Origin of the sequence: Proteus columbae (genome assembly GCF_002777965.1) — a bacterium.
GTDB lineage: Bacteria > Pseudomonadota > Gammaproteobacteria > Enterobacterales > Enterobacteriaceae > Proteus > Proteus columbae.
This window is the reverse complement of the sequence record NZ_NGVR01000032.1, coordinates 1-230,686: the sequence shown is the minus strand read 5'-3', so window position 1 is coordinate 230,686 and position 230,686 is coordinate 1. Positions and strand designations below refer to the sequence as shown.

204 protein-coding genes and 12 tRNA genes (1 of these 216 cut by a window edge) are annotated in these 230,686 nt (G+C 36.7%); 121 read left to right on the top strand and 95 right to left on the bottom strand.

All coding sequences use genetic code 11. The features are described from left to right. A protein-coding gene (locus CBE70_RS17740; RefSeq protein WP_100160368.1) for an MdtB/MuxB family multidrug efflux RND transporter permease subunit crosses the window boundary here: on the bottom strand, positions 1 to 1,806 show its 5' portion. The gene continues 1,326 nt to the left of window position 1, outside the view; the window shows 1,806 of its 3,132 coding nt (coding positions 1–1,806); the start codon lies at positions 1,804 to 1,806; the stop codon falls past the left edge of the window. Further along, entirely contained in the window at positions 1,806 to 3,041 is a 1,236-nt protein-coding gene (locus CBE70_RS17735; RefSeq protein ID WP_100160367.1) for an MdtA/MuxA family multidrug efflux RND transporter periplasmic adaptor subunit, read from the bottom strand. Before CBE70_RS17735 ends, CBE70_RS17740 begins: the two co-directional genes overlap by 1 nt. A gap of 561 nt (positions 3,042 to 3,602) precedes the next feature. On the opposite strand from CBE70_RS17735, the gene dtpA reads away from it, so the two are divergent. Beyond that, positions 3,603 to 5,069 carry a dipeptide/tripeptide permease DtpA gene (gene dtpA, locus CBE70_RS17730; protein ID WP_100160366.1) on the top strand — a complete coding sequence of 489 codons (1,467 nt, stop codon included), beginning with the start codon at positions 3,603 to 3,605 and terminating at the stop codon, positions 5,067 to 5,069. A 151-nt stretch (positions 5,070 to 5,220) separates the two neighbouring features. On the opposite strand, the gene CBE70_RS17725 is transcribed toward dtpA, so the two are convergent. Next, positions 5,221 to 6,594, bottom strand: a complete 1,374-nt coding sequence (locus tag CBE70_RS17725) for an MFS transporter (RefSeq protein ID WP_100160365.1) — start codon at positions 6,592 to 6,594, stop codon at positions 5,221 to 5,223. Between the two features lie 772 nt (positions 6,595 to 7,366). On the opposite strand from CBE70_RS17725, the gene CBE70_RS17720 reads away from it, so the two are divergent. After that, positions 7,367 to 7,588: a hypothetical protein gene (locus CBE70_RS17720; RefSeq protein ID WP_100160364.1), complete on the top strand. Its 222-nt coding sequence runs from the start codon at positions 7,367 to 7,369 to the stop codon at positions 7,586 to 7,588. A 72-nt stretch (positions 7,589 to 7,660) separates the two neighbouring features. Here CBE70_RS17720 and mgtE read toward each other — a convergent pair whose 3' ends face one another. The 6 genes from mgtE to purM all read right to left on the bottom strand — a co-directional run bounded on the left by mgtE (position 7,661) and on the right by purM (position 15,403). Next, positions 7,661 to 9,124 (bottom strand): magnesium transporter, encoded by a 1,464-nt coding sequence (mgtE, locus tag CBE70_RS17715; RefSeq protein WP_100160363.1) that lies wholly within the window; start codon positions 9,122 to 9,124, stop codon positions 7,661 to 7,663. A 232-nt stretch (positions 9,125 to 9,356) separates the two neighbouring features. Further along, complete coding sequence (gene ppx, locus CBE70_RS17710; protein ID WP_100160362.1) at positions 9,357 to 10,889, bottom strand: exopolyphosphatase; 1,533 nt, start codon at positions 10,887 to 10,889, stop codon at positions 9,357 to 9,359. Between the two features lie 4 nt (positions 10,890 to 10,893). Next, positions 10,894 to 12,975 carry a polyphosphate kinase 1 gene (gene ppk1 / locus CBE70_RS17705; RefSeq protein ID WP_100160361.1) on the bottom strand — a complete coding sequence of 694 codons (2,082 nt, stop codon included), beginning with the start codon at positions 12,973 to 12,975 and terminating at the stop codon, positions 10,894 to 10,896. A 46-nt stretch (positions 12,976 to 13,021) separates the two neighbouring features. Next, positions 13,022 to 13,612, bottom strand: a complete 591-nt coding sequence (gene speG / locus CBE70_RS17700; protein ID WP_088495291.1) for a spermidine N1-acetyltransferase — start codon at positions 13,610 to 13,612, stop codon at positions 13,022 to 13,024. Positions 13,613 to 13,719: 107 nt separating this feature from the next. After that, positions 13,720 to 14,349: a phosphoribosylglycinamide formyltransferase gene (gene purN / locus CBE70_RS17695; protein ID WP_100160360.1), complete on the bottom strand. Its 630-nt coding sequence runs from the start codon at positions 14,347 to 14,349 to the stop codon at positions 13,720 to 13,722. A gap of 13 nt (positions 14,350 to 14,362) precedes the next feature. Then, positions 14,363 to 15,403 carry a phosphoribosylformylglycinamidine cyclo-ligase gene (gene purM, locus CBE70_RS17690; protein WP_100160359.1) on the bottom strand — a complete coding sequence of 347 codons (1,041 nt, stop codon included), beginning with the start codon at positions 15,401 to 15,403 and terminating at the stop codon, positions 14,363 to 14,365. Positions 15,404 to 15,634: 231 nt separating this feature from the next. Between purM and upp the strand changes: the two genes are divergently transcribed. The 4 genes from upp to hda all read left to right on the top strand — a co-directional run bounded on the left by upp (position 15,635) and on the right by hda (position 20,092). Beyond that, a complete protein-coding gene (gene upp, locus CBE70_RS17685; RefSeq protein ID WP_023581896.1) occupies positions 15,635 to 16,261 on the top strand; it encodes a uracil phosphoribosyltransferase in 627 nt (208 codons plus the stop codon). A gap of 108 nt (positions 16,262 to 16,369) precedes the next feature. After that, positions 16,370 to 17,671 (top strand): uracil permease, encoded by a 1,302-nt coding sequence (gene uraA / locus CBE70_RS17680; RefSeq protein WP_100160358.1) that lies wholly within the window; start codon positions 16,370 to 16,372, stop codon positions 17,669 to 17,671. Positions 17,672 to 17,956: 285 nt separating this feature from the next. After that, complete coding sequence (locus tag CBE70_RS17675; RefSeq protein WP_100160357.1) at positions 17,957 to 19,162, top strand: mechanosensitive ion channel family protein; 1,206 nt, start codon at positions 17,957 to 17,959, stop codon at positions 19,160 to 19,162. Between the two features lie 222 nt (positions 19,163 to 19,384). Next, the gene (gene hda / locus CBE70_RS17670; protein ID WP_006533048.1) at positions 19,385 to 20,092 is read left to right on the top strand and encodes a DnaA inactivator Hda; all 708 of its coding nucleotides are present in this window, start codon (positions 19,385 to 19,387) and stop codon (positions 20,090 to 20,092) included. A gap of 218 nt (positions 20,093 to 20,310) precedes the next feature. On the opposite strand, the gene CBE70_RS17665 is transcribed toward hda, so the two are convergent. The 3 genes from CBE70_RS17665 to bepA form a co-directional block, all read right to left on the bottom strand. Continuing rightward, positions 20,311 to 21,561: an MFS transporter gene (locus CBE70_RS17665; protein WP_100160356.1), complete on the bottom strand. Its 1,251-nt coding sequence runs from the start codon at positions 21,559 to 21,561 to the stop codon at positions 20,311 to 20,313. A gap of 693 nt (positions 21,562 to 22,254) precedes the next feature. Beyond that, complete coding sequence (gene arsC, locus CBE70_RS17660) at positions 22,255 to 22,611, bottom strand: arsenate reductase (glutaredoxin) (protein ID WP_100160355.1); 357 nt, start codon at positions 22,609 to 22,611, stop codon at positions 22,255 to 22,257. 9 nt (positions 22,612 to 22,620) lie between these two features. Next, positions 22,621 to 24,093 (bottom strand): beta-barrel assembly-enhancing protease, encoded by a 1,473-nt coding sequence (bepA, locus tag CBE70_RS17655; RefSeq protein WP_100160354.1) that lies wholly within the window; start codon positions 24,091 to 24,093, stop codon positions 22,621 to 22,623. A 154-nt stretch (positions 24,094 to 24,247) separates the two neighbouring features. Here bepA and CBE70_RS17650 point away from each other — a divergent pair, with 154 nt between their 5' ends. Then, complete coding sequence (locus CBE70_RS17650) at positions 24,248 to 25,324, top strand: AI-2E family transporter (protein ID WP_100160353.1); 1,077 nt, start codon at positions 24,248 to 24,250, stop codon at positions 25,322 to 25,324. Between the two features lie 86 nt (positions 25,325 to 25,410). Here the strand turns inward: CBE70_RS17650 and bcp are convergent, their stop codons facing one another. Both bcp and CBE70_RS17640 read right to left on the bottom strand, forming a co-directional pair. Further along, positions 25,411 to 25,881 (bottom strand): thioredoxin-dependent thiol peroxidase, encoded by a 471-nt coding sequence (bcp, locus tag CBE70_RS17645; protein ID WP_088495299.1) that lies wholly within the window; start codon positions 25,879 to 25,881, stop codon positions 25,411 to 25,413. A gap of 18 nt (positions 25,882 to 25,899) precedes the next feature. Continuing rightward, positions 25,900 to 26,457: a glycine cleavage system transcriptional repressor gene (locus tag CBE70_RS17640; protein WP_088495300.1), complete on the bottom strand. Its 558-nt coding sequence runs from the start codon at positions 26,455 to 26,457 to the stop codon at positions 25,900 to 25,902. 215 nt (positions 26,458 to 26,672) lie between these two features. Between CBE70_RS17640 and dapA the strand changes: the two genes are divergently transcribed. The 4 genes from dapA to purC all read left to right on the top strand — a co-directional run bounded on the left by dapA (position 26,673) and on the right by purC (position 30,750). After that, positions 26,673 to 27,572 (top strand): 4-hydroxy-tetrahydrodipicolinate synthase, encoded by a 900-nt coding sequence (dapA, locus tag CBE70_RS17635; protein ID WP_100160352.1) that lies wholly within the window; start codon positions 26,673 to 26,675, stop codon positions 27,570 to 27,572. A gap of 16 nt (positions 27,573 to 27,588) precedes the next feature. Beyond that, the gene (gene bamC, locus CBE70_RS17630) at positions 27,589 to 28,635 is read left to right on the top strand and encodes an outer membrane protein assembly factor BamC (RefSeq protein ID WP_100160351.1); all 1,047 of its coding nucleotides are present in this window, start codon (positions 27,589 to 27,591) and stop codon (positions 28,633 to 28,635) included. Positions 28,636 to 28,922: 287 nt separating this feature from the next. Continuing rightward, a complete protein-coding gene (locus tag CBE70_RS17625) occupies positions 28,923 to 29,513 on the top strand; it encodes a phosphatase PAP2 family protein (RefSeq protein ID WP_023581905.1) in 591 nt (196 codons plus the stop codon). 523 nt (positions 29,514 to 30,036) lie between these two features. Beyond that, entirely contained in the window at positions 30,037 to 30,750 is a 714-nt protein-coding gene (purC, locus tag CBE70_RS17620; protein ID WP_088495303.1) for a phosphoribosylaminoimidazolesuccinocarboxamide synthase, read from the top strand. 164 nt (positions 30,751 to 30,914) lie between these two features. On the opposite strand, the gene CBE70_RS17615 is transcribed toward purC, so the two are convergent. Further along, positions 30,915 to 31,526, bottom strand: coding sequence for a glutathione S-transferase family protein (locus tag CBE70_RS17615; RefSeq protein WP_100160350.1), 612 nt, complete (start codon positions 31,524 to 31,526; stop codon positions 30,915 to 30,917). Between the two features lie 106 nt (positions 31,527 to 31,632). Beyond that, positions 31,633 to 32,331 (bottom strand): helix-turn-helix transcriptional regulator, encoded by a 699-nt coding sequence (locus tag CBE70_RS17610; RefSeq protein WP_100160349.1) that lies wholly within the window; start codon positions 32,329 to 32,331, stop codon positions 31,633 to 31,635. A gap of 268 nt (positions 32,332 to 32,599) precedes the next feature. Here CBE70_RS17610 and ypfJ point away from each other — a divergent pair, with 268 nt between their 5' ends. The 3 genes from ypfJ to CBE70_RS17595 all read left to right on the top strand — a co-directional run bounded on the left by ypfJ (position 32,600) and on the right by CBE70_RS17595 (position 36,049). Beyond that, a complete protein-coding gene (ypfJ, locus tag CBE70_RS17605; RefSeq protein WP_100160348.1) occupies positions 32,600 to 33,484 on the top strand; it encodes a KPN_02809 family neutral zinc metallopeptidase in 885 nt (294 codons plus the stop codon). A gap of 61 nt (positions 33,485 to 33,545) precedes the next feature. Further along, positions 33,546 to 33,998 carry a DUF441 domain-containing protein gene (locus tag CBE70_RS17600; RefSeq protein WP_006533030.1) on the top strand — a complete coding sequence of 151 codons (453 nt, stop codon included), beginning with the start codon at positions 33,546 to 33,548 and terminating at the stop codon, positions 33,996 to 33,998. 2 nt (positions 33,999 to 34,000) lie between these two features. Next, a complete protein-coding gene (locus tag CBE70_RS17595; RefSeq protein ID WP_100160347.1) occupies positions 34,001 to 36,049 on the top strand; it encodes a tRNA(Met) cytidine acetyltransferase TmcA in 2,049 nt (682 codons plus the stop codon). Here the strand turns inward: CBE70_RS17595 and CBE70_RS17590 are convergent. Continuing rightward, positions 36,012 to 36,221 carry a YpfN family protein gene (locus tag CBE70_RS17590; protein WP_036936107.1) on the bottom strand — a complete coding sequence of 70 codons (210 nt, stop codon included), beginning with the start codon at positions 36,219 to 36,221 and terminating at the stop codon, positions 36,012 to 36,014. The genes CBE70_RS17595 and CBE70_RS17590 overlap by 38 nt on opposite strands. A gap of 98 nt (positions 36,222 to 36,319) precedes the next feature. Here CBE70_RS17590 and CBE70_RS17585 point away from each other — a divergent pair, with 98 nt between their 5' ends. Then, a complete protein-coding gene (locus tag CBE70_RS17585; RefSeq protein ID WP_100160346.1) occupies positions 36,320 to 36,703 on the top strand; it encodes a DUF454 family protein in 384 nt (127 codons plus the stop codon). A gap of 17 nt (positions 36,704 to 36,720) precedes the next feature. On the opposite strand, the gene CBE70_RS17580 is transcribed toward CBE70_RS17585, so the two are convergent. From CBE70_RS17580 to CBE70_RS17565, 3 genes are read right to left on the bottom strand one after another with little or no spacing between them, the layout of a single operon-like run. Continuing rightward, the gene (locus CBE70_RS17580) at positions 36,721 to 37,497 is read right to left on the bottom strand and encodes a M15 family metallopeptidase (protein WP_232797431.1); all 777 of its coding nucleotides are present in this window, start codon (positions 37,495 to 37,497) and stop codon (positions 36,721 to 36,723) included. Next, positions 37,494 to 38,624 carry a succinyl-diaminopimelate desuccinylase gene (gene dapE / locus CBE70_RS17570; RefSeq protein WP_100160345.1) on the bottom strand — a complete coding sequence of 377 codons (1,131 nt, stop codon included), beginning with the start codon at positions 38,622 to 38,624 and terminating at the stop codon, positions 37,494 to 37,496. Before dapE ends, CBE70_RS17580 begins: the two co-directional genes overlap by 4 nt. A 5-nt stretch (positions 38,625 to 38,629) precedes the next feature. Further along, positions 38,630 to 39,001: an ArsC family reductase gene (locus tag CBE70_RS17565; RefSeq protein WP_100160344.1), complete on the bottom strand. Its 372-nt coding sequence runs from the start codon at positions 38,999 to 39,001 to the stop codon at positions 38,630 to 38,632. 206 nt (positions 39,002 to 39,207) lie between these two features. Between CBE70_RS17565 and CBE70_RS17560 the strand changes: the two genes are divergently transcribed. Next, positions 39,208 to 39,768, top strand: coding sequence for a hypothetical protein (locus CBE70_RS17560; RefSeq protein ID WP_100160343.1), 561 nt, complete (start codon positions 39,208 to 39,210; stop codon positions 39,766 to 39,768). 77 nt (positions 39,769 to 39,845) lie between these two features. On the opposite strand, the gene CBE70_RS17555 is transcribed toward CBE70_RS17560, so the two are convergent. Continuing rightward, positions 39,846 to 40,469 carry a response regulator gene (locus CBE70_RS17555; protein ID WP_100160342.1) on the bottom strand — a complete coding sequence of 208 codons (624 nt, stop codon included), beginning with the start codon at positions 40,467 to 40,469 and terminating at the stop codon, positions 39,846 to 39,848. A 556-nt stretch (positions 40,470 to 41,025) separates the two neighbouring features. On the opposite strand from CBE70_RS17555, the gene maeB reads away from it, so the two are divergent. The 5 genes from maeB (at position 41,026) to CBE70_RS17530 (ending at position 49,798) form a co-directional block, all read left to right on the top strand. Beyond that, complete coding sequence (maeB, locus tag CBE70_RS17550) at positions 41,026 to 43,308, top strand: NADP-dependent oxaloacetate-decarboxylating malate dehydrogenase (RefSeq protein WP_100160341.1); 2,283 nt, start codon at positions 41,026 to 41,028, stop codon at positions 43,306 to 43,308. Between the two features lie 187 nt (positions 43,309 to 43,495). Next, positions 43,496 to 44,365 carry a ChaN family lipoprotein gene (locus CBE70_RS17545; protein ID WP_100160340.1) on the top strand — a complete coding sequence of 290 codons (870 nt, stop codon included), beginning with the start codon at positions 43,496 to 43,498 and terminating at the stop codon, positions 44,363 to 44,365. A gap of 45 nt (positions 44,366 to 44,410) precedes the next feature. Further along, positions 44,411 to 45,193: an energy transducer TonB family protein gene (locus CBE70_RS17540; protein WP_232797430.1), complete on the top strand. Its 783-nt coding sequence runs from the start codon at positions 44,411 to 44,413 to the stop codon at positions 45,191 to 45,193. 27 nt (positions 45,194 to 45,220) lie between these two features. Then, a complete protein-coding gene (locus CBE70_RS17535; protein WP_100160338.1) occupies positions 45,221 to 47,389 on the top strand; it encodes a S9 family peptidase in 2,169 nt (722 codons plus the stop codon). Positions 47,390 to 47,554: 165 nt separating this feature from the next. Further along, positions 47,555 to 49,798: a TonB-dependent receptor gene (locus CBE70_RS17530; RefSeq protein WP_100160337.1), complete on the top strand. Its 2,244-nt coding sequence runs from the start codon at positions 47,555 to 47,557 to the stop codon at positions 49,796 to 49,798. Between the two features lie 107 nt (positions 49,799 to 49,905). Here the strand turns inward: CBE70_RS17530 and xseA are convergent, their stop codons facing one another. Beyond that, positions 49,906 to 51,288: an exodeoxyribonuclease VII large subunit gene (xseA, locus tag CBE70_RS17525; protein WP_100160336.1), complete on the bottom strand. Its 1,383-nt coding sequence runs from the start codon at positions 51,286 to 51,288 to the stop codon at positions 49,906 to 49,908. 169 nt (positions 51,289 to 51,457) lie between these two features. On the opposite strand from xseA, the gene guaB reads away from it, so the two are divergent. Both guaB and guaA read left to right on the top strand, forming a co-directional pair. Continuing rightward, positions 51,458 to 52,924: an IMP dehydrogenase gene (gene guaB, locus CBE70_RS17520; protein WP_098942516.1), complete on the top strand. Its 1,467-nt coding sequence runs from the start codon at positions 51,458 to 51,460 to the stop codon at positions 52,922 to 52,924. A gap of 101 nt (positions 52,925 to 53,025) precedes the next feature. Beyond that, the gene (gene guaA / locus CBE70_RS17515; RefSeq protein WP_100160335.1) at positions 53,026 to 54,603 is read left to right on the top strand and encodes a glutamine-hydrolyzing GMP synthase; all 1,578 of its coding nucleotides are present in this window, start codon (positions 53,026 to 53,028) and stop codon (positions 54,601 to 54,603) included. Between the two features lie 82 nt (positions 54,604 to 54,685). Here the strand turns inward: guaA and CBE70_RS17510 are convergent, their stop codons facing one another. Continuing rightward, positions 54,686 to 55,309 (bottom strand): XRE family transcriptional regulator, encoded by a 624-nt coding sequence (locus CBE70_RS17510; protein ID WP_232797429.1) that lies wholly within the window; start codon positions 55,307 to 55,309, stop codon positions 54,686 to 54,688. Positions 55,310 to 55,416: 107 nt separating this feature from the next. Continuing rightward, positions 55,417 to 56,013 carry a hypothetical protein gene (locus tag CBE70_RS17505; RefSeq protein WP_100160334.1) on the bottom strand — a complete coding sequence of 199 codons (597 nt, stop codon included), beginning with the start codon at positions 56,011 to 56,013 and terminating at the stop codon, positions 55,417 to 55,419. Between the two features lie 144 nt (positions 56,014 to 56,157). On the opposite strand from CBE70_RS17505, the gene CBE70_RS17500 reads away from it, so the two are divergent. Then, a complete protein-coding gene (locus tag CBE70_RS17500; RefSeq protein WP_100160333.1) occupies positions 56,158 to 56,937 on the top strand; it encodes a nucleotidyltransferase domain-containing protein in 780 nt (259 codons plus the stop codon). Next, on the top strand, positions 56,921 to 57,973 hold the full coding sequence (locus CBE70_RS17495; RefSeq protein WP_100160332.1) for a DNA polymerase beta superfamily protein: 1,053 nt from the start codon (positions 56,921 to 56,923) through the stop codon (positions 57,971 to 57,973). Before CBE70_RS17500 ends, CBE70_RS17495 begins: the two co-directional genes overlap by 17 nt. Before the next feature lie 128 nt (positions 57,974 to 58,101). Here the strand turns inward: CBE70_RS17495 and sra are convergent, their stop codons facing one another. Both sra and cutA read right to left on the bottom strand, forming a co-directional pair. After that, a complete protein-coding gene (gene sra, locus CBE70_RS17490) occupies positions 58,102 to 58,335 on the bottom strand; it encodes a stationary-phase-induced ribosome-associated protein (RefSeq protein WP_100160331.1) in 234 nt (77 codons plus the stop codon). A 353-nt stretch (positions 58,336 to 58,688) separates the two neighbouring features. After that, on the bottom strand, positions 58,689 to 58,997 hold the full coding sequence (gene cutA / locus CBE70_RS17485; protein WP_100160330.1) for a divalent-cation tolerance protein CutA: 309 nt from the start codon (positions 58,995 to 58,997) through the stop codon (positions 58,689 to 58,691). Positions 58,998 to 59,368: 371 nt separating this feature from the next. Between cutA and CBE70_RS17480 the strand changes: the two genes are divergently transcribed. From CBE70_RS17480 to CBE70_RS17465, 4 genes are all read left to right on the top strand, one after another. Beyond that, positions 59,369 to 60,352, top strand: a complete 984-nt coding sequence (locus CBE70_RS17480; RefSeq protein WP_100160329.1) for a sugar-binding transcriptional regulator — start codon at positions 59,369 to 59,371, stop codon at positions 60,350 to 60,352. A 252-nt stretch (positions 60,353 to 60,604) separates the two neighbouring features. Further along, positions 60,605 to 61,360 (top strand): molybdate ABC transporter substrate-binding protein, encoded by a 756-nt coding sequence (gene modA / locus CBE70_RS17475; RefSeq protein ID WP_100160328.1) that lies wholly within the window; start codon positions 60,605 to 60,607, stop codon positions 61,358 to 61,360. A 100-nt stretch (positions 61,361 to 61,460) separates the two neighbouring features. Beyond that, positions 61,461 to 62,237, top strand: coding sequence for an ABC transporter permease (locus CBE70_RS17470; RefSeq protein ID WP_100160327.1), 777 nt, complete (start codon positions 61,461 to 61,463; stop codon positions 62,235 to 62,237). Next, positions 62,231 to 62,857 carry an ABC transporter ATP-binding protein gene (locus CBE70_RS17465; protein WP_100160326.1) on the top strand — a complete coding sequence of 209 codons (627 nt, stop codon included), beginning with the start codon at positions 62,231 to 62,233 and terminating at the stop codon, positions 62,855 to 62,857. The genes CBE70_RS17470 and CBE70_RS17465 overlap by 7 nt, the downstream gene beginning before the upstream one ends. Positions 62,858 to 62,878: 21 nt before the next feature. Here CBE70_RS17465 and CBE70_RS17460 read toward each other — a convergent pair whose 3' ends face one another. Together CBE70_RS17460 and CBE70_RS17455 are read right to left on the bottom strand one after the other, a co-directional pair. Beyond that, positions 62,879 to 63,571, bottom strand: a complete 693-nt coding sequence (locus CBE70_RS17460) for an XRE family transcriptional regulator (protein ID WP_100160325.1) — start codon at positions 63,569 to 63,571, stop codon at positions 62,879 to 62,881. A 110-nt stretch (positions 63,572 to 63,681) separates the two neighbouring features. Next, positions 63,682 to 63,939: a hypothetical protein gene (locus CBE70_RS17455; protein WP_100160324.1), complete on the bottom strand. Its 258-nt coding sequence runs from the start codon at positions 63,937 to 63,939 to the stop codon at positions 63,682 to 63,684. A gap of 378 nt (positions 63,940 to 64,317) precedes the next feature. Between CBE70_RS17455 and CBE70_RS17445 the strand changes: the two genes are divergently transcribed. The 3 genes from CBE70_RS17445 (at position 64,318) to CBE70_RS17435 (ending at position 66,978) form a co-directional block, all read left to right on the top strand. Then, complete coding sequence (locus CBE70_RS17445; protein ID WP_232797428.1) at positions 64,318 to 64,893, top strand: YiiX/YebB-like N1pC/P60 family cysteine hydrolase; 576 nt, start codon at positions 64,318 to 64,320, stop codon at positions 64,891 to 64,893. Positions 64,894 to 65,140: 247 nt separating this feature from the next. Next, on the top strand, positions 65,141 to 65,845 hold the full coding sequence (locus tag CBE70_RS17440) for an RNA ligase family protein (RefSeq protein ID WP_100160321.1): 705 nt from the start codon (positions 65,141 to 65,143) through the stop codon (positions 65,843 to 65,845). After that, positions 65,842 to 66,978, top strand: coding sequence for an AAA family ATPase (locus CBE70_RS17435; RefSeq protein ID WP_100160320.1), 1,137 nt, complete (start codon positions 65,842 to 65,844; stop codon positions 66,976 to 66,978). The genes CBE70_RS17440 and CBE70_RS17435 overlap by 4 nt, the downstream gene beginning before the upstream one ends. Before the next feature lie 127 nt (positions 66,979 to 67,105). On the opposite strand, the gene CBE70_RS17430 is transcribed toward CBE70_RS17435, so the two are convergent. After that, the gene (locus tag CBE70_RS17430; protein WP_100160319.1) at positions 67,106 to 67,597 is read right to left on the bottom strand and encodes a DUF4822 domain-containing protein; all 492 of its coding nucleotides are present in this window, start codon (positions 67,595 to 67,597) and stop codon (positions 67,106 to 67,108) included. A gap of 1,034 nt (positions 67,598 to 68,631) precedes the next feature. Between CBE70_RS17430 and CBE70_RS17425 the strand changes: the two genes are divergently transcribed. The 4 genes from CBE70_RS17425 (at position 68,632) to CBE70_RS17410 (ending at position 72,746) form a co-directional block, all read left to right on the top strand. Beyond that, positions 68,632 to 69,852, top strand: coding sequence for a PfkB family carbohydrate kinase (locus CBE70_RS17425; protein ID WP_023581937.1), 1,221 nt, complete (start codon positions 68,632 to 68,634; stop codon positions 69,850 to 69,852). A 27-nt stretch (positions 69,853 to 69,879) separates the two neighbouring features. After that, positions 69,880 to 70,617 carry a glutamine amidotransferase gene (locus CBE70_RS17420; RefSeq protein ID WP_006532984.1) on the top strand — a complete coding sequence of 246 codons (738 nt, stop codon included), beginning with the start codon at positions 69,880 to 69,882 and terminating at the stop codon, positions 70,615 to 70,617. Between the two features lie 130 nt (positions 70,618 to 70,747). Next, positions 70,748 to 71,704 (top strand): DMT family transporter, encoded by a 957-nt coding sequence (locus CBE70_RS17415; RefSeq protein ID WP_100160318.1) that lies wholly within the window; start codon positions 70,748 to 70,750, stop codon positions 71,702 to 71,704. Between the two features lie 10 nt (positions 71,705 to 71,714). Continuing rightward, positions 71,715 to 72,746 carry a methylphosphonate esterase gene (locus CBE70_RS17410; protein WP_100160317.1) on the top strand — a complete coding sequence of 344 codons (1,032 nt, stop codon included), beginning with the start codon at positions 71,715 to 71,717 and terminating at the stop codon, positions 72,744 to 72,746. Between the two features lie 108 nt (positions 72,747 to 72,854). Here the strand turns inward: CBE70_RS17410 and glpX are convergent, their stop codons facing one another. Next, positions 72,855 to 73,835: a class II fructose-bisphosphatase gene (gene glpX / locus CBE70_RS17405; RefSeq protein ID WP_100160316.1), complete on the bottom strand. Its 981-nt coding sequence runs from the start codon at positions 73,833 to 73,835 to the stop codon at positions 72,855 to 72,857. Between the two features lie 206 nt (positions 73,836 to 74,041). Between glpX and CBE70_RS17400 the strand changes: the two genes are divergently transcribed. The 15 genes from CBE70_RS17400 (at position 74,042) to CBE70_RS17330 (ending at position 82,993) form a co-directional block, all read left to right on the top strand. Then, positions 74,042 to 77,092, top strand: coding sequence for a DUF2339 domain-containing protein (locus CBE70_RS17400; protein ID WP_100160315.1), 3,051 nt, complete (start codon positions 74,042 to 74,044; stop codon positions 77,090 to 77,092). Between the two features lie 96 nt (positions 77,093 to 77,188). Next, positions 77,189 to 77,593: a GFA family protein gene (locus CBE70_RS17395; RefSeq protein ID WP_100160314.1), complete on the top strand. Its 405-nt coding sequence runs from the start codon at positions 77,189 to 77,191 to the stop codon at positions 77,591 to 77,593. Between the two features lie 302 nt (positions 77,594 to 77,895). Continuing rightward, the gene (locus CBE70_RS17390; RefSeq protein WP_232797427.1) at positions 77,896 to 78,459 is read left to right on the top strand and encodes a LuxR C-terminal-related transcriptional regulator; all 564 of its coding nucleotides are present in this window, start codon (positions 77,896 to 77,898) and stop codon (positions 78,457 to 78,459) included. Continuing rightward, the gene (gene uvrC / locus CBE70_RS17385; protein WP_100160312.1) at positions 78,443 to 80,275 is read left to right on the top strand and encodes an excinuclease ABC subunit UvrC; all 1,833 of its coding nucleotides are present in this window, start codon (positions 78,443 to 78,445) and stop codon (positions 80,273 to 80,275) included. The genes CBE70_RS17390 and uvrC overlap by 17 nt, the downstream gene beginning before the upstream one ends. Positions 80,276 to 80,330: 55 nt before the next feature. Then, positions 80,331 to 80,879, top strand: a complete 549-nt coding sequence (pgsA, locus tag CBE70_RS17380) for a CDP-diacylglycerol--glycerol-3-phosphate 3-phosphatidyltransferase (protein WP_075674025.1) — start codon at positions 80,331 to 80,333, stop codon at positions 80,877 to 80,879. A 141-nt stretch (positions 80,880 to 81,020) separates the two neighbouring features. Beyond that, positions 81,021 to 81,096, top strand: a tRNA-Gly gene (locus tag CBE70_RS17375). Positions 81,097 to 81,121: 25 nt separating this feature from the next. Further along, a tRNA-Cys gene (locus tag CBE70_RS17370) sits at positions 81,122 to 81,195 on the top strand. A gap of 5 nt (positions 81,196 to 81,200) precedes the next feature. Next, positions 81,201 to 81,287: transfer RNA gene (locus CBE70_RS17365), tRNA-Leu, on the top strand. Between the two features lie 146 nt (positions 81,288 to 81,433). After that, a tRNA-Leu gene (locus tag CBE70_RS17360) sits at positions 81,434 to 81,520 on the top strand. A gap of 146 nt (positions 81,521 to 81,666) precedes the next feature. Then, positions 81,667 to 81,753 (top strand) — tRNA-Leu (locus CBE70_RS17355). Between the two features lie 146 nt (positions 81,754 to 81,899). Beyond that, positions 81,900 to 81,986, top strand: a tRNA-Leu gene (locus tag CBE70_RS17350). 146 nt (positions 81,987 to 82,132) lie between these two features. Further along, positions 82,133 to 82,219: transfer RNA gene (locus CBE70_RS17345), tRNA-Leu, on the top strand. A 171-nt stretch (positions 82,220 to 82,390) separates the two neighbouring features. Continuing rightward, positions 82,391 to 82,477: transfer RNA gene (locus CBE70_RS17340), tRNA-Leu, on the top strand. Positions 82,478 to 82,648: 171 nt separating this feature from the next. Continuing rightward, positions 82,649 to 82,735: transfer RNA gene (locus CBE70_RS17335), tRNA-Leu, on the top strand. Between the two features lie 171 nt (positions 82,736 to 82,906). After that, positions 82,907 to 82,993, top strand: a tRNA-Leu gene (locus CBE70_RS17330). Positions 82,994 to 83,187: 194 nt separating this feature from the next. Here the strand turns inward: CBE70_RS17330 and CBE70_RS17325 are convergent. The 4 genes from CBE70_RS17325 to copM form a co-directional block, all read right to left on the bottom strand. Continuing rightward, positions 83,188 to 84,219 (bottom strand): glycosyltransferase family 9 protein, encoded by a 1,032-nt coding sequence (locus tag CBE70_RS17325; RefSeq protein WP_198585743.1) that lies wholly within the window; start codon positions 84,217 to 84,219, stop codon positions 83,188 to 83,190. Between the two features lie 287 nt (positions 84,220 to 84,506). Further along, positions 84,507 to 85,676, bottom strand: a complete 1,170-nt coding sequence (locus tag CBE70_RS17320) for an iron-containing alcohol dehydrogenase (RefSeq protein WP_100160311.1) — start codon at positions 85,674 to 85,676, stop codon at positions 84,507 to 84,509. A gap of 228 nt (positions 85,677 to 85,904) precedes the next feature. After that, the gene (locus CBE70_RS17315) at positions 85,905 to 86,816 is read right to left on the bottom strand and encodes an AraC family transcriptional regulator (RefSeq protein WP_100160310.1); all 912 of its coding nucleotides are present in this window, start codon (positions 86,814 to 86,816) and stop codon (positions 85,905 to 85,907) included. 170 nt (positions 86,817 to 86,986) lie between these two features. After that, positions 86,987 to 87,358, bottom strand: coding sequence for a CopM family metallochaperone (copM, locus tag CBE70_RS17310; protein ID WP_100160309.1), 372 nt, complete (start codon positions 87,356 to 87,358; stop codon positions 86,987 to 86,989). Between the two features lie 287 nt (positions 87,359 to 87,645). On the opposite strand from copM, the gene CBE70_RS17305 reads away from it, so the two are divergent. The 5 genes from CBE70_RS17305 to CBE70_RS17285 all read left to right on the top strand — a co-directional run bounded on the left by CBE70_RS17305 (position 87,646) and on the right by CBE70_RS17285 (position 91,576). Continuing rightward, entirely contained in the window at positions 87,646 to 88,431 is a 786-nt protein-coding gene (locus CBE70_RS17305; protein ID WP_232797426.1) for a class I SAM-dependent methyltransferase, read from the top strand. Between the two features lie 226 nt (positions 88,432 to 88,657). Then, positions 88,658 to 89,077, top strand: coding sequence for a hypothetical protein (locus CBE70_RS17300; protein ID WP_100160308.1), 420 nt, complete (start codon positions 88,658 to 88,660; stop codon positions 89,075 to 89,077). 460 nt (positions 89,078 to 89,537) lie between these two features. Next, on the top strand, positions 89,538 to 90,767 hold the full coding sequence (locus CBE70_RS17295) for a sugar transporter (protein ID WP_100160307.1): 1,230 nt from the start codon (positions 89,538 to 89,540) through the stop codon (positions 90,765 to 90,767). A 134-nt stretch (positions 90,768 to 90,901) separates the two neighbouring features. Continuing rightward, complete coding sequence (locus CBE70_RS17290; protein ID WP_023581949.1) at positions 90,902 to 91,234, top strand: SMR family transporter; 333 nt, start codon at positions 90,902 to 90,904, stop codon at positions 91,232 to 91,234. A gap of 33 nt (positions 91,235 to 91,267) precedes the next feature. Further along, entirely contained in the window at positions 91,268 to 91,576 is a 309-nt protein-coding gene (locus CBE70_RS17285) for a putative hemolysin (RefSeq protein WP_100160306.1), read from the top strand. Between the two features lie 84 nt (positions 91,577 to 91,660). Here the strand turns inward: CBE70_RS17285 and dsbB are convergent, their stop codons facing one another. Then, positions 91,661 to 92,185 (bottom strand): disulfide bond formation protein DsbB, encoded by a 525-nt coding sequence (gene dsbB, locus CBE70_RS17280; protein WP_100160305.1) that lies wholly within the window; start codon positions 92,183 to 92,185, stop codon positions 91,661 to 91,663. 178 nt (positions 92,186 to 92,363) lie between these two features. Then, a complete protein-coding gene (gene nhaB / locus CBE70_RS17275; RefSeq protein ID WP_100160304.1) occupies positions 92,364 to 93,908 on the bottom strand; it encodes a sodium/proton antiporter NhaB in 1,545 nt (514 codons plus the stop codon). A 233-nt stretch (positions 93,909 to 94,141) separates the two neighbouring features. On the opposite strand from nhaB, the gene fadR reads away from it, so the two are divergent. From fadR to CBE70_RS17250, 5 genes are all read left to right on the top strand, one after another. Next, positions 94,142 to 94,861 (top strand): fatty acid metabolism transcriptional regulator FadR, encoded by a 720-nt coding sequence (gene fadR, locus CBE70_RS17270; RefSeq protein ID WP_100160303.1) that lies wholly within the window; start codon positions 94,142 to 94,144, stop codon positions 94,859 to 94,861. A gap of 471 nt (positions 94,862 to 95,332) precedes the next feature. Next, positions 95,333 to 96,637, top strand: coding sequence for a D-amino acid dehydrogenase (locus CBE70_RS17265; protein ID WP_100160302.1), 1,305 nt, complete (start codon positions 95,333 to 95,335; stop codon positions 96,635 to 96,637). A 13-nt stretch (positions 96,638 to 96,650) separates the two neighbouring features. Further along, positions 96,651 to 97,763, top strand: coding sequence for an alanine racemase (gene alr / locus CBE70_RS17260; protein ID WP_100160301.1), 1,113 nt, complete (start codon positions 96,651 to 96,653; stop codon positions 97,761 to 97,763). A 49-nt stretch (positions 97,764 to 97,812) separates the two neighbouring features. Then, the gene (gene hypF, locus CBE70_RS17255) at positions 97,813 to 100,116 is read left to right on the top strand and encodes a carbamoyltransferase HypF (protein ID WP_100160300.1); all 2,304 of its coding nucleotides are present in this window, start codon (positions 97,813 to 97,815) and stop codon (positions 100,114 to 100,116) included. A gap of 101 nt (positions 100,117 to 100,217) precedes the next feature. After that, complete coding sequence (locus tag CBE70_RS17250; protein WP_100160299.1) at positions 100,218 to 100,970, top strand: MipA/OmpV family protein; 753 nt, start codon at positions 100,218 to 100,220, stop codon at positions 100,968 to 100,970. A 99-nt stretch (positions 100,971 to 101,069) separates the two neighbouring features. Here CBE70_RS17250 and CBE70_RS17245 read toward each other — a convergent pair whose 3' ends face one another. After that, positions 101,070 to 101,954, bottom strand: coding sequence for a D-hexose-6-phosphate mutarotase (locus CBE70_RS17245; protein ID WP_100160298.1), 885 nt, complete (start codon positions 101,952 to 101,954; stop codon positions 101,070 to 101,072). A gap of 114 nt (positions 101,955 to 102,068) precedes the next feature. Next, entirely contained in the window at positions 102,069 to 103,064 is a 996-nt protein-coding gene (gene gapA / locus CBE70_RS17240; protein ID WP_023581959.1) for a glyceraldehyde-3-phosphate dehydrogenase, read from the bottom strand. A gap of 343 nt (positions 103,065 to 103,407) precedes the next feature. Here gapA and msrB point away from each other — a divergent pair, with 343 nt between their 5' ends. Then, positions 103,408 to 103,845 carry a peptide-methionine (R)-S-oxide reductase MsrB gene (gene msrB, locus CBE70_RS17230; RefSeq protein WP_100160297.1) on the top strand — a complete coding sequence of 146 codons (438 nt, stop codon included), beginning with the start codon at positions 103,408 to 103,410 and terminating at the stop codon, positions 103,843 to 103,845. A gap of 81 nt (positions 103,846 to 103,926) precedes the next feature. Next, positions 103,927 to 104,208 (top strand): YeaC family protein, encoded by a 282-nt coding sequence (locus CBE70_RS17225; RefSeq protein ID WP_100160296.1) that lies wholly within the window; start codon positions 103,927 to 103,929, stop codon positions 104,206 to 104,208. A gap of 106 nt (positions 104,209 to 104,314) precedes the next feature. On the opposite strand, the gene pncA is transcribed toward CBE70_RS17225, so the two are convergent. The 3 genes from pncA to sppA form a co-directional block, all read right to left on the bottom strand. Next, positions 104,315 to 104,959, bottom strand: coding sequence for a bifunctional nicotinamidase/pyrazinamidase (gene pncA / locus CBE70_RS17220; RefSeq protein ID WP_100160295.1), 645 nt, complete (start codon positions 104,957 to 104,959; stop codon positions 104,315 to 104,317). A 22-nt stretch (positions 104,960 to 104,981) separates the two neighbouring features. After that, positions 104,982 to 106,004, bottom strand: a complete 1,023-nt coding sequence (ansA, locus tag CBE70_RS17215) for an asparaginase (protein ID WP_100160294.1) — start codon at positions 106,002 to 106,004, stop codon at positions 104,982 to 104,984. 245 nt (positions 106,005 to 106,249) lie between these two features. Further along, positions 106,250 to 108,106, bottom strand: a complete 1,857-nt coding sequence (gene sppA, locus CBE70_RS17210; RefSeq protein ID WP_100160293.1) for a signal peptide peptidase SppA — start codon at positions 108,104 to 108,106, stop codon at positions 106,250 to 106,252. Positions 108,107 to 108,651: 545 nt separating this feature from the next. Here sppA and CBE70_RS17205 point away from each other — a divergent pair. Genes CBE70_RS17205 through CBE70_RS17195 form a run of 3 tightly spaced genes read left to right on the top strand, consistent with a single transcriptional unit; the run spans position 108,652 to position 112,228 of the window. After that, positions 108,652 to 109,203, top strand: a complete 552-nt coding sequence (locus CBE70_RS17205; protein ID WP_100160292.1) for an NAD(P)H nitroreductase — start codon at positions 108,652 to 108,654, stop codon at positions 109,201 to 109,203. A 15-nt stretch (positions 109,204 to 109,218) separates the two neighbouring features. Beyond that, a complete protein-coding gene (selD, locus tag CBE70_RS17200) occupies positions 109,219 to 110,262 on the top strand; it encodes a selenide, water dikinase SelD (protein ID WP_088495360.1) in 1,044 nt (347 codons plus the stop codon). A 4-nt stretch (positions 110,263 to 110,266) separates the two neighbouring features. Then, positions 110,267 to 112,228, top strand: a complete 1,962-nt coding sequence (locus tag CBE70_RS17195; RefSeq protein WP_100160291.1) for a DNA topoisomerase III — start codon at positions 110,267 to 110,269, stop codon at positions 112,226 to 112,228. Positions 112,229 to 112,291: 63 nt separating this feature from the next. On the opposite strand, the gene xthA is transcribed toward CBE70_RS17195, so the two are convergent. Then, the gene (gene xthA / locus CBE70_RS17190) at positions 112,292 to 113,098 is read right to left on the bottom strand and encodes an exodeoxyribonuclease III (protein WP_100160290.1); all 807 of its coding nucleotides are present in this window, start codon (positions 113,096 to 113,098) and stop codon (positions 112,292 to 112,294) included. 447 nt (positions 113,099 to 113,545) lie between these two features. On the opposite strand from xthA, the gene CBE70_RS17185 reads away from it, so the two are divergent. Further along, complete coding sequence (locus CBE70_RS17185) at positions 113,546 to 114,409, top strand: LysR family transcriptional regulator (protein ID WP_100160289.1); 864 nt, start codon at positions 113,546 to 113,548, stop codon at positions 114,407 to 114,409. A 32-nt stretch (positions 114,410 to 114,441) separates the two neighbouring features. Here CBE70_RS17185 and CBE70_RS17180 read toward each other — a convergent pair. The 3 genes from CBE70_RS17180 to CBE70_RS17170 form a co-directional block, all read right to left on the bottom strand. Further along, positions 114,442 to 114,526 (bottom strand) — tRNA-Tyr (locus CBE70_RS17180). Between the two features lie 254 nt (positions 114,527 to 114,780). Continuing rightward, complete coding sequence (purU, locus tag CBE70_RS17175) at positions 114,781 to 115,629, bottom strand: formyltetrahydrofolate deformylase (RefSeq protein WP_069368973.1); 849 nt, start codon at positions 115,627 to 115,629, stop codon at positions 114,781 to 114,783. 38 nt (positions 115,630 to 115,667) lie between these two features. Further along, the gene (locus CBE70_RS17170) at positions 115,668 to 116,141 is read right to left on the bottom strand and encodes a YchJ family protein (protein WP_100160288.1); all 474 of its coding nucleotides are present in this window, start codon (positions 116,139 to 116,141) and stop codon (positions 115,668 to 115,670) included. 149 nt (positions 116,142 to 116,290) lie between these two features. Between CBE70_RS17170 and rssB the strand changes: the two genes are divergently transcribed. The 3 genes from rssB (at position 116,291) to CBE70_RS17155 (ending at position 119,679) form a co-directional block, all read left to right on the top strand. Continuing rightward, on the top strand, positions 116,291 to 117,310 hold the full coding sequence (rssB, locus tag CBE70_RS17165) for a two-component system response regulator RssB (protein ID WP_100160287.1): 1,020 nt from the start codon (positions 116,291 to 116,293) through the stop codon (positions 117,308 to 117,310). A gap of 179 nt (positions 117,311 to 117,489) precedes the next feature. Next, the gene (galU, locus tag CBE70_RS17160) at positions 117,490 to 118,398 is read left to right on the top strand and encodes a UTP--glucose-1-phosphate uridylyltransferase GalU (RefSeq protein WP_098942564.1); all 909 of its coding nucleotides are present in this window, start codon (positions 117,490 to 117,492) and stop codon (positions 118,396 to 118,398) included. Between the two features lie 273 nt (positions 118,399 to 118,671). After that, on the top strand, positions 118,672 to 119,679 hold the full coding sequence (locus CBE70_RS17155; RefSeq protein WP_100160286.1) for an NAD-dependent epimerase: 1,008 nt from the start codon (positions 118,672 to 118,674) through the stop codon (positions 119,677 to 119,679). A gap of 231 nt (positions 119,680 to 119,910) precedes the next feature. On the opposite strand, the gene hns is transcribed toward CBE70_RS17155, so the two are convergent. After that, on the bottom strand, positions 119,911 to 120,315 hold the full coding sequence (gene hns / locus CBE70_RS17150; protein ID WP_088495367.1) for a histone-like nucleoid-structuring protein H-NS: 405 nt from the start codon (positions 120,313 to 120,315) through the stop codon (positions 119,911 to 119,913). A gap of 509 nt (positions 120,316 to 120,824) precedes the next feature. Here hns and CBE70_RS17145 point away from each other — a divergent pair. Next, the gene (locus CBE70_RS17145) at positions 120,825 to 121,421 is read left to right on the top strand and encodes a thymidine kinase (protein WP_100160285.1); all 597 of its coding nucleotides are present in this window, start codon (positions 120,825 to 120,827) and stop codon (positions 121,419 to 121,421) included. A 1,212-nt stretch (positions 121,422 to 122,633) separates the two neighbouring features. On the opposite strand, the gene adhE is transcribed toward CBE70_RS17145, so the two are convergent. Beyond that, positions 122,634 to 125,300: a bifunctional acetaldehyde-CoA/alcohol dehydrogenase gene (gene adhE / locus CBE70_RS17140; RefSeq protein WP_100160284.1), complete on the bottom strand. Its 2,667-nt coding sequence runs from the start codon at positions 125,298 to 125,300 to the stop codon at positions 122,634 to 122,636. Between the two features lie 514 nt (positions 125,301 to 125,814). Here adhE and CBE70_RS17135 point away from each other — a divergent pair. Beyond that, on the top strand, positions 125,815 to 126,459 hold the full coding sequence (locus tag CBE70_RS17135) for a YchE family NAAT transporter (RefSeq protein ID WP_088495370.1): 645 nt from the start codon (positions 125,815 to 125,817) through the stop codon (positions 126,457 to 126,459). 111 nt (positions 126,460 to 126,570) lie between these two features. Here CBE70_RS17135 and CBE70_RS17130 read toward each other — a convergent pair whose 3' ends face one another. From CBE70_RS17130 to CBE70_RS17110, 5 genes are all read right to left on the bottom strand, one after another. Continuing rightward, complete coding sequence (locus CBE70_RS17130) at positions 126,571 to 127,287, bottom strand: ABC transporter ATP-binding protein (protein WP_198585747.1); 717 nt, start codon at positions 127,285 to 127,287, stop codon at positions 126,571 to 126,573. Then, on the bottom strand, positions 127,274 to 128,110 hold the full coding sequence (locus CBE70_RS17125; RefSeq protein WP_100160282.1) for an ABC transporter ATP-binding protein: 837 nt from the start codon (positions 128,108 to 128,110) through the stop codon (positions 127,274 to 127,276). Before CBE70_RS17125 ends, CBE70_RS17130 begins: the two co-directional genes overlap by 14 nt. Beyond that, entirely contained in the window at positions 128,103 to 128,933 is an 831-nt protein-coding gene (locus CBE70_RS17120; protein ID WP_100160281.1) for an ABC transporter permease, read from the bottom strand. The genes CBE70_RS17125 and CBE70_RS17120 overlap by 8 nt, the downstream gene beginning before the upstream one ends. Then, positions 128,933 to 129,976, bottom strand: a complete 1,044-nt coding sequence (locus tag CBE70_RS17115) for an ABC transporter permease (RefSeq protein WP_100160280.1) — start codon at positions 129,974 to 129,976, stop codon at positions 128,933 to 128,935. The genes CBE70_RS17120 and CBE70_RS17115 overlap by 1 nt, the downstream gene beginning before the upstream one ends. 75 nt (positions 129,977 to 130,051) lie before the next feature. After that, complete coding sequence (locus CBE70_RS17110) at positions 130,052 to 131,617, bottom strand: ABC transporter substrate-binding protein (protein ID WP_100160279.1); 1,566 nt, start codon at positions 131,615 to 131,617, stop codon at positions 130,052 to 130,054. Positions 131,618 to 132,122: 505 nt separating this feature from the next. Between CBE70_RS17110 and nirB the strand changes: the two genes are divergently transcribed. From nirB to oppF, 9 genes are all read left to right on the top strand, one after another. After that, positions 132,123 to 134,669 (top strand): nitrite reductase large subunit NirB, encoded by a 2,547-nt coding sequence (nirB, locus tag CBE70_RS17105; protein ID WP_100160278.1) that lies wholly within the window; start codon positions 132,123 to 132,125, stop codon positions 134,667 to 134,669. Continuing rightward, positions 134,666 to 135,010: a nitrite reductase small subunit NirD gene (gene nirD, locus CBE70_RS17100; protein WP_100160277.1), complete on the top strand. Its 345-nt coding sequence runs from the start codon at positions 134,666 to 134,668 to the stop codon at positions 135,008 to 135,010. The genes nirB and nirD overlap by 4 nt, the downstream gene beginning before the upstream one ends. Positions 135,011 to 135,024: 14 nt before the next feature. Next, a complete protein-coding gene (cysG, locus tag CBE70_RS17095; protein WP_100160276.1) occupies positions 135,025 to 136,407 on the top strand; it encodes a siroheme synthase CysG in 1,383 nt (460 codons plus the stop codon). A gap of 650 nt (positions 136,408 to 137,057) precedes the next feature. Continuing rightward, a complete protein-coding gene (locus tag CBE70_RS17090; RefSeq protein WP_100160275.1) occupies positions 137,058 to 138,695 on the top strand; it encodes an ABC transporter substrate-binding protein in 1,638 nt (545 codons plus the stop codon). 284 nt (positions 138,696 to 138,979) lie between these two features. Beyond that, positions 138,980 to 140,617 (top strand): oligopeptide ABC transporter substrate-binding protein OppA, encoded by a 1,638-nt coding sequence (gene oppA, locus CBE70_RS17085; protein ID WP_100160274.1) that lies wholly within the window; start codon positions 138,980 to 138,982, stop codon positions 140,615 to 140,617. A gap of 79 nt (positions 140,618 to 140,696) precedes the next feature. Next, the gene (gene oppB, locus CBE70_RS17080; protein WP_100160273.1) at positions 140,697 to 141,617 is read left to right on the top strand and encodes an oligopeptide ABC transporter permease OppB; all 921 of its coding nucleotides are present in this window, start codon (positions 140,697 to 140,699) and stop codon (positions 141,615 to 141,617) included. 18 nt (positions 141,618 to 141,635) lie between these two features. Beyond that, on the top strand, positions 141,636 to 142,544 hold the full coding sequence (gene oppC / locus CBE70_RS17075; protein WP_100160272.1) for an oligopeptide ABC transporter permease OppC: 909 nt from the start codon (positions 141,636 to 141,638) through the stop codon (positions 142,542 to 142,544). A gap of 10 nt (positions 142,545 to 142,554) precedes the next feature. Beyond that, positions 142,555 to 143,541 carry an ABC transporter ATP-binding protein gene (oppD, locus tag CBE70_RS17070; RefSeq protein WP_100160271.1) on the top strand — a complete coding sequence of 329 codons (987 nt, stop codon included), beginning with the start codon at positions 142,555 to 142,557 and terminating at the stop codon, positions 143,539 to 143,541. Then, on the top strand, positions 143,538 to 144,545 hold the full coding sequence (oppF, locus tag CBE70_RS17065; protein ID WP_100160270.1) for a murein tripeptide/oligopeptide ABC transporter ATP binding protein OppF: 1,008 nt from the start codon (positions 143,538 to 143,540) through the stop codon (positions 144,543 to 144,545). Before oppD ends, oppF begins: the two co-directional genes overlap by 4 nt. Before the next feature lie 140 nt (positions 144,546 to 144,685). Here the strand turns inward: oppF and CBE70_RS17060 are convergent, their stop codons facing one another. Both CBE70_RS17060 and CBE70_RS17055 read right to left on the bottom strand, forming a co-directional pair. Then, the gene (locus CBE70_RS17060; RefSeq protein WP_100160269.1) at positions 144,686 to 146,164 is read right to left on the bottom strand and encodes a hypothetical protein; all 1,479 of its coding nucleotides are present in this window, start codon (positions 146,162 to 146,164) and stop codon (positions 144,686 to 144,688) included. A 114-nt stretch (positions 146,165 to 146,278) separates the two neighbouring features. Next, a complete protein-coding gene (locus CBE70_RS17055) occupies positions 146,279 to 147,436 on the bottom strand; it encodes a pyridoxal phosphate-dependent aminotransferase (protein WP_100160268.1) in 1,158 nt (385 codons plus the stop codon). 282 nt (positions 147,437 to 147,718) lie between these two features. Between CBE70_RS17055 and CBE70_RS17050 the strand changes: the two genes are divergently transcribed. The 5 genes from CBE70_RS17050 (at position 147,719) to CBE70_RS17030 (ending at position 152,799) form a co-directional block, all read left to right on the top strand. After that, a complete protein-coding gene (locus tag CBE70_RS17050; RefSeq protein WP_100160267.1) occupies positions 147,719 to 149,179 on the top strand; it encodes a TrkH family potassium uptake protein in 1,461 nt (486 codons plus the stop codon). A gap of 291 nt (positions 149,180 to 149,470) precedes the next feature. Beyond that, a complete protein-coding gene (gene codB / locus CBE70_RS17045; protein ID WP_100160266.1) occupies positions 149,471 to 150,721 on the top strand; it encodes a cytosine permease in 1,251 nt (416 codons plus the stop codon). Further along, positions 150,711 to 151,988 carry a cytosine deaminase gene (locus CBE70_RS17040; protein WP_100160265.1) on the top strand — a complete coding sequence of 426 codons (1,278 nt, stop codon included), beginning with the start codon at positions 150,711 to 150,713 and terminating at the stop codon, positions 151,986 to 151,988. Before codB ends, CBE70_RS17040 begins: the two co-directional genes overlap by 11 nt. A 245-nt stretch (positions 151,989 to 152,233) precedes the next feature. Next, the gene (locus CBE70_RS17035) at positions 152,234 to 152,452 is read left to right on the top strand and encodes a hypothetical protein (RefSeq protein WP_100160264.1); all 219 of its coding nucleotides are present in this window, start codon (positions 152,234 to 152,236) and stop codon (positions 152,450 to 152,452) included. 2 nt (positions 152,453 to 152,454) lie between these two features. Further along, positions 152,455 to 152,799: a low molecular weight protein tyrosine phosphatase family protein gene (locus tag CBE70_RS17030; protein WP_100160263.1), complete on the top strand. Its 345-nt coding sequence runs from the start codon at positions 152,455 to 152,457 to the stop codon at positions 152,797 to 152,799. Positions 152,800 to 152,913: 114 nt separating this feature from the next. Here the strand turns inward: CBE70_RS17030 and CBE70_RS17025 are convergent, their stop codons facing one another. The 4 genes from CBE70_RS17025 to CBE70_RS17010 all read right to left on the bottom strand — a co-directional run bounded on the left by CBE70_RS17025 (position 152,914) and on the right by CBE70_RS17010 (position 156,264). Next, positions 152,914 to 153,378 (bottom strand): HIT family protein, encoded by a 465-nt coding sequence (locus CBE70_RS17025; protein WP_100160262.1) that lies wholly within the window; start codon positions 153,376 to 153,378, stop codon positions 152,914 to 152,916. 207 nt (positions 153,379 to 153,585) lie between these two features. Next, on the bottom strand, positions 153,586 to 154,563 hold the full coding sequence (gene hemB, locus CBE70_RS17020; RefSeq protein ID WP_072064069.1) for a porphobilinogen synthase: 978 nt from the start codon (positions 154,561 to 154,563) through the stop codon (positions 153,586 to 153,588). 373 nt (positions 154,564 to 154,936) lie between these two features. Beyond that, on the bottom strand, positions 154,937 to 155,299 hold the full coding sequence (locus CBE70_RS17015; protein WP_100160261.1) for a hypothetical protein: 363 nt from the start codon (positions 155,297 to 155,299) through the stop codon (positions 154,937 to 154,939). A gap of 743 nt (positions 155,300 to 156,042) precedes the next feature. Next, positions 156,043 to 156,264, bottom strand: coding sequence for a DUF2594 family protein (locus CBE70_RS17010; RefSeq protein ID WP_006536484.1), 222 nt, complete (start codon positions 156,262 to 156,264; stop codon positions 156,043 to 156,045). 275 nt (positions 156,265 to 156,539) lie between these two features. Here CBE70_RS17010 and CBE70_RS17005 point away from each other — a divergent pair, with 275 nt between their 5' ends. From CBE70_RS17005 to CBE70_RS16970, 8 genes are all read left to right on the top strand, one after another. Next, positions 156,540 to 157,424, top strand: a complete 885-nt coding sequence (locus CBE70_RS17005; RefSeq protein WP_100160260.1) for an NAD(P)H-hydrate dehydratase — start codon at positions 156,540 to 156,542, stop codon at positions 157,422 to 157,424. Between the two features lie 142 nt (positions 157,425 to 157,566). Continuing rightward, positions 157,567 to 157,995, top strand: coding sequence for a universal stress protein (locus CBE70_RS17000; protein WP_036912874.1), 429 nt, complete (start codon positions 157,567 to 157,569; stop codon positions 157,993 to 157,995). 117 nt (positions 157,996 to 158,112) lie between these two features. Next, positions 158,113 to 158,451, top strand: a complete 339-nt coding sequence (locus CBE70_RS16995) for a hypothetical protein (protein WP_072064066.1) — start codon at positions 158,113 to 158,115, stop codon at positions 158,449 to 158,451. A 66-nt stretch (positions 158,452 to 158,517) separates the two neighbouring features. Continuing rightward, the gene (locus CBE70_RS16990; RefSeq protein WP_023582008.1) at positions 158,518 to 158,955 is read left to right on the top strand and encodes a universal stress protein; all 438 of its coding nucleotides are present in this window, start codon (positions 158,518 to 158,520) and stop codon (positions 158,953 to 158,955) included. 307 nt (positions 158,956 to 159,262) lie between these two features. Continuing rightward, positions 159,263 to 160,360: an ATP-binding protein gene (locus CBE70_RS16985; RefSeq protein WP_100160259.1), complete on the top strand. Its 1,098-nt coding sequence runs from the start codon at positions 159,263 to 159,265 to the stop codon at positions 160,358 to 160,360. Continuing rightward, positions 160,347 to 161,168 (top strand): DUF4435 domain-containing protein, encoded by an 822-nt coding sequence (locus tag CBE70_RS16980; RefSeq protein WP_100160258.1) that lies wholly within the window; start codon positions 160,347 to 160,349, stop codon positions 161,166 to 161,168. Before CBE70_RS16985 ends, CBE70_RS16980 begins: the two co-directional genes overlap by 14 nt. A gap of 197 nt (positions 161,169 to 161,365) precedes the next feature. Further along, positions 161,366 to 162,169: a threonine/serine exporter family protein gene (locus CBE70_RS16975; RefSeq protein ID WP_099075539.1), complete on the top strand. Its 804-nt coding sequence runs from the start codon at positions 161,366 to 161,368 to the stop codon at positions 162,167 to 162,169. After that, positions 162,160 to 162,633 (top strand): threonine/serine exporter, encoded by a 474-nt coding sequence (locus CBE70_RS16970; RefSeq protein ID WP_196569123.1) that lies wholly within the window; start codon positions 162,160 to 162,162, stop codon positions 162,631 to 162,633. Before CBE70_RS16975 ends, CBE70_RS16970 begins: the two co-directional genes overlap by 10 nt. A gap of 4 nt (positions 162,634 to 162,637) precedes the next feature. Here the strand turns inward: CBE70_RS16970 and CBE70_RS16965 are convergent, their stop codons facing one another. Then, positions 162,638 to 162,820, bottom strand: coding sequence for a hypothetical protein (locus CBE70_RS16965; protein WP_036912881.1), 183 nt, complete (start codon positions 162,818 to 162,820; stop codon positions 162,638 to 162,640). A gap of 253 nt (positions 162,821 to 163,073) precedes the next feature. Between CBE70_RS16965 and CBE70_RS16960 the strand changes: the two genes are divergently transcribed. Further along, positions 163,074 to 164,057, top strand: a complete 984-nt coding sequence (locus tag CBE70_RS16960) for an endonuclease (protein ID WP_100160256.1) — start codon at positions 163,074 to 163,076, stop codon at positions 164,055 to 164,057. Between the two features lie 15 nt (positions 164,058 to 164,072). Here the strand turns inward: CBE70_RS16960 and CBE70_RS16955 are convergent, their stop codons facing one another. Continuing rightward, the gene (locus CBE70_RS16955) at positions 164,073 to 164,516 is read right to left on the bottom strand and encodes a methyltransferase family protein (RefSeq protein WP_100160255.1); all 444 of its coding nucleotides are present in this window, start codon (positions 164,514 to 164,516) and stop codon (positions 164,073 to 164,075) included. Between the two features lie 351 nt (positions 164,517 to 164,867). Between CBE70_RS16955 and phoH the strand changes: the two genes are divergently transcribed. The 6 genes from phoH (at position 164,868) to CBE70_RS16925 (ending at position 171,807) form a co-directional block, all read left to right on the top strand. Beyond that, a complete protein-coding gene (gene phoH / locus CBE70_RS16950) occupies positions 164,868 to 165,656 on the top strand; it encodes a phosphate starvation-inducible protein PhoH (RefSeq protein ID WP_100160254.1) in 789 nt (262 codons plus the stop codon). 484 nt (positions 165,657 to 166,140) lie between these two features. Next, positions 166,141 to 166,731: a fimbrial protein gene (locus CBE70_RS16945; protein WP_100160253.1), complete on the top strand. Its 591-nt coding sequence runs from the start codon at positions 166,141 to 166,143 to the stop codon at positions 166,729 to 166,731. 50 nt (positions 166,732 to 166,781) lie between these two features. Then, the gene (locus tag CBE70_RS16940) at positions 166,782 to 167,474 is read left to right on the top strand and encodes a fimbrial biogenesis chaperone (RefSeq protein ID WP_100160252.1); all 693 of its coding nucleotides are present in this window, start codon (positions 166,782 to 166,784) and stop codon (positions 167,472 to 167,474) included. 13 nt (positions 167,475 to 167,487) lie between these two features. Continuing rightward, positions 167,488 to 170,001: a fimbria/pilus outer membrane usher protein gene (locus CBE70_RS16935; RefSeq protein ID WP_232797425.1), complete on the top strand. Its 2,514-nt coding sequence runs from the start codon at positions 167,488 to 167,490 to the stop codon at positions 169,999 to 170,001. An 11-nt stretch (positions 170,002 to 170,012) separates the two neighbouring features. After that, complete coding sequence (locus CBE70_RS16930; RefSeq protein WP_100160250.1) at positions 170,013 to 171,089, top strand: fimbrial protein; 1,077 nt, start codon at positions 170,013 to 170,015, stop codon at positions 171,087 to 171,089. A gap of 25 nt (positions 171,090 to 171,114) precedes the next feature. Beyond that, on the top strand, positions 171,115 to 171,807 hold the full coding sequence (locus CBE70_RS16925; protein ID WP_232797424.1) for a fimbrial biogenesis chaperone: 693 nt from the start codon (positions 171,115 to 171,117) through the stop codon (positions 171,805 to 171,807). An 88-nt stretch (positions 171,808 to 171,895) separates the two neighbouring features. Here the strand turns inward: CBE70_RS16925 and CBE70_RS16920 are convergent, their stop codons facing one another. The 5 genes from CBE70_RS16920 to CBE70_RS16900 all read right to left on the bottom strand — a co-directional run bounded on the left by CBE70_RS16920 (position 171,896) and on the right by CBE70_RS16900 (position 176,642). After that, on the bottom strand, positions 171,896 to 172,741 hold the full coding sequence (locus tag CBE70_RS16920; protein WP_198585742.1) for a siderophore-interacting protein: 846 nt from the start codon (positions 172,739 to 172,741) through the stop codon (positions 171,896 to 171,898). Positions 172,742 to 173,103: 362 nt separating this feature from the next. Continuing rightward, positions 173,104 to 173,487, bottom strand: coding sequence for a DUF805 domain-containing protein (locus tag CBE70_RS16915; protein WP_100160248.1), 384 nt, complete (start codon positions 173,485 to 173,487; stop codon positions 173,104 to 173,106). Between the two features lie 681 nt (positions 173,488 to 174,168). After that, a complete protein-coding gene (locus tag CBE70_RS16910; protein WP_100160247.1) occupies positions 174,169 to 174,330 on the bottom strand; it encodes a DUF2474 domain-containing protein in 162 nt (53 codons plus the stop codon). Continuing rightward, positions 174,311 to 175,318 carry a cytochrome d ubiquinol oxidase subunit II gene (gene cydB / locus CBE70_RS16905; RefSeq protein WP_100160246.1) on the bottom strand — a complete coding sequence of 336 codons (1,008 nt, stop codon included), beginning with the start codon at positions 175,316 to 175,318 and terminating at the stop codon, positions 174,311 to 174,313. The genes CBE70_RS16910 and cydB overlap by 20 nt, the downstream gene beginning before the upstream one ends. Then, positions 175,308 to 176,642 carry a cytochrome ubiquinol oxidase subunit I gene (locus tag CBE70_RS16900; RefSeq protein ID WP_100160245.1) on the bottom strand — a complete coding sequence of 445 codons (1,335 nt, stop codon included), beginning with the start codon at positions 176,640 to 176,642 and terminating at the stop codon, positions 175,308 to 175,310. The genes cydB and CBE70_RS16900 overlap by 11 nt, the downstream gene beginning before the upstream one ends. Positions 176,643 to 176,779: 137 nt before the next feature. Between CBE70_RS16900 and CBE70_RS16895 the strand changes: the two genes are divergently transcribed. Beyond that, positions 176,780 to 178,195: an aminotransferase-like domain-containing protein gene (locus tag CBE70_RS16895; protein ID WP_100160244.1), complete on the top strand. Its 1,416-nt coding sequence runs from the start codon at positions 176,780 to 176,782 to the stop codon at positions 178,193 to 178,195. Between the two features lie 114 nt (positions 178,196 to 178,309). Beyond that, on the top strand, positions 178,310 to 178,879 hold the full coding sequence (locus tag CBE70_RS16890; protein ID WP_100160243.1) for a HutD/Ves family protein: 570 nt from the start codon (positions 178,310 to 178,312) through the stop codon (positions 178,877 to 178,879). Between the two features lie 56 nt (positions 178,880 to 178,935). On the opposite strand, the gene CBE70_RS16885 is transcribed toward CBE70_RS16890, so the two are convergent. After that, a complete protein-coding gene (locus tag CBE70_RS16885) occupies positions 178,936 to 179,547 on the bottom strand; it encodes a LysE family translocator (protein WP_100160242.1) in 612 nt (203 codons plus the stop codon). Positions 179,548 to 179,708: 161 nt separating this feature from the next. Here CBE70_RS16885 and CBE70_RS16880 point away from each other — a divergent pair, with 161 nt between their 5' ends. Continuing rightward, positions 179,709 to 180,173, top strand: a complete 465-nt coding sequence (locus CBE70_RS16880) for an Lrp/AsnC family transcriptional regulator (RefSeq protein WP_023582027.1) — start codon at positions 179,709 to 179,711, stop codon at positions 180,171 to 180,173. Between the two features lie 104 nt (positions 180,174 to 180,277). On the opposite strand, the gene CBE70_RS16875 is transcribed toward CBE70_RS16880, so the two are convergent. Both CBE70_RS16875 and bla read right to left on the bottom strand, forming a co-directional pair. Continuing rightward, positions 180,278 to 180,502: a hypothetical protein gene (locus CBE70_RS16875; RefSeq protein WP_100160241.1), complete on the bottom strand. Its 225-nt coding sequence runs from the start codon at positions 180,500 to 180,502 to the stop codon at positions 180,278 to 180,280. Positions 180,503 to 180,684: 182 nt separating this feature from the next. Next, positions 180,685 to 181,581, bottom strand: a complete 897-nt coding sequence (bla, locus tag CBE70_RS16870) for a class A beta-lactamase (protein ID WP_100160240.1) — start codon at positions 181,579 to 181,581, stop codon at positions 180,685 to 180,687. Positions 181,582 to 181,751: 170 nt separating this feature from the next. Here bla and CBE70_RS16865 point away from each other — a divergent pair, with 170 nt between their 5' ends. Next, complete coding sequence (locus tag CBE70_RS16865; RefSeq protein ID WP_100160439.1) at positions 181,752 to 182,630, top strand: LysR substrate-binding domain-containing protein; 879 nt, start codon at positions 181,752 to 181,754, stop codon at positions 182,628 to 182,630. A gap of 68 nt (positions 182,631 to 182,698) precedes the next feature. Here the strand turns inward: CBE70_RS16865 and lhgO are convergent, their stop codons facing one another. The 17 genes from lhgO to CBE70_RS16780 all read right to left on the bottom strand — a co-directional run bounded on the left by lhgO (position 182,699) and on the right by CBE70_RS16780 (position 201,234). Then, positions 182,699 to 183,901 (bottom strand): L-2-hydroxyglutarate oxidase, encoded by a 1,203-nt coding sequence (gene lhgO, locus CBE70_RS16860; RefSeq protein WP_100160239.1) that lies wholly within the window; start codon positions 183,899 to 183,901, stop codon positions 182,699 to 182,701. Between the two features lie 15 nt (positions 183,902 to 183,916). Beyond that, the gene (locus CBE70_RS16855) at positions 183,917 to 184,630 is read right to left on the bottom strand and encodes a FadR/GntR family transcriptional regulator (protein ID WP_100160238.1); all 714 of its coding nucleotides are present in this window, start codon (positions 184,628 to 184,630) and stop codon (positions 183,917 to 183,919) included. Then, entirely contained in the window at positions 184,631 to 186,598 is a 1,968-nt protein-coding gene (locus CBE70_RS16850) for a TRAP transporter permease (RefSeq protein WP_100160237.1), read from the bottom strand. A 12-nt stretch (positions 186,599 to 186,610) separates the two neighbouring features. Beyond that, positions 186,611 to 187,645 (bottom strand): TAXI family TRAP transporter solute-binding subunit, encoded by a 1,035-nt coding sequence (locus tag CBE70_RS16845; protein WP_075670985.1) that lies wholly within the window; start codon positions 187,643 to 187,645, stop codon positions 186,611 to 186,613. A 401-nt stretch (positions 187,646 to 188,046) separates the two neighbouring features. Next, complete coding sequence (locus tag CBE70_RS16840) at positions 188,047 to 188,559, bottom strand: DedA family protein (protein ID WP_100160236.1); 513 nt, start codon at positions 188,557 to 188,559, stop codon at positions 188,047 to 188,049. A gap of 64 nt (positions 188,560 to 188,623) precedes the next feature. After that, positions 188,624 to 189,445: an energy-coupling factor ABC transporter ATP-binding protein gene (locus tag CBE70_RS16835; RefSeq protein ID WP_100160235.1), complete on the bottom strand. Its 822-nt coding sequence runs from the start codon at positions 189,443 to 189,445 to the stop codon at positions 188,624 to 188,626. After that, positions 189,432 to 190,274 (bottom strand): energy-coupling factor ABC transporter ATP-binding protein, encoded by an 843-nt coding sequence (locus CBE70_RS16830; RefSeq protein ID WP_100160234.1) that lies wholly within the window; start codon positions 190,272 to 190,274, stop codon positions 189,432 to 189,434. The genes CBE70_RS16835 and CBE70_RS16830 overlap by 14 nt, the downstream gene beginning before the upstream one ends. After that, on the bottom strand, positions 190,268 to 190,969 hold the full coding sequence (locus CBE70_RS16825) for an energy-coupling factor transporter transmembrane component T (RefSeq protein ID WP_198585741.1): 702 nt from the start codon (positions 190,967 to 190,969) through the stop codon (positions 190,268 to 190,270). Before CBE70_RS16825 ends, CBE70_RS16830 begins: the two co-directional genes overlap by 7 nt. A 2-nt stretch (positions 190,970 to 190,971) precedes the next feature. Continuing rightward, positions 190,972 to 191,553: an ECF transporter S component gene (locus CBE70_RS16820; protein ID WP_100160233.1), complete on the bottom strand. Its 582-nt coding sequence runs from the start codon at positions 191,551 to 191,553 to the stop codon at positions 190,972 to 190,974. 77 nt (positions 191,554 to 191,630) lie between these two features. Next, positions 191,631 to 192,059 carry a PPC domain-containing DNA-binding protein gene (locus CBE70_RS16815; RefSeq protein ID WP_100160232.1) on the bottom strand — a complete coding sequence of 143 codons (429 nt, stop codon included), beginning with the start codon at positions 192,057 to 192,059 and terminating at the stop codon, positions 191,631 to 191,633. A 519-nt stretch (positions 192,060 to 192,578) separates the two neighbouring features. Next, entirely contained in the window at positions 192,579 to 193,961 is a 1,383-nt protein-coding gene (locus CBE70_RS16810) for an amidohydrolase family protein (protein ID WP_100160231.1), read from the bottom strand. A 63-nt stretch (positions 193,962 to 194,024) separates the two neighbouring features. Further along, positions 194,025 to 194,975 carry a carbamate kinase family protein gene (locus tag CBE70_RS16805; RefSeq protein WP_100160230.1) on the bottom strand — a complete coding sequence of 317 codons (951 nt, stop codon included), beginning with the start codon at positions 194,973 to 194,975 and terminating at the stop codon, positions 194,025 to 194,027. Positions 194,976 to 195,053: 78 nt separating this feature from the next. Then, entirely contained in the window at positions 195,054 to 196,619 is a 1,566-nt protein-coding gene (locus CBE70_RS16800) for a permease family protein (RefSeq protein WP_100160229.1), read from the bottom strand. A 108-nt stretch (positions 196,620 to 196,727) separates the two neighbouring features. Further along, positions 196,728 to 198,143, bottom strand: coding sequence for a YlbE family protein (locus CBE70_RS16795; protein WP_100160228.1), 1,416 nt, complete (start codon positions 198,141 to 198,143; stop codon positions 196,728 to 196,730). Further along, positions 198,143 to 199,693 (bottom strand): acyl-CoA synthetase FdrA, encoded by a 1,551-nt coding sequence (fdrA, locus tag CBE70_RS16790; RefSeq protein ID WP_100160227.1) that lies wholly within the window; start codon positions 199,691 to 199,693, stop codon positions 198,143 to 198,145. The genes CBE70_RS16795 and fdrA overlap by 1 nt, the downstream gene beginning before the upstream one ends. Then, positions 199,683 to 200,606: a DUF2877 domain-containing protein gene (locus CBE70_RS16785; protein ID WP_100160226.1), complete on the bottom strand. Its 924-nt coding sequence runs from the start codon at positions 200,604 to 200,606 to the stop codon at positions 199,683 to 199,685. The genes fdrA and CBE70_RS16785 overlap by 11 nt, the downstream gene beginning before the upstream one ends. 22 nt (positions 200,607 to 200,628) lie before the next feature. Continuing rightward, entirely contained in the window at positions 200,629 to 201,234 is a 606-nt protein-coding gene (locus CBE70_RS16780; protein ID WP_100160225.1) for an ankyrin repeat domain-containing protein, read from the bottom strand. A 589-nt stretch (positions 201,235 to 201,823) separates the two neighbouring features. On the opposite strand from CBE70_RS16780, the gene CBE70_RS16775 reads away from it, so the two are divergent. Continuing rightward, entirely contained in the window at positions 201,824 to 202,765 is a 942-nt protein-coding gene (locus CBE70_RS16775) for a LysR substrate-binding domain-containing protein (protein WP_100160224.1), read from the top strand. Positions 202,766 to 203,276: 511 nt separating this feature from the next. On the opposite strand, the gene ychF is transcribed toward CBE70_RS16775, so the two are convergent. Both ychF and pth read right to left on the bottom strand, forming a co-directional pair. After that, entirely contained in the window at positions 203,277 to 204,368 is a 1,092-nt protein-coding gene (gene ychF / locus CBE70_RS16770) for a redox-regulated ATPase YchF (RefSeq protein ID WP_023582042.1), read from the bottom strand. A gap of 182 nt (positions 204,369 to 204,550) precedes the next feature. Beyond that, positions 204,551 to 205,135, bottom strand: coding sequence for an aminoacyl-tRNA hydrolase (gene pth / locus CBE70_RS16765; protein ID WP_100160223.1), 585 nt, complete (start codon positions 205,133 to 205,135; stop codon positions 204,551 to 204,553). A gap of 347 nt (positions 205,136 to 205,482) precedes the next feature. Here pth and ychH point away from each other — a divergent pair, with 347 nt between their 5' ends. Beyond that, on the top strand, positions 205,483 to 205,761 hold the full coding sequence (ychH, locus tag CBE70_RS16760; protein ID WP_100160222.1) for a stress-induced protein YchH: 279 nt from the start codon (positions 205,483 to 205,485) through the stop codon (positions 205,759 to 205,761). A 237-nt stretch (positions 205,762 to 205,998) separates the two neighbouring features. On the opposite strand, the gene prs is transcribed toward ychH, so the two are convergent. The 3 genes from prs to lolB all read right to left on the bottom strand — a co-directional run bounded on the left by prs (position 205,999) and on the right by lolB (position 208,544). After that, complete coding sequence (gene prs, locus CBE70_RS16755; RefSeq protein WP_036912921.1) at positions 205,999 to 206,946, bottom strand: ribose-phosphate diphosphokinase; 948 nt, start codon at positions 206,944 to 206,946, stop codon at positions 205,999 to 206,001. Between the two features lie 87 nt (positions 206,947 to 207,033). Then, complete coding sequence (gene ispE / locus CBE70_RS16750) at positions 207,034 to 207,909, bottom strand: 4-(cytidine 5'-diphospho)-2-C-methyl-D-erythritol kinase (protein ID WP_100160221.1); 876 nt, start codon at positions 207,907 to 207,909, stop codon at positions 207,034 to 207,036. Further along, complete coding sequence (gene lolB, locus CBE70_RS16745) at positions 207,906 to 208,544, bottom strand: lipoprotein insertase outer membrane protein LolB (RefSeq protein ID WP_100160220.1); 639 nt, start codon at positions 208,542 to 208,544, stop codon at positions 207,906 to 207,908. Before lolB ends, ispE begins: the two co-directional genes overlap by 4 nt. Positions 208,545 to 208,784: 240 nt before the next feature. On the opposite strand from lolB, the gene hemA reads away from it, so the two are divergent. The 6 genes from hemA to CBE70_RS16715 are packed head-to-tail and all read left to right on the top strand — an operon-like array spanning position 208,785 to position 214,643. Further along, positions 208,785 to 210,047: a glutamyl-tRNA reductase gene (hemA, locus tag CBE70_RS16740; RefSeq protein ID WP_100160219.1), complete on the top strand. Its 1,263-nt coding sequence runs from the start codon at positions 208,785 to 208,787 to the stop codon at positions 210,045 to 210,047. A gap of 28 nt (positions 210,048 to 210,075) precedes the next feature. Beyond that, positions 210,076 to 211,158: a peptide chain release factor 1 gene (gene prfA / locus CBE70_RS16735; RefSeq protein ID WP_088495429.1), complete on the top strand. Its 1,083-nt coding sequence runs from the start codon at positions 210,076 to 210,078 to the stop codon at positions 211,156 to 211,158. Then, a complete protein-coding gene (gene prmC / locus CBE70_RS16730; protein ID WP_100160218.1) occupies positions 211,158 to 212,006 on the top strand; it encodes a peptide chain release factor N(5)-glutamine methyltransferase in 849 nt (282 codons plus the stop codon). The genes prfA and prmC overlap by 1 nt, the downstream gene beginning before the upstream one ends. After that, the gene (gene sirB1 / locus CBE70_RS16725; protein WP_198585745.1) at positions 211,990 to 212,799 is read left to right on the top strand and encodes an invasion regulator SirB1; all 810 of its coding nucleotides are present in this window, start codon (positions 211,990 to 211,992) and stop codon (positions 212,797 to 212,799) included. Before prmC ends, sirB1 begins: the two co-directional genes overlap by 17 nt. A gap of 57 nt (positions 212,800 to 212,856) precedes the next feature. Then, positions 212,857 to 213,711 (top strand): 3-deoxy-8-phosphooctulonate synthase, encoded by an 855-nt coding sequence (gene kdsA / locus CBE70_RS16720; RefSeq protein WP_088495432.1) that lies wholly within the window; start codon positions 212,857 to 212,859, stop codon positions 213,709 to 213,711. Positions 213,712 to 213,719: 8 nt separating this feature from the next. Next, positions 213,720 to 214,643: a TIGR01212 family radical SAM protein gene (locus tag CBE70_RS16715; RefSeq protein WP_100160216.1), complete on the top strand. Its 924-nt coding sequence runs from the start codon at positions 213,720 to 213,722 to the stop codon at positions 214,641 to 214,643. Between the two features lie 114 nt (positions 214,644 to 214,757). Here the strand turns inward: CBE70_RS16715 and dauA are convergent, their stop codons facing one another. Next, positions 214,758 to 216,458: a C4-dicarboxylic acid transporter DauA gene (dauA, locus tag CBE70_RS16710; protein WP_100160215.1), complete on the bottom strand. Its 1,701-nt coding sequence runs from the start codon at positions 216,456 to 216,458 to the stop codon at positions 214,758 to 214,760. A gap of 575 nt (positions 216,459 to 217,033) precedes the next feature. Continuing rightward, positions 217,034 to 217,121 (bottom strand) — tRNA-Ser (locus CBE70_RS16705). A gap of 316 nt (positions 217,122 to 217,437) precedes the next feature. Here CBE70_RS16705 and ghrA point away from each other — a divergent pair. From ghrA to CBE70_RS16685, 4 genes are all read left to right on the top strand, one after another. Then, the gene (gene ghrA, locus CBE70_RS16700) at positions 217,438 to 218,379 is read left to right on the top strand and encodes a glyoxylate/hydroxypyruvate reductase GhrA (protein WP_100160214.1); all 942 of its coding nucleotides are present in this window, start codon (positions 217,438 to 217,440) and stop codon (positions 218,377 to 218,379) included. Between the two features lie 195 nt (positions 218,380 to 218,574). Beyond that, a complete protein-coding gene (locus CBE70_RS16695) occupies positions 218,575 to 221,697 on the top strand; it encodes a hypothetical protein (RefSeq protein ID WP_100160213.1) in 3,123 nt (1,040 codons plus the stop codon). 249 nt (positions 221,698 to 221,946) lie between these two features. Next, positions 221,947 to 222,555 carry a 2OG-Fe(II) oxygenase gene (locus tag CBE70_RS16690; protein WP_100160212.1) on the top strand — a complete coding sequence of 203 codons (609 nt, stop codon included), beginning with the start codon at positions 221,947 to 221,949 and terminating at the stop codon, positions 222,553 to 222,555. Between the two features lie 257 nt (positions 222,556 to 222,812). Continuing rightward, the gene (locus CBE70_RS16685) at positions 222,813 to 223,394 is read left to right on the top strand and encodes a TorD/DmsD family molecular chaperone (protein WP_100160211.1); all 582 of its coding nucleotides are present in this window, start codon (positions 222,813 to 222,815) and stop codon (positions 223,392 to 223,394) included. Positions 223,395 to 223,503: 109 nt separating this feature from the next. Here CBE70_RS16685 and CBE70_RS16680 read toward each other — a convergent pair whose 3' ends face one another. Both CBE70_RS16680 and mdtH read right to left on the bottom strand, forming a co-directional pair. Continuing rightward, a complete protein-coding gene (locus tag CBE70_RS16680; RefSeq protein WP_100160210.1) occupies positions 223,504 to 224,058 on the bottom strand; it encodes a lipoprotein in 555 nt (184 codons plus the stop codon). A 42-nt stretch (positions 224,059 to 224,100) separates the two neighbouring features. Further along, positions 224,101 to 225,303 carry a multidrug efflux MFS transporter MdtH gene (gene mdtH / locus CBE70_RS16675; RefSeq protein ID WP_100160209.1) on the bottom strand — a complete coding sequence of 401 codons (1,203 nt, stop codon included), beginning with the start codon at positions 225,301 to 225,303 and terminating at the stop codon, positions 224,101 to 224,103. Between the two features lie 197 nt (positions 225,304 to 225,500). Here mdtH and rimJ point away from each other — a divergent pair, with 197 nt between their 5' ends. Further along, positions 225,501 to 226,082 carry a ribosomal protein S5-alanine N-acetyltransferase gene (gene rimJ, locus CBE70_RS16670; protein ID WP_100160208.1) on the top strand — a complete coding sequence of 194 codons (582 nt, stop codon included), beginning with the start codon at positions 225,501 to 225,503 and terminating at the stop codon, positions 226,080 to 226,082. A 96-nt stretch (positions 226,083 to 226,178) separates the two neighbouring features. On the opposite strand, the gene CBE70_RS16665 is transcribed toward rimJ, so the two are convergent. Further along, positions 226,179 to 226,826: a GNAT family N-acetyltransferase gene (locus CBE70_RS16665; protein WP_100160207.1), complete on the bottom strand. Its 648-nt coding sequence runs from the start codon at positions 226,824 to 226,826 to the stop codon at positions 226,179 to 226,181. Between the two features lie 105 nt (positions 226,827 to 226,931). On the opposite strand from CBE70_RS16665, the gene CBE70_RS16660 reads away from it, so the two are divergent. The 3 genes from CBE70_RS16660 (at position 226,932) to CBE70_RS16650 (ending at position 230,505) form a co-directional block, all read left to right on the top strand. Further along, a complete protein-coding gene (locus CBE70_RS16660; RefSeq protein WP_100160206.1) occupies positions 226,932 to 227,528 on the top strand; it encodes a TetR/AcrR family transcriptional regulator in 597 nt (198 codons plus the stop codon). Between the two features lie 144 nt (positions 227,529 to 227,672). Beyond that, complete coding sequence (gene murJ, locus CBE70_RS16655) at positions 227,673 to 229,208, top strand: murein biosynthesis integral membrane protein MurJ (protein ID WP_100160205.1); 1,536 nt, start codon at positions 227,673 to 227,675, stop codon at positions 229,206 to 229,208. 1,024 nt (positions 229,209 to 230,232) lie between these two features. Then, complete coding sequence (locus CBE70_RS16650) at positions 230,233 to 230,505, top strand: hypothetical protein (RefSeq protein ID WP_100160204.1); 273 nt, start codon at positions 230,233 to 230,235, stop codon at positions 230,503 to 230,505. Positions 230,506 to 230,686: the final 181 nt, after the last annotated feature.

Below are 230,686 nucleotides of genomic sequence, written 5' to 3'. Positions count from 1 at the left end.
AATAGCTGGATCATCTATTAATTTATCAACGACTTGCTGCTGTTTTTCTACCATTGCTTGATAAGAAATGGATTGTGAGGTTTCAATGGTACCTTGCAATAGTCCGTTATCTTGTAATGGAAAGAAGCCTTTAGGAATAAACATATATAGCAATACAGTTAGCACCAATGTGCTAAGTGCTACGCCAAGTGTTATCCATTGATGGTTTAAAACGCGTTTGAGCCAAACTGCATACACTGCAATCATTTTTTCAAAGAAACGCTCGCATGCCATTTCAAAACGGTTGTGTTTGATTTCATTTTCAGGCTTTAGCAATCGAGCACACATCATTGGTGTTAATGTGAGTGAAACCACCGCAGAGATTAGAATGGCAATAGCAAGGGTGATTGCAAACTCTCTAAATAGGCGACCAACAATATCTCCCATAAATAACAGGGGGATCAGTACGGCAATCAGTGAGAAAGTCAGTGAAATAATGGTAAAGCCAATCTCGCCAGCTCCTTTTAAAGCAGCTGTTAACGGTTTATCACCACGTTCAAGGTAACGGGAGATATTTTCAATCACCACAATGGCATCATCGACAACAAAGCCTGTGGCAATGGTTAATGCCATTAAAGTGAGGTTGTTGACAGAGAACCCACAAAAATACATCACTGCAAACGTACCCACTAATGAAAGCGGTACGGCAATACTTGGGATTAAGGTTGCGACACCATTACGTAAAAAGAGATAAATGACCATTACCACAAGGGCGATAGCTAAACCAAGTTCAAACTGCACATCTTTAACTGAAGCACGGATAGTTGTGGTTCTGTCTGTTAAGATCTCAACATTAACGGATTTTGGTAAATTAGAGACTAAATCAGGCAATAAATTACGAATATTATCAGTGGTATCAATAACATTAACGCCGGGTTGTCGTTGAACATTGATAATAATTGCTTGCTCATTATTCGCCCATGCACCCAGTTGGTTATTTTCAGGTGCTTGCTCAATAGTGGCAATATCAGATAAACGAATAGGCGCGTCATTTTTATAAGTGACGATTAATTGACGGTAATCTTCTAATGATTTCATCTGATCATTAGCAGATAACGTTACAGAGCGAGTTGGTCCATCAAGGCTCCCTTTCGCTGAGTTAACGTTCGCATTATTGATTGCTACACGAATTTTTTCGCTATCTAAACCGTAAGATGCAGCGGCTTGTGCATTAAGTTTGACTCTAACAGCAGGGCGCTGACCACCAGCTAAAGCCACCAAACCAACGCCATTAACTTGTGAAATTTTTTGCGAGATACGGGTTTCAACCATATCTTGCAACTGTGTCATCGGTAATGTTGAGCTAGTAACCGCCAAGGTTAAAATAGGTGGATCAGCAGGATTGACTTTGCTGTAAATCGGCGGATAAGGTAAATCGGATGGTAGCAGATTCGTGGCTGCATTTATCGCAGCTTGCACCTCTTGTTCTGCAACATCTAAGGGTAATGTTAATTGGAACATCAGTGTGATCACCGATGCACCGCCAGAGCTTTGTGACGACATCTGTTTTAATCCAGACATCTGCCCAAATTGACGCTCTAATGGCGCAGTAACTGCCGATGTCATTACATCAGGGCTTGCTCCGGGGTAAAGTGTAACGACCTGAATAGTTGGATAATCAACCTCAGGTAACGCAGAGACGGGTAGCATACGATAGCCAACAATTCCGGCTAAGAGTATGGCGACCATAAAAAGGGTTGTCGCAACAGGGCGCAGAATAAATAAGCGAGATGGCCCCCCACCTGTACCGTGTGTTTTTTCGGTCATTACGCTTTCTCCGCAACAACACGATTATTTTCTTTAGACTTTGGTGCCGTAGATGTCACGATATCGACTTTTACACCCTGTGTTAATCTATCCACACCATCAGTTACAACGCGCTGATCTGCCAATAAACCGGATGCTATTACGACTTTTTCTGCATTTTGTAATGCCACTTCAACCCGTAATTTACTGACTTTATCTTCACTATCAACAACCCAGACAAAGTGACCTTCATTACCCATTTGTAACGCTGCATTAGGAATAACAACGGCTTTTTCTAGTGTAGTAACATAAAGACGGACATTGACGAATTGATTAGGAAATAACGTCGTTTCTTGTTGTGGAAAACGTGCTTTTAACTTAATAGTACCGGTTGCGGCATCTATTTGATTATCAACACTGAATAACGTTCCTTGCGCTAATTCAAATTGGTTATTTCTATCTAACGCGGTAACAGGCAAATCTGCATTGTTTTTACGTGCTTGAATAACATTTGCTAGATCTTGTTCTGGTAATGTAAAAAGTACATCAACAGGATCCATTTGATTGATAACAACGATAGGTGTAGATGAGCCACCAGAAATATAATTACCAACATCAACCTGTTTTAAACCCACTCGACCTGAAATAGGTGCGGTGATTTTGCTATAAGTGAGTTGCAGTTGTGCATTACTGATAGTGGCTTCATCAATACGAATACTGGCTTCAGACTGTTTGACTAAAGCTTGCTGATTATCTAATTCTTGTTGTGAGACTAAATGGGTTTTTGCTAATTTCTGATAACGTGCTAAATCAAGACGAGCATTCGCTAATGTCGCTTGATCTTTTGCTAGTTGTCCTTTGGCTTGGGCTAATTGAACTTCAAATGGACGAGCGTCAATTTCAGCTAATAAATCACCTTTTTGAACGTATTGTCCTTCCGTGAAATGTAATGCCATTAATTGACCTTCAACACGGCTAGTAACAGTTACGCTGTTAGTGGCTTTTACTGTACCTAAAGCAGATAAAAATTGAGGCACATTTTCTTGTGTTGATGTTGCAACTTGAACAGGTGGTAAAGGAGGGCGTCGAGATCCAGATGTACCTCGACTTTGTGAATTAGCGGCTTGAGCCCCTTTGTTTTCAGGCGATGCTGTTTTTGCTGCATTAAATTGCCAATAGGCGTAACTCCCTGCGATTACGACGATTAAAGCGATAATGAGAGAAACTCTTTTTTTAGCATTTTTGTTTTTATTCATTACTTTTGTGATCCCACTGGCAACTAGCTAATCAGAAATACTGGAATGAAAATTTGGAATGGTGACATTCTACCTGTTTCTTCACAGTTAAAAATGGAGGAAATATGGAAATTAAGTCAAGGAATGTGTTTTGTTGGTGTTATTTTAATCAGTTAAAACAAATTACTACTGACATTACTTTATCCTTGTTATTCAATAAGCGCTAATTTAGCAAATTAAGGATAAGCAGTAGCGTGGCTTAATTGTTTATATAGGGATAATTAAGTGGAAAATAAATTATTGATTATCAGTGAGTTATTTTGTTTGATGTTTTTTTAATCGCATAACTATTTTGTACAAATGCCTGTAACTATGATAAAACGCAATAGTTAGTTATAATTCTTAGATAATTATGCTTTCCAGTGATAGAATGCCACCCTTGTTTTTCTCTGCGTTGAACTCTTTTCAAAGAATAACAATCCAGTATGAAATTCACCGAGCTTTAACTCTGTCTTGAATAACGAAATTTTTGTAAAAATCAGCCTAACTATAAAGGCGTAATAGAATAATTAGAGGTTTTTAGTGTCAACTGCAAACACACCTGACGATGGACAAAAACCGAGCCTGAATGCATTTAAACAGCCTCGTGCGTTTTATCTCATCTTCTCAATCGAATTATGGGAACGTTTCGGCTATTACGGTCTGCAAGGGATCATGGCCGTTTACTTGGTTAAAATGCTGGGTATGGGTGAAGCAGAAGCTATCACTGTTTTTGCTGCATTTACCGCATTAGTTTATGGTTTTGTTGCTATCGGTGGATGGCTTGGGGATAAAGTCCTTGGTACTAAAAGGGTTATTATTCTTGGTGCAATCGTACTGGCAATTGGTTATGCGATGGTGGCATTCTCTGATCACGATAAAGACGTGATTTATTGGGGACTTGCAACAATTGCAGTAGGTAATGGTTTATTTAAAGCTAACCCATCTTCATTATTAGCAACTTGCTACGAGAAAGATGACCCACAATTAGACGGTGCATTTACTATGTACTATATGTCTATCAACGTAGGTTCGTTCTTATCTATGCTAGCAACACCATGGTTAGCGGCTAATTATGGTTGGGATGTTGCGTTTGCCTTAAGCGTTGTGGGTATGTTGATTACCTTAGCAAACTTTATGGTTTGTCGTGGTTGGATCAAAGATAAAGGTTCTAGACCTGATTTTGAACCGCTTAATTATTCAAAATTGCTATTAACGCTGGTGGGTATTGTTGCTTTAACGGCAGTATCGACTTGGCTGTTACATAATAATGAAGTGGCAAGTTGGTCTTTAGCTGTCATCTCATTAGGTATCATCCTGATTTTTGCGCGTGAAACCTTTATGATGAAAGGTGCGGCTCGTCGTAAGATGATTGTTGCATTCTTACTGATGGTTGAAGCTGTGGTCTTCTTTGTTCTTTATGATCAAATGCCAACATCTTTAAACTTCTTCGCAATCCATAACGTAGAACATTCTCTGTTAGGTTTCAGCGTTGAACCAGAGCAATTCCAATCACTTAATCCATTCTGGATCATGTTAGCAAGCCCTCTATTAGCGGCTGTATATAACTTTATGGGTGATAAACTGCCAATGCCATATAAGTTCACCGTAGGAATGTTCTTAAGTGCGACAGCATTTTTAGTGCTACCACTAGGTGCAAGCATGGCAAATGAAGCGGGTATTGTGTCTTCATGGTGGTTAGTCGCAAGTTATGGTTTCCAAAGTATTGGTGAGTTAATGATTTCAGGGCTGGGTCTTGCAATGGTTGCTCAACTTGTACCACAGCGTTTAATGGGCTTTATTATGGGTGCTTGGTTCTTAACTTCGGCAGCCGCTGCAATTATTGCAGGTAAAGTTGCGAGTTTAATGGCAGTACCAGATGATGTACAAAGCGCTCACGCTTCATTAGAAATTTATAGCAGTGTCTTCTTACAAATTGGTATTGTAACCGGTGTTATCGCAGTTCTTATGCTGATCACAGCACCGATGCTAAGTAAAATGACACAGTAATTTGTGTCATTAAAAAATAAAATTTCAAGAAAAATAAAGGATGCCATGAGGCATCCTTTTTAGTCTTTATCGGCACAAAAAAATACCGCCCTATTAAGGGCGGTATTGTCTAAGGAGACTGGTAGAATGGTTTTGTGATATTGATAAAGACCTAACCGATCACTTTATCAATCTGCAATGCAACATCTTTTTCTCTTGTGGTGGGCTTTACTGCCACCCAGCCTTTATAAGCTAAAGGTAAGAAAGCGACTGCAATAGCTAATAATGATACGCCAGCAACATAATATGCACCCGCCATGGCGGTTTTTTCTAACCATATTCCTGTTAACATTGGTGTTAATCCGCCGAACAATGCATAAGCCATATTGTAAGCAAAAGACAAACCAGAAAAGCGAATTGATGGTGGAAATGCTCTTGTGCTAACGATAGGTGTAGTTGCAATCGCCCCGACAAAAAAGCCCATCAAACCATAGTTAAACGCTAACTGAAAACCTGACATTGCTGCATCTAAACTGCCATAGAAATGGAATGCGGTAACAATCAAACCACCCCATGATAATGTCATTGACGCGCGTGTTCCTAACTTGTCACTAATCCAACCCCAGAATATGCAACCTAAGGTTAAGGTTAATGTTGCAACACAGTTCGCCTCTAATGATGTCGTTCTATCAATTTTGTAGATCCCTTCAACAATGACACCGGGTGTCATCAAAATGGTGACAACAATAGCTGTTGATAAAGACCATGTTAATGCAGCAGTAATTAAGCAGGCTTGCTTGTGATTTTTAATAACAGAAACCACTGGCATTTCTTGTGCTAACGCTTTTTTTGCCGCCATCTCTTTAAAGATAGGGGTTTCTTGTAAAAAGCGACGTAAGTAAACAGAGATTAAGCCAAATACGCCCCCTAAGATAAAGGGAATGCGCCATGCAAAATCATTTACTTCTTGGCTGGTATAGCTACGTTGAACAATAATTGCCACGATTGAACCTAATAAAATACCGCCTGTAATGCCTGACGTTAATGTTCCTACACCTAAGCCATAACGTTGTTTTGGCGTGTGCTCTGCGATAAATACCCAAGCACCCGGCATTTCGCCACCAATAGCTGCACCTTGCATAATGCGCATTAATAACAACAATAATGGTGCTGCAACCCCAATGCTGGCATAAGTTGGTAATAAACCAATAACTAATGTTGGTACAGCCATTAAGAAGATACTTAAGGTAAACATGCGTTTACGTCCAATAATATCTCCATAGTGTGCCATAATAATGCCACCCAAAGGACGAGCAAGATAACCGGCTGCAAAAATACCTAATGTCTGCATTTGTGCAATAAAGGCGTTATCACCGGGAAAGAACAAGTGGCTCAATGTTTTCGTAAAGAACACGAAGATCACGAAATCATAGAACTCCAAAGTTCCTCCTAGTGAGGATAAACCCAACGTTTTATAGTCGCTGCGATTCAATGGCCTTGCCGTAGGTTGACTCAACGGCTGAGTGGAGTGTGATTGTGATGTCATAATAACAACCTATAATAATCATCGTGATAAAAATAATAAGTAATAAGATCACAATTAGATTCTTTTTAAATGAGCAAATAAAATAGGGTGAAAATAAATAACAGCAAAAGGTTATTTAAAGGCTATTTATGCGAGAAAGAATAATGTTGTGATGATGGTTTAAGTTATAACAGGAAGCTCTTAATAATGTAAATAGATGAAATTAAAACAACATTAACAACTAATTTCACATGAATTATTAGTTTTATTTTGCATTTGAGTTGCGATTTGTTGAAATTAAATATCATAGAATTAAATTCTATCAATATATAATAAAATTATTATGTTAATTAAAAAATAAGTAAGAACATAGTGTTTTTAAATAAAAAAGGTTTAATGTTGAATATATTTATTCAAACCTAAATAAGTATGGGAATAATAAATCAAGGAATAAGTGAATTTATTATTTCCCATAAATAAAGTTATTATTAGATAATTAAGAAAGCTAATCGTATTAAAAATGAAAGATATAACCTGATAGAAAATGAATTATTAGAATATTCTACTGTATGTTAAATACCCATGCATTAGAATTGAATTTCATTTATTTGTTATTTGTTGAAATTTAAAACCAATAAAAATTATAATGCTAATTTTATTTTTGTGTTTTTATGCATAGTGTGGTTTTTCTGTGTTTTTCCGTTAAATTGAAAATAAAAACAAAAAGAGGCATCAAAAAAACTATTCTTGGTTATAATTACATCAGGAAGTCAATTGATATATCGGAGGATTTATGGTCTCTATCTCAATGAGTGCTGTTCTCTTAGCCGCAATTGTTCTGTTCGCATCACTTTCTATTGTCGCATTAGGTGGTGGTTTAGTATTAAAAACCATGCTCAATGGCTCCAATCAAAATGACAACTATTTATTAAGTGCCTCTGTTAAAAAGACTTTTATTACTTCACTAGTTATTGCATTGTTGCTTGTCTATTATTACCTCTCAACAACGGCTTAATATCTGTTTGATTGACATAAAAAACGCCACTGTATTTTATTATCAGTGGCGTTAGTGTAATAGGGCTTGTCTTTAGACTAAGAAGATAGTCGCTAAACCTAAGAAGATAAAGAAACCACCTGTATCTGTAATAGCGGTTATCATAACGCTTGAACCAATGGCTGGATCTTTACCAAATTTTATCATAGTCATCGGTATTAAGACGCCCATAATGGCTGCCATTAACAGGTTAAGTATCATTGCCATGGTCATCACAGCACCCATTGCAAGGTCGCCATAAAGTAAGAAAGTGACTATTCCCATTATGCCTCCCCACACAATACCATTGATAAAGGCGACACCAAGTTCTCTTAAAATGAGGAAAGAGAAACTTCCTGTTTGAATTTGGTGTAGCGCTAAAGCACGTACAATCATTGTGATGGTCTGATTACCTGTATTTCCCCCAATACCAGCAACAATTGGCATCAGTGTTGCTAAAGCGACTAATTGGGAGATGGTGTGTTCAAACACGCCAATAACACGAGAGGCAACGAAAGCTGTACATAAGTTGATAGCCAGCCAAGTCCAACGTGTTTTAACTGCTTGTCCTACGGGTGCAAAGACGTCTTCTTCTGGGCTCAAACCACCCATACGACGAATATTGGTATCGCTCTCTTCATGCATGTTATCAACGATATCTTCAACAGTTAATCGCCCCATTAGAAGACCATTACTATCAACAACAGCCGCAGAAATTAAGTCGTAACGTTCGAACGCACCCGCCGCGTCTTCACCTTTTTCTTCAGGCATAAAGCTCACGGTGTCTGTTTTCATTACATCAGAGACAAGTTTATCAGGGGATTGCGTTAAAACAGTGGTTAATGGAAGCTCGCCCAACAGATGATTTTTATTATCAATAACGAAGATTTTATCCGTTGCTTCAGGAATAGAGCCCCGTTGGCGTAGATAGCGCTGTACCGTTTTTAACGTAACATTACCTCGCACAGTGACGAACTCAAAATCCATCATCTGACCAACACTGTCTTTGGGATATTGAAGAACTTCTCTTATTCTATTACGCAGGCTTGGTTCTAAATAGGTAAGAAGGCGACGCATCGTATCGCGAGGTAAGTGCTCTGCGATGTACGCTTGCTCATCCACATGTAATGTGGCGACCGATCGTAATAATTCACGGTCAGTCATATCTTTAATTAAGCTGTCCCAAACGGCGACAGAAGCTTCGACTAAAACAGCACCACGTTCATTATTATCAACCAAATGCCACAGGGCTAGACGTTCGTCATAGGGAAGGGCTTCAAGAATATCTGCAATATCTGCCGCGTGTAGATCTTGTAGTAATTCTCTAACAGTGGTGATTTTTTCATGAAGTTCATGGTGGCTCAGCCTATCATTTTCACTTGCTTCACCTAAAACGGTTTCAACAAAATGATCATCTTCGAGAAAGATACTCAAAATTTGCTGACGCAGGTGTGCCACTTTTTGTGAATACGGATTGATGGCAGCCGCAGTATCATTGTTGATAGCTGGTTGAGACATGTTATTCCTTTTTAATTCTTACGAGGGAGATAACCATTGACACTAATTATTCCATTTTAGGATGATTATCGGTCTTCTCCGTATAAAAAATATGAATCTTGAACAATATTGCGTTGGTGATGTTCATATTATCGTCACAAATCAAACCTATGTTGTTATGTGATAGTTGTTGTATGATAGATGCAACAAAAGACGCATTGACTAGCATCTTTTTCTGTATAATATCATATTGTTAAGTAGATTCCTCTTTTATATCCAGTTTCCACCCCGGAACTGACTGCCAATGTTCTTGTTCTTTTTCTAAATCCAATTCCATCAATGTGTTATCGGAAAGATATTTTTTAGGAAAATAAAGTGTCCAATGATTTTCATCTGTAACTAAACGCAAAGATGCAGGTTTTGTTGTCGATTGTCGCTGATTATTAAGTAAAGTTGCTAACCTTAGTATTTGTACGAGTGGAAAATACTGTTTCTTTTTATAAAGATTAAATTTAGGCAACTCATCTAACTTGATCCCTTTTCGGTGATAGCGAACGAGGGTTGTTAATAACAGTTGTTGTTCTTGATTAAAGCCGGGTAAATCAGTATTTGAAAGAATATAGGCAGAATGGCGATGCAACCCACTTAAATTAATACTTAATCCCACTTCATGTAACATGACCGCCCAAACTAAAATAGCCTCTAAATCAGGGCGAACTAGTTTAGGATTTTGCTGTGCCCACTGAGCGTAAAGAGATTGCATGGTTTCAAGAACACGTTTTGCTTGTTCTCTATCGATATTATAGTGCTCTGCAAGGCTTTTAGCTGTGCGCTGGCGAATATCTTGATGGCGGAATCTGCCTTCCATTTCATAAAGTACACCTTCACGTAATGCACCGTCAGATAGGTGTAGGGCTTTTAATCCTAGAGAGTCAAAAATACCGCATAAAATCGCCAAACCCGGTACAAAAACATGTTTACGTTCATCGGATAAACCTGGCAGGGCGATATCTTTAAATTTCTTAAATCGTAAAACTTGTTTAGTGAGCATAAGTAGGCGTTCTGGGGTGATAACACCGTCTTTTTCACCAAATTCAACTAAGATTTCATGAGCCGCTTTAATTGTTCCTGATGCCCCTAAAGCCACATCCCAGCCAGTCATTTTGTATTGCCATGCAATTTTTTCCATTTTACGTGCTGCTTTTTCTCGTGCTTTACGAAAAGCAGATTCGCTAATTTTCTGTTCTGGGAAAAATTGACGGCTAAAACTGACACAACCCATACGTTGGCTTTCGATTAAAATTGGCTCAAAATTTTCACCAATAACTAATTCTGTTGAGCCACCACCGATATCGATAACAAGCTTTCGACCTTTTTCTGATTGAGTGTGTTCAACACCCATAAAAATAAGTCTAGCTTCTTCATGGCCCGAAATAATTTCGATAGGATAAGGAATAACTTCTTTGGCGCGTTGAAGAAAGACTTTCGCATTAGTGGCGACACGCAAAGTATGCGTTCCTACAACGGTGACATTTTCTGCAGAAAAGCCCTGTAACCTTTCAGCAAAAAGAGAAAGGGCAGAAAGCCCACGTAACATAGCCTCTTCGCTTAATTCGTTATCATCATCAAGTCCATCAGCAAGATAAACTCGCTGTTTTAAACGACTTAATACTTGTAATGCGCCATTAACAACACGCGCAATTATCATATGAAAACTATTAGAACCGAGGTCAATAGCCGCAATTTCTAAAGGACGTGGTGAAGAGTCATCTTGTGATAAAGGCATAAAATTACGCTCGTGAACCAGGTTGTTCTAACAATTTAATGTACTCATAGACAGCAAGCTGGGAACGGATCTTACGTTTATTTCCACGAGGAACATAGCTATTTGTTAAATCTTTATCGATATAACGTGCTTTTACGGTGTCATTAAATTGAATATCCAGTATATCAAGAACGCGCTGTTTAAGTTGAGGATCAAGCAAAGCCACTGCAACTTCAATACGATAGTCAAGGTTTCTCGTCATCCAGTCCGCAGAAGAGAGAAAGATTTTTTCATCACCTTTATTAGTGAACACATAAACACGGTCGTGTTCTAAAAAGCGGTCAACAATACTGGTTACCTGAATATTTTCACTAAATCCCGGTTGATTAGGTACTAAAGAACACATTCCACGAACTAATAATCGTACCTTTACGCCGGCTTCTGATGCGTCATAAAGGCGATTAACTAATTCTTCATCAACTAAATTATTCACTTTTAATGTGATCCCAGCGGGATGTCCTGCTTGAGCACTATGAATTTCATTTGTGATTAATTGATTTAAAAGGGTACGTGAATTTTGTGGTGAAACCATCAAATGTTCAAAAGTCACAGGGCGATAAGGGTTTTCAATAAAGCTAAAGACACGGCGTACTTCATTGGTAATTTCAGTGTTAGCCGTTAATAGTGAATAGTCAGTATAAAGACGCGCTGTTTTTTCATTGAAATTTCCCGTACCAATATGAGCATAACGAATAATTTCGCCATTTTCTAAACGTGAAATGATAAATAACTTCGCGTGAATTTTTAGACCCGGAGCGGAGAAAATAACGTGTACACCCGCTTCTGTCAGGCGTTTTGCCCAGTGGATATTCGCCGCTTCATCAAAACGTGCTTGTAACTCAACAACTACCGTGACACGTTTACCGTTATGCGCAGCGTGGATCATTGAATCAATGATCCGAGAGTCTTTAGCAACACGGTAAATATTGATTTTTATTGAGATAACACTTGGGTCAAAAGAGGCTTGGCGCAATAATTCCAGCACATGTTCAAAAGTATGATAAGGATAATAGAGCAAAACATCACGCTCACGTATCGCATCAAAACCATTGCGGAAATTATCAAACCAAACATGGCGTAAACGTGGGATCGGTTTATTTAACAGAAATTTACTACCTTCATTTGGGAAGTTAATAAAATCTTTAAAATTATGATAACGACCACCAGCAATGACGGAGTCATTATTCGATAAACCTAATTTACTGCGCAACAACGCCACCATTTCATCAGGCATATCGCGTTGATAAACAAAGCGAACAGGCTCTGCGGTAAGGCGTTGTTTTAATGTCGATGACATCATTTCAAGTAAACTTGATTCCATTTCTGTCGCAAGATCGTACTCTGCATCTCGCGTCATTTTCATGGAATAAGCACTTAATGAATCGTAATCAAAAAAGCCTTTAAATACCTCATCAAGGCAGTAGCGTAAAATATTATCCAATAAAATCATGGATTTTTTCTTACTACGCCCTTGGTCTGTTGGCAGAATAACAAAACGGGGTACTTTATCTGATGGAATTTCTAGCAGGGCATAATGAATAATTTGCCCTTGCACAATTTCAACCGCTAAATAGGTATAGTCATCTTTAAGAAACTCAACCAAGTCTGTTTCAGGGTTAATTAAAATAGGTGTGATGTGTTTTCTTAAATTCTGACGGAAATATTGGCGTAACCAGATTTGTTGATTAGGTGAGATTTGGCGTTCATTAATTAAAAAGATTTGGTTTCGCGCCATTTCAAGTAACAAATCATTATATAAAGCATCAAACTCTTGGTCGGCTTTAGCCACTTTTGATTGAATTTTCTTTATAAGATGGCGAGCATGGCTTGATGCAGAGCGTGAGCCACGCTCTTCATTAATTAAAATACGGCGTTTTACATCGGCAAAGCGCACCTTGTAAAACTCATCAAGATTATTTGAATAGATCCCCAGAAACCTGACTCTTTCAATTAACGGGTTTCGTTTATCAGCTGCTTCTTGTAATACACGTTCGTTAAACGCAAGCCAACTGATCTCTTTATCAATATAGAGTCGTTCCTGGGACATCTGAACTCCAACAAGGGTTAAAGTTAAAACTTAATATCTGAATAAATCAGACGTGTTGCTTAATAGTCGCACCCGGTTTAACAAAATTTTCGGGTTTCGCCTCTTTGGCTTTTTGTTCAAAATAAGGCGCTTGAAAAGTACACATTCTAATCGCAGAACGGTAGGCACCGTTAACAAAAAACTCATCTATTAAATCACCTTCTTTTTTAAAGCCAAGCTTTTCATAAATATGAATCGCTTTAGCATTCTCTTTATCGACGATTAAATAGAGCTTGTATAAATTAAGTACAGAAAAGGCATAATCCATCGCAAGTTTCGCCGCGCGAGCAGCATATCCATGGCCTTGATGCGCAGGAGCGATGATAATTTGGAATTCAGCACGACGATGAACATAATCAATTTCAACTAACTCGACAAGTCCAACCTTAGTACCATCACTTTCGGCAATAAAACGGCGTTCACTTTGGTCGTGAATATGTTTTTCATAAAGGTCGCTTAACTCGATAAAAGCCTCATAAGGCTCTTCAAACCAATAGCGCATAACGCTGGCATTATTATCAAGTTGATGGACAAAAGAGAGATCTTCTCGTTCGAGAGGACGTAATTTTATAGGTGGAACTTTCTTACCACCGGACATAAGCACCTCGGTGAATGCATTGAATAAAAAGAGAAAAGGGTGACACAAAAAAAAGTCACGCAGGCTACAGTGTAGCACAATGTGACTTTTTATCTTAAACGAAATAGTTAGCCAAGGTTGTCGAAAAGCGCAATATCATCGAGAAAGGCTTGATTATTCTGCATTTTTAATCGCTCGTCAGCTAACCATCCGATCGCTAATGGATAAATACGATACTCTTCCACTTGTATTCTTGTTTGTAATGATTGTTCAGTATCATCGGGTAAAACAGGAATGCGAGCTTGAATAATCATGGGACCACCATCAAGTTCTTCTGTAACAAAATGGACGGTAACACCATGAAAAGAGTCTTTATTCGCTAAAACTTGGCGATGAGTGTGTAATCCGGGATATTTAGGAAGCAAAGAAGGATGAATATTTAATAATTTATGCTGATAATGAGCCACAAAATCAGACGATAAAATACGCATAAAACCGGCTAAAACCACAATGTCGGGCTGATAAGCATCGATTCGCTCAATTAATGCTTTATCGTAACCAGCTCTGTCATTATATAGAGCCGGATCAACAAAATACGCGGGAATATCGGCAAGTTTTGCCCGTTCAAGACCATACGCATCAGCTTTATTACTTAAGACAGCAACCACATTACCCGTGATTTGATTTACCCTACAGGCGTCAATAATCGCCTGTAGGTTGCTGCCGTTTCCTGAGATGAGGACGACAATATTTTTCATTCACATGTTTTCATTAGTTAATAATAACTTGTGCTTCACCCGCAGCTTGTGGCGCAATTTCACCAATTAACCATGCGTTTTCACCACACTCAGCAAGGTGCGCTAATGTTTTTTCAACGTCATTTGGGTTAACTGCAATTAACAATCCAACACCACAGTTAAATGTGCGATACATTTCATGTGTGCTGACTTGTCCTGCATCTTGTAACCATTTGAAAACCAGTGGCCATTCCCAACTTTTACTGTCAATACGCGCTTGGGTGTTTTCAGGTAATACACGAGGAATATTTTCCCAGAATCCGCCACCTGTAATATGTGCCACAGCATGGATATCTACATTTTCAATTAATGAAAGCAGTGATTTCACATAAATACGAGTAGGGGCTAATAGGTGATCAGCTAATGATTTATTACCTAAGGATGTGCTTTCAGCTTGTGTATTACTGACTTCAAGAATTTTTCTGACTAATGAATAACCATTAGAATGAGGGCCACTTGATGCTAAAGCGATTAGTGCATCGCCAGCTTTAACTTTGCTACCATCAATAATTTCTGATTTTTCAACCACACCGACACAAAAGCCTGCGATATCATAATCATTACCGTGATACATTCCTGGCATTTCAGCAGTTTCACCACCGACTAACGCACAACCAGATTGCTTACAACCTTCTGCAATACCTGTTACTACGCGTGCTGCGGTATCGACATCTAATTTTCCTGTGGCATAGTAGTCAAGGAAGAAAAGGGGTTCTGCACCTTGGACAATTAAATCGTTGACACACATTGCGACTAAATCAATCCCGATGTCATCATGGCGATTTAAATCCATCGCAAGGCGAAGTTTAGTTCCTACGCCATCTGTGCCTGAAACTAAAATAGGTTCGCGGTATTTAGATGGAATTGCACAAAGTGCGCCAAAGCCACCTAAACCCCCCATAACTTCAGGACGGCGGGTTTCTTTTACTACACCTTTGATACGATCGACTAAAGCATTACCTGCATCAATATCGACACCGGCATCTTTATAGCTGAGAGAGGATTTGTTAGTCACGTAGAGCCCTCACGGCAAGTTGCTGTTAAGAAAAAATGTGTGCGGACGCTATTCTAACAGGCAAAGCAAACGTTTGCGAGGATCTTCTTTATAGGTCACAATTATTCATGTTGGTGTGGTTAAAAGCTGTGCGTTTGATCAATATCAATAGAAAAACGATGGAATGTTGGCAAAAAAGCGGTATAATCTCGCGATTTTTTTGTCAGGCTGCGTCGTACATTAGGAGAAATTATGAAGATCGTTGAGGTAAAACACCCACTCATTCAACATAAATTGGGGCTGATGCGAGATCATGATATAAGCACTAAACGCTTTCGTGAACTGGCTTCAGAAGTTTCCAGTCTACTGACGTATGAAGCTACCGCCGATTTAGAAACAGAGACGGTAACAATAGAAGGTTGGTGTGGTTCGGTAGAGATAGAACAGATTAAAGGAAAAAAAATCACAGTAGTTCCTATCCTCCGTGCAGGTATCGGGATGATGGATGGAGTATTAGAAAATATTCCTAGTGCCCGAATCAGTGTAGTTGGCGTTTACCGCGATGAAGAAACATTAAAACCTGTCCCTTACTTCCAGAAATTAGCATCCAATATTGAAGAGCGTATGGCTCTTGTTGTTGACCCTATGTTAGCAACAGGCGGCTCTATGATTGCCACAATTGATTTATTAAAAAATGCGGGTTGTACTTCAATTAAAGTATTAGTACTGGTTGCTGCTCCAGAAGGTATTAAGGCATTAGAAGAAGCTCATCCAGATGTGGAATTATATACTGCATCTATTGATAGTCATCTTAATGAGCACGGGTACATCGTTCCAGGTCTTGGCGATGCTGGTGATAAGATATTTGGTACAAAATAATAATTAAGCCGACTTTGATAGTCGGCTTTTTTTTGAACCAATTATCTTGTTCTATAGTTAGAAATATACAAACCAATTTCACATTCATATTAAAGAGAGGTCGTAAGCATGACTCGTCGTGCAATCGGGGTAGAAGAGCGCCCACCATTATTACAAACAATCCCGTTGAGCCTTCAACATCTGTTTGCAATGTTTGGCGCCACCGTACTTGTGCCAATTTTATTTAAAGTTAATCCGGCAACAATATTATTATTTAACGGGATCGGAACCCTGCTTTATCTCTTTATTTGTAAAGGACGCATTCCTGCTTATTTAGGTTCAAGTTTTGCGTTTATCTCACCTGTACTTTTATTGTTACCTTTAGGGTATGAATTAGCACTTGGCGGATTCATTGTCTGTGGTGTGTTATTTTGTATCGTTGCAGGTATTGTAAAAATAGCAGGGCGAGGCTGGATTAATGTGATGTTTCCACCTGCGGCAATGGGCGCAATCGTTGCCGTCATCGGACTTGAATTAGCAGGAACCGCTGCTGGAATGGCAGGATTATTACCAAGTGCAGATGCACCGGTTGATAGTCAGACACTGCTTATTTCTATGGTGACTTTAGGTGTGACTATCTTAGGCTCTGTGATGTTTAGAGGATTCCTTGCTATTATTCCTATTCTTATTGGGGTATTAGCAGGCTATGCACTCTCTTTCTTCTTGGGCGTTGTTGATATTACCCCTATTAAAGAAGCTAACTGGTTTGCACTACCGACATTCTATTCTCCGCGTTTTGAATGGAGTGCTATCTTTATTATCCTACCTGCCGCGTTAGTTGTTATTGCTGAGCACGTTGGACACCTTGTTGTTACAGCAAATATTGTGCAGCGCGATTTAATGAAAAACCCAGGTTTACATCGTTCTATGTTCGCAAACGGTTTCTCTACCATTATTTCGGGTTTCTTTGGTTCAACACCTAATACCACTTATGGTGAAAACATAGGTGTTATGGCTATCACTAAGGTTTACAGCTCATGGGTTATTGGTGGTGCGGCAATTCTCGCTATCTTATTATCTTGTGTTGGTAAACTGGCTGCGGCTATTGCTGCTGTACCTGTTCCAGTTATGGGTGGGGTTTCATTACTGCTTTACGGTGTTATTGGTGCATCAGGTATTCGTGTCTTGTTAGATTCAAAAGTGGATTATAACAAACCACAAAACTTGATACTAACTGCCATTATTCTGATTGTCGGTGTGAGTGGTGCTTCTATTCAAATTGGTGCTGCTGAATTAAAAGGCATGGCATTGGCAACCGTTGTAGGTATTGTTTTAAGCTTAATCTTTAAATTAGTGAGTGTTGTTCGCCCTGAAACAGAATTAGTGGATAACACCATTGAATCGGTTAGCGGTACAGCAAACAAAAAGTAATCGATTAAGAAAATCTAAAGCAATATGCTGAAATTAGTAAAAAAGGTGGATGATCTCCACCTTTTTTATTGTTTTTTATTTTTATTTCATATTAAAAACTAAGATTTTCGATATTTTAAGTGTTTAAAACTTAGAAAAGTATAATTAATTAAATCATGATGTTTATTTAAATAAAATAAATGAGACAATAGGTGTCTGTTCTTATGCGAAATAGGCATTTTATCTGTTATTTAGGTGATATTCGTTTTAAGGTTGGGATGTTTCAAAAAAGGTATAACGTAATTTATGGAAAGGCTGATTGAAATTTATGATTTCATTACATCAAAGCAGATTTTTACCACAATATTTTTAGTTATTGTGTTGCTGGTGGTGTGGTTTCTCGCCAAAATGATTTTCCGCCGAATAGCAAAGCGTTTACTTTTTTTATTTACTGAGCTTTCAGATGAAGAAACCATAGAAGATATAGCTAAAAAGAGTGCATCTATTGTTGCAGTTACACTTGTTCTCTATATTAATCAGCTACTACCGTCTTTTTCAGCTGAAATGAATATTATCTTTGAGACGGTTGCTCGTGCCTTTATCATCATCAATATCGCCTCATTGCTTAATAACGTTCTTGATATTTTCAATATTAGGCACGCTAAAAAAGCGTGGCATCGGAATAATTCCATCAAAGGCTATATTGAGATTGCCAAAATTGTGGTCTGGATTATCTCTTTTATCCTGATCATTGCGTTATTTACTGAACAGTCACCACTTATTATTATCTCAAGCTTTGGTGCTATTGCTGCGGTGTTAATGTTTGTTTTTCAGCATACACTTATCTCTTTTGTTGCCAATATTCTTATCTCTAACGGAAAAGTATTAAAGCTTTATGATTGGATTGAATTACCCAGTAGTAATATTAGCGGTGAGGTTATTGATATCGCATTACATACGATCACTGTACGTAATTGGGATAATACAATTTCCCGTATTCCAACCAAGGATTTTTTGACCGAAAAATATACTAACTGGCAGCCGATGTTTTCATCGGGAGGGCGTCGAATTAAACGTAGTTTTTATATTGACCAATCTTCGATTTCATTTGCAACGCAAGAGTTAATATTAGAATTAAAAAATACAGCGCCGCTTCGTAAAAGCATAGAAACGATGCTTGAAGGAAAAGAAGAAGAGATTGGCGATATTAATGAGTGGTTAGAAACAAAAGGAGTGACTAACTTACAGTTATTCCGTAAGTACATGTTAAACTGGATAAAAATGCGTGGCGATGTTCGACCTGATATGTATTTGGTGATCAGAACAATGCCACCTACACCGATGGGACTGCCTGTAGAGTTATATTGTTTTACTCGTGCAACCACTTGGGTTGAATATGAAGAAACTCAATCTGAAATTTTTGAGTATATAAATGCATCAGCCAAATATTTTAAGCTCGATATTTATCAGCAACCTTCCGGTAATGATGTTGCGAAATTAAATTTCAGATAATAAAGTGAAACAAATTAGCACGGAATGTTTTTTGATTTTGCTTTAAATAATTCGAGGAACAGCCAAGCAACAATTCAATAAGGCGCTTGAAGTTCATAAAATAGACTTATTTGGGTGATCTTGCTGTTATCTTAACCTGTGTCATGTGCTTTTTTAATATTGGTTCTGACCTTGTGAGAATTTGTGTTAGAATCACCACGTTTATTAAACTATTCAGGTGAGGTGCTTCTGAATACGCCGTCACAGCTATCATTACCACTATCTCTGCCCGATGATGAGACATTCGATAGCTTTTATGCAGGGGAAAACGCGTCGTTAGTCGCGGCAATTCGAACCGCCATTCATCAATCTCATGGCAGTTATATCTATTTCTGGTCCCGTGACGGAGGTGGAAAGAGCCATTTATTACATGCCGCTTGTGCTGAGCTTTCATTAAAAGGTGATGCTGTTGGGTATGTTCCCCTTGATAAACGTGCCTATTTTGTTCCCGATGTTCTTGAAGGCATGGAACATTTATCCTTAGTTTGTATTGATAATGTTCAGTGTATTGCTGGTGATGAGGAGTGGGAACTCGCCTTATTTAACCTTTATAACCGTGTTTTAGAGCATGGACGAACCTGTTTATTAATTACAGGTGATAGACCGCCTCGCCAAATAGAGCTACAACTTCCTGATTTAGCTTCTCGCCTTGATTGGGGACAAATCTATCGTTTGCAACCTTTAAGTGACGAAGAAAAAATTCAAGCACTGCAATTAAGAGCAAAACTTCGAGGGTTTGAATTACCTGAAGATGTTGGTCGTTTTGTATTAAAACGGTTAGATAGAAAAATGCGCACCTTATTTGAAATGCTCGATGAACTTGATCACGCTTCTATTGTTGCTCAACGTAAACTGACCATCCCATTTGTGAAAGATATACTCAAACTTTAAATAGCCTCACTCATCTCGTTAGGTGAGGCGAATAATCTAAATCCTACCTCTCTTTTCCAAATTTAATTCCCATTGAAGGCAACAATTTTTTGCTATTTATTAACGGTGAATTTTCTATTTTTATCTTTTCTAATAAAAACACGAGATAAAAAAACCGCTTGTCTTTATACAAGGCAAGCGGTGAGAGACACAAACAATAAAGGAGGAGGGGTAAATAATTAGTTTGCTTCTACTACTTTGGCTTTCTTCTGAGGAACTAGTAAGAAAATCAGATAAAGTGCAGTGATTGCCACTGTGTAGCCAGTGAAGATTAACCAGAATGATTTCCAATCAACCGCACCATTAGTGGTATATAAATCAATGACCCAACCACTTAACATTGCACCTAAATAAGTACCAAAACCGTTCACTAAGGTCATAAACATACCTTGTGCTGTTGAACGATATTGTAATGGGATCTCTTTTTCTAAGAACAGTGAACCAGAGATATTAAAGAAGTCGAACGCACAACCATACACAATCATTGATAACAATAAGACGATTTGACCTAATGATGTGTAGTCACCGTAGGCAAAGAAGCCGAAACGTAAGATCCAAGCAACCATACTGAATAAAACGATAGTTTCAATTCTTACGCGTTTTAATAACAGTGGTAGAAACAGAATAAATACGACTTCTGAAATCTGTGAAATAGATAAGAACACAGAAGGATAACGTGCAAAGAATGAATCATCTGCATTTGGAGATTGTGCAATATCTTGCAGGAATGGCACACCAAAGGTATTCGTAATTTGAAGTACAGATCCTAACAGTGTTGCGAAGAATAAGAAAACAACGACATTTTTCTTTTTAAATACTTGCAAGATATTAGTGATACTAAATGCCACTTCTTCGGTTTTAGTTTCGTTTTTGTCAGCGGCTTTAGTTGCAGGTAAGAACATTGCAAATACAGCTAAAACAATAGAAGCGATTGCCGCAACGAAGAGCTGGTGATAGCTATTACCTAAACCTAAGAAACTAATAACCCACATGGCTGCAATAAAACCAACAGTGCCGTAAACACGAATTTTAGGGAAGTAGTTATTAGGTTCTAAATGTTTTTGTTCTAACAGTTCGAAAATGATGCTGTTTGCCATTGAGATACTTGGCATAAAGAACAGTAAATGTAATAAAGTTGCAAAAAATAGCGTAGTTACTGTCGTCATTTGCGACATTAACACTAATGCTAATGCAGAAAAAATATGCAGAGTAATAAACACTAATTTGCGGTTGTTTATTTTATCTGCAATAAATCCCATGATGACGGGTGCGATAAGTGAGGCAAGTCCAAGAGCACTGAAAATAAGCCCAACATCACTACCTTTAAAATGCAGTTCTCCAAAGAGATACGAGGCGAATGTTACAAGCCAAGATCCCCATATAAAGAACTGGAGGAATGAGACAAGTTTTAATCTAAGTACGATATTCATCTGTTTTCCTATTAGCCTAGCAATCACCCGACACCAATAATGGTGATTGGTTAGTTTTAATTGCCCATAATGTTGGCTATAACGTTGTTTATTTCATATACATCTACAACTTCGTTTTACACTGATTAATTGTTATCAAGTTAAAAAACAACAATAAAAGAAGAGGTAGAGTAAATAACAAATTGAAAGCTTATTGCTGTGTTGCAGTATTATTTTAAATATGTATTTTTTGTTAATTTCTTTCTTGGATGATAATGAAAAAATATTTTGGCGAGAATTTATTGTTTATCAATTCTGCTATCATATTTTCTGATGCCCATGATATGTAGGAATGCATTTGTGTAAAGAGACTTGAGTCACAATATAAATGAAACACATGATTATTTTTTTCTTATCATTGTGAGTTTATACGGTGTAGTGTGATCTTGATAAAAGTTTTCAAAAATGGCGATTTCTTACTCATAAAAAATATGAAATTGAGATGAAAAATTTTGAAAGCATAAAGCGATTATTTTTTTTCTATTGTGGAAATAAGAAACACTTTGCTAATTGTAATTTTTACAATTTAATAACATTCAATGATTTGTTTCTTAATTGAGAAAAGAGAGTAAACAGTTGCGGGATTAATAATGAAGTAAATAGAGAGGAGCCCATATATGTAAGAACATAAATATGGGCTTTAAATTTTGAAGATTAATTAAACAGTTCTTTCACTTGCTCTGGTGGACGGCCTAAACGGGCTTTATTACCTACAACCACAATAGGGCGTTCAATAAGTTTAGGGTTATCATGCATTGCTTGAATTAATGCATCTTGTGATGTTTCATCAGCCAGTTTTAGCGTTTTATAAATTTCTTCTTTTGTACGCATTAACTCTCTTGCATCATTAAAACCTAATGCTTTGAGCAGTGTTTTAAGCTCTGTTACTGAAGGGGCTGTATCTAGATAGTGAATAACATTAGGCGTTATTTGCATTTCTTCTAGTAAATGTAAGGTTTCACGGCTTTTTGAACAGCGTGGATTATGATAAATCGTCACTTTCTTGGTCATGGTTATCCCTTATTTAAATTGGCTGTCTCTTTGCTGAATTTTTCTTAATTGGTCTATACGAGCATCAAAGCGAGCTTGATCATTGCTACCCAGTTTAACTTGTCTGCTTGCATCACCTAAGTAACGGATCGCTGTTTCAAAGTCACCTCTGAGTGCTAAATCTTCCGCATAAGCGGCTAATTCATGGGCTCTATCACCTTGTTTGGCTGAATTTTCTGCCATTAATTGCCAGCCAATAGGATCGTTTGGGTTATCAAAGGTATAACGATACAGTAGGCGGTTAGCTTCGTTATATTGCTTATTATGCATGTATGAGTTAGCTAAGTTGGCAATAAGGACATTGTTATTGGGTCTTTGTTTCAATGCCAGTTGTAATCTTGCGACCGCATCACCAGCACGGTTTTGTTCTAAATCGATATCTGTCATGGCATCAATAAGCCAAATATTGTTCGGTTCTTTTTCTAACATCGGAGTGATCAATTTTCTTGCGTCATCAAATTTGCGATCACGAGAATAGATCAGTATTAGCGCATAATTTGCGGCTGACCTTTCAAGTGCAGTACCTTGCTTAAACTGATCAAGTATCGTTTGTAATGCATTCTCTGATGTTGGATTTTTCGTCAGCATGGTTAATACACGCATTTTAGCAAACAGAAAGTCGGCTGATTGCGGAACTTGGCGAGCAGGAAATTGACTTGCTCGGCTTCTTGCATCGGATAAACGGCTATCAGGTAAAGGGTGCGTTAATAACATTTCAGGCGGTTTAGAGCTGTATCGTACCTGATCAGCAAGAATTTGCATAAAGTCGGGCATCCCTTTGGGATCAAATCCTGCACGATAAAGTGTTTGTATTCCGATACGGTCTGCTTCTTGCTCGTTCATTTGCGTGAATGTGATCATATTTTGCTGCATACCCGCCATACTTCCCGTAAAGGTTGCAAGACCTGCATTTGGGTTTGCCATAAAGATCAAAATAGAACCTAATACACCGGCAAGAGCAAGAGGCGTTGTTTTAGCCTGATCTTCAAGCATTCTCGCTAGGTGTCGTTGAGTAACGTGTGTAATTTCGTGAGCCATAACAGAGGCTAATTCGCTCTCTGTTTGGCTATATCGAAAGAGGGCAGAATGCAAAACAATGTTTCCCCCAAAATAAGCAAAGGCGTTAATATTGGGGTTGTTAACTAAATAGAAGTGAAACGGGGTTTTAACTGAGCTGGCGTTAGAAACGAGTTTTTGTCCTAAATTATTAATATAGTTAGAAAGTAATGGATCAAAAACTAAAGGTGCACTATTTCGCAGTTGGCGAGTATAGTAATCACCCATAGCGATTTCTTGATTGATGCTTAATGTTGAACCTGCGGTAGTTCCCATATCAGGTAAAGAGTCTTCAATATCAATCGCAGCGTGCGCTGGCACTACTGATGTTGATAGCAACGCAGAAACAAGAAGCGCGACTAAGGGTTTTTTAAGTCTGAGTTTCATACAACTGTATCCTGATGGCTATCTTAACGAATAATTAATAATTAATGATGTATGATAGCAAAACCTAACGTAAAATCTGTCAAAAGATTATTGCTTATGTAAATGAATACATATAGCTCTATTGTTCTGATTATTATAAAGGATCTTTATTTTCATGCTGGACTTGCTTGTTCAATGGTACAAACGCCGATTTGCTGATCCACAAGTTATCGCCCTTGTGGTCATTTTGATTGCCGGCTTTTCAATTCTGTATTTTTTCAGTGGCATACTTGCTCCTTTATTGGTGGCAATTGTGCTTGCTTATCTTTTAGAGTGGCCAACTCATTTACTTGAAAAATTAGGATGTGCCCGTATATGGGCTGTATCGATAATTCTGACACTCTTTATCGGTATTAGTGCCATTGTTATTTTGATTTTAGCGCCAACTGTGTGGCAGCAGGGGATGACACTGATTTCAGATATCCCAAATATGATCAATAAGTTCAATGAATTTGCACATGAATTACCCGATCGTTTCCCTGCATTAATGGATGCAGGCATCGTTGATATGATGGCAGAGAACTTACGCAGCAAGTTCTCAACGGTGGCTGAATCTGTATTAAAAGTGTCTTTAGCTTCGTTAATCGGAATTATTACACTGTCGATTTATCTTATTCTTGTTCCTTTAATGACGTTCTTCTTACTTAAAGATAAGCAACAGATGCTTAATGCAGTTCGTCGTGTTTTACCGAAAAACAGAATATTGGCAGCACAAGTTTGGATTGAAGTTAACCAGCAAATTACCAATTACATTCGCGGTAAAGTAACTGAAATGATAATTGTGGGTGTTTTCACTTATTTTGTATTTGCTTTCTTTGACTTACGCTACTCTGTATTACTTGCTGTTATCGTCGGTGTTTCTGTTTTAGTTCCTTATGTTGGTGCTGTTTTAGCAACTATTCCAGTTATCGTGATTGCATTATCACAGTGGGGATTAGGCTCTGATTTTTGGGCATTATTTATCGCTTATCTTGTTGTTCAGGGATTAGATAGTAATTTATTAGTGCCAATTTTGTATTCTGAAGCTGTAAATATGCACCCTTTAGTCATTATATTATCAGTGATTATATTCGGTGGAATGTGGGGGTTTTGGGGCGTTTTCTTTGCTATTCCATTAGCAACGCTGATCAAAGCAGTATTGCATGCATTACCCGATGAAATTGCGAATGAGCAACATATAAAGAAAAGCTAAGCACAGCATTGAATGCATTAATAAAAAGATAGATAAAAAAACAGACAGTTTAAGCTGTCTGTTATCTTATCAATTCAAAGTATTTATTATGGATGCTGAGCGAGATATTCGAGAACGACTTGATGGTGATTACTGGTTTTAAAGTTATCAAATACGTGTTCGATAACACCATTCTTATCAATTAAAAATGTTGTACGATGAATACCATCGTAAGTTTTTCCCATAAATTGCTTTTCTCCCCAGATACCAAACTCTTCTGCGATCTTATGATCTTCATCTGAAAGCAACGTGAAATTTAACATCTCTTTTTCAGCGAAACGGGAAAGTTTTTCTGATTTATCTGTGCTGATACCTAATACTTCAACTTTGGCTTTTTTTAGTGCATCCATTTCATCACGTAAGCCACAAGCTTGCGTTGTACAACCAGGTGTCATTGCTTTAGGGTAAAAATAAACGAGCACACGTTGGCCTGCGAAATCAGATAAATTAATTGTTTCTCCATCTTGGTCGGGCAGACTGAATTGAGGCGCCTTTTCACCGGCTTTTAATGGGTTCATTAGGTCATTCTCCATTTTTTACTGTTTCATCATCAGACTATTTACGATACTTATTGTGCCTTGAGCATTCAGCTCTGTACATAATTGATTAAATTTCTCATTAATAACAATACCATGATCATCTAATGGATTATGCGCCGTAATTTGTATTTCTAAACGGGCAGGTGAGCCATCTTCTGATGGATGTGTTTTAGATATTAATTCAGCAAGATTAAAATTATGTTGGCTAAATAGATTAGTAAAGCGTTCTACAATACCGGGTGCATCTTCAATATCAACTTTCGCTGCGATTGTTGAAGGATAGGTAATTGGTGCACCATTGGTGGTTCTTTTCATTACGGTCAATAAATCCAGTTCCGCACTTTTAATGGGCAACAACGCTTCTAATTGTGCAATAGCGTTCCAGCCACCTGAAAGTAGCATGATAAACGTAAACTCTTGACCAAACATCGCAAGTCGGCTGTCCTCGATATTACATCCACATTGGCTGACTAATTGTGTAATGGTATCAACAATACCAGGACGGTCAGCACCTAATGCAGTAATGACGAGAAAATGTTTATCAGGTATGGGCAAAATAAGGTTCCTTTTGACTTTCAGTTTATTCTTAACAGGTAAACACAAATTTCGATTTCTGCCAAGATCCCTTGCTCACTATCTTCAATTATTATATCTCTTTAATTCATATCAAAGAATATTAGCAAATTTCATTAGAAACCTAGAGTTAAGTAGTTTTCAATAGAGCAATGAATGAGTACCATTGAGTATACGTCTATCTCGGAGCAATGATTATGGTGAATAACGAATTTAATTTTACAGGCAGTATGGTGGCATTGGTTACACCAATGGACGCAAAAGGCAATGTTGACCGGGTTAGTTTACGTAAATTAGTTGACTATCATGTTAATGCAGGCAGTGCCGCAATTGTTTCTGTCGGCACAACAGGAGAATCTGCAACATTAAGTCATGACGAGCATGTTGATGTTGTTTTAATGACATTAGATATGGCGGATGGGCGTATTCCTGTCATTGCTGGTACGGGTGCTAATGCAACATCTGAAGCCGTCTGGTTTACACAACAGTTTGAAAATAAAGGTATTGCAGGTTGTTTGAGTGTAACGCCATATTATAATAAACCTTCACAAGAAGGATTATATCAGCACTTTAAAGCGATTTCTGAAAGCACCGAATTACCACAAATCCTGTATAATGTACCGGGTCGTACTGGGTGTGATTTATTGCCTGTAACAGTTGCACGTTTAGCCAAGTTGGATAATATTGTGGCAATTAAAGAGGCGACAGGGAACTTAAGTCGTGTTAGTCAAATCCAAGAATTGGTTAATGATGATAGTTTTATCTTATTAAGTGGCGATGACGCATCTTCATTAGACTTTATGCAACTTGGCGGTCATGGTGTTATTTCGGTTACTGCTAACGTTGCTGCGTCAGAGATGGTAGAATTATGTCAATTAGCAAATGCGGGTGAGTTTGCGAAAGCGCGTGAACTTAATCGACGTCTGATGGACTTACATCATCAGTTATTTGTTGAACCTAATCCAATCCCAGCTAAATGGGCGTGTCAACGTATTGGATTGATTGAAGACGCCACATTGCGCTTACCTATGACTCCGTTGACATCATCAGGTCAGCAAATTGTTGAGAAAGCGCTGTTAACAGCGGGAATACTGTAAAACTTAGGGAATTTTAATGGCAACACTATTGCATAAATCAAAGATTATGAAAGTCGCGGGTCTGTCGCTGGTGGTTTTACTGGCAGCCTGTTCAAGTGATCAGCGCTATAAACGTCAGGTCAGTGGTGATGAGTCTTATTTAGAGACAGCAGGGCTAAAGAATTTAGCGATTCCGGCGGGTATGGTGTTGCCTTTGCAAAATGGGGAATATGACATTCCAACCCCTAAAAAAACTGAACCTGTTGGTTTAGCGCTTGATATTCGTCCACCAACTCAAGCACTGAATTTGTTAAGTGGTTCACGCAGTGAAAATAATGCAGATAACAGCCGTTTGCTATTACCAAACTCACCTGAAAATACAACACTGTATGAGCAAGTTAGCTCTATCTTAAAAGAGAAAGGTGTTGCGATTGTTAAAAGTGATGCTGGACAAAAAGAGATCCATACCGATTGGATCACATGGTTACGTGCTGATGAAAACGTACCTTTCCAAACACGTCAGCGTTTAGTCATTGCTCAGTCAGGTAATGTTATTTCGCTAACAGTAACTAACGAAGGTTTACGCCAAGGCGAAACTGAAGTAACTGATCCGGCTGAAGTGAAGCGTTATAATATTTTAATGCTTAACGAATTGGTTGATGGCTTAAATCGTATGCGTAATTTAAGCGAAAATACGGCAAGTAGTAGCTTACAAGGTATTATCGATGTCCAAAGTGGCAGTGATAATGCAGGTCTTCCAGTGATTATCGTTCGTGCACCATTTGATGTGGTTTGGGATAGATTACCTATCGCATTAGAAAGTGTTGGTATGAAGATGGGCGATCGCACACGTTCTAAAGGTTCAATCGAAGTAACCTATAAAGGCATGAGCAGTGCAAACTGGAGTGCATTAGGTGTTGATAGACCAACTGTTGAAGAAGCTGATTATAAATTACAAGTCGGCGATTTAAATAACCGCAGTAGTTTACAATTTATCAGTGATAAAGGTAAACCATTAACACAATCACAAAATGATCAAATGGTTGCCGCACTGAAAGCAGCTTTTAGTAAGCCTGTTAAATAAGCCTTATTCTTTAAAACTATGGAAAGCCGCACAATAAATGTTGTGCGGCTTTTTTTATGATCTTAACTAAATAGTATTAATCTAAATTGAAATTTATTTATAAAAATACATTGGAGCTATCAGATTAAACGTCCTTAATTGAATGTTCTTTTAATGATAGGGTTTAATTTAATTTTATTAATAATATTAATCTTAATGCAATACACTTAAATTTATGCAATATTGCGTCAATTCTTTTTCTTAAATAAAAATAACAAAGCATTCTCTGACTATATGAAGGAGTATTTATGAGTGCAGGTGATATGATTATTCACTTGATATTAAGTGGGATACTCATTGTAGGTGTTTATCAGTTTTATTTTTTTACTCAACGATATACATTGAGAGAAGTGAAAATTATTAATTCACCGATTGATGAAAAAATTCCTTTCTGGCCATGGTGGTCATGGATCTATAGCTTTTTATATTATCCTGCAATTTTATATCTCAATTGGATCATTCAAGACTCCAGACAATTCATTATGATTGTTTTTAGTTATATTGTTTTGTTAGTCATGCAAATGTTTTTCTTTGTTGTGTTCCCTGTTGCAACCCCAGCACATTGGCGCACCTTAAACCCAGGAAAAACAGCATCAGAGAAATTTCTAAAGTTTGTTCAGTATTTTGATGACTCCTCAAACTGCTTCCCAAGTATGCACGTTTCCGTTGCAACACTCACTGCCTGTCTTGCTTATGCAACTTTAGGACCATGGGTTTTCTTATTCCCACTATTTATTGCATTATCTTGCATGTTTACGAAACAACATTACTTAATTGATTTACCTGCTGGCGCTTTATTAGGCTGGTTTGCTTATGAGATCTACTGTTTTATTATTTAATTAAGCATTATGTTATTAATAGATAACATGAGGTTTTTTAATATAAAAATAGATAAGAGATAAATCATTAGAACTTGTTGATGCTAATATTGATAACCAGATTTATTTTCAATAAAAAGAAATTAATCTGGTTTTTTATTATTGATTACTCAAAATAAATGTAATCTTAAACAGATCTAATGTTTATTAATAATATCATCTGAAAATAGAAATAATGAAGTGATATAATCTATAATTATTCTTATTCTGACTTTTTATGTTTTATATATCCTAAAATTTTTAACCCACTCTTTTCTCTAGTAATTATAATGTTGGCTATTAGTGTAATTACTTAATGGGATTAATTAAAATATGATTTCTAATCATGGTGTGGTTTTCAACAAAAAAACGTTGTGGTCAGTGCGTTGTCGATGAGATTTTTTAGTGATAGTACTCACGTTTTAAAAGCTTTTTTATCTAATCTAGAGTAGAGTATGGGAAGCAAATTTCTTGTTAAACCTATCACATCTTTGGAGTGTGTCAGATGCAGAAAAAAGCTGAGTTGTATCGTGGAAAAGCCAAAACGGTCTATGCCACTGAATCTTCTGATTTTCTTATCCTTGAATTCAGAAATGATACATCAGCGTTAGATGGCCAACGTATTGAACAGTTTGATCGTAAGGGAATGGTAAATAACAAATTTAACCATTTCATTATGAATAAACTGGAAGAAGCGGGTATCCCAACGCAGATGGAACGTTTGCTTTCTGATAATGAAGTGCTAGTAAAAAAACTCGATATGGTACCTGTTGAATGTGTTATTCGTAATCGTGCAGCGGGATCATTAGTCAAACGTTTAGGTATCGAAGAAGGTACACTTTTAAATCCACCAATCTTTGATTTATTCTTAAAAGATGATGCTCGTCATGATCCTATGGTCAATGAATCTTACTGTGAAACCTTTGGTTGGGTGTCTAAAGAAAACCTCGCAGAAATGAAACGTTTGAGCTATAAAGCAAACGATGTCCTTAGCGAACTCTTTGATAAAGCAGGACTTATTTTAGTCGATTTTAAACTTGAGTTTGGTCTATTTCATGGCAAAGTTGTATTAGGTGATGAATTCTCGCCTGATGGAAGCCGCCTATGGGATAAAAATACCTTAGATAAAATGGATAAAGACCGATTCCGTCAAAGCTTAGGCGGATTAATTGAAGCATACGAAGAAGTTGCACGTCGAATCGGTGTTTCTTTAGACTAAATACGCAAACGATTACGTCAAGTTAAATAAGATGTAATTAGAAAAGGTCAGCTTAAAAGCTGACCTTTTGTTTTAAATATCGTGTTTTAAATAGAATGTATTAAAGACATAATTAAGCAGCTATGCAGATAGCTTGATTGAATTACGTTTAATAATAAGAAAATTTATCGTAATCCTAAGCTCTGTAATAATTGTTTAATCTCATTATTAAGCGCAAGGTTATCAATATATTGATTAATCAGTGGTGTAGGCTGGATAAGCGCATACTTGCACAAAAATATAAGGAAATAACCCACATAAACATCAACGGCAGTCAGGTTTTTACCACAAAGATAAGGTTTGGCGCTGGCTAAGCCTGTTTCTAAGCAATGAAAAGTACGTTCAAAAGAACCAAAGCCAGATGATTTTTGTTGTTCTTCATTAAGTTCAATACCTAGCTCTTTCACCGTAAATGCAGATTCAATAGGACCAGCAGTAAAAAAGAACCAACGATAATAAGCCGCACGCTCTGGTGAATTAAGGGCAGGAGCAAATCCTTTTTCAATAAACTTATCGGCTAAATAAGCACAAATTGCCGCTGTCTCTGTAACGACGATTTCGCCATCAACTAATGCAGGAACTTTTGCCATCGGGTTAATAGCAAGATATTCAGGAGTACGCATTGGTTCGCCATATTCTAATTCAACACGCTGATAAGACACATCTAATATTTTTAAGAAAAGCTCTACAGTGTTACCGCGAGACATTGTATTAGTATAAAGAATAAGTTCACTCATAATGTTTCCTTACTGTGTTGATTAATATGATGTTGTTTAAGCTGAAACAGCTAAACTGATATAACTAAATAAAGAACAGCAAGGAAGATATTACGCAAACTGTGTGTCAATTTTTGTCAGGAGTCTCTTTCAAGATCTCTTTTTTCCAGCGTGATAATAAATAGCTCTTAGGGTAAGGCAAATTATCACTTAATACTTTATAAGAGATAATTCTATCGAGTCTAAAATGGCGATAGCTTTGGCGTAATTCACACCATGCCGCAATAACTTGGGAATCTTGAAAGTAACCCACAGCAATAGGCCAAATAATCCGAGTGCTTAATTGTTTTTGAGCATCTTTATAATCTATTTGGGCTTTTTTTTCTTCGCGTAAACTAAAGCGCATATCTTTAGCAATGGTATGATCAACTTCAATAATTCGGTTAATGGGAACAAATAATGTATTTTGTTCAAGCAATGTCTGATGCTGTGTTGCTACCACCGCATTGATTTTATTAATTGCTCGTAATGCAGAGTGACTTAACTCTTTATCTGTATTACTTTCTACCCAACGTAAACCCAAAATAAGTGCTTCAAGTTCATTAATATCAAAGGTTAATGGTGGCAGGAGTAAACCTGATTTTAGCTGATAACCTATGCCTGCCTCACCCGTGATTTCAGCACCTTGATTACGTAGAGATTCAATATCACGATAAATAGATCTGACACTAATTTGTAATTTATCTGCCAATACATCTGCCGTTATCGGATAGCGATTCTCTTTTAAAATCTGCAATAAAGTGAGTAAACGTTGAGTTCGAGTCATTAAATTATCTGTTTATGAGTGAAGAAAAAATACAAAGTCAATAAATAAGAATTCTATTATGAAATCGTTAAAAAAGCAGTTTTAATTCCTTTTGATGTTTATTTGTTCGTTGTGATAACGGGTGCTATTTTACTCTGATAGTCTCTATTATCTTGCTCTTAAAAAATAAGGAATAGAGATTGCAATTATTTGTTATTATCTCAAATCAAGTGATAAATTTGTTCATAATAAAGCTAAAGTCGTCTATTTAAACTGTGGGGGATAAGTTATGCGTTGGAATGATCGCCGAAGAAGTGACAATGTTGAAGATAGAAGAGGGCAATCTTCCCCCGCATCAGGTGGTGGCAATCTCCCATTAGGATTAATTGCACTTTTGTTACGCACTAAATATGGATTTGTGATTATTATTGTTTTAGTGATAGCCAGTTTTATGGGATTTGACTTTAACTCATTAACGGGTGAAACCGACCAATCGCCACAACGCAACGAACAACAAAGTGCCCTTTATAATGAAGCCGCAGACTTTAGTAGCGTCGTTTTAGCCAGTACAGAAGATTTTTGGCAAACGATTTTTGCACAAGCAGGCAAACAATACAGCTATCCTAAACTCGTTTTATATACCAATAGCACCACCACGCAATGCGGTACAGGTACGAAAATAATGGGGCCTTTTTATTGCCCTGCGGATAGAAAGATTTATCTAGATCTCTCTTTTTATAATGAAATGAAACATAGCCTAGGTGGTGGTGGTGAATTTGCTCAAGGTTATGTGATTTCACATGAAGTAGGGCACCATGTTCAGCATTTATTAGGTATCACTAATCAAATGCGTGAAAAACAACAAATGGCGCGTTCAAAAGCAGAGGCAAATCGTTTATCCGTAAAATTAGAGTTGCAAGCAGACTGCTTTGCTGGAATGTGGGGGCATTTTATTGCAGGTGAAGGTCGTATTGATGAAAGCGATTTATTAACTGCGATCAAAACGGCGCAAGCGATAGGTGATGACAAGTTACAAAAACAACAGCAAGGTTATGTGGTGCCTGATAGTTTTACACACGGCACAGCAGAACAGCGTAAGACTTGGTTTATGAGAGGCTATAACAGTGGCAGTATTAAGTCTTGTGATACATTTGCTTCTTCGTCTTTGAACTAATACCATTCGTCGGTAAATAAAAGATAATTAACGCTATAAAGAGAAAGGCTTAGGAACATACATGAGTAATGTTGATCCCTCACTATTAATTTTGCTGGTTCTCGCAGGACTTGGCATTATTAGTCATAATATGACTGTAACGTTAGCAATGCTTGCTTTGCTAGTGATTAAAATCACGCCTCTAAATCAATATTTTCCTGTTGTTGAAAAATATGGCATGACCATAGGGATCTTAATTTTGACTATTGGGGTAATGACACCCATTGCAACAGGGCGTATTTCAGGGCAAGAAGTTCTTAATTCATTTTTAAACTGGAAATCATTGCTCGCAATTGCAATAGGTATCGCGGTTTCTTGGTTAGGCGCACGTGGCGTTTCTCTAATGAATAACCAACCTTCAACGGTTGCTGGCTTATTAGTGGGAACTGTCATTGGTGTCGCACTTTTCCGAGGTGTACCTGTTGGGCCATTAATTGCAGCTGGTATTCTTTCATTGTTAATCGGTAAATCCTAGCTGTGCCATTTTCCTATTTACATCAATATCAGCAAAAATTAGCTCAATTAGGGCAACGCCAGTTACTGCTATTAGCGGGCGAACCTGCATGGCAAACGGCGCAAATCCAGCAAATTACTCAATTATGCCAAGGTGATTGGGTCACGATTTCTTCCAATCAACCCCATGCTATCTTGCCTGAACACGCTATTCGTCTATTAGGGCGAGAGTTTCTGCATGCGATTTTTGATGCTAATGAGGAATTTAACACTGATGCTTTAGCCATGCTAACGGGTACATTAAAAGCAGGTAGTGTATTGATTTTGTGCTTGCCTGATATTGAATATTGGGACAGTTATACCGATAAAGATAGCCAGCGGTGGAATGATGCTCAAGGTGTGCTTTCAACACCAAATTTTATGGCATGGCTAAAAAATATCACTTTAGGTGATGAGCAAGTAATTGTCTGGCAACAATCAACGCCATTTCAACTCCCTTCATTGGTTGAAAAAGCTAAACCTTGGGCGCTTCCACAAGGTAAACCAACCGCAGAGCAGCAAGTGATTTTAGATAATCTGCTCTTATCGACATCCGGTATTTGGAGTGTTATTGCACCAAGAGGCAGAGGAAAGTCAGCGCTGGCGGGAATGTTTATCGAGCAATATCAAGGAAATGTACTGGTATGTGCGCCGGCTAAAAATAGTACAGATGTTTTATCTTCACACACCAATAAAGCTATTTCATTTTACTCTCCTGATAATTTATTAGCGCTGTGTATAAATAACGAAATTCAAAGTGATTGGCTGATTATTGATGAGGCAGCTTCTCTGCCGATTGCACAACTAGAAGTGCTGTGTGGTTATTTTCCTAATGTCTTAATGACAACCACAGTACAAGGCTATGAAGGAACAGGGCGAGGTTTTATGCTGAAATTAGGAGACAACATTCCTAATTTGCATACCTATCAATTACAAACACCAATTCGTTGGGCTAAAGATTGTCCATTAGAAAACTGGCTTAATCAGTTGTTATTGCTTGATGAGCTTGAGTATGATTTTGAACATCAGCAACAAGGTGAAATCGATATTCAGCAGCTTCAAGGAAATTGGCATAATAGCATTTCACAACTACATGATTTTTATCAGTTGCTTACTAGTGCGCATTATCGAACAACGCCACTAGATCTACGACGTTTACTTGATGGTCAAAAACAGCGTTATTGGTCAGCGTCAATCAATAAAAAAATCGTGGGTGCAGTGTGGTGTATCGAAGAAGGGGGATTACCTTTCGAACTTGCTCACGATGTCTGGTTAGGTACTCGTAGGCCTAGAGGTAATCTGGTTGCTCAATCATTAGTAACTTATGGTTTAACACCAGATGCAATGTGTTTGAACTCATTGCGTATTAGCCGTATTGCTGTTTTACCTCAATATCGACGCCAAAAAATTGCCGCAACTTTAATTGCTAATATTGTAAAAGAGAGCCAAAAACAGGCTATTGATTATCTTTCGGTGAGCTTTGGTTATACTGAAGTGTTAGCACAGTTTTGGATGCAATGTGGTTTTCAAATAGTACGACTCGGGGTACATAAAGAGGCGAGCAGTGGATGTTACGCTGCAATGGCAATTTATCCACTAACAGAAAAAGGCGAACAGTTATTACGCTCGTCTTTACGCGCTTTTGCTATGCAATATCAGCAAATAGAACAGCAAACAAAGCTCTACTTAGCGGATAAATTAATACCAAGTTATATTGCTACACCACAAGACAACTGGTTAATGATGGCGGGTTTTGCATTTGCTCATCGCCCAGCACTTACTGTTTATGAGAGTGTTGCTAATTTTTTGGTAGGTTATGAGCAACACTATCCGTTACTAGTGGCTTTTTTTGTAGACAATAAGTCAGTCGAGCAGTGTGTGGCTGAGTTTTCTTTATCAGGAAAAAAAGTCTTAACTAAGCAATTAAGAGCACAATGTGCGCAATTAATGGCTGAAAAAGATGCTCAATTAACATCGCGTTATCAACAGTGGTTAGCTACTTATTCTCATCCTTCTTGTTTTGATTTTGTTTAGGCCAATCGTCTTCATCATCCCATTTATCATTAAAATCACGATGTGGAGGCAACTTTCTCTTATTTTTAAGAAATTGCTTGGGATCGATTTTGTTCATATCTTTAATAGCGTTAATAATAATTCCTACTAAAAGAATTAAAATTACCCACCAATAGTCAGCAAACCAGTGCATAAATAAGCCTTATATTTTAAAATTGTTGTTGAGAATGAGGATCTTTTTTATTTACTCTATAAAATAACGCAATAAAGCATAGGTTGGAAAAGCACAGCATGAAACGGATATTATTGATTATAGCAGGTTGGTTATGTGTTGGATTAGCTACATTAGGTGTTATTTTGCCTGTGTTGCCCACTACACCTTTCTTATTACTTGCTGCATGGTGTTTTTCTCGCTCGTCAAAGCGCTTCCATTATTGGTTACTTTATCGCTCTTGGTTCGGCCCTTATTTACGATATTGGCAAACTTATCGCGCTATGCCTAAAGGGGCAAAACCTAAAGCTATCTTAGTGATCTTAATTACCTTTGCGATTTCACTGTGGTTAGTGTCTATGCTTTGGGTCAGAATATTATTGCTGATAATCTTAGCGTGTTTGTTGATATTTATGTGGAGACTTCCTGTTAATGACCAACAAGAAGCTCCATGTGAAAAATAACGTTACTCAGGCAAAACTTACTCAGGCAAAACAATGTAACGTGCAAATATCTCGTCAAGATTAGCTAATAACCACTCTCTACCATAAATATTCTCTTCTTCTAACACTGATTTTAGAATATCAGGTGTATAAGCAAGAAAAGCTTCATGAGAAAGAGGCCAATAACTGATATGCCATGGCTCGTAAGCAATATCGCTCTCTTTATGAGTAAAAGGACGATAAAAATCATACACAGACATATTTTCTGTTAGCCATTCATTAAGCTCTGCAAAATAGCCACCATTCTCATATTCCCAAGGTTCTAATTGTAATGATTGACCTTCAGGTAGACGAAAAGGATCGTAAATATCAATCTCAGTGCCCCAATGATGGCGACTTGCACCAGGCAATGCTGACCATTTTAAAATAGCGATACAGCGCTCACCTTCTGATAATGCATGAATATCTATTGGCTGGCTTTGTGCATCTAAAACAGGGCGAGTACCTTCAAACTTTCCATTCCATATAGCTAATTGGCGATTAAAATCACGAAAAGAGCTGGCTGGCATTAATTTAAAGCCTGCTTTTGTGGCTTGTTGTTGTAATGCTAAAAAGGCCTTAGTGGCATTAAATTGTAAGCGATGCTGACCGGATAAAGTGACTAAATGNGCTGGCATTAATTTAAAGCCTGCTTTTGTGGCTTGTTGTTGTAATGCTAAAAAGGCCTTAGTGGCATTAAATTGTAAGCGATGCTGACCGGATAAAGTGACTAAATGATCGGTAGAACGGCCAGTTAGCATTAAAGGCGTTATCATAAAATAAGTTGCTCCATAACCCGCTGATAAATTCGGCTAAGTTGTTGTAAATCTGCTGCATTAACGCACTCATTAACTTTATGAATTGTTGCGTTAACAGGGCCTAATTCGACAACTTGCGCTCCCATTTGGGCAATAAATCGACCATCAGAAGTGCCTCCACTGGTGGAAAGCTCTGGTTCTAAATTGGTGTAATGCTTGACGGAGTAACGTACAGCTTCAAGTAATTTGCCTTGCCTAGTAATAAAAGGCTGACCAGATAAAGACCATTCCAGTTGATAGCGAAGTTGATGCTTTTGTAATAACGCTTCTGTACGTTGGCGAATTTCTTCATCTGTAATGGCGGTACTAAAGCGGAAATTAAATTGAATAAACAGTTCTCCAGGGATCACATTATTGCTGCCTGTACCTGCATGGATATTGGCAATTTGCATTGTGGTTGCTGGAAAAAATTCGTTACCTTCATCCCAAACCGTATTAACAAGCTCTTGGATAAAAGGGGATGCAAGATGAATAGGATTTTCTGCAAGGTGAGGATAAGCGACATGACCTTGCACACCTTGAATAATTAAATTTGCTGTTATTGAGCCTCGACGACCATTTTTTACCATATCGCCTAAATGATGTTGGCTTGAAGGTTCACCCACAAGGCAATAGTCGAGACGTTCGCCTCGTGACATTAAAGATTGTACGACTTTAACTGTACCATCTGCGGCTTTAGCTTCTTCATCTGATGTAATTAAAAAAGCGAGTCGTCCACGGTGATCAGGATAAGAGCGAACAAAACGTTCTGCCGCTACAATCATGGCGGCAAGCGAGCCTTTCATATCTGCCGCACCACGTCCATATAACATACCATCACGAATAGACGGTTCAAAAGGCGGGTTATCCCACAAATTAGGATCGCCTGTTGGCACAACGTCAGTATGACCAGCAAAAGCCAGTGTTTCACCTTCACCACCACGGCAAGCCCAGAGATTTTCAGTTTCACCAAAAGGCATTCTTTCAATCGTAAAGCCAAGAGGGGCAAGCCTATCGATAATCAGTTGCTGACAACCTTGATCATCAGGGCTGATTGAGGGGCGCGAAATCAGTTGTTGTGCAAGCTCAATAACAGGACAGGACATAAAAATTAGGCTCCTGTAAAGGTCGAATAATCATTGATATCAAAACCAACAATAAAGCGGTTGTCTGATGACACAAGAATAGGGCGTTTAATGATGGCGGGTTTATCTAACATAAGTAAAATTGCAGAGGTAACATCAGTGATTGCGTTTTTTTCTTCATCAGATAATTGACGCCAAGTTGTTCCTCTTTTATTCACAAGTGTCTGCCAATCTAAATTTTCTGTAAAGGTGCGTAATAATGCTTCCGTCAAACCCTCTTTGCGGTAATCATGAAACGTGTAGGGAACATGATTATCATCTAGCCATTTACGTGCTTTTTTGATTGTATCGCAATTTTTTATGCCGTACATGGTATATGTCAGGTTTGTCGTGGACATGATATTTTCCTTATATGACAATACGTAATATTAGTATTGATGAGAATGAGTGTTATACAATTCCAAAATAACAGCTTTTGTTGTAGTGAAAAATCCTATTTACATTATAAAATATATCGGATATTAAACTGTCACGTTAGTGTAACGAATTGTGTAGCGTAGCGTAATACAAATACGAATAAAGATTTCCGTTGGTAAAAGAGAATATGAAAAGTATTTCACTGAGTCTTATATTGCTTTTACTTTCTTCTTTTAGCTGGGCAGATGAAGAAAATGACAGTCAAAAAGTTGATGAGTATAAAATAGCCTTAGAGGCTTTTTTTAACAGTGATTATTTATTGTGTTTGGGCGAAGGGAAATGGCCTGTGTATAGCAATGAAGATGATGCACCTTGGGTGCTAGAAAGAATGCATGCATTAGTTGAAGCAGGATTGATTGAACAAACCGCAAATGGAGAAGAATGGGTGTTCAATCTCAGTGAAAAAGGGCGCAGAGCATGGCAACCTTATCAAGACTTCTGTTATGGTCACCTGTTCATTAGCCAAATTAAAGAGATCCAACCGATAGGATCAGGCAAAAGTAAGATTTATTTTTATTATGGTGTCAAGGGTATTCCTTCATGGGCAACCAATGAGGAAATACAATCCGCCTTTAGCGAACTTGATATTGTGATTAATGGAATCAATCGAGAGCTGTATCAGTTAAATATCGAAAAATTACCAGATAACCATTTTAAAGTATTAAGTTATCCTGTTCCCATTGAGTAGAAATGACTTAATATAGCACTAAGCAAAATATTCAATAATAGCTCTGATTACCCCGACCCAGTGTCGGGGTAAAGCGTTTAGTACTGATGCTTAATAAGAATAAGACTGGCAGCTAAACGAGAAGTAACTTGCAGTTTCTTTAAAATATTACGAATATGAACTTTCACGGTTTCTTCAGAAATAAATAAATTCTCAGCAATTTGCTTATTTTTCATACCAGCAGACACTTCATGAAGAACATCCAACTCTCTTTTAGTTAACGCTGAAAGTGGATCAGAATAGTTTTGCCTAAGCTGAATATATTGCCACACTCGCTCACTATAAACTGGATGCCCAACAGCCGCTTTGCGTAGGCTAAGTAATAGCATGTCTAACTCACACTCTTTTAAAAGATAACCGTTTGCGCCTGCATCCAACGCAGCGTAAACATCATTACGCGAATCAGAAACGGATAAAACAAGAACATAAGATGTTAAACCAGAGCGACGAAGTGTTCGAATAATATCAATACTTGAACGCCCTTGTAGATTCAAATCCATCATAATTAAGTCTGGATTTAACTGTTTTGCAGCGGTTACAGCCTCTTGAGCATTGCCACTTTCGCTTACTACGACAAAATCCTTGTCTTTTTCTAACAATAGCCGTAATCCATATCTCATGATAGGGTGATCATCCACTATCATAATTGAGTAGCTAGGCATAACCCCTCTCCCTAAAAAAAAATAATAATGTGCGTAATCTTTCCAATAGCAGAAAATAAAAAAGTAAATTCCAAATGAGGAATAAAAATTAGAATCAGACATCTTATTAAAACAATAAGAAAATAAAATTGACGGTTGGCAATATTACACCAATTATTGTTACGGGTAAAAAAGAAAATAACCAAAACGACTAACAAAAAATCCAATTTTATAAAATCTTTATAGTTACAATGAGTTGTGTGGAGATAAGGCTATTTTAAAAATAATCAACAGGTGAAAATAGTTATTGTTTTTTTAAACAATATAAAAAAATTAATTATTTTAAATGTTAATTTAATATCTGGTAAATAATAAACAAATATTGTCTTTTTTCTGTTCGAGTTTATTACACCAATGAAATTAAATAGCGTTAATAATATACCTATAACTAGGTATTAATTGTTTATAATAAATCTTGTTTACTAATTTGAAAAAAGTGTCGGAGCCGTCATGATTTAACGCTCCATTACCATTATACTAACGAAGCCCTTACCCTATTGATACAAAGGATATGAAGATGGAAGACAAATTAAAACAAAGCGCTCTAGATTTTCATGAATTTCCCGTACCTGGCAAAATCACAGTAACACCGACAAAACCACTTACAACCCAACGTGATTTAGCATTAGCTTATTCACCGGGTGTCGCCGCTCCTTGTTTAGAAATTGCAGCAGATCCTCTTGCCGCTTATCGCTACACAGCCAAGGGTAACCTTGTCGCGGTAATTTCAAATGGTACAGCGGTACTTGGACTTGGAAATATCGGTGCCTTAGCAGGTAAGCCTGTGATGGAAGGTAAAGGCGTTTTGTTTAAGAAGTTTTCTGGCGTTGATGTTTTTGACATTGAAGTTAATGAGACAGATCCTGATAAACTCGTCGATATTATCGCATCATTAGAGCCAACATTTGGTGGTATCAACCTCGAAGATATTAAAGCACCAGAGTGTTTCTATATTGAGAAAAAACTACGTGAGAAAATGAACATTCCTGTATTCCATGATGATCAGCATGGTACAGCGATTATCTCTACAGCCGCTATTCTCAATGGCTTGCGTATTATTAAAAAAGAAATTAGTAAAGTAAAATTAGTGGTATCAGGAGCAGGTGCCGCGTCTATTGCTTGTATGAACTTATTAGTTGCTTTAGGGCTAACACGCGAAAATATCACTGTATGTGACTCTAAAGGGGTTATCTACCGTGGGCGTGAAGCTAATATGGCAGAAACTAAAGCCGCTTATGCAATTGAAGATAACGGTACTCGTACATTAGATGATGTTATTAATAATGCTGATATTTTCTTAGGTTGTTCAGGGCCTGGCGTATTAACGCAAGAAATGGTCAAAAAAATGGCACGGGATCCACTTATTCTCGCGCTAGCAAACCCAGAACCTGAAATTTTACCACCGCTAGCAAAAGCGGTACGTTCTGATGCGATTATCTGTACAGGACGTTCTGACTACCCAAATCAGGTTAATAACGTATTGTGTTTCCCATTCATCTTCCGTGGCGCATTAGACGTTGGTGCGACAACAATTAATGAAGAGATGAAACTCGCTTGTGTGCATGCTATTGCTGAATTAGCACTCGCTGAACAAAACGAAGAAGTTGCTTCTGCTTATGGTGATCAGGAACTCTCTTTTGGCCCTGAATACATTATTCCGAAACCGTTTGATCCACGTTTGATTGTGAAAATTGCGCCAGCAGTTGCAAAAGCGGCGATGGATTCTGGTGTTGCAACACGTCCAATTGAAGATTTCTCTGCTTATATTGAACACCTTAATGAGTTTGTTTATAAAACGAACTTATTTATGAAACCTATTTTCTCGCAAGCGAAAAAAGAGAAAAAACGTATTGTGTTAGCAGAAGGGGAAGAAAACCGAGTACTGCATGCAACACAAGAATTAGTAACATTAGGATTAGCCACTCCAATTTTAATTGGTCGCCCTAGTGTGATTGAAATGCGTATTCAGAAATTGGGTTTACATATTAAAGCCGGTAAAGACTTTGAAGTGGTGAATAATGAAAACGATCCACGTTTCAAAGAATATTGGCAAGAATATCACCAAATCATGAAACGCCGCGGTGTATCACAAGAGCAAGCTCGCCGTGCAATGATTGGCAATCCAACACTTATTGGTGCCATTATGGTTCGTCGAGGTGAAGCGGATGGCCTGATTTGTGGTACTGTGGGCAGCTATTCTGAACATTTTGAAATCTACAAAAATGTGTTTGGTTTACGTGAAGGAATGGAAACAGCAGGGGCAATGAATGCGCTGCTATTACCAAGTGGTAACACCTTTATTACAGACACTTACGTCAATGAAGATCCAACCGCAGAACAACTAGCAGATATTACGATTATGGCTGCTGATACTATTCGTCGCTTTGGTATTGAGCCAAAAGCAGCGCTGGTTTCTCGTTCAAGTTTCGGCTCATTTGATAGTCCATCTTCAATCAAACTCAGAAAAGCATTAGAGATAATCAAACAACGTGCACCTGAATTAGAAATTGATGGTGAAATGCATGCAGATGCAGCATTAGTAGAATCTATTCGCCGTGATGTGATGCCAGATAGCCCATTAAAAGGCTCTGCAAACCTGTTAGTTATGCCAACAATGGAAGCTGCACGCATTAGCTATAACTTACTACGTGTAACTAGCTCTGATGGTGTGACAGTAGGGCCAGTGTTAATGGGGGTTGCTAAACCAGCCCATATCTTGACACCAATTGCATCAGTACGTCGTATCGTAAATATGGTGGCATTAGCTGTTGTTGAAGCTCAGGCACAATCTCAGAATTAATTGTCACTAATTTAGTTATTCCATCTATAAAGTAAAGCGCCTTTTTCAGGCGCTTTTTTTATACTCTTTAAATAGGTATAAAAAATATTAAATGCAAATTAATATAATAATGATATTGATAATTATTAACAATAATATTAACCTATGCGTCTAACTAAAGTAGGTATATATAACTAATAGGATGATTATGTTTTTCTCAATATCAAAAAGGATCTTACTACTAGTTTCATTAATAAGTCTTTCAGCATGTCATTCAATAGAAAAACAACCTGTATCAACCGTAGATCTGGCAATTATTCAGTCGGCAAATATCATTGATACTCAGACTGGGCAATCCATCACAGCAGACACACTGTTAACACGATTAGCAAGTCAATCACATGTGATTATTGGTGAAAAACATGACAATGCTTATCATCATGATATTGAATATTGGTTAATGACAGAACTGCCTAAAAAACGCCCTCAAGGAGCGGTTTTACTTGAGATGCTAACACCAAGCCAGCAATCATTAGTTGATAACACAAAGAAACGTTATTCAGGCTCTGAATACCTACGAGATGAGCGATTAATGGCTGCATTAAAATGGAATTCAGGTTGGCCTTGGAAATGGTATGGCAATATTGTTAAAGCAGGGCTAAGCGCTGATTATCCTTTATTAGCTGCAAATATTGATCGCAGTGAAATATCTAGTGCGTATAAAAATCCTCCTATTATTGATGGTGTGCATTCAACTGATACATCTGTTCGCCAACTTATTCAAAAAACAATTGAGCTTTCTCATGGCGGTGAACTTGATAAAACACAAGCAGAAAAAATGACAGTTATTCAGCAATTGCGAGATCGTGCAATGGCTAAAAGTTTATTAGATGCTCCGACACCGGCACTTTTAATTGCTGGCTCTTTTCATGCCACAAAAGTAATGGGTGTTCCTTTACACGTTGCTGATCTAGCGCCGAATGAAAACGTGACAGTCGTGATAATGACGGAAGAGGGAAGTGATGTTACTTCAGTTCATGCCGATTATCTTTGGATAACACCTGTCGCATTACCTTAATTTATTGATAACACGAATATGCTTATTTCCTCTTGTATGGATCAAATGCCAAAATTTCAGCTTTGCAGTTCTAAAGCATTTATTTTGGCTATCGGTGTACATGCTATTTTTGTCATAGCTTATTTTTATTTCAATAAAGAGAATACAGTACTTATACAAGAGCCAGAATTAGCTGTAATGATGAGCTTAAGTGAAAACGTACAAGCAATCAGCAATGAAAAACAGATTGTAGGAGTCGATCAACAACTAGCGGTGGCAAGCCAAAAAAAGGTAGAGCAAGATATTGCTGAAAAACAACCTGATCTAATCGTGAATGAAAACGCAGATATCTTGCTTGAAAAACCTAACAAAAGAGTCAATGTAGAGCAAACAGCTAAAGTGACACCTGTTACCTCTCCGGTAAAGCCCGCGCCTACTATTAGCGAGAATGTGTCTAGTCAATCGGCGCCTTCAAGTAGTCGCTCTGCGGCAAAACAGCAATCTAACGATGTTAGTGCAAATTATGATAGCGATTCAGATAGCTCAGAAAACGCGTTAGCATTATGGCAGGCTAAAACAAAAGGACACCTTAATCGCTATAAAGCCTACCCTGAAGAAGCAAAAAGCAAAGGCAGAACAGGTGTTTCTAAAGTGCGCTTTATTGTTGATGAACAAGGTTATGTCATATCGAGTGAATTAATTCTTAGTAGTGGCGTGCGTTCTTTAGACAGAGAAGCACAAAGAGTACTCAAACGTGCTGAACCCTTACCTATACCGCCGATAGAGTTATTGTCGAAAGGTAAAATAATGGTTGAAATGCCAATTGAGTTTTCTACACTAACGTTCTAACGACAGGTCAAAAGGAAATAAAACGTTATGCTAGTCGCAACAAAAAAACGGATGACGTTGAAATTAACGAGTGCGATCATGGCATTGTTAATTTCAGCAACACCTGCATTGGCTCAAAATCAGAAGGACTCCCTAGTGATGCCACCAAAAGCGAATAAAGTGCCTCATGTGATGACAGATCACGGAGATACGCGCACCGACAATTATTATTGGCTACGAGATGATTCACGTAAAGATCCTAACGTGCTTGATTATCTGAACGCTGAAAATGCCTATACCGAATCAGTGATGAAAGAAGGTAAGGCGCTTGAAGAAACGCTCTTTAATGAAATGGTGAGCCGTATGGCTCAAAACGATGAATCAGTACCTTATATTTATAACGGATATACGTATCGTACTATTTATCAAGAAGGTAAAGATTTCCCTATTTATCAGCGTAAACCAGTAAATAGTGAAGGTGAATGGGAAGTTCTCGTTGATGGAAACGAACGTGCTAAAGGGCACGAATTTTATCAATTAGGTGATCTGACAATCAGCCCTGATAACAAACGTATTGCTATTGCAGAAGATAAAGAAGGGCGCAGAAACTATAATGTTGCTTATAAAGATTTATCGGATAATACATGGAAAGAGAATGTGTTAACCAATATCTCTGCAAATCTTGTGTGGGCAAATGATAGCAAAACACTATTTTATGTTGATAAAGATCCGCAAACGCTACTGCCTTATCAAATCTATCGCCATCAATATGGCACTGATCGTAAGCAAGATGTCAAAATTTTCGAAGAAAACGACGATCGCTTTTATACATGGATGGGTAAAAGCAAATCTGAAGATTACATTCTTGTCTCGATTGAAAGCTCAACAACCTCAGAGTCTCGTTTAATTGACGCGAATGCACCAGAAAAGCCGATGGTTGTCTTCTCTGCACGTCAAGAAGGACGTGAGTACGATATCGACCATTTTAATGGCGAATTTTATATTCGTTCAAATCATGAGAGTGAATTGTTTGGCCTTTATAAAACCGCATCAATCGATAAGCCTTGGGAAACCGTCATTGCACCACAAAAAGAGGTCGATTTAGAAGGTTTTGATCTCTTTAATCGCTGGTTGGTTGTGGAAGAAAGAAAACAAGGTCTAGTGTCATTACGTCAAATTGATTGGAAAACAGGTCAATCAACTTATGTTACGTTTGACGATCCTGTTTATATGGCATGGCTAGGATTTAACCCACAAGCGGATAGTGAAGAACTTCGTTTTGGTTATACTTCCATGACAACGCCTTCTTCAACTTATCAATGGAATATGCAAACGCATCAAAAGCAACTGCTTAAACAGCAAGAAGTAAAAGGCTTTGAACGTGATTTGTATGAAAGTGAGCGTATTTGGGTAAAAGCACAAGATGGTGTTGAAGTTCCCGTATCATTGGTTTATCGCAAAGACTTATTTAAGAAAGGTGAAAATCCTATCTTAATTTATGGCTATGGCTCTTACGGTAGTAGCATTGATCCTTCGTTTAGTTCACCTCGTTTAAGTTTATTAGACAGAGGCTTTGTTTATGCAATTGTACATGTGCGTGGTGGTGGCGAATTAGGCAAGCGCTGGTATAACCAAGGTAAAATGGAACATAAAGTTAATACTTTTACAGACTTTATTGATGCCACTAAATATCTAATTGCCAATGGTTACGGAGCACCTAAACACGTTTACGCTATGGGTGGCAGTGCGGGGGGTTTATTAATGGGTGCTGTTGTGAATATGGCACCAGAATTATACCGTGGTGTTGTATCTCAAGTTCCTTTTGTAGATGTTGTGACAACAATGCTTGATGCTTCAATTCCTTTAACAACAGGGGAATATGAAGAGTGGGGAAATCCTGCGGATAAAGACGTTTATTTCCGCCTAAAATCGTATAGTCCATACGATAATGTGGTTGCCAAGGCTTATCCTCATTTATTAGTCACAACAGGATTACATGATTCACAAGTGCAATATTGGGAGCCTGCAAAATGGGTTGCTAAATTGCGTGAATTAAAAACAGATAATAACCTACTATTACTTGATACGAATATGAGTGCAGGGCATGGTGGTAAATCAGGACGTTTTAATCGCTTACGCGACACAGCAAAAGAATATGCCTTTATTCTGATGTTAGAACAGCCTGAAGTCTATTTTAAAGCTCAAAATATAAAATAGAATAATCTGTAATAATAAATAAGTTTAATAAATTAGCCTGTCTTTCTTTAAGAGAGGCAGCGCTATTATTTAATACGAATATAACAATAATAATATTTTCTAGTTTAATTACTTTATATAAAGCAACGTGAGCCTATTTAAATAAAAATAAAGAATAGGTTTATTATGAAATTTACAAGGAAAATACTTAGCACTCTTATTTTATTTTCGGGTGTTAATCATCTTGCCATCGCATCTGAAACAGATAAAGCGGTTCAATTTAGTAGCTTAAAAGTTTCATCAGCACAAAAAGAAACACCTGAACAAAAAACATTGGGAAAACCGGGTGCTTATAGCTCTATTGGTGAAATTAATAATCTTGAATCTGTTGAACAAGCATTACGTTCAACACCGGGAACGTATACTCAAATGGATGTGAGTCAACCGGGTGTTAGTGTCAATATTCGTGGGCTTAGCGGTTTTGGTCGCGTTAATATGATGGTGGATGGTGTCACACAAACTATGTATAGCACATCACCTAGCCAATATGCTCATGGTGCGCAACCTTACAACCAATTTAATACCATGATCGATCCGAATTTCATTATTCAAATCGACATTTCTCGTGGTCAACAAGATGGTGAAAATAGTATTAATGCCCTAGCAGGAAGTGCTAATTTTAAAACCATTGGTGTAGAAGATGTTTTATTTGAAAACCACTCTTGGGGGGTAAGAAGTAAAGCCGCTGGTGGCACAAATGGCTTAGGTTATAACGGTATGGTTGCTTTTGCAGGGCAGCGTTCATTATTTAATGATAATGGTACAGTTGGTGCAATGCTTGCGTTAAGTGGACACAAAATAGAATCGTCTTATAAAAATGGCGCGGGTTTTAATAGTGAGGAATTTTCGACAAGTAAAGAATTTAATCAAAGACCACACTCAGAACTCACTAAAATAAATATAAAACCAAACGATTCTCATGAATTAGAATTAAGTGGTCGTTTTTATAACAATAATTTTAATCGTCGTAAAATTGACGCCAAAGATTATTATGCAAAATATCGCTATACACCGTTAAATGATTTATTTGATAGCGAAATTTTGCTTAGCCACAGCCAAGCATCACAAAAATTTGAGGGTGATTCTCTTGTGAGCTTACGTGAAGCAAATGCCAAAAATATATCTGACTCATTAGTGGCCAAAAATACCAGCCGCTTTAATTACGGTGAATTGGATATGGCATTAACGCTTGGCTCAAAATTAATGTCAACAGAATACAAACGTAATGTTGTTGCGCCTTCTACTGATCCGTGGCAATCACAAAACATGGTTGAATATAATACGTTTGCACCGCAAGGAAAAAACGATTTAACCAGTTTCTTCTCACAAATGAAATTTGAATATGATATTTATACGTTAGATCTCAATTTAAATTATGTCGATTATCATATTAAAGGGCGTAAACCTGCTTGCGATCCAACAGCTGCTTGTTTCCCTGAAGGAGAAATGAATGTCAATCGCCATGATAGAAATTGGGATCCTGGAATGTTGCTTTCTGCTGAAATTATTCCAGAATTTCAGCCATTTATAAGTTATGCACAAACGATGAGAGCACCTACATCTCAAGAGATCTTCTTTGCCAATGAAGGTGGTGCATCAATGAATCCATTTTTAAAAAGCGAAAAGGCAGATACTGTTCAATTAGGTTTTAATAGCTATCGCCCTGATTTAATTATTGAAGGTGACAGCCTACGATTTAAAGGATTGTGGTATCACACAAAAATCAAAGACTACATTTCTAGTGATTCTTATTTTGTATGTCAAGGTGGGGTGCGTTGTAAAAATGACGGTTCTTTAACGAATGAGGATTATGCAGGAATAGAATATGATGGCAATATTTTCCTGTATACCAATAGTCTTGAGCCGGTAACTTTACGCGGTTATGAACTTCAAGCAAATTATGATGCAGGAGTTTTTTACACAAACCTTTCTTATAGCGATCAGCGAACATCTCAACCGACGTCGATTGCCAGTACTGACTTTGGGCAAACACCCGCTTCTGAATTACCTAAATATTATGCCACTATTGATACCGGTGTTCGCTTCTTTGATGACCAGTCATTAGAATTAGGTACTGTGATCCAAATAACAGGAAAATCACGCAAATCCGCACCAGAGGGGCTAGATTTCGATACTGGTAAGGTTCCTATGGTAGAACAAGAAAAAATCCCAACGGTCATTGACGTTTATAGCAATTACCAAATTAATAAAAATATCTCACTGAAATTTGCTGTGCATAATTTAATGAATAAAAACTATTCTAATGCGCTTGATAGAAGCAATTCAGCGCCAATTATGCAAGAGCCAGGAAGTAATACTCAAACTGCTCGAGGTCGAAGCTACTTATTTGCAGGAGAAGTCCGTTTTTAATATAACGTAATGATTATCTTAAAGCATAAATAATAAAAAACGGCATCAATATAATTCTGATGCCGTTTTCTTTTTGTATTTATATTGATCTAAGCCATTTGATGGGGCTAATTATCATTTTTAGAAGCAGTTTTACGTTTAGCTCTTATCTTTTGTGTTTTAACCACTTCACTAATGATCCAACCATCTTCAACACGGGTTTTTAGTGGATCGCCCACTTTCACTTGTTTGGTATTTTTCAGCACTTCTCCAGACTCTGTTTCGCTAATACTGTAACCGCGAGAAAGTGTTGCGAGAGGACTCACACTTTCTAAACGAGAACAGCTAATAGCGAATTGTTCACGTTGACGAGATAACTGTAGTGAAATACTTTCTCTCATACGGTAAATCAACTGCTGTTGTTGGCGAAGTAATGCTTGAATTTGTGAACTAGGTTCTTGGTAATTAAGGCGTTTTTGTAGTTGTGTTTGTTGATGTTGCTTGGTTTGCAATAGCCGCTGAAAACTAGAAACTAAACGTTGTTGTGTGGAAGCTAATACATTTTGCTGACGAGCAAGACGTAAATGAGGATGTTGTTGCTGTAAACGATGATGAAGCTGTGTTTTTGCGCGTAATTTTTTCGCTAAATAGTAATCCATCGCCATTTCAAGGCGTTGTTGCTGTGACTGCAATTGGCGCAATAGCTCAAGTTTGTTACGACTAATAAGTTCTGCCGCCGCAGAAGGGGTTGGTGCTCTAAGATCGGCAATAAAATCAGCAATGGTCACATCGGTTTCATGACCAACTGCACTCACAATTGGAATTTCACTGGCAAAAATAGCACGAGCAACGCGTTCATCATTAAATGCCCAGAGATCTTCTAATGAACCGCCACCACGACCAACAATTAAAACATCACACTCTTTACGGCGGTTAGCAAGTTCGATGGCATGAACAATCTGCATAGGCGCTTCAGCACCTTGAACAGCGGTTGGGTAGATAAGCACAGGCAAAGAAGGATCACGGCGACGAAGAATATTTAATATGTCGTGTAGTGCGGCTCCCGTTGATGAAGTGATAACACCAATCTGTTTAGCGGGAGATGGTAGGGGTTTTTTATGAATAGCATCAAATAACCCTTCAGCACTGAGTTTTTGTTTTAATAGCTCAAATTGTTGTTGTAAGAGCCCGTCACCAGCAGGTTGCATACTCTCAACAATCAATTGGTAATCGCCTCGTGGTTCATACAATGTAATTGTTGCGCGAACTAAAACCTGCTGACCATGCTGAGGGCGAAAAGTAACTTTAGTATTTTGCCCACGAAACATCGCCGCTCTAATTTGGGCATTAGTATCCTTTAACGTAAAATACCAGTGTCCAGAAGAGGGTTGAGTAAAATTGGAAATTTCAGCGCTGATCCAAATGCGACCCATTTCCATTTCTAATAACTGGCGAACGGTCTTATTTAGACGGCTAACAGTAAAAATATTATTGTTTATCGGTAGTGTCATGTGAGCCAGATCAAATTTTAAAACAAAGACTTAATTGATTGATACTACCTAAGTTAGTGACAGGATCAATAAAAATTTTGAAAAAAAGCTAGAAGCAACCGATTTCGGTGTGTATAATTCCGCGGCAATATTTTCTATTTCCTAAAAGCCGCCTTGGTGAGATATTGCTATGTTACGAATTAAAAAAGAAGCACTTACATTTGATGATGTTTTGTTAGTTCCTGCACACTCCACTGTTCTTCCTAATACTGCCGACTTGTCTACTCAACTGACTGAAACAATCCGCCTAAATGTTCCTATGCTTTCTGCTGCAATGGATACTGTGACTGAAGCACCTTTAGCTATCGCATTAGCTCAAGAAGGTGGAATTGGTTTTATCCACAAAAACATGTCTATCGAACGCCAAGCTGAAGAAGTTCGTCGTGTGAAAAAACATGAAAGTGGTGTTGTCACTGATCCTATCACCGTAACACCAGAAACTTCTTTACGTGAAGTTCAAGCAATGACTGAACGCAATGGCTTTGCAGGTTACCCAGTTGTGACTAATGACAATGAATTAGTGGGTATTATTACTGGTCGTGATGTTCGTTTTGTTACTGATTTAGACCAACCAGTTACTGCGGTAATGACACCAAAAGAACGCTTAGTGACTGTACAAGAAGGTGAAGCACGAGATGTTGTCATGCAAAGAATGCATGAAAAACGTGTAGAGAAAGCCTTAGTGGTTGATAACAACTTCCACCTAAAAGGCATGATCACTGTAAAAGACTTCAAAAAAGCAGAGCGTAAACCAAACGCATGTAAAGATGAACACGGTCGTTTACGTGTAGGTGCTGCTGTTGGTGCAGGTGCAGGTAACGAAGAACGTGTAGCAGCCTTAGTTGCCGCTGGCGTTGACGTTTTACTTATCGACTCTTCTCACGGTCACTCTGAAGGCGTATTACAGCGCATTCGTGATACTCGAGCATTATATCCAAATCTACCTATTATTGGTGGTAACGTTGCAACTGCAGAAGGTGCTTTAGCGCTGGCAGATGCAGGTGTTAGTGCGGTTAAAGTAGGTATTGGCCCAGGTTCAATTTGTACAACACGTATCGTAACGGGTGTTGGTGTACCACAAATTACCGCTATTGCAGATGCAGTTGAAGCACTGAAAGATCGCAACATTCCTGTTATTGCCGATGGTGGTATTCGTTTCTCTGGCGATATTGCAAAAGCATTAGCAGCGGGTGCAGCTTGCGTTATGGTTGGTTCAATGTTTGCAGGTACTGAAGAATCTCCGGGCGAAATCGAACTATTCCAAGGTCGTTCTTATAAATCCTATCGTGGCATGGGTTCATTAGGTGCAATGTCTAAAGGTTCATCAGATCGTTACTTCCAAACTGACAATGCAGCAGACAAATTAGTACCAGAAGGTATCGAAGGCCGTGTTGCTTATAAAGGTCTATTGAAAACTATCGTTCACCAACAAATGGGTGGTTTACGCTCATGCATGGGCTTAACAGGCTGCGCAACAATTAAAGATTTGAATACCAAAGCTGAATTTGTTCGTATCAGTGGTGCAGGTATTCAAGAAAGCCATGTCCATGATGTGACCATCACGAAAGAATCGCCTAACTATCGCTTAGGTATGTAATTTATTCCGAGAAAGGCTTGTTTTAGTTATTACCTTGTTTTGATTATAAATTAGCAAGCCTTTCAACTTTATGACTTTATCTGTTTTGGAATTCACCACAAATGACAGCAAATATCCATAATCATCGCATTCTTATCCTTGATTTCGGTTCACAGTATACGCAGCTTATTGCTCGTCGTATCCGTGAAATCGGCGTTTATTGTGAACTCTGGGCATGGGATGTTACAGAAGAACAAATTCGTGAATTTAATCCTAATGGTATTATTCTGTCTGGTGGCCCTGAAAGTACTACTGAAGACAACAGCCCTCGTGCGCCAGAATACGTATTTAATGCAGGCGTTCCTGTATTAGGAATTTGTTATGGTATGCAAACGATGTCGATGCAATTAGGTGGCGACGTCGAAGTTTCTGGTGAGCGTGAATTTGGTTATTCACAAGTTGAAATTCGTGAAACTTGTGCACTGTTCAATGATATTCAAGATTCAGTTAGCGAAGATGGCAAACCATTATTAGATGTATGGATGAGCCACGGTGACAAAGTTACTGCTATTCCATCAGACTTTGTAACAGTAGCCAGCACTGAAACTTGTCCATTTGCTATTATGGCGAATGAAGAGAAACGTTTTTATGGTGTTCAATTCCACCCGGAAGTTACACACACTCATCAAGGTTTAGCGATTTTAAAACGTTTTGTTTTAGATATCTGTGGTTGTGATGCACTGTGGACTTCTGCCGCAATTATTGAAGACACTGTTGCTCGTTTAAAAGAGCAAATTGGTGATGATCACGTTATTTTAGCGTTATCAGGCGGTGTTGACTCTTCAGTGACTGCTTTACTGTTAAATCGTGCGATTGGTAAGCGTTTAACATGTGTATTTGTTGATAACGGCTTATTGCGTCTGAATGAAGCCGAACAAGTCATGGAAATGTTTAAAGGTAAATTTGACCTAAATATTATCCATGTTGAAGCGGAAGAACGTTTCTTAACTGCGCTGAAAGGCGAAAATGATCCTGAGAAAAAACGCAAAATCATTGGTCATACATTCATTGAAATCTTTGATGAAGAAGCTGTTAAACAGCCACAAGTTAAATGGTTGGCGCAAGGCACTATTTACCCAGATGTGATTGAATCTGCAGCATCTGCAACAGGTAAAGCTCACGTAATTAAATCACACCATAATGTGGGTGGTTTACCTGATGATATGAAACTGGGTTTAGTTGAGCCGTTAAAAGAGCTGTTTAAAGATGAAGTCCGTAAAATTGGTCTAGAGTTAGGCTTACCTTACGACATGCTTTATCGTCATCCATTCCCAGGCCCTGGTTTAGGGGTTCGTGTATTAGGTGAAATCAAAAAAGAGTATTGTGATTTACTGCGTCGTGCTGATGCTATCTTTATTGAAGAATTGCATAAAGCTGACTTATATAACAAAGTAAGCCAAGCATTTACCGTGTTCTTACCTGTGCGTTCAGTCGGCGTTATGGGCGACGGTCGTAAATATGACTGGGTTGTTTCATTACGTGCAGTTGAAACTGTGGACTTTATGACAGCGCATTGGGCACATTTACCATATGACTTCTTAGGTCGTGTTTCCAACCGCATTATCAATGAGGTTAGTGGTATCTCCCGCGTTGTTTATGATATCAGCGGTAAGCCACCAGCAACAATCGAGTGGGAATAAAATAACCTTTATCAGCAATAGTTGATAAAGGTTAAAAAACCAAGAGCCATCAGTAAGTTACTGGTGGCTTTTTTGTATAGAATTATTTTTTAGTAATAGGATTATTTTTATAAATAATAAATTCAATAAAATTTTGAATTGATATTTGCTCACTTAAAGGTAATTTAGAATAAGCTTTTCTATCGTAATTAATAGCATTCTTATCATTCTTAGGGATTAACAATTCATAAGTTTGACGACCCATTGCTTTAGCTATAGCATCAATACTTTCAGCCGCAGCACTTGCTTCACAATTAATAATGTGGTTAACCGTTGACTGTGCAAGACCTGAGTCAACGGAGAGTTTAACTCTTGATTTTATTCCATCGTTTAACATGAATGTTGTGATGTTATCTGAGAGTATTTTGCTAATTTCTGTCGGAATGTATTCTTCTTTTTCTGATCCAATATGACCTTCTTTCAGATGGTCTACATCCATCCAATATTTACTAATTTTAGTCACATATTCAATTTTTCGTGACATGGGGTCTGTAAGTTCACGATGGCTTTTTAAATCTTTTGGTGATAGATAACGAGAAATCATGCTTGGTGCCACACCTAATGCATCAGCAAGTCTTTTTTGTTTACCTTTATAATGATGTTCAATAATATAAATTAAATTATTTTTTCTGGTTTCTGCAATACTTCTTATATCATCAGTATTCATAGAAAACTCCAATAGATAAAAAATCATAAATAGATATTTTATGAACTTACATTACCATTTTGGTTATTTTTATCTATTGTGTTTTGAATAAACAGTAATTAGATTTATTAACGTGAACTCTCATACCCAATAACCTTCCTTAATTCTTTTTTAATATCTTCTTCAAACCATATACTATTATCGACGATAATAGCATGCTCGGTTTTATCCACGAGAATAATTTCAGTTTCAATATTCTGCTTATCTAATAATACTTGTATATGTTTTAAATAACGGCGTTTACCAGTAAACCAATTTTTATTAATGGTAAGTAAATTTATAGCATCAATATATCCGCATCCTATCCAATGTTTTAAATGAAGTAATGGGATTTTGTTTTCTTTGGAAAAAGCAGGGTGAAGAAGATAATACTGATTGCTAGCAGTTTGAACATCATAGATATCTTGCAGAAAATCCTCGACACTCTCTCCACTACCAACGATATCAATTTTACCCGTAGTAGTATCAACTAAATAGGCATTTACACCAACATAACAATGATCTAATTGATTATAAATAACATAACGCTCAGAGTTACAACGGATTATCCAAAAATCTTTCTTAGGCGATAACTCACAAAAATAAATAGTAAATTGTTCACTACAAGGTGGTGATGAATGACAGTGATTAAGAACAATATCTTGTGCTTGTTGTGAGGTTATCATTTTAATTTATAAAGCACCTAATTCTACATGGGTAAAATAAGAATTGACCAAGTTTGTATTGGCTTATGTCTGTGTTATAACCATAGAATATTAGTATTAAAATGTAAACTAATGAAAAAGTAACAATAAGGAGATAAGGACATCATGCATAATGAGATTTTAAAAAAACTCCCGCAAATAGAGCAAGAGCATCAAGTTAAATTACTTTATGTTGCAGAAAGTGGTAGCCGAGCTTGGGGATTTGCCTCAATAGATAGTGATTATGATGTGCGAGGTATTTTTATTCGACCTCGTAATGCTTATCTTTCTATTGATAAACCTAAAGAAACCTTCGAATGGATAGAAAATAGTTGGTTTGATGTAGGCGCTTGGGACATTACCAAGGCACTACACTTATTACGTAAATCGAATTGTATATTATTAGAATGGCTCCAATCACCAATAATTTATCAACAATATCCTAATGTTCAAAAAGAGTTATTTGAGCTTGCAAAACTCTATTATCAACCAAAAGTGATTGTTCATCATTACAGAGGAATTGTTAAAGTTGTGAGTGGATATTCTCCTGAAAATAACGCGAAAAATGAGATTAGTGTAGAGCCAATAAAATTAAAAAAATGGTTCTATATACTACGTTCTCTTTTATCCGCTTATTGGACAGTGAAGACAGGAGACATTCCTCCTATGGAATTGGATAAGTTGATAAAAATCTTAACTATTGAAGAACAAAAAGCTATCAAAGAATTAGTAGAATTTAAGTCAGATAAAAATGAACATTTTACTTGGGTTCCAACAGATGCGATGCAGCATCTAGTGATTTTTTTATGGCAAGAAACAAATGTTCAATTAACCAAAAGAACCGTGCCTGATAATGATATTTTAAATAATTGGTTTAGGAAAAAATTAGATGAAACTGACTATTGAAGATATAAAACCTTACCTTTTATTTGAAAGTATCGCCGGAAGTCGTTCACATAATCTTGCAACTGAAACATCAGATACGGATATTAAAGGTGTCTTTTATCTCCCTAAAAATCTTTTTTATGGGTTGGAATACACACCACAAGTAAGTAATGAAACCAATGATATAGTTTATTATGAGCTTGGAAGATTTATAGAACTATTGTGTGCATCTAATCCTAATATTTTAGAGCTACTTAATTCACCTGAACATATGGTTATTTATCGACACCCTCTAATGTCATTGATAAAACCAGAATGGTTTTTGTCTAAAACTTGTGTTCAAACATTTGTGCACTATGCTCAAGGGCAGATTAAGAAAGCTCAGGGACTAAACAAAAAAATAGTAAATCCGGTCGAAAAAAAATTAAAAACCATTCTTGATTTTTGTTATGTCATTGAAGATGGAAAAACAATACTAATCAATACTTGGTTAGAAAATCGACATTGGAAACAAGAGCATATTGGGTTAACAAAACTTACTCATGCTCAAGATATTTATGCAATTTATTATGATGATAAAGTGCCTTATCAAGGAATAATAAAAAAAGAAAATGCTAATGATGTATTGCTAAGTAGTATTTCTAAAACAGCAAAACTAGAAGGTTATCTTAGCTTTAATAAAGAAGGTTATAGTGCATATCGTAAGCAATATCATGAATATTGGCAGTGGGTTGAGCAACGTAATGATGTTCGTTACCAACAAAACATTGATCATGGCAGAAGTTACGATAGTAAGAATATGATGCATACCTTTAGATTACTCTATATTGCATTAGGGATCGCACAAGAAGGGAAAGTGAAGGTTTGGTGTGATAATAGAGATGAATTATTAGCAATTAAGGCAGGTCAGTTTAGTTATGATGAATTATTAGAGCGCAGTGAAATTCTTATTAAGACCATTAATAGTGCATTTCAATTAAGTCTGTTGCCGGATAAAATTGAGCCTTCAATTGCAGAAATTGCTCTTATAAATATAAGAAAAGAGCTTTATAAATAGTAGAAAAATAAATTAGTATAAAAAACTAATATCCCTTACATGATGTAAGGGATATGCTATTTTTAATATCTTAAGTATACAAACTAAATGCGAAAATATTTATTAAATAGCGTTGGCGTATAAAAATATTAATTAGTTGCAAGATACTCTGGATAAGCATCTGTTAACTTCATATATATACGTTTATGCTCTGCGTTCTTTCTGAAATCCTGTTTTAAACAGATTTTAGCTGTGTTTTTTAACTCAGCAGGTACATTTTCAGCGTTTGTAGAGGCAATAATGGAAAAACGCACTTTCTTTTTAGACCGACTTAAATTATAAGGTAAACCTAAAATACGTCTTGCGACTCTGTTTGTTTTCACAACTCACTCCTTTTTGTATGTAATTTAGAGAAAGCTTATTTATTATAACAGAAAATAAAAAGAATAAGATGCTAGTAACCTTATTAATTTAGCATTAAAGGCTATTCTACCTATGTTTATTCTGTTTTTTCACACACACTCAAAATAATAAAATAAATACTCTTTCATTCGAAATATAATTAACCATCTAAATTATCGTTATTTGAAATTAAAATAAGAAATTTAGTTTAATATTAACAATAAGTTATTTGTCTCATAATTGAGATAATATAAGATACTTTAATTTACAATTAATTATCATTTTTTTGAAAAAGAGATTAGAAAAGAGATCTCGCTGAAAATTTAACGTTATTTTAATTCAACGAGGCATGGATCCAATTAAGATAACCTTTAAAACCATTTTCAATCGGCATTATAATCACTTCAGGAGTATCATAAGGATGTATTTCGACAAGAGTATCAATTAAGTTTTGCTGTTTACTTTTTTCGGATTTTATTATCATAAGTATTTCATTATCTTCAATAATTTTATTGTCCCAATGATAAATAGATTTAACTTGAGGGATTAAATTTACACAAGCAGCAAGTTTTGCATTGATGAGGTGGTGAGCAATTTCATTCGCGATAGTTTCATTTGGTGCTGTTGAGTATGCAATTATCATTGTTTTTCCTTTTAAAATTGATTTGATTTTTAATAGCAATAATAGGGCTTGGGTGATTTTAATTTTATCAAAATAAAACTTTTTAAAACTTAAAGCTAATATTCTTATTTTTAGCGAAATAAAACAGTTTTTTCAAAAAAAACTTTCTCGATATGAACTGTTTACGGCATTATTAAGGGCTTTTTACGTATTATAAGATCCTTGCAGTAAAGAAAAATATCAGGGTGCCGATATTATTAGTAGATTAATGAAATGTATCTATTTGTGTTATAAGGCTTAATCTGGCTAAAGGCATTTTATCTTCAATAATATCTCTAATATAAAATAAACTAATTAGTCATAAGATTTATAAAAAATTTGTGGGGTTTAAAATGGATAATAATTCGCTAAAAAACGCGAGTTTATTTGATAATGATCCCGTTCTCTATGCAGCGTGGCTTTACTATCAGGACGGACTCAGCCAAAGTGAAGTTGCAAATATTATGGGTGTTTCTCGTGTTACCGTCGTGAAATATTTGCATCTAGCTAGAGAAAAAGGATTCGTAAATATTAACTTGGATTCATCAGTATTTTCTACGATTGATTATGCCATCAGAATAAAAGCAAAATTCGATCTTAATAATGTGCTTATTTTACCTGATGAAGAAAAGAATAAATCGCAACACACTTTAAGTATGAACAGAGAAAGATTAGCGAAAGCAGGAGCGATGTATCTTTCTCAGATAATTAATGACGATGATATTTTAGGTGTTGCTTGGGGACGAACAATTTATAAATTGGGTAATTATCTTCCACCCAAGTCATTAAAAAATATCACAGTGCTACAAATGATAGGTGCAGTAGCGCCACAGCCTGATTTTAAAACAACAGAAGCAGCCGCGTTAATCGCAAATAAGTTGTCAGGGTGCTGTATTAATTTGCATGTGCCAGCAGTGGTTTCTAGTGCACGTCTAGCAATGGAACTTCAAGCTGAACCTATTATTAGGCGTAATTTTTCAGCGCTAAATCAGTGCAATAAAGCTCTTTTTGTTGTGGGTAATACATTCGATGATAATCCTTTGGTAACAACAGGGGTTTTAACGAGCAGTGAGATGGCTCAATATCGTGATTTAGGCGCTGTTGGTGTGATTTGTGGACGTTTTTATGATGCGCAAGGTAATCCTTTAGTTTCTGATATTGACCTTAGGATAATGGGAATAAGCCTTGCTCAGTTAAGACAAATAACACAGAGACTTTTTATTGCCGGTGGTGTGGAAAATATTCAGGCAACAATAGGGGCGATAAAAGGAGGTTACGCCACCGATATTGTAATTGATGAAGTGACAGCGCTGGCATTATTAGAGCTAGATAATTAGTAATAGAATCCTCGTGAGAGCGAGGATTTACTGGCAAACCTCTATTTAAGAGCTACTTATTTCTGATAAAAATAAAGTATTTGAAGCATTTATTTTTATCAGTCTGTTTTGTAAAGCTTACGTATAAAGAAAAAGATAAAAATGATAAGTCGTTAACATTTTTATCTTTTTTTATATGAGCCTCTTGCCTTAAATACTTATATCATTCATTATATAAAAAATTATATAACGATAGTTAGGATCACCACTTTTATGAAACGTCAATTTCTTGCTGGTTTAGGACTAGCATTAGGATTAATTTGCCATAATACATTTGCAGCCGAGCTTCATCTTTATGCAGGTGCTGGATTAAAACAACCAGTAGAGCAAGTTGTGAGTGTATTTGAAAAAGAGACGGGAAATAAAGTTACTATTGAATATGGCGGTTCAGGTCAAATATTAACACGCTTTAATTTAACTAAGCAGGGGGATTTATTCTTCCCTGGTTCACAAGATTATGTGGAAAAGTTAGATAAAGAAGGACAAGTAGTTAATCAATATTCTATTGTTCGCCATATTCCTGTTATTGCTGTGCGTAAAGATAAAGTGGGTGATATTAAAACACTAGAAGATCTTGCGAATAGTTCATTAAAACTAGGTATGGGTGATGCTAAAGCTATCGCATTAGGAAAAAGTGGCGAGCAACTTATTGATGCATCAGGTCAAGGCGATAAATTACGTGATAAAGTTGTTGTACGCACTGCAACCATTAAACAATTGCTTATGTATTTACTAAATGGGGAAGTGGATGCTGCCATTATTGGATATGCAGATGCAATGAAAAATCAAGATAAACTTATTTTACTTCCAGTTCCTGAAGGTAGCCCAGAAGAAGTGGCAACACTTGCTGTTTTAAAAACATCAGCAAATCCGAAAGAAGCACAATTACTTGCTGATTATTTTACTCGTGCTGAAGGGATAAAGGCTTTTACTGATTATGGTTTTCTTCCTGTAATTTCGAAACCATAGATTTTTTTCTCACATAAATTGTGTTTTTCGCCACCAACTCACTGGTGGCTTTTTTCATTATTACAGCAAAATAAATATCCATCTTAAAAAAGGAAATAACGTGTTTCGATGGGCATTAATTCCACTTTTTTTATTGTTATTTCTGATCTTAGGATCGCTAATTGCACTGATATGCCAACTTTCTTATGTTGAATTGAGGCAAGTGATTACCGACCCTGAATTCCATTTTGCTATTGGTATGTCACTCAGTACAGCGTTAACTTCTTTATGCCTAGCAATTATCTTAGGTGTACCTGCTGCATGGGCAATGGCACGAATTCCTTTTAAAGGACATCGTTTTATTGATGCGTTATTAGATTTGCCTTTAGTTACTCCTCCATTAGTTATTGGTATCGGATTACTATTATTGTTAGGAAATCAGGGCCCTTTAACAGGTGTTTTTCCTGAATTATCTCGCTCTCTTTTTTCACCATTGGGTATTATTATTGCTCAAACTTATGTCGCAAGCGCGATTATTATGAGAAATAGTCTCTCTGCTTTTAAGTCTGTTGATCCCGCTTATATTCAAACGGCACAAAATTTAGGATTAACACCAACAAAAACATTTTTATTGATTGAAATACCATTATGTTGGTCTGCTTTAATGAGTGGAAGCATTATTGCATTTTCTAGAGCCTTAGGTGAATTTGGCGCTACGTTAATGTTAGCTGGTGCAACAAGGTTAAAAACAGAAACGTTGCCTATGGCAATTTATTTAAATATTGCCAGTGGAGATTTCACTCTGGCAATTGGTTGTGCGCTTGTTCTTATCGCTATCGCGATTACTTTATTATTTGCGTTACATCGTTTACAGCGAGAAAGGAAAAGATCATGCTAGAAATTCGTTCATTAACAACGGGTATATTAAAAGATATTTCGTTGAACGTAGAAAAAGGAACATGTTTAGGAATAAGTGGTACATCTGGAAGTGGTAAAACAACACTGCTGAATGCGATTGCTGGATATACTTCATACTCTGGTGATATTTACCTTGCAGACAAAAATATAAATGAACAGCCTGTATGGCTACGTTCTTGCCGATATTTAAATCAACGGCTTTATTTATTTCCGTTTATGACTGTGACACAAAATTTATGGTTAGCGCAATATGGTGCAAAACAGAAACGAAACAAGGAGAGGGAAAAGGCGATATTAGAGCAAATGGGAATTGCGCATCTCGCTACACGTTATCCTCATCAAATTTCAGGAGGGGAGCAACAACGCGTCGCATTGGCAAGAGCTCTTATTAGCCAACCCAAACTTTTACTACTGGATGAACCTTTTTCGAGTTTGGATTGGGAAACACGTTATCAGCTTTGGGATTTAATTGATTCCTTAAAATCTAAGGAAATAACGATGATCATGGTTACTCATGAGCCTCGTGAAATCAGAGCGCTAGCAGATAAAACGGTTTTATTGTCTAAAGGACAAGTTGTTACTGAAAATTTTATACTATGAAATTATTGCTTTGCTTATTGATTACCAAGCCATAACTGACCAATGGATAATACGCCCCATAATTTTTACAGAGTCAGTTTCCGCTGATTCATCAGGAAATTCGTCTTTATTATAGCTACGTATAATCAATTTACCGCCCGGTTGACGATAGAGTAGTTTTATTCTAAACAAGGCATCTTGTTCGATAGCATAAATGCCACCATCAACAATGCGTGTGTTGCCTGTATCGACAGTGACTGTTGAGCCATTTGGAATAACAGGTGACATACTATCGCCATAAACAGAAAAGCAAATAACGTTTTGGGAAGATGCGCCATAACGGCGTAATGTGCTTTTTGAAAATCTCAATTTATATCCATTATGATCTTCGTTAGTACAACAACCGTCACCCGCTGCGAGTTCGATACTTTTAAAATAGGGAATTTCCACTTCATCAGCACCTAGAGGAGTATTGCTGTCCCATTCACTTACAGGTTGCCATTCATTTTCTGGTGGAATTTCAGAGGTTGCATTGGTTTGTTCTTCACCTTCGAGTAGCCAAGCTAAATCACAATTTAATGCTTTTGCTAATTCAGGTAAAAAACGGGGGCGTTTAGTTTTACCACTTTCTAGCTGTTCTATGGATTGCTGTGTTGTACTCGCTAAAGTAGCAAGTTCTGATTGTGTTAAACCTAACGCAATGCGTTTATTTTTGGTACGTTTCGCAATAGACATTAGTGACTCCTAATACGTGTCCTTACATATTCAAGTACAAAGAGTATATCGTAAAAAGAAAACAAATTAAATTGTATTTTATCTTAATTATAAAATTAAGAACAGATTAATTACTTAATTTTGAAAACGTCGTCTACACTATCTGGTGGGGTGAGATAAGGGTTTTCATCAGTAACTTCAGGATCTCTCAAGACTTCTCCACAGAAAATAATAAGGTCAGGTCTTTTTTGTTTTAAGTAGTTAAGTCGTGTTGTGCATTCATCTTTAGTATAAATTGTTTCTGTAACAGGAACTGCATCACAAGAATCATTTCCACAAGGACTTACCAACAACACATAACCGACCAGCATGAGCTGTGAAGTAAACATAAAATATCCTTTTAACTATTCATGTTTGGTCATCAAAATCAGACCGCTAGATTACCTATTTGTTGATAAAAAAGCAGTTTCTATTTGTCTTAAATAGCATTAATGATGCAAAAAAGTGTATGCGATCACAATTTTTCTAGTGTTTATTTGTGTTTTTTTGCAATGTGTTATAAGCAAATGACCTAAATATTAGGCAATAATACGCTGTGATATATTGTGAAAACAAATAGAATTGTTTTTTAGTCTATTTAATTGTTGTAATATTGTTAGTGTTGAATATAGCGAAGATAAAAAGAGCGCAATAGTGACATTAAAAACGGTCTTAAAAGATGGTGTAGAAAAAACAAAAGCACAAGAAATGATTAATGTTGATGGTAAATGGAAAGTTGCTTTCAAGTGATTGTTCGCATATTTAATATTGTAGCTTTATTCTTAGCGGGTGCATTTTATGCACTCGCTTTGCCTCATGACTTAAAAAGTGGTGATTTAGTTTTTCGGGATGGGGATGAAGTTATTAGTGAGATAATTAAACAAGTTGATAAAAGCGGGTTTAGCCATGTCGGTATGCTGTGGATCTCTGATAATGGTGTTCAAGTGATCCATTCTACACCCAGTGAACATAATAATATTAAAGATGGTGTTACTGTGGATAGTCTTGAATTTTTCATTAGTAGAGCAAAGCCGAATTCAGTTCGTTTTTATCAAGTGAAAGGAAGTAAAGAAGCAAGAGATATTGCGGTGCAAACTGCATTAGAACGAGTCGGTGAAAATTTTAGTATTTACCCTGGACAAGGCGTTTATTGTACTGAGCTAGTCGCTACTGCATGGTTAAAAGCTGGCGTTTCTATTTCTACGGATAGTCGAAAATTAGATATGCCATTTATTTCAGATAATCCACTTATTTTTCCTGAAAACCTGATTGGTTCTGAAAATATTGTCCAATATCCTCAATAACGTATATTTTAGTCATTTTGCAATAAGTATTGATCAAGAAAAATAAATAACATTAATTTTCTAGCTCTTTGGAAGACTTACAGGTAGTATCTGCCTAAATTTATTTTCCTCTCTCTTTTGATTATTTAGGTCGTTGTTATGTAATACGCATTAAGGCACTGAAGGAATAGTGCAATACAGAAAAATTAGCTTACCGAATTTCTCTTTAAATTTGGTAGAACTTCTGTTACTTAATGAGTGTTAAATAATGAATAATCAATCACAAAAATATGATAGAACCTATCACTATCCTTTTTCACCAGGCACAACAAACGATGATCGTATAAATGTGCAATGGTGGCAGGATATTTGCCAAATAAAACAACTTATCCATACAGAAAAACTGGATGGAGAAAATAATTGCCTAAATAAAATGGGTGTTTTTGCACGCTCGCATGCAACCCCAACACAATCAGCGTGGACATCTCAATTGCGTCAACGTTGGCAAATGATGAAAAATGATTTAGGTGAGTTAGATATTTTCGGTGAAAATCTCTATGCCATTCATTCTATTGAATATGCACACTTAGAAGAATATTTTTATGTGTTTGCGGTTCGTTATAAAGATAAATGGCTAAGTTGGGAAGAAGTGCAATTTTATGCTTCACTGTTTGATCTTCCAACTGTACCAGAAATTAAACTGCCTAAATGTCAGGATAAAACTGATTTTGAAAATATGATTGTTTCACAAGCCAAGCAGGCAAGTTTCTTTCAATCACATGATGTTTTAACGCAAAAAACAAGCCCAATGGAAGGCATTGTTACACGAGATGCACAGTCATTTTCTTTAGATGATTTTTCACATCGTGTTTTTAAATATGTTAGAAAAGATCATGTTAAAACAGATGTTCATTGGAAAAAAAATTGGCGACGAGCCCCTTTAATTTGGGAAAAAGCACAGGAGTCTCAATGATGCTTCATAAGAAATTACACACTGAAATGTCATGGGAACACCTCTGTGAATTGTATGATGAAATTAGTGATATGGCTGGTGTTATGCAAGATCCTATTCATCATGCAGAAGGTGATGTGGCGATACATACACAAAGAGTAATTAATTCAGTTAAATCATTGCCAGAATATAAGACTTTAACTGAAAGAGATCAGCAAATTTTATGGATCTCAGCACTACTTCATGATGTAGAAAAACGTTCTACAACACGAGAAGAAGAGGGGCGTATTGTTTCACCGGGTCATGCCCGTAAAGGGGAATTAACAACGCGTCTTTTTCTGTATGAAAAAATACCTTTAAGCTTTACTGATAGAGAGCAGATCGCAGCTTTAGTTCGCTATCATGGATTACCGTTATGGGTGATGGATAAACCTGATCCTAAAAAAGCACTGCTTGCTGCATCATTAAGAGTAGATTGCTATTTGTTGGCATTATTGGCTAAAGCCGATGTTTTAGGGCGAGATTGTGAAGATAAACAAGCTCTCTTTGATAAAATTGCGTTATTTACACTTTATTGTGAAGAGCTAAATTGTTGGCGTAGGGTTGCTCCATTTCCTTCAGATAATGCTCGTTTTCACTATTTTTATACAGAAAATAGTACGGATTGCAATTATGAGCCTTATCCTGAAAAAGGAAGTGAAGTTACGGTGTTATGTGGATTACCGGGTATGGGAAAAGATACTTTTATTCGCCAACATTGTGCCGATCTTCCGATTGTAAGTTTAGATGATCTCCGTCGTCAGCATAATATTAAGCCTGATAATAGAGATGCTAATGGTTGGATAGCACAGCAAGCAAAAGAACAAGCCCGTATTTATTTACGAGAGCATAAATCTTTTGTTTGGAACGCCACAAACATTACAAGAAAAATGCGAGATCAACTTATCTCTTTGTTTTATCGTTATAATGCAAAAGTTAGGTTGGTTTATATTGAAGTCCCTTATGCGCAATGGCAAAGGCAAAATAATGCAAGAAACGAAGCCGTGCCAGCTAAAGTAATGGAACGCATGTTGAGTAAATTGGAAGTACCAACACCAGAAGAAGCTCATCAAGTGACTTATTGGATTGAAGGGCAATCTCAGACCATACTTTAATTGTCCGATTAATTTCAGCGAAATAATAAGTAGGTTGTAAAATAAAATGAGGGTTACTTATAAAAATAAGTAACCCTTTTTTATTTATTGAATAGGATTAATTTGCAGGTAAAACAACGTACTAAATTTACTTTTTAACGTGATGGATAATATCGAAATAGGTATTACGATCATCAGCATTTGGATAAATACGATAGGTATACTCATCATTTTTAACCGTGATATTTTCTACATCGCGGGTGAATAGTGTTTTACCTTCAGTATCTTTGGCAACTAAGGTACGTATTTTGCCATCATCTGACATTGACCAATCACCTTGCATTTTCTGTTTACCTTCCGGTGTAAACATAATAAAAGTGCCATTAGGGTAATACTCAGCAAGTCCAAAATAGTTGCTGACTTGTGGATTATCAGCCGCAGTTTTATTTCCTTTTTCATCGATAGCGTCAGTTGTTATCCAAACTTTTTCTATCATGACTTTCTCATAGTCATTAAGCTCTTTTTGAGCCTGAATAACACCTTGAGTTTGAATATTGGCAGTTGATGTGGAATTCTCTGCGGCAAAAAGAGAAAAGCTAGCGCTTAATAACGAGATTGCGATAAGTGATTTTATTTTCATTAATATATCCTTATTTTACGTTGTACTTCTTGTCTATGAACACTGATGTTTTTCCTGTTAGTAATAAAGTTAGGCATGAAACGAGGTAAGTACCAGAAAAGAAGTATGTCAGAATGTTTCTAATGAAAAGGTTGTTTTACAAAAAACTTTAGAATTAAATCACTATAACCACATTATTTTTTGGTATTAAATCTCAATAATTTTTGTTTTGTAGACTTACAATCCTAATCAAAGATGTTCAGCAATATAAATAGTTATTATAAATAATAGATAAAACGTATAGAAAACCTTTCTTATTTACAAAACCAGATCAAAACTTGACCAATAGATGTGCAATATAGACAAAGATAAATAACCAACTTTCTGTAGAAATGGTCTATAAAATGAAAAATTGAAATAAATAATCAATATTTTATTTATGTAAAAGGTGTTGTAAGCGTATTGAATGATACCTCGATCACAAAAATGAAAAGAGAAAAATAGGGGATGTTTTAAGCATTTCTTTTGCATTACTTAAGTAATTTACGTTCTTTGGTGAAAGGGTATCGTTTTCTTTGGTATTTAATGATTAGAATTTCTTTATGGTAAATGCGTTTTAAAAATCAGAGATGATAAAAATAATTAATGCATTGCTCGATTCAATTAGATTGTGTTTTATTTAAGCATTATTACGAGTACTTTACATAAGTGTAAAATTATTTTTTTGTAATGCCTTATTTATAAAAGTAAATTTTATTTCTATATTTAACTTTCTAATATTATCTTCTGTATGAAAATAAAAAATAATATTAAATTTATTTATGCTAAATAAACTAAAATGACGTTATAAGTTGATTTATTTCTTTCTAAAAAAGAAATAACCCTCAATTTTATTTATTAAATAATCTTACGGTTATCATTGTTTATTTCTGTTTCTTTTTGTTTTTTATTTTTGTATTTCTGCTTTTTTTTGCTTTTAATAAATAACATATGATTGTAATCACAATCCCATAACAACTAATAAACTAAAGTTGTTGCCATAGAGGTAACATTAAATGAAAGCAGAACGTCATAAAAAAATAATTAATCTGATCAAAGGTAATGGTGCAGTAAAAGTTTCTGTTTTGGCTAAAGAACTTGATGTTACCAAGGAAACAATACGGTCAGATTTAAATACACTAGCAGAAAAGGGAATTATAAAAAGATGCCATGGTGGCGCTTTTATAGAATTTGAGACATTAGATAAAGTAGCTAAGAAAGAGATTATACAATTTCTAGAATGTAATGATCAAATTGATAAAAACGATTTAGCAAACAAGACAGCAATAAATAAGGTGTGTGTACTAGGCTCATTTAATGTTGATATGATTAGTTATCTTCCTAGATTGCCAGAAGCCGGGGAATCCTTATTATCAAATAAATTTATCTTCTCACCAGGAGGTAAAGGCTGTAACCAAGCATTGGCGGCGAGTTATGCTGATGCACAGGTCCATTTTATTACAAAGATAGGTACTGATCAATTTAGTGATTATGCAGTTAATTTTATATCATCATCAAGAATAAAAACATCAACGATATATCAAACTGAAAATTACCAAACAGGAACGGCATCTATTTTTGTATCGGAGGAGAGTGGGGAAAATATTATTTCCATTTACTCTGGCTCTAATATGGATATTTCTGCTGATGAAGTAAAAATACAGAAAGATAAAATCATTGATGCAGATATAATTTTACTTCAATTGGAAACGAATATTGAAGCATTAAAAGAAATTATTGCTATTGGAAACGAAAATAATATTCCTATTATTCTTAATCCAGCACCTTATAACAAAATAGTTAATGAATTACTTCCAATGATAGATGTTTTAACACCTAATGAAACGGAAGCAAGTTTATTATCTGGAATCGAAGTACTCGATTTAGAATCTGCAAAAAATGCTGCGGTTTCTATTTATCAGCAAGGCGTAAATAAGGTGGTTATTACGCTGGGTAGTAAAGGTTCGTTAGCTTATGACGGATATAAGTATATTTACTCGCCGGCATATCCGGCAGTTGTAAAAAATACAGCAGGGGCAGGTGATGCTTTTAATGGTGCGCTCGCTGCCTCATTGGCAAAAGGAAAGCAGTTTTCTTATGCGTTACGCTATGCATCAGCTTTTTCATCATTAGCTGTTGAGACGAGTAATGCTTCAGAAATGCCTGAAGATATTAATGTCATGCATCGCATCAATCAAACAACATATTCACAGATTGTCACCCAATCCCCTGAATAAATAATCTTTTTTGAAAGAGGAATAAAAATGAAAATCTTATTTATTGGTGAGTCATGGCACATTCATATGATCCACTCTAAAGGCTACGACAGTTTCACTTCCAGCAAATATGAAGAAGGTTCAACGTTCTTATTAAGTTGCTTAAGAGAAAAGGGTGTTGAAGTTGATTATATGCCTGCTCATACCGTTCAGGTTGCATTCCCACAAACGGCTGAAGCGTTGGCTAAATACGATGTCATTGTTATTAGTGATATTGGTGCAAATACGTTCCTTCTGCAAAACGATACTTTCTATAACATGAAAGTTATTCCTAACGCATTAGGGTTAATTAAAGAGTTTGTGGTTAATGGCGGTGGCTTATTAATGATTGGTGGTTACTTGTCATTTATGGGTATTGAAGCTAAAGCAAACTACAAAAATACATTACTTGCAGAAGTTCTGCCTGTTGAAATGCTGGATGGTGACGATCGTGTAGAAGCGCCTGAAGGTGTATTTGCAAGTGCGGTAAATGCTGAGCATGCATCAGTAAAAGGCTTTGGTGAATGGCCTATGTTCCTTGGTTATAACAAAGTTTCAGCTAAAGAGAATACAGAAACTGTATTAAATATTGGCGAAGATCCATTGCTGGTATTTGGTCAGTTTGAAAAAGGAAAAACAGGCTGCTTTATGAGTGACTGTTCTCCTCACTGGGGTAGTAAAGAGTTTTTAGCATGGCCTCATTATGCTGATATGTGGGTCAACATTCTTAAACAAATCGCCCGTTAATTTGAATTAAGAATAACTGTCATAAAAAGTAAAAAAGCGCAGAGTTGCCGCTCTGCGCTAATAAAAAACCGATTACTTGAAAAATAAAAAAAGAAATCACTCATAGCCAATAATCCAAAAGGAACATCTTATGAGTACAAAAAATTTATCAACACCATTGCTGATGTTAGCAACTGTGTTAGCAGGTATGCTATCACCAATGCAATCTGCGGTGAATGGGCAGTTAGGGCATGTTTTAAAAGATGGTAACGCCAGTGCAGTTATCTCTTTTGCCAGTGGTTTAGTGGTGATGTTTTTTATCATTATGTCGAAAAAAACATATCGCCAGCAATTTGCTTCAATTCCAAGTTTAATTAAAACGCGCAAAATTCCATTATGGAACTGGTTTGCGGGTCTTTGTGGTGCAATGGTTGTTTTCTCTGAAGGGGCTTCTGCTAGCGCACTAGGGATTGCAACATTCCAAACAGCATTAATTTCAGCACTCTTATTATCTGGTTTATTATGTGACCGCTTTGGTGTTGGTGTTGATGAGAAAAAATATTTCACTTCATATCGTGTATTAGGTGCAGTGTTAGCTGTTGTTGCAACTTTATTTGTAGTTTCTCCACAATGGCACTCAACCTCATTTATTTATTTAGCAATTTTACCTTTCCTTGCTGGTTTATTAGCTGGTTGGCAGCCCGCAGGTAACTCTAAAGTTGCAGAAGCGACAGGTTCTATGATGGTGTCTATCACTTGGAACTTTATTGTTGGCTTCACTGTTTTAACGATTGCTCTTATTGTTCGTATGGCATTAGGTCATATCACTCTTGAATTACCAGGTACTTGGTGGATGTATTTAGGTGGTCCTTTAGGACTTATGTCTATCGCATTAATGGCTATTTTAGTACGTGGTTTAGGCTTACTGATGTTAGGTGTTGCTTCAACAGCGGGTCAATTGTTAGGTTCGGTATTAATTGACTTGTTATTACCTTCATTAGGCAATACCGTTTATTTAGTGACAATCATCGGTACATTATTTGCGTTAGTGGGTGCGATTGTAACAACAATTCCTGAATTCAGAGCCACTAAGTCAGCAAAAGCGTAGGAGTATCGTAATGAAAGGTTATATTCAAAGCGTAACTGGCCCCGTGAAAAAAGAAGATATGGGGCTAACATTGCCTCATGAACACCTCTTTAATGATCTCTCAGGTGTTGTTGATGAGCCTTTTTATGAATTCTCGCATGTGTTAGTTGATAAAAAAGTTAGTGCAGATATTCAGTGGGGACTTAAATACGATCCATATTGTTGTTGCGATAATATGGATAAGAAACCAATCGAAGATGTTATTTTTGAATTAAATAACTTCAAAGAGTTAGGTGGAAGAACAATTGTTGATGCAACAGGCTCTTCATCAATTGGGCGTGATATTAGAAAACTAAGACAAGTTGCAGAAATAACCGGTATTAACGTTGTCGCTTCTTCAGGACTTTATATTGAAAAGTTTGAAGGAAAACGACTGGCTGATGATATTGATGCAATGGCAAAAATCATTGATGATGAATTGAATATAGGTATTGATGGTACTGATATTCGTGCTGGTATGATTGGTGAAATTGGTGTTTCTCCATTCTTTACAGATGGTGAGAAAAATAGCTTACGTGCTGCAGCCATTGCACAAAATAGTAACCCTCATGCTTCAATGAATATTCATATGCCAGGTTGGCAACGTCGTGGTGATGAAGTTTTAGATATTCTATTAACAGAAATGAGTTGTAACCCCGCTAAGATTTCATTGGCACACTCTGATCCATCAGGTAAAGATATTGATTATCAATGTAAAATGTTAGATCGCGGTGTTTGGCTTGAGTTTGATATGATTGGTTTGGATATCTCTTTCCCTAAAGAAGGAGCGGCACCAAGCGTTATGGATACCGTAGAAGCCGTCGCCACCTTAATTGAAAGAGGTTATGGTAGCCAAATCGTATTAAGCCATGATGTATTTTTAAAACAGATGTGGGCGAAAAATGGGGGTAATGGTTGGGGATTCGTTCCTAATGTATTCCTTTCATTATTGGCTCAACGTGGCATTGATAAATCTATTATCAAAAAATTATGTGTTGAGAATCCAGCCAATTTGTTGGCTTAAATCTGAAGTGAATAAATAACAATAAATATACCCCTTGAGTAAATTTAGCGGCACCTTAATAACGTGCCGCTTTTTTATACCTCAAGGAAATGAAGATAAATTGAAGTATTAACGTAAATGGTAATTTTCAATATAACGTAATGAATGGGTTGAGCCATTAATTACTAAAGAGTGTGTTTGTAGATATTGAGCTTGTTGATTAACACCAGATAAGAAATCACCTTTAGTAATCGCTGTTGCTGCAAACATAACATCTTGGTTACGTACTAATGTGTCTAATGACAATTTAATATTTACATCAGTACCCATTTTATGACAACGAGCAATTTCAGAAACGGCATATTCTCTATTTTCTGCATTATTTCCTTTTGCAATATCACGAGTAATTAAACGTGCTTGCATATCACCGCCTAATGCCTTCGCAATAGCAGCACTAATTACGCCTTCAGGTGCCCCACCAATACCATACATAACATCAATACTGTTATTAGGCATTGTGGCATATAAAGAGGCTAAAACATCGCCATCAGGTAGTGTAATAACATTAATACCTTTAGCGCGAAGATCGTTAATAATATCGTGGTGACGCGGTTTATCTAAAATAGCGAGAGTTAACTGCTCAATAGATTTATTTAATGTTTGTGCGATAGCATCAAGGTTATACTCAAGGCAATGGTTAAGATCAATCACACCAGCAGCTTGCTTACCAACAATTAATTTTTCCATATACATGTCGGGAGCTTGTAAAAAACTGCCTTCAAAGCCTGCGGCTAAAATTGCTAAGGAATTATTTTCACCCGTAGCTACCATACGAGTACCGTCAATTGGGTCAACCGCAATTTCTATTTTATCGCCTTTCCCATTACCTACTTTTTCGCCAATATAGAGCATAGGCGCTTCATCTATTTCACCTTCACCAATGACAATTTCACCATTGATATTCAGGTTATTTAAACGTTCACGCATGGCACTGACCGCAGCGTCATCTGCTGCATTTTTATTTTGTTTTCCAATCCAAGGCATTGCTGCAATAGCTGCGGCTTCTGTTACAGAAGCGATAGCATTAGTTAATTCGTCATTTAATTTCATATTATGAGTGTGTTTTGCGATATAAATGGAAGATTAAGATAGGTTATCGATCATACCTTTTTTTCGAAATTGTGTGCTAGGTTTAAATCAAGAGTTCTCGAAATAGTTTTTTTAGGAATAAACTAAGATAAATCTGTGAAAATTAAAGTATAACTAAGGTTTAGAGATTAAAACCATATGATGATTAATGCAAAAGGATTAGGTTTATGGATGATTTTTTGACGCTTATCGTTACTATATTTGTCGTGGTATCTTTGTATTGGCAATATCACGCTTATACAAATAGCAACTCATTGTTGCATCGAATTAAACAGCTTGAAGAAAAACTTACTGAGCAACAAGCGAAATTATTTAAGTTATTAAATAAAGATAACGCTGTGGATACTCAGATAGCGCCTGATGCTCAGAAAAGCGAAGTTAAGGATTTATCTCGTGATATAAAAAGAGAGCCTCAGTCAACAGTTTCAACTTATCAACCTCAAACAGTTGAACCTATTAACACAAAAGAACAAGTGCAAAATAAGGCGGAGAATAAAGACGCGCCTGTATATCAACATGCACAAGCATCACAAGAAACGACATTTAATAAAGTTTCTCCTAAAGAAGAAAATCCAGTTGTTCAATCTTCTATGGTTAATAATATTAACCTTGAAAACAAACAACCTAATCAGCCCGAAATATCAACGATCCCTACACCTAAAGGATCTGAGCCTTATCAACCTAAGGTAGCAACAAGCCGTTTTGCTCATCGTTATCAACAAGAAGCAAAACAGACATCTGTTAAATCAACATCAGATCTGCTTGTAGAAAATAGAGCTAATGTTGCAAATGCAAGCCTTGCGGGATCTGAAACAGGTGATTTAGGAAATGCTACACCTCAAGTAAATAGACCTGCATCGCAATATAGACCTAATTTAAACCCTCGCCCAAAACGTCAACAAAAATCAATTTTCGGGCTTATTTGGAATTGGGTAGTAACAGGAAATCCGTTGGCTAAAATAGGGATGTTATTACTCTTTTTTGGTCTGTCTTATTTACTTAAATACAGTATTGAGAATGAACTTGTTTCAGCATCAACACGATTAATGATGGCGGGAACAGGATGCTTGGCCTTATTAGGTATTGGCTGGTGGCTTCGAAAGAAAAACCTGATATATGCATTAATTTTACAAGGTGGTGGCATTGGTGGGTTTTACATTACTATTTTTGCTGCGACCAAAATTTATGATTTTATTCCTATTAGTATTGCTCTCGCTATTATGGTGTTTATCTGCTTGGTTAGTGTAAGTTTGGCAGTTATTCATCGGGCTATTAGTTTAGCTGTATTAGCTTCACTTGGTGGTTATTTAGCACCTGTTTTACTGTCTACGGGTGATAACAATTACGTTGGATTGTTTAGCTATTATCTTATTCTTTCAATTGGCATTCTTATTATCAGCCATTGGCAAGTTTGGCGTTTATTAAATCTTATTGGTTTTGCCTTTACTTTTGGTATTGGTTTTATATGGGCAATACCAAATTACACTCATGCCGATTATTTACCTTGCCAACTATTTTTAATTGCAAATTGGTTGATTTTTGGTGTTGCAACGGAACTTTCAACATTAAAAAATAAACTGAAACTTAATATTCCTTTTGATGCCACATTGCTATTCGGCACGCCATTAATTGGTTTTATCTTCCAACATCGATTAGCCTCTGAATGGCCATATGGGGTTGCTATTGCTTCATCACTTTATGGATTAGCTTATTTCGCACTAAGTTGGTTTGCACTTAAGCGTTATCGTGAAGAGGGAAAATTACTGGCAATTGCCTTCTTTATGCTATCTGTTACCTTTGCCACTTTAGCCGTACCATTTGCATTCTCTGCTGAATGGACATCGATTGTATGGGCAATTGAAGGGGTGATGATCCTTGCGTTTTCTGTTTTACAGCAGCAAAAGAAACCCGCTATTGCAGGGACTATTTTAGTTGCGGTTTCCTTTGTTTTATTATTCAACATGCCTGTTATCTCGTTGGGCGATTGGCTAATGCTTGTAACACAAGTAATCGTTGTATTTGCCGTCGCAGTACTGTGGTATCGAGCACAATTTACTAATCTTGATAATCGAACTATTGGATATGTAACACTATTTATCTCTGCTGTAAGTTGGGGATATAGTGTTTTACTTTTACAAGAATATGGCGAACATTGGCTTTCTCCAGAAGTAAAATCCATTACCTTTGCTTTTATTCTTATTAGCTGCTGGGGTATGTTCTTTGCTGGGAAGAAAACCCAATTTTCTGAGTTGGCTAGTTGTTCTATTTTATTATGGCCGATGTCCGCGCTTATTATGTTGGTGTACATCTATCTTGCTGGCTCGTTAATTGACAATTGGTTAAGTGTGATTATCTGGATCGCGATTTTTGTGAGTGGTTTTTACTTGCTTAAGGTAAATACGTTATTGCCGAAACAAAGGATAAATAAAGCATTGATCCACAGTATGCATCTTATCTTTATTGGCCTATTCTTATTTACTGAAATTATTTGGTTAATGGATGTTACGTATCTTTATGTGAGCTTACATTTTGCAAGTGTAATTTTTGTTATCAGTTTATTTATTGCAATAAGCTATATACTCGCAATGAAAGTTAATTGGACAAAAAAGTACCAAGATGCTTATTGGGTAGTCACTTTACCTATTTTAGGTTTACTAGCACTCTCTTTAATCTTTGCAAACTTTAATGATGGCACTGAAAGTGGAATTAAATTTATTCCATTATTTAATTTGATGGATCTAATGGGTATTATTGGAATATGGGTTGGCTATAAATTTATTTCAGTAATAAAACAGTCACCTAAATATCAAGCATTATTGAAAAATAGCTTACCTATATTTAATTACATTATTCCGGCTATGATTTTCTGGTGGGCAAATGGTGTTCTATTAAGAGGATTAGTCTTTGCAACAGATGTTGATTGGTCGAGTTATGCAATAATTAACTCCAAAGTTATCCAAACAGTATTAGCAATTATTTGGGCAATTACCGCGTTAGTGACTATGGTGATGGCGACACGTAAAAAATTACGCTCACAATGGTTTATTGGTGGTGTACTGTTGGCTGCAGTTATCGCTAAACTTTTCCTAATTGATACATCGTTAAGTAGTGGGTTGCTCAGAGCATTGGCCTTTATTGGTGTTGCAATACTGATTTTATTAATTGGATATTTCTCACCACTACCGCCGAAAAAACAGAGTAACAATACAAGTGTGTAAGTAATATTTATGCTTACATTGTGTTTATTATAAAAATTAAATCATGCATATAATCTTAAATGACTAATGCATGATTTAATGGAAAGGAGAACCATAATGCATCAAGGTCAATGTTTATGCGGTAAAGTTAAATTATCGACAACACAAGATATCTCTGCACTTAGCGTTTGTCATTGCAGTATGTGTTTGCGCTGGAATGGTGGGCCTGGTTTTTCAATTGATTGTAAATCAGATTTGAAGATTGAAGGTGAAGAAAATATAACACGTTATGATTCATCTTTATGGGGAGAACGAGCGTTTTGTAAGCATTGTGGCTCTCATCTTTTTTATCATCTAAAAGAAGCCCATACTTACTATGTATCAGCAGGATTATTTCCTGATACGAAAGAAAGCAAACTGACTATGCAAATTTATATAGATAGCAAACCTCATTATTATAATTTTGTAGAAAAAACACCAATGCTAACAGAACAAGATATTATGAATATGTTCAATAAATAACATTTCATTTATTAGTTTTTTATCTTTTTAAAGACTCTCTTCTATGTGAGTCTTTTTTATGATTTTATTTTATCAAATAAATATTAATGTATTGTTAAGGAAGAGTGGGATACTCTTTTTTTATTATAGTATGATGTTTGTATTAACGTTTATGAAGAATTGATTTAATATTCTTTGTTATAGTGTGATTTAAAAGGAAAGAGTTATTGATAAATACATTGATAATAAGTCGAGTTGAAATATTTAGCTTGGGAATAAAGACACTTCTTAGTCAGATTAAAAAAATTAACATCCGAAAGGTGGTGAATGATGAAAGTGATGCATTTCGTTATTGCCGACAATTTTCGGTTAATCTTATTATTATTTACTCAGTACCTTCAGTTTCATTAATTGATTCTATAAAAAGAATAAAGCGATCATCTTTATCAATTAAAATCATTGTTATTTCACCAAAAACAGATTCAATATTATCAATAACGCTTCTTCAATTGGGTATTGAAGGTTTTATTGTTGCTGATACTTCTTGTGAAAATATTCTACAAGCTATCCGACAGGTTTGTATCGGTCAACGGTATATAAGCCAAGAGTTAGCGATGAAAATCGCGCTAACAAAATTACAGCAAGAATTAAATCCTTTACATCATTTGTCTGAGCGTGAATTGCAGATTATGTCGATGATCATTAGAGGGAAAAAAATCACACAAATCGCAAGTGAGTTGAATATTAATACAAAAACAGTAAATAGCTATCGTTACCGAATGTTTAGTAAACTTAAAATCTCAGGTGATGTAGAATTAACACATATAGCAATACGTTATGGGTTAATCGAGATAGAGAGTCATTTACAAAGTGGAAGACAAATTTGACGCCAAAGCATTCTTAAGCCGAGTCACAGATAAACCGGGTGTGTATCGGATGTATGATGCGACAGACACAGTAATTTATGTCGGCAAAGCTAAAGATCTGAAAAAAAGGCTTTCAAGCTATTTTCGTACACAGGTAAATAGCCGTAAGACCGAAGCTTTAGTGAAGTGCATCGCAAATATTGATGTCACGATCACCCATACAGAAACAGAAGCTTTATTGCTTGAACACAGCTACATTCAGCGTTATCAACCTCGCTATAATGTGTTGTTACGAGATGATAAATCTTATCCTTATATCTATTTAAGCGGTGATAAACACCCTAGACTTGCTAGTTACCGTGGCGCAAAACATGCCAAAGGAGAATATTTTGGACCTTTTCCTAACTCCTTTGCAGTAAGAGAAACATTGGCATTAATGCAAAAGTTGTTTCCTATTCGTCAATGCGAAGACAGTGTTTATCGCAATCGTTCAAGACCTTGTTTGCAATATCAAATTGGCCGTTGTCTTGCACCTTGCGTAAAAGGTTATGTTTCTGATGAAGAATATGCCCAACAAGTTAATTATGTGCGGCTTTTTCTTTCAGGTGATGATACGCAAGTTATTGACGGATTGGTTAAACGTATGGAAGAAGCTAGCCAAGAATTACGTTTTGAAGAGGCAGCCCGCATTCGTGATCAAATCCAAGCTGTAAGGCAAGTGACTGAAAAACAATTTGTCGCCAATATTGGTGATGATCTTGATGTGATCAGTGTTGCTTTTAATGGTGCGATTGCTTGTGTTTATGTTCTCTTTTTCCGTCAAGGTAAAGTGTTGGGAAGTCGGAGTTATTTTCCTAAAGTCCCTGCAAATACCTCAATCGATGAAGTTGTTCAGACTTTTATTGGTCAATTTTATTTACAAGGCAGTGCAATTCGTACTTTACCAAGTGAAATTTTGCTCGATTTTAATTTAGAAGATAAAGCCATTCTTTCTGAATCTATATCTTCAATTGCAGGTCGAAAAATTCAAATTCAAACCAAACCCCGAGGTGATAGGGCGCGCTATTTGAAATTAGCGAGGACAAACGCAGCAACGGCATTAGCTTCAAAACAAGTCGAGCAATCGACAATTTCACAACGTTATACCTCTTTGATGTCTCTTCTTGATATGAAAGAGATAAAACGAATGGAATGTTTTGATATTAGTCACACTATGGGAGAGCAAACTGTGGCTTCATGTGTAGTATTTGACATGAATGGCCCATTAAAATCTGAATATAGGCGCTATAATATCAGTGGTATTACCCCGGGTGATGATTATGCGGCGATGAATCAAGTGCTCACTCGACGTTATGGTAAATCATTAGAAGACAGTAAGGTTCCTGATATTATCTTTATCGATGGTGGTAAAGGGCAATTAGCACAGGCAATAGAAGTATTTGATGCTCTTAATGTTGATTGGGACAAATCACACCCTAAATTAATAGGTGTTGCAAAAGGGAGTGATCGTAAAGCAGGGCTTGAAACTTTGTTTTTTGTGCCTGAAGGTGAAGGAATGGCATTACCTTCCGATTCTCCGGCGTTACATTTGATCCAACATATTCGTGATGAATCTCATCGTTATGCAATAACAGGGCACCGCCAACGTAGAGCAAAAGTAAAAAATACCAGTTCGCTAGAGTCTATTGAAGGTGTAGGGCCTAAACGTCGTCAAATGTTGTTGAAATATATGGGAGGGCTACAAGCTTTACGAGATGCAAGTGTTGAAGAAATTGCGAAAGTTCCCACAATTTCGACTTCATTAGCAGAAAAAATTTTTAATGCGTTGAAACACTAAGTGTATTGATGCACCATATTAATAACTCTCACTTTTCTAGGTCGTGTAGAACGCTATGCAACTAAATATCCCAACTTGGCTAACTCTATTTCGTGTCGCTCTGATCCCATTCTTTGTTTTGGTATTTTATTTACCATTTAAAGATGCTCCATTAGTCTGCGCTATTATTTTTATGGTAGCCGCTGCAACAGACTGGTTTGATGGTTTTTTAGCACGTAGATGGAAACAAACAACCCGCTTCGGCGCTTTTCTTGACCCAGTAGCGGATAAAGTAATGGTTGCAACAGCGCTTGTTTTAATTACAGAGTACTATCATGAGTGGTGGATAACCTTACCAGCAGCAACAATGATTGCTCGTGAAATTATTATCTCTTCACTAAGAGAATGGATGGCTGAATTAGGGAAACGTAACAGTGTTGCAGTTTCTTGGATAGGAAAAGTGAAGACGACCGCACAAATGGGATCGCTTGTTGTGTTATTATGGCGTCCTACTGTTGAAGCAGAGTGGTTTGGGTTCGCTTTATTATATATCGCAACAGTGCTGACTTTCTGGTCAATGTTTCAATATTTGAGTGCCGCGTGGTCAGATTTGCGCGAAGGTTGATCGAAATGACTGAAAATTCACCGAACAGTCAAAAAGATGCAAATATAGTGTTGACTAGATTCAGGAAATCAGTAGAATGCAACGCATCGAAAGGCACAACGGTTTACGGAAATAAATAAGTAAATCAGCAAGTTCGGTAAAGCGGGAATAGCTCAGTTGGTAGAGCACAACCTTGCCAAGGTTGGGGTCGCGAGTTCGAGTCTCGTTTCCCGCTCCAATCTCTTATGAGATTGAGAAGTTGAGGCGCGTTGGCAGAGTGGTCATGCAGCGGATTGCAAATCCGTGTACCTCGGTTCGATTCCGGGACGCGCCTCCATTAATGCCCAGGTGGTGAAATCGGTAGACACAAGGGATTTAAAATCCCTCGGCTGTAAGGCTGTGCGGGTTCAAGTCCCGCCCTGGGCACCATCTCTTTAAACAAAGAGTTTGGTGCAAAAAGAAAGTCCATTGTAAATGGCATTGGAAAGTAAATAAGTAATAAGTAATAAGCAATAAGTCGTCCATACCAGTATCTCTCTTAGTAGTAAGAATTTACGGGCGCACCACAGAATTTAGCCCAGGTGGTGAAATCGGTAGACACAAGGGATTTAAAATCCCTCGGCTGTAAGGCTGTGCGGGTTCAAGTCCCGCCCTGGGCACCATCTCTTTAAACAAAGAGTTTGGTGCAAAAAGAAAGTCCATTGTAAATGGCATTGGAAAGTAAATAAGTAATAAGTAATAAGCAATAAGTCGTCCATACCAGTATCTCTCTTAGTAGTAAGAATTTACGGGCGCACCACAGAATTTAGCCCAGGTGGTGAAATCGGTAGACACAAGGGATTTAAAATCCCTCGGCTGTAAGGCTGTGCGGGTTCAAGTCCCGCCCTGGGCACCATCTCTTTAAACAAAGAGTTTGGTGCAAAAAGAAAGTCCATTGTAAATGGCATTGGAAAGTAAATAAGTAATAAGTAATAAGCAATAAGTCGTCCATACCAGTATCTCTCTTAGTAGTAAGAATTTACGGGCGCACCACAGAATTTAGCCCAGGTGGTGAAATCGGTAGACACAAGGGATTTAAAATCCCTCGGCTGTAAGGCTGTGCGGGTTCAAGTCCCGCCCTGGGCACCATCTCTTTAAACAAAGAGTTTGGTGCAAAAAGAAAGTCCATTGTAAATGGCATTGGAAAGTAAATAAGTAATAAGTAATAAGCAATAAGTCGTCCATACCAGTATCTCTCTTAGTAGTAAGAATTTACGGGCGCACCACAGAATTTAGCCCAGGTGGTGAAATCGGTAGACACAAGGGATTTAAAATCCCTCGGCTGTAAGGCTGTGCGGGTTCAAGTCCCGCCCTGGGCACCATATAAAGAGCGGACCTTAACTTAGGTCCGTTTTTTCTTCCCCTAGCAACAAGTTAGTGAAAGAAAAGCAAAAAACTAAAGTTAGCTGTTTTAGAAGTAAATGTTTTAAATTTATTTGTTATCTATCTTGTTTGATAAACAAGTAGTAAATGTAACAAGTAAATACAATTTAGCCCAGGTGGTGAAATCGGTAGACACAAGGGATTTAAAATCCCTCGGCTGTAAGGCTGTGCGGGTTCAAGTCCCGCCCTGGGCACCATATAAAGAGCGGACCTTAACTTAGGTCCGTTTTTTCTTCCCCTAGCAACAAGTTAGTGAAAGAAAAGCAAAAAACTAAAGTTAGCTGTTTTAGAAGTAAATGTTTTAAATTTATTTGTTATCTATCTTGTTTGATAAACAAGTAGTAAATGTAACAAGTAAATACAATTTAGCCCAGGTGGTGAAATCGGTAGACACAAGGGATTTAAAATCCCTCGGCTGTAAGGCTGTGCGGGTTCAAGTCCCGCCCTGGGCACCATATAAAGAGCGGACCTTAACTTAGGTCCGTTTTTTCTTCCCCTAGCAACAAGTTAGTGAAAGAAAAGCAAAAAACTAAAGTTAGCTGTTTTAGAAGTAAATGTTTTAAATTTATTTGTTATCTATCTTGTTTGATAAACAAGTAGTAAATGTAACAAGTAAATACAATTTAGCCCAGGTGGTGAAATCGGTAGACACAAGGGATTTAAAATCCCTCGGCTGTAAGGCTGTGCGGGTTCAAGTCCCGCCCTGGGCACCATATAAAAAAGCGGACCTTTAATAAGGCCCGTTTTTTTTGATCGTAAAAAATTAAAAATCAAATTGAATGTATTATCTTATTGTTAATTAATATAATTTTATTAACTCGATGGGGTGTAGAATAAAAAATCACCTTATCAGTTGTAGCAATAGGGTGATTTATATTTAATATTGTTTTGTATTAGTAATCGGTGATTAACTCTTTGCATCTAAAGCAAGAACTCGATCTCTTAGTGTAATAAAACGAGTCAATACATCGTCTACCGTAAGAAGCCCTACATTATCTTCAGGCGCTTTCAGTACTTCACTGGCAATATGCCATGGTCCCCAAAAATCAGCATCACTATTACCAAACATCGCTACTGTTGGCACACCAACACCTACTGAAATATGTAATGCACCACCATCGCTGGTTAGCATCTGATCACATAAAGACATACCAGCCATTAATTCTCTAAGATTTTGTGTAGGTACTGGCGTAATAGGGATATCTTTGCACTGTTCAAGGATAAACTGTGCTTTTTCATCATCACCGGGGTGTTGCTTATTATCGTTACTTCCTGGCGACCAAAAGAGAAGAATGTGGCATTTTTCGCGTTGTGCTAATTGGTGTGCTAACGCGATAAATTTTTCTGCTTGCCAACGTTGTTGTGGTTTACGTGAACTGATTTGTAAGCCGTAAACGGGAATATTTTCAGTTATGTTAATGCGTTGACGAATTGCAGAGATCTCTTCATCTTTGACATACAATTTTAAAGGGCCAGCTTTTTTCTCTATTCCAAGAGGATGGGCTAGTTGACAGAACAATTCAGCGATATGACCTTTGTTTGACGGTGTTGGAATTGGATCTGTCACTGCTGAAGGTACATCATCGCCAATAGCGATAATACGCTTAGCACCTGATAATTTTGCCCATTGTAATGCTCTTTTAGCCCAATGATCACGAGCCACAATTGCAACATCATAATGCTGACGACGCATATCAAAAATGATTTTCAAGCGACTCAGAATAAGTTTTAAGGATGATTGTCCTGATTTTTTATGATGTAGCTTACTGTAAATATGTACATTTCCGACAGAAGGGTTACCTTCTAGAATGGCTTGATTGTAAGAGTTTACGAGCAGATCTATTTTTGTATTATATTCATGGGCAAGAGAGTCAATTAATGGTGTTGTAAGTATTAAATCACCAATGTTATCTCTTTGTATTATTAATATTTTAGGCATAATTAGATTTATGTATATTCGAATGAGAGAAATTCATTGCTGATAAGTATGACTTCAGCAGTAATCATATTGTATATTGATGATTATAAACGATTCGATATGTAGAGGCATCTTATCAGAGAATTAATCTGCTTTTTAGATAGGAAATGAGAAGAGGATAAGCTCAAATGCTGTACTATTGATAATACGATGACTATTTTTTAGATAATCATCGTATTTATTATATATTTAATATGAAATTTATCTTTATTGACTAAAACTATGTCAATAATGCTATTGGCGGGTAATTAAAAACACGCTTCCAAAATATCGAGCACATCTTTAGTGGTTAGCTTTTTATAGCCTCTACCAATAATTGTGGTTGATTGGGCAATCTCAGGAAGCATCTCTTTTGTTGCACCTAAAGCTTCTAATGATGTAATAATGCCACACTCTTTTGTGAAGCGTTCTAGTGCATCAATACCTTCAAGGGCAATTTGATCTGGTGTTTTTCCTTCTGCGGAAATTCCCCATACCTGAGTTGCAAATCGTACAAATTTCTCAATACCAAACTTATAGATAAAACGATAATAAGGTAGAGAAATCGCTGCAAGTCCCATTCCATGTGCACAGTCTGTATAAGCCCCTAATTGGTGTTCAATCATATGAACTTGCCAATCTTGTGTCTTTGATAATCCTGTGAGGGTATTTAATGCCAGTGTTGCATTCCACATAAGATTACTTCTTGCTTCGTAATCTGATGGGTTTTTTAGTGCGATACGTAAATTATCAATCGAAGATTTTAATAAACTTTCAATTAAATAATCAGTTGTATTTGCACCTTGATCAGAAAAATATTGCTCCATCAAATGTGACATAGTGTCAAAAACACCACTTACCATCTGATATTGAGAAACAGAAAAAGTATATTCTGGGTTTAAAATCGAAAACTTAGGGAATACATTTGCAGGAAATGCACGTCCAATTTTATATTTAGTCTCTTCATGGGTAATAACTGAACCCCCATTCATTTCAGAGCCAGTACCTACCATGGTAAGGATTGATGCGACAGGAACGATTTTATTTGTCACATCTTGGTATTCAACCCAGTATTTTTGAAAAGGATCTTCATTTTCACAATAAGCTGAAATGGAAATACCTTTCGCACAATCAATAACAGAGCCACCACCGACTGCTAATATTAAACTGACATTGTGTTCGCGAACTAATTGAACACCTTCCATCATTTTTTTATAAGTTGGGTTTGGCATAACGCCTGATAATTCAACAATGTTTTTACCGGCATGACGAAGTATTGCTATAACTTTATCATAGAGTCCATTTGATTTAATCGCGTTACGACCATACATCAGCATAACTGTTTCGCCATAATGTGCTAATTCATCATTTAATTTAGCAAGAGAGTTCTTACCAAAATGAATGGTGGTTGGATTATAGTAAGAGAAATCGAGTTGCATTTTGATATCCTATTGCCAGATTAAAGACTATCTAATTGAAGTTTATTGTGTTTTTTAACTTCAAATAAGATAGAAACAGATTAATTGTTGAGGAGAATGCTATCGCTTTCGTATTTAGAAATGAATGTCTGATCTTCTTAGTCTCTTGCCTATTTTTCCAAAAAACTAAAACGATGATTGTGAATAATATAAATTAGCTTTGAGAGAGAATAAGAGCGTTTATAACGGTTAAATATGATCCGTTTCTTTAAGCATCTTAATATCTGTTGCCGGTGGAGCTCCGAATAATCGGCTATATTCACGACTAAATTGAGAAGGGCTTTCATAACCAACTCTGAAAGTGGTTGTCATTGCACCTAAATTTTCAGTTAACATTAATCGACGGGCTTCACTGAGTCGTAATTTTTTTTGGAATTGAAGCGGAGTCATTGATGTCATTGTTTTAAAATGAGTATAAAAAGCAGATTTGCTCATTCCTGAACATGAGGCCAATTCATTGATGTTCAATGGTTTTATATAATTACTTTTTAACCAATCAATCGCTTTAGCTATTTGATGACTATGACTACCTGCGGTGACGATTTGATTCAATCGCTCACCTTGCTCTGTAATAAGGAGACGATAAAAAATTTCACGCTTTATACCTGGGGCAAGAATTTTAATACTATCCGGCTCATCAAGAAGAGTGAGTAAACGAATAAAAGCATTGACTAATGGCTCCGATAATTTACCAACAGCAATTCCTTTTTGAGCATTTGAATCTGAGTTAAATGTTAATTCACTATCAACGATGAGTTGTGATATTTCTTGCAGATCTAACTCCATAACTAGCCCTAAAAACGGTTTTTCGTTGCTGGCTTTCATAATATTTGCCATAACGGGGAGTTCTATTGAAGAAATTAAAAAATGGTTGGCATCGTAAATAAAACTTTCTTCTCCTAATATCACTCTCTTTTCACCTTGGGCAATTAAACATATTCCTGATTTGTGAGTATGGCTGGTAATTGGTGTAGGAGAAGTCCAGTGTGTCAACGTTAACCCCGGAATTTGAGTTTCAAATTGATTAGTATCATGTGTCCATTTTTCAATCTGCATGGCTAGTTTTTGAGTTAATAACGCCATGTTTTCTAATGTATTCATATGGACTCCATACGGGATAAAGCGATTAATAATATTATAGCAGTCGCAAAATTATAATGTATGAGATGAATATTAGAAAATTATTTGACTTATATTTAATAAGAAGTTTGAAAAGTAAACATCAAAAATGAGATAGGCTGTGCCTAATAAATCACAGCCTTATAAATTTATTATTTATTGGTTTTATTTTTTTCTAACCATTTTTGCATTTGTTCTATTTCAGGGCCTTGTGCATCAATAATAGCTTGAGCTAGTTTACGCATTTCAGGATCAGTACCGTATTTTAACTCAATCTTAGCCATATCAATAGCGCCTAAATGGTGGGCAATCATACCATCAGCAAAAGCGACATCTGCATTATCGGTGTTCATCCCTTTTGCCATATCGGCATGCATCTTATTCATGGAATCATTGAGTTCTTTTTGCATTGGCGAATTGTTATGAGGTGTATCCATATTCATGTTCATATGTGCATTGTTTGCCATTGCACCAAAAGAGATAGCACTCATTAAAATAACAGCAGTAGGTAAAATCTTTTTCATAACAGTTTCCTTTGATTTATCGTGAAATTGTTATCACTCTAAAGATTCCCCCTGGGGGAAGGTCAATGTTGTTATTCAAAGTTTAATGTTCTTTACCTTTAATGACGTAATTACAAAATAGCCTTTTTAACTCATTTTATTTCAATTGGTTATATGCCTAAATTCAATTTTATATCTCTTTATACACTCGGAATTCCTTTATAAAAAGTAGAAAAATAATGATAATTATTCCCATTAAATGTATTTTATTATAAAGTTGTATTATTAATGCAACTTTGTGGGGCTATATGAATAATCAAACTACAACGCAGTCTATGTCTCAAGAACACTCAAAAGCAGGGCATACCTTTTTAGCAAGTTTAGGGAAAACACGTTTAAGGCCTGGCGGTGTAGAGGCATCTGATTGGTTAATTAATAACGCGCATTTTACATCATCAAGCCATGTTCTTGAGATTGCTTGTAATATGGCGACAACTTCAATTGAAATTGCTAAGAAATATGGTTGCCATATTATTGCTGTCGATATGGATGATAATGCTTTGGCTCACGCACAAAATAATGTTAATAACGCACAATTATCACATTTGATTCAATTAACAAAAGCCAATGCGTTATCTTTGCCTTTCCCTGATAATACGTTTGATATTGTTATAAATGAAGCAATGTTGACAATGTATGCGGATAAAGCCAAAACAAAGTTAGTAAAAGAGTATTACCGTGTTTTAAAACCCGGTGGTTTATTATTAACGCATGATATTATGAAGAAAAATGATGATGTTAATAGAGATAAATTAATCGGTGTAGTGAAATCAAATGTAGCACCAATGTTTAAGCAAGAGTGGCATGACTTATTTATTAATATTGGTTTTTCAGAAGTGAAAATAAAATCTGGCGACATGAGTTTAATGTCACCTATTGGTTTAATTCGTGATGAAGGTTTATTTAGAACCGCTAAGATAATTAAAAATGGATTAGTAAATAAGCAAAATAGACCACGCTTTTTATCAATGTTTCGTTTTTTTAGAGAAAATAGACATGTTTTAAATTATATAGCATGTTGCTCTAAAAAATGATTTTATCAAGAAAATCTTATATATCATTTAATGGCACCTAAGTAAAACTAGGTGCTTACTTTTTTATTAATTAGAGTAAATAGAACTGTATACCTCCGTAATAAAATGTAAAAAATAAAAAGAATCGTAATCCATATTGAACCAGATTTATTTTAACTATATATATTAAAAATAAGCATTAAAAAATAAATATTAAAACAGATATGATGTATATATGGAGTTTAATATGAAACAGATACTTATTATTGCAGGAGGGATATTATCGCTGACTATTATGCTAGCTATACTTGTCGCTATTCTAATTGTGTCTGTCATTAAAGAAAATACAGCTGAGTTTTGGAGTGAAAGCCGCGAAGTGATTGAAAATTCTTCATCAACAGTACGTGAAACCCTTTCTACTGTAGAAGCAAAACGCGATACGCTTATGGCTATTTATCAATCTAAAGATAATAATGGAAGTTGTCAGCAGCTAGCTGAGAAGCTAAATGATGTTGAAAAAGCACTTTCTAATGGAAATTTAACGCTACCGCGACCAGCAAAAGAACAAATTTCGACTATCAAAAATGCTTTTGATTGCTCGACATCACCCACGAAAAACATTGCTTGTGAGCAAGCTCTTCAAGTTATTAATGACTTGAGTCAGTGATCTTAATATCCTTTCTATTTTTATTTATCTTTTGCCCAACAGTAAGATTATTTTCGGTTATTAAATTAATATCTCTTAACTTAATTCAATGAATATGCGATATATTTTTCTTGAAAAGAGTATATTTCTATTCTTCAACATAAAGTAACAATAGGGCATTTATATCTACAAACTTACTATTAAAAGATTATGTTAACGTTAAAAAGAAGTTGCCAAAGGGATTTAAAGTCGCGATATGAATATGCTAAAATTGCTAGCTGATTCGCTTTAGCAACAAGATTTAGTGATAATTTGGTTTATTTTTTGTTTCTAATGAAATGTGTTTTTATCTTTATACTATTTTTTTATTTTCAATCTAATAAATCAATTTTAGCGCAAGTAAGAAAAGCAAATCAGACAAAAGCTTCTATAAAAAGCATGGCATAAATATCAATATAATTTAAGAAAATATCAATTAATTATGAATATCGCAGCATCAAACGTAAATGAAGTTAGCCGGCAAACAGCGTGGATCAGGGTAATAATATTATCATTCGCAGCTTTCGTTTTTAATACAACAGAATTTGTTCCTGTTGCACTGTTAAGTGATATTTCTGAAAGCTTTGGAATGATCCCAGCTCAAACAGGTTTAATGATCACGATATATGCTTGGGTTGTTGCTTTAATGTCTCTGCCTTTAATGATAATGACAAGTAAAGTAGAGCGACGTAAGTTGCTTATTATTTTATTTATGCTCTTTATTTTAAGTCATATTTTATCTGGCGTAGCATGGGATTTTAAATCACTGATAGCAGGGCGTATCGGTGTCGCGTTTTCTCATGCCGTATTTTGGTCTATTACCGCATCACTGGCAATTAGAGTGGCACCTGCTGGTAAACGAGCTCAGGCATTAGGTTTATTAGCGACAGGAACTGCATTGGCAACTGTACTTGGTCTGCCTTTAGGTCGTGTTGTTGGGCAGTGGTTAGGATGGCGTGCAACATTTATGGGAATTGGCGTTTTAGCTTTAATTACCATGTTTGCGTTAATGCGTTATTTACCTTTATTACCGAGTGAGCATTCAGGATCACTAAAAAGTGTGCCCATGTTATTAAAACGTGGCCCATTAATGGGTATTTTTCTGCTAACGGTAATAGCGGTTACTGCACACTTTACAGCGTATAGTTATATAGAGCCTTTTGTCGTTGATATTGCAAATTTAGATCAAAACTTTGCCACCTTGGTTTTACTTATTTTTGGTGGTGCAGGCATTGTGGGAAGTGTTTTATTTAGTCGTTATAGTACCAAAATGCCAACATCGTTCTTATTCTTTGCCTTAATTTTGCTGACATTCTGTTTAAGCTTATTAATGATGAGTAGCCAAAGTTTAATGTCATTTATTGCACTGATTATATTTTGGGGCATTGGCTTTATGTGTATTTGCCTTGGAATGCAAGTCAAAGTGATTGATTTAGCGCCTGATGCAACAGATATCGCTATGTCTATTTATTCCGGTATTTTTAATATCGGTATTGGTGCAGGAGCATTAATTGGTAATCAAGTTATTTTACATGCCGGTATGACAAATCTTGGCTATGCAGGAACAATATTGAGTGTTATTGCTGTGGGTTGGTGTGGTTTTATCTTTAATCGCTATCGTGTTTCTATGGGCGGGAAACCTCGTCAAAAGAATCAACTCCATCAACACTAAACAAGTATTTCCACGATATAAAGGCACTTATTCAATAGGAAGAGTGCCTTTTTTATTTTTTGTAGATGAATATCCTTGTTCTTGCTTGTGATAGAATTCACAAAATTGACTTTGTATAGGATTAAGGCGAAAAAATGAATGGATTAACTTACCTAATGTTGGCAATTATATCTGAAGTCATTGCGACTACAATGCTGAAAGCTTCTGATGGTTTTAGCCGACTATATCCATCTATTGTGGTCGTCATTGGTTACTGTCTTTCTTTTTGGGCACTTTCTCAAGTGGTAAGGGTTATGCCATTAGGTATTGCTTATGCAATATGGAGTGGATTAGGGATAGTTTTAGTTTCTGTTGCAGCGGTATTTCTTTATCAACAAAAACTCGATTTACCTGCCATTGTTGGTATGACTTTAATTATTGCTGGTGTTTTAGTTATAAATCTACTTTCAAAAAGTGCTTCACACTGATAGGAATAACTGGAAGAAATTAGGGTGTCTTTGATGCAAAAGAAATTTAAAACAACTTGTTATCTTATTATGTTAACTAGCTTTGCTTTTATTGCAGGATGCAGTAATTCAGCGCAGACACAATATTCATCTACACAAACGGTTAGTAAAAGTCGAACAATACCGACAACCAGCCTTGATATTCCCTTAGAAGAATCAGCCAAGGCAACTTGTGTCTTTTCAGGTGGCGTGCCTTCTTTAAACTATGAATTACATGGCGGTCAGACACCTGTGTGTCAGTTTGCTAATGGTAAGCGTTGTAGTGAACAAGCTTTAATTGAAGGGGCTTGTATTCCAGGTTAAAGCTTATTTTGGGTTGAATGTTTATCACCATTTCTCTATTATAAAAATAGCCTTTAGTTTATCGCTAAAGGCTATTTTCTTTTTTTATTCTTTTGTCTTAAAAGAACTTGTTATTTGGCTCATTAATACTAATAAACCTACAACAAAATAAGCAGAGAAAATAATAAGCATCCATTGTGGCATTTCTAAAGTTAAGAATTGCCATTGGCTGACAGAGCAATCACCGGTTGCTTGGAATACAGAAGGGAACCAATCTTGCAGGGCAAACCAAGAAGGTAAAGTGACAAAAAAGTCACAGGTCGCAAAAGGTGATGGATTGAGAATAAGTTGTGTATGTTCCCAAGAGAGTTCAATGCCTCGGTATGCAGAATAAATCCATAAAAAACTACCCGCCATACGCATAAGTGCCATTTTAGGTGCAGTTGCCCCAATCAATGCAGCAACTAAGATCCCTAAGACCGCGATACGTTGATAGACGCACATTACACAAGGCATTAATTCCATTCCGTACTGAAAATACAATGCAGCACCTTCAAGACCGATTGCTGTTAATGCAAGCAACAGCCATGAAAAACGGCTTTGTGACCAGTGACGAAGAGAAGTCAGCATAATAATATCCATTTAAATATTAAATAAAATAAGTGTCTATTCTGCCCAAAAATCAAGCGCAAAAAAAGTTAAAACCTGTTATTTCACAAATATTTACATTCAAGCTTATTTTAATGAAGAAAATAGGACTTTTATCAAATAAAAGTCCTATTTATGTGGTGTATCTGTGGATCTATTGTTATGGAATAGCAATTAAACCAATTTCATAAAACCAGTGTGTTGTAGGAACAAGCCAAAATTCAACAGCCAGTAAACCAAGCAATGTCATTACAATTGTATATGGTAGTGCCATTATCACCATACGACCATATGATAAACGGATGAGTGGTGATAATGCTGATGTTAATAAGAACAGGAATGCGGCTTGACCATTTGGAGTCGCAACAGAAGGTAAGTTTGTACCTGTATTAATAGCAACACCAATATGCTCATATTGTGATTGGCTAATTAATCCATCTTGCAATGCTGTTAAAGCTTCACTGATATAAACCGTACCCACAAACACGTTGTCTGAAATAGCAGATAGTAGACCATTAAAGAGGTAAAAAAGAGACAGCTGTGAGGATTCTGAAGCTTGAAGAACAAACTGAATAATAGGGCCAAATAATTGTTGATCAATAATAACAGCAACAATAGAGAAGAAAACGGTCAATAACGCAGTGAAAGGCAAGGCTTCTTCAAATGCTTTACCAAGAGCATGTTCTTCGGTGATCCCACAAAATGCAGTGGCAAGAATAATAACAGATAAACCGATAATACCGACTTCTGCTAAATGGAGCGCTAAAGCAACAATCAACCAAATACCAATTAATGCTTGGATCATCAGTTGTGCTTTTTCTTGAGAAGTGCGTTTTTCACTGTTTTTCTTGTCGTATTCAGTTAGAACTTTACGAACTAAATCAGGTAATTCAGCACCATAACCAAAGAGCTTAAAGCGTTCTACAAAGTAGCACACTGCAAGACCTGCAAAGAGAACAGGAATAGTGACAGGTGACATTCTGATAAAGAAGGTCACAAAATCCCACTCTAAATGTTTTGCAATAATAAGGTTTTGTGGTTCACCAACCATGGTCATTACGCCACCTAATGCAGTACCAACACCAGCATGCATCATTAAGCTACGTAAAAAAGCACGGAATTGTTCTAAAGTTTGTTTTTTTTCTGCGGTATCAATAAATCCATCATTACTTAATTCTGCACCTGATTGATTAGAAGCAAAATTATGATAAATAGAGTAGAAACCGAGAGAGACACTGATTACAACCGCGATAACGGTCAAAGCATCTAAAAAGGCAGATAAAAATGCACTTGCGAAGCAAAAGGCAATAGATAACATTCGTTTAGAGCGAATGGATAACAGCAGTTTGGTAAAAGCAAACAGTAATAATTGCTTCATAAAATAGATACCCGCAACCATAAAGACAAGAAGCAAAATCACTTCAAGGTTGTTGGCAATTTCATGACCAATCTGTTTTGGGCTAGTCATACCAATGATGACGGCCTCGATAGCAAGTAATCCTCCGGGTTGTAACGGGTAACACTTTAGCGCCATAGCTAGTGTAAAAATAAATTCTACAACTAATAGCCAACCGGCGACAAAAGGGTCAATAAAGAAAAAAATCAGTGGGTTGATAATTAAAAAAGTAAGAATAGCAAGCTTATACCAATCTGGGGAATTTCCCATAAAGTTCTTTAGTAGTGCTTGTCTTATACTCATATCCATTAGGTTTCTCATCCTCCAAATAGAGATTTTAAGCGCAATGATGCGCAATTTAACCATAGTACGCGCTAATCGCTGTGAAATTAAGCGCGTTAGTAATAATAAATTGATAAAACCACATCACGTTTTATGATGCCATTCACTATTTAATGATGGTTGAGCTATATCAAAATTACGCATTCTGATATTATCTTTTCCATTATTAGCAGAAAAATCGCTTCGGAAGAAATAAAAATATGGTTATTAAGGCTCAAAGCCCCGCAGGTTTTGCGGAAGAGTATATTGTTGAAAGTATCTGGAATAATCGTTTTCCCCCTGGATCTATTCTTCCAGCGGAACGTGAGCTCTCTGAATTAATCGGTGTTACAAGAACCACATTAAGAGAAGTGCTACAACGTCTTGCTCGCGATGGTTGGTTAACTATTCAACACGGAAAGCCAACGAAGGTAAACAATTTCTGGGAAACATCAGGCCTTAATATCCTTGAAACAGTAGCTCGTCTCGATCATGATCGAGTACCACAGTTAATAGATAACTTATTGGCTGTTAGAACCAATATCTCAGCTATTTTTATACGTACAGCATTTAGAAATAGTCCTGAAAAATGTATTGAAACTTTAAACCATGAGCTCACCACTGAAAATAGCGCTGATGAGTTTAGTGAACTGGATTACAACATTTTCCGTGGATTGGCGTTTGCATCAGGTAATCCAATTTATGGCCTTATCTTAAACGGCTTAAAAGGGCTTTATACGCGCGTAGGCCGTTATTATTTCTCAAATATTCAAGCCAAAGAACTCGCGTTAGCATTTTATAAAAGATTGGCTGCATTATGTGAGCAAAAAGATGTTGAGCATGTCATGGAATGTGTCCGCCAATATGGTAAAGACAGTGGTGTTATCTGGCAAAGTTTGCAGTCACCATTACCAAGTGACCTAGAAGAAGTAAAACGCTAATTAGGTTTGCTGCTTTATTACAATAGAAAAACCAGTATTCATATAATTTTGATACTGGTTTTTTTATGCCTTTAAAAGCTCAACGTGCCATTTTTTAGGCAATGCTTTAAATAGGTTATTTTTAGTAAAAAGAGCAACTAAAATGAGTTAATCTAAGAATTATCATCTAAAAATATATTAATTTTTGGATTTTAATAAATCTCCAATTTCCTTTCTCTACACCTTAAAGTTTCTTTAATTTAAAATAATTTACTAATCAATATTTTTATAATTTATAGGTAAAATTGTATCACATTGATTTTATAGATTAATTTAATATTTTTTTTGAGAATTACTTGTCAAATAACAATCAAATGTGACTTAACTCTAAAATCTGTCTTTTTATTAGCCTAGATGATTATTCTATATTGGCTTTTTGTGTATGGAATATTATTCTTATGTTATATCAATGTAAATTATTGGAGTCTTGCCATGAAAGTAATCATCTTAGGTGGCGGCGTTATTGGTGTAACGAGTGCGTGGTATCTTGTACAACAAGGTCATGAAGTCATTGTTGTTGATAGACAAAATAGTGCAGCAGAAGAGACGAGTGCAGGTAATGCAGGTCAAATATCTCCAGGATATGCGACGCCTTGGGGAGCGCCGGGAATTCCATTAAAAGCAGTTAAATGGATGTTCCAAAAGCACGCACCATTAGCGATTAAACCCGATGGCTCACTTTTCCAATTACGTTGGATGTGGCAAATGTTACGTAATTGTGATGCGTCACATTACACCATGAATAAAAGTCGTATGGTACGTATTGCCGAATATAGCCGTGATTGCATTCGTCAGTTACGCCAAGATACAGGTATTGAATACGAAGGGCGTCAAGGCGGTACTCTGCAACTTTTCCGTGATCAAAAGCAATTTGATAATGCAGCCAATGATATTGCTGTATTAAAGCAAGAGGGCGTTGCTTATGAATTGTTAACTGCGGATCAGCTTAAATTAGCAGAACCAGCACTTGCGCATGTTAGTCACAAATTGACAGGTGGTTTACGTTTACCAAATGATGAAACGGGTGATTGCCAAACTTTCACGAAAAGACTCGCTAAAATGGCAGAAGATGCAGGTGTTACGTTCTTGTTTAACAAAGAAATCAAACATTTGTTATTTGATGGTGATAAAGTAGCGGGCGTTCAATGTCATGATGGATTATTAACAGCAGATCACTATGTTGTTGCCATGGGTTCTTATTCAACAGCATTTTTGAAAAACAAAGTCGCCATACCAGTTTATCCTCTTAAAGGTTATTCACTTACGATGCCGATTATTGATGTTTCAAGAGCACCAACATCCACTATTTTAGATGAAACTTATAAAATTGCGGTAACTCGTTTTGATGAGCGAATTCGTGTCGGTGGAATGGCAGAAGTCGTTGGTTTTAATCTGGATATTTTAAAATCACGCTGTGAAACATTAAAAATGGTTGTACAAGATCTCTATCAAGGGGGTGGTGATATTGAAAAAGCCACTTTTTGGACGGGTTTAAGACCTATGACACCTGATGGTACACCTATTGTAGGGCCTACAGCTTATCGTAATTTATCATTGAATACAGGGCACGGCACATTAGGTTGGACAATGGCATGTGGCTCTGGACAATTATTGGCTGATTTAATTTCAGGGAATAAACCGGCTATTGCCGCTGATGATTTATCTGTGTTTCGGTATATCGATGGCTTTAATACTAAATTGCTCTTACCGGGGCAAAAACTTGATGCAGCTTATTAATTGAGGAAAAAACATGTCCAGACCCACAAAAGTAACCATTAACCTCGATGCATTAAGCCATAATCTGTCTGTTATTAAAGAGAGAGTCAGAGGCAGCAAAGTGTGGTCTGTTGTAAAAGCAGATGCTTATGGACATGGATTATCCTGTGTTTGGCCGGCATTAAGTCATACTGATGGTTTTGCATTAATTGAGTTAGACAAAGCTATCATGTTAAGAGAGCAAGGATGGGTTGGTCCCATCCTTTTACTTGAAGGTTTTTTTAAAACAGAAGATGTCTATTTACTTGAACGCTATTCACTAACTACTGCGGTGCATTCAGATTGGCAATTTGACGCCATAGAAAAAGCACAGTTAGAAAGACCTATCAATATCTATCTTAAGCTTAATAGTGGAATGAACCGTTTAGGTTATCGTCCTGACGCTTATCAGCACGCGATTGATCGTGCGAAAAGTATCAATAACATTGGGTCTATTATCCAAATGTCGCATTTTGCCAATGCAGATACTGGATTAAACATGAGTGCACAAAAGGCTGCCATTAATCAGGCAATGGTAAATGAATTACCTCGATGTTTGGCAAATTCAGCCGCAACGCTATTTGATCCTGAAACTTATCAAGACTGGGTACGCCCAGGCATTATTTTATACGGTGTTTCGCCTTCAGGTGTTTGGCAAGATATTGCTGATTTCGATTTAGAACCCGTAATGACATTTAATAGTGAAATATTAGCCATTCAACAAGTAAAAAAAGGTGAACAGATAGGTTATGGTAGCCGATATACCGCTGAACGTGATATGCGGATCGGTGTTGTTGCCTGTGGTTATGCTGATGGTTATCCAAGACATGCACCAGACGGTACACCTGTTATTGTTAATGGGCATAAAACACAATTGGTAGGGCGTATTTCTATGGATATGCTAACCATTGATGTTACGGATTTTCCTGATGTCAATTATGGTAGTCCAGTTGAATTATGGGGAAAAGAACTTCCTGTTGATGATGTTGCAATGGCATGCGGCACTATTGGTTACGAATTACTGTGTGCAATAGCACCAAGAGTTACTGTCGAAGTGATGATAAATTTACCTAATTCCACTTTTTCTGATCTAAATGAAAGTTGTTGATAATCACTAAACTAGAATAAGATTAAATTTATTTTGATTTGGTGATCCTATGAGTAACGGCATTACATTGCGTGTGAAAGGAAAGGTTCAAGGCGTTGGGTTTCGCCCATTTGTTTGGCAATTAGCCCATCGTTTTGGTTTATTAGGGCAAGTGAGCAATGATAGTTTGGGGGTATTGGTACATTTAACGCCTTCACCTAAAAATACACTCTTTATAGAAGCATTAAAAGCAGAATGCCCACCATTAGCACGTATTGAACGTATAGAAGAATCACCCTATCAATGGGAACAGCAACCTACTGATTTTATTATTGTAAAAAGTGGTGGTGGCGAAATGGATACACAAGTTGTTCCTGATGCAACGACTTGCCAAGCTTGTATTGATGAACTGTTTGATCCACAAAATCGTCGTTATCATTATCCTTTTATTAACTGCACACATTGTGGCCCTCGTTTTACTATCATAAAAAAAATGCCTTATGACAGGCCTTTTACTTCAATGTCTGAATTTCCATTCTGCCCTGAATGTAAACATGAATATGAAGATCCCGCAGATAGACGGTTTCACGCTCAGCCTAATGCATGTCCTGTATGTGGGCCTCATATTTGGCTTACAGATAATCAGGGTAAAGAGTTAGCAACAAAAGAGCTTGCATTAGCCCAAGTTTGTGAAGCGTTACTTGCTGGAAAAATTGTTGCAGTCAAAGGTATTGGTGGTTTTCATTTAGTGTGTGATGCACGTAATAATGAGAGTGTTGCATTATTACGCGAACGCAAGTACCGACCCGCGAAGCCATTAGCTGTGATGATCACAGGAATTGATCAAATTAAAGCAGAAAAGCAAGATCCTGATTTTCTTCCAACCGCTATCCAAACATTGCAAAGCACTGCTGCCCCAATTGTATTAGTTCCTAAAACCGCTACACCTAAACTTGCGGAGCTTATTGCGCCGGGACTAACTGAAATCGGTGTGATGTTACCTGCCAATCCACTGCAACATCTATTAGCGCGTGGCGCGAATATTCCTCTTGTTATGACATCAGGAAATGCATCAGGTCATACACCAGCATTAAGTAACGAAGATGCCTTAATGCAATTGAAAGATATTGCAGATTTATTCTTAATGCATAATAGAGAAATCATACAAAGGGCGGATGACTCGCTAGTTCGTATTGAGGGTAAACAGAGCGTTATGATCAGACGTTCTCGTGGTTATGTTCCAGATGCGATTTCACTACCTGAAGATTTTGAGGAGCAACCCTCAGTACTTGCTATGGGGGGCGATCTCAAAAATGTATTTTGCTTATTACGTCAACATCAAGCCATTATGGGGCCTCATTTAGGGGATCTTGATGATTTAAGCGTGCGACAACAGTTGGTAAAATCGTTGGCTCTCTTCCAACAGATTTATCGCTTTACACCTAAAGCAATTGCAATAGATGCGCATCCTAACTACATCAGTCATCAGTTGGGTAAGCAGTTTGCTCTAGAGCAAAATATTCCTGTTATTGAAGTCTCTCATCACCATGCACATATTGTTTCCTGTCTTGCTGAACATGGTCATACACATCAACAAGGTGCTGTTATTGGTATTGCTCTTGATGGATTAGGTTTTGGGCAAGATGGCACATTATGGGGTGGGGAATGTTTGCTCGTAGACTATCAAAATTCAGAGCGGATTGGTGGACTTCCTGCTGTTGCGATGCCTGGAGGCAATCTTGCTTCTATTCAACCTTGGCGAAATTGGTTCGCACATTTAGCTAATTTTTATGAAGATTGGCAAGGTAGTGTTATCGCCCAAATGATACCAAGCAATGATTTGCAGATATTAAGTAAGGCAGTAGAACGTGGTTTAAATTCACCTAAAGCCTCTTCTTGTGGACGCTTTTTTGATGCGGTTTCAGCATCATTAGGATTAGCCCCTAAAGAGATAAGTTGGGAAGGTGAAGCCGCTTGTTATCTACAAACAGCAGCATTAGCGTGTCATAAAGAAAAACAGACAGAAATAACTAAGCAATATGGGCATTTAATGCCTGTAAAAAATAATGTGCTTGATTTGTCTGTTTTTTGGTCGCAGTGGGAACGTGTCGCGTTGAATGTTAATGAAAAAGCATGGCTATTTCATTATCTATTAGCTGAAGGTTTAGGCAATATTGCATTGCAATGTGCGGATGAACATCAGATTGATACCATTGTACTTACGGGTGGTGTGTTAAATAACACGCTACTCAAACACCTGTTTAAGAAAAAACTAAACAATAAAAAAGTATTAACACCTATGATGTTACCTGCAGGTGATGGCGGTATTGCATTAGGGCAAGCACTGATTGCTACACATTTAATGCAAAAATAAAATAATTATAGGTAAAATAATGCCAGTTTTAGTTAATTGTGACTGAAATAGGTTTTTGGTTGCTACTTTATTAATGATTAATGACAATATGGAAAATCATCGTGAGTAATAAGAAGATTATCATTTCTTTGGCCGTTATTGCAGGATTAAGCACGCCAGCTGCATTTGCTGGCGAATGGTCAATTGGTGGTTCGGTTTTAGCACAAGTAACGCCTTATAAAGGGGCTAAATCAAAAGATTATTTATTACCAGTACCACAAGTTAACTACCAGTCAGAGAATTTCTATTTCGCAACGTTAGCGGCGGGATATTACCTGTGGAATACACCAAAAGATCAACTTTCTGTTGATTTGCACTATTATCCTCAGGCTTATAAACCAAGCGATAGTGACGATGAGCAAATGAAAAAGCTGAATCGCCGTCGTGACACTATGATGGGTGGCTTTACTTATAAGCACCATGAATCATGGGGTAGCTTAAGAGCAATCGTATCGGGCGATATGCTAGGCAAAAGTAACGGTATTATCGCTGATGCTGCTTATTTATATCCTTTCGAATTTGGTAACTGGTCTTTTCAACCGGGTGCGGGTGTTGTTTGGGAAAACAAAAAGCAAAACCGTTATGCTTATGGTATTAGCCACGCAGAATCACAACGCAGTGGTTTAGCAGAATATACGCCAAATGATAGCTGGAGACCTTATTTTGAAATCTCTGCTAACTATAAATTTGCAGAAAAATGGAATTTCTTTGCGATGGGACGTGTTGACCATTTACCAAGTGAAGTAAAAGACAGCCCAATGGTGAATAAATCTGTTACTGCAATTGTGTGGACAGGTGTAACTTACACATTTTAATTAGCTAAAATCTAACTAAAATTTAGTGAGATTAGCGATAATAAAAAAGCTTCGATTTAAACTCGAAGCTTTTTTATTGTGTAAGATGCCAGTAATACTTTATTTTTCGGCAATATTTTTACGAACACGAACGACCAGAGATAAACGACCGGGATGAACGTTATCTGGTTTTAATGGTTGGTGGATACGGGCGGTTTCTACACAAGCCATTTTACGATAGCCACCTGTGCTCATATCTTTCATTGAACTTGCAAGTTCTGCGCCGGGGTTCCAACATACGACATCACTATGATGGTAATGATGAACTTCAATTGTGCGATCCCATCCATCATCATGAATAAGATTAAAATCGTCAGGCTCTGTATAAAGCCTATCAGTGCGTCCATTAAAGCGTAATGAGGTTTCATCAGTGTAAACCTCTTTATCTGCCACTGTGTCAATGTAGTGGCTTCCTAGGCCGGTTACAGAGACATTATCAATGTCACTCACATTAAAATAAGAGTGAAGGGCAGCCGTCGCTTCATAATCTCCGTAAGATTCTAATTCAACCTCACAGGTTGCTCCCAATTTAAAACGAGCAATAACAGTAAAGGGATGAGGCCAATATTTTTGTGTCTGTTGGCTCTCTTTTAATGTCATGGTAATGAGAACGCCATCATCTTGTTCTGTGTGAGCACTAAATTCCCAAGGAAGAATTCGTGCAAATCCATGACTTGGTGTACCTGCCGAAGCAAACCAAGGCCAGCAAATAGGAATACCGCCACGAATGGCAACACCAGTAGTGAAGAGAGAGGCTTCGCTCACCCAAAATACGGGATGCTCTTGTGCGGGTTGCCAAGCAATTAGATGTGCGCCTTGAAGGCTGATAGCTGCACGTACTTTAGGATGCGAAATAACAAGGATAGGAAGTTCGCCTAATTGCCGACGACTTAAGTAAGGTGATATTTGTTCAATAATCGGCAAAGAAAAAATTTTCTCATTCATTATCTTATGACCTTATGTCACTGACTATTTCAATACAATAAACTGACTGGCTAGAAAATAAAAGAGCCACCGAAAAGGTGGCTCTAAAAGAAATCGTGACTTTCTAAACTCTAATTATTTAGAGATATGAGAAATCAGATCCAGAACTTTGTTTGAATAACCAACTTCGTTATCGTACCAAGCAACTAATTTAACAAAGTTGTCATTCAGAGCGATACCTGCTTTAGCATCAAATACTGAAGTCAGAACTTCGCCGTTGAAGTCAGTTGAAACAACTGCATCTTCAGTGTAACCCAGAACGCCTTTCAGTTCGCCTTCAGCTGCTGCTTTGATAGCGTCACAGATTTGAGCGTAAGTTGCTGGTTTTTCCAGACGTGCAGTCAGGTCAACAACAGAAACGTTAGGAGTAGGAACACGGAAAGACATACCAGTCAGTTTGCCGTTCAGTTCAGGAATAACTTTACCTACAGCTTTAGCAGCACCAGTTGATGATGGGATGATGTTTTGAGAAGCACCACGACCACCACGCCAGTCTTTAGCAGATGGACCATCAACAGTACGTTGAGTTGCAGTTGTTGCGTGAACAGTAGTCATCAGACCTTCAACGATACCGAAGTTGTCGTTGATAACTTTAGCTAAAGGCGCTAAGCAGTTAGTTGTACAAGATGCGTTAGAAACGATATCTTGGCCTGCGTATGATTTATGGTTTACGCCCATTACGAACATTGGAGTGCTGTCTTTTGAAGGACCAGTCAGAACAACTTTTTTCGCGCCAGCTTGGATGTGTTTACGAGCAGTTTCGTCAGTTAAGAACAGACCAGTTGCTTCTGCAACAACGTCAGCACCGACTTCGTTCCATTTCAGATTTGCTGGATCTCTTTCTGAAGTTACGCGGATGGTTTTACCATTAACAACGAGGTGGCCATCTTTTACTTCAACAGTACCGTTGAAACGGCCATGAGTTGAATCGTATTTCAGCATGTATGCCATGTAGTCTGCGTCTAACAGATCGTTAATACCTACGATTTCGATATCTGAACGTTCTTGAGCAGCACGGAAAACGATGCGGCCGATACGACCAAAACCATTAATACCTACTTTGATAGTCATATGTATTCCACCAGCTTTAATTTAGTGAATTAAAAAGTTGCTTCTAAAGTTACCAAAACCGCGCCAATCGTCAAGCGGAATCGTGTCAATAATTGCAAAAAATCAATTAAAAAAACACTTTTCGCTTAAAGATTGGTCGTTTTAGCCAAATGTTACGCTGTGTATTATCGGGATCAACGCCGATAAATGAAGTTACCTTTGCTCCGTTATGTGAAATTCATCACATTTCAAAAACTAAAGATTACTCTTGATGATTTTAGACTATATTTTTCAGATTTGTTGTTAAATCTTTGTTATTATTCACTGTTGTTTTAAAAAGCATTTTTCTGGGCAAGAGGTCGATATGGCAGATAATGAAAAGAAAGTGAATATTTCAAGTAATAACAATCACCTTGATTTATCAACACTCAACGAAATGCAACGTTATGTGACGCAACAGCAAGGCACAGAACCGCCGTTTAGTGGTAAATTATTACACAATCGCCAAACAGGGATTTATCACTGTTTGTGTTGTTCTGCTCCTTTGTTTTATTCAGATACGAAATTTGATGCAGGATGTGGTTGGCCTAGCTTCTATCAACCCGTTAGTGATAGTGCGATTCGCTATATTGATGATTTTTCGCATAATATGCAAAGAACCGAAATACGTTGCCAGCAATGTGATGCACATTTAGGCCATGTTTTTAATGATGGTCCAGCCCCAACAGGGGAGCGTTATTGTGTTAATTCAGCATCTCTTTCATTTACGAATAGTGAAACAGGCGAAAAACAAGCGGGTTAATTTAGTTAAATTAACAAAAATATAACAAATGAAAAAACGATTCAGCCATTTCAAGTGATTATTTAGCTTATGGAGCAATCAATGGAAGTTAATGAACTTATTTCGATGGTAACCCCTGAAATCTACCAGCGCATTTCAACCGCAGTTGAGCTAGGTAAATGGCCTGATGGCGTTGCATTGACCGATGAGCAAAAAGAGCATTGTATGCAGATTGTTTTATTGTGGCAGGCGAAAAATAACCACACACCTGAGCATATGACAGTGGGAACTAATGGACAAATTACCATGAAGAGCAAACAAGAATTAAAAGCTCAGTTTCAATCTGAACGTTTAGCAACGTTAACGCCAATGGATGATGAATAAAACCTGTGTTGAATGGATAGAAAAATATAAAAAGGGGTTGTTTATTAACCAAGCAGGTTAAAAGCAGCCCCTTTTTCATTTTATAAAAATAAAGAAAATAACGAACTTATTGATTGTTACGATTAAGCCAATGTGCTGAATCAATTAATGCCGCGCCTTTTGCTCTCATTTCTTCTAGTGCTTTTTCACTATCGTCATCTTGAATATTTACACCGCGACAACCGTCTGTAATGACTGAAACCTGATATCCTAATAACAATGCATCTAACACTGTAAATTTGATACAGTAATCCGTAGCAATTCCTAAAATATAAAGATGTTTTATATTTAACGTCTGTAAAAGTGTATGCAAACCTGTTTGGTATTCATGGTCGTTATCAAAAAAAGCACTATAACTATCAATAAGGGGGTTTTGCCCTTTGTAAATAATATGATTAATCAGTGCTTGGTTTAATTCAGGATGAAATGCAGCACCATAAGAATTTTGTACGCAATGTACTGGCCACCAAACTTGTGGTAATCCATTAAGTGTACCGATTTCTCCCACAACAGTGCCTGAATTTTCAGCAAAGCTAAGATGATCGGCTGGATGCCAGTCTAAACTGGCGATAATAGGATTTTTAGATTGCTTGAAACTATGAATAAGTTGGTTGGCTGTTTGTATAACGATGTCGCTTTCATTAACAGCTAATGCACCACCCGTACAAAAATCGTTTTGTATATCAACCAATAACAGTGCAGAATTTTTCACCACTTTTACCTTTAGATTAAACTTAGTCGTTATCGTCTAATGTCATTTCACCACGTAGGTTTTGTTGCATTAGTCGGCAAATTTCAGTGTAATTATATTGTTGGCTAAGGAGATAATGCAGTTTAGTTAATGTTGCTTCAAATGTCATATCAAAGCCACTGATCACTCCCGCTTCCGCTAATGCTTGACCTGTTGCATAACCTTCCATATTTACTCGACCAGAAATACATTGTGTAAGGTTGATAACAACAATACCACGCTCAGTTGCTTCACGTAGGGTAGAAAGTAGAGCCGGGTGTGATGGGGCATTACCGACACCATAAGAGCGCAATATTAAGGCTTTCACTGGTTGCATCAGGATATTTTTAACAACTTCATCTGAAAGACCCGGATAAATTGTGACAACACCGATAGGTTGAGGTGTAATATTATGTGCAGTAAATTCCCCATTTCTTTTTGGAAAGGAATTAATTTTAAATTGTTTGATATTAATACCCGCCTCTAACAGCGGTGCGCTATTTGGTGATGCAAAGGCATTGAAGCCATCAGCATGTGCTTTTACGGTGCGGTTTCCTCGATACAGCGTGTTATTAAAAAATAGAGCCACTTCATTAATTGGATGATGTGCGGCGAGATAAAGCGCATTTAATAGGTTTGTTTGTCCATCAGATCGTAAGGCTTCTAAAGGAATTTGAGAGCCAGTAACGATAATAGGCTTGCTAAGATTCTCAAACATAAAAGAGAGTGCAGAAGCGGTAAATGCCATGGTATCAGTACCATGAAGAATAACGAATCCATCATAGTTGTGATAATTTTCGCTAATATCATCAGCGATAGATTGCCAATCTTCTGGGGTAATATTTGAAGAGTCAATCAGTGGAAGATGCTCTTTGATTGTGAAATCAGGCATTTCTTCGCGATGGAACTCGGGCATTTTGGCTAATTGGCGTTGTAAATGTCCTGATACAGGAATATAGCCGTGTTCAGAATGTTGCATACCAATAGTACCACCTGTGTATACAACGTAGATTGATTTCTTTTGCATCAGACAAAACACTCTTATTAGGCTGTGAGAAATACCTGATTATAGGGAGTTTACAGAATAAAAAAAGGAAAGGATGCTAAAAAAAGAAAATAGAGATTAATGAATATCTGCTTTAAATCATTGTGTTAAAAATACTATTGATAAAAACGAGTAAAAAATAATCGTCAGTATATTATGCTAAATAAAGTTGGGAAAAAAAGAGAAAAACACCTGCCCTGAAAGAGCAGGTGTTGAGACAGAAACAGTTATTGAATATCACCACAAGATAAGCAATACGCATAACGGTTTTGCGGATCGTTCATATTGCGATAAAACTCTGTTTGTGTTTTAACTTCTTTTAAAACAGGCGCGGGTATATACGCTTGTAATGGATCTGGAAGGAGTGTCTTTGCGTTAGATGATAAACTCATTATGATCTGCTCTGACAGACTTAATTCTGGTTTCATCCAATCAATAACGGGCTCTTTAATTTTTGCCATTTTAGCGACAGCATCAATAGCGTCATCAAAATCACCAAACTCATCGACTAAACCCACATTTTTTGCATCTATTCCTACCCAGACACGACCTTGAGCAATACGATCAATTTGAGCAGGTGTTTTTTTCCGAGATTCTGCCACTAAATTAAGAAACGTTTTATAACCACTCTCGATATTTAGCTGTAAAAGCTCTGCAAATTCTTCAGGTAGTTTATTTGTGACAGATAATCCGGCTAATGGTGAAGTTGTGACACCGTCAGTATAAACACCAATAGACTCTAGGCTGTTTTCAAAGGTATTAATAACACCGAAAATACCAATAGAACCCGTTAATGTTGAAGGACTAGCTATAATCTTATTTGCAGGGGTTGAGATCCAATATCCCCCTGATGCTGCTAATCCTCCCATTGAAACAACGACATGCTTTTTCTGTTGTTTAAAGGCGGCGACTTCACTACGTATTTGTTCAGATGCTGAAACACTACCACCAGGGCTATTTACGCGTAAAACAAGCGCCCTAATATTTGGATCTAAACGTGCTTGGCGAATTTGATTAGCAATAGTTGAACCACCCGCAGAACCAGGGATGCTTTCACCATCAATAATGGCACCTTGAACAACGACTACGGCAATATTACCTTCATCACTTGCAGGTAATGATGAAGTTAACGTATCGGCATAATCATAAATGCTGATATTGTTAAATTGTTTGTTCTCTTTATCCCACTGGAAGGTTTCTGTCATATCTGCTTCAAATTGAGCATATGAGCTTACAGAATCCACTAATTTACGATTTAGCGCATAAGTTGCGTTATCCCCATCTGCATTGCGTAGCTGTGCAATCATCTCTTTTGCACCAGGGAAAACATCTTCTGTGGTAATGCTACGGTTTTCTGCCACTTGGGTTAAATAAGTAGACCACAATGCATTAACTAAACGTGATGAAGCTTCTCGAGATTCCGCAGACATGTCATTACGCATTAACGGTTCAACCGCCGATTTATACGTTCCTATGCGGAAAATATGAGTACTCACTTTTAAATTTTCTAACAGTGTTTTGTAATAGAGATTTTGAAAGCCAAAACCATAAACACCCACTGCACCTTGAGGTGTGAGATAAATTTTATCTGCATAAGAAGCGAGATAATATTGTGGCTGACTGTAATAGCCACTCACTGCAAAAATCGGTTTGCCTGTCTTTTTAAATTCATTAAGTGCTTTACCAATATAATTTAGCGAAGGCTGATCTGCGCCTGCAAATTCATCAAGTTTAAGCACCATACCTTTAATTTTCGGATCTTGAGAAGCTAGGCGTAGTGTATCGACGACTTCAAATAATGAATTTTCTTGGAGCTGGCTACTCGAAACACCTAAAAGCTCACGACCAACTTCTCCTAAAGGATTTTGGGTTGCCGTCTGGTCAACAATCACACCTTTAAGATCAACAAGAAGGGCACCTTCATAATCCATTGGTTTTTGTGCTTCTTTGCTAATTAAGAAAATACCAATGACCATAAAGAGAAGGAAAAAGAAAATAACGTTTAAGATTAATTTCCTGATAAAGTTAATGGCTTGCCAACTGAATTTTAATATTGCGCCGATTAACTCCATAATTTTATTCATATTATCTCCACATCATGTAAAGCTAAAATTTAATCCTAAACAGTCATGCTAGAATTATTGATAAGCAGGCTACATCCACATAATCTCATACTATTAAAACAAAAAATGTTGTTAGCAATAGAGAGAATAGCAACAACAATAAAGGAATATTCTAATATAGCTCTTATTGAATGTCTGTCATTGATTTTTAGGAAACCACTAATGATAACTTTTTACTTAAAGTGTTATTAAGTAAACATTTATCTTACGTAAAAATAGCTAAATAAGTTCACACAAAAAGGCATCAAAGTAATATAGGAAATCGTCGAATTAAAAAGAAAAATAAGATCAAAATAAGCTTAAATTAACTTAGTAAGCTAAGATTAATCATTTTATGAACAATAAATTACGATTAAATAACCACACAGCTGATTTTTAGAAAAATTCCCGCCTAAATCTGTGGATGGTGGTAATATAACAGTTTGTTATACTGCGAATTGATAAGAACTGTCCATCCCCATAAGAATGGGATCTTGCTAAAATAAAATGCTGACAGGAGAATAAAAATGGATGCATTAACACTGCTTTTGAACCGCCGTTCAGCTTCCCGACTGACTACTCCAGCCCCCGATAGTGAAGCCCTCAATATTATTTTACAAGCGGGTATGCGCGCGCCTGATCATGGTGCACTTAAGCCGTGGCATTTCGTTGTAATGCAAAATGAAGGCATTGAGCGTTTTAGCCAATTACTGCATAAAGCCGCGGTTGTGGGTAATTTAGGGCCAGAAGTTGAAGAAAAAGCAAAAAATGCACCTTTTCGTGCCCCATTGATCATCACGGTTATTGCGAAAGTGAAAGATCATCCTAAAGTTCCTGAATGGGAGCAAGTTGTTGCAGCCGGTTGTAGCGTACAAGCAATGCAAATGGCCGCTGTTGCTCAAGGATTTGGGGGAATTTGGCGTTCAGGCTCTTGGACTCATGATGAAGTTGTAAGAGAAGGACTTGGCTGTGGTGAACATGACCAGATTGTTGGTTTTCTTTATTTAGGCACGCCAGCCTTGAAGGCGCCAATGACGGTTTCTCCTGCTGACTTAACTGATTTTGTGACTTATTTTTAAAAAGGATGGCATGTTATGTCTGAAGCAATTCGTTTAACACAATACAGTCATGGTGCAGGTTGTGGTTGTAAAATCTCGCCAAAAGTTTTAGAAACCATTTTACATAGCGAACAAGCTAAATTTCATGATCCTCACTTACTTGTAGGTAATGAAACTAAAGATGATGCCGCTGTTTATGATTTAGGAAATGGCACAGGTATTATCAGTACCACTGATTTCTTTATGCCAATCGTTGATAATCCGTATGATTTTGGGCGTATCGCTGCCACGAATGCAATTAGCGATATTTTTGCAATGGGTGGAAAACCTATTATGGCGATCGCTATTTTAGGTTGGCCAATTAATAAACTGGCACCAGAAATTGCCCGTGAAGTGATTGAAGGTGGTCGAGCAGCTTGCCAAGAAGCAGGTATTTCACTGGCTGGTGGTCACTCAATTGATGCGCCAGAACCTATTTTTGGTCTTGCCGTAACAGGTGTCGTGCCTGTGAGCAAAGTGAAGAAAAACAGTGAAGCTAAAGCAGGATGTCAGCTTTTTTTAACTAAACCTTTGGGTATCGGTGTATTAACAACGGCTGAGAAGAAAGGTCTGCTAAAACCAGAACACCAAGGTTTAGCGACAGAAATTATGTGCCGTATGAATAAAGCCGGTTCTGATTTTTCTGATATCGAAGGCGTCACTGCAATGACGGACGTTACAGGGTTCGGTTTATTAGGGCATTTAAGCGAAATCTGTGATGGCTCAGGCGTACAAGCCACCATTCACTTCTCACAAGTACCAAGGTTACCAGAAGTAGAATCTTATATTGAACAAGGCTGTGTTCCTGGTGGTACGGGGCGTAACTTTGAAAGCTATGGCCATTTAATTGGTGAAATCACTGAAATGCAGCGTAAATTACTCTGTGATCCACAAACATCAGGCGGCTTATTATTAGCAGTATTGCCTGAAGCGGTTGAACAAGTGAAAGAAGTTGCCTCACGTTTTGATATCGAACTAACGTCTATTGGTGAGCTAACCGCACCAGTAGCTGGAAAAGCGTTAATTGAAGTGACTAACTAACGTAATGAGATTATTTATTGCAGAAAAACCCAGCCTTGCTCGCGCTATTGCTGATGTATTGCCAAAGCCTCATAAACGGGGCGATGGCTTTATTCTTTGTGGTGATAACCAGTATGTGACGTGGTGTGTTGGTCACTTACTTGAACAAGCTGAGCCGGATGCATACGACCCGCGGTACGCCCGCTGGTCGTTAGATGATTTGCCCATTATTCCTGAAAAATGGCAACTCAAGCCCCGAGCTGATGTTAAAAAACAGCTGGAAACCATCAAAACACTACTTAAGCAGGCAAAAGAAGTGATCCACGCGGGTGACCCCGATCGTGAAGGTCAGCTCTTAGTAGATGAAGTACTTAACTATTTAAATATCAGTGAAGAGCAAAGAAAACAGGCGCGTCGTTGCTTAATTAATGACTTAAACCCAGCAGCAGTGACGCGTGCTATTGATAAGCTACGTTATAACCATGAATTTGTACCATTGTGCGTATCTGCTTTAGCGCGAGCAAGAGCAGACTGGCTTTATGGTATTAACATGACTCGAGCCTATACGCTTTTAGGTCAACGCAATGGTTACCAAGGTGTGTTATCAGTAGGGCGAGTACAAACACCTGTATTAGGCTTAGTGGTTCGCCGTGATGAAGAAATTGAAAACTTCGTTCCTAAAGATTTCTTTGAAGTTAAAGCTCATGTTGTAACACCTGCCGATGAACGCTTTACTGCGATTTGGCAACCAAGTGAACATTGTGAACCTTGGCAAGATGAAGAAGGGCGATTATTAAATCGTAAACTTGCAGAACATGTTGTTGAGAGAATTCAAGGCAAGCCTGCGAATGTAACGGATTATCAAGATAAGCAAGAATCTGAAATAGCACCACTTCCTTTTTCGCTTTCCGCATTACAAATTGAAGCCGCAAAACGCTTTGGGTTAAGTGCACAACAAGTCTTAGATACATGCCAACGCCTATATGAAACGCATAAACTAATCACTTATCCGCGTTCTGACAGTCGTTATCTACCCGATGAACATTTTGCTGGCCGTCATGCTGTTATTAATGCGATTAGCACACATGATGCAAGTTTATTACCGCAAGATACCCTAGATATTGATAAAAAGAATCGTTGCTGGGATGACAAAAAAGTTGATGCTCACCATGCGATTATTCCAACGGCAAAAACGGGTAATATCTCATTAAGTGAAAATGAGAAAAATATTTATTATCTGGTGGCTCGCCAATATCTAATGCAATTTATGCCTGATGCTGTTTATCGTAAATGCGTTATTGAACTTGATATTGAAAATGGCAAATTTATCGCTAAAGCACGTTTTTTAGCGCAAGCTGGATGGCGAATATTATTAGGTGCGAAAGAGCAAGATGCTGAAAATGATGGTTCCGCATTACCAGTAGTGGCTAAAGGTGATGAATTACTGTGTGAAAAGGGAGAGATTGTTGAAAAGCAAACGCAACCTCCAAGACCTTTTACTGATGCAACATTGCTTTCTGCTATGACCGGAATTGCGCGCTTTGTTCAAGATAAAGAACTTAAGAAAATCCTCAGAGCGACGGATGGATTAGGTACTGAAGCAACAAGAGCGGGAATTATTGAGCTGTTATTTAAACGTGGCTTTTTGCAAAAGAAAGGGCGAGCCATTAATTCAACCCCAGCGGGTAGAGCATTAATTCATGTATTGCCAGATATGGCAACTTTACCGGATATGACAGCACACTGGGAATCGATACTTACGCAAATTAGTGAGAAGCAATTTAAATATCAAGATTTTATGATGCCGTTAAATAACACCTTGATAGAGTTGATTACTCAAGCGAAACGTCGCCCGAATATTCAAGCGTTCAGAAATCTTCCTGCACCGGCGCATAATAAAAAGCGCAAGACAGCAACTAAAGGAAGTAACAAATCAAACAGCACAAAAAATAAAGCGCAGAGTAAAGAAGCAACTACTGATAATTAAGCACAAATAAAAAGCACTTCCTCTATTAGGGAAGTGCTTTTACTGAATTAAGCTTTTATCTGATTAGATTTTAAATTCAGCCCAAACTGGTGCGTGATCAGATGGTTTTTCCATTCCACGGATCTCGTAATCAATTCCTGTTGAAATACAATTCTCCGCTAAGCAGCGACTTGCTAGAAGTAAGTCAATACGTAAGCCTCGGTTATCATCGAATCCTTTAGAGCGATAGTCAAACCATGAGAATTTATCATCAGCTTCAGGATGTTGTTGGCGGAATGTATCGGTTAATCCCCAACCCATTAAGGTTGCCAGCCATTCACGTTCTTCTGGTAAGAAAGAACATTTACCTGTTTTTAACCAGCGTTTCATATTATTTTCGCCAATACCAATATCTTTATCTGTTGGGCTGATATTTAAATCACCCATAATAAGTACAGGAGAAGTTGGTTTTAAGCTGGTGGTTAGGTAATTTTGCAGGTCAGCATAGAATTTTTCTTTTGCTGGAAATTTAGTTTCATGATCACGGCTTTCACCTTGAGGAAAATAACCGTTCATAACTGTTAATAAACCCGCTGGTGTTTCGATATCTGCCATAATCATGCGACGTTGAGCATCATCGTCATCGCCAGGAAAGCCTTTACGTACTGCAACAGGTTTTTCTTTTGTGAGTAAGGCAACCCCATAATGTCCTTTTTGACCATGATAGAAAACATGATAACCCAAGGCACCTACGGTATCTAATGGAAACATATCATCATGAACTTTCGTTTCTTGAAGTCCAATAACATCTGGCTGATGTTTTTCTATGATAGCTTCAAGTTGGTGAGGACGAGCGCGTAAACCATTAATGTTGAAAGAGACAAATTTCATGTGACTGTAACCATTTATATATTGAATAATAGGATGCCTTATACTAGCAGGATCATAAAATGAATGTAAGCAAATCACAGAGATGATGGCACAGCTTATCAAGAAAAAGATAAAATTAGATAAAAATAAAGGTCATTAAATAGAGTACGCTAATTTAATAAAAATAATTAATTGCATAACAAAAAATATTAATTAAACAAACTAGAAACATAAACTAATCTTTGATAGAAGAATATAAGTATTATTATTCTTTATATGTGAAGGATGATGACATAATAAAAATAATATTGTAGTTATAAATTGTATTCATTAAAAGGAGGTAAAAGAATATTTATATAAAACTACTTTTATATAAAATTAATTTTTAAATTAATTAATCACTATTTTATTTACATTAAATGAATCAGTGAAATTATTTTATTCTACACAGCAAAGGAATGGTGAATTATGTTTTTTTCTCGTAAGTTAGAAGCCTTTATGGCCGTAGTCGAAAATGGCTCGTTAAGTAAAGCAGCGCGGGTAATGAATCGCACGACGCCTCCCGTCGCTAAATCTATCAAAGACTTTGAAGCCGTGTTAGGAAAGCGTTTATTTAAGCGAGAGAAGTTTGGTATGAGTTTAACCCAAGAAGGTCTTGAGCTTTATAATGATTTGAAATCGCTCTATCTTCAGGAAAAAGAGATAACTAAAAAACATATCTCTGGGATTATAAATAATAGCATTCATGTTTATTATGATTGGGGAAAAAGTCAGTATTTAACTCAGTTTTATCAAGCAGCAAATAAAAATTATTCCCATATAAATATAATGCGATTTTCAAGAGAAAATTTTGAAGAAATACCCGACTATGATGGTAATACATTAATATTAAGTTCTGAGAGAATTATTAGTGAAAAATTTAGTCTTCTTCATAAAATAGAAAATAAACACTTGGGTATTTGTTGTCAAAAAACACTTGTGAATAGTGTGAATAATAATATCGATAGGCTTTTAAGTGAAAATATTTGGTTATGTGATCCGGCATTATACAAAACAGCTAAGATAAAAAAATTAGAGAGTGAAATCGGGGATAGAGGAAAGTCTGTGAGTGTTAGAATAATGGATGATCTTAATTGCTGTTTGCGTTTTATTCAAACGCATCATTCTCTTTTATTAACAGATGAAAACCCATTGAAAAGTGAGTATGAAGCAGACTTATGCTTTATACCATTAACTCAACCTGAAATACGGTATAGCTGTTATATCTACAAATCTAAGTACCATTCAAGTGTGTTGAATCGATTTTTGGATTTAATTGATAATATGGAATAAAAAGAATTTTATGAAGTAAAACTAGGAGGAAATGGTGGTGGGAGAAGGATTCGAACCTTCGAAGTCTGTGACGGCAGATTTACAGTCTGCTCCCTTTGGCCGCTTGGGTATCCCACCAACATTAAATTGTTTTGCTGTCCGTGACAGCGGGCGCAATAATACCAAATACCTGAGATCTGTAAAGCGCTATTTTACTAAAAACAGACTGATTGCTGTAAAATTGTGCGCATCGTTCAAGGTTTATGCGCTATCGTATTGATTTTAAGTAATATCATCTCTATTAATAAGAGATAAAAATAAACCGCGATATGTTTTATATCGCGGTTTACATTTAGATAGTCACAGAGTTTGCGTTATTAGTGACAGAAAACTTATAAAATGATTGTTCTGTTACCGTAAACGAAAACACGTTGTGAAAGTACCCAATATAAAGCATGGCTAAGAACATTCTTTTCAACATCTCGACCCGCTCTCATCATATCTTCAGCAGAAAACGTATGGTCAACATTAATCACATTTTGAGTGATGATTGGGCCTTCATCTAAATTATCATTTACGTAGTGTGCTGTTGCACCAATGATTTTAACACCGCGCTCATAAGCCTGATGATAAGGGCGTGCACCAATAAAGGCAGGTAAGAAGGAGTGGTGAATATTGATAATTTGATTTGGGAAGTTTTGTACAAATGCAGGTGTTAATACACGCATGTATTTTGCAAGTACAACATAATCAGGTTTGTATTGATTAATTTGTGCAATTAACTTTTCATCATGTTGATCACGGGTTAAGCCTTCATGGCTAACAAGATGGAAAGGAATACCAAATTGTTCTACTAAATGTTTTAGCGTATCGTGATTACCAATGACGGCGGCAATTTCAACATCCAAATCACCAAATGCACTTTTCATTAATAAGTCACCCAAGCAGTGTGCTTCTTTTGTCACCATAATGACAATGCGACGACGGCCTGCGGTATTTAATTCACGTTTTGAGCCTTGTGGTAAGGCGTCATCTAAATCTGCAAGAAAGGTTTCATCATTAAAGATACCTTCAAGCTCGGTGCGCATAAAAAAGCGACCTGTACGATGATCAACAAACTCACTATTTTGAACAATATTTAATTGATGTTTGTAGCAAATATTTGTGATTTTAGCGATAAGTCCTTTTGCATCAGGGCAAATAGTACGCAGTATTTTTTTTTGAGTATTTTGGTGTTGCATGTATGGATAAATCCTTTCTTTTACTTCTGTGTTTGCAGTTATTTGATGTTATTTTCACAACATTTTTTGTATTTACGTCCGGAACCACAGGGGCAGGGATCGTTTCGTCCCACTTTCGGTTTCACACCGTCAATATAAAACCAACAGTCATCTATTTTTAGAAAACGAGAGCGTTCATGTAAGTACTGTTTATCATCGGCATTTCTTTCAATAAAGCAAGCCGAGAATTCAACATATGCCTCATTTTTATTTGTGCTTGCTTGCGATGAGATAACATTGAGTCCAAGCCATTGTGTATTTGGAAAGCCTGAAACTAATTCATCATGCAAGGAGGCAACACGACAAGAGGGATGCCACGACTTTATTAAGTAATCAGCATTATGTTTAACAAACGCGCTATAACGCGAACGCATCAATGCTTCTGCTGTTGGGGCGTTTTTTTGACCTAAATGGTAAGGCTCACAGCAATCAGAGTAGAATAATTGGCTATTGCAGGGGCATAAACTCGACAAAATAATGTCCTAACTCATGTTATCAGTATGACGATTTCCCATAGATTGAAAAAAGTAACGATTGGGAATAATTAACGTCAATGTTGAACTAAACTAATAATGTAGCGCTAATTAATCAGCATGTGAAACGATAGTTACCGGAGTCACCAATGAACAAAGCATTAGTGGGTAAAAAAATCTTGATAATTGATGATGAGGTCGTTTTTCGCACAATGTTGACGGAATATTTCTCACATGAGAAGGCTTGCGTTTATACAACAGATAACGGTAGCCAAGCATTATCTTTATTAGAAGGGGGATTGCTTCCTGATCTTATTTTATGTGATATCCGTATGCCAGTAATGAATGGCCCCACTTTTTTGTGTCATCTTGAACAACGTAAACTGGCTATTCCCGTTATTGCTATTTCATGTACAGATAATATGGCTGAAATAGATGATATGTTGCGTTTAGGGGCACAAGAGATTTTTCTTAAGCCAATAACACATCTTGATAAATTAAAACAAAAAGTGATTGAAGTATTATGCCCTGGCTTTTTTGAATCAGTATTAATAGAAGGTATACATTTAGAACCACTTTGGAATAGCTTACGAAAAGATACCCATTATATTCAATCGTTCATAAAACAGATGCAACCTCAGGTTAAGCAGGTTGTTGCAGGATATTGTGTTAATTATCGTCAATTAAATGATATCGCTAAAATGGGTTTGTTATTTGATATTGCGGCTTTATCAGAAGATCAAATTATTTTTTATTGTGTCGATATATCGAGAGATGATGAAAATGGACTTTTGGTCGCTTTACTCTTACGAGTTGTTTTTAATGATGTATTAAAGTCATCAGAAAAAGTACGATCTTTACCAAGTATGTATAATATGTTGAATAAGCTAAATAAAATGCTTAATGAGATTGGTGTGAAAGGACAATTCCCTATTACACTCGGTTATTATCATACTCAGAAAAAAAATATACTATTAGCCTCAGCAGGTTTAAAAGCTGAAATAAAAACAGAAAGTAAAAAATTTGAATTAAATAGCGGTATCCCCTTAGGTACATTGCAACTTTTATATATTAATCAAGTAAAATGTGAGGGAACAAATTGGCAATGTAAAATTTGGGATAACACAAATCAGATTAAATTAATGTTTTCCCCTATCTATAAAAGTTAAATTTAGATTAAATAACAATAGAATATCGTGCATATATTAAACATAAATGAAGAACTATCTCAATTAACGGATAGGACTCTGTTTATCCTTAGATATTAGCTGGTATACTCTGGCGATTATTTTTAATTGTACCCATTCATATCTGAAAGTAGAACGGTACGAATTGCAGGAGAAGTATAATGTCATCAGCAGTGCGTAAAGTTAGAAAAGCGGTGATCCCTGTTGCTGGATTAGGAACAAGAATGCTACCTGCAACCAAGGCAATTCCAAAAGAGATGTTGCCAGTGGTTGATAAGCCTCTTATTCAATATGTAGTGAATGAATGTATTGCAGCAGGTATTAATGAAATTGTACTTGTTACACATTCATCTAAAAATTCAATTGAAAACCATTTTGATACGAGTTTTGAATTAGAAGCGATTTTAGAAAAACGAGTTAAACGCCAGTTATTAGAAGAAGTACAAGGTATTTGTCCAAGTCATGTCACCATTATGCAAACTCGTCAGGGAATAGCAAAAGGATTAGGTCATGCCATTTTATGTGCTAAACCATTAATTGGTGATGAACCTTTCGCTGTTATCCTGCCTGATGTTATTTTAGATAGATACAGTGCTGATTTAACGAAAGTTAACTTAAAAGAGATGCTTTCTCACTTTGAACGTTCAGGTGCAAGTCAAATCCTTGTTGAACCTGTTCCTGAAGATGAAGTCTCTAATTATGGTATTGTCGATTGCATGGGCGAAAACTTATGCCCAGGTGATAGTAAACCAATTACTCGTGTTGTTGAAAAACCTAAGAAAGAAGAAGCACCTTCGAATTTATCTATTGTAGGGCGTTATGTGTTATCTGAAAGTATTTGGCCACTATTAGCGAAAACAGCGCCTGGTGCTGGGGATGAAATTCAGTTAACTGATGCAATTGCAATGCTGATTGAAAAAGAAGCTGTTGAAGCTTATCACCTACAAGGGAAGAGCCACGATTGTGGTAATAAATTAGGTTATATGAAAGCCTTCGTAGAGTACGGAATACAGCACGAAGAGTTTGGTGAAGACTTTGCACAATGGCTAAAATCATTAAAAATACAGTGAAATAAAGCCTATTAATAATCATTTATATGGTTAATCTCGTTGTATAATTCCCGCAAATGCATGATGCATAATAAGCTGATTATTTTATGGGAAAAGCTAGATAAAGCGATTGTAAGAGATTAAGGTATGGCTCAATGCATTTAGTATTGAGCCATGTTGATTTCTGTAATGTATGAATGAGATGATGTTGAGCGTTATGATGTTTAATCGAGGTGATATTAAGCATGATAGCGTTGACATAAAAATAAATTATTGGGTTATTTGAGTAATAATATGAAAATATTGGTAACAGGTGCTGCGGGTTTTATTGGCTATCACATGAGTCAGCGTTTAATCGAAATGGGTTATCATGTTGTCGGAATAGATAACATGAATGATTATTATGATGTACGCTTAAAAGAAGCTCGATTAGCTAAATTACAACAGCTAGAAAAATTCCATTTTGAGAAACTTGATATCGTTGACTCAGCAAAAGTGGCTCAATTATTTGTATCACACCAATTTGACCGAGTTATTCATTTAGCAGCTCAACCGGGTGTTCGCTATTCAATTGAAAACCCAATGGCATATATCGATGCGAATATTGTCGGTCATATTAATATATTAGAAGGATGCCGCCATAATAAAGTCGGACATCTTATCTACTCATCTTCAAGCTCTGTTTATGGTTTAAATCAGAAACAGCCTTTCTCAACAGAAGATAGCGTTGATCACCCAGTTTCATTATATGCAGCAACAAAGAAAGCCAATGAGTTAATGTCTCATAGCTATTCACATTTATATCAATTACCGACAACGGGATTACGTTTCTTCACGGTATATGGTCCTTGGGGACGTCCTGATATGGCATTATTTAAATTCACCAAGGCAATGCTAGCTGGTGAACCTATTGATGTTTATAACGGTGGAAATATGACGCGTGATTTCACTTATGTTGATGATATTGTGGGATCAGTTGTCCGATTGATTAATGTTGTACCAAAAGCAGATGAAAACTGGACAGTAGAAAAAGGCGAAACATCTTCAAGTTCTGCCCCTTATAAAATCTATAATGTGGGTAATGGGCAACCAACTAAATTGATGGCATTCATTGAAGCGATAGAAAAATCATTAAATATTAAAGCCAAATTAAATTTAATGCCGATGCAAGATGGTGATGTTCTTTCTACTTGTGCTGATTGCCAAGACTTGTCTGAAACAATCGGTTTTTCTCCGAATACAGAAGTAGAATACGGCGTAAAACAGTTTGTCGATTGGTATTTAAGTTATTATAAAAATTAATAATATTAGTTTAATTAACTCAAAGAAAAAAGGAGCTATAAAAGCTCCTTTTTCATTATAAATAAAAATAAATAACGCAGTTATTACATTTTTTATTTTTGCTTACTCACATCTAATACAAACAACATCAGCACATATTAAAATTAAACGCTTGTTTAATTAAATGGAGTAAACAAGAAAATACCCTTCTAAATAATTAAAAGGGTATTTCAAATAGAGTATTGACTTAAATTACAGCAGGAAATCGTCTAATGATTTGCCTTCTTCATCAATAGCACGTTTGATTACAGCTGGTGTACGACCTTGGCCTGTCCAAGTTTTAGTTTCACCATTTTCATCAACGTAAGAGTATTTAGCAGGGCGAGCAGCACGTTTAGCACGGCCTGTTTTATTAACAGCACTTGCTTCAAGTAAGTCTGTTGGATCAATACCGGCTTCTTCTAACATTTCACGGTATTTTTGTAATTTCTGAACACGTTCTTCTTCAGCTGCTTTTTCTAATGAGAATTCTTCACGACGCTCATTAACGACAACTTCGAGTTTCTCCAGCATTTCTTCTAAAGTTTCTAAAGAAGTTTCTCTTGCTTGTGCACGAAGAGTACGGATGTTATTTAATATTTTTAAAGATTCGCTCATTTTCCTGGTCTCAAATAAATGTTGTTGGCTGATGTAATACTAATAATAGATTGCTATTTAAATTTCTGCAATACCTAAATACAAACCTTACGTAAAATTTCTTTTTTTTAAACTAATATCTCAACGAAAAAAATAATAAAAGTTGAGGCATCTTTAGTCAATAAAGGAAATATTAGTAAGGAAATGCATCTTTTAACTGATGATAGCGCTAATGCTAAAGAATAGAAAGCTTTGTTCATTTTTTTATAATAACGGACTTTTTTCTAAAAATGGAATCGGACTAACTTTCATACTTTAATAAAGGTATATCAAGGTGTGTTTTAATATGTTAAGTACTTATTAAAGCTATTTATTTTTTAAGCAAAAATTAGCATTAACAACGAACTTCATCTTTCGGTGGTATATCTAGAATAGAAATAAAGGTAATAAATACTTGTTATGGATAACTTGTAGATTGTTTATGTTAGACTGTCGCTCGTGAAAATAAACACTATTTAAGGAGTGAGCTGATGGCTCAACTTTACTTTTATTATTCAGCCATGAATGCTGGAAAATCAACATCTTTATTGCAATCCTCTTATAACTATAATGAACGAGGAATGCGTACATTGATTTTTACTGCGGCTATTGATACACGCTTTGCAAAGGGGAAGATTAGCTCAAGAATAGGATTAAGTGCGGATGCATTACTTTTTAGTGATGATATGAATATTCGTGACGTTATTGTTGCTGAGCATAACAAACAGACTATTCACTGTGTATTGATTGATGAGTGCCAATTTTTAAGTAAGGCACATGTCGAACAACTTTGCGAAATAACGGATACCTATGATATTCCCGTTCTCACTTATGGTCTCAGAACAGATTTTAGAGGTGAGTTATTTACAGGTAGTGCTTATTTATTAGCATGGGCTGATAAACTGGTAGAACTTAAAACAGTATGTTACTGCGGTAGAAAGGCAAATAAAGTATTACGCTTAGATGATAAAGGAAATGTACTGAGTGATGGTGCTCAAGTTGAAATAGGCGGGAATGAAAAATATGTTTCAGTCTGCCGTAAGCATTATACACAGGCAACCCTAAAAGGGTGTATTGAACAAGAGTAACCTTTTCAATTTCCCTCTTTTACTAATTTGTCAGGGTGAAAGAGGGGGGATTAAATAAGAATTCAAATAAAGTGTTATATTACGTAATACTAAAAAATATTTATATATTTTTAAATTTTAGCCAATTTATTGGCTTTTTTTATATCAAATTGCAGTGAGCTTGATTTTCCTCTGTGAAGATATGTTATTTTTTGATGGGAAAATTTATTTATTTCACCGATTTCATTATCATTAATCAAAAAAGACATAATCAAATATACGTAAGGTGTTTGTTTTGTGATGCCGATATTGTTTTTTACAAATGATAAGAGAGTGAAACATTTGATGCATTTATATTATTCATAGTTTAATAAAATTGAATAAAGATAGTCATAAAATACTAAAAAATATTTATTTTATCTATGGTTTGTATAATGAAACATTTATATCGGGTTTTATAGATGCTGATTATAGGATGCTTAAGTTGCTATTGAATAAATAGAACTCTTCACTTTATGCCTGTCAATGTGGATAAACAGGCCTCTTCCATACTCCTAAAGGAGTAATTTCTAAGTGGAATGCACAAATAGCAACCTTTATTACGTTAGCAAGCCAGTAAGCCTCATTTTGATAATATTTTATTGAAACTATGTTTTTTATAAATCCAATGTAGCTATGGATATAAGATATTTATATTTCTATATTTTGATCACTAATTAATAATCAAAACGATGAAGTTTAGTTATTTCTATGGGGTAAGAATAAAAGTACGATTGTAAATCGTAAAGAGAACAGGATGGTTTTAAATAACATTCGTTATAGTCATTTTATGAAGAAAATAAGGTAAGAATGAAATAATTATGCCAACTAATGAAAGAGGGGGGGAGTTTAATACGCCCTGTAATCACCCATAAGGCATTTTTTATAATAGGGCAATGCCAATGTGTAACTTGAATGATAAGTCGCTCAGCGTCTTTTCTAGAACCAATTATGAACGTATAAAGGAAGACACTATTTTTATAGTAAAAATAAAACCCAGCAACTAAGTGTAAACACCTATCATTTATAACTAAATAGTGACTTATCTCGCCTTATTCCTTAATCTCAGAAATCAGTAGCAAAATACACATAAACAAATGATCAGCCATAAAAAAACCCAGCCATAGGACTGGGTTTCTGTTTAAGAACAAATAACCGAATATTTGAGGATCACACTAACACAGTGTGTTTCGATTATTTTTTACTGCTTTTTTTAGCTGGTTTTGTCTCTTCTTTTACTTCAACAACCGGATGTTCATTAAATTCACGACCGTAGTAAGAATCTAATAACAGTTGTTTCAGTTCAGAGATCAGTGGGTAACGAGGGTTAGCACCAGTACACTGATCGTCAAACGCATCTTCAGATAATTTATCAACTCTTGCTAAGAAATCACTTTCTTGAACGCCAGCTTCACGAATAGAAGAAGGAATACCTAATGAAGATTTCATTTCTTCTAACCAAGCCAATAGTTTCTCAATTTTAGCAGCAGTACGGTCACCCGGTGCTGAAAGCTCTAAGTGGTCAGCAATTTCTGCATAACGACGACGTGCTTGTGGACGGTCGTATTGGCTAAATGCAGTTTGTTTTGTTGGGTTGTCATTAGCGTTATAACGAATAACGTTTGAAATTAATAACGCATTAGCTAAACCGTGAGGAATATGGAACTCAGAGCCTAATTTATGCGCCATTGAGTGACAAACACCCAAGAATGCGTTAGCAAAAGCAATACCTGCAATAGTTGCCGCATTATGAACACGCTCACGAGCAACAGGGTTTTTAGCGCCTTCATGATAACTTGCAGGCAGATATTCTTTCAGTAATTTTAATGCTTGTAGTGCTTGTCCATCAGAATATTCGTTCGCTAATACGGAAACGTAAGCTTCTAATGCGTGAGTTACAGCATCTAAACCACCAAATGCACACAGAGATTTAGGCATATTCATAACAAGGTTTGCATCAACAATTGCCATATCTGGTGTTAATGCATAGTCTGCTAATGGATATTTTTGGCCAGTTTCGTCATCCGTTACTACTGCGAATGGCGTTACTTCAGAGCCAGTACCTGATGTTGTTGTGATAGCAACCATTTGTGCTTTCACACCCATTTTCGGGAATTTGTAAATACGTTTACGGATATCCATAAAGCGTAATGCTAATTCTTCGAAGTGAGTTTCTGGGTGCTCATACATAACCCACATGATTTTTGCAGCATCCATTGGTGAACCACCACCTAATGCGATGATCACGTCAGGTTTAAAGCTATTCATCTGCTCTGCGCCTTTACGCACAACGCTTAATGTTGGATCGGCTTCAACTTCAAAGAAGACTTCTGTTTCAACACCAAATTTTTTCAGTACACGAGTTACTTCATCAACATAACCATTGTTGAATAAGAAACCATCGGTCACGATAAAGGCACGTTTTTTACCATCTGTCGCAATCTCTTCTAGTGCGATAGGTAAACAACCACGGCGGAAGTAAATAGATTTAGGAAGTTTATGCCACAACATATTTTCTGCTCTTTTCGCCACGGTTTTAGTGTTGATAAGGTGTTTTGGCCCTACGTTTTCAGAAATGGAGTTACCACCCCATGAACCACAACCTAATGTTAGAGAAGGAGCAAGCTTAAAGTTATATAAGTCACCAATACCACCTTGAGATGCAGGAGTATTGATTAAAATACGAGATGTTTTCATCTTGTCGCCGAAGTAGGCAACATGCTCAGGGCAGTTATCTTGGTCTGTATATAAGCAAGAAGTGTGACCGATACCACCCATCTCAACTAATTTTTCAGCTTTTAGTACCGCATCTTCAAACGATTGAGCATGGTACATGGCTAATAGTGGAGATAATTTTTCGTGAGCAAAAGGCTCTGCTTCTGTTGTTTCTTTCACTTCACCAATTAAAATTTTGGTATTTACAGGTACTTCAATGCCAGCCATTTCAGCAATTTTTGTTGCAGGTTGACCCACAATAGCGGCGTTTAAGTTGCCGTCTTTTAAAATGATGTCTTGAACAGCTTTTAATTCTTTACCTGTCAGCATGTAACCGCCGTGAGTTGAGAAACGCTCACGAACTTGTTTATAAATGCTGTCAACAACGATAACTGATTGCTCTGAAGCACAAATTACGCCGTTATCGAAAGTTTTAGACATTAAGATTGAAGCCACTGCACGTTTGATATCAGCAGAGTCATCAATAACAACTGGCGTATTACCTGCGCCAACACCGATAGCGGGTTTACCAGAACTATATGCTGCTTTAACCATGCCTGGACCACCTGTCGCTAAGATCAGGTTGATATCTTCATGGTGCATTAACGCATTAGAGAGTGCGACTGATGGTTCATCAATCCAACCGATAATATCTTTTGGCGCGCCTGCAGCGATAGCTGCATTTAAAACGATTTCAGCAGCACGGTTTGTTGCTTCTTTTGCACGAGGGTGTGGAGAGAAGATAATACCATTACGTGTTTTTAAGCTAATTAATGCTTTAAAAATCGCAGTAGAAGTTGGGTTAGTTGTCGGTACGATACCACAGATGATCCCAATAGGTTCAGCAATGGTCATTGTGCCGTAAGTCAGATCTTCAGATAAGATCCCGCAGGTTTTTTCGTCTTTATACGCATTGTAGATATACTCAGAAGCAAAGTGGTTTTTAATCACTTTATCTTCAACGATACCCATACCAGACTCTTTAACAGCCAATTTTGCAAGAGGAATACGGGCATCAGCGGCAGCTAATGCAGCAGCACGGAAAATAGCATCAACTTGTTCTTGAGAGAAGTTAGCAAATTCACGTTGAGCTTTTTTTACACGAGCAACCAAATCATTGAGTTCAGTAACGTTAGTTACAGACATAAAGAGACTCCTGATAAAATGTTAAATTTTTTAAGCAAATTAGCCGTTTTCGTCATAACTAATAAGAATAGCTTAGATAGATGATAATGTGCTTATTTCAGTAATAATTATTAGAGGGCATAATTTGCTTAAAAAACTTAAAAAAAACAATAATAAAGGTAAATATATTTTCGAAGTAACCCTCTTTCTTCGAATGGTAACAGCTTACCATCTTTCTAATTAATTAACGTGATGTACATCACAAAATTAGCAAGCTGACACCTTTCAGCAGGGCTTTTTATGAGAATGATTCTTATATGAAATAAATATTCAACGATTTTTTTGTCGTATACTTTATTTCAATATAAAATTAAACCACTAGGTTTTGATCAGTTTACAAGAGAATATTTTAGGTAAAAACTTGTTAACTAATAGAATTAACTGGTTTATTGATTTAAAGTAACGCGCATTTTTTGGAGTTACTCTATCTTTTATAGAATAATTCGCATGTTTATTAGCCAAGAAGGGGCTTTTCATGGGGTCACTGCTGGATTTATCCGGTTATATTAAATTTTTTGTCGGTCTTTTTGCGATTGTAAACCCAATTGGTATTTTGCCTGTCTTTATCAGTATGACGAGTTATCAAACTGATGCAGGGCGTAACAAAACAAACTTAATTGCGAATGGCTCCGTTGCAATTATTTTGGTTTCTTCTCTGTTAATCGGTGATTCTATACTGAGTATTTTCGGTATTTCTATCGACTCGTTTCGTATAGCGGGGGGAATGCTGATTGTTACTATTGCAATGACCATGATAAATGGGCGTTTAGGGGAAGATAAACAAAATAATCAAGAACGCAACGAATCCGCAGTACGTAATAGTGTTGCTGTTGTGCCCTTAGCATTACCATTAATGGCCGGACCCGGAGCAATCAGCTCTTGTATTGTGTGGAGCTCTCGCTGGGAAGGTTTTACTAACTTTTTAGGATTAGCTGCAACTAGTATCTTTTTTGCATTTTGTTGTTGGTTGCTGTTTCGCAGTGCAACACTATTAGTGAAATATTTAGGGCAAACGGGCATTAACGTGGTTACTCGTATAATGGGCTTATTATTAATGTCGTTAGGTATTGAATTTATTGTGACTGGATTACGTTCTATTTTCCCAGGCTTATTAGTTTAAACACAGCGCAGAACAATTAAAAAACGGTACTACTAAACAGTACTATTAAAAAGAGCAGTATTCATAATGCAATACTGCTCGGATCTTTTCTTTTATTTATTCTCTTGTATCTCAATCGAGACGATGTATCCCTTTTGATAACGCATCACGATCATAATGTTGTGTTAGTTCCCCATTTTCCATTAATGCAGCTCTATCTGACATATGTGCAATAACATCGGCATCATGGCTTACTAATAAATATGTCATATTATGCTTTTTTTTCAGAGTATTAAGCAGATTTAAGATCTCGGCTTGTACTGACATATCTAGTGCTGAAGTTGGCTCGTCTAAAAGCAATAATTGAGGTTGTAATAAAAGGGCTCTAGCAATGGCGACACGTTGACGCTGTCCACCAGAAAGTTGATGAGGATAACGACCTGTCACATCCGCAGGTAAACCAACTTGGGCTAATGCTTGTTCAATCGTATCTTTATCAAAAGGAATTTGATGGATTTTTAAAGGTTCAGAAAACGCACGCTCAATGCGGTGTTGAGGGTGCAAAGAGGCGTAGGGATCTTGAAATACCATTTGTATATTACGGCGTAATGTCCCTTGAAAACGTTGTTGAGGTTTAATAGTTTGCCCTAAAAGCGATATATCACCTTGCCAATGGGGTAATAACCCAGCAATCACCCGTAAAACAGTCGATTTTCCGCAACCAGAACGACCTATTAAGCTAAAGGTTTCACCTTGTTGAACATGTAAATTAATTCCTTTTACAACGTGCTTTGCTTGTTTACCTTGCTCAAATTGAACGTGTAAATCATGAATATCAATTAGCATGATGCAGCTCCTTGAAATTAAGCGTTCTATCTAATACGGGCAATTGAGTGCCATAAGTGCTTGCATTAGGTCTGCATGTCCAAAGTGTACGAGTATAAGGATGTGTGGCTGTCGGTAGCGCTTTTGCATTGAGCTCGTCAACTTGTTCGCCTTGGTACATTACCATTACACGTTCACAATATTCGGCAACAAGGGGCAAATCATGGCTAATTAGCAATAAGCCCATATTACGTTGTTCACACTGTGTGGTAATTAGTTCAAGGATTTGATGGCGTAATTGTGCATCAAGCGCAGAAGTAGGTTCATCAGCAATTAAAATTGTTGGATTATTAATGAGAGCAATAGCAATCATTGCTCGTTGCCCCATTCCTCCTGATAATTCACCGGGATAACGGTAAATACTTTGTTCCGGTAAGCCAACAGATAATAGGGTATCAATAATAAGTTGGCGTCTATCTTGGCGCGAAAGTTTTTGATGTTGTTTTACTGTTTCTTCTACTTGTTGATAAATGGTTTTTACAGGATTTAAGGCATAACGAGGATCTTGTAGTACCATTGAAATGGTATTACCTCGGATGTTATTCCATTGGCGAGATGAAAAATCCAATAGATTATTTCCCTGCAAACTGAGTTTATCTGCGCTGACTTTTCCCGGCTGACGAACTAATCCCATTAATGCACGAGCGGTCATTGATTTGCCTGAGCCTGATTCGCCAACAACCGCTAAACGCTCTTGTCCTAAAGTGAAAGAGACATTATTGACCACTCTTGCCTTTGGGAAATCAATACAGAGGTTATTTACCTCAATTAATGGTGTTTTATTCATGGGTATCTCCCAATACATCGCGTAATCCATCACCCAATAAATTAAATGCCAGACTGCTGATTAAAATTGCCGTACCCGGAATAGCGGCAACCCACCATTGATCAAAAATAACAGGCATGCCTTCTGCGATCATGGCTCCCCATTCTGCCATCGGTGGGCGAGCACCTAACCCAAGAAAGCCCAATCCTGCTGCTGCGAGGATAATCACCGCTAAGTTCAGCGCTAATCGTACAATGGCTGAAGGCAAACACAGTGGTAAAATATGTCCCCATAACAGTCGGATACCTTTTATGCCCATCATTTCAGCCGCAGCAAGATAATCACTATTACGTAAATGTTGAATTTCACTGCGTGATTGTCGTGCATAAGCTGGCCATGCAGTTAAAGCCAGTGCTAATGCACCATTTAGCAGACCAGGGCCTAACATTGCGACAAAAGCGAAAGCGAGAATAAGAGAAGGCATTGACATCACAATATCGGTGAAGCGCATTAAAATCCGTTCAGTCCAACCACCGTAATACCCAGATAAAATCCCAATTAATAATCCTAAAGGTAATGTAATAAGCGCCACCAGCCCCACTAAACCTAGCATGGGGCGAGTACCATAGATAAGGCGAGAAAGAATATCTCGCCCATAATTATCTGTGCCTAGCCAATGTTCAGCATTGGGTGCTAATAAACGTTGAGCAGCATGTTGCCAATTCGGATCATAAGGAGCCAGCCAAGGTGCAAAAATCGCAATAATTAACAGTAAAATAAGCAACGATAAACCGATAAATGCGGAAGGCGAACGCGCTATTTTTCTTAAAAATGAGGATGACATTAGCGGAGCCTCGGATCAGTCAAACGAATAACGATATCGGTCATATTATTAATAAAGACAAAGCATAAACCGATAATTAAAGTACCGCCCATAATGGCTGTGGTATCACCGGCAAAAAGCGCTGTTGTGAGATATCGACCAATTCCCGGCCAAGAAAAGACCGTTTCTGTCAATACGGCACCTTCTAGCATACCAGTGTAAGACAGGGCGATTATGGTCATTAAAACACCACGAATATTAGGCAGTACGTGATAAAAAAGAATACGTAACTCACCAATGCCTTTTGCTCTTGCTAGAGTGACATACTCTTTATTCATTTCGTTTAAACAGGCCGAACGCGTTAAGCGAGTAATAGAAGCAAGGGCAAAATAAGCTAATAGAGAAACGGGCAAAATAAGGTGTGATAACGCATTAAAAAAAGCATCTTTATCGCCAGCTAATAATGTATCAATTAATGCAAAACCTGTTATAGGTTCAATGGTGAATTGATAAATATCGTCTAATCGTCCGGGGCCAGCAGTCCATTGTAATGTGGCATAGAAGATCAATAGCAAAATCAAACCTAACCAGAAAATAGGAACTGAACTACCTAATAACGTTAGAATTCGTAAAATAAAATCGAGTGGTGTTCCCACAAACCGCGCACATAAAACGCCGAATAAAATACCGAGACTGGCACCAATCAGTAATGCAACAGTTGCTAATTCCAATGTAGCGGGGAAAGTCGCTAACAAGTCATCAAGAACAGGCTGACCTGTTGATGTCGCTGTACCTAAATGTCCTTGTAGTAGTGCTTCCACATAGTGAAAAAACTGCATGTAGATAGGTAAATCTAGCCCAAGTTCATGTTTTACTTGGTTATAGGTTTCGAGGCTTGCGTGATCACCGACAATCTGCAAGACAGGATCGACAGGTGAAAGTGCAGAAAGCGTAAAAGTGATGACAAGAAGCCCTAAAAGAGTCAGCACCAGAGTCAATATGCCTTGAGCAAAGGTAATTAACTGATCTTTTAGACGAAAAGGTAACGTCATAGCAGTATTCATACAGCAATAGCCTAGTGAAATGACAAAATAGACCATCCACAGTAACATGACTGTGGATGGTTTCAGGAAAAAATATTACTTAGTTACTTTGTCATAATAGACCATGTCTGCATTTAAACCTTGCGCATAACCTTTGACATTATCGCGCATGACTATTTGATTTTTACCTTGGTCGATAAACACATAAGGTGAGCTACGTTGTAACTCTTTTTGCATTTCAGTATAGAGTGATTGACGTTTTGCTTTGTCTGCTTCATTAAGTGCAGTCAATGTTTTCTGGCTTAATTCAGGTATATTCCAGCCATTTAACCAAGCAACAGTATTGGATTGCCCATCATTATAAGCAAAGGCACTGGCATTTGAGTGTGCATCAAAATAATCTGGGATCCAAAAACGGATCGCCGCTTGATGTTGTTTAGCGCGTACACGGCTATACACTTGACTACCTGCCGCAGGTAATAAATCGACTTGTACACCAGCTTGAGCAAAGCTTGCTTGAATGGATTGCGCTACAGTGATGTAAGGAACTTTATTTTCTACATCTAATGTAAAGCGTGCATTGGTGATCCCCGCTTTGGCTAAAATGTCTTTAGCTTTTTCTGGATCAAAAGTGAATGGATTATCTTTTAGCGCGCCCGGTAAACCTACGGGTAAAAAGCTTTGGTGAATAAAATACTGACCACGCATTAAATCTTCAGTAATACCTTTGTAGTCAATTAAATAACGAGACGCTTCCCAAAATGCAGGGTTACTAAGTGCTGGGTTACCGCTGGCAGTATTAAAAGCCATATAAACTTGTTCAGCAGAAGGAATATCTAAAATTTGAATACCAGCTTTGCCTGCTAAAGCTGCTGTTTGATCCGTACCCAGTTCGCGTGCAATATCTGCATCACCTTTTTCAATCAATAAGCGACGTGATGCCGGATCCGGTACGTTTTTAATAATAATATTCGCCATTTTAGGTGCGCCAGTTGGTGATAGCGGGTTAGCTTCTAACACAATGGCTTGACGTGGTTGATAAGCTCGCATTTTATATGCACCACTTCCTGCTGAATTCATTTTCAGCCAGCTGTTACCAAAGTCATTATTTTTAACATGAGCAGAAACCAGCTTTTCATCAACAATAGATGCAATCGGAGTTGAAAGAATATTTAGTACAACATCAGGGCTGACATCGGCAGTCCAGCGTACTTCTAATTCGTTATCGCTGATTTTTTTCAGTAACGAATTAATGTTATCTGTTTTCCAACCCAAGACATTTAGAATAAAGGCAGGTGATTTATTCATGATGATCGCACGCTGATAAGAGAAGATAATATCTTCAGGACGCACAGCGTTACCAGATGCAAATTTTGCATTTGGTTTAATTTTAAATACGATTGTTTTTTGTTCAGGATTTGCTTGCCAACTTTCAACTAAAATTGGTTCATTAATTTCAGGATTTTCACGATTAGGTTGAACAATACGTTGATATAAGCTCGGTACAGTTTGAATACTCGATAGCTCATTACTTTCAGCAGGATCAAGGCTGACAATATCATCAAGCCCTTGTACCACAATTAATGTATTAGCAGGTGTTGCTGCAAATGCCGGTACGGAAAGGGCACCCACAACGAATAATGATAATAATTTTGCTTTCATGAGACGCTCCCTGAAACGGTGTAGCTAAAATCGTTATGTCAATAATTTATTAGAGTGTGTTAGCCTTTGATGGTCAATTTTAATTGAACCCGTAGGGCAGCTTTTAACGCTTGTTTTTATCTTAAGTGGACATTGTTAATGTCAATCAATGTCTATACTCGTTAAGTTGGTTGCTTTACACGGTTTTCTTGCTGTAAGAATAAGCAGAAAAGGTTAACACGCTCTAATTATTATTACTTTGTGAAATTAACTTAGGAAAAACGTGACCAATGCGCAAAGTTTTAATTACGCTTACATATAACTCTTCGTTATAAGTGGCTAAAATTAATTATGGTAGAAGAATAATTAATCGCAAGAACATGATGATGTAATACTCCTTTAGTAGTAACTCTTTGACTATTAAGGTGTAGTAGCTGAATTGATTAAGCTGTATTTGATATTCATCAATATCCCTTATGAATAGTTTCGTATTTTAGCCTTAGAAATCTTTAAATCTGAGGCAAAAATGAGCAAGAAAACACTCGCAATCATCGGTAATGGTATGGTGGGACACCGTTATATCGAAGAGCTGATTGATAAAGGCGGCAATGAAGAATTTAACATTATCGTCTTTTGTGAAGAACCTCGCGTTGCATATGATAGAGTCCATCTCTCCTCTTATTTCTCCCATCACACCGCAGAAGAACTCTCTTTAGTTAAACAAGGTTATTACGAAAAACATCAAATAGAAGTATTAATTGGTGAGCGCGTGATAACCATTAATCGTGACGAGAAAGTGGTACACACTAATACGGGACGCTGTGTTAGTTACGATAAATTAGTGATGGCAACAGGCTCTTATCCATGGGTTCCTCCAATTAAGGGAAATAACTCATCAGATTGCTTTGTCTATCGGACTATCGAAGATTTAAATGCTATCGAATCTTGCGCCCGTATCAGTCGTAAAGGAGCGGTGATTGGTGGAGGACTTTTAGGTTTAGAAGCCGCTGGCGCGCTAAAAAGTTTAGGTATTGAAACTCACGTTATCGAGTTTGCTCCAACATTAATGGCAGAACAGCTTGATACATTAGGCGGTGAGCAGCTTAAGCGAAAAATAGAGCGTATGGGCGTAAAAGTGCATACATCCAAAAATACACAAGAAATATTATCAACAGGAGAAAGTGCACGTAAGACACTGCAATTTGCAGATGGTACTTCTCTTGAAGTTGACTTTATTGTGTTCTCCACAGGTATTCGCCCAAAAGATAAATTAGCTCGTCAATGTGATTTAGACATTGCCCCAAGAGGCGGCATTGTTATTAATGATTATTGCCAAACAACCGATCCTGATATTTACGCCATCGGTGAATGTGCATCTTGGCAAAATAAAACGTTCGGCTTAGTGGCTCCAGGCTACAAAATGGCACAGGTTGCGGTCGATAATTTATTAGGTCATCACTCTGTCTTTCAGGGCGCTGATTTAAGTGCAAAATTAAAACTTCTTGGGGTTGACGTGGGCGGTATCGGTGATGCTCATGGCCATCAAACAGGGTGTCGTAGCTATATCTATTTGGACGAAGGCAAAGAAATTTATAAACGCTTGATTGTTAGCGAAGATAATAAATACCTATTAGGTGCAGTATTAGTGGGTGATACCGAAGATTATGGCAATCTTTTGCAACTATCACTGAACACCATTGAATTACCTGAGCATCCAGATACCTTAATTTTGCCTGCACATGCAGGAAGTAAGCCTGCAATTGGTGTTGATTCTTTGCCTGAAACTGCGCAGATCTGCTCTTGTTTTGATGTTACAAAAGGCGACATTATTCAAGCCATTGAACGAGGATGTCATACGGTCGCTGCTATTAAGGCAGAAACCAAAGCGGGTACAGGATGTGGTGGTTGCATTCCTCTTGTGACCCAAGTCTTAAATGCTGAATTAGCAAAACAAGGTATTGAAGTTAATCACCATCTTTGTGAGCATTTTCACTATTCTCGCCAAGAGCTTTATCATCTTATTCGCGTTGAAGGGCTGAGAAGTTTTGATGAATTGTTGAAAAAACACGGCCAAGGTTATGGCTGTGAAGTGTGTAAACCCACAGTGGGTTCATTGCTTGCTTCATGTTGGAATGATTATATCTTGCGTGATGATTTAGTTTCTCTACAAGATACTAACGATAACTTCCTCGCGAATATGCAAAAAGATGGAACTTATTCCATTATTCCTCGCTCTCCTGGTGGTGAAATTACACCCGCAGGCATTATTGCTATTGGGCAAATTGCTCAAGAATATAATCTGTATACCAAAATTACTGGCTCGCAACGAATGGCTATGTTCGGTGCGCACAAACAGGATTTACCCGCGATTTGGGAAAAGCTGATTGCTGCGGGTTTTGAAACAGGCCATGCCTATGCGAAAGCACTGCGCATGGTAAAAACATGTGTGGGCAGTAGTTGGTGTCGTTTTGGTGTGGGTGACAGTGTCGGTTTGGGTGTTGCGTTAGAGCATCGCTATAAAGGTATTAGAACACCTCACAAGATGAAATTTGGTGTCTCAGGCTGTACCCGTGAATGTTCTGAAGCACAAGGAAAGGATGTCGGCATTATCGCCACAGATAAAGGCTGGAACCTCTATTTCGGTGGAAATGGTGGTATGAAACCACGTCATGCAGATCTTTTTGCCTCTGATCTCGATGAAGAAACGTTAGTGCATTATATCGACCGCTTTATGATGTTTTATATTCGCACCGCCGATAAGCTGCAACGCACTTCAGTGTGGCTAGATAATTTAGAAGGCGGTATTGAATATTTACGTGATGTCATTATTAACGACAAATTAGGCTTAAATGCACAGTTAGAAAAAGAACTGAAAGCCTTACAAGAACGTGTCGCTTGTGAATGGAAAGAAACAGTTGATTCTCCAAAAGCATTAAAACGTTTTGCCCACTTTATTAATAATCCAATGCCTGATCCGACTGTGCAAACGGTAAAAGAACGTTTCCAACACCGCCCCGCACGTTTACATGAACGTATTGATATCAAACTGGTTACTGAGGAGGCGCAATCATGAGCCAATGGATAGCTGTTTGCCAATTAGATGACATTACGCCAGGAACAGGTGTTTGTGCGCTGGTGGAACAAGATCACGTTGCCATATTTCGCCCTTATTCTGATGCGCGTTTATATGCGTTAAGCAATATAGATCCCTTTGCACATTCTAGTGTTTTATCTCGAGGGTTGATCGCTGAACATGAAAACGAGTTGTATATCGTCAGTCCGCTGAAAAAACAGCATTTTCGTTTAACGGATGGTTTTTGCCTTGAAGATGAGCGTTTCTCGATCACCCATTTTGACGTCAAGGTTGAAGGCAATACTGTCAGCGTATGCAGCCGTAATCAATCATCTCAATAAATAGGGGAATGAATATGGATTACTTTCCAATATTCTGTCAGCTCAAAGATAAACCTTGTTTATTAGTGGGAGGGGGGGAGATTGCTGAACGTAAAGCCCGATTACTTATGGAGGCGGGTGCTATTATTTCTGTTATCGCGCCTTCGTTTACAGGGCTGTTTATGCAGTGGCATTCTGAGCAAAAACTAAACTGTATCACTGGCGTATTTACTGCGGATCATCTATCAGGTAAGTGGCTTGTTATTGCTGCAACAGATAGTGAACAAGTGAATCAACAGGTTTTTCAATCCGCGACAGAGAAACAGATATTTTGTAATGTGGTTGATTCACCAGAGCAAGCCAGCTTTATTATGCCTTCAGTTATCGATCGCTCTCCTATTGTGGTGGCGATTTCATCGGGCGGAAAAGCCCCTGTGCTAGCGCGTATTTTGCGAGAAAAAATTGAGCGACTACTCCCTAATTACCTTGGTGCGTTAGCACAACTCGCCGGTAAGTTACGCGAGCAAATAAAACAGCGTTTTTCATCGATGAGTGCCAGACGTTATTTCTGGGAGCAATTTTTCGGAGATAAATCATTACAAGCTGAAATAGAAGCACATAGAGATGAGGGTATTGAGCAACGTATTAGCGCACTATTATCTGAAAATCAGCAACCTCAAGGTAGTGTTGTTTTAGTCGGAGCAGGGCCGGGTGATGCAGGGTTAATGACCATTAAAGGTTTACAGCAATGTCAGCAAGCTGATGTGGTGGTTTACGATAGATTAGTATCCGATGAGGTAATGGCATTAGTCCGCAGAGATGCTCAGCGTATTTATGTCGGTAAGCAAGCTGGTTTTCATTGTGTCCCTCAAGATGAAATCAATCAAATTTTAATCAAAGAAGCCACAGCAGGAAAACGAGTGGTGAGATTAAAAGGCGGCGATCCCTTTATTTTTGGTCGAGGCAGTGAAGAACTAGAAGCCTTGATTGAACATCATATTCCATTTTCTGTGATCCCCGGAATTACGGCTGCATCAGGTTGTACGACTTATGCGGGTATTCCTTTAACGCATCGAGATTATGCGCAAAGTGTCCGTTTTATTACAGGACATGGTAAAGGATTAAATGAAGCTGAGTGGCAATGTATTGCGCAAAAGAATCAGACCTTAGTGTTTTATATGGGATTAAGCAAAGCTCAGTATATTCAGCAAATGTTACTTAGCCAAAACATGTGTGAGACTACGCCTGTCGCCATTATCGAAAAAGGAACGTTAACAACACAAAAAGTGATTGTTGGTCAATTACGTCAACTGGCGGAGATGGCAGAAACAATGGAAAGCCCTGCTCTGATTATTGTGGGAGAGGTTGTTACACTGAATGAGAAGCTACACTGGTTTCAATCAAAATCAGCTAAATAGCTGAAAAAAATTGATGTTATTATTTTAAAATTAAAAACCTCTTTAATATTTGATATGTATATTAAAGAGGTTTTTTATCTAACACATAGAAATATAAATGAAAAATGGTTTAATTCTATTTCAATTAAACATTTAGATTAAATTTTAAAAACAAATAATAAAAGTGAATATTTAATAATCTATAAATACTTTTAGTTTAAAATTGTTATTCAGTTTAAAGATAAATTTATTGTTATTTTTAATTAGTTTCAAAGAGAAACTCTTTACAAATAAAGCATAATAAAGTTCTGCAAGTCGGATAAAATCCATCCTAATTATATTAATTTTGTGAGCTAAGTAGGTTTTCTATCTATAAAACTTGCATGATGTTAATTTAATGTTTATTTGTTGTTTTGCTTCTCTCGATATATATTTTTTATTTTCTCAGGATAGAACTCTAGAGGGCTCAATAAAGTTAAGTGATAAGAATACCGCATTAATTGACAAAATTTACGATAAGTGTAAAAAAGAAGAGTGTTGGTGTCATTTTTATCTCGTTAATATCTTTAAACGTTTGAGAGCCACAAATATTACGATCAAAATTTAACAACGATACATATCGTGAATTGAGCGACCCCGCTATAAATTATTGTTTATTAGGAGAGGTACCCATGAAAAATAAAGTTACGTTAAAAACAGTGTTTCCACTCAGTATTATATCACTTGTATTAACCTCCTTTTTTTCTCATGCCGTCACTCTTCCTGAAGGTACTATTCTGGCAAAACAACAGAACATTGTGATTAATAACGGTACCGAAGTTTCATCACTTGATCCGCACAAAGTAGAAGGCGCACCAGAAACTAATATTATTTTAAATTTATTAGAGGGACTGACCTATGTTGGGCCTAATGGTGAAAGTATGCCTGGCGTTGCACAACGCTGGGAAACTGATGATAACAAGGTGTGGACATTCTATTTGCGAGAAGACGCAAAGTGGAGTGATGGCACACCAGTTACAGCGGAAGACTTTGTTTATAGCTGGCGTCGAGTGGTAGATCCTAAAACAGGCTCGCCTTATGCCAGTTATCTCGAATATGCTTATGTTGAAAATGTTGCAGATATTCTTAGTGGCAAAAAATCCCCCGAAACATTAGGTGTGAAAGCGATAGATGCTCACACTTTGCAAGTCAATTTAACCAAGCCAATTCCTTATTTAGTCGATATGGTTAGCCACACTCCGTTAAAGCCAGTCAAAAAAGAGATTGTTGAAAAATATGGCGTGAATTGGACTCGCCCTGAAAACTTTGTCGGTAACGGTGCTTATGTTATTGAAAATTGGGTCGTGAATGAAAAGGTGACTTTAAAACGAAATCCACTTTATTGGGATAATAAAAACACCATTATTGAACAAGCTACATTTTTACCAATTAGCTCAGAAACCAGTGATATAAACCGCTATCGTAGCGGTGAAATAGATATCACTAATAGCGCTATTCCTCCTGTTCTTTATAGAAAAATGAAGCAAGAACAGCCAGAGAATTTATATGTCACACCGTATTTATGTACTTTCTATTATGAATTAAATAATAAAAAAGCCCCTTTTGATGATCCTCGTGTTCGAGAAGCAGTGAAACTGACTCTTGATAGAGAAGTCATTGCTGAAAAAATAATGGGACAAGGGCAAATACCAGCTTACTCTTTTACTCCCTCTTTTATCGGCAATGGTAATTTTAAACCGCCTAAATGGGCTTATTGGACACAACAGCAACGTAATGAAAGGGCGCGTGAATTATTAAAAGAAGCGGGGTTTGATGGTCAAAATCCTCTGACTTTTACTTTGCTCTACAATACTTCAGATCAAAATAAACAGCAGGCAATCGCGGCAGCATCAATGTGGAAAAAAAGTATTGGTGCAAATGTGACGTTGCAAAACCAAGAGTGGAAAACGGCATTAGAAAACCGTAACCAAGGAAATTATCAAGTCGCGAGAGCAACGTGGTGCGCAGATTACAATGAACCTACCTCGTTTTTAAACTCGTTTCTTTCTACAAGTAGTCTTAATACCGTCTTTTATGAAAATAATGACTACGATGATGCATTAAATAATGCCTCAATTGCTGTTGATAAAGGGGCTCGCCATCAACTCTATCAGCGCGCTGAAGCCTTGCTAGACAAGGACTCGGCAATAGTGCCTGTCTATTATCGTGTCAGTGTTAGATTAGTTAGTCCAAAAGTGGGTGGATTTATAGGCAAAGACCCCTTTGATTATACGGACTTAAAGCGCTATTTTATAAAGGCAGATAACTAAAACTGGTAAATTATCGATATTCTATAGTTATGTGCGATTTGAATCACTAAAAGTTACTTAAAAAGTAGTGAACCCATAAAAAGCTACATAAAAAAGCTACACAAAAAAGATAGCGGCATAAAAAAATCATAATGCTATCAGGCAATTAAGCACTGACAGCAAATAAGCAAGATTGATTTATTTTTTGTAAAAACAATAAGTTGTGTAAACCGTTCTAAAACACAACTGAACATCACAGAATGGTTGTCTAACAACCAACTCACTAACTGGGAGTATTTTATAAGATGAGTAATTTAACTAAAAAGAGTGCGTTGGCGATTGCAATAAGCGCAATCTTTGGATTATCAGCACTAACAGCTAATGCTGCTGTTGTTCCAGATGGGGTGAAATTAGCTGAAAAACAAGTGCTTGTACGTAATAACGGCTCTGAACCACAATCACTTGATCCTCATAAAATTGAAGGTGTACCTGAATCGGCATTAGCGCGTGATCTTTTCGAAGGCGTTACTATTGTTGGCCCAAATGGTGAAATTTTACCGGGCTCTGCAACTAGCTGGGAAAATAAAGATTTTACTGTTTGGACATTCAAAATCCGTGAAGGAGCTAAATGGTCAAATGGTGAACCTGTTACAGCACAAGATTTCGTTTATAGCTGGCAGCGTTTAGCGGATCCTAACACTGCATCTCCTTATGAAAGCTATCTGCAATATGCACATATCGTGAATATCGACGATATTATTGCCGGTAAGAAAAAAGCCACAGAATTAGGTGTTAAGGCATTAGATAACAACACATTAGAAATCACTTTATCTGAAGCCGTACCTTATTTACCAAAATTATTAGCTCACTCCTCCATGTCGCCAGTTAACCAAAAAGTGATTGAAAAATTTGGTGAAAAATGGACACAACCAGCTAACTTCGTCGGCAACGGCGCTTATAATTTAAAAGACTGGACAGTCAACGAACGTATTGTTTTAGAGCGCAGCCCAACTTATTGGGATAACAAAAGTACTGTTATTGATAAAGTTACGTTCTTACCTATCTCATCAGAAGTCACTGACGTAAACCGCTATCGTGCGGGCGAAATCGACATGACATATAGCAATTTACCGATCGAACTTTTCCAAAAACTGAAAAAAGAGATCCCAGATGAATTGCGTATAAGCCCATATTTATGTACTTATTATTATGAAATTAATAATGAGAAAGCACCGTTTAATGATCCTCGTGTTCGTGAAGCGCTGAAACTGTCAATGGACAGAGATATCATCACTTATAAAGTGAAAAACCAAGGTGATATTCCAGCTTACGGCTTTACCCCTCCATTTACAGATGGAATTAAAGAGAGCAAACCAGAGTGGTTTGCGACTTGGACACAAGAACAACGCAATGAGAAAGCACGTCAATTGTTAGAAGAGGCGGGTTATAACAAAGCAAACCCACTGAAATTTAAACTTCTGTACAATACTTCTGATCTTCACAAAAAAGTGGCAATTGCTGCATCTTCAATTTGGAAGAAAAACTTAGGTGCAGATGTGTCTCTTGAAAACCAAGAGTGGAAAACTTTCTTAGATACACGTCACCAAGGAACTTATGATGTTGCGCGTGCGGGTTGGTGTGCGGATTATAACGAACCTTCTTCATTCCTGAACATGATGTTGTCTTACAGCAGTAACAATACTGTTCACTATAAAAACACAGAGTTTGACGCATTGATCAAAGAATCTTTACGTGTGAAATCTGATGACGAACGTGCCGCTATTTATCAAAAAGCTGAAGGTGTATTAGATAAAGATTCGGCCATTGTTCCACTTTACTACTATGTAAACACCCGTTTAGTTAAACCTTATGTGGGTGGTTATTCAGGTAAAGATCCATTAGATAATTTACATACTAAAGACTTGTACATTATTGCTAAGTAATCGGGCGAGACCTTGTCTTTTTTAAGGCAAGGTCTTTTTATCGTCACGCCTGAATAGGTTTGTGTTATAGGAACGGGCAATGCTCAAATTTATTTTTCGTCGCTTTTTAGAAGCGATACCGACTCTATTTATTCTAATAACGATTTCGTTTTTTATGATGCGCCTAGCACCCGGTAGCCCTTTTACGGGGGAAAGAAAACTTCCACCAGAGGTCATGGCAAATATTGAAGCGAAATATCACTTAAACGATCCCATTTATAAACAATACTTCGATTATTTAATTCAGTTGTCGAAAGGGGATTTAGGGCCTTCTTTTAAATATAAAGACTACAGTGTAAACACCTTAGTCGGTAAAGCATTCCCTGTTTCAGCTAAATTAGGGCTGTCGGCATTTATTTTTGCCGTGATTTTAGGTGTGGGGGCAGGCGTGATAGCCGCACTGAATCAAAACACCAAATGGGATTATACCGTCATGACCTTTGCCATGACGGGGGTTGTAATACCGAGTTTCGTTGTTGCACCACTGCTTGTACTTATTTTTGCCATTACCTTAAGGTGGCTACCGGCTGGTGGTTGGAATGGTGGTGCGGTGCAATATATGTTGCTACCAATGATTGCACTGTCGCTTTCTTATATTGCCAGTATCTCGCGTATTACCCGTAGTTCAATGATTGAAGTATTACACTCAAACTTTATCAGAACGGCAAAAGCGAAAGGCTTGCCGATGAAAAGAATTATACTGCGTCATGCTTTAAAACCTGCGTTGCTACCTGTTATTTCTTATATGGGGCCTGCATTCGTCGGTATTATTACGGGCTCAATGGTTATTGAAACCATCTTTGGATTGCCGGGTATCGGACAATTATTCGTTAATGGTGCTCTAAACCGAGATTACTCATTGGTATTAAGCTTAACCATTATCGTAGGTGCATTAACGATTTTCTTTAATGCGATTGTCGATATTTTATATGCTGTTATTGATCCGAAAATTCGTTATTAATAGACACTGGAGCGCGTTATGTTATCACTGAAGGAAAACAGCGAAGCTCTGGGGAATTTCTCGGAGCAGCTAGATATTGAAGGCCGTAGTTTATGGCAAGACGCTCGTCGTCGTTTTATGCACAATAAAGCGGCGATTACGAGCCTGATATTACTTTTCTTTATTTTATTATTTGTCATTTTTGCCCCAATGTTATCGCCTTTTGTTTATGACGATACCGACTGGGAAATGATGTCAATGGCACCTGATTTTGCCTCTTCTCACTATTTTGGTACTGACTCATCTGGTCGCGACTTATTAGTCCGCGTTGCGATTGGTGGACGTATTTCATTAATGGTGGGTATCGCAGCTGCCTTCGTCGCCGTTATTGTTGGTACGCTGTATGGCGCAATGGCAGGCTATATTGGTGGACGTGTTGACTCTGTGATGATGCGTTTACTGGAAATCTTAAACTCATTTCCATTTATGTTCTTTGTTATCTTATTGGTGACATTCTTTGGTCAAAATATCTTACTGATTTTCGTTGCAATCGGGATGGTATCTTGGCTCGATATGGCGCGTATTGTAAGAGGGCAAACCTTAAGTCTAAAACGTAAAGAGTTTATTGAAGCTGCATTAGTTTGTGGTGTGTCATCACGCAATATCGTGTTAAGACATATCGTACCTAACGTACTGGGTGTAGTGGTGGTTTATGCCTCTTTATTAGTGCCTAGCATGATTTTATTTGAATCCTTCTTAAGCTTTTTAGGTTTAGGAACACAAGAGCCATTAAGTAGTTGGGGAGCACTATTAAGTGATGGTGCAAACTCAATGGAAGTTTCTCCTTGGTTGTTACTTTTCCCGGCTTCGTTCTTAGTTGTCACACTGTTTTGCTTTAACTTTATCGGTGACGGCTTACGTGACGCATTAGACCCGAAAGATCGTTAAGGAGAACAAAATGACAAATTCAACAAGCAAGCCGTTATTAAGTGTTAAAGATCTCTGTGTGACTTTTGGTACAGCGGATGGTGATGTTACCGCAGTTAATAAACTCAACTTTGAATTAGCCGCAGGTGAAACCCTAGGGATTGTCGGTGAATCTGGTTCAGGCAAATCCCAAACGGCATTCGCATTAATGGGATTATTAGCGAAAAATGGTCGCACAGCGGGGAGTGCAAACTTTAATGGTCGTGAGATCTTAAATCTTCGCCAAAGTGAATTAAATAAAATGCGTGCTGAAGAAATATCTATGATATTTCAAGATCCAATGACTTCATTAAATCCCTATATGAAAGTTGGTTCGCAGCTTATTGAAGTATTAATGCTTCATAAAGGCATGAGTAAAAACGATGCTTATGCAGAATCTGTACGTATGTTAGATGCTGTAAAAATGCCAGAAGCCCATAAACGTATGAGCATGTATCCTCATGAGTTTTCAGGCGGCATGCGCCAACGCGTAATGATTGCTATGGCATTGCTTTGTAAACCAAAACTTTTAATTGCTGATGAACCAACAACGGCACTTGATGTGACGGTTCAAGCACAGATCATGACCTTGCTCAATGAGCTTAAGAATGATTTAAACACCGCGATTATTATGATCACCCATGATTTGGGGGTTGTTGCGGGTATCTGCGATAAAGTATTGGTGATGTACGCAGGACGTACCATGGAGTACGGTAAAGCGCGTGATATCTTCTATCAACCATCACATCCATACTCTATCGGATTGTTACAGGCAGTTCCTCGCTTAGACGGTGAAGACGAACGACTAGCAACCATTCCGGGAAATCCGCCTAATTTATTACGTTTACCAAAAGGCTGCCCATTCCAACCTCGTTGCCAGTATGCAACAGAGCAATGCTTAACGAGTGAACCTCAATTAGAGCAATTTGCACAAGGACGATTACGAGCCTGTTTTAAAGCGGTGGAGGAATTGGTATGACTCAAGCCATGTTACAAGATAGAAAAGTTATTCTGGAAGTGAATGACTTAAAAGTTTATTTCGATGTTCAAGATAATAAACAGTGGTTTTGGCAACCTAAAAAAAGTCTTAAAGCCGTCGATGGTGTCACACTGCGTTTATATGAAGGTGAAACATTAGGGGTTGTTGGTGAATCTGGTTGTGGTAAATCGACATTTGCACGTGCCATTATTGGGTTAGTCAAAGCTTCAGGTGGCACAGTCACTTGGTTAGGTAATGATTTACTGGGTATGGGGAATAAGCAATGGCGTGATATTCGCCAAGATATCCAGATGATTTTCCAAGATCCACTGGCTTCCTTAAACCCAAGAATGACGATTGGCGATATTATTGCAGAACCTCTTAAAACTTATCATCCTAAAATGAAACAGGCTGAAATTGTTGAAAAAGTGAAAGCAATGATGATGCGAGTCGGATTATTGCCAAACTTAATCAACCGTTACCCGCATGAATTCTCTGGTGGACAATGCCAACGTATCGGTATTGCTCGCGCGTTAATTCTAGAACCTAAATTAGTGATTTGTGACGAACCCGTTTCAGCATTAGACGTATCAATTCAGGCTCAAGTGGTTAACTTGCTGAAAGATATTCAAAAGGAGATGGGATTATCCTTAATCTTTATTGCTCACGATCTGGCGGTGGTAAAACATATTTCAGATCGTGTATTGGTCATGTATTTAGGGCATGCCGTGGAATTAGGCACTTATGATGAAGTTTATCATCATCCATTGCACCCTTATACCAAAGCATTGATGTCAGCGGTACCTATTCCTGATCCCGATAAAGAGCGTAATAAGCACATTGATTTATTAGAGGGGGAATTACCTTCTCCGATTAATCCACCATCAGGTTGTATTTTCCGTACACGTTGTCCAATGGCGGATGAAGAATGTGCTAAAACGCGTCCTTTATTAGAGGGAAGTTTCCGCCATGCAGTCTCTTGTTTAAAAGTGGATCCGCTTTAATCTCGACAAAATATTTATAAATCTAATTTTAAATGCCTGAATATATTCAGGCATTTTTTGTATATTGAAAACCCCAGCTAGGCTGGGGGATAATTATTGATAAATTTAAATAAATATTTATTTTAATAGTTCTATTAGATTTAACTACTACGGGTGTGTTTTTTTATAGATACAATAGTTTGCCAAGTTAATGAAGCAAATATTATATAGAATATAAGGCTTATAAACTCCATTCCCTCATATAAAAAACGTTTAAAAGGCATTATATTTAGTGCTAAGTTATTGATGAAGTTTGATATTGATTGAATATAAGGGTTTAATGTTGGATAAATTTTATATAGAATATTATATTCATACCCAAGTTTTAGTAATTCAAAAGCAATCGAGAATATAATAATGAGAACTATTGGTCTAACATAGTCTATACCAAAATTAGATATATTTTTATTGAACCAGAATATTATTTTCTCTTGGGAGAATGGTTCAAGAGAAAGTTCTTTTTTATACTCTTGCATTTCTAAAGAGAAGTATTTATTAGCTTCAATATGATTTCCCGATTTATCAAAAGCATTTTTGATAATCCTGAAAGTCTCTCGATTAGTATTATTAGACTCGATTTTTATTTTGAGGAAGTTAGGTGGTTCTTTAAGGTTAGTATTTTCTAAATTTAATCCGCCATAAAATATAGCATTTCTAAAATTAACAAAGCCTAAATGTGTAATGTATTCAAAAGAAGCTACTTTTTTACTTTCTTTACTAAAATAACATTTTTCAAAACCAGAAAAATCAGAAAATATACATTTCTTACTTATATATTCATCAAAGTTAGTTTCATAAGCATCAAATATTTTATGAAAGTTTGTATTAAAAATAGAAAAGATTTTTACTTCATTTTGTTTGAATTCAAATTTTTCGTTAAATGAAACATTTTCAGTAAAAAAAGTTTCAATATTGCATTTGTTAAGTGTTAATTTACTTTCAAAAGTCGAGTCTTTTATATTTAATGTTTTTATTTTTATGTTGTTTTCAGTGTTTTTAAATAGATTCTTTTCAATTCTTGAGTTTTCTATATTTAGACTGTAATGAAAATTACAGTTAGTAAATATGGAGTGTGATTTATTATTTGTGGTATTTTGATTGATGATACTGACTTCATTTTTAAATAAACAGTCTTGATAAAGAGTGTTTTTATTATTTTCCAATACGTTACAATCATGTATTGACCAATATCTTTCAAAAATGCAATCATCATAAAATAATTTTAAATTTGGAATATTAATTCCTGAATTTGAAAAGTGGCATTTATAAAAGTGAGCCGATTTTATTTTTTTTAACAATTTATAATAATCAAAATAATCTCTATCTTTTCTTTCTGGAAAATTTATATTATGAAAATAAATATCACTATTCTCCCAATTTTTTTCTTTATCACTTAGAGTGATTGAGCTTTCATTATGTCTATAAATTTTCAAATAATTTTCTAGTTCGCTATAAAAATTCTGTAGCAACAATGATTCTTCATAATCAGTTGAATAATCATATTTTTCACAGTGTAGGACACATTTATCGTTCCTAATCGGCGTTAATTGGCATTTTTTTATTTTACATTTTTTATTCACAGTTATTTTCGATCCATATAAAGATAAATATATAAACGATTATTTTAAATAATAACATTATAAAGGTTGCTATAGAAAAGTAACAACCTTTATTAGAATAAAAATGAAATCAGATTAAATCCAACCTTTAGCTCTAAAGGCTTTTAATGTAGAAACAAAATAACTCATCTCTTCAGGTGTGCCTAACGTTAAACGGCTCCAACCAAAAGCAGGCGGGAATTCACGGCCTACCATAATATTCGCGTCTTTCATTCTATTTTGATAGGTTTTTACATCCCCTTTAACTTTATGAAAAATAAAGTTTGCATGAGAAGGGGCATATTCAATATCCAGCTCTTTTAAGACATCAACGACCATTTGACGTGAAACATCAATTGATTTACGGCTATATTCCACAAATGCGACATCCTTTAATGAGGCTAGTGCAGCCACCGCGCCCGCAGTGTTGGTATTATCAATGGAAACAAATACATCAACCTCTGAAATGACTTCAGGTACTGCAACACCATAACCCACACGAAGCCCTGCCAATGCATAAATTTTTGAGAAAGTACGCGCAACAATTAGGTTTTTATAACCCGCTTCAACTAATGCAATCGCACTGGTAAATTCAGGGGTTGAAGCAAACTCCGCATAAGCCTCATCAATAATAAAAAAGACATTTTCTTTGGCTGATTTTATCCAATTCGTCAATGTAGCCGTCGGCGTTAACATTGCAGTTGGATTATTAGGATTGCATAGATATACCATGCTAATACCTTCAAATTCTTGTGCCTTTTTCTGCATAGTGGCTAAATCAAACGCCAAAGTTTGATCAACAGGCACTTTAACGATTTTTACGCCTAAAGGTTCTGCATAAAGCTCTGCATAGTTAAATGTCGGATCAGGAACAATAAGTTGAACTGCTTTACTTTCTTTTTGTGCTTTGTTTGCCACAAATTGTACGGCTGCTTGAATTGTCTCAGATGAGCCATTTCCTAATGTGATATGTTTATCTGAAAGTTTAAATTCTTTCCCTAATTCGCTAATTAATGCGCTACGCGCATCGTCTGGATATCTAAAGGCATTAGGTAAAGCATCAATAATCGCCTGTTTTGCTTTTTGCGACATACCTAATGAGTTTTCATTGAAATTAAGCAGTAACGGATTTTCTGCATTAAATACCAATTTATTTTTTAATGTTTCATTGGCATAAGCAGAGCTCACAAATGAACTTAATGATAATCCGCCAATTACTAAGCTTGATGAAGTTAAAAATGACCGACGATTCATGTTATGTTTCCCAAGTAAATTATTCTATGTTTTATTAGTTCTCATAGATTACTAAAAAAAAGATAGAAGTAAATAATTATGTTGTATTTATGATTATAAATTCACTTTGGGTGATCGAGGGAAAGCTCTGTCATTGAAAAAAAGAATGAGTAGGGAGTAAACTTGTCAGTTCTCAATTAAAATAAAAAGAAAAATTATTGATAATGATAAGCCATACTGAACTATGTTAATTTTGAACATTTAATGTAGCGGACTAAATCGCGAATATGGGCATCATCATTTATGCGTGTATCTAATCACTTTAAAATCATTGTGCATCTTTGTAGCTTTCTCATTGTTCTTTATAGCTTAACAATGATACCGCCTATGTTAGTTGCGCTATATGAAAAAGAGCAAAGTCTATTTTCTTTTGCATTGTGTTTTTTTATCTTCTTTTGTGGTGGTCTATTTATTTGGCTGAAAACAAAAATAAAAGATATTCAGCTGAAAACACGAGATGGATTTATTATTATTGCCTTGTTTTGGCTGTTATTTTCTTTAATCAGTACATTACCTTTATGGCTGAATGAGCAGCTTAATATGCGCTTTGTTGATGCTCTTTTTGAAGGCGTTTCAGGGATAACAACCACTGGTGCTTCTGTTTTTCACAATGTGACTGATTTACCTAAATCTATTCTTTACTATCGAGCACAGTTAAATTTTGTTGGAGGATTAGGTGTTATTGTACTGGCTGTTGCCGTTCTTCCCTTATTAGGCATTGGGGGCATGAAATTATATCAATCTGAAATGCCCGGACCATTTAAAGAAGAAAAATTAACTCCTCGCTTAGCAAGTACAGCTCGTAATTTATGGTTTACTTATATCCTGCTAGGCGGTTTATGTATTCTCGCATTTAAAATAGCAGGAATGTCTTTTTTTGATGCGCTTTGTCATGGTTTATCGACCGTGTCTTTAGGCGGATTTTCAACATATAGTGAAAGTATTGGCTATTTTAATAGCGCAAAAATTGAATTTGTTGCAGGGTTATTTTCACTCCTTTCTGCGGTCAATTTTACCCTTTATTTTGCATCCCTAGCTAAATTTAGTTTACGGCCATTATTAACCAATCCAGAGTTTCGTTTTTTTATTACAGTGGCATTGCTAGTTATCGGTTTGATCACATTTGAAACATGGCGCAGTAATATGTATTCATTTCCTGATGCTTTTATTCATTCTTTTTTTCTAACCAGTTCGATGATCACTGACAACGGGCTTGCAACAGCAGATTATGCTCAATGGCCACAACATATTATTGTTCTCTTACTATTTTCCAGTTTTTTTGGTGGTTGTGTTGGTTCAACATGTGGTGGAATTAAAGCTATTCGATTTTTAATTCTCTATAAACAAAGTCGCCAAGAAATTCATCAATTAATTCATCCAAAATCAGTGAGTTCCGTTCGTGTCGGTGACAGTATTATAACTTCTCGACTCCTTAATTCCGTTTGGAGCTTCTTTTTTCTTTATACACTATGCGCTTGTTTTTTTATTTGGTGTTTAAGCATGATGGGTTACGATTTAATTACGGCTTTTGCCACGGTGGCGGCATGTTTAAATAATATGGGATTGGGATTTGGTGAAACAGTTGCTGGCTTTGGTGAAATTACAGATAGTGCAAAATATTTAATGTGTCTTGCTATGTTACTTGGTCGATTAGAAATTTATACACTACTTGTTTTATTATCTGCCTCCTTTTGGCGTAATTAAAATATGACCAAAATAAACGTTATGACTTAAAAATGAGCATTTTTTAAAAGATGAAGAATATTATCATTAATTTCTCTAAAGAAATTTTTTCTTAAAAATCCATTCTATAAAATTAGATAACTTCAACTACAATAACGATTTTTCTCCTATTTATGTGATGAATGTCAATTCTCCTTAAATGAAGCGTTCCATTAATTATAATAAACAGACGACGAAAACGTTTGCATATTATTTTTATGTAGATAGAATGCGTCAGATTTTTTGGCCTGGTGAAATTAATAGGGGGTTAAAGTGTCTCAGGACAACAATTATAGTCAGGGCCCAGTGCCCATATCCGCAAGAAAGGGTGGATTAGCGTTAACCTTTGTGATGTTGGGATTAACGTTTTTTTCAGCCAGTATGTGGACTGGCGGCGCTCTTGGTACTGGTCTTTCCTTTAATGATTTCTTCCTCGCAGTTCTAATTGGTAATCTTCTTCTTGGTATCTACACCGCATTTCTTGGTTTTATTGGTTCAAAAACAGGTCTTACTACTCATCTCTTAGCGCGTTATTCTTTCGGTATTAAAGGTTCTTGGCTTCCCTCATTTTTACTCGGTGGTACTCAGGTTGGTTGGTTTGGTGTGGGTGTGGCAATGTTTGCCATTCCGGTAGGAAAAGCCACTGGTATTGATATTAATCTCCTCATCGCCGTTTCCGGCATTTTAATGACCATCACTGTATTCTTCGGCATTTCTGCTCTCACCGTTCTCTCTATCATTGCTGTTCCTGCTATCGCTATTCTTGGAAGTTACTCTGTTTATCTTGCTATACATGATATGGGCGGGCTTTCAACGTTAATGGCTGTTAAACCTGCTCAACCATTAGATTTCAATTTAGCGTTGGCGATGGTTGTCGGATCGTTTATTAGTGCAGGAACGCTTACAGCTGACTTTGTCCGCTTTGGACGAAACCCTAAAGTTGCAGTAGTTGTCGCAATTATTGCCTTCTTCTTAGGCAATACATTAATGTTTGTCTTTGGTGCAGCAGGTGCCGCTTCACTGGGAATGGCAGATATTTCTGATGTGATGATTGCACAGGGATTATTACTTCCGGCGATTGTCGTACTAGGCTTAAATATTTGGACAACCAATGATAATGCGTTATATGCCTCTGGATTAGGTTTTGCCAATATTACAGGCTTATCAAGCAAAAAGCTTTCAGTGATAAATGGCATTGTCGGTACACTGTGTGCATTATGGCTCTATAATAACTTTGTCGGTTGGTTAACCTTTTTATCTGCCGCAATTCCACCAGTAGGTGGTGTTATCATTGCAGATTATCTGATGAATAAAGATCGTTATAGCACCTTCAACGCAGATAAAATGCAATCAGTTAACTGGGTCGCATTACTGGCTGTTGCAATTGGTATCGCCGCGGGGCACTGGTTACCAGGCATCGTACCTGTTAACGCAGTATTAGGTGGTGCAATTAGTTACGCTGTGTTAAATCCAATATTAAATCGTCGTACAGCTCGACAAGCGGAGATAAGTCATGCTGGGTAAGAATATCGAACAAATTAATCATGCTCGTCTAGTTGGAAAAGAAGGCTTGTGGCGCATTACAATTAAAAACAATAAAATTGAAGCGATAGAGCCACAACCTGAAAATAATTTTCATCCTGAAGCATTAGATGCGCAAGGTGGTTTAGTTCACGCTCCTTTTGTTGAACCTCATATTCATTTAGATACAACACAAACCGCAGGGCAACCGAATTGGAATCAATCGGGAACATTATTTGAAGGTATTGAACGTTGGGCTGAAAGAAAAGCGCTGTTAACTCATGATGATGTTAAACAACGCGCATGGCAAACGCTTCAATGGCAAATTGCTAATGGTATTCAACATGTTAGAACTCATGTTGATGTTTCGGACTCATCACTCACAGCATTAAAAGCCATGCTGGAAGTGAAAGAAGAAATTAAACCTTGGGTTGATTTGCAAATTGTTGCTTTTCCGCAAGAAGGCATTTTATCTTACCCTAATGGTGAAGCTTTATTAGAAGAAGCATTAATATTAGGTGCAGATGTTGTTGGTGCTATTCCACACTTTGAATTTACGCGTGAATATGGTGTTGAATCACTGCATAAAACTTTTGCATTAGCTCAAAAATATGATCGTTTAATAGATGTTCATTGTGATGAAATTGATGATGAGCAATCTCGCTTTGTTGAAACTGTTGCCGCTTTAGCACATAAAGAAAATATGGGTTCAAGAGTGACAGCAAGTCATACAACCGCAATGCATTCTTATAATGGGGCATATACTTCGCGTTTATTCCGTTTATTAAGAATGTCGGGTATTAACTTTGTGGCGAATCCTTTAGTTAATATTCACTTGCAAGGTCGTTTTGATACTTATCCAAAACGTCGGGGTATTACTCGCGTAAAAGAGATGTTAGAAAGTAATATTAATGTCTGCTTTGGTCATGATGATGTTTTTGATCCTTGGTATCCATTAGGTACAGCAAATATGCTCCAAGTTTTACATATGGGGCTACATGTTTGCCAATTAATGGGCTATGGTCAAATTGATAATGGATTACAGTTAATTAGCCACAACAGTGCAAAAACACTCGCTTTAACGGATTATGGTGTTGAAGTAGGAAACAGTGCAAACTTTATTATTCTGCCAGCAGATAATGGATTTGATGCCCTACGTCGCCAAGTGCCTGTACGTTATTCTGTTCACCAAGGTAAAGTGATTGCACAAACAGAACCCGCGAAAACAGAAATTATGTTAGATAAGCCGACAGCGATTAATTATAAATAATCTGATAGATTTTGTTTTTAAATAGCGAATAAGTCTAATAATGGCTTGTTCGTTATTTTTATAAATATTTAACCCATATTTTTGTTTATTTTCCCCGCATACTTTGCTCGATAAATGTATATTCACTGATTTCTCTTTGTATAAAAAGAAACCATTGCAGATTTACTTGATTCAACTAAAATAAGACGTTGTTAGACCCTCTCCGTATTACTGCGGCTGCTATCCCTTTAATCTGAGAGGTTTTTATGTCTGCACAAAGAGATCGTGGTTGGCGCCAATGTGTTAACCGCAAAAATAAACATCAAGAAATGGGTTGTTCAAGAGTGATGTTTAAACCAGAAAAAAAATGGTCTAATTTATATACTCGATCACTCAAAATGACCAGAGCTGCACAACTAGGAATTGAATATCCAAGAATTTCTCGGAGTCAGCGTCGATTAAATGCGTTATCTGATAGTGAGTAATAATGAATATCTTATTTATTTGCAGTAAAAATCAATGGCGAAGCCCAACCGCAGAACTGTTGTTTGCAGATAGAGAGGGAATTAATACACTTTCAGCGGGTACGCGTAAAGATGCGCAATGTGTGGTTGATAATGAATTACTAAAATGGGCTGATTTAGTGCTTGTCATGGAATCTAAACATTTAAATCAATTATCTGCACATTTTCCAGCGACCATGCGCTATAAAAAAGCACATGTATTAGAAATACCTGATAATTATCGCTTTAATGATCCGGCATTAATTGAACTCCTCGAACAGAAAGTTCAGCCTTATTTACCAATGGAAGCAAAGCTTCCAACTAAATAATGTTTTAATCTTGATAAAAAAACGCTCAGCTTAAAATAAGACTGGGCGTTTTTTATATCTGAAAATTTTATGTATGTATAAGTATCGGAAGAGCTGAATCTGATTAGATTTTTACTATTGGTTATTTTTTCTGATCAGTGCCGCTAATTGTGCAAGCTCTTCATCATTCGCTCGTTCAAAGTCGTGAGATGAAAGATAACCCGGATATTTATCAAAGAAAATTTTCTGTTTATTTTCAATGGGTGCCCATTTTGTCATATCACCTGTGCCGTGCATCGGACTAAGTTTACTATGAACATGGTCAACCCCAAATCCTTCAAAAAACATTCCTGAGCGCGAAACATCGGGAAATGTTTTATCTAAGATTTTTGCTACTTTTTTTGTCGCGATAACCAGTAAAGCTAAAACTTCATCGCTTAAATCAAATGCATAACTCGGGTAGTGTTTTTTGGGAATAACAACGGTAAAACCTTTGGTATTAGGAAAAATAGAGAGAAAAGCAAGATGATGATCATCTTCCCAAATTTTATGGCAAGGTGCTTTACCTGCAACGATTTGGCAGAAAATACAGTTATCCATAGTCGCCTCATAGCCAGAAATGAGCTGACATCTCAGCAAAATTAATGCTGAAAAGATAGCCTTATGTGTAATTTATTTCAAAAATGAACTAAGTAATGACAAGAAAAATTAAAATGATAAGAATAAAAGGGATAGGCGAAATGGATCTTACGAAGGAAAACCCTTAGCGAGTGACTGAACTTACTAAGGGTTAGGAATAGTTGCAAATTACAGTAGGTTTCTTTCCGCTAAATCAAGTGCAAAGTAAGATAGAATTAAATCTGCACCTGCGCGTTTAATTGAACCTAAAGTCTCCATCACCACGCGATCTTCATCAATTGCGCCTGCTAATGCTGCAAATTTAATTTGAGCATATTCACCGCTGATTTGATAAGCCGCTAAAGGTAATAAAGTACGTTCACGCACATCGCGAATAATATCTAAATAAGCGCCCGCTGGTTTTACCATCAGCATATCTGCGCCTTCTTGCTCATCAATTAATGATTCACGGATCGCTTCACGGCGATTCATTGGATTCATTTGATAAGTTTTACGATCTCCAATTAAGCGAGAGCCGGCAGCATCACGGAAAGGACCATATAAGGCAGAAGCAAATTTAGTTGAGTAAGAAACAATACCTGTATCGCTAAATCCTGCTTTATCAAGTGCAGCACGAATAGCGGCGACTTGACCGTCCATTGCCGCTGATGGAGCGATAAAATCAGCGCCAGCTTGCGCAGCAGCAACAGCTTGAAGCCCTAAATTATAGATAGTTTCGTCATTATCAACATGTTCGCCATGTAAAACACCACAGTGACCATGTGATGTGTATTCACAAAAACAGGTATCAGACATAACAATCATTTCTGGTACGGCATCTTTACAAATACGAGACATACGAGAAACTAAGCCATCACTTTTCCAAGCATCACTTCCCGTTTCATCAAGGTGATGCGATACCCCAAAAGTCATGACAGTTTTAATGCCAGCTTTTGCAATACGTTCAATTTCATAAGCGAGACGTTTTTCAGGAATACGAACGACACCCGGCATGCTTTTAATTGGTTGGTAATCATCAAGTCCTTCTTCTACAAATATAGGAAGAGCAAGATCATTTTTAGTTAACGTTGTTTCTTGAAAGAGCGCGCGCAGGTTTTCGGACTGGCGTAGTCTTCTTAAACGCTGGATGGATTGTTCGTTGCTCACAATATCTCCTTTTTATGGCCAGTACTAACAATTAGTTACCAAAGTATTATAAACCTTAATATCAATAGATAGAATACTCGTCATACTTCAAGTTGTAGCGTTGTTGATTACGTTCATTCGTACTAGTCACATTACTCGTCATACTTCAATTTGTAGCGTTGTTGACTGCGTTCATTCGCACTAGTCACATACTTATGTATGCTCCTAGCGTCTCATTTACTTGTCGCCTAGCTACATCTTGAATTATTTAGAGTATAGAACGTTAATTATAGAGAAAAGAGGAGAGAAATAAGTGATAGGTGAGGGGAAATAAAAAGAGCAGGATAATTTCTACTCTTTAGATTAATTGTTGCTTATTTTCTTAATGCGGAAATTATTTTTTTTGCTCTTCTAATGCTGCGACCATTTGAATTTTACAAGCGGCAACAATTTGAGTTAAACCGTCTTGGAATTCTGCGCGAGAGCCAATTTCAGATTTGGCTTCACGTAAAGAATTAACAACCTCAATAGCACCTTCAGTGAATTGTGCTTCAGTTGCCTCCAGTTTTGCAAAATCAAATTTCTTTGCACTCAGAGAGGCCATTGCATCTTTAGCAATTTTCTCTGCTGGCTCTTTTGTATCATAAGCTTTAATTGAGATATCTTTAAAAGTATCGCAGTAATCATCAGCCATTTTTGTTGGGTTTGCAAAAGCAACAGCAGGTAATAATAGCAGAGATAAGAGAAGTGGTTTCATTTTAGCCTCATGTTTATTTTTTAGTACAGACTTATTGAGTGTAACATATAAACATGAGTGACGATAAATCAGAAAAAGTGTAAATATATAAATAGTTAATATTTTTAATCCTATTGGTTTTAGCTATTTTTGTTATAATTGTGTTTAGGGACAATAAGCTAGCCATTTTTGACTTAATAAAATTTTACAATTCACAATAAATAAAACAACTCAAAATATAATAATATTAGGATTTATCTTTATTTACATTTTATAAGGTTAATTTTTATTTGTGTTAAAAGTAACAAAATGTGCGTTTTAAATATAAAAAACAGAATAAAAAAAGTTAGTCGACCATTATTTATCATTAAGATAACTTTAATGCATTGTATTTAATAGGTTAATTTACGTTCGTGTTGGCAATGATAGCAAGGCTTCTAATTTTATTATTTAATCTAAATAACATTAATAATATTAAACAAAAAGAAGTTTTGATAGTGACTATTAGATGAAAATACCAAAAAGAAAATAAACTCATTATCATTTGGATAATATAAAAACAATTTGAATAGAAATATTGGGGGGGAAAGAGAAAAAAATCCCCTCTACAAGGATAGAGGGGTAGCTAAATGAATAAAGAATGGTTTATTTCGTGGTTGAGTATATAGGGAATTTGAAATCAAATTTTGTTTATTTGTGCAGCACAAAAAGATTAGAAAATAGAATAAAAATATGTGCAACTACTCAATTCGAAAATAAACGTATTATTGACGATAGGCTGTCTTAATTTGGCTAATCGTATTACGGAATGTCTCTGCTTGTTTCTCGTCATCAACTTCTGCAATAGCACGTTCAATGTTTAAAATAACACGCCCAGCATCTGCTTGACCTAATGCTTTTAACATATAGGTGACTAGTGTTTTTAAGCAAGCCACTTCTTCTGCTAATGTTTCTACATCTGCTTGTGTTTTAAACTTCTCGTTCATTATCTACGTTCCTTTGTCTTTAATTTATAAATCATATCAAGCTAGGTCATTAGAATAGCAAAGTCTCAGCGAGGTATGAATAGTGATAATGAAAGCATTTTATCATATTGAAATTGTTAGCATGATAAAGAGACAAAATAGCCAGTGATCCCGTTTATTTGTTGAAATCACGCTATACTTTGAACGTTATGCTTTGAATGTTAATACAAACAAAATGTGGTAAAGCAATTATTTTGAGCAATAAGAGAAAATGCAGAAAAAGAAGGGAGAATAATATGAATGAAGAACAATTATTACAGGCTATCACTCATTATCCCGCACTTTATCAGCGAAAATCAGGGAATACACACAAAGGAACATTCGGCACATTAGGTATTGTAGGTGGCTCAGAAGGAATGAGTGGTGCTATTGTGTTAGCAGGTAAAAGCGCATTGAAAGCAGGGTGTGGAAAGGTATTTCTTGGTTTTGCTCAGTCACAACTTCCTATCCCTTTTATTGATAGTGCGCCAGAGCTTATGCTTAAAACAGCACGAACATTGATAAATCAGCAAGATATTTCTGCTTGGGCGATTGGATGTGGATTGGGATTATCTGCAAATTCTGAAGAAATCCTATCAATAGCTTTAGCACAGCGTAATGAAAATAGACCTTATGTTTTTGATGCGGATGCATTAGTGTTAATGGCTAATTTTAAATCAGAACTCTCACTTGATCAGCACTGTGTATTAACACCACATCCTAAAGAAGCCTCTATTTTGCTTAATTGCACGCTAAATGATATTCAAAATAATAGAGAAGAAGCAGCGAAAGAAATTGCGAAGATTTATCATTGTTGGGCAATTATTAAAGGTCAAAATACCGTAGTGACTTCTCCGAAAGGGGAAATCACAATTAATACAACTGGTAATAGTGGATTATCAACAGCAGGGAGCGGCGATGTGTTAACAGGTGTTATGGGAAGTTTTTTAGCGCAAGGAATGACAATGTCGGATGCGGTGAGAAGTGCCGTTTGGATACATGGAATGTCAGCGGATATCTTAGTTAAAAAAGGTATTGGACCAATAGGATTAACTGCATCAGAATTGATTGATACTATCCGAAATATTCGCAATCAAATATGGACATTAACACAGCAACATAATGCAAACTATTTTGAATAATCACTTTTATTTTTTAGCTTAACGTATTAATAATTAAAGTAGGTTTATATTAAGATTAGGTTGTTTTTAGTTAATTCACTCACAGTAATCTTTGGGTTATTGCGATAGGATTAAGGCAAATGGAGAGTTGAGAGGAGTTATTATGTATAAAACGATTTTAGTGCCTATTGATATTGTGGAAGAAGAGTTAACCAGTAAAGCGGTACGACATGCTGTGTATTTAGCAAAAGAAACGGGAGCTAATTTACATTTAATTCATGTTCTTCCTATCTCTTCAGCAATCATTAATGCTTATTCATTGGGTTATCCAGAAATTAAAGATAAAGCGACAGTGAAAGCAGAGAATGATATGCAAATGTTGGTAGATTCGGTGGATTTGCCAGCTGAAAAGGTCGCTTATACGGTTACTTTTGGCTCACCTCGTGATGAAATTTTAGTCACAGCAAAAGATATTCAAGCAGACTTAATTGTGATTGGTTCACGTAGACCTAATATTAGCACTCATTTATTAGGTTCAACGGCAGCTGGTGTTGTTCGCTATGCTGAAATTTCAGTATTAGTTGTTCGTTAATATATTACTAATATGCTATGAGAATCCCTCATAGCATATTTTTTAGTTTTTTGCGTAGCTTATCTTATTTATTCAATAAGCAGTTTATTGAATAAACAGTCTAGACAGTGGATAAGAATGGAAAAATTTACCGAAGAACTTTTAAGGCTCGATCATTTTATTCTACGCATCTTGCGCTATTATGTAATAGGCTCTATTTTCTTTTTCTTAGGATTATTACCCGGTGTATTAGGGTTTTATTTAATTGAAGGACATACCTTTATGGAATCTTCATTAAATGCAATCTCTATGTTAAGTGGTCAGCCAGTAGAGCCAGCACCTGCAACCCCAACAGGGCGCTTTTTTATTGCAATCTATGGTCTATTTCTTCAGTGTGTTTTTATTTTATCAATTGGGCTTGTAGTGACACCTTTTATTCATCGACAATTGCATAAATGGCATCTTGAGGAAGATTAAATAAGCAAGCTGTGGGTTTAACGCTACAATAATAAACAGACAATAATCTGATAATGAGGAGTTGCTATGTACAAGACAATTCTAGTACCTGTTGATATTTCAGAAGATGAGTTAACGACTAAAGCCTTACAACATGCTGTTTATATTGCTAAATTAGAAGGCGCAAAACTGCATCTTTTCCATGCTATTCCTGATATTTCACGTTTCTCTATTAGTTATAGTTACCATTATGACATGCTCAGCTCTTTTGCAAATAAAGCTCTTGAGCGTGTACAAGAACAACTGCAAGAATTAGCTAATGGTATTGATTTACCAAATGAACAAGTTGAATTTTCAGCTGTATTTGGTTCTGCAAGAGATAAAGTTTTAGAACTCGCTGAAAAAATTCATGCTGATTTGATTGTAATAGGTTCTCGTCGCCCAAGTATTTCAACACACCTATTAGGCTCTAATGCATCAGGTATTGTCGCTTATGCCAAACAATCGGTGTTAGTTGTTCGCTAAAATTTTTATAAAAATTAAAAAATAGTATGAAACCCCTAGATTTTTTATTTAGGGGTTTTATTTTTACCTCTGTTTAAGCTAAGAATTGGTGATGAGTTAATCTTTACCTATGTAGTATTGGTGAATAAACATTGTGAAAGCATCTCAGATAGGTGTTTTTTGTTAAATCAGAAATTAAGTGGTAGCTATTTGATAAACAGGTTAAAAAGGCTTATTGAGATATTTTATCATTGTGTGAAAGAGGTAAAGACGAGACAATACAGAGATGGTATTTTAGCTACTTAAGTAAACATTTAAGGGCATTCTAATGAAAATTAGCTCAATTTACACACAATCTGTAGGGCCATTAGCTGATGGCGTTATTAAATTAGAAGATGATTGGTCTAATAAGATTGAACCTCAAATTTTATTTACTGGTAATAATGGTTGCGGTAAGTCCACATTATTACGTGGTATCGCTATGCTATGGGAAGCCTTTGGATATTGGTTAGATTTTTCTCAACCTCTTCCTACTGCAAATAAAACACGAAAATGGCTAGAACGCTGGGATGGTTTAGCGGTAATTTTTGATGATGTTTTTTTTCCTCCAAATAGTCCTATTACTCTTGGGCTTTTTTATGGTTCTGAAAATTTTTTCCAAGATATGCTCCAAAAATATCCTCATATTATGTGGATAGGGGAATTATCAGAGCCTAAAAAAAAGAATAGACTAAATATATCTTGGCAAGGAAGAAATAAAGAATCTATTACCGGTTACTTTGATCTTTTTAGAATAACGCGAGTGCAAACTGTTCTGAATACATTAAGCTCAGGATTAAAATTATCAGCTCCAAATATTGTGTATTTAGATGCGGAAGCTCGTAAGTGGATAAATCCGACAGCAACTAGAAAATCTTTATATCCAGACGATCTTAACCAAGCATGGCTTAGCAATTATATAGTAAGTAATGATTGGGATGGGCAAATAGAAACATCACTTTTTAATTTAAAGGCAACAATGCCTGAAAACTACCCCAAAATGATCGAGAAATTAAATCATTTTTTTTCGAATAAAAAAATTGAAAGTGAAATCCATCCTGGAGTGCGCCAACAAATCATTTTATCAAATGGAAAACAACATACTTTTGATGAATTAAGTTCAGGTGAACATCAAATACTCATTATGCTATTTACCATTCAGCGCTGGTTAAAACAGGGGGGGATCGTATTAATTGATGAACCTGATTTACACTTACACCCTTCTATAATTGCGCCTTTTTTAGCAGCAATAGAAAATATTGTCTCCGATAAAAAAGGGCAACTCATTTTAACCTCTCATTCGACAGAAGTTTGGCAACGCTATGAAAATTTTGGTTTACGCATTGATCTTACTTTAAACAACGGAGCTGTTGATGTCGAAAATTGATGGAATAATAAAAAAAATCAAAGAGCAAAAAATAGGTGCCTCAACTAAAAAAGTATTATTAGTTGAAGGTATTGATGACGAATTAGCCTTTGGGGCTTTTTTAAGAAAGTGGTCATCTAATTGGGAACAATATTGGGTTTTAGCTAGTGCAGGTAAAAAGCAACATGTATTAGAGATACTAAAAGAAGAAAGTGAGTGGCTTGGTGTTGTCGATAGAGATGAATGGGATGACGTAAAAATAGCAGAAAAGAAACAGGAAATACCTAACCTACTTGTTCTTCCTCGGTTTTGTATTGAAAACTACCTAATTCTTCCTGAAGAAATTTGGCCTGCATTACCCGAAAGCAAGAGACATCGTATAGAAAATGGTCTTGAAAGGCTCAATCAAAATATAGACATTCATTTAACACAATGGATAAATCATGCGGCCGTATGGGCTGTTATAAACCCGTTATGGGAAGGATTAAGAGGGCTTGGTTTTAAAGAATCATTATTAGAGCTTGATACTAGTAATGATTTTGAAAAAATCGACCGTATTTTAAATGAATGGCATCAATATATAGAGCCAAATCAACTATTAGATAAATTAAATATAAAACGACAAGAAATAAATGCGTCAGAACCTTTACAACAACTAAAAAAATATATACATGGAAAATATTTTTTTAAAACCGTCATTTATCCTGTATTAGTTTCCTATATTGGAAATATAAAAGAAAGTGAAGTGAAAAGGCAGTTATTTAATTTGCAATCTACACCGGATGACCTGATATTTATTTGGGAAAAAATGGCACTTAGAAATGAGTAAAACGTTATCGTTATAATAACAATTCTTAGCTTTAAAAATGATATTACTCATTATCTACATAAAAACTTGATCTACCTACTGCCTAAAATATTTTATTTGTTCATAATAGTATTGAAAGATAATAGAGCGAGAAACGAGCTATGCTGATAAACTTTATATTAGCAGTGGCACGTTTTTGATTAAAACTAAGGCATAGTATGGATAATGAGATAATGGCGGAGTGTACTGCCATTTCACAAGATAAACAGCGTGAAATTACCAAGTTATGTATTCAAACTGCGTTGTTGCTATTGCAACATGGCGCGGAAAGTATGCTGGTTGAACAGCTTTCAACCCGTCTAGGTTTAGCTTTAGGTGTACATCAAGTCGAAAGTGCAATTTCTGCTAATGCAGTTGTATTAACCACGATTGTTAACGGACATTGCCAAACATCAACACGAAAGATAGTTGACCGTGGCATTAATATGCATGTTGTGACAGAAGTTCAGCATATTGTTATTTTGGTTGAACATCATCTTGCAGATATTCATGAAGCCAGAAAACGCTTTGAGCATATAAAACCATTACGTTATCCACGTTGGGCGATTATTTTTATGGTTGCCTTATCTTGTGGTTGTTTCTCTAAATTAAATGGTGGTAATTGGGATGGCTTTTTAGTTTCTGCCATTGGTGGTGGCCTTGGTATGTTTGTACGCCAAGCATTAACACATCGCCAAATGAATCCATTAATTAATTTCTGTATTACGGCATTTGTGGCGACTTCAGTTTCAGGCCTATTATTAAAGCTCTCTTATTTTCAAACTACGGCGACTATTTCAATGGCTGCCAGCGTCTTATTATTGGTTCCCGGATTTCCTTTAATTAATGCTGTTGCTGATATGTTTAAAGGGCACGTTAATACTGGATTAGCGCGTTGGGCAATGGCAACAATGTTAACATTGGCAACCTGTTTAGGGGTTATTTTAGCCATGGCAGTATGGGGGTTAAGAGATTGGGCATAATAACGATAATTCTTACCCTGATTGAAGATATGATTTTAGCGGCTATTCCTGCTGTGGGTTTTGCGATGGTATTTAATGTACCTTCAAGGGCATTAAAATATTGCGCATTATTAGGAGCAATAGGTCACGGCTCTCGTACTGTTTTAGTGATGAGTGGTATGAACATTGAGTGGGCAAGTTTTTGTGCTGCTATTTTAGTGGGTTGCATTGGTATTCAATGGTCACGCTGGTGGCTTGCACACCCTAAAGTTTTTACCGTTGCAGCGGTTATTCCAATGTTCCCCGGAATAAATGCATATATAGCGATGATCTCAGTGGTGAAGTTAACGCAAATTGGTTATAGCGCGGAAATTTTTGAAGCTTTAGTTACTAATTTCCTTAAAGCTTCATTTATTGTCGGTGCGCTCTCTATCGGGCTATCCTTGCCGGGATTATGGTTATATCGCAAGCGTCCGAGTGTATAATGACTTACATTGCATGTTGTAGTGAATTTAATGTAATGTCCAATTCATTTTTATCGGAAATAATAATTTGAATTCGTAATTTATTCTCAGATTCTAAACTGGCATGCGCTTTAACATCTTCGTTATTCGCATGCTTTTTTGTTATCTCGACTAATTCGTCCATCAAATTCAGCATATTCTCATTCATTTTTAAATTTCTCCAAATCATTGATGGACTAAACCATAGCAAATCCCTTTTGCGTTAATGTCGAGAATAACGGCTTTTTCTATCACCATTCACGCTTATTGTTTTATTTTTTATACAAAAAATAGCAAGAAAGATTGCCCAAAATAAATAAAAAAAAGGTAAGATTAGGCTAAATAAAAATAAGATTATCAGTTGGTTATTAAAGATAATTCTTATTGGGTTTAATAAAATAAAGAGTAAGGCAGATACCACTTTGAGAAAAATATTACACTATACCGCGGTTGTGTTGGGTTTGTTTTTTATTACGTTAAATGTGCAAGCACAGGCCCCTGAAAATTTTACAAAAGCGAAAGAGATAGCAAAAGAACGTATTTATTATGATCAAAATCAAAAGTCACAAGGTACTCTTTATTGTGGTTGTGATTGGAAATGGGTAGGTAAATCGGGAGGACGTGTTGATTTAGCCAGTTGTGGTTATAAAGTTAGAACTCAGCAAACAAGAGCGGAACGTATTGAGTGGGAGCATATTGTTCCTGCATGGGTTTTTGGTCATCAACGTCAATGTTGGCAAAATGGCGGCCGAGCTAATTGTGTGAAAAACGATCCTGTATTTGGCAAAATTGAAGCAGATTTACACAATTTAGCTCCATCTATTGGTGAAGTTAATGGTGATCGTAGCAATTTTAGCTTTGGGCAATTACCTGCACAAGCGCCTTACCAATATGGTCAATGCCGTAGCCGTGTTGACTTTGCTTCACGTACCTTCGAACCGCGTAATGAAGTTAAAGGACAAGTAGCAAGGGTTTATTTCTATTTACATGATCGCTATAACCTCTCTATGTCACGTCAGCAACAACAGTTATTAATGGCTTGGGATAATGCTTATCCACCAACAGCATGGGAAAAAGAGCGTGATAATCGTATTGCTCGTATTGTTGGATATCACAATCCCTTTGTGACAGGTGAAATGAAATGGCAGTTAGGGCATAAAAATAGTGGTGTCGGATTATCTGCAACAAATAGTACACCAGTCACTAAAGCTAAAACTGACACACCTAAACAAGTCAATGCATCACGATCTGAAGATATTAAAGGTAATGTAAATAGCAAGATCTACCATTTTGCGCATTGCTCAGGTTATAAAACAATGTCAGATAAAAATGCGGTTTTGTTTAAAACAGAGAGTGAGGCCATTAAGGCAGGTTACCGTTTAGCTAATAACTGTAAACAGCCTTAATCGTAATTATTTAGATTACATCCAACGACGAACGTGGCGACAATATTGTTGCCACGCTTGTGGAAATAATTCACTTAAGATTTTCTCTTCACGTACTATCGTATAGCGATCAGTAATAAAGTAAAACGCAATTGCAGCGCCCAAAAATCCCCAATTACCAAAAATAAAAAATAGTCCAATACTAATATCTAAGAAACCGAGGTACATAGGATTGCGACTTATTTTATAAGGGCCACTTGTTACTAATTGTCGAGGTGTGTGATTGGGATTAGGAGATGTTTTTTGTTTAATAAAAAATGAGAGGCAATAAAAAAGCCAGATCCCAGAAGTCGTAATGGTGAGCAAACCGAGGTAAAAAAAGAAGCCCATTTTGAGAGAGCCAGAGTGAAGTTCAAAACCAATAAATGGAATTAGGTTTAGTAGTAACCAATAAACAAAAGGTAATCGCAAGAAATTCATTTACTTCCCCCTAAAATAACACTTATTGTTATTTTTATGTTAAGTCCATCTCGTTATAAATTATTTCAGTATTGAAAATATTTTTCTTTTGTCATTATACTGTCATAAAGCTTCGTTAATTTTCACTCTAGCTCCATGATGGGGAATATGAATGACAGAAGCAATGGAAATATCTCGTTACTCACAGAAAACCGGCAACAACCGTTCATTGATGTTTAATGTTCAGGATTGTGACCGGTTTTTTTGTTTTCTGCGACTAAACAGAGTCTGAAGGGGACTCATCGGTAAAGGAATGAAATGCAAACAGAGATGTCGATGACTTTTTGAAGACTAACAAGGGTAAATACCACTATGAGTAGACAAAAAGCAGCAACACGTTTACGCCGAGAAAATAAACGCACCTCACGTAAAGAACAACGTAATGGAGCTCATCGAGATAACGTTATGGTTTTACCAGGATTTGGGGATATCATCGATACTATTGGTATGGCGAGAGAAAAACGTGATGAACGTGTGTTATCTCCTCGCAATGAAGCACAACGCCAATATATGAATGCCATTAAACATCAGAATCTTATTTTTGCCACAGGGGAAGCGGGCTGTGGTAAAACATTTCTTAGCGCTGCAATGGCTGCCGATGCCTTAATTAATAAAGAAATAGAACGTATCATTGTTACTCGACCTGTGTTACAAGCTGATGAAGATCTCGGTTTCTTACCTGGTGACATTGCTGAAAAATTTGCACCTTATTTTCGTCCTGTCTATGACGTATTAGTCAAACGTTTAGGCGCTTCATTTTTACAATATTGTTTACGGCCTGAAATCGGTAAAGTTGAAATTGCGCCTTTCGCTTATATGCGAGGTCGTACTTTTGAAAATGCATTTGTTATTTTAGACGAAGCGCAGAATGTGACTGTAAATCAAATGAAACTATTTCTAACTAGAATGGGTGAAAATGTCACGGTTGTGGTTAATGGTGATATTACACAGTGTGATTTACCTACTAGCGTACCGTCTGGATTAGCGGATGCACTTATTCGATTTGAGGCTAATAATCGAGTGGGAGTGATTAAATTTATGCAAGAAGATTGTGTACGCTCTACATTATGTCAACATGTATTAGCTGCTTATAATGATTAAATAGAGCATGAGGTTTTTTGTATAAAGTTAAACAGGCCACATATTAATGTGGCCTTTATTTTTATTAAATTTTATTTTTAGAGTTAAGCTGTTTTGTGAGTTTATTCTTATTTTATTTGTTATTTTTATTAATTATGGAATATTTAATTTGAATAAAAAATTCCAAAATAAATTAATTCATTTATAGATATTCTTTTTTTGATTGGCTGTTAATAAATTAATTGTTATTGTTTTTTTATTTATAATTTTTAATTGTATAGTGACATTAAATATTAATACATTTATATATTAACCAAATCAAATAACCGATTGAATTTGACTTAAGTCACATTTTTTAAAAAGTGGTTATTTTTATTTGTTGGTTTTTTAAAATATGACTAATATCAGATTGACTAGGGTCTAATTTCATCACCTTTAGTTAATGATGGCAATAATAGAAGCTTATTTTTGCTAATTAAATATTTGTCTATTCTTGGGGTTATATATGCTTAAAAATAAACTCCCACTGTCATTATTATCAGTGGCTATATTGTCGACGTCGGCATTTGCTGCAACCAACAGCGCTGGTGGAATAATCTCTTTCTCTGGTGCTATTAGTGATACCACCTGTACAATTAATGGAGGAAATAGTGCGGACTTTTCTATTTTATTAGATCCTATTACCGTAACGGATGCCGGAACAACGGCGAGTACTGTTATTGCCAAAAATCAAAAAGAGTTTGCTTTGACATTCTCTGATTGTGCTCCAGCATCTACGCCAAGTGGAAGTAATTTAAAGATACATTTTTCATCTGCAAATACCATTTCCACAAGTGGATTATATTTAGTTAATGATACCGCTAATGAAAATGATCCATTAGTGGCAAAAAATGTCGGTTTTAGTTTATCAACACCTGCCGCACCAACAGTTGCTATACCACTAAATGCAACCTTTGATACAGGTATTAAAGGTGATAAAACAGCGCCAGATTCAGATACTCTGCGTTTAATTGCCAGTTATTATAAAACAAATGCCACAGCCGCTAAAACAGGGCCAGTACACTCTAACGTTATCTATACTGTTTCTTATTTATAATATAAAAAAACCAGACTCAATGTTGGGTCTGGTTTTTTAGGATGTTTATAATGAAAAAGTTAATCGTTTTTTTAATGGCATTGATATTACCGACGAGTGTATTTTCTAATATCATTATTAATGGTACACGGGTTATTTATTATGAAGGAACAGATAGTGTTAATCTTCAATTGACCAATAATGGTGATTTAGCTTCACTCGTGCAAAGTTGGATTGATGATGGTGATATAAACTCAACACCTGAAGATGCAAATTCTCCTTTTTATTTATATCCACCAATTGTAAAAATAGCAGGTAGACAAGGTCAGACATTAAGAATAAAAAATTCCGATGAAAAATTATCAGGAAATGTTGAACAGGTATACTATTTAAATATTCTCGATATTCCAGAAAATGCTGAAGCATTAAAAGGAAAAAGTTATTTGCAATTAGCGATGAAAACACGAATTAAAGTTTTTTATCGCCCAAAAGATTTAACTGATAAACCAGAACTTGTTAATGAGAAAATAACTTATCAATTAAATGGTGATAAAGTTTTAGTTAAAAATAACTCACAGTATCATTTCACGATAGCCTCTATTTCTACACAAGGTACACCTCGTATTACGCTTGTCGATTCTGAAATGATCCCGCCGTTATCTTCTCGTGAGTTACCTTTAATTAATAAATTAAAAAGCAATTCCGTTGTTGTTATTTATGTTGATGATTTTGGTGTTTATAAATCACAGAATATTAAACTCTAATAGAGATAACATCGTGAATAATTCAAAATACCTCTCAGTTCTTATTTTTTTAGGAATACAAAATTATACTCAAAATCTGTATGCAGAGGGATTTGATACATCTTTATTAGTTGGAAAATCAAAGAATGGCGATATTTCACGATTTTATATTGATGATAAAGTACCTGAAGGAAAGCAACTTGTTGATGTGTATGTTAATCAGGTGTGGAAAGGGCAATTTGAAGTCAATGTGCTAGGGAATAATGCAGGGACTAGTTTTGAGTCGGATGATGTGAATAAGTTAGGTTTAAATTTATCTTTGTCGGCAAAGCAAAAAATAGCACAGCAAAAAACAATTTTATCTAATGAATTGGCGACGGGAGTTGCTTCAACATTAGATATTAATAGATTAAGGCTGGATATCACAGCACCTCAGATTTCTGTTAAACAATCAGAAGTGGGATATGTTGATCCCAGTTATTGGGAACAGGGTATTTCAGCCCTGATTTTGTCTTACAATTTAAATTACTATAACTACAAAGAAAAAAAAGGAAATAAAAGTAATAACGAGAGTTTTTTTGCCAATATTAATTCAGGAATTAATTTAGGGGCATGGCAGTTTAGAGACGAGTCTAACTATACTTATTATTCTCATGGTAAAAGCCAATGGAAAAATAATACCCGCTATATCTATAAAGCATTAAGCCAGATAACCGCAGGATTAACGATAGGTGATTTTTATACGCCAGCCGCACTCTTTACCAGTATTTCATTTAGAGGTGCTTCATTGGCGACTGAAATGGGAATGTTACCTAATTCAAGTCAAGGATTTGCGCCTATTATTCGTGGCGTTGCACAAACAAACGCATTAGTGAGTGTTTATCAAAATGAAAATCTAGTTTTTCAAGAAAATGTACCGCCGGGTGAATTTTCCTTTCGAGATATTCAGCCTACTGCGGGAGGTGGTGATCTCTTAGTGGTTATTCAAGAGGCCGATGGAAGAAGGGAAACTTTTACTGTACCGTTTTCAGCCGTTCCCGATATGTTAAAAGAAGGTGTATATCGCTATAACGTGATGGTGGGTGAGTCACGTATTAGTAATACCGATTATCGACCTAAATTTGCACAAGGTGAATTCCATTATGGTTTAAATAACCTTGTTACACTTTATGCGGGTGGAATTGCCAGTGAAGACTATTATTCGGCATTGATTGGTAGTGGTTGGAATTTCAACTTTGGGGCGATTTCCGCAGATATAACTCATGCAAGTGCAGATCTACAAACAGGCAAAAAAACAGGCCAAAGTTTTCGTCTCGCATATAGCAAATATATGGATGCAACATTAACCAATTTAACACTGGCGGCTTACCGTTACTCTACCCGTGATTATTATAGCTTTGTGGACTCAATTTACTCTCATGATAACTACCAAGCTTGGAAAGATTATCAAAATGATCTTGCTAAGCAGCAGGGAAATAATAATGCTGCATCTGATTTAGATCTCACAACATTTGATGCACTACGCGGCTCTAGAGCAAAAAATACGTTTACCATAAACCTTAATCAATATTTAGGCGGCCAGCGAGGTGTTATTTTCCTTTCAGGAACGCATCGAAATTATTGGAATACTGATGAGAGTAATCGAGAGTATCAACTAGGTTATTCAAATAACTATAAAGATATTGCTTATAATCTTTCGGTATCAAAATTAAGAAATTACGATAATAAAGAAGAAACTCGTTATTATTTAAACGTCAGTGTGCCCATTTCATTTTTTGATAAAAGAGCAAATATTAATACTTCGGTTTATGCCACTGATTCACGCTATCAGCAATCTACATTGAGTATGAGCGGAACCGCAGGTAAAGATGATTTGGTTAATTATACCTTAACAGGCTCTAATCAGACGGGTGGGAATAATTTAGTCGGTGCTAATGTGAGCTATCGCCATCCTTATAGCACTTTATCTGCTTCTTATACTGAAGCAAATAATTATCGTCAAGGTGGATTGGGAACCCGAGGAACTATTGTTGCTATACCTAGTCATATTGCGTTTTCTGGGGATACTGGAAAAACTTATACCATTATTGAAGCGCCTATGGCGAATAATATGATGGTCAATGGGAATAAAGCGACATTAACCAATAATCAAGGTGTTGTTTTAGTTGCGAATTCGATCCCTTATCGAACGAATACTTATATATTAACAAATACAGAATACCCATCGAATGCAGAAGTTTTAGGAAATATAACGCATGTTACGCCTTATTTAGGTGCTGTTAATCACCTCACATTAACCACGGATCAGCGTAAAACGTTCATTATCAGAGCTTCTTTAGAAAATGATGAAAGCTTACCTTTTGGTACTGAAGTTTTAAATAATAAGAAACAGAGTATCGGTTATGTTGGGCAATCGAGTGTACTTTATTTAAAAAGTGATGCGTTACCTTCTTCTGTCTCGATTAAATTAAATGGGGCAGGAAAAACAGAGTGTGTGATTAATCATTTAGTTAATACGATGGATAAAAATAGTAATATCTGTCGATAAAGGAAAGTCTTATGAAATCATCTGCCTTTATATTTTTAATGCTATTAGGAACAATAAGCCAGCAGGCAATCGCTAACTGTAAACCCGATAGCACTATTACTGCACCCAACGTTAATTTTGATTTATCTGCGGATTTAAATAGTACTTCAACAACGACCACAAAATCGAGTAGAACAACATTTCCGGGTACATATAAATGCACAGCAAGGGGATTATTTCCTAACACAGTAGGTATTGCTTCACCTTTTAATGATGGAAGAACGGGAACAATTGGTTTTAATGGTGGTAAGCAGTTTGTCTCTATTACATTAACGGCATTAGAGAAAGATAACGTAACGAATATTCCTGCGGGAACACATCCAGCATCAGATTTAGATACTAATTTCACCTTAAAATTTACGTTATTGAGTAGTAAGCCCTCAAGTAATTACACAGAAGTTAGTGGCAGTACAGCAATTGTTACACCCGTTATTTTAGCCTCTGATGCATCGACTCTGGGGCTTGTTCAATGGTTATTGACTATCGTCACTAAATTAGTTCAATTTTTATTAACGTGGCAGTGGCCGGTTGATCAAAATGATATTTTCTTGCAACCGATGCAAATTACATATAATCCGGTGATGACAACGTGTAATTTTTCTAATGCCGGTTTAGTGGTTTCATTGCCGTTAATTAGCGTAAAAGATGCAAAAACGGTAGATAAAGCAGGATATACCCCTTTTACATTAAATTTTACATGCCAAGACTTTTTAAGTGGCTCAAAAGCATCACGTAATATTAAGATGTTTTTATCAAGTCAAAATTTATTGGCAACGGATAAAACTGTATTAACCAACACAACAACGCAAGGTGCAAATGGTGTTGGGTTCCGTGTCGTAAAAAGTGATAACACCGCAAGCCCGCTTATTTTATCTGACAATATTAATACACAAGGTAGTGCGACTAGTATTTTTAGTGTTAATCAAGGTGGTACTATATCCTCTGCATTTTCGATAAATATGGGCGCTTATTATTATCCTTATAATATTAATTCAGTAACTCAAGGAAAAATGACAAGTGCAGCAACACTTGTGGTGTCTTACGATTAATAAGCCATAAAAAATGGAAGCGAAAATGAAAGGTGTTTTAATTTTATTATTCATGTTGATAGCACATTTTACTCATGCAAGTGTAGTGCTTGAGCGTACTCGCTTAATACTTTCTGCCGATAAATCGATAATATCGTTGCAAGTTTTTAATCGAAGTGAACAGCCGACATTAATACAAAGTTGGGTAGATGAAGGGAATATTGCGTCCACACCAGAAACGACAACAGCACCTTTTATTGTTATTCCACCTATGGCAAAAATAACTGCAAATGGTGGATTACAATTAAAAATACAACAATTAGAAAAACAGTTACCCAAAGATAGAGAATCTGTTTTTTATTTAAATGTATTAGATATTGCACCTAAACCAGAAAATAAAGAAAACCTCAGTACATTACAATTAGCATTGCAAACACGAATTAAACTTTTTTATCGTCCAGCACAACTTAAGTTAACCACCGAGGACGTTTTTAAAAAAATAGGGATAACTCATAATGGCGAATATTTAGAAATAAATAATCCTACAGCTTATTACTTTACAATTTCGAAGATTTATTTTGATGATAAAGAAGAGTTGTTAACAAATGCTATTATGGTTGCTCCTTTTGCAAAACAGTACATTCAATATCAAAAGCAAGCTGATATGAACCAAGTAATTACGGTTATCTATATAGATGATGATGGAAATTATCAGCAAGATAAGAAAAATATACATTAATTATATTTGTATAATAAAAAAGGCTGCATATTATTGAGGGAGTTAATATGCAGCCTGTACAGTCAACGCTTAGCCTTTAATTTATTGCTTAGCTTACATCTTCGTTATCCATAACATGGTGACGTTCAGCGTGATAACCTTCTTCGTCATAACCGAAACGCCAATAAGGAACGGCATAAATCAAGCTGCGATCGTAACCATTATCACGGCGAATATGGCGTCTTAATGCACGAATAATTTTGTCTTCACCTGCAATCCAAAATGCCACATCTTCAGCAGGTAATTCCCAAGACATAAATTCATTAATTAAGTTTTGAGTTTGTTCTTCAACAGAACCAATTAACCAGATTATCTCTAGGCCACTAGGACGTTTAATTTCTTGGCGATGCGTTTCGTTTTCTACTCGTATAACGACTTTTCCTTGAACATTAGGCTGCATGGCTTCAATTAAAGCCATTAAAGCAGGTAATGAACTTGGATCTGCTGCCATATAGTAATGTGACGCTGGTGCTAATAAAGGCTCAGGGCCACCTGGATTAGTGATCCCAATATAGTCGCCTTGCTTAGCATTTAGCGCAAAATGAATAGCGGGGCCTGCATCGTCATGTACTGCAAATTCAATATCTAACTCTTTTTGTTCAGGGCGAATAGCACGAACACTATAGGTACGTACAATTGATCTTGGCTCGCCCTCAGGCCATTTAGGACCTTTTTCAGAAAAAACCGGTACTGTTGGTTTGATTTGGCCTTCTAAAGGTAAGAATATTTTTAAATGTGCCCCTGCTGTATCTACTGGGTAAGTATCTAAGTCATCACTCGTAAAGGTGATACAACGCATTCCCGGAGTAACATCCGTAATACGCTTTACTTGAACTAGGCGAGGAGGCGCTGGTTTATAAATATTTTTTTCTTGAGGTGTTTTTTGATTACTCACGTTTTTTTTACCTGACTCATTTAATTGTTTTATCGACGTAGATATTATCATTTTCAATTAATAATGATAGTCATTATCAACATTAACATTGATTTAGTAAAGGATTACGTATTTTTTACTTATATAGTGTGATTAGATTCAAACTAACAATAAAGAAAAAACTTAAGAATCAATGCAATAAGCTTAATGTAATAACTCTGAGACATTAATTAAAAAAGTTAGAGGTAAATAAAAATATTAAATTACAATGTGGGAGGAGGTGTGTTGGTGTTATTTTTCAAAGACAGGAAAATCAATTAATACAGTGAGTAAACTTGATAGTAGGTACACTCACTGTATTGTCATATTAATTCAGCGCTAGATTAAGCTTTAGGATCTGGACCGAATCTGTTGTCACCTTTAGTACCTTCAAGGCACATAAAGACAAAAACAATTAATCCACCAACAGCAGGAATAAATGCAAGTAAGAACATCCAACCTGATTTATCTTGATCGTGGAAACGACGAATAGTTACTGCAAGGCTAGGTACGATAATAGCTAAAGAATAAATACCTATAATAATACCTGCAATTGAACCTAGTGAACTCATTTCACCTGTATTCATATCTACTGATGAAATTAAAATAGCGTATAGAACAGTAATAATAATGGTGTTTACTAGAGTAAACATCCAATATTCTTTTCTGCGAGCACGGCCTGAAAAGTTAGCGTAATTATTTTTAATAACTTCCAAATACCAATTCATGACTTCATCCTTAATTTAGTAGCAACAATAAGTAAGCCTAGTGTAAGTGATCTTTCTTAGCAATTAAGATAAATCTAAATTATCAAAATATGTATTTTGAACAGATATCACCCATTACCCACACTTTTAATAGGGCGTGGATTTAATTCTTGAATTAATCATATGGGCATACCTAAATGACACATTTGGTGTGTCTTTATAGAATAATACAGATATGAACCTTCTAGGCGGCGATATCATAATTACTTTGAAAGCCTAATTCAACATTCATTCTATCTTATTTCTAGAGAAGATGGTTTTTTATAGGATTATTTATATCTTTATTTATCGTAATAAATGCATAAAAAAGATTTTATCTCTTATTGTTAATCAAAAATGATGTATTTGAAATGATTTTATCAAGGAGTTTGCTTTAAATTTAGTTAATCATAGAAAAATAAAAACATTTGCTTTTATATTTTCTTTTATAACAAAACAATTTATATAAAATTAGCTGTTAAAAGAGCATTCTAATAAGAATAGGTTAAGTTTTAATGACATGAAACGGCAACCCTCTATCTTAAATCTCTATCTTAAATAAAGATAAAAGGGCTGAAGATAACTCCAGCCCTTTCTTTACTTCTATTTTATAGCTTACCGTATTCGGTGCTAGTTAATTATATTGCTGTATGTACTTTGCCTTTACTTGACTTTCATTCCGGCTAACGTCATTAAAAAACGGAAGAGGGAAGACACAGCGAATAAGGCTAAAACACTACAAAACCAAATAGTAATCAACCATCCCCATTTTTTTAATAATGAGGGTTTACTTTGTACTTGTGGATCAGTGATAACCTTCTTCATAATTTGTTTTTCCTCTGAAAACGTAATAACTCCAGAATGTGTAAACGAGAATAATTGGAATAATAAACAATGCGCCAACTAGCATAAATCCTTGGCTTTCTGGTGGTGCGGATGCCTCTACAAAACTAATTGCAGGTGGAATAATGTTAGGCCAAATGCTTATCCCTAATCCTGCAAAACCTAAGAAAATTAAAGCCAGTGCACCAAAGAAAGGAAGGTAATGCCCTTGTTTTTTCACTGAGCGTAAAATTAGCCAAGTGCTATACAACACTAAAAGAGGAATTGGTAAAAAGAAGAACAGGTTTGGTAATGTGAACCAACGTTCAGCAATTGCAGGTTGTGCTAATGGTGTCCATGCACTGACGGCTGCAATGACTGCCAGCATAATGAGTGTAAGAGGTTTAGCTACCTTATATAGACTCTGTTGTAAATGACCTTCGGTTTTCATAATTAGCCAGCCACATCCTAATAATGAATAGGCGATAACTAATCCAAATCCGCAAAAGAGTGCAAAAGGGGATAACCAGTCAAAATAGCTACCCGCAAAGGTGCGATTAACAACGGGCAAACCTTGAACAACGCTACCCACGACAACACCTTGCATAAAGGTGGCTAAGATAGAGCCAAAGATAAATGATTTATCCCAAAAGCCTTTGTGGCTGTCATCAGCTTTAAAACGAAATTCAAAAGCGACACCACGGAAAATTAATGCGACAAGCATTAACGTTAAAGGCATTGCTAAAGCATCAAGAATCACCGCATAAGCTAATGGGAATGCACCAAATAATGCAGCTCCACCTAGGACTAACCATGTTTCGTTACCATCCCATACAGGGGCAACAGTATTCATCATTAAGTCACGATCTTGGTCACTTTTAATAAATGGATAAAGCATACCGATACCAAGATCGAAACCGTCCATTACAATATACATTAACGTACTAAATACGATAATGACGAACCAAACAACTGGTAAATCAATTCCCATGATGAACCTCCGGTGTACCTTTACGGATCAGTTTTAACATATAGGCATATCCAATACCGAATACAGAGCCATAAACAACTAAGAAGATCAGCAGGCTTATACTCATATGCATTTCGCCATGTGCAGATACGGCATCTCGTGTTCGTTGTATGCCATAAACAACCCAAGGTTGACGTCCTACTTCTGTTGTAAACCAACCAGCAAGAATAGCGATAAGACCTGAAGGTGCCATTAAGAAAGTTAAGCGTAAGAAAGCTTTAGATTCATAAAGTTTCTTTTTATATCGCAGCCACGTTCCCCACACACCGACTAAAATCATTAACATACCAAGGCCAACCATAATGCGGAAAGACCAGAAAACGATAAGTGAGTTAGGTCGGTCTTCTTTAGGAAACTCTTTTAATGCCGGAACTTGTTTTTCTAAGCTATGGGTTAAGATCATGCTGCCAAGATAAGGAATTTCTATCTTATATTTCGTTTCTTCAGCATCCATATCAGGCATACCAAAGAGAATTAATGGCGTTGCTTCTCCCGGTTCATTTTCCCAGTGACCTTCAATCGCGGCAATTTTTGCAGGTTGATGTTTTAAGGTATTTAAACCATGTACATCACCAATGAGTGCTTGAATTGGTGCTAAAATTAAAATCATCCATAAAGACATTGAAAGCATCTTTTTCATGGCGGATGTTTTATGGCCTTTGAGCAGATGCCATGAAGCAGATGCAGCAATAAAGAAGGCAGAAGCAAGGAAAGCTGCAACACCCATATGAGCAAGGCGATAAGGGAACGATGGATTAAAAATAACGGCGATCCAATCTACGGGAACGACTTGGTTATTTATAATTTCAAACCCTTGTGGTGTTTGCATCCAGCTATTTGAAGCCAAGATCCAAAACGTAGACATTAATGTACCTAATGCCACCATACAGGTTGCGAAAAAGTGAAGTTTTTCACCTACTTTATTCCAGCCAAACAGCATTACACCTAAGAAACCAGCTTCTAAGAAGAAAGCGGTAAGCACTTCATAAGTGAGTAGAGGACCGGTAATTGAGCCAGCAAAATCAGAGAAAAAGCTCCAGTTGGTTCCAAATTGATAGGCCATAACCAAACCAGAGACAACGCCCATAGCAAAGTTAACAGCGAATATTTTTGACCAAAAATGGAATAGCGCTAAATAATCCTTATTGCGAGTTTTTAACCATAAACCTTCCAATACGGCTAAAAAGCTAGCCAGTCCGATAGTAATTGCGGGAAAGATAATATGAAAAGAAACTGTGAACGCAAACTGGATACGCGCCAAATCAAAGGCACTTAACCCAAGCATAAAAAACCTCGTTTTATTGATATAAAAATGTAAATTGCAGGTAAATCGTGTGGATTAGTAGACCATATGACAGTAAGCTATAATAGTGACAATAAGTTTAAAAATGACTATAACAGTTTTGAGGTAAACAGTTTTATATGACTCGATATGAACAGCTTGCAGCGCAAATACGCCAACAAATTGAAGATAATATCTGGCAATCTGGCGACCGTTTACCTTCATTGCGGGATACGGTGAAACAATCAGGTTTAAGTTTAATGACTGTTTTACAATCGTATCAGTTATTAGAAAGCCAAGGATGGATAACAGCGCGACCACAATCAGGTTATTACGTTGCACATCGTAATAACCGTTTCGGTCAAGTGACAGCCAGCAAAGGGCTACACATGAGTGAAAATGTTGAAATAAGTACCTCTATTTTCAATGTACTTCAAGCGTGTAAAGATCCTGAAATTATTCCTTTTGGTTCCGCTTTCCCCGATCCCAGCTTATTTATTCAGCCTAAATTAAGTAGCGCGTTGGCTTCCGCTGCAAGACATTTAGCACCCCAAAGTTCAGTGATCAATCTACCACCGGGAAATGAAAAGTTACGCCGTAACATTGCACAACGCTATGCATTACAAGGAATTCATGTCTCTCCAGATGAAATCGTGATTACCGCTGGTGCAATGGAATCACTCAGTTTTAGTTTGCAAGCCGTTACTGAACCGGGTGACTGGGTTGTGATTGAATCACCTGCATTTTATGGTGCATTACAAGCAATTGAGCGCTTACGATTAAAAGCAATTGCCATTAGAACAGATCCAGTAACAGGAATTTGTTTAGATGAACTCGAAAAAGTGGTTGAGCAATATGATATTAAAGCTTGTTGGTTGATGAGTCATTGTCAAAATCCATTAGGTGGAACAATGCCTGATGAAAACAAAATAAGGCTGGTGGATATATTAGCGAAGAAACAGATAACGCTAATCGAAGATGATGTTTATGGTGAACTCTATAACAGCCAGAAAGCACCCATGCCAGTAAAAGGTTTTGATAAAACAAATAGTGTTTTACATTGCGCTTCTTTTTCTAAATGTCTTGCACCGGGATTTCGTGTGGGTTGGGTTGCAGCAGGAAAACACGCAACAAAAATACAGCAGTTGCAAATGATGAGTACAGTATCTGCGAGTATGCCAACACAACAAGCAATTGCCGATTATTTGTCACAAGGTGGCTATGATACGCATCTTCGCCGATTAAGATTATTATTAGAACAAAGGCGTTATCGTATGTTACAAGCGATACAAACGCATTTACCAGAAGATGTAAAAGTGAATATTCCATCAGGAGGATATTTTCTCTGGTTAGAGTTTGAGTCAACATTTGATGCGAATAAACTGTATCACTTTGCATTAGAAAGAGGTGTCAGTATTGCGCCCGGTTCAATGTTTTCCACCAGTTCTCAATTTAATCATGCGTTTCGTTTAAACTCTTCTTTTCAATGGAATAGTCGTACTGAAAAAGGAATGGAAATTATTGGAGAAGGGTGCAGAAAATTACGACGTAAATAGCTGACGCCAGCGCACATTTTTAAAAGTTAGCTATTGATTTATTAACGGTAATCTCCAATGATTGATCCTTAACCTCATTATCAGACTGATAGCCAGATATTGAAGGAGGATACAATGAAGCTACGTTGTTTTGATCAACAAGAGTTACCGTTTATATCATGGAATAATCAAAAAGGCACAACGCAAGAAATCGTGTGCTGGCCAGTTAATAATGATTTTTCATGGCGAGCGTGTTTAACCTCTATCGAAGAGAATAGCTCATTAGGACAGTTTCCTGACATTGAAAGGCAAATGGTGCTATTAGAAGGTAATGGCATCAATTTAAATAGCCCCGGTTTTCTTAATCATTCCGTTACAGACTCTTATCAGCCTTTTGATTTTTCAGGTGATATTCATGTTAAATCTGAACTTATTAAAGGTGGCGTAAAGTGCCTAAATATTATGGTGCGTCGAACATGTTGGAAAGCCGAGACGACCTTAGTAACACAACCACTTATTTTACCTAGTTCTCATGCAGGATTAATTTATGTCACTCAAGGTGAATGGAGTTTAATTGGCGCGACTTGCCAGAGTTTATCAAAAGGACAGGGAGCTTGGTGGTTACCTGATATTCGAGAAGGTGAAATAAGACCGTTAACTGCAAATTGCCAATTATTATGGGCAGATATTCGACCACTGAAATAAAGGCATTCTTGTGGTCAAATACTGATTAGAATAATAAATAGTGCTTAGGATTAAGGCTAATTTAAAGCCAGATTAATTGCAGCAAATGTGAGTAATCCACCCGCGATGCCATCGTTATAGCGGCGACGTTTTTCACTTAAACCGCCTTTTAAGCCAATATAAGCAAAAAAAGTGCCGAGCAAACCATAAATAATTAAGCAAGTCGTGATAAATATCCCAGATAACAGCAATGATTGTGTTGCGATATCATTATGATTATCAATAAAGTTTGGTAAAATAGCGAGATAAACTAATAGTCCTTTAGGATTAAGAAAACTGGTTAAAAAACCTTTACGAAATAAGTGTGAGGTTTTTGAGGCATCGAGGGCTAATTGGCCTTTTTTGCAGGCGGATATCAACATTTTGACTGCAAGATAACTGATATAAAACACACCAACCCATTTGAGTAAATGAAATAAAATGGGTGATGCTGACACTAAGGCTGCAAGCCCTAATGCGCTCAGTAATGCATGGGTTAAATAGCCTGATATAACGCCAGCGTTGGCAACCCATGCAGATTTCATACCACCTGATAGCCCTTGAGATGAGATAAAAAGAATATCGGGCCCAGGTGTGCAGATAAGCGGTAGAACCGTTAATGCGAATAATAATAAAGTGTTAAATTCCATCTTTTCACCTGATAGAGATAGTTTAAGAGAAATATCGTTTTTGCTGTGAAATTTAGCGGAAAGATTATATGATGTTTTCGAAAAAATCGGGTTGCTTTGTTGCTAACAAAAAGAATTAATTGGCAATAAAATTCCACAAATAGAATTAAGGTTAATCTTTGATGTCAATAAAATTAGATAAGATAGATAAGCATATTTTGCAGGTGCTTCAACGTGATGGCAAAATCCAGAACATTGAGCTGGCAAAAGAGGTTGGACTCTCACCTTCTCCTTGCCTTCGTCGCGTGCGTTTGCTCGAAGAATCTGGTGTGATCACTCGTTATGTTGCTGTATTAGATGGTAGTAAGGTTGATGCAGGTTTATCTTTATTTGCAAGAATTTGGTTTAGAGCACAAGATGCTGAAACTATTGAAGAATTTGTAAAGGCTATCAAGGTATTACCTGAAGTGGTTGAGTGTCATTTAATGGCGGGCGAATGCGATGCGTTAATTCGAATTGTGACTAAAGATTTAGCAACGTACCGTCGCTTTCATGCCGATTATTTAACGCAAATTCCAAGCATCCAAAGTATAAAAACAGAAGTACCAATGGAAACGGTAAAAGTGAGTTTTGCTTTACCACTTTAACTTTCTAAACATTTAGGTTTAGTTGATTTTAAATCATCACACGATCTTCTTAATAAAGAAAGCCTCTAGTTAATTTTGAACGGAGGCTTTTTTATGGACATAAGTTAAACTATCCAGCTTTTAATAAACCGATATATCTCTGGTGTATAAAGCAACATACAGATAAATAATGATGCACCAATAAAATAGAGATCAAATGACCAAGTGCATAAAGAGACGATAATTAGCATTAACATTGTAAGAATAACAATGCAAAGTCTGATCTGTGAGAGAGTTATTTGACCTGCACAAGATAATAATTCACCAATTAATTCAAAAAGATCGGACATTTTACTTCCTTAAAATAAATCCATTTAATAGGAGTAATTATATTAGGCGTATTTATTACAGTCTAATTTTTTAGCTGTCAGTTATTTCACTTATATTATTTTGTGTACTCTTGTAATAATAGAGCCAATAAATAGCCCTATTATTATATTTAATTTCTTGCTTAGATTATCAATAAAGAAATTTATTTTGTTTGAGATGAATTTGAAAACTCTTTTGTTACAATTTCAGCAGCTTTAGCAATAATATCTTTACGATATTTTGCATCTTGTTCTTGTTGTGTGAAATAGACGACTAAAATTAATGGCGCATGGTTTTCAGGCCAAATAACGGCAATATCGTTAGTTGTACCATAATCACCACTGCCGGTTTTATCCCCAACAATCCAGTGTTTTGGTAAACCCGCTTTAATACTGTGATCACCTGTTGTATTACCTTTTAACCAAGTAACAAGTTGTTGACGTTGAGATTGACCTAGTGCGTCACCCAATGTCAATGCTTGAAGGCTTTTAGCCATGGCAATTGGAGAAGTGGTATCACGAGGATCACCATGAATTGCTGTATTTAATTCTGGCTCTTTGCGATCTAGGCGATAAGTTACATCATTAATTGAGCGTGCAAATTGAGTAACTTTAGCTGGACCTCCTAAATAATCTAAGATTTTATTCATTGCTGTATTATCGCTATATTGCAACGTCGCAGCACTTAATTGAGCCAAAGACATTCCTGTTATTAAATGTTTTTCTGTAATAGGGCTGTAAGCAACTAAATCAGATTTTTTAATCGTAATATTCTTATCTAATAATCCCGCTTGTTTTTCACTCTCTTTTAAAACAGCCGCAACAGCCATAACCTTACTTGTACTTGCCATTGCAAAGCGTTCTTCACCACGGAATGTTATTTGCGAGTTATCTTTCGTGTTGATTAAGGCAACCCCTAAACGACCTTGGCTATATTTTTCAAGCGTACTTAATTGCTCTTCAATCGTATTATTGGTGTTAGCCCATAACGTTGGAGATGCCAATAGAGATATTAATGAAACTGCGATCGCTGCGGTTTGGCGAAATGTTGTCTTAAACATAGTGATTGTTGCTCATATTAAGTTAATAAAAAAATATCAATATAAATAGACAGTTATTGAGTAGATATAGAGCCGTTTATTTATAAGGTGCAATATCCTATTTAATTGATTTATTGACAATCGATAATAAATCACCTTAGGTTATAGAAAATCTAATGGCTAAGAATATTATGCGAACTCATCTTCCCCTAAATGCATTACGTGCATTTGAAGCTTCAGCAAGACACCTTAATTTTACCAAAGCGGCATTAGAACTGTATGTCACCCAAGGTGCTGTTAGCCAACAAGTGAGAATGTTAGAAGAGCGACTTGGCGTTATTCTTTTTAAGCGCTTGCCTAGAGGCTTAGAAATGACGGACGATGCCCAGATCTTATTTTCTGTGTTAACAACGGCTTTTAGTGATATTGAACGTGTATTTAAGCAATTTGAACGTGGTGAATATCGCGATGTTGTTTCAATTGCGGCTGTCGGCACATTTGCTGTGGGATGGTTATTACCCAGATTGGCTGAATTTAGGCAGCAATATCCAAGAATAGAAGTGAATTTAAGAACAAATAATAATGTGGTTAATTTAGCTACTGAAGGATTAGATTTTGCCATTCGATTTGGTGAGGGTTTATGGCCATTGACACATAACAAAGCGTTATTTTCTGCGCCATTAACGGTGTTGTGTTCATCAGATACAGCGAAACGGTTACAACATCCAACTGATTTAATAAATGAAAGCTTATATCGCTCTTATCGAGAAGATGAGTGGTTACAATGGTTTGAAAAAGCAGATATGTCGCCGGTAAAAATAACAGGCTCTATTTTTGACTCTTCACGTTTAATGATTGAAAGCGCAATTTATGAAGGGGGAGTTGCGTTAGCACCAGTAAAAATGTTTTCAAGAGAAATTGAAAATGGCCAGTTAGTACAACCCTTTAAAATAGAAGTTGAATTGGGAAAATATTGGCTAACATATTTAAAATCAAAGCCAATGACAGCATCAATGGAAATATTTCAACAGTGGCTAATGAATGAAGCGCTAAAAGAATGCCGTGAGTGATATAAAAATAAAAAGCACTGATTAATTTCAGTGCTATTTGTTATTTTTACTCACTGTATATTTTTTAATTACAAAGAAAAATGCTCTTTTACTATTTCTCTGCCTATTTCAATAGATGCTGTTGCAGCAGGTGATGGGGCATTACAAACATGCAGTGAGCGTTTGCCTTTTACAAAATGAAAATCATCCACTAATTTCCCTTCACGAGTTAATGCTTGGGCTCGAACACCCGCAGGACCAGGATGAATATCTGCTTCACGTAAATCAGGAATGAGTTTTTGTGCATTTGCAGTAAATAATTTACGCGAATATGAGCGGCGAAGCTCTGCCATTCCTTCACCTAAATAATTTCCAGCAATTTTCCAAAATCCTTTATAAGTAAGAACTTCAGCAAGATCTTTTAAGTTAATATCGCTTTTTTTATAGCCTTCTCGTTTAAAGGCTAATACTGCATTAGGTCCAACATCCCGATGCCCGTTATACATGCGAGTAAAATGCACCCCTAAGAAAGGGAAATCAGGATTAGGAACAGGGTAGATTAGATGGTTTACTAAGTAGTTTTTATTAGTATTAAGCATAAAATATTCACCACGAAATGGGACTATTTTCATGCCTGTGTCATAACCAGCCATTTTAGCAATACGATCACTAAATAAGCCGGCGCAATTAATCAACCATTTGCCTGTAAATTGATTATTGGATGTTGTGACCGTGACAGTATCATCGGTTTCATTAATTGCTGTAACCGCTTGCCCAAACGCAAATTCACCACCGCGTGATTGAATAATTTCAACGTGTTTTGTCGCAATTTCAGGGTAATTCACAATACCAGCATCAGGAACTAATAGAGCTGCGATACCATTAACATAAGGTTCTCTGACTTTAAGCTCAGCTTCGGTCATTTTGATAACTTCAAGCCCGTTTTCTATGCCACGTTGATAGATATTTTCTAAAGCTTTTAACTCTTTTTCATTGGTAGCAACAATGACTTTGCCACAACGATCATAATAGAGATTATGTTGTTGGCAAAACGCATATGTCGTAATGTTGCCTTGTTTTGCCAGCCTTGCTTTAAGGCTCCCTGGTGTGTAATAAATACCTGAATGAACAACATTACTGTTATGCCCACTTTGGTGAACAGCAGGGCCTGATTCTTTATCAATCACTAGCAATTTCAGCTCAGGTTGACTCTCTTGTAGCGCACTTGCAACCCCTAATCCGACTAATCCCGCACCAATAATAATCACGTCATAAGTCATAATATTATCCATTTTAAAAATTTTAAATTAACAGGGTTCTTGTTGTAAGCGCTTTAATTTGCCACGTACATTGGTTAAATGAAGACGCATTCTATGGCTTGTTTCATCGTGATCTTGTTGGCGTATTGATTCAACAATTGCCTCATGTTCTGCAATCACTCGCTCAATTTCGGTATCTCGCCCTTTGTTTTTACTTAACGAATACATTAATACGCCAAGATAGAGTTCGTGTAAGTTATCTAAGATCCGGACAAAAAAAGGATTATGAGCGGCAACCATAATAGAACGATGAAATTGATAGTCCTCTTTATGACCAATACTTTTGTTTTGTCTTGTTGCTAAAACAAAGGCATCGTGGGCGTTTTCGATAGCGCGTAATTCTTCTGGTGTTCGACGTAAAGCGGCAATGGCTGCCGCTTCATGTTCAATGACCTCACGCATTTCAAGCAGCGAATCTATCTCTTTAGGGCAAGCAATTTCCATAACTAAGGGTTCATATTTACTGAGTATAGAATGATCAATTACACGGCGACCGCCCCCTTGGCGTGAAGTTACTATGCCACTGGCTTCTAAGACACCTAATGCTTCTCTGATGGGGACTCGACTGACGCCAAAGGCGTCAGCAAGTACATTTTCAGAGGGTAACTTTTCACCAATAGGGTAAGTCCCGTTACTAATATTTTGCTTTATCTGCTCAAGAATTTGATGCGACGCTTTTTGGCGTGAGATCTTTTGTATCATCTAGTTTTCTCCAGATGCATGCCCCATATTGGTTAACTGTTTTTTAGACCGTAATAAATGGAATGCACCGGTTAATAGGATCAAGGCGACACCTAAAAGGTCGGTATATAAGCCCGGTTTAATCATTAGAATTGCCGCTGCTGCAAATGCAATACGCTCAAACCACGTTGTTTTAATCATCCAGAAGTTTGCCGTTGCGATACTTAGTGCATAAATTCCGATTAATGCACTAATAATCATTAATCCAATAGAAAGTACACCTAAATTATCACCTTGCATCAGTAAAGCAGGGTTATAGACTAAAATAAACGGAATAATAAAACCGGGAAGTGCTAAACGAACCGCATCCCATGATGTTTGCATTGGATCAGCTCTTGCAATACTGGCTGCGGTATAACTGGCTAATGCTACTGGTGGTGTAATATTGGATAAAGCACCAAACCAGAAAACAAAGAAGTGGGCGGCTAAAGGCATAACACCCGCTTTAATTAAGATAGGTGACACTGTAACGGCCACAACAATATATAACGCCGTTGAAGGTAAACCCATACTTAATACAATGCACACTAGCATAACGACTAATAAGATCATCCATAATGTGTTATCTGTCATTGAGACGATATTAAATGCTAATGTTGCACCGATACCCGTCATTGTAACAACACAGATAATGACACCAATTGCAGCACAAGCGACAGTTACTTGAACAGAGCCACGAGCCGCTTCAGCCAAGGCGTCAGCTACTTTAGTTAATGTCATACGAACTGATTTATCAGGCGTTATCCAACTTGCAACAATAATGGTCAGAATACCTAAGAAGCCTGCATAAATAGGTGTTTTACCCACTAATAAGGTGCCAATAACAATAACTAAAGGCAGTAATAATAAACCACGCGCTTTTAATACCGCTTTAACTTGTGGAATATTCTCTTTACTTAAACCTTTTAATCCTTGTTTTTTGGCTTCGATATCAATCGCCATAATTAAAGCTGCGTAATACAACAACGCTGGAATAATTGCTGCAATAACAATAGTGGTATAAGAAATACCTAAAAAGCCCGCCATAATAAATGCGGCAGCACCCATAATAGGTGGCATTATCATACCGCCTGTTGATGCTGTTGCTTCTACGGCACCCGCAAAGCGAGGTGTTAATCCAATGCTTTTCATTAAAGGAATGGTAAAAGTCCCTGTTGTTGCTACGTTGGCAACAGCACTTCCACTTAATGAACCTGTTAATGCAGATGAAATAACAGCTACTTGAGCAGGACCACCACGGCGACGACCCGCAAGAGCAAGAGCTAAGTCATTAAACAGTGCAGTTGCGCCACTCACACTTAAGAATGATCCAAAAAGAATAAAGACAACAATCGCTGTCGAGGCTGTTGAAAGGGTGATCCCAAAAATACCTTCACTGGTCATAAATAAACGGTATAACAATCTTTCTACAGAGAATCCTGCATGACCGAAAATACCCATAAAGTACTGACCAAATAAAGCATAGATAATAGCAAAAGTTGCAAGCCCTGGAATGAAATACCCAGTGGTTCTTCTTGCCGCTTCAAACAGTACAATAATTCCTAATATAGCCATGACATAATCAGTCGTGTTTGGAATACTTTTTCTCACAACGTGAAGGTCAACGTAATTAAAGAAAAAATAACCATAACTAATTAATGTTAAAGCAATAAAAAGATAATCCCATCCGTTAAATTTAGGCGTAGAAAAACGCTTAGAGAATGGAAATAAAATAAAGCCTAAAATTAAAATACCACTAAGAAAAATGGTATTACGGTAAAATTCTTGAGTATTTGATAATGCGTTGGAATAAATAGCGTAAAGCGAAATTAATATTGCAAGAGTCGTGGTAATTTTCAGGTAAATACCTGCAAGTTGGCGATTGCCGGAGCTTGCTTCTTTATCTAATGCAGGTGGCTCTACCGGAGTTAGGTGGTCATTGTTAGTCATAACTCACTCCTGTTATTTATTATTAGTCTGCGTTTGAGCTTCTGGTGGAATAAGATAATCAGGGATCTCTAATCCGATTTCTTTGTAGTAGCGGTAAGCCCCTAAATGTAATGGCACAGAAACACCTTTTAATGCATTTTCTGTGGTGATGTATTTGGCCGCGCTGTGAACCTGGTGAACTTCAGGAAGGTTCTCAAACATGGTTTTGGTCAACTCATAAACCAGATCATTATCGATACTGGTTGTGGTCATTAAGATATTAGGTTGAGCAATCGTATTGACCATTTCAGTTTGACGAGGGTAGGTGTTGGCCGGGATTTCAAAACGAAACCATGAATTCGCCACATGATTGATATCATCAAGTTGCTTATCTGTGACTTCGAGTAATTTTGCACTGACACCACTTGCGTACATATCAGTTACCGCAGAAGCTGGCACTCCAGCAGGTAATGCACCTCCATCAAGGCGACCATCTCGCATGGCAGAAACGGTATCACCATATCCAAGATATTCCGGGGTGATATCTTTTTTTGTTAAATTAACGCCTTTAAGAATAATAATTGTAGATTGTTCAGTACCACTGGCTTGGGGACCAACGGAAAAACTTGTTGCGCGAATATCGTCTAATGTGCCTGTTTTTACTTTGTTATCCATTAAAACAAAGTGTTCAACATTCGGCCATAACATCGAAATTGAACGCAGATCTTTTTCTGGTTTGCCTTCAAAATTACGCACCCCTTCATAAGCTTCTACTGCTAAAAGGCTTTGCAAAATAGAAAGTTGGGCTTCATTTTTCTGCATTAAATAGATATTTTCTATTGAGCCAGCAGAAGACTGCCCTGTTACTTGAACGCCTCTATCCTTAAGATGCGTACTCCATACGTTTGCTAAACCCACTCCCATCGGATAATAGGTTCCTCCTGTTGAAGCGGTTGCTACAGAGAGAAATTGTTTATTCGCATTCTCTTTTTTGCCGATTACTGCTAATGAGACAACAGCAATAACAGCAACAATACCGATGGCAAGCTTTGTTTTTCTTATTCTCATGATGTTGTTCCTGTACATAAAAACGCAGGTGAATGTTTCACACCAACTTGTATACAACATGACAACTTTTATAGAAATAAGGAACGTTAATAAATTGTGAACTGGAGTAATGAAATTAAAACAAGAAAACAACAATTTGTGATCAACATAGTAATTATGCAATTTTTAATCATAATTATGGTGATAGTCATAAAACACAAAAGAAAATATCAATAACTTGCTAGAGAAACGACAAAATGAGCTAAAAAATAGCCTATTTATCGATAATAAAAAATAAAATGAAAAAATAGAGGGATCAGAAAATTGGCAAATAATCTGATAAAGAAAGGGAAAAATAGTCTATTTTAGTGTTAAGAAAATAAGTAAAGTTTAGTTGTAAAGGTTAGTCGTAATTGCCGATTTTATAGAGCAATAGAAAGTACACCTGTCGCAATCAGTACAAACATCGCTGACCAAATTAATGCAGAAATAGCACTAGTGATGTAAATACCGTATGTAGGCAGTTTTAATAAACCGGCACTAAAGGGCGTTAAATAACGAAATACAGCAAGAAATCGAGAAATAAATAAAATATAGTAAGTCTTATTTTTTAATAGTTGTTGAACTCGATTAATTTTTGACTGATAACGCTTAACCCATGATTTAAGTCGAGGAAATCGATAAATAGAACGCCCTAATTCATAGCTAATAATTGAACCTAACAGTGCGCCACAACTGGTTGCTAACCAAAGAAAGATAGGAGAATAAAGAGGTAAGCAGGCACCAAAAATAAAGATCAGCATTAAAGAGGCAGGAGGTAAAAATGAAGAAATACCAATAGTCGATTTTCCTGCTGTGATTAATGTAATGGAGAGAAACAGTGTAATAGGAGATAAATGCCCCAATGAGTCTAATAGGGTGTGAATAATTTCCATTTTATTATCTCCAGCAACAAAATAAACAACAACGGATACTAATAATAGATAAACCTTAAGATTATTATGAATTAATTTTACGATTTTTATTCATTTCAACTAGCATTTTAGCCCATTCAATGGGAGAGTTTTTAATCGGTAATTTTAATTTCTGGCTTAAAGAGTATAACGTAGGCGCAGGTATATCTGAAAGGGATTGCAGTGTTGAGCTCATTAATACGTTTTCAGGAGCGCCATCAGCAATTAATTTTCCTGAAGATAAATGGATAACCCGCTGAAAATGACGCGCCGCAAAATCAAGATCATGGCTAATAGCAAGAACTGAGATGCCTAATGTTTTTTGTACCTGAAGCCAGTTCTCAAAACAAGTTAGCCAATGTGCATCGAAATCGCGAGTCGGTTCATCAAGCAGTAATATTTGAGGTGATAGAATACTCAAACTTGCGACGGCAACCATTCTACGTTGACCTGCGTGTAAATCTAAAGGATGAACATCAGCGACATCACTTAAACCGCAAAGCTCTAATGTTTCATCTAAACGTTTTTTAATCTCTTCTTTAGAAAACTTGCGTTGTTTCAAACCAAAAGAGACTTCTTTTTCTACTGTGTTATGAAATATTTGTCGTTCAGGCTCTTGGAATAATACACCAATATATTGAGCGCGTTGCTCAGCTTTCATTTGAGATAATGACTGATTATTGAGTTTTATCTCACCCTCGTTAGGCGTTAACAATCCGGCAATTAAACGTAATAGGGTTGATTTTCCCGCGCCATTATCACCAACGAGTGTTATCCATTCACCTTGATTTAAAGTTAAAGATAATTGAGAAATACAAGGTGGAACATCTTCACTCCAACGATAAGTCACTTTATCAAGCTGTAACATAAAACTCCTTAAAAGCCTTAAGTAAAGCTTTATCGTTATTGACAATATTTTTGTTCCAATGATGGTTTTCAATTAACCAATTTAAAGCTAGCCATGCATCAGGTGCATTAATTGTTGTAAATAAAAAAGGAAATATATCTTTTAAGGCACCTGCTGCTTTTATTTTTCCTGCTTCTAACAATAAAAATTGTTCACTAAGTGTTATTGCTGGCAATAAGTTGCGTTCAAAAATAATCACACTACATTCGTGCTCTTGTGCGTACCGTTTAATGCGTTGCTGTAATTGTTGTGTTGCATTAGGTGTTAAACGACTAAATGTTTCATCAAGCAATAATAATTTAGGGTGCATAGCAAGGGCGCTTGCAATTACAACACGCTGAGCCTCTCCGCCTGAAAGTGTAGAAGGGTGACGAAAACGAAGGCTATCACATTGTGTTAATATCATTGCCTCTTTTACGCGAAATCGAACTTCATTATCACTTAACCCTAAATTTTCAGGGCCAAAAGCAATCTCTTGCTCTACTGTAAAAGCACAACCTGAAAGTTGTAATTGAGGCGATTGTTGAACGAGTTGTCTTCCGGGGGCTAGTGACACTAATCGACTTTTATCCAGAGCAATGTTTTGTACAATTCCCAAGCCTTGCACTGAACCTGTTAATAAATCGGGATACCAACCTGCTAGCAGTTGGGCAAGAAGACTTTTTCCACTGCCATTTCCACCCAAAACAACAAGCCATTCTCCTTGTTTTAATTGTATATCAACAGGGCCAATAATAGGTTGCTCGTCGTCTTTCGGGGTAAAACTAAATTGCTGAAGATTTATTACCATAGCCAAATAGCTCCTTCAACAAAGATAAGCAGTAAAATAAAATAGCGTAACATCTCTTGTAGTGGTGTATCGGTAGGAGGAGAAAGCGTGGTACGTTTTGTAATAATACGAAATCCTCGCATATCTAATGCAGCACTACGAATAGTTAAATCACTTAATACATGGCTAATAAGTGGCAAGATAATGGCAGGTAATGTGATTAGACGTTGCCAGAATGAACCATCAAGGGGTACACCTCGCGCTAATTGTGCTTCTCTTATATTGTGTAATTGTTGGCGCAATTGTTCTACAAGTAATAAAGGCCCCGCCAATAAATAGGAAAGGCTCATTGGTAGACGGCTAGCAAATAAGGCTCTAATAAATTGTTCGGTTGAAGTGTACTGTAACCACAATTGAGCACCGCTTATTATTGCTAATAATCTTAGCCATAGCGTTATTGCCATAGTTTGTTTACTGGTATCTAAAATGCCACCGGTTAACCAATAAGCAAGCCAACCGCTATGAACTAACCATAAGCCTATCGCCATAGGGATCATTAACCATGCAATAAGACGCCAACGCCAGCGAGAGGCTTTCCAAAGTAATAAGCTAATAAAAGTACCACTGCTGATAATCAGCAGTGGTAAGCTTAATGATAAAAACAGCACACTGGCACTTAGCCAAAGCCATAATACCAATGAGGTAAAGGGATGCATTATTAGCGAACCTTAGCCATTGTAGGGAAGTTGCGTTGTGTTCTTTGTGGTAATTGACGTACTAATAACCAAGCAATAATCGCTGATAATATTTTATCGGCGAGATTTGCACCTAAAACAGTAATTGCAACAGACTCAATAAGCCCTTCACCAACCGCATGAAAATAAGCGACAAAGAAATCTGCGCCACTGCCAGTGGCACCGCCAAATAAATAAGTGCGAATTGGAACGGCGACAATCATTAACGCTAAAGTAATAATAATACCAGAGCCAATAACTCGAATTAATGAACGAAAACCACCAGCACGAGCCAATAAACCTGCACTTAATCCTATCATCATCGCAACAGGTGCAAATGCAGCTGCCATTGGGCCACTAATTAATCCCCATAATAGGTTGGTTAATAATCCAGTAAATAATGCAACCCATGGACCACCTAATAAAGCACAGATAAGCGTACCGATAGAGTCTAAGAAGATAGGAAGTTTGACCATTGAGGTGATTTGACCACCGATCATATTTATTGCAATAGAAACAACAATGAGCACAAGAGTACGGCTCGAAATTAGAGGAGTTGTAGACATAGTTTAAAAACCTTTACAAAGGATAGTGACTATTGGTTTTATTATTTTGCATCAATAACGCTCTTTTTATAAAAAGGCTATTTACGCGGTGTGATGACCAACTCCTCATAACCAGAGTGTTTACAAGGCTGACGGCTAAAAGTCACTTGCTCTAACTCACCAATAACGAGCTCTAGCGTCGTGCGCACTGTACAACCTGGCATCATATGTCCACCACACATTATTCCATTTTCATCTGAGACAGCTAAATGCAAATGTTCCCCTTGAGAATCTAATGTGCCAATCAGCGAAACAATCTCAAATTTACCTGTAAGATAGCGATTTTCTTCACGTCCTGCAAAGCGTAATACCACATCTGTTAAACTGCCCACACAACCTGCAATAAATGCCGATTTCAGATTTTGCTCCTTCATTATCTGTCGTAATGCCATAATCACATCGTCATTAGGCAGTAAACGAAGCGCAATAAATCGAGCATGAGAAGTTGTAGGCAGTGTTTGAAGCATGGCATTTTCCTAAACAATAAAATAGAGCGTGTCTTTTCAGCAAAAAATCTATCAAGGTAAAAGGATTGGCAAGATAAAAAAACAGTGTATGTGAATATCCATTCAGTATAAAACGTCTCTTTCTCTATTATTCATTGAAATGGACTGATAGGGAATAGGCAATATGATTATTTTAAATTAACGCAAACAATTAAAATATAACATTTAAAGTTAAATGTTAATAATTTCAATGAAAGAGGGCGTGATAAGTAGAGCGTAATTTAAACTTGAGCGAGGAATTAAGTTAGATTGATTATTTTATCACTGAGATTTTTAAAAAATCTTTAGTTTAAGAAGCAAATAGATATCGTAAAATAAAAAACATAATAGGATATTTTTTATTGTTAATTGCAGTAATAAGTATTTATTTTAATCAAAATAAATAGCTTTTAAAAAGAAACTGATATTTATATCACCCCAATAGCCATTAATGCCATTAGGGTGTTTTTTATTGATAAGTGCCTTTAATTACAATATTTATCACTGTTTTTGCACAGAGCCGTAGGCTAAATATCCTTTATGGAAGGAAGCTTGTTTTGATGAAATACGTGCAACTGCTTCAGCCGAACAAGAGGCATTGACCAGAACAAAGCTGGCATCATCACCTTGATTCGGCCATGTTTGATTGCCTTTTTCATCAAGCGGTAAAATATTTCCTGTTGCAATGGCGAGTGCGCGTGAAAGGGCTAATTCATCTGGGCGAGTATAAAGTTGAGCATATAAATTCGCTTTTTCTAACATATCGCCAAGACCAAATGGCGACCAGTGATCAATAACGCTATCTGTGCCTGTCATCACGAAAACACCATTTTTATTAAGTATTTTCAATGGCATGTGTAATGTACCAATGGGCACGGTGGAAGCAATGGTGATTTGTTGCTCTGCCAGTTGTTTTGCGATGTTATCGGCTTGTTCTGGTGTGAGTGTTGCTAAAGCAAAAGCATGACTGATCGTGACTTTACCACGTAAACTGCGATTTTCATCGACGGTTTTAATCATATAATTAATGGCTGCAAGCCCAGCAGGTGTGGTTTCATGAAGATGAATATCAACACCTTTATTATAATCTAATGCGATTTGGAACATGCTATCGAGAGATTTTTCCATCGCATGATCAACGTTAGTCGGATCTAAACCTCCAACATAATGAGCGCCGGCTTGCATTGCTTCTCTCATTAATGATTCTGATTTTGAGCGTAGTAATCCATGTTGAGGAAAGGCTACTATTTCACATGTAAAGTCTTGTTTTCTCTCATCGAGCACTTTTTGTAACGCTTCTAAATTTTTTAACCCAGACACAGGCTCAATATTACAATGGCTACGTGCAACCGTAGAGCCATGGGATTGAATTAAATCGATCAGAGCGTGTGCTCTTTCTTGGGTATAGGGCTGTAATTCAGGTAACAATTTTTGCTCAAGCGCAATCATATCTACAATGGTTTTACCTTCTCTGGATCCTGGCGCTTGCCATGAACCACCATAAAACGTTTTATCTAAATGAATATGCATGTCACGAAATGCTGGCAACATTAATTTGCCTTGTGCGCTATAGCGGTTCAAAGAGGACGCTGAAGGGGCATTATTAGGAAGAATGCTAATAATTTTTCCATTATTAATTTCGATAGTCTGTAATGCAGTTTTGGTACCAATCACAGTTGCATCACGATATTCAAAGCCTGTTTCGAGAAGGACGTTATCCAGATAATAATGGGTATCTGTTATATTTTTGATACTCGAAAGCATTTTATTTTGTTGATCTGACATGGCAACGCTAGGCATTGCCCCAAACAATGTACATGCCGTGGCGACTTTCGCACCAGTGGAAAGAAACTCTCTTCTACCTAATTTTTGTTCTGTTTTCATCGAAATTCCTTAGGATAAAGTGCGTAATTTCAGAGGATATGCTTATGTTGAAATCAGAAAAGGTTAGTTGCTAATGATGTGTGTGCCTGTTTCACCGCGTAAAGCTTCAGGGAGCTTTTCAGGTGTCGTGATAATTACACGTTGCCCACCATTTGCGATAAATGAGAGGCTGGCTTCAATTTTGGGTAGCATACTGCCAGCAGGAAAATGGCCTTCTTCCATATAGCGTTGTATGTCTTCGATAGATGTTTCACCTAGCGCTTTTTGATTGGGTTTGCCAAAATTAATGCACACTTTTTCCACACCTGTCGTAATAATTAAAATATCTGCATTCAATTCTTTTGCCAGCAATGTTGTGGATAAATCTTTATCAATAACTGCATCAACACTTTTATAGCTGTTATCGCCATTTTTGATAACGGGGATCCCACCACCACCTGCGGCAATAACAACATAATCGTGTTGGATTAATGTCCGAATAGCTTTAGATTCAATGATATGCTTGGGAGCAGGCGATGCCACTACACGGCGATAACCTCGACCTGAATCTTCTATAAAATGCCAGTTTGGATTTGTTTCTTGTAAAATATCCGCTTGTTCTTTTGTGAAAAAGGCGCCGATAGGTTTATCAGGTGCATTGAATTTAGGATCGTTTTTATCAACCGCAACTTGTGTGATGAGGGTGATTGCTTGGCGATTATGGCGTTTGATTAATACATTATTGAGCGCTTGTTGGATTAAATAACCAATTCCCCCTTGAGTATCTGCGACACAATTTGCCAGCGGTGTCAGTGGTAATCCTTCTTCGGTGTGAGCAATCTCAGAACGGCGTAAATCTAAGCCAACTTGAGGGCCATTTCCATGCGTTAAAACGATATCATAATTGCCTTCAAGCATATCACAAACATGTTGAGCAACTTCTTGAACGGCTTTTTCTTGATCGGCAATAGATTGGCTGTTGTTGTCTTTAATAATACTGTTGCCACCAATGGCAACTACCACGAGTTCTTTCATGATCGGCGTATCCTGATATAAAGCGTTTTAGAATAGAGTGGGTGTGTATAAATTCACACCCACTATCAGAGGACAATATTATTGAGAGGACTTACTGAGTTTCTCAGCTTTCTCGATTTGTTGTTTTTCTACTGATTGGCGATTATCTAAGAAGTGTTTTAGGACAAATAAAGCGGCCATCATAAGGTAAGCATAAACAAACATTAACGTAGAGCCTGTGGCAATACCGACAGCTGGTGAATGAATGATGCCAAAGAATACCAGTATTGCGCCTACCGCAGCCGCAACAGCGCCACGTAATGGTTTGTCTAAGATTGCGAAGATTGCAATACAACCCCATAGCATACTGGCTAACGGTGCACCATTTCCTAAGTGAACAAGACCTTGGTAATAAACGCCTTTATGTAACAGTGTTTCAATACCAATTGCGCCTGCTGATGTTCCTGCTGCACTGATAACGCTGTTCACCATGGTTAATGCCCAGTTTGCAATCCATGGGAATAGACAGATAAAAATAACAGGGACTTCAACTTTTGGGGTTTCTCGAACAACCTGATTGGCAGTAACAACACCGATAAAGACGAGAATAGGTACAATTGCCGTCATCGGGATAATGGCTAACATAAATGCCCCAATACCGAAAAGAGGGACAATAAACATGGTGATACCTGATGCCAATGTGTATCCAATACTTGCACCCATCGCTTTCCAACCCGCATGACCCACATAAACGGTGACAGGGAATGGATTACCTAATATTACCCCAACGGTTGATGATAAACCGTTAGCTAACATTACCTTACGTGTATTGTATTCATCACCCGCTGCGTGAGCACTTTCGATATTTTCTAAGTCAAAGATATAGTTAGCTAAACCTAATGGCACCGCAGAAGCTAAATAAGGTAAAGCATGGGGTAAACCGTTAAAGAAACTGTCGATATGAATACCTGGAGGGTTAAAACCAAATGATTCCATGGAAGTTTTGATAGCTTCAGGGCTTTGTAAGCCAGAAACCCAAGCTAATACAGAACCCGCAATTAATAATAATAAACCCGTTGGTATACGTGCAAAAATAGGTTTTTTGCCAAACCAGTTGATGAAAATTAATAGTAAAACGATAAATGAAACCGTAGGTGCTTCAAAAGCTTGTAACATTGGGTTCATTGCCAGTAACAGTAGGCCAAGACCTGACAGACAGGATAAAAGCACTGTACGAGGGATCATCTTACGGATAGTTTCGCCAAGGAAAGAGCCACCGACAAGGATCATCGCTTCAACAAAACACCAGACTAATGCAATTTGAATAGCAAATTCAGCATTCTGAGTTGTCTGGTAAACTGGCATGATAACTAAAAAAGTGACGGTGAAGATAGACGGTGCACTAGGGCCTGAAGGCAATGCAGTGACATCTTGGCGACCCGTTTGTTTGATCATCTGCTGACCAAAATAGGCATAACTGACACTGGCTAATAAAACAGCGAAACCAAAGGCGGGAGCAATACGACCATAAACCATTTCAGAGGGAATACCGACAACAAAGATTAATAGCCCCATCATTGTGAGTAGGTTGGTGAGGTTATTGGTCATTAAGCCAAAATAGGCCGCCAAGTCACCACGTTTCCATTTAATATTTAATAGACTCATATTCATACTCCTATCCCCATCATATTTAACTGTGCAATGTTTAGGGAATATGTTGCATTATTTTTATAGCCCGACATGTGTCGGGCGTTGTTTTTTGTTTAGTGGAGACTAGGCATATTTCTTAGCATAAGACAGCATTGCTTTTTCAAAGCAATCAAACGGAGGATGAACAATACCTGCACCAATCATACCTATACCAGCATCTTTATGTGCGATAGCTGTATTTATCACAGGAAGAATACCGCTAGCCGCAACTTTGGTAATATCGATAGCCGTTGGAATACCCATAAAACCAAGTAAAGGGATGGTTACATTGGGGTTTTCACCTAATGTGATTTCTCGCATCTGACGTGAGAAATCGACAGCTTCTTCTACAGTTCCACCGACTAATGCCACAATGGCAGGTGCAGTCGCCATAGCAAAACCACCGATGCCATAGGTTTCAGTAATCGCAGAATCCCCAATATCTAAACCTGAATCTTCAGGTTTATAACCTGCAAACATAGGGCCGATAACTTGTTGTGAAGGGCCTGTAAACCATTGTCCGGGTAATCCGCTGATACGTAATCCAAATTCATAACCATTACGCGCCATTGTTGTGACAACGGTGCTGTATTCAATACCGTGTGCAGCATCCATAGAGGCTTTACACATTGCCATCCATGTTGGACCTGAGAAATAGTCGCTGCTTGCAACAAAATCAAACACTTCTTTTTGTTGTGCCACTGAAAACGAAGTTTGAATAATGCCTGTTGTTAATGCCTGAATCAGTAGTGTTGTTCCTGCATTATTGCGGTTATGGCACTCATCACCCATATGTAATGCTTGAGCTAACATTAAACGTAGGTCAATCTCACCAATAATTTTCATTGCATCACGTAACATTGGACCCAGTACATCACGCATCCAATTTAAACGATCGATAACACTTTGGTCATTGGCACCCATTCGCAGAATTTTTGCCATCTGCTCACTAAGGTTGGTAAAGGCACGGTTACCGTATGTTTTATTTTCAACAATATGCATAAACATAGAGGCAGAAGTCACACCTGCCATTGAACCAACACAGTCATGTTCATGACAAGGTGAGAATATGATTTCACCAGATGCGGCAACACGTTCAGCATCTATTAAATCTTTTGCTAGTCCTTCAAAAACCAAAGCACCAGTTACAGCGCCTTTCATTGCGCCACACATATCTTTCCATTCAACAGGTGGACCTGCGTGTAAGATGGTATTTTTGGTCATTCCTGGCACGACATTAATCGCTTGGTCATACCCAACAAGAACAGGCTGTGATTTAATAATACGTTCAAGTGCTTGTGCATTAGCGATTTTAATTTTTTCTTGTAATGCAGCGTTAGCTTCAATGCTGTCAAGCGCTTTGATCACAGCAATATTGCCTTGACCTGGTGGCGTCCAATTTAAATGAGTGACTGAAACATGCTGTTTTTTCAGATCATCACTGAACATTTCAATACCAATATTGATGGCATTTAAAGGTTGTTTAAATAATGAAGTCATTATGCTTTTTCTCCTTTCCAGACAAATTCACGACCCAGTAAACCAGTATTGGTACTACTACTTGCCCAAATGACACCGGCATCAGTGAGCATTTTGACTTGCGCATCCATAGAAGGGGTATCTTGGTCAGTACCTAACACATAACCCAAGATCACGAGTTCACGACCGTCTTGTTTGGCGATATTTTTTGCTTCTTTAATGGCATCAATCATGACACCAACAGGATCTTCGTGAGAGCCAAAGCCTAAGATGAAATCCATCATAATGACGCCGACTTCAGGATCACGAGCTTCTTGCAATAAACGTTCAATACGATTTGTTGGGTCGATCATTGGGTGTGGTTTACCATTGGTAAAGTCATCATCACCAAAGTCTAGGAAAGTATGGGCAATACTTTTATTGAGATCTTTTAAGCGGAAATCAGGATTAGGTTGAATATTACTATAAACATTATCGTATTTTTCAAGCGCACTAAACATTGCCTCATCGCATAGTGTGCCACCACAGAATAGGCCACGAATATACTTCTGCTCTGGCTTAAGAATGGCTCTGATTTCATCAATCAAAGGGAGATTAAGAGGGTGTAAGTCTAAATCTTCTTGACGAATACCTGTTAATAGAACGGCTTTTAAAGCGGCTTCTTTGGTGCCTTGAGCAAAGATAAGTCCAGGTTTATTTTCTGGAAGTGGTTGACTACCTAAGAAACAAACCACAACAGGTTTATGGCATTTTTCAGCTTGTTCTAACACTTTTTTCGCAACCATGGCTGCTGGTGGCTTAGAAATTAACACGATGACTTTTGTATTATCATCAGCATCCAGCATTTTGAGTGCATCAATCATCATGATGCCGCCAATTTTTTCACTCAGGTCACGCCCACCAGTACCAATAAGTTGCGAAATACCGGCACCAAACTCATGAATACGCACACTCAGTTCTTGGCTACCTGTGCCAGACGCACCAATAATGCCAATATTACCTTGGCGTACACTGTTACCAAAACAGAGTGCTGTGCCATTGATAATAGCCGTTCCGCAGTCAGGTCCCATCATGAGCAGACCTTTTTGACTGGCTAATTGTTTTAGTGACAATTCATCATCGATGGAAACGTTGTCAGAAAACAGCATAACATTGAGGTCGTTTTCTAATGCAATGCGAGCTTCTCGAGCCGCAAATTGACCATTGACAGAAATAATCGCTAAGTTTGCTTCTGGAATATGATTTTTAGCGGAATTGATAGTGGCGTATTTTGCTTCATGCTGTCCGCTATTTTGATTTTTCTTCACAAAAAGTTCTTCAATAGAGGCAAGTGTTATTTCATTTGCCTCATCACTTGCACCTTTAATGACGATCATTAAATCACCATTTTTAGCATCTTCTAATTCAGCATTTAATAAACCTAGGTTTTTTAATACGCCTTTATTCATTTCAGTTGCCATTGCAACAAAAGCTTGTTCAACATTATCCAGTTGGTTTGCTTTTGTTGAAATCGACATCAGTGAAACGGAATCAAAGTAAGTGTTCTTTTTTATGACAACTTTAATTGACATATCTTTCTCCGAAAGAATGGGTAATGAACAGTGCATCACGAATACCAAATAACATGTCGCTGCCTGAACTTGACCCGATATTTAAAATGGCTAAAACTTGTGAATAAATATTTGTCTCTTGTGCATCAACTAGACTTTGTATTAGCTGATACATATTTTCGCGATATTCTTGCTCTAGAGCCTTTTCTAAGGTGATGGCACTAATGGGAGTCGTATTCATTTTGCTCTGCATAATTCCTTGATAAAAAATCGAGGAAAGAGAATGAATAGGGTGTTTTTCTAATAACAAAAATGCCATTAGCCCCACAAGGTAATCATCTCCTGAAGGAGTTAGCCCAATACCTAATCCAATAAATTGGTTAATAATTTTTTCTAAATTTTTATGTTCTCTATTAACTAATACATTTATTAATTCAGCACGTAATGTATTTAATTTTTTTGATATTTGGAGATGAAATAAATTATCTCCTTGATAATTAAAAAGAGAATGTGTGCTATCTTTTAAGATAACGTCAATTTTATTTATCTGTGAATTTAAAAATAACAAATAATTATGATTGTTTAATTTATCTTGGTGAAATTTAATATTTTCCTTTTGCCATTTTTTACATAATTGAAATGAAATTAAATAACCTTTTCCAATATGTATTTCATTCTCAATAATATTGATATAATCATTTTCTTTTATGTTTAAAGAAGAAAAAGATTTATTTATTATTCGGCAACTATTAGGTGCATTATCTAATGGTGAACAAAGCAAAGTATAAAGTGTATTATTAATCGAAAAATTAATCGCTTTATTAAATACTTGTTTTATTGTTCCTGATAATTGAGGCTGATGTAAAAGTTCAAGAAAATGTGCATCAGCCGTTAATCCGTATAATATTTGCCGATGAGATGTGTGCTTGTTCACAAATCTCCTTGCTTATATTGATTTATGCACCTGCGGCAATCAGTAAATCAGCTATTTCGGTATAGCCTTTTTCTTTTGCCAACTCTAATGGTTTTTTACCGTATTTATCTGTCATATGAGGGTTTGCACCATACTCTAATAACAGTTTAACGATTTGTTGTTGTTTCTCTCCACCGTCATTTAATACGATAGCTTCAAGTAATGGAGTCCAGCCGACAAAATTAGTATGGTTGACATTAATTTCTGTTTTTTCTAATAACTCACGGACAATTTCAACATGACCTTTTTCACTGGCAGGCGTAATACCCACACCACCAAAACGGGTTAATAAATCTAAATTAGGATTTGCAGGTAATACAAGGCGAAGTAATGTTAAATCATTATTTAGGCAGCTTAATAAAAAAGGATTAAAGCAGGTTTGGTCTTGTTTATTAATATCTGCACCTGCACTAATAAGAAAAGCAACACATTCATAGTGTTTATTCAAACTTGCGTTGATAATCGCTGTACGGCCTTGTCGGTTGGTAACATTAATATCGACACCTTTTTCAAGACAGCTTTTTAATATTTCTAACTGTCCTTTTTCTGCTGCGTTCAAAAAGTCTTGCGCTAATGTGTTTGTTGTCATGATATTTTCCTTTGTTGGTTATTTGAAATTTCATTCGTCATAACCAAATAGATAAAGACAAGTTAAAGATTATTTATAATGGATAAATCATAACAACTCGTATTAATAAATAGAATCCATTTAAATTTGATTCATCAATTAGTCCATCTATTGTTGAATTGAATTTCATAATGAGTCATTTTTGTGCGTTAGAGCATGATTTTTTGTCTTTTTTTGACTCATTTTGACTGGTTTTTGACCATTTTATTTGAATGTTTTTTGTTAATTGGCTGACTCATTTTAGATTTAATCAAATCTGTGATAGGCCTCAAATTAAATGTTTTATAATTGTTAAATCTCTTTCTTTTAAAAATAAATAAAAACATTGGCTCTCTTTTGGGAATTTAACTCAATAATATTAAATAATTTTTACGCTTTTTTGTCTTGGTGTCCTGTTTTTTTACATGCTATAAATAGTCTGTAATTAATAAGCCCAATGTGTGATGGTTTTAGAGAGTAAAAAGAGGATAAAGACTAAAAATTAAGACCGTTAAATAATTTTCACTAAATATTTAAATTGATTTATTTTTCGAATATACCGAGGTAGATAATGAATTCGATTTTTACCGAAGAAAATTTGCTGACCTATATAACAGCTGCTAAATTCGCAAGTTTTAGTAAGGCTGCTGAGGAGTTAGGCATTACAACATCAGCGGTGAGTTATACCATTAAGCGCATCGAAACTTACTTAGATGTTGCTCTTTTTATTCGAGATACCCGTAATATAGAATTGACGGAAGCGGGGTATTATTTTTACCGAAAAGCCACTGATTTAGTGAATAATTTTCACTTGATTAAAAAAGGTATTTATTCCATTGAGCAAGGTATTGAAGCTAGAGTGCGCATTTGTATTAACCAGTTACTTTATACGCCATATCATACTGCGAAATTATTACAAATTTTAAAAAAGCAATTTGCAACATGTCAAATTACCGTAAAGACAGAAGTCTATAATGGTGTTTGGGATTCGATTATTAACAATCATTCCGATATTGCAATTGGCGCTCCTGGTACATTAATGGATGGCGGCGGAATAGATTATACGGAAATTGGTGCAATCCGATGGGAATTTGCAATTGCCTCAACCCACCCATTAGCATTAATGCCAGAACCTCTCGCTGAAAGCCAATTACGTTTATATCCTAATATTATGGTTGAAGATACGGCGCATACTATTAATAAACGAGTGGGGTGGTTATTGCATGGACAAGAAGCAATTCAAGTTCCCGATTTTAATACAAAATGTCAGTGTCAAATTCTAGGCGAGGGGATTGGTTTTTTACCTGATTATATGGTGAAAGATCATGTGAAGAGTGGCGTGTTAGTGACGAAAAAAATTCAAAATACAAGGCAAGATTCTAATATGCTACTTGCAACGCAACATTCAGCCGCAGGGTTAGTGACACAGTGGATCAAAAAAGAATTTATGCATAATGGTATTCTCGCAAAATTATACAGTGATTTGTTAAGACCTATCATGAATAATAAATAAAAATAAAATTAGAGTATGTTTAAAATAGAGTTATTATTGACTTGGCGTATTAATGGATTAGAGGATTAAATAAAAAACGAATCAATGAAAGATGATTTTTTATTCTTTAATAGTAAAATAGTTGAATTATATGAGAATTAATATAAGCGTATTTTTTAAAATAATTTAAAGAAAAATAAAAAGGCTATATGAAATTTATATATTCCCAGTTTATTGGACAGTTTAAATTATTTGAATGGTGGTTGCTTTATTAAAGTTGAAATTATAATTAGATGAATTGACTTCGATATTATTCGTTAACTATGAATATAAAGATACATACTCCGCTACTGAATAATCATTATTTTCAGATATTAACAAGTATGGAAAAGAACATTTCGGTGATGCTTTCAGTAGTATAATACCGTTACATTGGAATTGATTATTTAAAGCTAAGCATAAAAAACCCAAAAGCTGGAGATCAACTTTTGGGTTTTTATTTAAGAAAACGTAGCTTTTGGGATTAAGATATTTAAACGTTAAACAAGAAGTTCATTACATCGCCATCTTGAACAATATATTCTTTACCTTCTGCACGCATTTTACCGGCTTCTTTTGCACCTTGCTCACCGCCATAAGTGATAAAGTCGTTATAAGCAATAGTTTGAGCACGGATAAAACCTTTTTCAAAGTCAGTGTGGATTTTACCTGCGGCTTGTGGCGCTGTTGCACCTACAGGGATTGTCCATGCACGTACTTCTTTAACGCCAGCAGTGAAGTAAGTTTGTAAGTTCAGTAATGCGTAACCTGCACGGATAACACGGTTTAAACCAGGCTCTTCGATGCCCAAATCTTGCATAAACTCTTCACGTTCAGCATCTTCTAATTCGGCAATGTCGGCTTCAATCGCAGCACAAACAGGAACAACCACAGAGCCTTCTGCTTCAGCAATTTTGCGAACCGTTTCAAGATAAGGATTATTTTCAAAACCATCTTCATTAACGTTTGCAATATACATTGTTGGTTTTAACGTTAAGAAGCTTAAATAACGAATAGTCGCTTTTTCTTCTTCAGTTAAATCTAAAGCACGTAACATACCTGCGTTTTCTAAATGTGGTAAGCATTTTTCTAACACTTCCATTTCTGCTTTAGCAATTTTATCGCCACCTTTTGCTTTTTTCTGATTGCGGTGCATTGCACGTTCACAGGTATCTAAGTCAGAAAGAGCGAGTTCAGTATTGATAGTTTCGATATCTTCAGCAGGATCAACTTTACCTGCAACGTGAATAATATTGTCATTTTCAAAACAACGAACCACATGGCCAATCGCTTCAGTTTCACGAATATTTGTTAGGAATTGGTTACCTAAGCCTTCACCTTTAGATGCGCCTTTTACTAAACCCGCAATATCAACAAATTCCATTGTTGTTGGTAAAATACGCTGTGGTTTAACAATTTCAGCCAGTTTATCTAAACGAGGATCAGGCATTGGAACAACACCTGTATTTGGCTCAATAGTACAGAATGGGAAGTTGGCTGCCTCAATACCTGCCTTAGTTAAGGCATTAAACAGTGTAGATTTCCCTACGTTAGGCAGACCGACGATACCACATTTAAATCCCATAAACGTTCACCTTGTCACATAAAAACAACAGGAGGGAGTATTCCTGTTGTGTGCTGTTAAAAAAAATTTGGCGCTATTATAGAGCAAATCCCCGATTGATTAAATCATCAGGGAGTAATCGCACAAAAGAAGAGAGGGGTGCCCTCTGAATGTTAAAATTGCTTAATTTATCAATATAATGATTACGCTTTAAAGCTATGCAAGCGGTTTATTGCTTTTTCATAACCATCACGCATTAAAATGTCTGTGCATGAAAGTGCTTCATCAATAGCATCATCAATTAATTTTTGTTCACTCATTGGTGGTTTGCCTAATACAAAGCCAACAACTTTATTTTTATCACCAGGGTGACCAATACCAATACGTAAACGATAGAAGTTCGGATTATTAGCAAACTTACTTTGAATATCTTTTAATCCGTTATGACCGCCATTGCCACCACCTAACTTCAATTTGACAACACCGGGTGGTAAATCGAGTTCATCATGTGCAACTAAAATTTCATCAAGCTCAATACGATAGAAATTTGCCATTGCTTGTACCGCTTTACCACTTAAATTCATAAAAGTGGTAGGCACTAATAATCGAACATCATTACCATTCAAATTAATGCGCGCGGTGTAACCAAAGAATTTACTCTCTTCTTTTAGAGATTGTTGATGACGTTGAGCCAATAAATCAACATACCAAGCACCCGCATTATGGCGAGTCTGGGCATAATCTGCACCGGGGTTTGCTAACCCGACGATAAGTTTAATTTTACTCACAATAGCCTTTCACTGTTATCGTCTTAAAAGAAAGGCCATAGTTTACCTGTCTAAGCTCAGAAGCACAAAATAGATTACATAGAATGTTTTTTTGAAATGATAAGCAGAGGAAATATTATCTTTTTGATTTAACAAAAAGAGCGAAAATGACAAAACCGATGCTATTTTCTTCTTTTAAAAGAAAAAAACACATTTTTTGTTAAGAATTGTCAATAAATTTCGGAGCGATGTGATCCCCTCGACAATAACTTCTTAGTATTTATGGCTATAATAACTGCAAAGAATGAAAGGTTATATTTGATGTATTTTGTTGTTGAATCGTCTGACGACGCGCTTGGAGGTGCAACATGAAATATAAACATGCATTTGCAGTTGGTAATTTATGTATGGCTACGGGGATGATTGTTATGCTCGGTAGTCTTGGTTATACACTTCTTACTCATATTTTCCCATTAGGATTGCCTGAGTTTTTATCAGATATCTCTTTAATGGGGATCTTCGTCGGTGCTCTGGTTTGGTTAGTCGGTGCCCGTATTGGTGGTAGAGAAACAATAGCAGAAAGATATTGGTGGTTACGTAACCATGATGAACGTTATCGTCGTCATGACAATCACCGTTATCCATAATGTTGTTATCACAAATTAATATCAGAATAGATAAAAATAATAATGAAGTTAGAAACTGATGTTTAGTGAATAATAGTTGTCATTATGTGTTGTAATACACACCTATAGACCCGTTTAATGATAACGGGTTTTTTGTTGCCTAAAATTCTTAATCTAGAAAACACAATAAAAAAACCCGCTATAACAAATGCTATAGCGGGTTTAGTTATCTCAAATTGCAATGAATGTTATAACAAATTAATGTTCAAACATCGCAGAGATTGACTCTTCATTGCTAATGCGACGAATTGCTTCAGCCAGCATGCCAGAAAGGGTCAATGAGCGGACTTTATTTAATGCTTTGATTTCTGCTGATAACGGAATTGTATCGCAGACAACCACTTCATCAATAACAGAGCTTTTGATGTTCTCAACAGCATTACCAGAGAAGATTGGGTGAGTCGCGTAAGCAAATACACGTTTAGCACCACGTTCTTTCAGCGCTTCAGCTGCTTTACACAATGTACCGCCTGTGTCGATCATATCGTCAACAAGGATACAGTCGCGGTTAGCAACATCACCAATAATATGCATAACTTGAGAAACGTTAGCACGAGGGCGACGTTTATCAATGATAGCCATATCAGTGTCATTTAGAAGTTTAGCGATAGCACGAGCGCGAACAACACCGCCAATATCTGGAGAAACAACAATAGGGTTGTCCAAATCTTTTTGAAGCATATCTTCTAAAAGAATTGGGCTGCCGAAGACATTGTCAACCGGTACATCAAAGAACCCTTGGATTTGTTCTGCGTGTAAGTCACAGGTTAAAACGCGGTCTACGCCTACACTAGATAAGAAATCCGCAACAACTTTTGCCGTAATAGGAACACGGGCTGAACGAACACGGCGATCCTGACGGGCATAACCGAAGTAAGGAATAACAGCAGTGATACGACCAGCGGAAGCTCGACGTAATGCGTCAACCATGACCACTAATTCCATTAAGTTATCATTAGTAGGTGCACAGGTTGATTGAATGATAAATACATCACCACCACGTACGTTTTCGTTGATTTGCACACTGACTTCACCGTCGCTAAAACGACCTACAGCCGCGTCTCCTAGGCTAGTGTAGAGTCGGTTGGCAACACGTTGAGCCAGTTCCGGGGTTGCGTTACCAGCAAAAAGCTTCATATCGGGCACGAGAAAAACCTCAGGCTTGCGTCCAGAGAGAGATATTGTTGACCAGTAAAGAACGTGTTTATGAACATTAGGTTTGTAAACATCATCTTACGGGTGCAATAACACAGGTATCCTTGAGCGGAATAAATGCAGAGGAGAAATGTTGACGCCTTGCGCTACAAATCCATGCACCCACTCAGGGGCGTTAACTAACACTTCACTAGCGGCAACTTGTGAGTCGAACTCACCGAACACACAGGCACCTGTCCCAGTTAAGCGTGACGGTGCATATTCTAACAGCCACGAAAGCAGATATTCAACCTCACGAAAACGTTTTCTTGCGATCATTTCACAGTCATTTTCGAACGGAGCCTTTAATAATGCGCCAAGAGAGCGAATAGGAGAATTACGTTTTAATTCTGGATCTGTGAAGATTGTCGGTGTTGGAATGGAAATTCCGGGATGTGCGACCAAATACCATTGCTCTTTTGGCGCCGCAAAGGTCAAAATTTCACCAACGCCTTCGGCGAATGCTGCATGACCTTTTACAAAAACGGGGACATCTGCACCTAAACTAACGCCTAATTCGGCTAAGGTTTCGTCGCTTAATCCTGCTTGCCAATGGTAGTTAAGTGCAATTAATGTCGTTGCTGCGTTAGATGAACCTCCACCTAAGCCACCTCCCATAGGAAGTTTTTTATCAACACTAATATCTGCACCGTGATACCGCAAAGCAATATTATGTTGCTGACAATAATCACGTAGCAATTTAGCCGCTTTAATAATTAAATTATCTTTATCTTCTACGCCATCAATCGGCGTCAAGATAGTTAACTGGGTATCATCGCGAGGTGTAATGGTTAATGTGTCGCCATAATCTAAAAACTGAAATAATGTTTGCAGATTGTGATAACCATCAGGGCGTTTCCCTGTGATGTAGAGAAAAAGATTTAATTTGGCAGGAGAAGGCCAACTTAGTGTCATTGCTGTATATCCCAGTTATCCATTTTTAATTTGATAGTGCGTTCACCCTGTTTTAACTCAAGGCGCTGTGGCAGGTTGGGGGTGGTACTTGAATCATAAGCTTGGTAAGTCACAATCCAATCGCCTTCAGGTGCAGGTAATGTGACAGATTTTAATAAGTGATTAGCATCTAACTCAAAATCAGTTGCATCACCCGGTAAACCAATAAGCCAAGCACGCAGATTTTTGAGTGGAATAACCATACCAGTAAGTTGGTAGATCATCTCAGCAGGGTTATCGCTATAATATTTCTTACCCTTATTATCTGTGACTTCAATTACACCAGGCATAACATTTAAATCGAGTTCTGTTGTGCCTAAAGGATTGGTCAGTAATAAGCGATAACGTTCATCCGCTCTGTCTTGCCAATAAAATCGGGCATAAGTTTTGCTCGTATCTTCGATATAAGCAAAAGCGCCTCGGGTTTCATATTGTGAAATTTTCTTTAATGCTTGTTGGCGAGCTTGCCATTGCACATCGTTATCAGATGCCGAACCTTGAGTCTTTATCTGATTTAGATTACAGGCACTCAGCAACAACGCCGTTAGCGGGATAAGGCGCAGGAGTTGTTTGGTTGAAAAAAAGCGTGAACGCATAGCTGAGACATTCCTTTAATTCGTTATTTGTTGAAAAAAAGAGTATCATAAACCTTATGATATAACGATATTTCGTTAAATTGTGTATAGAAATCTCCTATCACTCAAGTAAGCTCTTTTATTGAATCTGTTCATCAAGTAGAATGGCGGAAATGAAGAGTCCATACTAAATGCGCTGTTTTAGGTTTACACTAAGTCAAGTCGCGAGGCGGTATTTATTCATAACTCGATATAGTTGATATGACGTTATTAGCATTAGGTATTAATCATAAAACAGCCCCCGTTGCTTTACGTGAGAAAGTCTCTTTTTCTCCCGATACCATGGGTGATGCCTTAAATAACCTCTTACAGCAACCCGCTGTCAGAGGCGGTGTTGTGCTGTCTACTTGTAACCGTACTGAGCTTTATCTTAGTATGGAAGACAAAGAAAATAGCCATGAACAGCTGATTCGCTGGTTATGTCAATATCACCAAATAGAGCCAAATGAACTGAAAAGCAGTGTTTATTGGCATCAAGATAATCAAGCTGTCAGCCATTTAATGCGAGTAGCAAGTGGCTTAGATTCTCTAGTATTAGGTGAACCGCAAATTTTAGGGCAAGTCAAAAAAGCCTTTGCCGATTCTCAAAGCTATCACTCGCTCTCTTCAGAGCTGGAACGTCTGTTTCAGAAATCTTTTTCAGTTGCGAAAAGAGTGAGAACAGAGACACAAATTGGCGCTAACGCGGTTTCTGTCGCTTTTGCAGCTTGTACATTAGCGCGTCAAATTTTTGAATCGTTATCTTCTTTGACTATTTTGTTAGTTGGCGCAGGCGAGACAATAGAGTTAGTTGCTCGTCATCTGCGTGAACATCAAGTCAAAAAAATCATTATTGCTAATCGAACCAAAGAACGTGCTCAACGTTTAGCAAATGAAGTTGATGCTGAAGTTATTACATTATCAGAGATTGATGAATGCCTTGCACAAGCTGATATTGTCATTAGTTCTACGGCAAGCCCATTACCTATTATTGGTAAAGGAATGGTTGAAAGGGCGCTTAAAAAACGTCGTAATCAGCCAATGTTGCTGGTGGATATTGCCGTTCCTCGTGATATTGAACAAGATGTTGAAAAGCTAAATAACGTTTATCTTTATAGCGTTGATGATTTAGAAGCAATTATTCAACATAACCGTGAACAACGCCAAGTCGCTGCCATTCAAGCAGAACATATTGTCCAGCAAGAAAGTGGACAATTTATGGATTGGCTTCGGGCACAAGGTGCTGTGGGTGCGATCCGAGAATATCGAGACAGCGCTGAAATGTTACGTGCAGAAATGACAGAAAAAGCCATCACATTGATACAAAACGGAGCGGATGCAGAAAAAGTTATCCACCAACTCTCTCATCAATTGATGAATCGCCTTATTCACACACCAACAAAATCTCTTCAACAGGCTGCCAGTGATGGTGATATTGAACGCCTGAATCTATTACGTGAAAGTTTGGGTATTACCCATAATTAACTTTGTCTAACAGGATCTTAATCTACGAATGAAGCCTTCTATTGTCGCTAAGTTGGAAGCTCTACAAGAGCGTTATGAAGAAATTCAGGCACTTCTGTCAGAAGCCGATGTTATTGCCTCTCAGGAACGTTTTCGTGCGCTTTCAAAAGAATACTCTCAATTAACTGACGTCACGGCTTGTTTTAGCCAATGGCGAAAAGTGCAAGACGACATCGAAGCAGCAGAAATGATGCTTGATGATCCTGAAATGAAAGAGATGGCACAAGAAGAGCTAAAAGAAGCACAAGCATTAAACGATGATTTAGAGCAGCAGTTACAAGTGCTATTACTGCCTAAAGATCCTGATGATGAATTTAACTGTTTCCTTGAAATTCGTGCAGGAACAGGGGGAGATGAAGCGGCATTATTTGCGGGTGATTTATTCCGTATGTATAGCCGTTATGCAGAATCGCGTCGCTGGCGTATTGAAGTCATGAATGCTAACGAAGGTGAGCATGGTGGCTATAAAGAAGTCATTGCAAAAGTCGTTGGTGATGGCGCTTATGGTGTATTGAAATTTGAATCAGGCGGTCACCGCGTTCAACGTGTTCCTGAAACAGAATCTCAAGGTCGTATCCATACCTCTGCTTGTACGGTTGCCGTATTAGCTGAAGTGCCAGAAGCTGAATTACCTGAAATCAGTCCAAGTGACCTACGTATAGACACATTCCGTTCTTCAGGGGCGGGTGGTCAGCACGTTAATACCACCGATTCTGCTATCCGTATTACGCATATTCCAACAGGAATTGTGGTGGAATGTCAGGATGAACGTTCTCAGCACAAAAATAAAGCCAAAGCGATGTCTGTATTAGGTGCGCGTATTCGTGCGGCTGAAATGCAAAAACGCCAAGAAGCAGAAGCTTCTGAACGTCGTAATTTATTGGGCTCTGGTGACCGTTCTGACCGAATTAGAACGTATAATTTCCCACAAGGTCGTGTAACTGATCACCGTATCAACCTCACATTTTATCGCTTAGATGAAGTGATGGAAGGAAAATTAGATCCATTAATTCAGCCTATCGTGACCGAATATCAAGCGGATCAGCTTTCTGCACTTTCTGAGTTGAATTAATGAATTATGAACAATGGCTGCGTGAAGCAGCCTTGCAATTAATTGAAAGTGACAGCCCTAAACGAGATGCTGAAATTTTACTTGGGTACGTAACACAACGTACCCGCACTTATTTAATTGCCTTTAATGAAACGGTACTTTCGTCAGACGAGCTAGCTCAATTATCGCAATTGCTTACTCGACGTATTAAAGGTGAACCTATTGCCTATTTAGTTGGTGAAAGAGAGTTTTGGTCACTACCTTTAAAAGTCTCACCGGCAACATTAATTCCTCGTCCAGATACAGAATGCCTTGTTGAAAAAGCATTAGAAAAATTGCCATCAGAGCCAACCCGAATTCTTGATTTAGGAACAGGAACAGGCGCTATTGCGTTAGCAATGGCATCAGAGCGTCCAGATTGCCATATCATTGGTGTGGATTTTCAAGCTGAAGCAGTGGCATTAGCGCAAGAGAATGCGACCAACTTAGCATTAAACAACACAGAATTTATGGAAAGTTGTTGGTTTAGTTCACTCTCTGGGTATCAATTTGGTATGATAATCAGTAATCCTCCTTACATTGATGAAAATGATGAGCATATTCATCAGGGGGATGTTCGTTTTGAACCTTTAACCGCATTAGTTGCTGGCAAAAATGGTTTTGCTGATATCGAAATTATCATCGAAACTGCTCGTCAGTTTTTAACTGATAATGGATGGGTATTACTGGAACACGGCTGGCAACAAGGCGAAGGTGTACGCAATATTTTTATTGATAAGGGTTACTGCTGTGTGGAAACTTTCCGTGATTATGGCGGTAATGAGCGAGTGACAGTAGGTCGTTGGAATTATGATAGAAACCATAGCTGATTACGAATTTAATAAAGCCCCTTTAGTTAAGGGCATGATCCTTATCTCTCAGGTTATTCGACCTGATTTTCCAACCACTTCTGTTGGTTATCAACTGGCACAATTAGTCGAACAAGCAGAAGCTGAAATTCCCCAACAGGGAAATACCAAAGAGCAGATAGAAGCATTGCTAAAACTGTTTTATAAGCAGTGGCACTTTAGTGGTGCAAGTGGCAAATATTGCCTTTCTGATACTTTATGGTTAGATAAAGTATTAGCGACTCATGTAGGCTCTCCTGTTTCACTGGGTTCGATTCTTATTTATATCGCACAAGCGTTAAATTTACCGTTAGTGCCGGTTATCTTTCCTACACAACTTATTATCAGAATAGATATTCCTAATGAACAACCGCTATTTTTAAACCCAATAAATGGTGAATATTTATCTCAACATACCTTAGAAGTTTGGTTAAAAGGGAATGTAGGTGGCTCCTCTGTATTATTAGAGGCAGATTTAGAAGAATCAGAATACAGTTCTATTATTCGTAAACTTTTGGATACATTGAAAGTTTCTTTAATGGAAGAAAAGAATATGGAGCAAGCATTAAAAGCCAGTGAAACGGTATTAATGTTTGATCCGGAAGATCCTTACGAAATACGTGATCGCGGACTTATTTTTGCTCAGTTAGAGTGTAACCATGTGGCGATTTCTGACTTAAACTATTTTGTTGAGCAATGCCCTGAAGATCCTATTTCAGAGATGATCAAAATCCAAATTCATTCGATAGAACAAAATCCTATTGTTCTACATTAAAAATTTAAGAAACGTACTTTATTAATACAGTACATTACAAATAGTATAGGGATAAATATGCAACATAAAGTGGTGAATATTGGTGATATCAAGGTAGCAAACGACCTGCCATTTGTGCTTTTTGGTGGCATGAATGTATTAGAATCGCGCGATTTAGCCATGCGTATTTGTGAGCATTACGTCACTGTAACTCAAAAACTGAATATTCCTTATGTATTCAAAGCGTCTTTTGATAAAGCAAACCGTTCTTCAATCCACTCTTACCGTGGTCCGGGCTTAGAAGAAGGGATGAAAATTTTCCAAGAGTTAAAAGAAACTTTTGGCGTTAAAATTATTACTGATGTTCATGAAGCAGCACAAGCTCAGCCTGTATCAGAAGTTGTCGATGTTATCCAATTACCTGCATTTTTAGCGCGTCAAACTGATCTTGTTGAAGCGATGGCAAAAACAGGTGCAGTGATCAACGTGAAAAAACCTCAGTTTGTAAGCCCTGGTCAAATGGGGAATATCGTCGATAAGTTTAAAGAAGGCGGTAACGACCAAGTTATTTTATGTGATCGCGGCAGTAACTTTGGCTACGATAACTTGGTTGTTGATATGTTAGGTTTCCATGTCATGATGCAAGCTTCTCAAGGCGCACCAGTTATTTTTGACGTTACGCACTCACTGCAATGCCGCGACCCATTTGGCGCTGCATCAGGTGGTCGCCGTGCTCAAGTTGCAGAATTAGCACGCGCAGGTATGGCGGTCGGTCTTGCTGGACTATTTCTTGAAGCTCATCCAGATCCAGATAATGCACGCTGTGATGGTCCATCAGCATTACCACTTGCAAAATTAGAGCCTTTCTTAGCTCAAATTAAAGCGATTGATGAAGTGGTAAAAAATTTCCCAGAGTTAGATACCAGTAAATAAAATGTGTTATGCAACTGCATACGGTTGTTAATATGTTCGGCGCTGATCTCCAGCGCCGTTACCACGAAAAAATTCATAAAATCACCCTTCATGGCGGTTTCAACTGTCCTAATCGAGATGGTACATTGGGGCGGGGAGGCTGTACTTTTTGTAATGTCTCTTCTTTTGCTGATGAGCAAACGCAATATCACTCAATTGAAGAACAAATTGCATTACAAGCTAAAAATATTAACCGCGCACATCGTTATCTTGCTTATTTTCAAGCCTATACCAGTACTTATGCCGAAGTAGAATACTTACGTACTTTATATGAAACCGCATTATTACAAGCGGATATGGTTGGGTTATGTGTGGGAACTCGACCAGATTGTGTCCCTGTTAGCGTATTAGATTTATTGCAGGGGTATCATGATAAAGGCTATGAAGTATGGCTAGAACTCGGTTTACAAACGGCTCACGATAAAACATTAAAACAGATTAACCGTGGACATGATTTTCAATGCTACCAAGCCACTGCACGTGAAGCTCGCCGTCGTGGTTTAAAAGTGTGTACGCATCTTATCATTGGACTGCCACGAGAAAATCATTTGCTGAATATGCAAACATTAGATCGTGTTGTCGAAACGGGTACTGATGGACTTAAATTACACCCTCTACATATTGTTGACGGCAGTACGATAGCTAAAGCATGGAAAGCGGGGCGAATAAGCGCATTAACACAAGAGCAATATGTTTATACCGCAGGTGAGATGATCCGCCACACTCCTCCTGAAATTATTTATCATCGTGTGTGTGCCAGTGCCAGAAAACCTACTTTATTAGCTCCAGAATGGTGTGAGAATCACTGGTTGGGAATGAACGCACTTTATCAAGATTTATTAAAAAAAGGTGTGCAAGGAAGTGGAGTAAATAAGCCATTTATATTGTATTAAGAACAACGCTAATATTAATAATATTTTAAGTAAAACCTTTTTATTAGCCACAACTAAAAACGCCTTTAATCTTTATTTAATATTAATTAAAGGCGTTATTTTTTAACTAAAAAACTACTGAATTAATTCCAAATCATCCAGTGCTTTTTGTAATGAAGGATAGAAATTCAGTGTACCTTCAATTGGCGTGACCCTTGCTCTTGCCAATGTCTTTAATGGCTGAAAAGGAATATCACACACAATCACATGGGTATCATGTTTTACATCAGTAACGAAATGCTGGAATGCATGTAATCCACCTGCGTCTAATACAGGAACAGCATCCCATTGCATAATAATGGTTTTATAACCTTTACTACGTTCACGTAATTCATTAAAGATACGTTCAGCGGCAGCAAAGAATAATGGACCATTAATACGCACAACTAATAACTGCTTATCATCATCGGTATAAGGGGATTCTGTTATTTTGGTCATATTAGCAATACGACGCATAAATAACAGTGAAGCCAACACAATACCGATAGTAATTGCAATCACCATATCAAAGAGAACAGTAAGCGATAAACATAATACTAAGACAATAATATCGTCTTTAGGGGCGTGTCGAATAAGATCAATAACTTTACGCGCTTCACTCATATTCCATGCAACAATTAACAGCAGTGCTGACATTGCGGCTAAAGGTAAATAAGAAAGAAAAGGAGCTAATACAAGTAAAGTTAGTAACACCAATAATGAGTGAACAATAGCGGAAACTGGCGATGTTGCGCCCGCACGCACGTTAGCTGCTGAACGTGCAATAGCTGCTGTCGCTGTAATACCACCAAAGAAAGGTGCGACAATATTACCAACTCCTTGCCCCACTAATTCACCATTAGAGTGATGTTTTTTGCCTGTCATACCATCAAGTACAACCGCACATAATAACGATTCAATTGCACCTAACATTGCCATTGAAAAAGCGGCGGGTAATAAAGCAGAAACAGTGCTCCAATTTAATTCAAGCGATGTACCTGAGCTTGGTAAATTCCAAGGTAAAACAAACTGAGGCAAAATAGGTGGAATACCTTGTCCTGTTGTTCCATTAGGAAGCATATAACTAAATTGTGAGCCAATTGTTGCAACATCATGACCGAACATATTTACAATACCCATTACCGCAGTACCCGCGATTAAAGCGGGTAAGTGTCCGGGTAAACGCAAATTCAGCTTAGGCCAATAAATTAAAACAAACAGAGTTGTCAGACCAATAAGCGTATCACCGATATGAATAGTTGGTAATGCAGAGCCTAGGGCTATAACTTTGTCAATATAGGTTTCTGGCACATGTGCTAATTCAAGACCAAAAAAATCTTTTACTTGCATCGTGGCGATAGTGATGGCAATCCCCGAAGTAAATCCAAGTGTTACAGAAACAGGAATATACTCAATAAGCTTACCAAAGCGAGCTAATCCCATAACCACTAAGATCACACCAGACATAAGCGTAGCAATTAATAAGCCACTTAAACCAAATTGTTGTGATACAGGATAAAGGATCACAACAAATGCGGCAGTAGGCCCTGAAACGCTGTATCGCGAGCCACCAGAAACAGCAATAACTATACCGGCAATAGCTGCGGTATAAAGACCGTATTGCGGAGGAACACCGCTACCAATAGCCAAAGCCATGGCTAAAGGTATCGCGATAATACCCACGGTGATCCCTGCAATAATATCTTTTAATAAACGCGCAAAAGAGTAAGGTTCTTTTACACATGCATCAATAAATGCACTAAAGGGACGAACCCTGTTAACTTTATGAGTTTTCATTTAGGATCAAACCAAAATAAGAAGTCAGATGCCGAATAACGGCGATAAGGAAAAGAGAGGATATCGCTTTTATTCGCTGATAATAATGTGATACATCAAATTATTAATGCATATCTTAAAGCTTAGTAAAAATAAAATCAATTAAACTAATAAGTTAACATAAATAGATAATGTAATGTATCTTGTTGTATTTATTCTGTTGCTTGCTTGAAAATAAAGTTTAAATTTATTTTAAAATTATAAAAAGCGTTTTATTTTAGAATAAATGTCGTTTATAGATAGAGTAATAAAAAACTTTTTACGTCATAAAAATCTTATAGACATAAATAACAACTACATAAGTTTTTTTGACTCATTAAAATCAATTATCAGCGACAATTAAGTGATAAGAAATTATTAAATAAAACGATTAAGTAAAAAATAAAATAAAAAGGTGTTGTATACTAAAAATAATGCCATCAAAAAAGAAGAGTGATGGATATAAACAACGCAGTGAAGGGAAACAAGGCTAAAAGTGGATGTTTTTTGAGCAAAAAAATAGAGCCTAGCTAAAAACTAGGCTCTATCTTAAAATATGGCGGTGAGAGAGGGATTCGAACCCTCGATACGTTGCCGTATACACACTTTCCAGGCGTGCTCCTTCAGCCTCTCGGACATCTCACCGTATTGTCGTTGGATATGTACTTAACACCTCTCAACGGGGCGCTACTATATGGAAAAGGAGCATAGGCGTCAACAGCTAAATGCATTTTTCCTTTAACTTTTGTCTCAAGCAGTCAAATAAAAAACAATATGCACAAATGCTAAACAAATTATGTAGTAAAGCAATACCAATATGGGTTGTTGTATTGAAAAAAGAATTAAGAATTTCGTTAGCTGGTTAACATTCTCAACATTTTTATTAACAACTTATTCAAAGAGACTTGAAATCAGAACGTAACCCTCGCACCCTATGATAAAAATGCTGGAGGAAGGCAAAATGAATATTATTTATTATCATCCTTTTTTTGACGCAGAAACATGGATCAATGGTATGAAGGCACGTTTGCCAAATGCCAATATACGCATTTGGGAACCAGGCGATAATCAACCTGCTGATTATGCCATGGTTTGGCTTCCTCCTTATGAAATGCTGGCAAGTCGTAATCACCTTAAAGGTATTTTTGCATTAGGGGCAGGTGTTGATGCTATTTTAAAGCAAGAACAACAAAAGCCCGGCACATTACCAACAGGCGTTCCGGTTATGCGTTTGGAAGACACCGGAATGGGACTTCAAATGCAAGAATATGCGATTGCTAAAGTGATGTATTACTTTCGTCGAATGGATGATTATAAACGTCAACAATCACAACGTTTATGGAAACAGCTTCCTGCGCACTCTTATGATAATTTTGTGATTGGCGTTTTAGGTCCAGGTGCTTTAGGTGGAAGTGTTGCGACTAAACTTGCAGAACTTGGCTTTAAAGTTCGTTGCTGGAGTCGCAGTGAAAAACAAATTAAAAATGTTGAAAGTTTTCACGGAAAAGATCAGCTCAGTGACTTTCTGAAAGAGTGTAATTTACTGATTAACTTATTACCTTATACACCTGAAACTCACGGTATTTTAAATTTTTCACTCTTTGAGCAACTTAAACCTTCTTCTTATTTAATTAATCTTGCTCGTGGTGCGCATTTAGTCGATCAAGATTTATTAGAAGCCATAGATCAAGGGCATATTGCTGATGCTACTTTGGATGTTTTCGCTCAAGAACCCTTGGCGGGAATGCACCCATTTTGGACACATCCTCGCATTTCTATTACGCCACATATTGCAGCTTTCACAATTCCTACGATTGCGATGGATACGATTGTTGAAAATATTCAACGAATTGAAAACGGAGAAATGCCTTCAGGCATCGTTGATATGAAGAGTGGCTATTAAGTTTCTTTTATTTTTATTTTAGATAAAAGGCGATAAATTTTAGTTTATTGCCTATTTTTTTATTTTTACTTTCAAAAAACATCACTTTTTTTATTTTTCATATAATGTAATAAAAATTTAGCGTTAAATAGATATTCACCAAGGATTATTTTGTTGAATATGAATCATAAATTAGCAATTAATTGGTAAATTATGATGATAGGTATAAAAAACGCTGAAAATAGCAATGTTTTTTCTTTAAATAGTGAAATGATATCATTATCAAAATATAAACAGGGAAAGAATATACTCAGTAAAAAGATAGAAAACATTAAAAATAGCGAAGAGATTTACACTAATAAAAATAGAGATACAAATGAAAGTGTAAGTTTTTTAAACAATCAGCATGCTATTAATTATGTGTATCTTGGTTCAACTAATATGCCTGTATTAAATAATATGGGGTTAACATTGGAACAAGATGGTTCATTATTACTGGTAAAAGGAGAAAGTTATGATTTATTTAAAGGATTGTACCAGAAACACATTAACGGAGGGTTTAGTTATGATGTGTTTAAGATAATCTCAAATGATAAAAATAACTTAAAATTCAAATCACTCTATATTAATTTAAACGGTGATTTAATTGGTAAAGCAAAAGATGATAATGCGATTATCAGTGATCTTGAAAAACGAGAAAATGAGACGAGAGATAAACAAGATAGTTCTTTTTATAAAATAAAATTTAGAGAAATAAAGAAAGAGTATGAATTAAATAAGGAGGAACAGGATAAAGTAAGCCAATTTATAGTTGATTATGAATCTTATATTCCTGATTCAGAACTTGAAAAAGAAGCCAATACAATAGATAAAGAAAATAGTTTCACAGAAAATATTGTGGATATAACAACAGATGAAATAGAAAATGATAAAGTGTTACGTATAAAACGTAATTCTCTAGAAGTGAGGATGAAACTTGTTGATCATAAAATAGTTATAGCGGGTCTTCCCGATAGAATAGCGAGTGATGAAGTTGATTCGCAAAATCCTTGGACATATCATGAACTTAAATTACCCTTAAAAAAGGATGAAAAAATATTAGGCATTAAACAAGTATTAAATCAAATACAATTAGTGGTCGATAAGGGGAAAAGAACAAAAATTTATTATCTTAATCCTTTAAATATTTTTGCGATTAAAAGCTATCAATATAAAGTTACTCGATTGAAACAAGAGCCACCATTATCCTTTTATGCAAAAGTCGGTGAAAATAATTACAAAAAATACCATACAGGGCAACCTTTCTCGACACAAACGATTGGAAATTTTAGTAGTCAGCATATTCCTTTCTTCTCTTCATTTATTGATAATGCCCGTATACATATAGAAGCTACAAAGCAAAAATGGGCATTAAAACAACGTAAAGCAATGGTTACTAATATAGCAAAAATTGCAGACCCTGGATTTAGAGGCTTCTTTTCTAATATAAAAAATCTGGCAAATAAAGCTACGACACCAAGTGGAACCAGAATAATTGCATTAGAGAGTAGTAAACAAAATATCCAGCGTAGTTGTGATGTTTTAGCAAAACATATTGTTGGTATTAAAAATGGTAAAAGTCATGGCGATATTGTTCACTCTTTAGTGAATGCACTGAAAGAAAACGAAAGTGTTACAGTTAATCATGTTAATGGTGTAAATGCTTTTTTTGGTATGAGTGCATTTTCTTTACCTAAAAATATTGGTGTAAATGCTTTTATATTAGCAAATTTTGCAAAAACACATGCAATCACACTGACAAAAAAAGATAATAAAGTAGAATTTTCATTTTTAAATAAAATAAGTACAGAGGTAACAGGAGGAATATCGGCAGGTATAGGTGAATATCGCAAGAGGTGGGAAGATAATCGCGTTGATTATGGTTTTATTACACCGATTACAGCAAGTGCGTATCTTGCAATAAATTATGAGAAAAAATCAAATTTTTCATTTTCAATAGAACAGAGTGAACTTACTCAGTTTATTAATGGTAATACAGAGAATCATCATGTTTATCACGGTGAAAATAAAGTTGACTCTATTATTAATGAGCATAATTTGGTAGATAAATCCTCGCTTGAAATAAATAAAGATATTGATGTTGCCCTTGTGGCTGATTTAAGAAGCGAAGCGAGTTTTGATGTCAATGTAGCAATTACTGATAGTAGGGGGATCTCTATTCCGAGAAGTGCTGTCGGATTTAGTGCTATTGCAAAACTCTTAAAGCTTAATTGTAATATTAATAAATTTATTGACTATGGGGATATTAATGGTGCGCCTTCAAATAAAACCGTCAGTTTAAAATTGCTTGAATTAGGGCTTGATATTTATAGAGATTTAAAATTCGCACCATCAACAGTTCGTGCTGAATACGATATTTTATGGTATCCGTTAGCAACAGTAAAAAACTTTGAACTGTTTTTTAAAAAAAGAATTAATGCATTTTTTAATATAGAGATATTTAATAGTAAAAAAATAAGTGAAGAAAGAGAATTTAAGAATGATATTACTGCAGTGAGGGGGATATATAAACGAATATTAAAAATTAATAAATTATTGGATTCTTTTCCTAATGAACGTAAATATACAGGTTCAACCAATTATCTTGATGATATTTATCTAACGATATCTGCAGATAAAGTGTTAAAAAATAAATTAATGAATAAATATGAGCTGTCCTATAGAAAAAATAAAATTAAAAGTAATATAGAAATGATTAGTGAAAATAAAAGTGTACAACAATTGTTGCTTGATTTGAAAGAAAGAAAAAATTATCTTTTATCACAAACAAAAAATAACATGAATGAGATTTTTAAATCTTATTCTATTTCTGAATATAAATTAGATGACAAAGGGAAAGACACTATTTCAAATATAAGAGAAAAAATAGGGAGTCTTATTGATGAAATAAAAAATAAAAACAATGAGGAATATAAAGAAGTAGAGAATAATTTTGATAAAATAAAAGAGAGATTAGATAAGTTATATACCGAATGTAAAAAAGAGTTATGTCATGTAGAGTATCATCTTGATCATATCAATATTATGTCTGTCAGTGAATTAGCAGATAAAAGCAAATCGCTACCCATGATTTTTTTACGATTTGAAAGCCAAAGTAAGATTATTCACCATCAAGTAAAAGGGGTGATTGATTTTCAGTATAAAGAGATAAATAAAGATGAAAAATTAATCAATTCATCTCATGCAGAGATAAAAGAAGGGCAGATGGATAGATCTAATGATAATAAAACCTATGATTTTTCTCAATTAAATAAGGTGACAACAAATTATTACTTCTAAATAATTCATTCGATTAATTGATGTTTCAGGTTGTAAAATAGGCGCATTTTTTATTACTTAAATAATAACCTGATTTTTTAAATGGTTTTAATGGTGGTGGAAAGTGTTATCTTGTTACCTTGATGACTATTTTTTTAGTCTTTATTTCTATTCACTTTGGTTTATTGAGATGATTAATTTATTATATTGCTATTTTAGCCAAGTTGGTGCTATAAAGTAGTTTCCCATGTTTATCAGACAATATGATTAATGAATATAGCAAATCTTCTTGAGCAAATTGCAGAGAAAGGATGGTGTGTTTGGGATGATTTCCTCACACTAGAAGCTGTTCAACAATTACGAGCTTGTTTTGGCGATAATGCACAACAAGCTCGTATTGGTCGTCATGAAAATCGACAGGCAGAAATAGCGATACGTAGTGATAAAATCAGTTGGCTAGAACCAGAAATGGGAGCTCCCGTTCAGCATTATTTAATGCAAATGGAGTCTATTCAACGTGCTGTAAATCGTGAGTTTTTTCTTGGACTTTTTGAATATGAAGCGCATTTTGCTTGTTATGAAAAAGGCGCTTTTTATAAAAAACACCTTGATGCATTTAAAGAAAATGTTACTCGACGCTTAACGACAGTATTGTATCTTAATGAAGATTGGAAAAAAGAAGATGGCGGTGAGTTAGTTATTTATGATTTGGAAGATAATGAACTTGCGACAGTGGCTCCTAAAGGTGGGCGTTTGGTCGTTTTCCTTTCAGAACAATTCCCTCATGAAGTACTTCCTACTTATAAAGAGAGAATAAGTATTGCAGGGTGGTTTCGTGTGAATGGTGTAAGAGATAATTTTCTTGATATAGCCAGCTAACAAATGCAATAAAATGCTGTTGTCATAAAGTCGTTTTTAATACGTTTTTATAAAACTGCTTTATAAGATAAGTAGCATGGGATTAGGCGCGTTTCTTATATTAAGCATAAGACTTAATAATAAGAGCGCGCTTTTTCTGTTTTAAGTGGTTAAAGATAGTAAGCTTAATATTAACAATAAAAGAGAAATGACGAAAAAAGTTGATTTTCTTACCATTAAAAGCACAATAATGCGAAACTTTTTAGGATAAAAATACAATGAATGAATTTTCAATAGTTTGCCGACTTTTAGGCACATTATTCCAGCGTGCGCCCCAAGATCCTATTTTATCACCAATTATTAAAATGATTGGTGAAGGAAAACTAAGTCAGTTATGGCCATTAGAGCAAGATGAGCTATTTAATACATTAAAAAACAGCGTAAAAGATTTAGCTATTGTTGAAGCCGATTATCAGTCTCTTTTTGGTGGTGAAGCGCCAGCAGTATCCGTTTATGCCCATGATTATGAAGAGATCAAAGAAGACGATATTCGTCAATTCTTAGTCACAAGGGGTATGCCTGTTACTGATAATGCAACAGACAGTTTTGGTGCTTTATTACTTGCTGCTTCATGGCTTGAAGATAACTCTGCCGAAGATGAAGTATTAGCTCAAGTACAATTATTTGATGAATATCTGCTACCTTGGGCGGGAACATTTTTAGGTAAGGTTGAAGCTCATGCAACAAGTGGCTTTTATCGTACACTAGCTGGTATTGCGCGTGGTGCATTATCAGCATTACGTGAAGAACTCTCTGATGATGAAGAGAGTGATAAAGCAGAAGATACAGAAGCAGAGTAATATAACTATTTCTTTGTAATAGTATTTTATTATTCATAAAAAAGGCAAACCATTAGGTTTGCCTTTCTCATTAATGACGATAAATATTTTTAATCAACTCACGTAACTATTAGAGTTGGATCACGAATTTACCCGGTTTAACTTCAATGCCTTTAGCGAGTTTAAACGCAGCAGCTTCAGCACTGTTTTTTTCTGGATTAAGAACATAAACAGGTTGATTATCAAAGTAAGTTGCGATGGTTGTCTCTAAATAAGGTTTTAATGCGACAACCACTGCATCCATTTTTTCTGGAGAGACTTTGTAACTATCAATAGCCATTGATTTTATGTATATCGCTCCTTTATCAGCTTGATAAGAAGGTTGGCCTGATAACGTAAGCTCAACTTTAGCGTTTGTCTTGCCAAAGAATGAATTAATTGTTAGGTCGGTTGTACCAGAAAGACTAATTTTACCCGGCTCAGTACGACCAATTTGAATGGAAAGATTGCTCAATTTAATATCAGCGGATACAACTTCATCTTCACCAATATGTTTCTGGAGATTTATTTTTTGGCTGATATAGTCATTAATAAGATTTTCACTTACATCAAATTGCTTGAGCTGATCACACCCTGTGACTAAGCTTGTTAATACTAATATAGCTGTTAGAAAAATTGCTTTCATAAACACTCCTTGATCATTGATAACTAAGAGTTTACCCGATCTTTAGGGAGTAAGCATGGCTGTTTCTATTTTTTTACGATTAAATTGGCGATGTAACGCATAAAGTGTTATTAAACCTACGGTTCCTAGTAAGAACCAAGGCAATTCAGGCATATCAAATTGATTACCTAAATCATACATCCATCCACCACCGGTATATCCTATTGCACCACCAAATGCTAAGCCTAATCGGCTAAAGCCCATATAACTACCACGAGCGCGAGGATCAGCAAGTGATGCACTTAATGTTTCGCGAGCAGGCTCCGCGGTAATAGTACCAAGATAGAACAGTCCAATAATCAAGAAGATGCTTTGTAATGAATGGATCATGCCAACAGGGAACATGCTAATGCTCATTAAAAATAAGCCTGCCATTAAACGCTGTTCTAATTTGAAACGTTTCTCACTCCAGCGAGCAATAGGATAAAGCAATGTTAAAGAAAGCAGGGCTTCAATAGCATACATCCATTTTACTGCTGTTGGCGTACCCGCAATATCATTGACGATAATAGGAAACATCAACATGACTTGAACGGATAATACAAAATAACCTGTCAGCGTTAAGACATAACTGACAAAACGCTTATCAAGAAGTACGCGTTTTAACCCTTCTTTAATTGGTGTTCTGGTTGTGGATATACGGTAAGCGGGTAATAACCAAGCATTAAATAAGGCTGCGATAACAAAAACACCCGCACCAACCCAGCAAACTAAATGAAAATCATACTGTAATAACCAGCTACCGATAAGTGCTCCAATAACGGCACCGGCGCTATCTTGCATTAATAATAAAGAGTAAAAACGACCGCGCTCATAAGGGCGGGTTAATTTGATAACCAGTGCTGTGCGAGGTGGATCAAATAAAGTCCCACCTAATGCAGATAAAATGCAAGATAACCAAAGTATCCAAGGTTGATCTGCCATTGCCATTAAAGCAAAACCTAAAGCTCGTAATAACATGCCAGTTATTATCATTGGTTTTGCACCAAAACGGTCTGCAATTGCGCCACCAAAAATACCAAGGCCTTGTTGCACTAATTGTCTAAGCCCTAATGCAAAGCCGACAATAACACCAGCCCAACCTAATTGTTCGACGAAACGAATAGAAATAAGCGGAAAAACGACGAAAAAACCTAAGACAACTAACATATTGTCAATTAGGAGGAAGTATTTACCCAAAGTACGGGCTTGTGTTACCAGCGCCATTACTCACCATCAATAAGCAAATAATTTAAATAAAATAAGGGGGGAATGAAATAATTTATTTCTTCGACTATTCTGTCTCTAAATGTGCATAATTCCTAGTAAATTAAAGATGATATTTTTTTATTAAGGTTAGTGGCAGAATAAGAAGAGTTGCTTCAGAATTAGACTTATTTATATCAAAGGATAATGAGATCGTAATGTTTGGTTATCGTGGCGGAATTCCTAAAATTCGTTTTGAAACACAAAGAATGGTAATACGTTTAGCATACGAGCGAGATGCTGAAAAATTAGCCGATTATTATACATTAAATCGTCGCTTTTTAATTCCATGGGAACCCGTAAGAGATAAAACACATTATATACCCTCTGGTTGGGAACACCGTTTACAATATATGAACGAACTACACCGACAAGAAAGTGCTTTTCATTTTCTATTATTAACACAAAATGAAGATGAAATTATTGGTGTAGCTAATTACAGCAATGTTATGCGTGGCGCTTTTAATGCCTGTTTCCTGGGATATTCAGTCGGTGAAAAGTGGCAAGGTCAGGGTTATATGTCAGAAGCTTTAACGGAAACCCTTCGCTATATGCAACGACAGCAAGGAATGCATCGTATCATGGCGAATTATATGCCTCATAATTTACGCAGTGGAAATCTATTAGCTAAACATGGTTTTGAACGTGAAGGATACGCCAAAAACTATCTACAAATTAATCAAGAGTGGCGAGACCACGTACTGACTGCATTAACAACGCGAACTTATTTTAAACGTTAATATTGGTTATTGTGGAAGAAAAGCACTGTTTATCATTATATTAAAATGGTCTTTATATCAGTGCTTTTAGCCGTTTTCTAACGAAGATAGCGATATTTAATAGGTCATTAAGTCGGTTTTTTTCAACATATAGTACCAATGTTGAATATGGAAAATAGACTTTGTTAAGCGTGATGATTCTTCTTTTTCAATATAAAACCCATTTTTTTGATACAAATAAAGCGCACCTTCATGATGAATATCGACATAAAGTGATAAATACGCTTTTTTCAGAACATCTTTACTATATTGGGTTATCCACTCAAGTATAGCGTAGGCAATACCATGTCCTTGATATGATGATAAAACAGCAATATGTGCTAAATAAGCCTCATTTTCATTTGGCATATAATCAAATAAAGAAAATAAAATCTTTTGCTTAATATAATGAGCGATACCAAAGCGCCAATAATCCAAGAAAGGTGTTTTCATAAAGGGATTTGAAATAAAGCCGTTTTCTTTTATCACTAAACAAAATGTTGCAATTATCTTTCCATCATCAGTGACAACAAATTGTTGGCTATTTTTTTTACATGCTAATGAATTCCAAATAGCCTCTAATTGCCGACGTTGTTTAGGATTAGTGCTATCAATATTAAAAGCATTCAATTTAAAACGAAATGCTTGTGCAAATAATTGAATAATTTCAGGAATATCTGAAGGTTCTGCAATACGAAGCTGATAGTGTTCATTAAGTAATTGCATGATATCGTTACTCTGCAATAATAGGGTTAACTTTTTAGACTGTTTGGTCTAGTTTTATAGTAGACTAATCAGTCTAATTTATTTTGTCCAGAGATTTTTAATGTTATGAACAAGACTGTTACTGACAAACAAAAAGCGAAAATGAAGCATATTATTGATGCTGCAATACGTTGCTTTGCTGTAAAAGGCTTTCACTCCACATCAACAGCAGAAATTTGCCATGAAGCTGGTATGAGCCCAGGGAATGTATTTCATTACTTTCCGAATAAGAATTCGATTATTGAGGCGATTGCATTAGAGGATACACAACTGTTTGACGATATCTTTTGTCGCTATGAAGCCAAAGAAGAGTGTATTCAAGCAATCATCGATTTGATGAAGGAAATTATAGCGCTCTATAATCACCCCGAATATGCGCGCATTAGTATTGAAATTTTTGCTGAAGCGTCGCGTAATGCGAGCATTCACGATATTTTTATTGAAAATGAAAGAAACAACAAACAGCGTTTGATTGCGATGCTGAAAAACGGTATTAAAAAAGGGCAGATAGACTCAACACTTGAGCCAGAGAAAATTGCAACATGGTTGTTAGTTATCGCAGATGGTTCCATGGGAAGAAATATTATCGATCCTGAATTTAATGAGGGTGAGGATCACGTTATGTTGGAAGCAATGTTGAGAAAAATGCTTGTAAAGCCATAAATAGCTATTTTTTAATCGTTTTGGTTAGTCGAAGATAAGCAGAGTCAGCATATTCTTAGCTAATTGAAGATTGATTTTTCGATGTTAGAGACGGAGTATAGTCCCTTTCTTTTTATTCCATTCAACAAAAATTAGAATGACTTTATGAATTTACTTAAATCACTTGCAGCAGTGAGTTCTATGACCTTATTTTCACGGGTACTAGGATTTATTCGTGATGCAATTATTGCGCGTATTTTTGGCGCAGGTATGGCAACAGATGCTTTTTTTGTTGCTTTTAAATTGCCAAACTTATTGCGGCGTATTTTTGCAGAAGGGGCATTTTCTCAGGCATTTGTTCCTATCTTGGCCGAATATAAAAATCAGCAAGGTGAAGAAGCAACGCGTACCTTTATTGCTTATGTCTCAGGTATGCTGACACTTATTTTAGCCGTGATCACCGTGATTGGCATTATTGCTGCGCCTTGGGTGATTTATGTTACAGCTCCGGGTTTTAGTAGTTCACCTGATAAATTTCAATTAACAACCGATCTATTACGGATCACCTTTCCTTATATTTTTCTTATTTCATTAGCTTCATTGACGGGCTCTATTTTAAATACTTGGAATCGTTTTTCAGTACCCGCTTTTGCACCAACGCTACTCAATGTCAGCATGATCTTTTTCGCTTTAGTGGTCGCACCTTATTGTAATCCTCCTATTATGGCATTGGCGTGGGCGGTTGTTGCTGGGGGAATATTACAACTTGGTTATCAATTACCGCATTTGAAAAAAATCGGTATGCTTGTTTTGCCGCGTATTTCATTTAAAAATAGCGGTGTTTGGCGTGTGATGAAACTAATGGGACCTGCTATTTTAGGCGTTTCAGTTAGCCAAATATCGTTAATTATCAATACTATTTTTGCATCCTTTCTAGTTTCTGGTTCAGTTTCTTGGATGTATTACGCTGATCGCTTGATGGAATTACCGACAGGAGTATTAGGTGTTGCATTAGGTACAATCTTACTTCCTTCATTATCTAAGAGTTTTGCCAGTGGCAATACTGAAGAATATAGAAAATTAATGGATTGGGGATTAAGACTGTGCTTCTTATTAGCACTGCCTTGTACTATTGGTTTAGCGGTATTGTCTGGGCCTTTAACGGCGTCTTTATTCCAGTATGGTAATTTTAATGCTCATGATGCACTGATGACACAACAAGCGCTGATTGCTTACTGTGTTGGGTTAATGGGACTGATTATCATAAAAATATTAGCACCGGGTTTTTATTCGCGTCAGGATATTAAAACACCAGTAAAAATTGCCATTGCCACATTGATCCTCACACAATTGATGAACCTTGCGTTTATTGGTAGTTTAAAACATGTGGGTCTTGCGCTCTCAATCGGTATTGCGGCTTGTTTTAATGCCTCTATGCTGTTTTGGCAGATCCGCAAGAAAGATATCTATCAGCCTTTAGCTGGCTGGCCTGTATTCTTATTAAAACTTGCTATTGCGCTTGCTGTAATGGGGGCTGTATTAGCTGGAATGTTGTGGATCATGCCAAGTTGGGATACTGGCAATATGCTAATGCGTATCTTACGCTTGTTACTAGTTGTAGTAGCCGGAGCAGGAAGTTATTTTGTTGCGTTGTATGCACTAGGGTTTAGACCTCGTCATTTCTCACTACGTGCTTTATAACGGATAACACAAACTCCTCGCTTTTGTATAAAGGTGAGGAGTTGAAAAATTAACAATGTTTTTATCAATGCAATTCCCTTCATTTAGAACCTTCCTCTATTTTTAGACTATTTATAATGCCACATTGATCACACTTCTAGTATTTAGTTACGCGGATTTGGCTACTCTTAGAAAGAGAAAAAAGTGAAAAAAAAGCAAAAATCTTTTTTCTCACTATTTTTTTTATTAAATTTTTTTTCCAATTTCTAAATGATTTATACAGTTTTTCGGCATAGGAAAGTGTTTTTTAATCAATATTGATAAATTTATCTAAACATTAATCATATCGAATATCTTTAGACAATTTGTTTACTAACAGTGAGATTCTACATAAAGTAAAAAAATAGACACTATATTCTAAGCACTTACGGTTTGACGAATTATCTTTTTTTAGATAAACTCTCTTGTGTTGTATAGGTTTAAAAATTGACACATCTGTTAAATATTTCTTACTTAATGATGAGATATTGCAAATATTTCAAAATATTGCAGTATATTTTAAAACATTTAATTTTTTTGATTTAAGACATATTATTATTTCTTTATTCAGGTAGATTAACCGTGACTGTAAAGTTATTTGCTTGTTATCGTTCAGTACTACTGAAAGTGATCATATCTATTTTGTCTGCGCTTCAAATAGGTAACACGATTGCTGGGGATAAGCAGTAAACAATAAGTCGTGTGAATAATGAAATTAATGCTAAATCTATTATTAATAGATAATTAGATTACTGAGAATTCAGTATGGTACACTAATTATTATTTTCATTTATCCGCCGTTGTTTTCTGTTTCTCCCTCTCTTTTCTATTCCTTCCCAATATTTCTTATTTTTTTCATTAATAGCTCAATAACTCAAATATTTCTCCATTTATTCGTTATACTCAAAGCAGTTATAAATCATTAGATATTTCTAGTTTAAAGACTACTAAATAATCACTCCGTGATTTTTGGTAAAAATAAAAATAAGAGTGTCAAGGAGCTACTATGAAAAAAGCAATTATCATTTCTGTATCATTAGCGACGTTATTTCTTGCAGGTTGTACTGCTGACGGAAAAATTAATACCTCAAAACTCACTCCAGTTAACTGTGTCGGTATATTCGACAAAACTAATGAGAAGCTTGCTTTCACCGCTAAAGACGTCAATGACCGCTTATACAGCCCGAGTAAGCCAATAGATAGTGTTGATGGTTGGATTGATGCAAAAGATATTAGAGGACTATTGTGTCAGGATGTTATAACAGCTAACGAAGATTAATGATTAAGTAGCATTGGATATTTGATTGAGTCATTGTTTGACGTGTTTTTTTAGCTATATTGAATTAAGATCGAACGAATAATAAAAAAACCGATGGTTATGAACTGACCCCAGTTTATTGGACAGTTTAAATTAGTTAGGTAAAGACTGAGTTCGGTATTGAACTGGACTCAGTCCTTTT

Coding starts and splice junctions, on each gene's coding strand:
- CBE70_RS17735 (WP_100160367.1), bottom strand. CDS start 3,041: ATGAATAAAAACAAAAATGCTAAAAAAAGAGTTTCTCTCATTATCGCT.
- CBE70_RS17725 (WP_100160365.1), bottom strand. CDS start 6,594: ATGACATCACAATCACACTCCACTCAGCCGTTGAGTCAACCTACGGCA.
- CBE70_RS17720 (WP_100160364.1), top strand. CDS start 7,367: ATGGTCTCTATCTCAATGAGTGCTGTTCTCTTAGCCGCAATTGTTCTG.
- mgtE (WP_100160363.1), bottom strand. CDS start 9,124: ATGTCTCAACCAGCTATCAACAATGATACTGCGGCTGCCATCAATCCG.
- ppx (WP_100160362.1), bottom strand. CDS start 10,889: ATGCCTTTATCACAAGATGACTCTTCACCACGTCCTTTAGAAATTGCG.
- ppk1 (WP_100160361.1), bottom strand. CDS start 12,975: ATGTCCCAGGAACGACTCTATATTGATAAAGAGATCAGTTGGCTTGCG.
- speG (WP_088495291.1), bottom strand. CDS start 13,612: ATGTCCGGTGGTAAGAAAGTTCCACCTATAAAATTACGTCCTCTCGAA.
- purN (WP_100160360.1), bottom strand. CDS start 14,349: ATGAAAAATATTGTCGTCCTCATCTCAGGAAACGGCAGCAACCTACAG.
- upp (WP_023581896.1), top strand. CDS start 15,635: ATGAAGATCGTTGAGGTAAAACACCCACTCATTCAACATAAATTGGGG.
- uraA (WP_100160358.1), top strand. CDS start 16,370: ATGACTCGTCGTGCAATCGGGGTAGAAGAGCGCCCACCATTATTACAA.
- CBE70_RS17675 (WP_100160357.1), top strand. CDS start 17,957: ATGGAAAGGCTGATTGAAATTTATGATTTCATTACATCAAAGCAGATT.
- CBE70_RS17665 (WP_100160356.1), bottom strand. CDS start 21,561: ATGAATATCGTACTTAGATTAAAACTTGTCTCATTCCTCCAGTTCTTT.
- arsC (WP_100160355.1), bottom strand. CDS start 22,611: ATGACCAAGAAAGTGACGATTTATCATAATCCACGCTGTTCAAAAAGC.
- bepA (WP_100160354.1), bottom strand. CDS start 24,093: ATGAAACTCAGACTTAAAAAACCCTTAGTCGCGCTTCTTGTTTCTGCG.
- CBE70_RS17650 (WP_100160353.1), top strand. CDS start 24,248: ATGCTGGACTTGCTTGTTCAATGGTACAAACGCCGATTTGCTGATCCA.
- bcp (WP_088495299.1), bottom strand. CDS start 25,881: ATGAACCCATTAAAAGCCGGTGAAAAGGCGCCTCAATTCAGTCTGCCC.
- dapA (WP_100160352.1), top strand. CDS start 26,673: ATGGTGAATAACGAATTTAATTTTACAGGCAGTATGGTGGCATTGGTT.
- bamC (WP_100160351.1), top strand. CDS start 27,589: ATGGCAACACTATTGCATAAATCAAAGATTATGAAAGTCGCGGGTCTG.
- CBE70_RS17625 (WP_023581905.1), top strand. CDS start 28,923: ATGAGTGCAGGTGATATGATTATTCACTTGATATTAAGTGGGATACTC.
- purC (WP_088495303.1), top strand. CDS start 30,037: ATGCAGAAAAAAGCTGAGTTGTATCGTGGAAAAGCCAAAACGGTCTAT.
- CBE70_RS17615 (WP_100160350.1), bottom strand. CDS start 31,526: ATGAGTGAACTTATTCTTTATACTAATACAATGTCTCGCGGTAACACT.
- CBE70_RS17610 (WP_100160349.1), bottom strand. CDS start 32,331: ATGACTCGAACTCAACGTTTACTCACTTTATTGCAGATTTTAAAAGAG.
- ypfJ (WP_100160348.1), top strand. CDS start 32,600: ATGCGTTGGAATGATCGCCGAAGAAGTGACAATGTTGAAGATAGAAGA.
- CBE70_RS17600 (WP_006533030.1), top strand. CDS start 33,546: ATGAGTAATGTTGATCCCTCACTATTAATTTTGCTGGTTCTCGCAGGA.
- CBE70_RS17590 (WP_036936107.1), bottom strand. CDS start 36,221: ATGCACTGGTTTGCTGACTATTGGTGGGTAATTTTAATTCTTTTAGTA.
- CBE70_RS17585 (WP_100160346.1), top strand. CDS start 36,320: ATGAAACGGATATTATTGATTATAGCAGGTTGGTTATGTGTTGGATTA.
- dapE (WP_100160345.1), bottom strand. CDS start 38,624: ATGTCCTGTCCTGTTATTGAGCTTGCACAACAACTGATTTCGCGCCCC.
- CBE70_RS17565 (WP_100160344.1), bottom strand. CDS start 39,001: ATGTCCACGACAAACCTGACATATACCATGTACGGCATAAAAAATTGC.
- CBE70_RS17560 (WP_100160343.1), top strand. CDS start 39,208: ATGAAAAGTATTTCACTGAGTCTTATATTGCTTTTACTTTCTTCTTTT.
- CBE70_RS17555 (WP_100160342.1), bottom strand. CDS start 40,469: ATGCCTAGCTACTCAATTATGATAGTGGATGATCACCCTATCATGAGA.
- maeB (WP_100160341.1), top strand. CDS start 41,026: ATGGAAGACAAATTAAAACAAAGCGCTCTAGATTTTCATGAATTTCCC.
- CBE70_RS17545 (WP_100160340.1), top strand. CDS start 43,496: ATGTTTTTCTCAATATCAAAAAGGATCTTACTACTAGTTTCATTAATA.
- CBE70_RS17540 (WP_232797430.1), top strand. CDS start 44,411: ATGCCAAAATTTCAGCTTTGCAGTTCTAAAGCATTTATTTTGGCTATC.
- CBE70_RS17535 (WP_100160338.1), top strand. CDS start 45,221: ATGCTAGTCGCAACAAAAAAACGGATGACGTTGAAATTAACGAGTGCG.
- CBE70_RS17530 (WP_100160337.1), top strand. CDS start 47,555: ATGAAATTTACAAGGAAAATACTTAGCACTCTTATTTTATTTTCGGGT.
- xseA (WP_100160336.1), bottom strand. CDS start 51,288: ATGACACTACCGATAAACAATAATATTTTTACTGTTAGCCGTCTAAAT.
- guaB (WP_098942516.1), top strand. CDS start 51,458: ATGTTACGAATTAAAAAAGAAGCACTTACATTTGATGATGTTTTGTTA.
- guaA (WP_100160335.1), top strand. CDS start 53,026: ATGACAGCAAATATCCATAATCATCGCATTCTTATCCTTGATTTCGGT.
- CBE70_RS17510 (WP_232797429.1), bottom strand. CDS start 55,309: ATGAATACTGATGATATAAGAAGTATTGCAGAAACCAGAAAAAATAAT.
- CBE70_RS17505 (WP_100160334.1), bottom strand. CDS start 56,013: ATGATAACCTCACAACAAGCACAAGATATTGTTCTTAATCACTGTCAT.
- CBE70_RS17500 (WP_100160333.1), top strand. CDS start 56,158: ATGCATAATGAGATTTTAAAAAAACTCCCGCAAATAGAGCAAGAGCAT.
- CBE70_RS17495 (WP_100160332.1), top strand. CDS start 56,921: ATGAAACTGACTATTGAAGATATAAAACCTTACCTTTTATTTGAAAGT.
- cutA (WP_100160330.1), bottom strand. CDS start 58,997: ATGATAATTGCATACTCAACAGCACCAAATGAAACTATCGCGAATGAA.
- CBE70_RS17480 (WP_100160329.1), top strand. CDS start 59,369: ATGGATAATAATTCGCTAAAAAACGCGAGTTTATTTGATAATGATCCC.
- modA (WP_100160328.1), top strand. CDS start 60,605: ATGAAACGTCAATTTCTTGCTGGTTTAGGACTAGCATTAGGATTAATT.
- CBE70_RS17465 (WP_100160326.1), top strand. CDS start 62,231: ATGCTAGAAATTCGTTCATTAACAACGGGTATATTAAAAGATATTTCG.
- CBE70_RS17460 (WP_100160325.1), bottom strand. CDS start 63,571: ATGTCTATTGCGAAACGTACCAAAAATAAACGCATTGCGTTAGGTTTA.
- CBE70_RS17455 (WP_100160324.1), bottom strand. CDS start 63,939: ATGTTTACTTCACAGCTCATGCTGGTCGGTTATGTGTTGTTGGTAAGT.
- CBE70_RS17445 (WP_232797428.1), top strand. CDS start 64,318: ATGGAAAGTTGCTTTCAAGTGATTGTTCGCATATTTAATATTGTAGCT.
- CBE70_RS17440 (WP_100160321.1), top strand. CDS start 65,141: ATGAATAATCAATCACAAAAATATGATAGAACCTATCACTATCCTTTT.
- CBE70_RS17435 (WP_100160320.1), top strand. CDS start 65,842: ATGATGCTTCATAAGAAATTACACACTGAAATGTCATGGGAACACCTC.
- CBE70_RS17430 (WP_100160319.1), bottom strand. CDS start 67,597: ATGAAAATAAAATCACTTATCGCAATCTCGTTATTAAGCGCTAGCTTT.
- CBE70_RS17425 (WP_023581937.1), top strand. CDS start 68,632: ATGAAAGCAGAACGTCATAAAAAAATAATTAATCTGATCAAAGGTAAT.
- CBE70_RS17420 (WP_006532984.1), top strand. CDS start 69,880: ATGAAAATCTTATTTATTGGTGAGTCATGGCACATTCATATGATCCAC.
- CBE70_RS17415 (WP_100160318.1), top strand. CDS start 70,748: ATGAGTACAAAAAATTTATCAACACCATTGCTGATGTTAGCAACTGTG.
- CBE70_RS17410 (WP_100160317.1), top strand. CDS start 71,715: ATGAAAGGTTATATTCAAAGCGTAACTGGCCCCGTGAAAAAAGAAGAT.
- glpX (WP_100160316.1), bottom strand. CDS start 73,835: ATGAAATTAAATGACGAATTAACTAATGCTATCGCTTCTGTAACAGAA.
- CBE70_RS17400 (WP_100160315.1), top strand. CDS start 74,042: ATGGATGATTTTTTGACGCTTATCGTTACTATATTTGTCGTGGTATCT.
- CBE70_RS17395 (WP_100160314.1), top strand. CDS start 77,189: ATGCATCAAGGTCAATGTTTATGCGGTAAAGTTAAATTATCGACAACA.
- pgsA (WP_075674025.1), top strand. CDS start 80,331: ATGCAACTAAATATCCCAACTTGGCTAACTCTATTTCGTGTCGCTCTG.
- CBE70_RS17325 (WP_198585743.1), bottom strand. CDS start 84,219: ATGCCTAAAATATTAATAATACAAAGAGATAACATTGGTGATTTAATA.
- CBE70_RS17320 (WP_100160311.1), bottom strand. CDS start 85,676: ATGCAACTCGATTTCTCTTACTATAATCCAACCACCATTCATTTTGGT.
- CBE70_RS17315 (WP_100160310.1), bottom strand. CDS start 86,816: ATGAATACATTAGAAAACATGGCGTTATTAACTCAAAAACTAGCCATG.
- copM (WP_100160309.1), bottom strand. CDS start 87,358: ATGAAAAAGATTTTACCTACTGCTGTTATTTTAATGAGTGCTATCTCT.
- CBE70_RS17305 (WP_232797426.1), top strand. CDS start 87,646: ATGAATAATCAAACTACAACGCAGTCTATGTCTCAAGAACACTCAAAA.
- CBE70_RS17300 (WP_100160308.1), top strand. CDS start 88,658: ATGAAACAGATACTTATTATTGCAGGAGGGATATTATCGCTGACTATT.
- CBE70_RS17295 (WP_100160307.1), top strand. CDS start 89,538: ATGAATATCGCAGCATCAAACGTAAATGAAGTTAGCCGGCAAACAGCG.
- CBE70_RS17290 (WP_023581949.1), top strand. CDS start 90,902: ATGAATGGATTAACTTACCTAATGTTGGCAATTATATCTGAAGTCATT.
- CBE70_RS17285 (WP_100160306.1), top strand. CDS start 91,268: ATGCAAAAGAAATTTAAAACAACTTGTTATCTTATTATGTTAACTAGC.
- dsbB (WP_100160305.1), bottom strand. CDS start 92,185: ATGCTGACTTCTCTTCGTCACTGGTCACAAAGCCGTTTTTCATGGCTG.
- nhaB (WP_100160304.1), bottom strand. CDS start 93,908: ATGGATATGAGTATAAGACAAGCACTACTAAAGAACTTTATGGGAAAT.
- fadR (WP_100160303.1), top strand. CDS start 94,142: ATGGTTATTAAGGCTCAAAGCCCCGCAGGTTTTGCGGAAGAGTATATT.
- CBE70_RS17265 (WP_100160302.1), top strand. CDS start 95,333: ATGAAAGTAATCATCTTAGGTGGCGGCGTTATTGGTGTAACGAGTGCG.
- alr (WP_100160301.1), top strand. CDS start 96,651: ATGTCCAGACCCACAAAAGTAACCATTAACCTCGATGCATTAAGCCAT.
- hypF (WP_100160300.1), top strand. CDS start 97,813: ATGAGTAACGGCATTACATTGCGTGTGAAAGGAAAGGTTCAAGGCGTT.
- CBE70_RS17245 (WP_100160298.1), bottom strand. CDS start 101,954: ATGAATGAGAAAATTTTTTCTTTGCCGATTATTGAACAAATATCACCT.
- gapA (WP_023581959.1), bottom strand. CDS start 103,064: ATGACTATCAAAGTAGGTATTAATGGTTTTGGTCGTATCGGCCGCATC.
- msrB (WP_100160297.1), top strand. CDS start 103,408: ATGGCAGATAATGAAAAGAAAGTGAATATTTCAAGTAATAACAATCAC.
- CBE70_RS17225 (WP_100160296.1), top strand. CDS start 103,927: ATGGAAGTTAATGAACTTATTTCGATGGTAACCCCTGAAATCTACCAG.
- ansA (WP_100160294.1), bottom strand. CDS start 106,004: ATGCAAAAGAAATCAATCTACGTTGTATACACAGGTGGTACTATTGGT.
- sppA (WP_100160293.1), bottom strand. CDS start 108,106: ATGAATAAAATTATGGAGTTAATCGGCGCAATATTAAAATTCAGTTGG.
- CBE70_RS17205 (WP_100160292.1), top strand. CDS start 108,652: ATGGATGCATTAACACTGCTTTTGAACCGCCGTTCAGCTTCCCGACTG.
- selD (WP_088495360.1), top strand. CDS start 109,219: ATGTCTGAAGCAATTCGTTTAACACAATACAGTCATGGTGCAGGTTGT.
- CBE70_RS17195 (WP_100160291.1), top strand. CDS start 110,267: ATGAGATTATTTATTGCAGAAAAACCCAGCCTTGCTCGCGCTATTGCT.
- xthA (WP_100160290.1), bottom strand. CDS start 113,098: ATGAAATTTGTCTCTTTCAACATTAATGGTTTACGCGCTCGTCCTCAC.
- CBE70_RS17185 (WP_100160289.1), top strand. CDS start 113,546: ATGTTTTTTTCTCGTAAGTTAGAAGCCTTTATGGCCGTAGTCGAAAAT.
- purU (WP_069368973.1), bottom strand. CDS start 115,629: ATGCAACACCAAAATACTCAAAAAAAAATACTGCGTACTATTTGCCCT.
- rssB (WP_100160287.1), top strand. CDS start 116,291: ATGAACAAAGCATTAGTGGGTAAAAAAATCTTGATAATTGATGATGAG.
- galU (WP_098942564.1), top strand. CDS start 117,490: ATGTCATCAGCAGTGCGTAAAGTTAGAAAAGCGGTGATCCCTGTTGCT.
- CBE70_RS17155 (WP_100160286.1), top strand. CDS start 118,672: ATGAAAATATTGGTAACAGGTGCTGCGGGTTTTATTGGCTATCACATG.
- hns (WP_088495367.1), bottom strand. CDS start 120,315: ATGAGCGAATCTTTAAAAATATTAAATAACATCCGTACTCTTCGTGCA.
- CBE70_RS17145 (WP_100160285.1), top strand. CDS start 120,825: ATGGCTCAACTTTACTTTTATTATTCAGCCATGAATGCTGGAAAATCA.
- adhE (WP_100160284.1), bottom strand. CDS start 125,300: ATGTCTGTAACTAACGTTACTGAACTCAATGATTTGGTTGCTCGTGTA.
- CBE70_RS17135 (WP_088495370.1), top strand. CDS start 125,815: ATGGGGTCACTGCTGGATTTATCCGGTTATATTAAATTTTTTGTCGGT.
- CBE70_RS17125 (WP_100160282.1), bottom strand. CDS start 128,110: ATGAATAAAACACCATTAATTGAGGTAAATAACCTCTGTATTGATTTC.
- CBE70_RS17120 (WP_100160281.1), bottom strand. CDS start 128,933: ATGTCATCCTCATTTTTAAGAAAAATAGCGCGTTCGCCTTCCGCATTT.
- CBE70_RS17115 (WP_100160280.1), bottom strand. CDS start 129,976: ATGAATACTGCTATGACGTTACCTTTTCGTCTAAAAGATCAGTTAATT.
- CBE70_RS17110 (WP_100160279.1), bottom strand. CDS start 131,617: ATGAAAGCAAAATTATTATCATTATTCGTTGTGGGTGCCCTTTCCGTA.
- nirB (WP_100160278.1), top strand. CDS start 132,123: ATGAGCAAGAAAACACTCGCAATCATCGGTAATGGTATGGTGGGACAC.
- nirD (WP_100160277.1), top strand. CDS start 134,666: ATGAGCCAATGGATAGCTGTTTGCCAATTAGATGACATTACGCCAGGA.
- cysG (WP_100160276.1), top strand. CDS start 135,025: ATGGATTACTTTCCAATATTCTGTCAGCTCAAAGATAAACCTTGTTTA.
- CBE70_RS17090 (WP_100160275.1), top strand. CDS start 137,058: ATGAAAAATAAAGTTACGTTAAAAACAGTGTTTCCACTCAGTATTATA.
- oppA (WP_100160274.1), top strand. CDS start 138,980: ATGAGTAATTTAACTAAAAAGAGTGCGTTGGCGATTGCAATAAGCGCA.
- oppB (WP_100160273.1), top strand. CDS start 140,697: ATGCTCAAATTTATTTTTCGTCGCTTTTTAGAAGCGATACCGACTCTA.
- oppC (WP_100160272.1), top strand. CDS start 141,636: ATGTTATCACTGAAGGAAAACAGCGAAGCTCTGGGGAATTTCTCGGAG.
- oppD (WP_100160271.1), top strand. CDS start 142,555: ATGACAAATTCAACAAGCAAGCCGTTATTAAGTGTTAAAGATCTCTGT.
- oppF (WP_100160270.1), top strand. CDS start 143,538: ATGACTCAAGCCATGTTACAAGATAGAAAAGTTATTCTGGAAGTGAAT.
- CBE70_RS17055 (WP_100160268.1), bottom strand. CDS start 147,436: ATGAATCGTCGGTCATTTTTAACTTCATCAAGCTTAGTAATTGGCGGA.
- CBE70_RS17050 (WP_100160267.1), top strand. CDS start 147,719: ATGCGTGTATCTAATCACTTTAAAATCATTGTGCATCTTTGTAGCTTT.
- CBE70_RS17040 (WP_100160265.1), top strand. CDS start 150,711: ATGCTGGGTAAGAATATCGAACAAATTAATCATGCTCGTCTAGTTGGA.
- CBE70_RS17035 (WP_100160264.1), top strand. CDS start 152,234: ATGTCTGCACAAAGAGATCGTGGTTGGCGCCAATGTGTTAACCGCAAA.
- CBE70_RS17030 (WP_100160263.1), top strand. CDS start 152,455: ATGAATATCTTATTTATTTGCAGTAAAAATCAATGGCGAAGCCCAACC.
- CBE70_RS17025 (WP_100160262.1), bottom strand. CDS start 153,378: ATGGATAACTGTATTTTCTGCCAAATCGTTGCAGGTAAAGCACCTTGC.
- CBE70_RS17015 (WP_100160261.1), bottom strand. CDS start 155,299: ATGAAACCACTTCTCTTATCTCTGCTATTATTACCTGCTGTTGCTTTT.
- CBE70_RS17010 (WP_006536484.1), bottom strand. CDS start 156,264: ATGAACGAGAAGTTTAAAACACAAGCAGATGTAGAAACATTAGCAGAA.
- CBE70_RS17005 (WP_100160260.1), top strand. CDS start 156,540: ATGAATGAAGAACAATTATTACAGGCTATCACTCATTATCCCGCACTT.
- CBE70_RS17000 (WP_036912874.1), top strand. CDS start 157,567: ATGTATAAAACGATTTTAGTGCCTATTGATATTGTGGAAGAAGAGTTA.
- CBE70_RS16995 (WP_072064066.1), top strand. CDS start 158,113: ATGGAAAAATTTACCGAAGAACTTTTAAGGCTCGATCATTTTATTCTA.
- CBE70_RS16990 (WP_023582008.1), top strand. CDS start 158,518: ATGTACAAGACAATTCTAGTACCTGTTGATATTTCAGAAGATGAGTTA.
- CBE70_RS16985 (WP_100160259.1), top strand. CDS start 159,263: ATGAAAATTAGCTCAATTTACACACAATCTGTAGGGCCATTAGCTGAT.
- CBE70_RS16980 (WP_100160258.1), top strand. CDS start 160,347: ATGTCGAAAATTGATGGAATAATAAAAAAAATCAAAGAGCAAAAAATA.
- CBE70_RS16975 (WP_099075539.1), top strand. CDS start 161,366: ATGGATAATGAGATAATGGCGGAGTGTACTGCCATTTCACAAGATAAA.
- CBE70_RS16965 (WP_036912881.1), bottom strand. CDS start 162,820: ATGAATGAGAATATGCTGAATTTGATGGACGAATTAGTCGAGATAACA.
- CBE70_RS16955 (WP_100160255.1), bottom strand. CDS start 164,516: ATGAATTTCTTGCGATTACCTTTTGTTTATTGGTTACTACTAAACCTA.
- phoH (WP_100160254.1), top strand. CDS start 164,868: ATGAGTAGACAAAAAGCAGCAACACGTTTACGCCGAGAAAATAAACGC.
- CBE70_RS16945 (WP_100160253.1), top strand. CDS start 166,141: ATGCTTAAAAATAAACTCCCACTGTCATTATTATCAGTGGCTATATTG.
- CBE70_RS16940 (WP_100160252.1), top strand. CDS start 166,782: ATGAAAAAGTTAATCGTTTTTTTAATGGCATTGATATTACCGACGAGT.
- CBE70_RS16930 (WP_100160250.1), top strand. CDS start 170,013: ATGAAATCATCTGCCTTTATATTTTTAATGCTATTAGGAACAATAAGC.
- CBE70_RS16925 (WP_232797424.1), top strand. CDS start 171,115: ATGAAAGGTGTTTTAATTTTATTATTCATGTTGATAGCACATTTTACT.
- CBE70_RS16915 (WP_100160248.1), bottom strand. CDS start 173,487: ATGAATTGGTATTTGGAAGTTATTAAAAATAATTACGCTAACTTTTCA.
- CBE70_RS16910 (WP_100160247.1), bottom strand. CDS start 174,330: ATGAAGAAGGTTATCACTGATCCACAAGTACAAAGTAAACCCTCATTA.
- cydB (WP_100160246.1), bottom strand. CDS start 175,318: ATGGGAATTGATTTACCAGTTGTTTGGTTCGTCATTATCGTATTTAGT.
- CBE70_RS16900 (WP_100160245.1), bottom strand. CDS start 176,642: ATGCTTGGGTTAAGTGCCTTTGATTTGGCGCGTATCCAGTTTGCGTTC.
- CBE70_RS16895 (WP_100160244.1), top strand. CDS start 176,780: ATGACTCGATATGAACAGCTTGCAGCGCAAATACGCCAACAAATTGAA.
- CBE70_RS16890 (WP_100160243.1), top strand. CDS start 178,310: ATGAAGCTACGTTGTTTTGATCAACAAGAGTTACCGTTTATATCATGG.
- CBE70_RS16885 (WP_100160242.1), bottom strand. CDS start 179,547: ATGGAATTTAACACTTTATTATTATTCGCATTAACGGTTCTACCGCTT.
- CBE70_RS16880 (WP_023582027.1), top strand. CDS start 179,709: ATGTCAATAAAATTAGATAAGATAGATAAGCATATTTTGCAGGTGCTT.
- CBE70_RS16875 (WP_100160241.1), bottom strand. CDS start 180,502: ATGTCCGATCTTTTTGAATTAATTGGTGAATTATTATCTTGTGCAGGT.
- bla (WP_100160240.1), bottom strand. CDS start 181,581: ATGTTTAAGACAACATTTCGCCAAACCGCAGCGATCGCAGTTTCATTA.
- CBE70_RS16865 (WP_100160439.1), top strand. CDS start 181,752: ATGCGAACTCATCTTCCCCTAAATGCATTACGTGCATTTGAAGCTTCA.
- lhgO (WP_100160239.1), bottom strand. CDS start 183,901: ATGGATAATATTATGACTTATGACGTGATTATTATTGGTGCGGGATTA.
- CBE70_RS16855 (WP_100160238.1), bottom strand. CDS start 184,630: ATGATACAAAAGATCTCACGCCAAAAAGCGTCGCATCAAATTCTTGAG.
- CBE70_RS16850 (WP_100160237.1), bottom strand. CDS start 186,598: ATGACTAACAATGACCACCTAACTCCGGTAGAGCCACCTGCATTAGAT.
- CBE70_RS16845 (WP_075670985.1), bottom strand. CDS start 187,645: ATGAGAATAAGAAAAACAAAGCTTGCCATCGGTATTGTTGCTGTTATT.
- CBE70_RS16840 (WP_100160236.1), bottom strand. CDS start 188,559: ATGGAAATTATTCACACCCTATTAGACTCATTGGGGCATTTATCTCCT.
- CBE70_RS16835 (WP_100160235.1), bottom strand. CDS start 189,445: ATGTTACAGCTTGATAAAGTGACTTATCGTTGGAGTGAAGATGTTCCA.
- CBE70_RS16830 (WP_100160234.1), bottom strand. CDS start 190,274: ATGGTAATAAATCTTCAGCAATTTAGTTTTACCCCGAAAGACGACGAG.
- CBE70_RS16825 (WP_198585741.1), bottom strand. CDS start 190,969: ATGCATCCCTTTACCTCATTGGTATTATGGCTTTGGCTAAGTGCCAGT.
- CBE70_RS16820 (WP_100160233.1), bottom strand. CDS start 191,553: ATGTCTACAACTCCTCTAATTTCGAGCCGTACTCTTGTGCTCATTGTT.
- CBE70_RS16815 (WP_100160232.1), bottom strand. CDS start 192,059: ATGCTTCAAACACTGCCTACAACTTCTCATGCTCGATTTATTGCGCTT.
- CBE70_RS16810 (WP_100160231.1), bottom strand. CDS start 193,961: ATGAAAACAGAACAAAAATTAGGTAGAAGAGAGTTTCTTTCCACTGGT.
- CBE70_RS16805 (WP_100160230.1), bottom strand. CDS start 194,975: ATGAAAGAACTCGTGGTAGTTGCCATTGGTGGCAACAGTATTATTAAA.
- CBE70_RS16800 (WP_100160229.1), bottom strand. CDS start 196,619: ATGAGTCTATTAAATATTAAATGGAAACGTGGTGACTTGGCGGCCTAT.
- CBE70_RS16795 (WP_100160228.1), bottom strand. CDS start 198,143: ATGACTTCATTATTTAAACAACCTTTAAATGCCATCAATATTGGTATT.
- fdrA (WP_100160227.1), bottom strand. CDS start 199,693: ATGTCAATTAAAGTTGTCATAAAAAAGAACACTTACTTTGATTCCGTT.
- CBE70_RS16780 (WP_100160225.1), bottom strand. CDS start 201,234: ATGACAACAAACACATTAGCGCAAGACTTTTTGAACGCAGCAGAAAAA.
- CBE70_RS16775 (WP_100160224.1), top strand. CDS start 201,824: ATGAATTCGATTTTTACCGAAGAAAATTTGCTGACCTATATAACAGCT.
- ychF (WP_023582042.1), bottom strand. CDS start 204,368: ATGGGATTTAAATGTGGTATCGTCGGTCTGCCTAACGTAGGGAAATCT.
- ychH (WP_100160222.1), top strand. CDS start 205,483: ATGAAATATAAACATGCATTTGCAGTTGGTAATTTATGTATGGCTACG.
- ispE (WP_100160221.1), bottom strand. CDS start 207,909: ATGACACTAAGTTGGCCTTCTCCTGCCAAATTAAATCTTTTTCTCTAC.
- lolB (WP_100160220.1), bottom strand. CDS start 208,544: ATGCGTTCACGCTTTTTTTCAACCAAACAACTCCTGCGCCTTATCCCG.
- hemA (WP_100160219.1), top strand. CDS start 208,785: ATGACGTTATTAGCATTAGGTATTAATCATAAAACAGCCCCCGTTGCT.
- prfA (WP_088495429.1), top strand. CDS start 210,076: ATGAAGCCTTCTATTGTCGCTAAGTTGGAAGCTCTACAAGAGCGTTAT.
- prmC (WP_100160218.1), top strand. CDS start 211,158: ATGAATTATGAACAATGGCTGCGTGAAGCAGCCTTGCAATTAATTGAA.
- kdsA (WP_088495432.1), top strand. CDS start 212,857: ATGCAACATAAAGTGGTGAATATTGGTGATATCAAGGTAGCAAACGAC.
- CBE70_RS16715 (WP_100160216.1), top strand. CDS start 213,720: ATGCAACTGCATACGGTTGTTAATATGTTCGGCGCTGATCTCCAGCGC.
- dauA (WP_100160215.1), bottom strand. CDS start 216,458: ATGAAAACTCATAAAGTTAACAGGGTTCGTCCCTTTAGTGCATTTATT.
- ghrA (WP_100160214.1), top strand. CDS start 217,438: ATGAATATTATTTATTATCATCCTTTTTTTGACGCAGAAACATGGATC.
- CBE70_RS16695 (WP_100160213.1), top strand. CDS start 218,575: ATGATAGGTATAAAAAACGCTGAAAATAGCAATGTTTTTTCTTTAAAT.
- CBE70_RS16690 (WP_100160212.1), top strand. CDS start 221,947: ATGAATATAGCAAATCTTCTTGAGCAAATTGCAGAGAAAGGATGGTGT.
- CBE70_RS16685 (WP_100160211.1), top strand. CDS start 222,813: ATGAATGAATTTTCAATAGTTTGCCGACTTTTAGGCACATTATTCCAG.
- CBE70_RS16680 (WP_100160210.1), bottom strand. CDS start 224,058: ATGAAAGCAATTTTTCTAACAGCTATATTAGTATTAACAAGCTTAGTC.
- mdtH (WP_100160209.1), bottom strand. CDS start 225,303: ATGGCGCTGGTAACACAAGCCCGTACTTTGGGTAAATACTTCCTCCTA.
- rimJ (WP_100160208.1), top strand. CDS start 225,501: ATGTTTGGTTATCGTGGCGGAATTCCTAAAATTCGTTTTGAAACACAA.
- CBE70_RS16665 (WP_100160207.1), bottom strand. CDS start 226,826: ATGCAATTACTTAATGAACACTATCAGCTTCGTATTGCAGAACCTTCA.
- CBE70_RS16660 (WP_100160206.1), top strand. CDS start 226,932: ATGAACAAGACTGTTACTGACAAACAAAAAGCGAAAATGAAGCATATT.
- murJ (WP_100160205.1), top strand. CDS start 227,673: ATGAATTTACTTAAATCACTTGCAGCAGTGAGTTCTATGACCTTATTT.
- CBE70_RS16650 (WP_100160204.1), top strand. CDS start 230,233: ATGAAAAAAGCAATTATCATTTCTGTATCATTAGCGACGTTATTTCTT.